The organism is Streptomyces sp. NPDC127092, from assembly GCF_042722475.1.
In the GTDB taxonomy this organism is placed as follows: domain Bacteria; phylum Actinomycetota; class Actinomycetes; order Streptomycetales; family Streptomycetaceae; genus Streptomyces.
On the sequence record NZ_JBHXFE010000001.1, the window covers coordinates 1 to 230686 of the forward strand.

174 protein-coding genes, 2 tRNA genes, 4 pseudogenes and 1 riboswitch are annotated in these 230686 nt (G+C 73.6%); of the genes and pseudogenes, 86 read left to right on the plus strand and 94 right to left on the minus strand.

Translation table 11 applies throughout. The features are described from left to right. Both rfaE2 and ACFWJO_RS00010 read left to right on the plus strand, forming a co-directional pair. Positions 1-1371, plus strand: a 1371-nt coding sequence (gene rfaE2, locus ACFWJO_RS00005) for a D-glycero-beta-D-manno-heptose 1-phosphate adenylyltransferase (RefSeq protein WP_386862538.1), incomplete at its 5' end; no start/stop codon positions are given. A 131-nt stretch (positions 1372-1502) separates the two neighbouring features. Then, the gene (locus tag ACFWJO_RS00010; RefSeq protein ID WP_386862539.1) at positions 1503-2498 is read left to right on the plus strand and encodes a glycosyltransferase family 9 protein; all 996 of its coding nucleotides are present in this window, start codon (positions 1503-1505) and stop codon (positions 2496-2498) included. A gap of 35 nt (positions 2499-2533) precedes the next feature. Here ACFWJO_RS00010 and ACFWJO_RS00015 read toward each other — a convergent pair whose 3' ends face one another. After that, entirely contained in the window at positions 2534-3826 is a 1293-nt protein-coding gene (locus ACFWJO_RS00015; protein WP_386862831.1) for an MFS transporter, read from the minus strand. A 386-nt stretch (positions 3827-4212) separates the two neighbouring features. Here ACFWJO_RS00015 and ACFWJO_RS00020 point away from each other — a divergent pair, with 386 nt between their 5' ends. Next, complete coding sequence (locus ACFWJO_RS00020) at positions 4213-4959, plus strand: SDR family oxidoreductase (RefSeq protein WP_386862540.1); 747 nt, start codon at positions 4213-4215, stop codon at positions 4957-4959. A gap of 61 nt (positions 4960-5020) precedes the next feature. Here the strand turns inward: ACFWJO_RS00020 and ACFWJO_RS00025 are convergent, their stop codons facing one another. Then, complete coding sequence (locus ACFWJO_RS00025; protein WP_386862541.1) at positions 5021-6559, minus strand: right-handed parallel beta-helix repeat-containing protein; 1539 nt, start codon at positions 6557-6559, stop codon at positions 5021-5023. Between the two features lie 298 nt (positions 6560-6857). On the opposite strand from ACFWJO_RS00025, the gene ACFWJO_RS00030 reads away from it, so the two are divergent. Together ACFWJO_RS00030 and ACFWJO_RS00035 are read left to right on the plus strand one after the other, a co-directional pair. Next, a complete protein-coding gene (locus ACFWJO_RS00030; RefSeq protein WP_386862542.1) occupies positions 6858-7694 on the plus strand; it encodes a DUF2182 domain-containing protein in 837 nt (278 codons plus the stop codon). Positions 7695-7863: 169 nt separating this feature from the next. Further along, positions 7864-8517, plus strand: coding sequence for a DUF1326 domain-containing protein (locus tag ACFWJO_RS00035; RefSeq protein WP_386862543.1), 654 nt, complete (start codon positions 7864-7866; stop codon positions 8515-8517). A gap of 110 nt (positions 8518-8627) precedes the next feature. Here ACFWJO_RS00035 and nrtS read toward each other — a convergent pair whose 3' ends face one another. Next, positions 8628-8891: a nitrate/nitrite transporter NrtS gene (gene nrtS / locus ACFWJO_RS00040; RefSeq protein ID WP_386862544.1), complete on the minus strand. Its 264-nt coding sequence runs from the start codon at positions 8889-8891 to the stop codon at positions 8628-8630. Between the two features lie 63 nt (positions 8892-8954). After that, on the minus strand, positions 8955-9578 hold the full coding sequence (locus ACFWJO_RS00045; protein ID WP_386862545.1) for a DUF1326 domain-containing protein: 624 nt from the start codon (positions 9576-9578) through the stop codon (positions 8955-8957). A 291-nt stretch (positions 9579-9869) separates the two neighbouring features. Here ACFWJO_RS00045 and ACFWJO_RS00050 point away from each other — a divergent pair, with 291 nt between their 5' ends. After that, positions 9870-12446 carry a SpoIIE family protein phosphatase gene (locus ACFWJO_RS00050; RefSeq protein WP_386862832.1) on the plus strand — a complete coding sequence of 859 codons (2577 nt, stop codon included), beginning with the start codon at positions 9870-9872 and terminating at the stop codon, positions 12444-12446. Between the two features lie 51 nt (positions 12447-12497). On the opposite strand, the gene ACFWJO_RS00055 is transcribed toward ACFWJO_RS00050, so the two are convergent. From ACFWJO_RS00055 to ACFWJO_RS00070, 4 genes are all read right to left on the minus strand, one after another. Then, on the minus strand, positions 12498-12860 hold the full coding sequence (locus ACFWJO_RS00055; protein WP_386862546.1) for a DUF1304 domain-containing protein: 363 nt from the start codon (positions 12858-12860) through the stop codon (positions 12498-12500). Between the two features lie 54 nt (positions 12861-12914). Next, a complete protein-coding gene (locus tag ACFWJO_RS00060; protein ID WP_386862547.1) occupies positions 12915-14315 on the minus strand; it encodes a M20/M25/M40 family metallo-hydrolase in 1401 nt (466 codons plus the stop codon). Between the two features lie 345 nt (positions 14316-14660). Continuing rightward, a complete protein-coding gene (locus ACFWJO_RS00065) occupies positions 14661-15170 on the minus strand; it encodes a metallophosphoesterase family protein (RefSeq protein WP_386862548.1) in 510 nt (169 codons plus the stop codon). A 57-nt stretch (positions 15171-15227) separates the two neighbouring features. Beyond that, positions 15228-16040, minus strand: a complete 813-nt coding sequence (locus ACFWJO_RS00070) for a polysaccharide deacetylase family protein (protein WP_386862549.1) — start codon at positions 16038-16040, stop codon at positions 15228-15230. 148 nt (positions 16041-16188) lie between these two features. Between ACFWJO_RS00070 and ACFWJO_RS00075 the strand changes: the two genes are divergently transcribed. Further along, complete coding sequence (locus ACFWJO_RS00075) at positions 16189-16899, plus strand: hypothetical protein (RefSeq protein WP_386862550.1); 711 nt, start codon at positions 16189-16191, stop codon at positions 16897-16899. A gap of 129 nt (positions 16900-17028) precedes the next feature. Here ACFWJO_RS00075 and ACFWJO_RS00080 read toward each other — a convergent pair whose 3' ends face one another. The 3 genes from ACFWJO_RS00080 to ACFWJO_RS00090 form a co-directional block, all read right to left on the minus strand. Next, entirely contained in the window at positions 17029-18132 is a 1104-nt protein-coding gene (locus ACFWJO_RS00080) for a glutamate--cysteine ligase (RefSeq protein WP_386862551.1), read from the minus strand. Between the two features lie 221 nt (positions 18133-18353). Next, positions 18354-18758, minus strand: coding sequence for a ChaB family protein (locus ACFWJO_RS00085; RefSeq protein ID WP_386862552.1), 405 nt, complete (start codon positions 18756-18758; stop codon positions 18354-18356). Between the two features lie 269 nt (positions 18759-19027). Next, positions 19028-19101 (minus strand) — tRNA-Pro (locus tag ACFWJO_RS00090). A gap of 116 nt (positions 19102-19217) precedes the next feature. Here ACFWJO_RS00090 and ACFWJO_RS00095 point away from each other — a divergent pair. Further along, the gene (locus ACFWJO_RS00095; protein WP_386862553.1) at positions 19218-19751 is read left to right on the plus strand and encodes a DUF309 domain-containing protein; all 534 of its coding nucleotides are present in this window, start codon (positions 19218-19220) and stop codon (positions 19749-19751) included. Here the strand turns inward: ACFWJO_RS00095 and ACFWJO_RS00100 are convergent. From ACFWJO_RS00100 to ACFWJO_RS00110, 3 genes are all read right to left on the minus strand, one after another. Next, entirely contained in the window at positions 19741-21249 is a 1509-nt protein-coding gene (locus ACFWJO_RS00100) for a cytochrome P450 (RefSeq protein ID WP_386862554.1), read from the minus strand. The genes ACFWJO_RS00095 and ACFWJO_RS00100 overlap by 11 nt on opposite strands. Positions 21250-21501: 252 nt before the next feature. Further along, positions 21502-21876: a DUF488 domain-containing protein gene (locus ACFWJO_RS00105; protein WP_386862555.1), complete on the minus strand. Its 375-nt coding sequence runs from the start codon at positions 21874-21876 to the stop codon at positions 21502-21504. A 29-nt stretch (positions 21877-21905) separates the two neighbouring features. Then, positions 21906-22523 (minus strand): TetR/AcrR family transcriptional regulator C-terminal ligand-binding domain-containing protein, encoded by a 618-nt coding sequence (locus ACFWJO_RS00110; protein ID WP_386862556.1) that lies wholly within the window; start codon positions 22521-22523, stop codon positions 21906-21908. A 180-nt stretch (positions 22524-22703) separates the two neighbouring features. On the opposite strand from ACFWJO_RS00110, the gene ACFWJO_RS00115 reads away from it, so the two are divergent. The 3 genes from ACFWJO_RS00115 to ACFWJO_RS00125 all read left to right on the plus strand — a co-directional run bounded on the left by ACFWJO_RS00115 (position 22704) and on the right by ACFWJO_RS00125 (position 25468). Beyond that, positions 22704-23786, plus strand: a complete 1083-nt coding sequence (locus tag ACFWJO_RS00115) for a phosphatase PAP2 family protein (protein ID WP_386862557.1) — start codon at positions 22704-22706, stop codon at positions 23784-23786. After that, positions 23783-24883 carry a DMT family transporter gene (locus ACFWJO_RS00120; RefSeq protein ID WP_386862558.1) on the plus strand — a complete coding sequence of 367 codons (1101 nt, stop codon included), beginning with the start codon at positions 23783-23785 and terminating at the stop codon, positions 24881-24883. The genes ACFWJO_RS00115 and ACFWJO_RS00120 overlap by 4 nt, the downstream gene beginning before the upstream one ends. 78 nt (positions 24884-24961) lie before the next feature. Then, entirely contained in the window at positions 24962-25468 is a 507-nt protein-coding gene (locus ACFWJO_RS00125) for a hypothetical protein (RefSeq protein WP_386862559.1), read from the plus strand. A 301-nt stretch (positions 25469-25769) separates the two neighbouring features. On the opposite strand, the gene ACFWJO_RS00130 is transcribed toward ACFWJO_RS00125, so the two are convergent. The 5 genes from ACFWJO_RS00130 to ACFWJO_RS00150 form a co-directional block, all read right to left on the minus strand. Further along, the gene (locus tag ACFWJO_RS00130) at positions 25770-26348 is read right to left on the minus strand and encodes a hypothetical protein (protein ID WP_386862560.1); all 579 of its coding nucleotides are present in this window, start codon (positions 26346-26348) and stop codon (positions 25770-25772) included. A 403-nt stretch (positions 26349-26751) separates the two neighbouring features. Continuing rightward, a complete protein-coding gene (locus ACFWJO_RS00135; RefSeq protein WP_386862561.1) occupies positions 26752-28092 on the minus strand; it encodes an ISL3 family transposase in 1341 nt (446 codons plus the stop codon). A gap of 42 nt (positions 28093-28134) precedes the next feature. Continuing rightward, the gene (locus tag ACFWJO_RS00140) at positions 28135-28413 is read right to left on the minus strand and encodes a DUF6959 family protein (protein ID WP_386862562.1); all 279 of its coding nucleotides are present in this window, start codon (positions 28411-28413) and stop codon (positions 28135-28137) included. A gap of 169 nt (positions 28414-28582) precedes the next feature. Continuing rightward, positions 28583-29674, minus strand: coding sequence for a hypothetical protein (locus tag ACFWJO_RS00145; protein ID WP_386862563.1), 1092 nt, complete (start codon positions 29672-29674; stop codon positions 28583-28585). Between the two features lie 88 nt (positions 29675-29762). Then, positions 29763-30545, minus strand: a complete 783-nt coding sequence (locus ACFWJO_RS00150) for a DUF4188 domain-containing protein (RefSeq protein WP_386862564.1) — start codon at positions 30543-30545, stop codon at positions 29763-29765. A gap of 143 nt (positions 30546-30688) precedes the next feature. On the opposite strand from ACFWJO_RS00150, the gene ACFWJO_RS00155 reads away from it, so the two are divergent. The 7 genes from ACFWJO_RS00155 (at position 30689) to ACFWJO_RS00185 (ending at position 41020) form a co-directional block, all read left to right on the plus strand. Then, entirely contained in the window at positions 30689-31372 is a 684-nt protein-coding gene (locus ACFWJO_RS00155) for a MerR family transcriptional regulator (RefSeq protein ID WP_386862565.1), read from the plus strand. 176 nt (positions 31373-31548) lie between these two features. Continuing rightward, entirely contained in the window at positions 31549-31932 is a 384-nt protein-coding gene (locus tag ACFWJO_RS00160) for a VOC family protein (protein WP_386862566.1), read from the plus strand. 100 nt (positions 31933-32032) lie between these two features. Continuing rightward, complete coding sequence (locus ACFWJO_RS00165; protein ID WP_386862567.1) at positions 32033-33037, plus strand: SPFH domain-containing protein; 1005 nt, start codon at positions 32033-32035, stop codon at positions 33035-33037. After that, positions 33034-33927, plus strand: coding sequence for a hypothetical protein (locus ACFWJO_RS00170; RefSeq protein WP_386862568.1), 894 nt, complete (start codon positions 33034-33036; stop codon positions 33925-33927). The genes ACFWJO_RS00165 and ACFWJO_RS00170 overlap by 4 nt, the downstream gene beginning before the upstream one ends. 413 nt (positions 33928-34340) lie before the next feature. Beyond that, positions 34341-35189 (plus strand): GNAT family N-acetyltransferase, encoded by an 849-nt coding sequence (locus ACFWJO_RS00175; RefSeq protein ID WP_386862569.1) that lies wholly within the window; start codon positions 34341-34343, stop codon positions 35187-35189. Between the two features lie 593 nt (positions 35190-35782). Next, positions 35783-37483 (plus strand): S8 family serine peptidase, encoded by a 1701-nt coding sequence (locus ACFWJO_RS00180; RefSeq protein WP_386862833.1) that lies wholly within the window; start codon positions 35783-35785, stop codon positions 37481-37483. 249 nt (positions 37484-37732) lie between these two features. After that, positions 37733-41020: an AAA family ATPase gene (locus ACFWJO_RS00185; RefSeq protein WP_386862570.1), complete on the plus strand. Its 3288-nt coding sequence runs from the start codon at positions 37733-37735 to the stop codon at positions 41018-41020. 76 nt (positions 41021-41096) lie between these two features. Here the strand turns inward: ACFWJO_RS00185 and ACFWJO_RS00190 are convergent, their stop codons facing one another. Then, on the minus strand, positions 41097-41906 hold the full coding sequence (locus ACFWJO_RS00190; protein ID WP_386862571.1) for a caspase family protein: 810 nt from the start codon (positions 41904-41906) through the stop codon (positions 41097-41099). 109 nt (positions 41907-42015) lie between these two features. Here ACFWJO_RS00190 and ACFWJO_RS00195 point away from each other — a divergent pair, with 109 nt between their 5' ends. From ACFWJO_RS00195 to ACFWJO_RS00205, 3 genes are all read left to right on the plus strand, one after another. Beyond that, positions 42016-42879, plus strand: coding sequence for a DNA/RNA non-specific endonuclease (locus ACFWJO_RS00195; protein ID WP_384411055.1), 864 nt, complete (start codon positions 42016-42018; stop codon positions 42877-42879). 117 nt (positions 42880-42996) lie between these two features. Continuing rightward, complete coding sequence (locus ACFWJO_RS00200) at positions 42997-48483, plus strand: trypsin-like peptidase domain-containing protein (RefSeq protein ID WP_386862572.1); 5487 nt, start codon at positions 42997-42999, stop codon at positions 48481-48483. An 87-nt stretch (positions 48484-48570) separates the two neighbouring features. Continuing rightward, complete coding sequence (locus ACFWJO_RS00205; protein ID WP_386862573.1) at positions 48571-49674, plus strand: trypsin-like serine peptidase; 1104 nt, start codon at positions 48571-48573, stop codon at positions 49672-49674. Positions 49675-49766: 92 nt separating this feature from the next. Here the strand turns inward: ACFWJO_RS00205 and ACFWJO_RS00210 are convergent, their stop codons facing one another. Beyond that, entirely contained in the window at positions 49767-50453 is a 687-nt protein-coding gene (locus tag ACFWJO_RS00210) for an HAD family hydrolase (RefSeq protein ID WP_386862834.1), read from the minus strand. A gap of 135 nt (positions 50454-50588) precedes the next feature. Between ACFWJO_RS00210 and ACFWJO_RS00215 the strand changes: the two genes are divergently transcribed. The 6 genes from ACFWJO_RS00215 to ACFWJO_RS00240 all read left to right on the plus strand — a co-directional run bounded on the left by ACFWJO_RS00215 (position 50589) and on the right by ACFWJO_RS00240 (position 56931). Next, positions 50589-51122 (plus strand): carboxymuconolactone decarboxylase family protein, encoded by a 534-nt coding sequence (locus ACFWJO_RS00215; protein WP_386862574.1) that lies wholly within the window; start codon positions 50589-50591, stop codon positions 51120-51122. 134 nt (positions 51123-51256) lie between these two features. Continuing rightward, positions 51257-51718, plus strand: coding sequence for a GreA/GreB family elongation factor (locus tag ACFWJO_RS00220; protein WP_386862575.1), 462 nt, complete (start codon positions 51257-51259; stop codon positions 51716-51718). 449 nt (positions 51719-52167) lie between these two features. Next, positions 52168-54684 (plus strand): ATP-dependent Clp protease ATP-binding subunit, encoded by a 2517-nt coding sequence (locus tag ACFWJO_RS00225; protein ID WP_386862576.1) that lies wholly within the window; start codon positions 52168-52170, stop codon positions 54682-54684. A 162-nt stretch (positions 54685-54846) separates the two neighbouring features. Beyond that, positions 54847-55479 (plus strand): DNA polymerase ligase N-terminal domain-containing protein, encoded by a 633-nt coding sequence (locus ACFWJO_RS00230; protein WP_386862577.1) that lies wholly within the window; start codon positions 54847-54849, stop codon positions 55477-55479. Further along, positions 55476-56399, plus strand: a complete 924-nt coding sequence (gene ligD, locus ACFWJO_RS00235) for a non-homologous end-joining DNA ligase (RefSeq protein ID WP_386862578.1) — start codon at positions 55476-55478, stop codon at positions 56397-56399. Before ACFWJO_RS00230 ends, ligD begins: the two co-directional genes overlap by 4 nt. A 16-nt stretch (positions 56400-56415) precedes the next feature. After that, entirely contained in the window at positions 56416-56931 is a 516-nt protein-coding gene (locus ACFWJO_RS00240) for a hypothetical protein (RefSeq protein ID WP_386862579.1), read from the plus strand. Positions 56932-57019: 88 nt separating this feature from the next. On the opposite strand, the gene ACFWJO_RS00245 is transcribed toward ACFWJO_RS00240, so the two are convergent. The 7 genes from ACFWJO_RS00245 to ACFWJO_RS00275 form a co-directional block, all read right to left on the minus strand. Next, the gene (locus ACFWJO_RS00245; protein ID WP_386862580.1) at positions 57020-58048 is read right to left on the minus strand and encodes a Ku protein; all 1029 of its coding nucleotides are present in this window, start codon (positions 58046-58048) and stop codon (positions 57020-57022) included. An 83-nt stretch (positions 58049-58131) separates the two neighbouring features. Beyond that, the gene (locus ACFWJO_RS00250) at positions 58132-58770 is read right to left on the minus strand and encodes a contact-dependent growth inhibition system immunity protein (protein WP_386862581.1); all 639 of its coding nucleotides are present in this window, start codon (positions 58768-58770) and stop codon (positions 58132-58134) included. An 8-nt stretch (positions 58771-58778) separates the two neighbouring features. After that, complete coding sequence (locus tag ACFWJO_RS00255; RefSeq protein WP_384411023.1) at positions 58779-59129, minus strand: RNase A-like domain-containing protein; 351 nt, start codon at positions 59127-59129, stop codon at positions 58779-58781. Between the two features lie 13 nt (positions 59130-59142). Further along, positions 59143-59445, minus strand: coding sequence for a WXG100 family type VII secretion target (locus tag ACFWJO_RS00260; RefSeq protein ID WP_384411020.1), 303 nt, complete (start codon positions 59443-59445; stop codon positions 59143-59145). Between the two features lie 58 nt (positions 59446-59503). Next, entirely contained in the window at positions 59504-59911 is a 408-nt protein-coding gene (locus ACFWJO_RS00265; protein ID WP_386862582.1) for a WXG100 family type VII secretion target, read from the minus strand. A gap of 36 nt (positions 59912-59947) precedes the next feature. Further along, entirely contained in the window at positions 59948-60607 is a 660-nt protein-coding gene (locus ACFWJO_RS00270; protein ID WP_386862583.1) for a hypothetical protein, read from the minus strand. A gap of 10 nt (positions 60608-60617) precedes the next feature. Next, the gene (locus ACFWJO_RS00275) at positions 60618-62333 is read right to left on the minus strand and encodes an RNase A-like domain-containing protein (RefSeq protein WP_386862584.1); all 1716 of its coding nucleotides are present in this window, start codon (positions 62331-62333) and stop codon (positions 60618-60620) included. On the opposite strand from ACFWJO_RS00275, the gene ACFWJO_RS00280 reads away from it, so the two are divergent. Further along, positions 62326-62676 (plus strand): hypothetical protein, encoded by a 351-nt coding sequence (locus ACFWJO_RS00280; RefSeq protein ID WP_386862585.1) that lies wholly within the window; start codon positions 62326-62328, stop codon positions 62674-62676. The two genes, ACFWJO_RS00275 and ACFWJO_RS00280, sit on opposite strands and share 8 nt — an antisense overlap. Positions 62677-62843: 167 nt before the next feature. Here ACFWJO_RS00280 and ACFWJO_RS00285 read toward each other — a convergent pair whose 3' ends face one another. The 3 genes from ACFWJO_RS00285 to ACFWJO_RS00295 form a co-directional block, all read right to left on the minus strand. After that, the gene (locus tag ACFWJO_RS00285; protein ID WP_386862586.1) at positions 62844-63728 is read right to left on the minus strand and encodes a geranyl diphosphate 2-C-methyltransferase; all 885 of its coding nucleotides are present in this window, start codon (positions 63726-63728) and stop codon (positions 62844-62846) included. 17 nt (positions 63729-63745) lie between these two features. Beyond that, positions 63746-65080 (minus strand): family 2 encapsulin nanocompartment cargo protein terpene cyclase, encoded by a 1335-nt coding sequence (locus ACFWJO_RS00290; RefSeq protein ID WP_386862587.1) that lies wholly within the window; start codon positions 65078-65080, stop codon positions 63746-63748. Positions 65081-65169: 89 nt separating this feature from the next. After that, positions 65170-66585 (minus strand): family 2B encapsulin nanocompartment shell protein, encoded by a 1416-nt coding sequence (locus ACFWJO_RS00295; RefSeq protein ID WP_386862588.1) that lies wholly within the window; start codon positions 66583-66585, stop codon positions 65170-65172. 551 nt (positions 66586-67136) lie between these two features. On the opposite strand from ACFWJO_RS00295, the gene ACFWJO_RS00300 reads away from it, so the two are divergent. Both ACFWJO_RS00300 and ACFWJO_RS00305 read left to right on the plus strand, forming a co-directional pair. Further along, entirely contained in the window at positions 67137-70259 is a 3123-nt protein-coding gene (locus tag ACFWJO_RS00300) for an ABC transporter substrate-binding protein (RefSeq protein WP_386862589.1), read from the plus strand. A gap of 151 nt (positions 70260-70410) precedes the next feature. After that, positions 70411-71487 carry a BTAD domain-containing putative transcriptional regulator gene (locus tag ACFWJO_RS00305; protein ID WP_386862590.1) on the plus strand — a complete coding sequence of 359 codons (1077 nt, stop codon included), beginning with the start codon at positions 70411-70413 and terminating at the stop codon, positions 71485-71487. 9 nt (positions 71488-71496) lie between these two features. Here the strand turns inward: ACFWJO_RS00305 and ACFWJO_RS00310 are convergent, their stop codons facing one another. Then, entirely contained in the window at positions 71497-72576 is a 1080-nt protein-coding gene (locus tag ACFWJO_RS00310; protein WP_386862591.1) for an alpha/beta hydrolase, read from the minus strand. A 23-nt stretch (positions 72577-72599) separates the two neighbouring features. Then, the gene (locus ACFWJO_RS00315; protein ID WP_386862592.1) at positions 72600-75107 is read right to left on the minus strand and encodes a penicillin acylase family protein; all 2508 of its coding nucleotides are present in this window, start codon (positions 75105-75107) and stop codon (positions 72600-72602) included. A gap of 190 nt (positions 75108-75297) precedes the next feature. Here ACFWJO_RS00315 and ACFWJO_RS00320 point away from each other — a divergent pair, with 190 nt between their 5' ends. From ACFWJO_RS00320 to ACFWJO_RS00345, 6 genes are all read left to right on the plus strand, one after another. After that, positions 75298-78672 (plus strand): pyruvate carboxylase, encoded by a 3375-nt coding sequence (locus tag ACFWJO_RS00320; protein WP_386862593.1) that lies wholly within the window; start codon positions 75298-75300, stop codon positions 78670-78672. Positions 78673-79138: 466 nt separating this feature from the next. Continuing rightward, entirely contained in the window at positions 79139-80662 is a 1524-nt protein-coding gene (locus ACFWJO_RS00325; protein WP_386862594.1) for a sensor histidine kinase, read from the plus strand. Position 80663: 1 nt separating this feature from the next. Further along, complete coding sequence (locus tag ACFWJO_RS00330) at positions 80664-81071, plus strand: roadblock/LC7 domain-containing protein (RefSeq protein WP_386862595.1); 408 nt, start codon at positions 80664-80666, stop codon at positions 81069-81071. Then, a complete protein-coding gene (locus ACFWJO_RS00335) occupies positions 81068-81424 on the plus strand; it encodes a DUF742 domain-containing protein (protein ID WP_386862596.1) in 357 nt (118 codons plus the stop codon). The genes ACFWJO_RS00330 and ACFWJO_RS00335 overlap by 4 nt, the downstream gene beginning before the upstream one ends. After that, on the plus strand, positions 81405-82028 hold the full coding sequence (locus tag ACFWJO_RS00340) for an ATP/GTP-binding protein (protein ID WP_386862597.1): 624 nt from the start codon (positions 81405-81407) through the stop codon (positions 82026-82028). Before ACFWJO_RS00335 ends, ACFWJO_RS00340 begins: the two co-directional genes overlap by 20 nt. Further along, the gene (locus tag ACFWJO_RS00345; protein WP_386862598.1) at positions 82025-83482 is read left to right on the plus strand and encodes a cytochrome P450; all 1458 of its coding nucleotides are present in this window, start codon (positions 82025-82027) and stop codon (positions 83480-83482) included. The genes ACFWJO_RS00340 and ACFWJO_RS00345 overlap by 4 nt, the downstream gene beginning before the upstream one ends. Before the next feature lie 67 nt (positions 83483-83549). Here the strand turns inward: ACFWJO_RS00345 and ACFWJO_RS00350 are convergent, their stop codons facing one another. The 3 genes from ACFWJO_RS00350 to ACFWJO_RS00360 form a co-directional block, all read right to left on the minus strand. Next, positions 83550-84620: a hypothetical protein gene (locus tag ACFWJO_RS00350; protein WP_386862599.1), complete on the minus strand. Its 1071-nt coding sequence runs from the start codon at positions 84618-84620 to the stop codon at positions 83550-83552. A gap of 160 nt (positions 84621-84780) precedes the next feature. Then, positions 84781-87333, minus strand: coding sequence for a discoidin domain-containing protein (locus tag ACFWJO_RS00355; protein WP_386862600.1), 2553 nt, complete (start codon positions 87331-87333; stop codon positions 84781-84783). Between the two features lie 208 nt (positions 87334-87541). Then, positions 87542-87745 carry a DUF6059 family protein gene (locus ACFWJO_RS00360; RefSeq protein ID WP_386862601.1) on the minus strand — a complete coding sequence of 68 codons (204 nt, stop codon included), beginning with the start codon at positions 87743-87745 and terminating at the stop codon, positions 87542-87544. 208 nt (positions 87746-87953) lie between these two features. On the opposite strand from ACFWJO_RS00360, the gene ACFWJO_RS00365 reads away from it, so the two are divergent. Genes ACFWJO_RS00365 through ACFWJO_RS00380 form a run of 4 tightly spaced genes read left to right on the plus strand, consistent with a single transcriptional unit; the run spans position 87954 to position 91154 of the window. Then, on the plus strand, positions 87954-88730 hold the full coding sequence (locus ACFWJO_RS00365; protein WP_386862602.1) for a BTAD domain-containing putative transcriptional regulator: 777 nt from the start codon (positions 87954-87956) through the stop codon (positions 88728-88730). Positions 88731-88732: 2 nt separating this feature from the next. Continuing rightward, a complete protein-coding gene (locus ACFWJO_RS00370) occupies positions 88733-89503 on the plus strand; it encodes a thioesterase II family protein (protein WP_386862603.1) in 771 nt (256 codons plus the stop codon). Continuing rightward, positions 89500-90441, plus strand: a complete 942-nt coding sequence (locus ACFWJO_RS00375) for a metallophosphoesterase family protein (RefSeq protein ID WP_386862604.1) — start codon at positions 89500-89502, stop codon at positions 90439-90441. Before ACFWJO_RS00370 ends, ACFWJO_RS00375 begins: the two co-directional genes overlap by 4 nt. Beyond that, positions 90438-91154: a 4'-phosphopantetheinyl transferase gene (locus ACFWJO_RS00380; protein WP_386862605.1), complete on the plus strand. Its 717-nt coding sequence runs from the start codon at positions 90438-90440 to the stop codon at positions 91152-91154. Before ACFWJO_RS00375 ends, ACFWJO_RS00380 begins: the two co-directional genes overlap by 4 nt. Here the strand turns inward: ACFWJO_RS00380 and ACFWJO_RS00385 are convergent. Then, positions 91091-93934, minus strand: coding sequence for an AAA family ATPase (locus ACFWJO_RS00385; RefSeq protein ID WP_386862606.1), 2844 nt, complete (start codon positions 93932-93934; stop codon positions 91091-91093). The two genes, ACFWJO_RS00380 and ACFWJO_RS00385, sit on opposite strands and share 64 nt — an antisense overlap. Positions 93935-94157: 223 nt before the next feature. Between ACFWJO_RS00385 and ACFWJO_RS00390 the strand changes: the two genes are divergently transcribed. Genes ACFWJO_RS00390 through ACFWJO_RS00425 form a run of 8 tightly spaced genes read left to right on the plus strand, consistent with a single transcriptional unit; the run spans position 94158 to position 102806 of the window. Then, positions 94158-96773 (plus strand): DUF6531 domain-containing protein, encoded by a 2616-nt coding sequence (locus tag ACFWJO_RS00390; protein ID WP_386862607.1) that lies wholly within the window; start codon positions 94158-94160, stop codon positions 96771-96773. A gap of 46 nt (positions 96774-96819) precedes the next feature. Next, positions 96820-97224 (plus strand): hypothetical protein, encoded by a 405-nt coding sequence (locus tag ACFWJO_RS00395; protein ID WP_386862608.1) that lies wholly within the window; start codon positions 96820-96822, stop codon positions 97222-97224. A gap of 41 nt (positions 97225-97265) precedes the next feature. Next, complete coding sequence (locus ACFWJO_RS00400; RefSeq protein ID WP_386862609.1) at positions 97266-98306, plus strand: 3-oxoacyl-ACP synthase III family protein; 1041 nt, start codon at positions 97266-97268, stop codon at positions 98304-98306. Between the two features lies 1 nt (position 98307). Then, entirely contained in the window at positions 98308-100194 is a 1887-nt protein-coding gene (locus ACFWJO_RS00405; RefSeq protein ID WP_386862610.1) for an HAD-IIIC family phosphatase, read from the plus strand. Further along, positions 100191-100418 carry an acyl carrier protein gene (locus tag ACFWJO_RS00410; RefSeq protein WP_386862611.1) on the plus strand — a complete coding sequence of 76 codons (228 nt, stop codon included), beginning with the start codon at positions 100191-100193 and terminating at the stop codon, positions 100416-100418. Before ACFWJO_RS00405 ends, ACFWJO_RS00410 begins: the two co-directional genes overlap by 4 nt. Next, the gene (locus ACFWJO_RS00415; RefSeq protein WP_386862612.1) at positions 100415-101182 is read left to right on the plus strand and encodes a 2-oxo acid dehydrogenase subunit E2; all 768 of its coding nucleotides are present in this window, start codon (positions 100415-100417) and stop codon (positions 101180-101182) included. The genes ACFWJO_RS00410 and ACFWJO_RS00415 overlap by 4 nt, the downstream gene beginning before the upstream one ends. Beyond that, positions 101179-102309 (plus strand): alpha/beta hydrolase, encoded by a 1131-nt coding sequence (locus ACFWJO_RS00420; RefSeq protein ID WP_386862613.1) that lies wholly within the window; start codon positions 101179-101181, stop codon positions 102307-102309. Before ACFWJO_RS00415 ends, ACFWJO_RS00420 begins: the two co-directional genes overlap by 4 nt. Beyond that, the gene (locus tag ACFWJO_RS00425; RefSeq protein ID WP_386862614.1) at positions 102306-102806 is read left to right on the plus strand and encodes a flavin reductase family protein; all 501 of its coding nucleotides are present in this window, start codon (positions 102306-102308) and stop codon (positions 102804-102806) included. Before ACFWJO_RS00420 ends, ACFWJO_RS00425 begins: the two co-directional genes overlap by 4 nt. Here ACFWJO_RS00425 and ACFWJO_RS00430 read toward each other — a convergent pair. After that, a complete protein-coding gene (locus ACFWJO_RS00430) occupies positions 102796-103512 on the minus strand; it encodes a TetR/AcrR family transcriptional regulator (RefSeq protein ID WP_386862615.1) in 717 nt (238 codons plus the stop codon). The two genes, ACFWJO_RS00425 and ACFWJO_RS00430, sit on opposite strands and share 11 nt — an antisense overlap. A gap of 79 nt (positions 103513-103591) precedes the next feature. Between ACFWJO_RS00430 and ACFWJO_RS00435 the strand changes: the two genes are divergently transcribed. From ACFWJO_RS00435 to ACFWJO_RS00495, 13 genes are all read left to right on the plus strand, one after another. Further along, positions 103592-105061, plus strand: coding sequence for a DHA2 family efflux MFS transporter permease subunit (locus tag ACFWJO_RS00435; protein WP_386862616.1), 1470 nt, complete (start codon positions 103592-103594; stop codon positions 105059-105061). A gap of 157 nt (positions 105062-105218) precedes the next feature. Then, positions 105219-106274, plus strand: coding sequence for an LLM class flavin-dependent oxidoreductase (locus ACFWJO_RS00440; protein WP_386862617.1), 1056 nt, complete (start codon positions 105219-105221; stop codon positions 106272-106274). A gap of 92 nt (positions 106275-106366) precedes the next feature. Then, positions 106367-107968, plus strand: coding sequence for an ABC transporter substrate-binding protein (locus tag ACFWJO_RS00445; protein ID WP_386862618.1), 1602 nt, complete (start codon positions 106367-106369; stop codon positions 107966-107968). Further along, positions 107968-108918, plus strand: a complete 951-nt coding sequence (locus ACFWJO_RS00450) for an ABC transporter permease (RefSeq protein WP_386862619.1) — start codon at positions 107968-107970, stop codon at positions 108916-108918. Before ACFWJO_RS00445 ends, ACFWJO_RS00450 begins: the two co-directional genes overlap by 1 nt. Next, positions 108915-109739, plus strand: a complete 825-nt coding sequence (locus tag ACFWJO_RS00455; protein WP_386862620.1) for an ABC transporter permease — start codon at positions 108915-108917, stop codon at positions 109737-109739. The genes ACFWJO_RS00450 and ACFWJO_RS00455 overlap by 4 nt, the downstream gene beginning before the upstream one ends. A gap of 14 nt (positions 109740-109753) precedes the next feature. Further along, positions 109754-111493 (plus strand): dipeptide ABC transporter ATP-binding protein, encoded by a 1740-nt coding sequence (locus ACFWJO_RS00460; protein WP_386862621.1) that lies wholly within the window; start codon positions 109754-109756, stop codon positions 111491-111493. A 66-nt stretch (positions 111494-111559) separates the two neighbouring features. Next, positions 111560-112732, plus strand: a complete 1173-nt coding sequence (locus ACFWJO_RS00465) for an acyltransferase family protein (protein WP_386862622.1) — start codon at positions 111560-111562, stop codon at positions 112730-112732. Further along, complete coding sequence (locus ACFWJO_RS00470; RefSeq protein WP_386862623.1) at positions 112729-113949, plus strand: cytochrome P450; 1221 nt, start codon at positions 112729-112731, stop codon at positions 113947-113949. Before ACFWJO_RS00465 ends, ACFWJO_RS00470 begins: the two co-directional genes overlap by 4 nt. A 61-nt stretch (positions 113950-114010) precedes the next feature. Beyond that, a complete protein-coding gene (locus ACFWJO_RS00475) occupies positions 114011-114205 on the plus strand; it encodes a ferredoxin (protein WP_386862624.1) in 195 nt (64 codons plus the stop codon). A gap of 1 nt (position 114206) precedes the next feature. Beyond that, on the plus strand, positions 114207-115121 hold the full coding sequence (locus tag ACFWJO_RS00480; protein WP_386862625.1) for an alpha/beta hydrolase: 915 nt from the start codon (positions 114207-114209) through the stop codon (positions 115119-115121). A gap of 79 nt (positions 115122-115200) precedes the next feature. After that, entirely contained in the window at positions 115201-134181 is an 18981-nt protein-coding gene (locus tag ACFWJO_RS00485; protein WP_386862626.1) for an SDR family NAD(P)-dependent oxidoreductase, read from the plus strand. Positions 134182-134209: 28 nt separating this feature from the next. Beyond that, a complete protein-coding gene (locus tag ACFWJO_RS00490; protein WP_386862627.1) occupies positions 134210-145822 on the plus strand; it encodes an SDR family NAD(P)-dependent oxidoreductase in 11613 nt (3870 codons plus the stop codon). A gap of 28 nt (positions 145823-145850) precedes the next feature. Further along, positions 145851-148979: a type I polyketide synthase gene (locus tag ACFWJO_RS00495; protein ID WP_386862628.1), complete on the plus strand. Its 3129-nt coding sequence runs from the start codon at positions 145851-145853 to the stop codon at positions 148977-148979. A gap of 65 nt (positions 148980-149044) precedes the next feature. Here ACFWJO_RS00495 and ACFWJO_RS00500 read toward each other — a convergent pair whose 3' ends face one another. Together ACFWJO_RS00500 and ACFWJO_RS00505 are read right to left on the minus strand one after the other, a co-directional pair. Beyond that, on the minus strand, positions 149045-151072 hold the full coding sequence (locus ACFWJO_RS00500; RefSeq protein ID WP_386862629.1) for a hypothetical protein: 2028 nt from the start codon (positions 151070-151072) through the stop codon (positions 149045-149047). A gap of 159 nt (positions 151073-151231) precedes the next feature. Continuing rightward, positions 151232-152413, minus strand: a complete 1182-nt coding sequence (locus tag ACFWJO_RS00505) for a cytochrome P450 (protein WP_386862630.1) — start codon at positions 152411-152413, stop codon at positions 151232-151234. 775 nt (positions 152414-153188) lie between these two features. Between ACFWJO_RS00505 and ACFWJO_RS00510 the strand changes: the two genes are divergently transcribed. Next, entirely contained in the window at positions 153189-153875 is a 687-nt protein-coding gene (locus ACFWJO_RS00510; RefSeq protein ID WP_386862631.1) for an alpha/beta hydrolase, read from the plus strand. 23 nt (positions 153876-153898) lie between these two features. Next, the gene (locus ACFWJO_RS00515; protein ID WP_386862632.1) at positions 153899-154594 is read left to right on the plus strand and encodes an alpha/beta hydrolase; all 696 of its coding nucleotides are present in this window, start codon (positions 153899-153901) and stop codon (positions 154592-154594) included. Positions 154595-154866: 272 nt separating this feature from the next. Here ACFWJO_RS00515 and ACFWJO_RS00520 read toward each other — a convergent pair whose 3' ends face one another. Beyond that, on the minus strand, positions 154867-155208 hold the full coding sequence (locus ACFWJO_RS00520) for a DUF5713 family protein (protein ID WP_386862633.1): 342 nt from the start codon (positions 155206-155208) through the stop codon (positions 154867-154869). Positions 155209-155418: 210 nt separating this feature from the next. On the opposite strand from ACFWJO_RS00520, the pseudogene ACFWJO_RS00525 reads away from it, so the two are divergent. Beyond that, positions 155419-155538 (plus strand): annotated as a pseudogene (locus tag ACFWJO_RS00525) (IS5/IS1182 family transposase); the annotation flags it as partial. Between the two features lie 53 nt (positions 155539-155591). On the opposite strand, the gene ACFWJO_RS00530 reads toward ACFWJO_RS00525, so the two are convergent. Further along, entirely contained in the window at positions 155592-156023 is a 432-nt protein-coding gene (locus ACFWJO_RS00530; protein WP_386862634.1) for a hypothetical protein, read from the minus strand. Positions 156024-156037: 14 nt separating this feature from the next. On the opposite strand from ACFWJO_RS00530, the pseudogene ACFWJO_RS00535 reads away from it, so the two are divergent. Next, positions 156038-156418, plus strand: a pseudogene (locus tag ACFWJO_RS00535) (tyrosine-type recombinase/integrase); the annotation flags it as partial. 107 nt (positions 156419-156525) lie between these two features. On the opposite strand, the gene ACFWJO_RS00540 reads toward ACFWJO_RS00535, so the two are convergent. Then, positions 156526-156599, minus strand: a tRNA-Pro gene (locus ACFWJO_RS00540). Positions 156600-156829: 230 nt separating this feature from the next. Here ACFWJO_RS00540 and ACFWJO_RS00545 point away from each other — a divergent pair. From ACFWJO_RS00545 to ACFWJO_RS00555, 3 genes are all read left to right on the plus strand, one after another. Beyond that, a complete protein-coding gene (locus ACFWJO_RS00545) occupies positions 156830-157477 on the plus strand; it encodes a transketolase (RefSeq protein ID WP_386862835.1) in 648 nt (215 codons plus the stop codon). Positions 157478-157724: 247 nt separating this feature from the next. After that, positions 157725-158618: a transketolase family protein gene (locus tag ACFWJO_RS00550; RefSeq protein ID WP_386862635.1), complete on the plus strand. Its 894-nt coding sequence runs from the start codon at positions 157725-157727 to the stop codon at positions 158616-158618. A gap of 486 nt (positions 158619-159104) precedes the next feature. Continuing rightward, positions 159105-160304 (plus strand): acyl-CoA dehydrogenase family protein, encoded by a 1200-nt coding sequence (locus ACFWJO_RS00555; protein WP_386862636.1) that lies wholly within the window; start codon positions 159105-159107, stop codon positions 160302-160304. A 115-nt stretch (positions 160305-160419) separates the two neighbouring features. Here ACFWJO_RS00555 and ACFWJO_RS00560 read toward each other — a convergent pair whose 3' ends face one another. The 9 genes from ACFWJO_RS00560 to ACFWJO_RS00600 form a co-directional block, all read right to left on the minus strand. Next, positions 160420-160998 (minus strand): GAF domain-containing protein, encoded by a 579-nt coding sequence (locus ACFWJO_RS00560; protein WP_386862637.1) that lies wholly within the window; start codon positions 160996-160998, stop codon positions 160420-160422. After that, complete coding sequence (locus ACFWJO_RS00565; protein WP_384410913.1) at positions 160995-161630, minus strand: ATP/GTP-binding protein; 636 nt, start codon at positions 161628-161630, stop codon at positions 160995-160997. The genes ACFWJO_RS00560 and ACFWJO_RS00565 overlap by 4 nt, the downstream gene beginning before the upstream one ends. After that, a complete protein-coding gene (locus tag ACFWJO_RS00570; RefSeq protein WP_384410910.1) occupies positions 161608-161979 on the minus strand; it encodes a DUF742 domain-containing protein in 372 nt (123 codons plus the stop codon). The genes ACFWJO_RS00565 and ACFWJO_RS00570 overlap by 23 nt, the downstream gene beginning before the upstream one ends. A 2-nt stretch (positions 161980-161981) precedes the next feature. Next, positions 161982-162416, minus strand: coding sequence for a roadblock/LC7 domain-containing protein (locus ACFWJO_RS00575; protein ID WP_351660570.1), 435 nt, complete (start codon positions 162414-162416; stop codon positions 161982-161984). 6 nt (positions 162417-162422) lie between these two features. Continuing rightward, complete coding sequence (locus ACFWJO_RS00580; protein ID WP_386862638.1) at positions 162423-164456, minus strand: sensor histidine kinase; 2034 nt, start codon at positions 164454-164456, stop codon at positions 162423-162425. Positions 164457-165013: 557 nt separating this feature from the next. Next, positions 165014-165751, minus strand: a complete 738-nt coding sequence (locus ACFWJO_RS00585; RefSeq protein ID WP_386862639.1) for an FAD:protein FMN transferase — start codon at positions 165749-165751, stop codon at positions 165014-165016. 28 nt (positions 165752-165779) lie between these two features. Further along, the gene (locus ACFWJO_RS00590) at positions 165780-166439 is read right to left on the minus strand and encodes an FMN-binding protein (protein WP_386862640.1); all 660 of its coding nucleotides are present in this window, start codon (positions 166437-166439) and stop codon (positions 165780-165782) included. Positions 166440-166504: 65 nt separating this feature from the next. Beyond that, positions 166505-167878, minus strand: a complete 1374-nt coding sequence (locus tag ACFWJO_RS00595; RefSeq protein ID WP_386862641.1) for a ferric reductase-like transmembrane domain-containing protein — start codon at positions 167876-167878, stop codon at positions 166505-166507. 567 nt (positions 167879-168445) lie between these two features. Next, positions 168446-169645: an MBL fold metallo-hydrolase gene (locus ACFWJO_RS00600; protein WP_386862642.1), complete on the minus strand. Its 1200-nt coding sequence runs from the start codon at positions 169643-169645 to the stop codon at positions 168446-168448. 99 nt (positions 169646-169744) lie between these two features. Between ACFWJO_RS00600 and ACFWJO_RS00605 the strand changes: the two genes are divergently transcribed. After that, a complete protein-coding gene (locus tag ACFWJO_RS00605) occupies positions 169745-170383 on the plus strand; it encodes a TetR/AcrR family transcriptional regulator (RefSeq protein ID WP_386862643.1) in 639 nt (212 codons plus the stop codon). A gap of 75 nt (positions 170384-170458) precedes the next feature. Here the strand turns inward: ACFWJO_RS00605 and ACFWJO_RS00610 are convergent, their stop codons facing one another. From ACFWJO_RS00610 to ACFWJO_RS00625, 4 genes are all read right to left on the minus strand, one after another. Next, on the minus strand, positions 170459-171352 hold the full coding sequence (locus ACFWJO_RS00610) for an SIMPL domain-containing protein (RefSeq protein WP_386862644.1): 894 nt from the start codon (positions 171350-171352) through the stop codon (positions 170459-170461). Between the two features lie 130 nt (positions 171353-171482). Next, positions 171483-172643: a hypothetical protein gene (locus ACFWJO_RS00615; RefSeq protein WP_386862645.1), complete on the minus strand. Its 1161-nt coding sequence runs from the start codon at positions 172641-172643 to the stop codon at positions 171483-171485. A gap of 201 nt (positions 172644-172844) precedes the next feature. Beyond that, positions 172845-173639 carry an SGNH/GDSL hydrolase family protein gene (locus ACFWJO_RS00620; protein WP_384410889.1) on the minus strand — a complete coding sequence of 265 codons (795 nt, stop codon included), beginning with the start codon at positions 173637-173639 and terminating at the stop codon, positions 172845-172847. Between the two features lie 172 nt (positions 173640-173811). Continuing rightward, complete coding sequence (locus ACFWJO_RS00625) at positions 173812-174801, minus strand: peptidoglycan DD-metalloendopeptidase family protein (protein ID WP_386862646.1); 990 nt, start codon at positions 174799-174801, stop codon at positions 173812-173814. A 4-nt stretch (positions 174802-174805) separates the two neighbouring features. Continuing rightward, a riboswitch (cyclic di-AMP (ydaO/yuaA leader) is annotated at positions 174806-174958 on the minus strand. 373 nt (positions 174959-175331) lie between these two features. On the opposite strand from ACFWJO_RS00625, the gene ACFWJO_RS00630 reads away from it, so the two are divergent. After that, entirely contained in the window at positions 175332-176129 is a 798-nt protein-coding gene (locus ACFWJO_RS00630; RefSeq protein ID WP_386862647.1) for a tyrosine-protein phosphatase, read from the plus strand. 18 nt (positions 176130-176147) lie between these two features. Here the strand turns inward: ACFWJO_RS00630 and ACFWJO_RS00635 are convergent, their stop codons facing one another. The 18 genes from ACFWJO_RS00635 to ACFWJO_RS00720 all read right to left on the minus strand — a co-directional run bounded on the left by ACFWJO_RS00635 (position 176148) and on the right by ACFWJO_RS00720 (position 194997). Continuing rightward, a complete protein-coding gene (locus ACFWJO_RS00635) occupies positions 176148-176303 on the minus strand; it encodes a DUF6126 family protein (RefSeq protein WP_384410880.1) in 156 nt (51 codons plus the stop codon). An 18-nt stretch (positions 176304-176321) separates the two neighbouring features. Next, positions 176322-176951, minus strand: a complete 630-nt coding sequence (locus tag ACFWJO_RS00640) for a helix-turn-helix domain-containing protein (RefSeq protein WP_386862648.1) — start codon at positions 176949-176951, stop codon at positions 176322-176324. A 75-nt stretch (positions 176952-177026) separates the two neighbouring features. Continuing rightward, positions 177027-178427, minus strand: coding sequence for an aspartate aminotransferase family protein (locus ACFWJO_RS00645; RefSeq protein ID WP_386862649.1), 1401 nt, complete (start codon positions 178425-178427; stop codon positions 177027-177029). A 7-nt stretch (positions 178428-178434) separates the two neighbouring features. Further along, on the minus strand, positions 178435-179457 hold the full coding sequence (gene hpnH / locus ACFWJO_RS00650; RefSeq protein WP_386862650.1) for an adenosyl-hopene transferase HpnH: 1023 nt from the start codon (positions 179455-179457) through the stop codon (positions 178435-178437). A 7-nt stretch (positions 179458-179464) separates the two neighbouring features. Further along, complete coding sequence (locus ACFWJO_RS00655) at positions 179465-180118, minus strand: 1-hydroxy-2-methyl-2-butenyl 4-diphosphate reductase (RefSeq protein ID WP_384410869.1); 654 nt, start codon at positions 180116-180118, stop codon at positions 179465-179467. Beyond that, entirely contained in the window at positions 180118-182103 is a 1986-nt protein-coding gene (shc, locus tag ACFWJO_RS00660; protein ID WP_386862651.1) for a squalene--hopene cyclase, read from the minus strand. Before shc ends, ACFWJO_RS00655 begins: the two co-directional genes overlap by 1 nt. A 119-nt stretch (positions 182104-182222) precedes the next feature. After that, positions 182223-183323: a polyprenyl synthetase family protein gene (locus tag ACFWJO_RS00665; protein WP_386862652.1), complete on the minus strand. Its 1101-nt coding sequence runs from the start codon at positions 183321-183323 to the stop codon at positions 182223-182225. Beyond that, on the minus strand, positions 183320-184747 hold the full coding sequence (hpnE, locus tag ACFWJO_RS00670; RefSeq protein ID WP_386862653.1) for a hydroxysqualene dehydroxylase HpnE: 1428 nt from the start codon (positions 184745-184747) through the stop codon (positions 183320-183322). Before hpnE ends, ACFWJO_RS00665 begins: the two co-directional genes overlap by 4 nt. Positions 184748-184988: 241 nt before the next feature. Next, on the minus strand, positions 184989-185939 hold the full coding sequence (hpnD, locus tag ACFWJO_RS00675; protein ID WP_386862654.1) for a presqualene diphosphate synthase HpnD: 951 nt from the start codon (positions 185937-185939) through the stop codon (positions 184989-184991). Beyond that, positions 185936-186856 (minus strand): squalene synthase HpnC, encoded by a 921-nt coding sequence (hpnC, locus tag ACFWJO_RS00680; protein ID WP_386862655.1) that lies wholly within the window; start codon positions 186854-186856, stop codon positions 185936-185938. Before hpnC ends, hpnD begins: the two co-directional genes overlap by 4 nt. 354 nt (positions 186857-187210) lie before the next feature. Further along, a complete protein-coding gene (locus tag ACFWJO_RS00685; RefSeq protein WP_386862656.1) occupies positions 187211-187855 on the minus strand; it encodes a TetR/AcrR family transcriptional regulator in 645 nt (214 codons plus the stop codon). 130 nt (positions 187856-187985) lie between these two features. Next, positions 187986-188771 carry an ABC transporter ATP-binding protein gene (locus tag ACFWJO_RS00690; RefSeq protein ID WP_386862657.1) on the minus strand — a complete coding sequence of 262 codons (786 nt, stop codon included), beginning with the start codon at positions 188769-188771 and terminating at the stop codon, positions 187986-187988. Continuing rightward, a complete protein-coding gene (locus tag ACFWJO_RS00695) occupies positions 188764-189693 on the minus strand; it encodes an ABC transporter permease (RefSeq protein WP_386862658.1) in 930 nt (309 codons plus the stop codon). Before ACFWJO_RS00695 ends, ACFWJO_RS00690 begins: the two co-directional genes overlap by 8 nt. 50 nt (positions 189694-189743) lie before the next feature. Next, entirely contained in the window at positions 189744-190628 is an 885-nt protein-coding gene (locus tag ACFWJO_RS00700) for a glycosyltransferase family 2 protein (RefSeq protein ID WP_386862659.1), read from the minus strand. Positions 190629-190639: 11 nt separating this feature from the next. Next, positions 190640-191419 (minus strand): CDP-alcohol phosphatidyltransferase family protein, encoded by a 780-nt coding sequence (locus ACFWJO_RS00705; protein WP_386862660.1) that lies wholly within the window; start codon positions 191417-191419, stop codon positions 190640-190642. Continuing rightward, positions 191397-192458, minus strand: coding sequence for an iron-containing alcohol dehydrogenase family protein (locus tag ACFWJO_RS00710; protein ID WP_386862661.1), 1062 nt, complete (start codon positions 192456-192458; stop codon positions 191397-191399). Before ACFWJO_RS00710 ends, ACFWJO_RS00705 begins: the two co-directional genes overlap by 23 nt. Then, complete coding sequence (locus ACFWJO_RS00715; protein ID WP_386862662.1) at positions 192446-193195, minus strand: sugar phosphate nucleotidyltransferase; 750 nt, start codon at positions 193193-193195, stop codon at positions 192446-192448. Before ACFWJO_RS00715 ends, ACFWJO_RS00710 begins: the two co-directional genes overlap by 13 nt. After that, positions 193192-194997 (minus strand): DUF5941 domain-containing protein, encoded by a 1806-nt coding sequence (locus ACFWJO_RS00720; protein WP_386862836.1) that lies wholly within the window; start codon positions 194995-194997, stop codon positions 193192-193194. The genes ACFWJO_RS00715 and ACFWJO_RS00720 overlap by 4 nt, the downstream gene beginning before the upstream one ends. A gap of 383 nt (positions 194998-195380) precedes the next feature. On the opposite strand from ACFWJO_RS00720, the gene ACFWJO_RS00725 reads away from it, so the two are divergent. From ACFWJO_RS00725 to idi, 3 genes are all read left to right on the plus strand, one after another. Further along, entirely contained in the window at positions 195381-196322 is a 942-nt protein-coding gene (locus ACFWJO_RS00725; protein WP_386862663.1) for a cation diffusion facilitator family transporter, read from the plus strand. Between the two features lie 210 nt (positions 196323-196532). Beyond that, on the plus strand, positions 196533-197810 hold the full coding sequence (locus ACFWJO_RS00730; RefSeq protein ID WP_386862664.1) for a GNAT family N-acetyltransferase: 1278 nt from the start codon (positions 196533-196535) through the stop codon (positions 197808-197810). 141 nt (positions 197811-197951) lie between these two features. After that, positions 197952-198560 (plus strand): isopentenyl-diphosphate Delta-isomerase, encoded by a 609-nt coding sequence (gene idi, locus ACFWJO_RS00735; protein ID WP_386862665.1) that lies wholly within the window; start codon positions 197952-197954, stop codon positions 198558-198560. Here idi and ACFWJO_RS00740 read toward each other — a convergent pair. Next, positions 198526-199053 carry an ATP-binding protein gene (locus ACFWJO_RS00740; RefSeq protein WP_386862837.1) on the minus strand — a complete coding sequence of 176 codons (528 nt, stop codon included), beginning with the start codon at positions 199051-199053 and terminating at the stop codon, positions 198526-198528. The genes idi and ACFWJO_RS00740 overlap by 35 nt on opposite strands. A 130-nt stretch (positions 199054-199183) precedes the next feature. Continuing rightward, positions 199184-199840, minus strand: coding sequence for an HdeD family acid-resistance protein (locus tag ACFWJO_RS00745; protein ID WP_386862666.1), 657 nt, complete (start codon positions 199838-199840; stop codon positions 199184-199186). 65 nt (positions 199841-199905) lie between these two features. On the opposite strand from ACFWJO_RS00745, the gene ACFWJO_RS00750 reads away from it, so the two are divergent. From ACFWJO_RS00750 to ACFWJO_RS00760, 3 genes are all read left to right on the plus strand, one after another. Then, positions 199906-200649 carry an enoyl-CoA hydratase/isomerase family protein gene (locus ACFWJO_RS00750; RefSeq protein WP_386862667.1) on the plus strand — a complete coding sequence of 248 codons (744 nt, stop codon included), beginning with the start codon at positions 199906-199908 and terminating at the stop codon, positions 200647-200649. A 49-nt stretch (positions 200650-200698) separates the two neighbouring features. After that, positions 200699-201562 carry a hypothetical protein gene (locus tag ACFWJO_RS00755; RefSeq protein WP_386862668.1) on the plus strand — a complete coding sequence of 288 codons (864 nt, stop codon included), beginning with the start codon at positions 200699-200701 and terminating at the stop codon, positions 201560-201562. A gap of 104 nt (positions 201563-201666) precedes the next feature. Beyond that, entirely contained in the window at positions 201667-204084 is a 2418-nt protein-coding gene (locus ACFWJO_RS00760; protein WP_386862669.1) for a Tex family protein, read from the plus strand. Positions 204085-204189: 105 nt separating this feature from the next. Here the strand turns inward: ACFWJO_RS00760 and ACFWJO_RS00765 are convergent, their stop codons facing one another. Genes ACFWJO_RS00765 through ACFWJO_RS00775 form a run of 3 tightly spaced genes read right to left on the minus strand, consistent with a single transcriptional unit; the run spans position 204190 to position 206449 of the window. Continuing rightward, complete coding sequence (locus ACFWJO_RS00765; RefSeq protein ID WP_386862670.1) at positions 204190-204594, minus strand: hypothetical protein; 405 nt, start codon at positions 204592-204594, stop codon at positions 204190-204192. Next, entirely contained in the window at positions 204591-204812 is a 222-nt protein-coding gene (locus ACFWJO_RS00770) for a hypothetical protein (RefSeq protein ID WP_386862671.1), read from the minus strand. The genes ACFWJO_RS00765 and ACFWJO_RS00770 overlap by 4 nt, the downstream gene beginning before the upstream one ends. Next, entirely contained in the window at positions 204812-206449 is a 1638-nt protein-coding gene (locus tag ACFWJO_RS00775) for an ABC-F family ATP-binding cassette domain-containing protein (RefSeq protein ID WP_386862672.1), read from the minus strand. Before ACFWJO_RS00775 ends, ACFWJO_RS00770 begins: the two co-directional genes overlap by 1 nt. A gap of 59 nt (positions 206450-206508) precedes the next feature. Between ACFWJO_RS00775 and ACFWJO_RS00780 the strand changes: the two are divergent. Both ACFWJO_RS00780 and ACFWJO_RS00785 read left to right on the plus strand, forming a co-directional pair. Beyond that, positions 206509-207087 (plus strand): annotated as a pseudogene (locus ACFWJO_RS00780) (FAD-dependent oxidoreductase); the annotation flags it as partial. Between the two features lie 170 nt (positions 207088-207257). After that, a pseudogene (locus tag ACFWJO_RS00785) lies at positions 207258-207638 on the plus strand (FAD-dependent oxidoreductase); the annotation flags it as partial. A gap of 168 nt (positions 207639-207806) precedes the next feature. On the opposite strand, the gene ACFWJO_RS00790 reads toward ACFWJO_RS00785, so the two are convergent. Together ACFWJO_RS00790 and ACFWJO_RS00795 are read right to left on the minus strand one after the other, a co-directional pair. Further along, positions 207807-208115, minus strand: a complete 309-nt coding sequence (locus ACFWJO_RS00790) for a hypothetical protein (protein ID WP_386862673.1) — start codon at positions 208113-208115, stop codon at positions 207807-207809. Between the two features lie 116 nt (positions 208116-208231). Beyond that, entirely contained in the window at positions 208232-209545 is a 1314-nt protein-coding gene (locus tag ACFWJO_RS00795) for a M14 family metallocarboxypeptidase (protein WP_386862674.1), read from the minus strand. A 203-nt stretch (positions 209546-209748) separates the two neighbouring features. Here ACFWJO_RS00795 and ACFWJO_RS00800 point away from each other — a divergent pair, with 203 nt between their 5' ends. Continuing rightward, positions 209749-211290, plus strand: a complete 1542-nt coding sequence (locus tag ACFWJO_RS00800; RefSeq protein WP_386862675.1) for a M1 family metallopeptidase — start codon at positions 209749-209751, stop codon at positions 211288-211290. A gap of 234 nt (positions 211291-211524) precedes the next feature. Here ACFWJO_RS00800 and ACFWJO_RS00805 read toward each other — a convergent pair whose 3' ends face one another. Then, positions 211525-212076 (minus strand): GNAT family N-acetyltransferase, encoded by a 552-nt coding sequence (locus ACFWJO_RS00805; protein ID WP_386862676.1) that lies wholly within the window; start codon positions 212074-212076, stop codon positions 211525-211527. Between the two features lie 47 nt (positions 212077-212123). On the opposite strand from ACFWJO_RS00805, the gene ACFWJO_RS00810 reads away from it, so the two are divergent. Beyond that, positions 212124-212723 (plus strand): TetR/AcrR family transcriptional regulator, encoded by a 600-nt coding sequence (locus ACFWJO_RS00810; protein ID WP_386862677.1) that lies wholly within the window; start codon positions 212124-212126, stop codon positions 212721-212723. Here the strand turns inward: ACFWJO_RS00810 and ACFWJO_RS00815 are convergent. After that, positions 212684-213541: a dienelactone hydrolase family protein gene (locus tag ACFWJO_RS00815; RefSeq protein ID WP_386862678.1), complete on the minus strand. Its 858-nt coding sequence runs from the start codon at positions 213539-213541 to the stop codon at positions 212684-212686. The genes ACFWJO_RS00810 and ACFWJO_RS00815 overlap by 40 nt on opposite strands. A 227-nt stretch (positions 213542-213768) precedes the next feature. Here ACFWJO_RS00815 and ACFWJO_RS00820 point away from each other — a divergent pair, with 227 nt between their 5' ends. Further along, positions 213769-214812, plus strand: a complete 1044-nt coding sequence (locus ACFWJO_RS00820; RefSeq protein WP_386862679.1) for a GlxA family transcriptional regulator — start codon at positions 213769-213771, stop codon at positions 214810-214812. Here the strand turns inward: ACFWJO_RS00820 and ACFWJO_RS00825 are convergent. Continuing rightward, complete coding sequence (locus ACFWJO_RS00825; RefSeq protein ID WP_386862680.1) at positions 214797-215645, minus strand: oxygenase MpaB family protein; 849 nt, start codon at positions 215643-215645, stop codon at positions 214797-214799. The genes ACFWJO_RS00820 and ACFWJO_RS00825 overlap by 16 nt on opposite strands. 579 nt (positions 215646-216224) lie before the next feature. After that, on the minus strand, positions 216225-216713 hold the full coding sequence (locus tag ACFWJO_RS00830; RefSeq protein ID WP_386862681.1) for a hypothetical protein: 489 nt from the start codon (positions 216711-216713) through the stop codon (positions 216225-216227). 207 nt (positions 216714-216920) lie between these two features. On the opposite strand from ACFWJO_RS00830, the gene sph reads away from it, so the two are divergent. Continuing rightward, positions 216921-217898: a sphingomyelin phosphodiesterase gene (gene sph / locus ACFWJO_RS00835; RefSeq protein WP_386862838.1), complete on the plus strand. Its 978-nt coding sequence runs from the start codon at positions 216921-216923 to the stop codon at positions 217896-217898. A gap of 150 nt (positions 217899-218048) precedes the next feature. On the opposite strand, the gene ACFWJO_RS00840 is transcribed toward sph, so the two are convergent. Continuing rightward, the gene (locus ACFWJO_RS00840; RefSeq protein WP_386862682.1) at positions 218049-218516 is read right to left on the minus strand and encodes a hypothetical protein; all 468 of its coding nucleotides are present in this window, start codon (positions 218514-218516) and stop codon (positions 218049-218051) included. Between the two features lie 136 nt (positions 218517-218652). After that, positions 218653-219135 (minus strand): macro domain-containing protein, encoded by a 483-nt coding sequence (locus tag ACFWJO_RS00845; protein ID WP_386862683.1) that lies wholly within the window; start codon positions 219133-219135, stop codon positions 218653-218655. 77 nt (positions 219136-219212) lie between these two features. Between ACFWJO_RS00845 and ACFWJO_RS00850 the strand changes: the two genes are divergently transcribed. Continuing rightward, positions 219213-219953, plus strand: coding sequence for a MerR family transcriptional regulator (locus ACFWJO_RS00850; RefSeq protein ID WP_386862684.1), 741 nt, complete (start codon positions 219213-219215; stop codon positions 219951-219953). A 45-nt stretch (positions 219954-219998) separates the two neighbouring features. On the opposite strand, the gene ACFWJO_RS00855 is transcribed toward ACFWJO_RS00850, so the two are convergent. From ACFWJO_RS00855 to ACFWJO_RS00870, 4 genes are all read right to left on the minus strand, one after another. After that, positions 219999-222173: a 3-hydroxyacyl-CoA dehydrogenase NAD-binding domain-containing protein gene (locus ACFWJO_RS00855; RefSeq protein WP_386862685.1), complete on the minus strand. Its 2175-nt coding sequence runs from the start codon at positions 222171-222173 to the stop codon at positions 219999-220001. Positions 222174-222211: 38 nt separating this feature from the next. Then, positions 222212-223435 carry an acetyl-CoA C-acetyltransferase gene (locus ACFWJO_RS00860; RefSeq protein WP_385692578.1) on the minus strand — a complete coding sequence of 408 codons (1224 nt, stop codon included), beginning with the start codon at positions 223433-223435 and terminating at the stop codon, positions 222212-222214. Between the two features lie 106 nt (positions 223436-223541). Then, entirely contained in the window at positions 223542-224693 is a 1152-nt protein-coding gene (locus ACFWJO_RS00865; RefSeq protein ID WP_386862686.1) for an acyl-CoA dehydrogenase family protein, read from the minus strand. Continuing rightward, the gene (locus ACFWJO_RS00870) at positions 224690-225856 is read right to left on the minus strand and encodes a CaiB/BaiF CoA transferase family protein (protein WP_386862687.1); all 1167 of its coding nucleotides are present in this window, start codon (positions 225854-225856) and stop codon (positions 224690-224692) included. Before ACFWJO_RS00870 ends, ACFWJO_RS00865 begins: the two co-directional genes overlap by 4 nt. A 320-nt stretch (positions 225857-226176) precedes the next feature. On the opposite strand from ACFWJO_RS00870, the gene ACFWJO_RS00875 reads away from it, so the two are divergent. After that, positions 226177-227364 carry a saccharopine dehydrogenase family protein gene (locus ACFWJO_RS00875; RefSeq protein WP_386862688.1) on the plus strand — a complete coding sequence of 396 codons (1188 nt, stop codon included), beginning with the start codon at positions 226177-226179 and terminating at the stop codon, positions 227362-227364. A 13-nt stretch (positions 227365-227377) separates the two neighbouring features. Here ACFWJO_RS00875 and ACFWJO_RS00880 read toward each other — a convergent pair whose 3' ends face one another. Together ACFWJO_RS00880 and ACFWJO_RS00885 are read right to left on the minus strand one after the other, a co-directional pair. Continuing rightward, complete coding sequence (locus tag ACFWJO_RS00880) at positions 227378-227791, minus strand: VOC family protein (protein WP_386862689.1); 414 nt, start codon at positions 227789-227791, stop codon at positions 227378-227380. A gap of 65 nt (positions 227792-227856) precedes the next feature. Beyond that, on the minus strand, positions 227857-228558 hold the full coding sequence (locus ACFWJO_RS00885; protein WP_386862690.1) for an endonuclease V: 702 nt from the start codon (positions 228556-228558) through the stop codon (positions 227857-227859). 53 nt (positions 228559-228611) lie between these two features. On the opposite strand from ACFWJO_RS00885, the gene ACFWJO_RS00890 reads away from it, so the two are divergent. Then, positions 228612-228911 (plus strand): YciI family protein, encoded by a 300-nt coding sequence (locus tag ACFWJO_RS00890; RefSeq protein ID WP_386862691.1) that lies wholly within the window; start codon positions 228612-228614, stop codon positions 228909-228911. A gap of 15 nt (positions 228912-228926) precedes the next feature. Here the strand turns inward: ACFWJO_RS00890 and ACFWJO_RS00895 are convergent, their stop codons facing one another. Beyond that, positions 228927-230078 (minus strand): WD40/YVTN/BNR-like repeat-containing protein, encoded by a 1152-nt coding sequence (locus ACFWJO_RS00895; RefSeq protein ID WP_386862839.1) that lies wholly within the window; start codon positions 230076-230078, stop codon positions 228927-228929. Between the two features lie 92 nt (positions 230079-230170). On the opposite strand from ACFWJO_RS00895, the gene ACFWJO_RS00900 reads away from it, so the two are divergent. Continuing rightward, on the plus strand, positions 230171-230635 hold the full coding sequence (locus tag ACFWJO_RS00900) for a (4Fe-4S)-binding protein (protein WP_386862692.1): 465 nt from the start codon (positions 230171-230173) through the stop codon (positions 230633-230635). Positions 230636-230686: the final 51 nt, after the last annotated feature.

Below are 230686 nucleotides of genomic sequence, written 5' to 3' on the forward strand. Positions count from 1 at the left end.
GGCCGGGGCGACGGCCGGCTCGACGGCGGCCCCGCCGGTGTGGCCGTCTCTCTTGTCCACATCTCCTCCCGCACCGGTGTCGTGCTGATCGCCGCGCTCGGCGCGGACGAGTCGAGTGCCGCGGCCCGGCGGTGCCTGGGCGGTGAGGTCCGTGTCGTGGCCGTGCCCCTGGACGGGACGCTGCCGGTGAAGACCCGGGTCCTGGCCGGCGGCCGGCCGCTCGTCCGCCTCGACCGGGGCGGCGGAAGCCCCGGCCGGCCCGGCGACGACGCCCTTCGCGCGCTGGAGTCCGCGGGCGCCGTCCTGGTCTCCGACTACGGTCGGGGCACGGCCGACGTCCTGCGCGGGGCGCTGGCGCGGGCGGCCCGGCGGGTACCCCTCGTCTGGGACCCCCACCCGCGCGGCGGCCCGCCCGTGCCCGGCACGCGGGTGGCCACCCCGAACGCGAAGGAGGCCGCCGGCTTCAGCACCCGGCCGGGCACGTCCCTGCGCGCCCACGCGGACCGGGGCGCCGAGCTCGCCGCGCTGTGGGAGGCCACCCACGTCGCCGTCACCCTCGGTGCCGAGGGAGCACTGCTGACCCGGGCCGGCTCGACGGCGCCCCTGCTGGTGCCGGCACCCCCCGTCACGTGCGGTGACCCGTGCGGAGCGGGCGACTGCTTCGCGGCGGCGGTGGCCGTCGCCCTGGCCCGGGGCGCGCTGCCGGAGGAGGCGGTGGGCCGGGCCGTGGCCGAGGCGGCGGCGTTCGTTGGCGCGGGCGGCGCGTCGGCGGTGTCGGGCGCCGACGGGAACCCGGGGGCCGCCGCGCCGCCCGGGCCGGAGCCCGCGGCCGACGCCTTCGCCCTCGCCCGGCGCGTCCGGGCCCGCGGCGGCACCGTGGTCGCGACGGGCGGCTGCTTCGACCTGCTGCACGCGGGCCACGTGGGGCTCCTCGAACGCGCGGGCCGGATCGGCGACTGCCTCGTCGTGTGCGTCAACACGGACGCCTCGATCACCCGCCTCAAGGGCCCCGGCCGCCCGCTGACCCCGCTCGCGGACCGGATGCGCGTCCTGGAGGCCCTGAGCAGCGTGGACGCGGTGGTGGCCTTCGACGAGGACACCCCGGAGCGGCTGCTGGAGGCGCTCCGGCCCGACGTGTGGGTGAAGGGCGGCGACTACGCCCCCGACAGCCTGCCGGAGACGCGGGCGCTGCGGAGCTGGGGCGGCCAGACGATCGTCCTGCCCTACCTGGAAGGCCGCTCGACGACCACCCTCGCCCACCGCGCGGCCCACGCCGCCCATGCCGCCGCCCGCGTCGGCGGGGCCGGCGGTCCGGGGCCCTGGGCGGACGGAACCGACGGGGCCGCGACGACCGGGCGGTGGGACCGATGAGCCCGGCTCACCCGCGACCGCGGGGCGTGGCTCCCGGGCCGGGGCACACGGCGCCCTGGCCGGGCCCCGCCACGCCCGCACCGGCCACGGCCGCCTGGCCAGGGGCTCCCGACGGGCGGCCGGTGGTTCTGGTGCTGCGTGCTCTCGGGCTGGGTGATCTGCTGACCGCCGTTCCGGCGCTACGGGCGCTGCGTCGGGCGCTGCCGGACCACGAGCTGGTGCTCGCCGCGCCGCGTGCGCTGGCGCCGGTGGCCCGGGCCACGGGATGCGTGGACCGGCTGCTGCCGGCCGGCGGCCCCGGACGCGCGGTGCCCGCCGTCCTGCCCGGGGCCGCCCGCGCGCCGCGGCTCGCCGTGAACCTCCACGGCCGCGGACCGGCCAGCCACCGGCTGCTCGCGGGGCTCGGACCGGAGCGCCTGTGGGCCTTCCGCCATCCGGGCGTGCCCGCCGTGCGGGGCCCGGCCTGGATCCCGTACGAGCACGAACGCCTGCGCTGGTGCCGGATGCTGCGCTGGTACGGGCTCCAGGCCGACCCCGACGACGTGCGGATCGCGCCGCCCGGCCGCGCGTCCCCGCTGCCGGGAGCGGTCGTGGTGCACCCGGGGGCCCAGGCGCCCGCGCGCCGCTGGCCGGTGGACCGTTTCGCCGCCGTGGTACGGGGCGTCCGCCGGGCGGGCCTGCCGGTGCTCGTGACGGCGGGTCCGGGCGAGGGCCCGCTGGCCCGGTCGGTGGCCGAGCACGCCGGTCTCGCCCCGTCCGCCGTGCTGGGCGGAGACGGGGGGATGCCGTTCGAGGACCTGTGGGCGCTGGTCGCGCAGGCGCGCTGTCTGGTGGTCGGCGACACGGGGCTCGCCCATCTGGCGACGGCGCTCGGCACGCGCTCGGTGGTGCTCTTCGGGCCGGTGTCTCCGGCCCTCTGGGGGCCGCCGCGCGACGGCCCCCACACGGCGCTCTGGCACCCGCTGCCCGGCCCGGAGGCCGGCCGCCCGGGCGACCCGCACGGGGACCGTCCCGATCCCCGGCTGCTGCGGATCACGGCCGCCGAGGTCCTGGAGGCCGTCCTGACACCGGTCTCGGGCGCGTCCGCGCCGGCGCCGGCGCCGGTCGTCGAGGCGGCGGCGCCGTGAGCACGCGCCCCACGCCCCGGGAGGGGGCGCTGCGGTCAGGCCGCGCTGTCCAGGGCGGGTCGGGTGACGCGGGTGAGCCGGGTGAGGCGCGGGCGGAGCGGTGCGGCCACCGGGTCGACGGTGGCGGCGGTCCGGGGGCCGCGCAGCAGCCATCCGCCGGCGACCGCGGCCGCGACGACCAGTCCGCCGGTGACGAGCGCGCCGCGCGCGCCCATGAGTTCCATGAGCAGGCCCAGGGTCGGCGGTGCGGCCAGGCCCCAGAGCGTACGGATGCTGTTCCATGCGCCGAGGACGCGGCCGCGCATGTGCGGCGGCGGGTCGGTCTGCAGGAGCGTGTTCTGCGCGGTGTCCGTCACGGACTCGGCGACGGCCATGGGCAGGGCGAGCACCACGAGGAACGCCAGCGACGGGGAGATGCCGGCCACCACCTGGAGCAGCGCGCCGCCCGCGGTGAGCAGGGCGACCATGCGGACGCGGGGCGCCCGGAGCCGGGCGCCGAGCACGGCGCCGACGATGCCGCCGACGGCCAGCGCCGTGGAGACGGCACTGAAGGAGCCGGCGGAGCCGGCGAGGGGGCCGGTCACCAGGACCGCGAGGGTCAGCGAGTAGTTGCGGCCGAAGAGGGCGCTGACCGCGTTCAGGGCGGCGAGCGCGACGAGCCGGGGGCGGCGGGCGAAGAAGACCAGGCCTCCTCGGACGCTCGTGTCGGCGGCGTCGTCGGACGTTCCGGTAGCGCCGGACGCCTTGCGCGCGGGCGCGGCCGTGGCCTCGCCGTGCCGGGGGCGGATCAGCGTGAGGAACGGGATGACGGCCGCGACGAAGAAGAACGAGACGCCGTTGGCGACGTAGGCGGCGGCCGTGCCGAGCGTGGCGACGGTGATGCCGGCCAGCGCGGCCCCGGCGAGCCGTCCCGCGCTGTGGGCGAGGGAACCGACGCCGATGGCCGAGGGCACGTCCCGGGCGGGGACGAGGTCGTTGCCGAGCAGGGCGCAGGCGGGTCCGTCGACGGTGGCGACCAGGCCGGTGACCACGGCGAGCGCGATGAGGACGGGCAGGTTGAGCAGGCCGGCCGCGACGAGCACGGCGGTGGTCAGGGCCACGAGGCCGAGGGTCACCTGGGCGGCGGCGGCGGTCACCTTGCGGGGCCAGCGGTCGACGGCGGCGCCGCCGAGCAGGCCCATCAGCAGGCCGGGGGCGGCCTGCGCGGAGATCGACAGACCGGCGGCGGCGGGCGAGCCGGTGATCTGGAGGACCAGCAGGTTCTGGACGGTCAGCTGCATCCACGTGCCCGTGTTGGACACGAGGTGGGCGACGGCCCACCAGCGCATGCTGCGGTGGCGCAGCGAACGCCAGGGCGACCGGTCGTCGGCGGACCGGGGCTTGGGGATGGACCGGGGCTTGGGCTGGGGCCGGGAGGCGGACTGGGGCAGACGCGAGGAAGGCACAGGGTCACCGGAAGCGGCACGAGGCACGCGCGAGGAGCGGGGGGCACGAGACGGCCTCGGTCCGTCACGCCGGGAACTCCGGCACGGCGGTCTGCGGCCAGCGGCCCACTGTGGCAGACGGTTCTCGAGAAGAGAGTGACGCCGCCGACACGGCCCTCCGCGGCCGGCCGTTCGCCGCCCCAACTCCCCTGCTGCTCAAGGCGCGTGGGAAGCGCGTGGGCTTGCTCACATCACGTCCGGGAAATGTCGTCCAGGGAGAAGAGACAGCGATGAACAGTGGAGTGGAGATCACGCTCGACGGCCGGTCCGCCCTCGTCACCGGCGGGGCGCGGGGTCTGGGCGCGGCGATCGTGCGGCGTCTGGCGCGCGCGGGGGCTTCGGTCCTGGTCGCCGACGTACGGCAGGAGCAGGCGAAGGAGTTGTGCGAGGCCCTGGTGGCCGAGGGGGGCAAGGCCCGGCCGGTCGGTCTTGACGTGCGGGACCCGGAGGCGGTCAGCGAGCTGTTCGAGGATCTGGACGCCTCGGGCGGCGCGGTGGACGTCCTGGTGAACTGCGCGGCCGTCGACGTGACGAAGTCCGTGGCCGAGCTCACGGCCGACGAGATCACCCGGGTGATCACCACCGACCTGCTCGGCCCGATGTACCTGTGCCGTGAGGGCTACCGCCGGATGGTCGCGCGGGGCGGCGGGCACATCGTGAACATCCTGTCGACCGCCGCCGTCCGCACCTGGACCGAGGCGGGCCCGTACTCGGCCGCGAAGACCGGGCTGCGCGCCTTCACCCACACGCTGTTCAAGGAGGCGCAGCGCGACTGCCCGGGGATCGGGGTCACGGGGGTCGTGGCCGGCGGCATGGAGACGCCGTTCATCATGGAGCGCTTCCCGGAGACCGACACGGCCCTCCTGCAGAGCCCGGAGGTCGTGGCGGACGCGGTGATGTACGCCCTGTCGGTGCCTCCGGGCAGCGCGGCGGCGGAGCTGGTCGTGGTCCCGCGGCGCGAGGTGTCCTGGCCGTGAACCCGGACGGCCTGGCCGTACCCGTGTCCCACGGGGTACGGCCCGGCCCGTCCGGGGACGGTCACCTCGGGCCCGGGCGCTGATGGGCGCCGATGTCCGTGGTGCCGCGGAGCCGGTTGCCGAAGTAGTCGTGCGGGCCGGCGTCGTCGATCGGTGTTCCGGCGCCGAGGGCCGGGGAGCCGGGGCGCAGGCGCAGGTCGCCCGGGGTGTCGGGGGTGGCGTCGTGGAAGCGCGGGTCCGTGGTGACCGCGTGGGCGTCGTTCGCCGGGACGGTGCCCACGCCGGCGTAGAGGTTGTGGTCGTACGTGTTGAGCGTGTCGATGATCGGGGAGCCGCCCTCGGCGGTGCTGACGAAGACGTTGTTGCGGAAGGTGACCCCGCCCTGGCCGTTGTCACTCACCATCGCCGTGCCCGGGTGGTCGGTGGCGACGGTGTTGTTGTAGATCTGGGTGTTGGCCGAGGGGGCGCAGACGACGGTGAAGACGCCGTACGGGGACTGGGTGTTGCGGTCGTTGATGCTGACGTTGTAACGGAAGACGTTGTCGGCCGTCGTCATGCCGGCGCCGTTGCAGACCAGGAGGAAGCCGCCCTCGTTGTCGTGGCTGTAGTTGTACTGGTAGACGTTGCGGTTGTTGCCGCCGTCGAAGTCGAAGGCCTGCGAGTCGCGCGTGCCGTGGCCGCCGGTGACCTCGTTGTACTGGTACACGGCGTCGTCGAAGTTCCAGGCCCAGACGCCGGCGTTGTAGCCGGCCGACCGCATGTTGAACCCGTCCACGTAGTTGTGCTCGACGAGCGCGTGGTGGCCGTGCTGGAGCACGATGCCGTCGCCGCCGACGTCGACGACCTCGTTGCCCCGGATGGTGAGGCGGGTGTTCGGCGCCCACCCGGGTGCGCCGCTGTGGGGATGTTCGGGGCGCCTGCCCCAGCTGGAGGCGGTGGCGATGCCGGTGCGGTCCACGTGCTTCACGGTGGAGTCGGTCACGGTGATCCCGTCGAAGCGGGTCGGGGTCGCCGTGCCGCGGACGACGAAGAGGATGCCGCCGGAGGGATCGGGGTCCTTGTGGTCGGAGCCGTTGACGTCGTGGACGTCCACGCCGTCGACGACGTAGTGCCGGCCCGTGCCGAAGTCCGTGAGGCGGAACAGAATGCCGGCGCGACGCTCCTGCGGCCCCGGTGCGGCGCCCTTGTTGGAGATGTCGAGGTTGCGCAGCTCCCACTGCTCGACGTTCTCCAGCAGGACCGCCGCGCGGGCACCGCCGCCCCGGATGCGCGGCTTCGCGCCCTCGCCGTACGCGTCGACCCGCACCGGAGCGCCGTCGGCACCGGACCCTGCCGGAGCGAACACGCCCTCGCAGGTGCTGCCGCGCCGGAACAGGATGCGGTCCCCGGGCCCGTACGTGACGGAGCTCGCCCTGGCCGGAGAGTTCCAGGCGGCGGCCGGCGACGTGCCGGAGGCACTGTCGGAGCCCGCACCGCAGTCGACGAAGTACGTCGTGCCGCCCTGGCGTCCGCCGTCGTCCGCCTGCGCGGGCAAGGCGCCCGTCGCGGCCGCCAGCACCATGGCGAGCACCGCTCGCATGCCCCAACCCGTCATCCTCATGGAGTCGTTCTCCCGTGTGCCGTGTGTGCCGTGCGAAGACAAGGCGCAGGTTTCCAGCGCCCGCGCGGGCCCGTCCATGCACTCTGCGAGCCGGGAGTTGTGTTTCTCTCCACGCACGGCGCCAGGGAAGGGGCGTCCGCCTCCGGCACCGCAGGCGATCGAAGGCGACCGCCGCTCGGCGCCGGCGCCGGTGTCGGTGTCGGTGCCGGCGCCCAGCCGCGGTGACGCCGTGGACGGCTCGGCTCGCGTCTCCCAGGTACGTGTGCTGTTCTGGAAACAGCCGCAGGAAGGCACACCGATGCGTCGCAGCCGGATCTCCGCCTTCGTACCCGCCCGGTCGACCGCCCCGACCGGAGCCGGCGGGGGGTTGCTCCCCGCGCGGGACCTCGCGGCCGCCTGGATCCTCGTCGTCCTGATCGCCGTGCCCGCCTGGGTGCTGACGATCTGGCAGGCCCGGGACATGGGCGTCGAGCCCGGCACGATGGGGATGGCGCTGCCCCTGTTCCTGCTGCTCTGGGTGACGATGATGGCGGCGATGATGCTGCCGTCCATGGCGCCGGTGGCCATCACCTGGGTGCGCGGGATCGGCCGGCAGTCCTCCGGCTGGGTCAGGGCCGGCCGCACCGTCGAGTTCGTCGGCGGATACCTGCTCGTGTGGACCGCCTTCGGACTGCTCGCCTATGCGGCGCTGGCCTTCACCGGTGGCCTGGTGGACGACCACCCCACCGCCGGACGCTGGATCGGCGCGGTCGCCTTCCTGCTCGCCGGTCTCTACCAGCTCGGCCCCCTCAAGAACGTCTGCCTGCGGCACTGCCGCGACCCGCTGAGCCACCTGGTGCGTTACGCCGGCTTCCGGCGGCCGGCCCGCGACCTGCGGGTGGGCCTCCACCACGGCGCGTACTGCGTCGGCTGCTGCGCCGGTCTGATGGTCGTCTTCATCCCGCTCGGCGTGATGAACGTGGCGGCGATGGCCGGCCTGGCCCTGGTGATCTTCGTGGAGAAGCTGTGGTCCCGGGGCGTCCTCCTCAGCGGTGTCGTGGGCGTCGCCTTCCTCGTCCTCGCGGTCCTCGCACCGTTCCAGGACTGGATGCTGCCGGGACTGGAGGGCTCGATGCCGTCCATGGACGACATGTGATCCCCTGGGCCCCGCGCCCGTGGCGCGCCCTCGACGCCGGCGGGTTTCCCGCCCGGGACGTGAGGTGCAAGCTGGAAGGGAGACCGTTTTCCGATCCCGGGAACGGGCTCGGGTCACGCGGTCTCGCCACTCCGAGTGAGCTCCTCGGAGCTCGGCGGGAGGAAGCGAGATGACAGAGCAGGCCACCACCCCGCGTTGGCACCTGACCGGCGACTGGTTCGACGTGTGCAAGTGCGCCATTCCCTGTCCGTGCACCTTCGCGCAGCCCCCGACCTACGGCGACTGCGAAGGCGTCCTGGCCTGGCACATACGGGAAGGGAACTTCGGCGACGTACGGCTCGACGACCTCAACGTCCTGATGCTCGGCTCCTTCGAAGGCAACATCTGGGCCCGTGAGCATACAAATGCGTACGCCGCGATCTTCCTCGACGAGCGCGCCGACGACGAGCAGCGCGCCGCGCTCGGGGCCATCTTCGGCGGTGAGGTCGGCGGCTGGCCCGCGGAGCTCGGGGAGATGTTCCACCCCGAGATGAGGGGCATGGACGTCGTCCCCCTCCACATGGAGGTCGACGAGGACCTCGCCACCTGGCGAGCCGAGATCCCCGGCCGGGTCACGGCGACCGCCGAGGCCCTGACCGGCCCGACGGCCGCGGACGGCGCGCGCGTCCAGCTCCACAACGCCCCGGGGGCCGAGGTGGGGCCCGGCCAGGTGGCCACGTGGGGGCGGGCCACCGTCGACCGCGCCGACGCGTTCGGCTTCTCTTGGGAACGCAGCGGGAAGTCGAGCAAGTACTTCCCCTTCGACTGGAGCGGCCCCGACTGAGGCCCGGCCCGTCGATTCCTGCGCCTCGACTCCTGCGCCCGACCCCACGGACGCCACGCCGGCGGTCTCCCCGCTCACCCGGCCCGCGCCGCTTACCCGGCCCGCGCCGCTCACCCGGCCCGCCGGGCCCGGCCTGCTCGCCAGGCGGCCCGTCGGCAGCTGAAGAATCCCGCGCTGGACACGCAAAACGGCACGAGGTAGTTGAACAGCACCCGCAGCCAGGTCGCGGCGGTCGCGTCCCCGGAGGCGATCACCGCGCCCTGATTGACGAGCGAGAGCAGGGTCCCAACCAGGAGGGCGATCGGCACGCACCTCGACAGCGAGGCAGCGGAGAACACCGTCGCCAGAAGCCGCGGCGCCTGGTCGTGACTCATGGGATCGCCATGGCGTGCGGGACCCTGCCGCGCGGACGCGCCGACGGGCGGACGTGCGGACGCTCAGATGCGTCCGTGAGCCGCGCCCTCGGCGCCCTCGCTGCTGAAGACGTACGCGGCCGTCTCCCCGTACTCCGCCTCATAGCTCAGCCCGAAGGCGTCGGAGCGCCCGGTCGTCCTGCCGACCCCGAATTCGGGTGCGAACCCGAACATGGCGTTCTTGATCGTCGTCGTGCCTCCGTCCGGGCCGGTCAGCGGCTCGTACGAGAGTTCCGTCCTGCCCTCGACCGTGAAGCCCGGCCGGTCCCCGTCGGTGAGGGAGACCCGGGCGCGCTCCATCCCCAGGTACTCGCCGTAGAACTGCGAGAGCTGGCCGAACGGCCCGCCCTCCCGACCGGCCAGGATGCGCTCCAGGCCTTCGGCCTGCTCGTCACTGGCCTCGCTGTCCACGACCAGCCCGACCTCCCAGTTGCCGGAGGTCAGGTTTGACGGGAAGTGGTTGTAGAAGGCGAAGTCCACACCGGACAGGTCGAGGCCGTCCAGATCGCCCTCGGCCACGTGGAACACCGCGGTGCCCAGGCATTCGGTACCGCCCTTGGCGTCGCGCGGCTGTCCGTCGTACGGGCAGCTGCACAGCACCGCGCAAGAACAGCCGGCCACGTAGGTGCCGGATATCGTCCATGACATGACTGCTCCCCTTCCAGGATGGGAAAGCCGGCGAGCGTCATCGTCCGCACTTTTCACGCTAGACCTGCTGCATGAGCCTGTAAACGACGCTTGCGCGCCCTGTGCTGCGGCCCGCAGGCTGCGGCCCGAGGCACACTGCGCGCAGCGGAAGCCCCGGTGGCGGGAAGGTGTTACAACTGGGGTTGTGAGCCCCTCCTGTCTGTCGTGTCCGGCGCACCGGTGCCGAACCTAGGCAGAAGATCCGGAAGCGTCGCCAGGCAGGTCTTCGTCCTTCAGGTGGCGATCGTGGTGATGCTCGCCGCCGGGGCCCTGCTGGCCCTGGTGCTGCAGTCGCGGCACGACATCGACCGCGAGGCGCGCAACCGCTCGGTCTCCGTGGCGCAGACCTTCGCGAAGTCCCTGGGCCTGCGGGAAGCGCTGGACGCGCCGGACCCCTCCTCGATCCTGCAGCCCCTCGCCGAGGAGACGCGCAAGGCCGCGGGGGTGGACTTCATCGTGGTGATGGACACCCACGGCATCCGCTACAGCCACCCTCAGCCCGACCGCATCGGCAAGCGGTTCGTCGGCACGATCGAGCCCTCGCTCGCCGGACGCGTGCACACCGAGAGCGTGGAGGGGCCGCTCGGCAAGGAGATCCAGGCGATCGTGCCGGTCACCTCGCCCCAGGGCGATGTCGTCGCCCTGGTCTCGGCGGGTCTCACGGTGAAGAGCGTGACCGGCGTCGCCAACCGGCAGCTTCCGGTCATCCTCCTGTCCATCGCCGGCGGTCTGGCTCTGGCCACCGTCGGCACGGCCCTGATCAGCCGAAGACTCCGCCGCCAGACCCACGGGCTCGGCACGCAGGAGATGACCCGCATGTACGAGCACCACGACGCGGTGCTCCACTCCGTCCGCGAAGGGGTGCTCATCACCGACGGCGAGGGACGGCTGCTCCTGGCGAACGACGAGGCCGGGCGGCTGCTCGGCCTGCCCGACGACGCCGAGGGACGCCCCGTCGACGAGGTCGGGATGGACCGCCGGATGGCGGACCTGCTGCTGTCCGGCCGGGTGGCCACCGACGAGGTGCTGGAGGCCGGGGGCCGGCTGCTCGTGGTCAACCAGCGGCCCACCCACCCGCAGGGACGCCCCCAGGGCCGCCCTCAGGGATCGGCGGTCACCATCCGCGACTCCACCGAGATGCGGCTCCTGAGCAGCCGGGCGGAGACGGCCCGCAGGCGGCTCAGGCTGCTCTACGACGCCGGGGGCGACATCGGCACCACGCTCGACGTGGTGCGCACCGCGCAGGAGCTGGCCGACGTCGCCGTTCCGCAGTTCGCGGACTTCGTCACGGTCGACCTGGCCGATCCGGTGCTGGAGGGCGACGAGCCCGGCCCGGACTCCGACATGCGGCGTACGGCGGTCAGCGGCATCCGCGCCGATCACCCGCTGTACCCGCTCGGCACCCTCATCGACTTCCTGCCGTCCACGCCGCAGGCCCGCGGATACGGCACGGGCGCGGCCGAGCTCGTACCCGACCTGCGCGACGCCCCCGGCTGGCACGCGCAGGACCCGGCACGCACCGCCGCCATCGTCGACTACGGGATCCACTCGCTCATCGCGGCCCCGCTGAAGGCCAGGGGCGTCGTGCTCGGCGTGGTCAACTTCTGGCGTTCGCAGAAACCGGAGCCGTTCGACGAGGACGACCTGTTCCTGGCCGAGGAGTTGGTGGGCCGGGCCGCGGTCACCATGGACAACGCCCGCCGCTACACCCGGGAGCACAACCTCGCCGTGACGCTCCAGCGCAGCCTGCTGCCGCAGGACCTGCCCGAGCAGAGCGCGGTGGACGTCGCGCACTTCTACCAGCCCGCCCAGTCAGGAGTGGGCGGGGACTGGTTCGACGTGATCCCGCTGCCGGGCAGCCGCGTCGCGCTCGTCGTCGGTGACGTCGTCGGGCACGGTCTGCACGCCGCGGCCACCATGGGGCGGCTGCGGACGGCCGTGCACAACTTCTCCTCGCTGGACCTGCCGCCCGACGAACTCCTCGCCCGCCTGGACAACCTCGTCCAGCGCATGGACCAGGAAGGCGACGGCTCCGCGCCGATGGGCGGCGTCATGGGCGCGACCTGCCTGTACGCCGTCTACGACCCGGTCTCCCGGCTCTGCAGCATGGCGCGGGCCGGGCACATGCCGCCGCTGGTGGTCGCCCCGGACGGCACGACGACGATCTCGGAGCTGCCGGCCGGTCCCCCGCTGGGGCTCGGAGGCATGCCGTTCGAGACCATGGAGCTGCACCTGGCGGAGGGCAGCCAGCTGGTCCTGTACACCGACGGGCTGGTCGAGGAGCGGAGCCGGGACATCGCGGAGGGCGTGGAGATGCTGCGCACGGCGCTGAGCCACCCCGACCGGGACCCGCAGGCCAGCCGGCGCGCCGTGCTGGACGCCCTGCTTCCCAGTCAGCCGTCCGACGACATCGCGCTGCTCATCGCCCGGACCCGCACCCTGGGCCCCGGCCGGGTCGCCCGGTGGGAAGTGCCGTTCGACCCGAGCGAGGTCGGCGCCGTGCGCAGCCGCGCGGCCGGGCAGCTCGAGGAATGGGGCCTGGAGGAACTGGTCTTCAGCACGGAACTGATCCTCAGCGAGCTCGTCACCAACGCCATCCGGTACGGCGCCGCGCCCGTTCACGTACGTCTCCTGCGCGACCGCACCCTGACCTGCGAGGTGTGGGACAGCAGCAGCACCGCCCCGCACCTGCGGTACGCGGCCGGCATGGACGAGGGAGGCCGCGGGCTGTTCCTGGTGGCACAGATCAGCGAGCACTGGGGCACTCGGTACACGCCGGAAGGCAAGGTCATCTGGGCCGAACAGCCCCTGCCGACCGCCGACCGCTGACCGCCGCCCTGACCGCTGACGTACCGTCATCCCTCCCGGAGCGCCGGCAGCTCAGTGGGCGGCGAGCACCAGGGCCAGACCGACCACCGCCGGAACGGTCTGCACGAAGAGGATCTTCCGGCTGGCCGTGGCGGCACCGTAGACACCGGCGACGGCCACGCACACCAGGAAGAACACCTTCGCCTGGAAACCCACGGGGTCGGCCGCGACCGCGCCCCACACCAGCCCGGCGGCGAGGAAGCCGTTGTACAGCCCCTGATTGGCGGCGAGCGCCTTCGTCTCGGAAGCGAACTCCACACTGGTCCCGAACGCGGCCCGGGCCCGCGGACCGGTCCACAGGAACATCTCCAGGACCAGGATGTAGACGTGGAGCGCGGCGATGAGCAGCACCACGACGGTTGCGATGATCGACATGCCCACCAGACTCACACATGGCACCCGCACTCCGCGCGGAGGGGCGGGCTTCCCTCACGCCTTCCGGCCGGCCGGGGTACCGGCGGCTGGCAGCTCGTCGAAGAACCGGGCCAGCGCGCTGACTCCGAGCCGAAGCGCCCGGACCTCCACCCGTTCGTCCGGTCCGTGCCAGCGGTCTCCCGGGAGCCCCGTCCCGAAGAACAGCACGGGCGCGTCGCAGGCGCCGGCGAGCTGCGCGCCGGGAGCCGCTCCTCCGTTGCCGATGTGCCTGGCCGGAGCCCCGTATGCGTGACTGACGGCCCGGGTGAGAGCTCTGAGCGCGGGGGCGTCGGGCGGCGTCCGGTAGGGATCGGAGATGGTGGAGGAGATCTCCAGGTCGTACGTGAAACCGGGCCGCCGGTGCCTGTCCAGCCATACGCGCAACTGGTCGGCGACCTGGTCGGCCCGCTGGTCGGGCACGAGCCGGAACAGCACGTCGGCACTGGCCTCCGCCGGAATGAGGCCGAGTGCGGGCGCATCGGTGCGACCGGCCGAGAGGCGGGCGACCTCGGCGGAGGGGCGGGCCCACAGGCGCTCGGGGACCGTGAACCCCGCTTCGCCGGGGGCGCCGAACGTACCGGTCTCGGCCTGCCAGTCCGTCAGGTCGAAGCGGACGCCGTCCGCTCCGGCGCGCAGGTCGGGGGCCGGGGCGGCCACCGCGTCGTAGAAGCCGGGCAGGGTGACGCGGCCCGACGCGTCACCGAGGAGGTCCACCAGGCGGCACAGTTCGACCGCGGCGTTCGCGGCGGCGCCCGAGACGGCGCCGCTGTGGAGGTCGCGCTCGGCCCCGCGGACGGTGAGGGACGCGGTGACCGAGCCGCGCACCGCGGCGCAGACGGTGGGCTCTTCGAGAGACCAGAGCATCGAGTCGGACACCATCACGACGTCGGCGTCCACCTCCTCGGGGTGCTCCGCCAGCAGGTCGGCCATGTGTACCGAGCCGACCTCCTCCTCGCCTTCGATCAGGTACCTGACCGTGACGGCCGGGGCGGTGCGGTGAGCGAGGTGCGTGCGCAGAGCCCACAGGTGGCTCGTGATCTGGCCCTTGGCGTCCGACGCCCCCCGGCCGTGGAGCCGGCCGTCCCGCAGGAGCGGCGAGAAGGGCTCGGTGACCTTCCATTCGGAGGGATCGACGGCGTGCACATCGTGGTGGCTGTAGACCAGCAGGACCGGCGCGCCGGGATCGGCCGCGGGCCAGGAGGCGTACACGGCCGGAAGGCCGTCCGTCTCCCAGACCTCGGCCCGCGGGAAGCCGGTGCGGCGCAGTGCCTCCACGAGCCAGCGGGCGGACCTGCGCACGTCATGGGCCCGCTCCGGGTCGGAGGAGACGGACGCGATGCGCACCCACTCCGCCAGCTCGGCCAGGTCCTTTGCGGGCAGGGCGCCGGGCGCGTCGGCAGTGGACGGAAGGATCATGGCCGATGCCCACCCGAACGCCGCCCCCCATACCCGTACCCATCCCAATCCCGACCTCGGCCCTGACTCCAGCCCCGGCCCCGGCCCCGACTCCAGCCCCGACCCCGGCCCGGGCTCCGGCCCCAGCCCCGGCCCCGATCCCGGCCCCGGTCCCGATCCGTGCCCCAGCCCCGGTCCCGGTCGATGCGACGGCCTGGGAGGCGGCTCTCGCCGCGACGAGTCCTGAGCCGTCTCCGCTCCCTTGCGGCCACCGTCCTCACCCTGCCCTCCCTCGTCCCCTTGTCCCGCGCCCGTCGCGTACGTGGACCGGAGTGCTCAGCGGGCGCCTTCCCGGCCGCCGGCCTTTCATGCGGAGGTGCTGCGCGGGGGCAGGCGGTGGAGCGTCACGTCGTACAGCCTCGCGTCGGCCACCGTCAGCGTCATGAAGGAGCAGAAGGGCTGGCGCCTGCGGTCCGTGGGCGAGCCCGGGTTCAGCAGTCGCAGACTCCCGGCGCTGGTGTCCCACGGGATGTGGCTGTGGCCGAACACCAGGACGTCCACGTCGGGGAACCGCGCGGCGCAGCGCCGCTCCCGCCCCGCGGCCGCTCCCGTCTCGTGGACGACCGCGAACCGCACCCCTTCCAGTTCGGCGCGGGCGACCTCCGGAAGCCTGCGGCGCAGTCCCGGGCCGTCGTTGTTGCCGTACACGCCGATCAGCCGGCGGGACCTGGACTCCAGCAGGTCGAGCGTGGCTTCGTCGGTCCAGTCACCGGCGTGGATGACGGCGTCGGCGTCGTCGACGGCCGCCATGAGGGCTTCCGGGAGGGACGCGGCGCGGGCGGGCAGGTGGGTGTCCGAGGTCAGCACGAGCCGCATGCCTCCCACGGTAGGGCGCCGCAGCCGCCGACGCCTCCGCGGGCGCGGCCCGTCCGTTCAGCCGGCGACCAGGGTGCGCAGGTCGAGCACGCGGTAGCCGCGGGCGGTGAACCCGTCGAGGATCCGGGGCAGCGCCTTCGCGTCGATCACCTCGGTGCGCTCCTGGGACGCCCCGACGTGCATCTGCAGGACCGCTCCGGGGCGCAGGGCGTCGAGCGCCCTGTCCACGGCGCGGTCCACCGTCATGCCGCCCTCGGTCCCCTGCCACCCGTTGGTGTCGGTGGTGAACTCGATGTCCGCGAACCCCAGGGCGTTGACCTCCCGGATGTGAGCGGCGCTGGTCTCGCCGTACGGGAACCGGAAGAACGGCGTCACCGCGTGCCCCGCCCCGGCCGCGCGCAGCGCCCGGTCCGCCGCCAGCACCTCCTGCCGTCGTCCGCCGGCGTCCAGGTCCTGGAAGCGAGGGTGGCTGAAGGAGTGGTTGCCGAGCCCGTGACCGGCGGCCGCGATCCTCCTCACCGCCGCGGGGTGGCGGTCGGCGAAGTCACCGGTCAGGAAGAAGGTGGCGGGTACGCGGCGGCGGGCGAGCTCACCAAGGATGGCGTCCAGGCCGGCCTCGTTCCAGGCCGCGTTGAAGGTCAGGGCGGCCACCCGCCCGCGCGTAGGGATCACCCGGTTCTCGGACCCGAACAACGCCCGCAGCCCCTCGCCCTCGGCGGTCGCCGCCGGGGACGGCACGACGGTCCCGGCCGGCCGGGCGACGGGCCCCTGGGCGATGGCCCACAGCAGGACGGCGAACAGTGCGGCACCTGCCGCGAGCAGCCGCCGGCCGGGAGGACGACGGCCCGTGATCACAGAACGCGCGCGCATGTCCCCCTCATCGGCCGACGATACGCCGTCCTTGAGCGCCCCGATCGCCGTCGCCGAGGCCGCCCGTCCGGTACGGGTTCGGGGCGGGCCCCGGCAGTCGGCACACGGCAGACGCCAGACGGCAGACGGCAGACGGCAGACTGGACCGGTGACGCACTACCGACTCGTCGGGCTCCCTCCGGGGCCGGCCCGCTACGGCCGCCTCCGGGTGGAGACCGCCGACCTCTCTCCCGCCGCATGGCTGACAGAACGCCGGGCGGACTTCCACACCGTCGCGGGCGCGACCGCGCCCGGCTTCCCGGCGTACGCCCGCATCCTCCACCCCGCGTACCTCGACGAGCAGCCGGTGCGCTGGGAGACCGTCGGCGCCGCGTACGGGCGCAGCCCGGCGGGCGCCCTGCCCTGGCACGCCTTGATCGGCGTCACCCGGGACGCGTCGTACGGCGACCTGTCCCTGCCGGGCGTCTGGGACCAGGAACCCGGCGAGGGCAACACGCCGCCGGAGGTGGCGCGCGCCCTCCTCCCCGTCCTGGCGCGGCACACCGGCACGCCGGACGACTGCTGGTACGCGCTGTGGGCGGGGTACGGGGAGTGGGACTGGGAGGCGGTGCCCCGGTTCGAGACCCCGCACCGCGAGCGCGTCCTGATGGCGGGCGCGCTCGCCGACGCCGGCTCCCCGGCCGCCGACGACTCCGTGCTCCCGGACCTGTGGTGGCCCGCGGACCACGCCTGGGTCCTGGGCGGCGACACCGACCTGCGGAGCACGTACGTGGCCGGCTCGGCGGCCCTGGTCGCGGACCTGCTCGCCGATCCGGCGCTGGAGGCGCACCAAGTGGCGGCCGGCGACCGGCTGGACTGACGCCGCCCCGCAGGTGGGCGGGGGCCCGACGCCCCGCCCTGCCGTCACGCGCGGTGGCGGAGCTCCGACGTGCAGCACACGACGCCGCCGCCCGACGGGGGCAGCGGGCAGGGGAGCCGTGGGGCGCGGTCAGGTGGCTTCGCCGGCCGTGATCCGTGCGCACTCCCGTACGACCTCGCCCAGGTCGCATCCTCCGCGGTGGAGCTCGCGCTGACGCTGGGCCCCGCCGCCGTGGGCGAGAAGGGCGGCGAGGGCTCGGTGCGCCTCGTCACGGTCCCCGCTGTCGCGCAGGGCCGCGTCGGTGTGCTCCAGCAGCACTTCCAGGGCCGCTTCGGCGGGCGTCTCGCGCAGCGTGCGGGGGTCGAGGAGCGGGCCCTGGAGCCCGGAGCGGGCAGCCCGCCAGGACGCCAGGCGCAGCAGTCCGGCCGGGATGCGGGCGGGCGGTTCGCCGTCGCGCCAGGCGAGGGCGGCGGTCTCCACGAGCCCGCGGGCGAGGGTTGCCACCAGCACGGTGGTGTCCGCCTCCAGGCAGACGTCGGCGACGCGGATCTCCACGGTCGGGTAGCTGTGCGAGAGCCGGGCGTCGAAGTAGATCATGCCCGTGTCGCGCAGGACCCCGGTCGCCAGCATGTCGCGCACCCGCTCGTGGTAGCCCTCGGCGCTGCCGAAGGGCTCGTACGGCCCTGCGGACGGCCACCGGTTCCAGACCCGGCTGCGGTAGCTGCTGTACCCGCTGTCCTGTCCGTCCCAGAAGGGCGAGTTGCCGCTGATCGCGTTCAGGAGGTACAGCCAGGGCCTGATCCGGTCCAGGACGGCGACGCCCTCCTCGTCGGACTCCACCGAGACGTGGACGTGGCAACCGCAGGTGAGCTGCTCCTGCGTGGTGAGGGCGAACTGCTCCGCCATCCACCGGTAGCGGGGGCCGAGGTTGCGTGACGGTTCCACCGGCAACGGCGAGGTCGCCAGGGCCGCCACCCGGGCACCCGCCTTGGCGGCGTGACGCGCCGCCTCCCCGCGCAGCCGCACGATCTCGTCGCGCAGTGCGCGCATGTCGCTCAGGGGGCGGGTGGCGAACTCCAGCTGCTCCTGGTGCAGCTCCTTCTCGAACGCACCGTGTTCCTCCCCGTCCCCGCTGACCGCCTGGGCCGCCAGCACCGCCGGCGACACCGCGAGCGGCTCGCCCGTCGTGGCGCTGATGAGCAACAACTCTTCTTCGATTCCCACGGTGCGCATGCACAACTCCTGTTACGACACGGGCCACGCCCGACCGACCCGGACCCGGCTGGTGAGTCCGCAGGTCATGCGTATGCCCGGCAGATCGGGAGTGACGCCTGCCGCCTCTCGAAGAGCGGGAAGCGGGCCGCGCACGAGGTCAGGCGATCCCGGTAGCACCGGGGACAGACAACCCGAGGGGCCGTGGCCGTGGAGGACGCCCCGTCGGCTTCGGCCCCGTTCTAGCGCGAACGGGCTTGGCGTGTCCTGGAGCGGTTTTCCTTGCGTATCGCTTCCAGTAGTTCGGCCCTGCTCATCCGCGATCGCCCGTCGACGTCCAGGCGCCGGGCCAGCTCGTAGAGGTGCTGCTTGGTCGCGTTCTCGTCGACGCCCTCGCCACTACGGGCGGGCCTGTCCCGCGGAGTGGCGGCCCGGGGGTCGGACGGGCCCTTACGGCCGTGCTCCTTGCGCTCCCAGTGGTCCGCGACCTTCTCATATTTGTGCTTGAGCGCGCTGTAAGCGACACGGTGTGCCCGCTCGCCCTCCCCGTACTGCTCGACAGCCGCATCATGGGCCTTGATCCACGTGCGCTGCGCCTCCTTGGGCGAACGCTCCAGTGTCGAAGGAAGCTCCTCACGTCCTGGCATGATGCCCTCCGGTGATACGAGGCGTGTGCCGGCGCGTCCGGCCGGCCGACCCTCCGCTCCGCCCCGTATGCCCACACGCCTTCCGCGCAAACCGCCCGGGTCACCGGGCGAGTACCGGGGCCGGGGCGGCGTGGTCCTGTTCGCCGCATGTACGGCCGCGCGCATCTGCGAGGCCTCTCTGCGAGGCCTCAGGCCGCTGGCCCCCATGAACGATCAAGGGGCCGTTTCAGATCGCTCTGAAACGGCCCCTGACCTGCGACTTCGAAAAGTCGGGACGACAGGATTTGAACCTGCGACCCCTTGACCCCCAGTCAAGTGCGCTACCAAGCTGCGCCACGTCCCGGTGCTCATCCACCCCCGGTTCGGGCCCGGCGGCGGCGTGCAAGAGAACATTACCTCACTTCACGGGGTGGATCACCACACGGGGTGTCACCGGGCGTCCGGGCGGAGAATGGGGCGATGGACAGGGACTCGGGGCGAGGACGGGGACGGGGACGGGACCGGGACGCGGAGGGGCGGGCGCGGAGCGCGCGGCCCCGGGACGGGCTCGGGCGGCCGTTGGCGTACGGGGCGGAGGGCGTGGCGCGGCAGCCGGAAGGGGTCGTGCGCTCTCCGGACGGGACGGTGCGGGAGGCGCAGCGGCTGCTGGACGCCGGGATGCCGTTCCATGCGCACGAGGTCTTCGAGGACGCCTGGAAGTCGGGGCCGGCCGGCGAGCGGGACCTGTGGCAGGGGCTCGCCCAGACGGCGGTGGGGCTGACGCACGCGGCGCGCGGGAACGCGGCGGGCGGGGCGCGGCTGCTGCGACGCGGGGCCGGGCGGGTCGAGGAGTACGCGCGGGGCGGGGCGGAGACGTACGGCATCGACGTCGCCGGGGTCGTCGCCTGGGCGCGCGGGCTCGCCGCCCGCGTGGAGGCGGCAGACGGCGCGGGCAGGGCCGGAGCCGTGGACGCGGCGGCGGAGGCGCCGCGGCTGCGCGGGCTCAGCAGGTGAGGAGGAGTTCCTCGGGCGAACGGTGGATGAGGGTGGGCCGCATCGGTACGTGACGGCCTTCGACGAGCCGCAGCCCCGGCAGCCGCCGCGCGAACACCGCGAGGGTCGCGCGGAGTTGGACGCGGGCCAGCTGGGAGCCGGGGCAGCCGTGCGGACCGTGGCCGAAGGCCAGGTGGTGGCGTGTGTGGGGCCGGGTCCTGGTGATGTCGAAGACGTCGGGGTCCGGGTGGCGGGCCGGGTCGCGGTTGGCGGAGCCGTACGCGACGAAGACGGTGGCGCCGGCGGGCAGTTCGGTGCCCGCGAGGGTCACGGGGCGGGTGGTGGTGCGGCGGAAGCCCTGGACGGCGCTGTCGTAGCGGGCGGCCTCCTCGACGGCCGCCGGTATGAGCTCGGGCCGGGCGAGCAGCCGTTCCCACTGGTCGCGGTGGCGCAGCAGGTGGAGCACCGCCGTGCCGATGAGGGCGGTGGTGGTGAGGTGGCCCGCGATGAGCAGGTTCTGGAGGTTGGCGACGAGTTCGCAGCGCTGGTCGTCGGTGAGCGCCCGCGGCCCGGGCCCGAGCCCCGCGTCCGGCGCCAGGGCGGCGACCATGCCGCTGATCAGGTCGTCCCTGGGCGCTGCCCGGCGGTCGCGGGCATAGCCGTCGAGCAGGTGCTGGAGCGCGAGGACGTCCTCGGCGGCGGCGATCTGCTCGGTCTCCGACAGCGGTCGGTACAGCAGCCGTTCGGCACTGTACGAGCAGTGGACGGCGGTCGGCACGTCCTCCGGGTCCAGGCCGAGCAGCCGTCCGACGACCGCACCGGGCAGCGGGCGCGCGTAGTGGGCCATGAGGTCGGCCCGGCCCTGTTCGGCGACGGCGGCCGCGAAGACCTCGGCGAGCGTCTCCGCCTGCTCGGTGACGTACTCCGTGAGCGCGGCGACGCGGGCGGCGGACAGGCCGCTGTTGAGCGGGGCGCGGTGGCGGCGGTGGGCGGCCCCGTCGGTGGAGACGACGGTGGGCCGGGGCGCGAAGCCGGCGCCGAGCACGGCGAGGGCGGCGGGCGAGGGTTGGACGTCGGGGCGCAGGGACTGGGCCGAGGAGAAGTCCTGGGGCCGCAGCAGCACCTCCCGGATGTCGGCGTCGCGGGCGACCAGCCAGGCGTCGAGCAGCGGGACGAAGGTGAGTCCGGCGGTGCGCCTGGCCCGGTCGTAGAGGGGGTAGGGGTCGCGCTGGAGCCGGTCGAGCCGGGCGTGATACTCCCGCCGCACCTCCTCGGCCGCGTCGGCGGGCGCCGCCTCCGCGGCCTCCGCGGTTACCTCCGCGTGTGCGGCGCGGGTGGCTCCGGCGGTCACCGTCTCGGTCCCGTCTGCCGTCGCCTCCGCGGCTTCCTCGGTCGCTTCCGCGGTCACCGCCTCGGCCACGTCCCCGGGCGCCCGCTCAGCGGCTTCCGCCGTCGCCTCCGGCGTCGCGACCGCGGCGGTCGCTTCCTCGGTGTGCTCGGGTCGTCGGGCCTGGTCCATGTGCGCCTCCTCGCCGGGGCGGTCGGTCCTGCGGGTCCGTTACATCCGTTGCAGCGGTTGCGTCCGTCGGATCCGTCGATACGGGGGGCCGGGGTCCGTCGGCCCGGGGGTCCGTCGGTCCGGGGTGGGTCCGTCGGTCCGGGATCCGTCGGTCCGGGGGCCGGGGGCCCGTCGGGGCCATGGTGCGGCGGGTGGGTGCCGGTGAACAGGGCCGGGCGAGGAGGTGGCGGGAAAGCGACGCGCGGAGGCGTACTACCGCGCTTCGAGGAGCTCGGTGAGGACCGCGGTGTGACTGACCGACGGGTCCTTGGCGGCGGTGAGGAGGGTGACCGGCCCTTCGGCGGCGCGGGCGCGCAGCTCGGAGAGGGCCTCGGCGGCGGCCGGTTCGGCGAGCTCGCGCTCGTAACGGCGGCGGAACTCCTCGAACTCGCCCTCGGTCCCGTGGTACCAGCGGCGCAGTTCGTCGGAGGGCGTGAGGGCCTTGGGCCAGTCGTCGATGTGCGCGTCGGCCTTGGCGATGCCGCGGGGCCAGAGCCGGTCGACGAGCACCCGCAGGCCGTCGTCGGGCTCGGGCGGCTCGTAGATGCGGCGGACGCGGAGCCGGGGCGGCGGTGGCGTGTGGGGCATGCCTTCAGAGTGCCGGACAGGCACCGGCTTCACATCTGAGGGTCGGCCGCTTCCACCCGGAGGGCGGGCAGCAGTACCGCGTCCACGAAGGTCCGCATGGTCGCCTCGTCGGCGAACCGGTCCTCGAAGAGGCGCTCGATGCGCAGCATGCCCAGGAAGCAGGGGGCCACGAAGGCGATAGCCGGGTTGTCGGCGGCGATCTCGCCGCGCTCGACCGCCCGGGCGAGCATCGCGTCGAGGGCGGCGACCTCCGGCTCGATGACGGTCTCGCGCAGGGCCGCGCGCAGATCGGGGTGCTGGATGTACGCCTGGCTGACCGCCTCCATCAGTTCGGCGTCGCGGTCACGCCGGGAGGCGGCGAGGCGGGCCGCCTCTCGCAGGTCGCCGACGAGCGAGCCGGTGTCGATGCCGGTGAAGACGGCGCAGCGCCGCTTGTCCAGGGCCGCGGTGACGAGCCGGGGTTTGGTCCCCCACTGGCGGTACAGCGTGGCCTTGCCGCACTTGGTGCGGGCGGCGACGCCCTCCATGGTGACGGAGTCGTAGCCGCCCTCGCGCAGCAGGCAGATGACCGCCTCGTACAGCTCGGCCTCCCGCTCGGGGGTGAGCTTGCTGCGACGGGCGGCGGCGGTCGCGGCCTGCGTGGACATCGGCTTCCTCCCGGACACCCCGTACCCCAGCGGATCTGTTTCCGCACATCCGAGGGTAGGGGGCGCGCAATCGAGACGCAAACGTATCGAGACGCTTGCGTCTCGATAGATTCGGATCTAGAGTTCCTCCGTTTGCTGTCCGCTTTGGCGGAGAATTCGACGGAAAACGAGGGCCGCGCCATGGCTTCCGGGATACGCGGGATACGAAGAACTCGTCCTGCAGGACCGGGGGCGACGGCTACCCCCGACGCCCCTGTTTCCCCCGCACGCCCGCCGCTGGTGCGCGAGCTGCTGCTGGTCACGGCGCTCTTCCTCGTCTACAAGTTCGGCCGGCTTTTCGCGAACGGCCACGAGACCCGCGCCTTCCACAACGCCGACCGCGTGTGGGACCTCGAGCGCGCCGTGCACCTGCCCGGCGAGGGCGGGGTGCAGCAGCTGCTGCTGCACGGCGACGGTCTGGTCAGGGTGGCGAACACGTACTACGCGGCCGTGCACTTCCCGGCCACCCTCGCCTTTCTCGCCTGGCTCTACTGGCGCCGCCCGGCCCACTACCTCTGGTCCCGCCGGGTGCTCGCCCTCCTCACCGCCGCCGCGCTGGCGCTGCACCTGCTGCTGCCGCTCGCACCGCCGCGGATGCTGGCCGCGAGCGGTCTGATCGACACCGCACGGGTGTACGGGCCTTCCGTGTACGGCGCGACGCCGGAGACGGACTCGATGGCCAACCAGTTCGCCGCGATGCCCTCGCTCCACTTCGGCTGGGCCCTGATGGTGGCGATCGGGCTGATCGCCGCCTCGCGTTCGGGCGGACGGTGGTTGTGGCTGCTGCACCCGCTGCTCACCCTGTTCGTGATCGTCGGCACGGCCAACCACTACTGGTTCGACGCGCTGGCGGCGGCCGTTCTCCTGGCGCTCGCGCTGCTCGTCGTACCGGCACCGGACGACGACGGGTGGCGGAGACCGCAGGACGCCCACCGATCACTCGCGCCGCCCGCTCGGTCCACCACATCCACTCGGACCACCTCACCCGCCTCATCCGGCTCCTCCGCCTCGTACACGATGTCCGCCCCGTCGGCCCCGTCGGCCGTGCCCGGCCCGTCCGCCCCGTTGGCCCTGTCGGCCCCGTCGGGCCCGTCGGCCCTGCCCGCCCCGTCAGCCACATCGACCACGAGCCTCCTGGCCGCCCCGGCCGCCGCCGCCTTCCCTGCCGCCTTCCCCGCCGCGTCTCCGACGGCGGTCGCCGCGATCGCGGGAGCACTGCGATGAGCGCTGCGATGAACGCCGTCGGAGGGGCCGCCGGTACCGCGGTCGCGGTTCTGCTGTCGCTCGTGTCGGCAGCCGGTTACGCGCTCGCCGCCGTAGCCCAGTCACGGCTCGCCTCGGCGTCCGCCGGCGGGCGCGGCGCGCTGCGCCGGCTGCTCGCCCGCCCGCAGTGGTGGTGGGCGGTGGGGCTGAACGCCGCCGGCGCGCTCGCCCATGTCGCCGCCCTTCACTACGGGCCGCTCACCCTCGTCCAGCCGCTCGGCGCGCTGACGCTCGTGGCGGCGCTGCCGATCGGCGCGTACGGGGCGCACCGGCGGGTCAGCCGGATCGAGTGGCGGGGCGCGCTGTGGACTCTGGCGGGTCTGGTCGGGCTCGTGGCCGTGACCGGCCCGGTCGCGCCGGACGAGGTGCTCGACCTGCGCGAGACGCTGATCGTCACGGCGGCCACGCTGCTGCTGATCGCCCTGCTCGTCTCCCGCCAGCGGAGCGGGGACCGGAAGCGGGGCCGCGGCCTCGGGCACGCGACGGCTTCGGGGGTGGCCTCGGCCGTCGGCTCGGCGCTGACGCAGACGCTGACCGCCGCGCTCGCCCGGGACCTGCCTGGCGGACCGGCGGACGGGCTGACGGGCTGGTGGCAGACGGCGCTGCTCGCCGTCCTCATCGCCGCGTTCGCGGTGGGCGGGCTGCTCCTCTCCCAGGCGGCGTATCGCGGCGGGCTCGCCGCTCCGCTCGCCGTCGTCAACCTTTCCAACCCGGCCGCCGCCGCGGTGATCGGCGTGGCATTGCTGGGCGAGACCTTCCGCGCGGGCGTCTGGGGCTGGGCGGTCGCCGCTGTCGCGGCGCTGGTCGCGGCGCGCGGGGTGGTCCTGCTGACCACCGGCCCCTCCCCGCGCCTGGCCCCGCAGCCCGGCCCGGTCCCGACACCCCGCGGGCCCACACCGCCCGCCCAGCCGTCCGCCCGGCCCACCGACCAGCCATCGGCCCGGCCGACTGCCGGGCCTCTCGCCCCGCCGATCGGCACAGCCCTCGACGAGCCCGCGCTCCTTGCCGTACCGGACGGCCTGAAGGCCCCCGATCCGCTACCGGAGCCCGCCCGCTAGGCCGTTTCCTAGGGATCATGATGCGGGGACCTCCGTCATGAGTCTGGAGGGGATGATCAGTGCAGCTAGCCTGGCGGCATGGCCATCTCCTGGCGGTCCAGCGCCGCAGCGTTCGAGCAGATACTGGGTCGGCATGGTGTCGCCGCTGGTGCCTGCACCATGGAGGCGGCGTGGGCTGCCTTCGAGGAGTTCGTGCAGGTACCGGTCGACGGCATTGAGGGGCCCGAGGAAGACGGGGACGGCTTCATCGTCGAGTGGGGCGTCTGGGACTGGACCGGGAACTGGCCCGCGCTGTCTCTTGGACGGCTGCTGGCGGTCAACGAGGACGGCGATCGGCAGGATCCGTACTGGCAGCCCCAGTACTGGAAGGCGGAGTTCCAGGCGTACTTCGCCGAGGACCCTGCCTGGGCGGACCTGCACATCTCCGGTGGGGGAGACAGCGGTTTCGATCACGCTGCCATCGGCGAGCCGCGAGCGGATGCCCTCGCGGCTACTCGCCGTTTCATCGACCAGGACCCGCTCCTGGTCGCGATGTGGCGGTCCGCTCCGATCGACATCGAAGTCACGCTCGACCGGGCAGGGTAGCCGCACCTCCGGGTCAGGCCGACCGGCCGGGGCACCCACAGACGAGGCATGACCCGGGGGATGCAGGTGCGTCGCCTGCCTGGCCGGGTGTGAGGACGAAGAGGAGCGGGCGGCAGCGGCTGTCGGGGGCGAGGTGGATCTTGTTGGTCAGTCCGTCACGGGAGCGTCCGAGGGCGTGGTCGAGCGGCTCGCTGGCCGGAGCCCCTTTTGGCCAGCGACACGGCGAGCTGTCCACGTCGTAGTGCTTGGCGAGTGTGGCCCGGCAGTTGTCGGTGTTGGCACCACGATGGACGCCGTCCCCCTATTCCCCTTGTTCGGCACGCCGCTCCTGTTCTTGCTGCCACCGCCGATGCGAGGTGACCTCCGTCCATGACTCGGCAGTCGAGGGGAGTGGATCACCCCGCAGATTGGCGCCCAGGCACTCCAATACGTCGTTCTGGGCCAGGAACGCGACGAAACGCGGGTGCGTCCCGGTCTCGTACAGGAGCTGCTCACCTGTGGCACCCCAGATCAGCAGATCCATGGAGTCATTGAGACGATCGCGCAGCTCCTTGCTGCGAAAAGCCAACACGGCCGCTTCGGCTGTGCCTAGAGCCGAATGGAAGTAGTCGGGCCACGTTTCGTATCCGTCGGGCGCCGGCTCCGTCAGCACATCGCGGTTCCGGTACACCTGCCACACCGGGAGGACCGCCGACGTGATCGTCTCCATCGCCTCCCGCTCCTCGGACCGCTGTCGCGCCTTCCTCGTGTCGGCCAGGGCGCGCCACGAGACGAGCGACGTCGCCGCGCTTCCGATCACACCACCGATTCCACCGATCACCGCCGACCAGAACAGCGAGACGGTCGAAGCGGACTCCTGGGCGGCGACTGTCCAGGGCATGCCCCTCCTCGAACAAGCCAAGCGCCCTCCAGGGGAGTCCTGCAGGGGCTACACCACACGACCGCTCCCAGGCTGGCACGCCATGAGCGCTGCGGAGCTCACCGCGCCTGCGCGATACGTGTGAACTTCGCGGGGGGCCGCCAACAGGCTTCGGCATGCCGGAGACCGTTCAGCAGATCGCTGACCTGTTCGGTCTGCCGGTCGCCGGTGTACCGGCTACCTCAACAAGACCAAGACCAGACCCGCGAGCCCGGGAAGACCCCGCCACGAAGCCTTGACCGCTCGGCACGGCCCGCACACTGCACGGTCGGCGGGCACGGGCCATCGTTGCCGACAGCAACCGAGTGGGGGACGAGGAGCAGCGCCGGCCGATTTCACGGCTGTGACCGCGCTTCCGTGATGACTACGGCTGGATGAGGATTCGGGCTCTCAGTACACGGAACGAGGCTCGGCCGTACATCTGCCGCTTGATCGTCTTGATCCGGTTGACATGGCCTTCTACGACACGGCGACGCATGATCAAGGACGTGATCGCACGTGGGCTCGGAATTGGCGCTGGTGCGGGTATGGCGGTGCCGTCCCGAAGGGTCGCGACGTATCGGCGGACAGTTTGAACCGTGCCCCCGAATCCCCGCTCACGGACTTCGCGGAAGAGCCGGCTAGCGTCCGTGCAGCCGTTGAGGAAGCGGGCCTGCAGGTAAGGGTGAAAGGGGGTGAGGAGCCCTGTTCGGCGATGCCGGGCGGATTCGATGAGCACAGTGAGATCGGTGTCGCGGAAGTGCCGCACTGTCTTGCGGTCCATGCCCAAGCGGCGGGCGATCGCGCTGATCGTCCATCCTTTGTCCACCAGGTCAAGGATGTCGGCATGGCGGTGGAGGGTCCGCTCGACGATGGCGGTCTTCGGCAGCACGGCTGGCTGATCCGGCACCCATGTGTCGGGGACCGGGGCGTCAGGTCGAGTCAGCTCCTGAGCGCGTTTCCGCAGGCAGGAGCGGTGCCGATGACATGTCTTCTCCACCACCACGGACAGGTTCTGCAGCAGATGCCACCGGTCGGCCACTTCGATCGCCCCGGTGGCAGCCTGTTTGATCGCGCGGGTGTATCCGGTGGCCCGGTCCCGGCAGATGATCTCCGCTCCGGGGTGGGCCTCCAGCCAGGCGAGGAAGGTCTCCGAGCTGCGGTCGGGCAGCACGTCGAACGGCTTTCCCTGTTCAACGTCCACGAGCACCGTTCCGTATGTGTGGCCACGCCGGAAGGCAAAATCATCCACCCCCAGCACCCGAGGAGCCCCGGCCGGCACCACCGGCGCCGACAGCAGACGGATGAGCGGCGTCCGTCGGCCGGACAATGCCAGCCGTCGGCAGAGGCGTTCTCCCGGGCGGCCTCCCAGTTCCACAGCTACGAGACGGGCAAGGTGACGCATGGCCACCGACGATTGGCTGTGTGACCTCGTGAAACCCTCGACTTGCTCAACGAAAGTCCGGCGGTGGCACAGCGACACGTCACAGAGGAACCGCCTCACTCGTAGTCGGACGAGCACTTCTCGACCGCCGACAGGCCGATCAGCCAGCCGCCGCCAGTACCGGCTGTGAACCCGCCGTGCACCGTTGCCGCAGTCCGGACAACGGCCAGGAGGAGCAGTACCAACCGCGTCGACGAACAGGGTGCGGCTCCCGACATGCAGCCGCTCAATCCTCAGCTCGATTCCCGGGAACAGGATGTCCGACAGCTCATGCAACCCCATACCGGAGTTGTGCCGCGACGAAACGATCCGGCATGCCAGCCCCTACGCGCGCGGTCCGTAGGGCGGCTCAATGCCGTGAGCTTCCAACGCCTTCTCGTAGCGGTCCAGCAGTTCGTCGAAGTTGGCCAGGAGGATGGTGGCAGCCTCATGGGCGTTATCGATGTCGCCCTGAGCACACGCCTCCACGATCTCAGCAACGTCGCCGCGGATGATCGACAGCGAGTCACCCTGGATCAGCACCCCCGGGAAGCGACGTGGGGGCAAACGGACAACCGCCTCGTTGCCAGGATCCGTGAACAGCTCAGCCTCAATGCGTTCCATCGGGCCATCCAAAAGCAGACATCGCACCTCATCCAGTCGTAGTCATCACGGAAGCGCGGTCACAGCCGATTTCACAGATCCTCATCACCTTCCCGGTCAGAGCACTAAGGGGTGTCCGGAAAGGGGTTTCGTCTGACCGGCGGGGCCGGGCAGGAGCTTCCGTGCTCGCCTAGAAGAGCCCCTGATAGCGGGGTCGGCGGCCGCGGAGGCCGTCGAGGACGTCGCGTAGCCAGAGGGTGCGGGCCTCCGGGTGCCGGGCGAGGGTGCGTGCGAAGACCGCTCCGTCGGGGCGGAAGCTCCAGTTCGGGCGCAGTGGCGGCGGCTCGTCGCGCAGGACGTCCCGGGCCAGGCGGCCGCTCGCCGGCAACGGCAGTGGCGGCGGTTCGCCGAAGGCGAGGCACAGCCACACGGCGGCGGCCAGCGGTACGACGTCCGGCCCCCGGCCCTCCCGCTGCCCGGCGGGCCGCCACGGCTCGCCCGTCTCCGGGTGCCGTGGTACGAGGACGAGTTCCGCGGACCCGTCCGGCGCGGGCAGTCCGGGTCCCGCCAGGACCATCCGTTTCGCCCGTGCCCCCGGGGCCCGCGGCAGCAAACCGTCCAGCGTGTGCCGGAACACCTCTGCCACCCGGCCCTCCGGCACGTCGACGGGCCGGCCCTCCGAGGCCGCGACCACATGGGCCAGGGCCGCGCCGACCGACGCCTCCCAGACCGGGCTCCAGCGCCCGAGCTGGTTCACGGGCGGGACGATCCGGCGCTCGGCGAGCAGCGCCTCCCACGTGAGCGGCTCCCGGGGCGGTCCGGCGGCGACACGGCGTACCGCGCGGGGATCCAGCCACACCGCCTGCCAGAGCGAGCAGTCGTCGATGCGGGTGGCGACCAGGGCGCGGCACTCCAGGCACGCGAGGTTCGGGCCGTCGGCCCCGTTGATGCCACAACAGGACCCTTCACCGCGCCGCTCGGGGACCAGCACCGTCCCCCACGAGTCGCCCGGGGCGATGAGCACCGCCCCGGGAGGGCCGTACGGGATTCCCCAGACCGGCGCGTACCAGCCCCGCGCTTCGGCCTCGCCTTCCGGCAGGTCCTCCCAGCGGCGCCACGGCGGCCCGGACGGCAGCGGGTCGACGGCGAAGGTGCCCTCGTCCATCAGGACCGGCATCGACACGCCGTTGCCGTAGCCCTGGTGGGCGTGGTCGGGAAACGCGACCCGGTGCAGGGGGGCGGTCAGCTCCGCCTCGCACCCCGCACAGACGAATACGAACAAACGTCCTCCTGTTCGTGAACAGGCGGATCATGCCACCTCGACGACCGTGCACCAACGTGTTTTTCCTGCCGTCGCCCACCCCCCTTCCCTACGCGCCCTTCGGCGCACGCGTGGCGCCGTCGCGGGCGCCCAGCTGGGCCGCGTAGACCGGCTCCGTCGAGCTCTCGTAGCCGCCCTTCTCGCGCGGGACGGCCGGTTCGATGCCGTGGATCGCACCGACGCCCGTCGGCGGCATGTCCCCGTACAGGGCCTGGTACGCGCCGGGGCGCACCGAGTAGATCTCGTGCCAGATGCCGACCGCGCCGTTACTGCTGAAGTAGCGGCGCCAGAAGGCGCTCTGGGCCGGGTGGTGGCGGCGTCCGGTGTCGCCCGCGTACGCGCGGATGTCGCCCGCACGTCGCCAGTACTGCACGATCGTCACCTCGCCGAAGCGCGGCCCGAGGAGCATCCGGTACCCGAGGAAGCCGCTGTGCGGATCATCGCTCAGTTCCTTGATCATGCCGGGCATCGCCATGACGACCGGAAGCCAACCCCGCACCGAGCGCCAGCGGTTGATGCGGGCGCCGATCAGGAACACGGTGACGGGCTCGGCGTTGACCGCCATGAAGCGGCCCCGCCGCACCCGGCGTCGCTCGGCGCGACCGCCGCGACCGCCGCGCCCGCCGCGACCGGCTTCCCGGGCGTCCCCGCCCCGCTGACCCGCCGCCCCGCCGGCCTCGCCACCGGCTCCGCCGCCGACCCCGTCACCGGCCTCCCGGCCGGGCTCCACGCCGGGCTCCCCGCCGACGGCCGCCGTCCCGTACGGCTTCGCGGCGTACCACTCGGGCACCGTGAACAGCCGCATACCGTCGCCCAGTCCGAGTCGCGCCATGGTCCGTCCCCCATCCGTCCGATGATGGATAGCTCGACTATCCTTGGACCGCAGAGTAGAACTCCTCGAAAGCCGTGTCGAGACGGCGGAAACGACGAACACGAACGACGCACGAGAACGAGAACGGGAACGGTGGATTCCAGGTGCGCCTCTCCGAGCTGAGCGCCCGCAGCGGCGTATCGGTCGCGACGGTGAAGTACTACCTGCGCGAGGGCCTGCTCGCGCCCGGCACACCCGTCACCGCCCGGCAGTCCGACTACGGCGAGGAGCACCTGCGTCGACTGCGCCTGGTACGGGCGCTGCTCACGGTCGGCGGCATGACGGTGCAGCAGGCCCGTGACGTGCTCGCGGTCGCCGACGACCCGGCGTTCGGGCGGCACGAACGGCTCGGCATCGCCACCTACATGCTCGGCCCGCGCGTCGAACCGCCGGATGAGGGCGCGCCCGAGCGGGAACTGTGGGACCAGGTCGCGGCCGAGGTGCGCGAGCTCCTGACGGAGCTCGACTGGCGCGTCTACGACGAGGCTCCCGCGCTCGCCTCGCTCGTCCGTGCGATCACCAGCGTGCGCTCGCTCGGTTACCGCGGCGAGATGGACGACATCCGGAAGTACGCGCTGGCGCTGCGTCCGATCGCCGAGGAGGAGCTCACGGTGATCGACGACTACCCGGTCCTGGAGGAGGCCATCGAGGCGACCGTCGCCTACACGACCCTGTACGAGCCCATCCTCCTCGCCCTCCGCCGCCTCGCCCACGAGGACGTCTCGGCCCGCCTGCACGAGGCCGGCCCGGGGGGCGCGAACGAGGGCGGGCGGCCGTCGACGGCGTGAGCGGGCGGGCGACTACTGAAGGCGCCACCTGACGGGCGGCCACCGAAGGCGCGACCTGGCCGGCAGGCCCGAGCCACTTCCCCCTTCCCCCTTCGCCGCCCGCGCCCTAGCCGGGCGTCACCCACCCGGACGCCGCCGGCGGTCGCTCCCCTGGCGGCGTCCATAGGGTGGCGGACATGGCATGCCGCATCAGTGAGCTGGTCATCGACTGCGCCGACCCCGAACGGCTCGCCGCCTTCTGGAGTGAGGTCCTCGGCTACGTCGACCTCGGCCGGGAGGCCGACGGGAGCATCCAGATCGGGCCGCCCGGCGTGGGCTTCGGCGGCCCGCAGCCCACGCTCGTCCTCAGCCCCAGCAGCGACCCTCGGGCGGGGAAGCTGCCGCTGCACATCGACGTCAACGCCACCGACCGCGACCAGGAGGCCGAGCTGGAGCGGCTGATCGCCCTCGGCGCCAAGCCCGCCGACGTCGGCCAGACCGGCGACGAGAGCTGGCACGTCCTGGCCGATCCGGAAGGCAACGAGTTCTGCCTGCTGCGCGACCGACTGCCGGCCCTCTGAGATCTGGCCGCGGTCGCGGAGCCGCCCACCCCTCCATCTCGTCACCTTGACGACAACTGCACCGACCTCCTATCGTCACACTGACGACAAGGAGGGTCCCATGGCCGACATCACCCGCCGCGCCGGCTGGCGGCACCTGCGCTCCGCGCCCACCGCGCACATCCGGCACCAGCGGCGCGGGCGGCTCGCGCACGAGGGCGTCGGACTGAGCTTCTGGTTTCGCCCACTCTCCGCCGCCCTGTCCGAAGTACCGGTCGACGACCGTGAGTTGGCGATGGCCTTCCACGCCCGCACCGCCGACTTCCAGGACGTGAGCGTCCAGTCCACCGTCACCTACCGGATCGGCGATCCGGCCGCCGCGGCCACCCGGCTCGACTTCTCCGTCGATCCGGACACCGGCGCCTGGCGCGGGACTCCGCTGGAGCAGATCGGCACCCTGCTCACCGAGACCGCGCAGCAGCACGCCCTCGCCGTGCTCGCCCGGATCCCGCTCGCCGAGGCGCTCGTCGACGGCGTGGGCACGGTACGGGACCGGATCGCGGCCGGGCTCGCGGCCGAACCGCGGCTGCCCGACACCGGTATCGAGGTCGTGGCGGTGCGCGTCGTGGCCGTGCGCCCGGAGCCCGAAGTCGAGCGCGCGCTGCGCACCCCCGCGCGCGAGCAGATCCAGCAGGAGGCGGACCGGGCGACGTACGAACGGCGGGCCGTCGCCGTCGAGCGGGAGCGCGCCATCGCCGAGAACGAGCTGGCCAGCAAGATCGAGCTGGCCCGGCAGGAGGAGCGCCTGGTCGACCAGCGCGGCATCAACACGCGCCGCGAGGCGGAGGAGAACGCCGCGGCCGACGCCGTACGGGCCGAGGCCGAGGCCACGCGTACGGTACGGCTCGCCCAGGCCGAGGCGGAGGCCGCGCGGGAGGTCGGCGCGGCGCGTGCCGAGGCGCAGAGCGCGTGGCTGCGGGCACACGCCGAGGTCGCCCCCGCGACGCTGCACGCGCTCGCCGCGACCCGCGCGGCCGAACAGCTGCCGCACATCGAGCACTTGACGCTCTCGCCGGACGTCGTGACCGGCCTCCTGGCGCGACTCGGCGGAGGTGCGGGCGCGTGAGTCTGGCACCGCGGGCGGTGCTGGTCCATCGGACCACGGAGTACGAGGAGTTGCTCGCCCGGCACGGCACGCACGGCCAGGCCGCCTTCCAACTTGCCGCGCGCGGGCGCTCGGTGACGGAGGTGCGCGAGCGGCACGAGCGGAACCGGCGGGCACTCGCCGAGGTGTCCGCCGCGGTGCCGCTCCGCTGGCGCCAGGCCCGGGTCGAGCGCGCCGACCTCGACCGCTTCCTGTTCGGTCCCGAGGACGTGGTCGTGGTCGTCGGGCAGGACGGCCTGGTGGCCAATGCCGCCAAGTACCTGTCGGGGCAGCCGGTGGTCGGAGTCGACGACGATCCCGGGCGCAACCCGGGCGTCCTCGTCCGGCACCGGCCGGGGGACGCGCGCCGGCTGCTGCCGTCGGCCACGGGCCCGCGGACGGCGGCGGAGGAGCTCACCATGGTCGAGGCCGTCACGGACGACGCACAGCGGCTGCTCGCCCTCAACGAGATCTACATCGGCCCGCCCGGCCACCAGACGGCCCGCTACGTCCTGCGGGCTCCGGCCGCGCCGCCCGAGGCGCAGGCCTCCTCGGGCGTGCTCGTCGGCACGGGGACGGGAGCCACGGGCTGGCTCCGCTCGCTCTGGCACCAGCGCGGCAGCACCCTCCCGCTGCCCGCGCCGACCGCCCCGCGGCTCGCCTGGACGGTACGGGAGGCCTGGCCGTCGCCGGTCACGGGAACGGCCTGCGTGGAGGGCCTGCTGGCGGAAGGGGACACGCTGGACCTCGTGGTGGAGTCGGACCGGCTGGTCGCCTTCGGCGACGGGATCGAGTCGGACGCGCTGGAGCTGACGTGGGGCCGGTCGGTACGGGTCGGGATCTCGGAGACCGTGCTGCGGCTGGTGGGCTGAGCGGTTGGCGTGATGAGGACTTGACGGGACCAGCGCGTGACGGGAGAAGCCGTCGCCCGGCTGAGGGGGCGTCCAGCTGTAGGGTCCCCCGCTGAGCGTAGAGGGATGAGCGGATGGCGAGTCGAGCGCGTCCACGACCGGCCGCAAGAGCCCTGGCAGCCCGCTGGGCCGGACGCCTCCCCCATCTCCTCGCGGCGCGGCGCCCGCGCGGCCGGAAAGCAGCGATCCGGGCGCGGCCGGAAACCGACGGGGGCGGGCGGGAGGCGCCGCCGGCGCCGCTATGCTCGTCCGCTCCACTCCCCGAACTCCGCTCCTATCTCCCGAATCCGCGCCACTTCCCGAACCCCGCTCCACTCCCCGAACTCCGCCCCTCCCAGCTCTGCCCCCTCCCCCGCGCCCTCGAAGGGACCCCCATGACCCTCCACGTCTCCCGCGCCTCCCTCCAGGACTGGTCACTGGTGCGTGACTGGTGCGCGGCGGAGGGCTGGAACCCGGGTGCGGCGGACGCCCCGGCGTTCTTCGCGCAGGATCCCGAGGGCTTCTTCATGGGGCGGGTGGACGGGGAGCCGGTGTCCGCGATCTCGGTCGTCAACTACGGCGACGACTTTTCCTTCCTGGGGTTCTATCTCGTTCGCCCCGACCTGCGGGGCTCCGGTCACGGTCTGGCGACCTGGCGCACCGCGCTCGCGCACGCGGGCGGGCGGACGGTGGGGCTCGACGGGGTGCCCGCCCAGCAGGACAACTACCGCCGCTCGGGCTTCGTCCCGGCGTACCGCACGGCCCGTTACGTGGGGGAAGTGCCGCTGCCCGACCGGCCGGTGACGGGCGTGGTGGTGGCGGAGCGGGTGGACCGGGCCGAGCTCGCCGCGTACGACAGCGCGTGTCATCCGGCCGACCGGCCGCGCTTCCTCGCCGCCTGGCTGGGCGCGCCGGGTCACCGCGCCCTGGTGCGGCTCACCGACGGGCGCGTCAGCGGCTACGGAGTGGTGCGTCCGGCCGAGCAGGAGGCTCGGATCGGGCCGCTGTTCGCGGACACGCCCGCCGACGCCTCCGCGCTGCTCGACGCCCTCGCCGCCGAGGCCCGGGCCTTCGGCGCCCCGCGCATCGCCGTCGACATGCCGGAGGCCAATCCGGCCGCGGCCCGCCTCGCCCTGTCCCGTGGCCTGGAACCGACCTTCGAGACGGCCCGCATGTACACGGGGCCGGTCCGGGCCTTCGCCCAGGACCGTGTCTTCGGGGTGACGACCCTCGAACTCGGCTGAACGGAACAATTCGGCCAACAGTCCGTCTGTCAGGGCGAGAACACTCCGAACGCCACGAACCACACCCGGGTCCGGTCGCGGCGGGAGCGGTCGCGGTCCGGCGTCCGGCGTCCCGCTCCGGCGGCCCTCCACCCTTGTCACCAGGGCTGACGCCCGCCCCCGCCCCTCCCCCTCCCTGCCCCCGAGGGTGACAAGGGTTTTCCCCGTATCGAGTTCACCTCGGCGTTCCCTACTGTCTGCCGCACCGGCAGATCCTTTCCCCCACCTCAACCTGTCAGGTCCATGAGGACGGGTGGGTGGTGTCCGCCGGGGACGGCCTTGACCCGGGCCGTCGCGCCGGTGGCGGCGCACGGGCCCCCACGCCCAGGGAACGGCGGATCGCGACCCCACTTCGCCCCGCGGTTTCCGCGCCGCCGCCACTGCTCCACTCACGTCGTACTCGAAAGGGCCCCACCTTGAACGGTTCCAGGCGGAGAGTCATATCCGTGGTGGTCGCGAGCGCCGCTATCCTCGGCGCCGCTGCCACCACCTCCGGGGCGTTCGCCGCCGTCCCGGCCGCACCCTCGCCGAAGCCGGCCCCGGCTTCGCAGTCGATGACCGCGCTGCCCAGCGCCCCCGTCGAGAAGGTCATCGTCACCTACAAGTCCTCGTCCGCCGAGGCCGGCTCCAACGCCGCCGCGAAGAGCGACGCGGCCGAGAAGGCCGCCGAGACCGGCGAGAAGCTCTCCTTCGAGCGTCGCCTGGCCGGCGGTGCCGCGCTGGTGAACCTGGGCGGTTCCGCGTCCCAGCAGGACGTCGCCGAGGTCATGGCCGCCTTCAAGGCCGACCCGCAGGTCGCCTCCGTCGAGCCCGACATCCGCGCGTACGCGATGGCGGTCGCGCCGAACGACACCGACTACGCCAAGCAGTGGGACCTCTTCGAGGCCACCGGCGGCATGAACGTCCCCACCGCCTGGGACAAGACCACCGGTTCGGGCGTCACCGTCGCCGTCATCGACACCGGCTACGCCGCCCACTCGGACCTGGCGACCAACGTCGTCTCCGGTTACGACTTCATCTCCTCGTCCGCCGACGCCCGTGACGGCAACGGCCGTGACGCCGACGCCAAGGACGAGGGTGACTGGAACGCCACCGACGGCGAGTGCGGCACCGGCTCCAAGGCCTCCAACTCCTCCTGGCACGGCACCCACGTGGCCGGCACCATCGGTGCGGTCACGAACAACACCAAGGGCATCGCGGGCATCGCGTACAACGCGAAGATCCAGCCCGTGCGCGTGCTCGGCAAGTGCGGCGGTTCCTCCGCCGACATCGCCGACGCGATCACCTGGGCCTCCGGCGGCACCGTGCCGGGCGTCCCGGCGAACCCGACCCCGGCCAAGGTCATCAACCTGAGCCTGGGCGGCGCCAGCGCCTCCTGCCCGAGCGTCTACCAGACCGCGATCAACGGCGCCGTCTCGCGCGGTACCACCGTCGTCGTCGCCGCGGGCAACAGCAACGCCAACGCGTCCGGCTTCACTCCCGCGAACTGCTCGAACGTCATCACCGTGGCGTCGACCAGCCGCGAGGGCAACCGGTCGTACTACTCCAACTACGGCACCATCGTGGACGTGGCGGCCCCGGGCGGCGAGACCCGCCGCGCGACCGACACGCCCGGTACCGTGACCACGCCCGAGAACGGCATCTACTCCACGCTGAACTCCGGCACGACCGTCCAGTCGACCGAGAACTACAAGCCCTACCAGGGCACCTCGATGGCGGCCCCGCACATCGCCGGCCTCGCCGCCCTGCTGAAGTCGGCCAAGTCGACGCTGACCCCGGCCGAGATCGAGTCGACGATCAAGACCAACGCCCGCCCGCTGCCCGGCACCTGCACCGGCGGCTGCGGCACCGGCATCGCGGACGCCGCGAAGTCGGTCGAGGCGGTCACCGGCACCACCACGCCGCCGACCGGCACGGTCTTCACCAACGCGAACAACGTGACGATCTCGGACAACACCACCGTGTCCTCCTCGATCGCCGTCACCGGCCTCACCGGCAACGCCCCCGCCGCCCTCAAGGTCGACGTGGACATCAAGCACACCTGGCGCGGGGACCTGGTCATCGACCTGATCGCCCCCGACGGCACCGTGCGCAACCTGAAGGCCTCCTCCGGTTCCGACAGCGCCGACAACGTGCTCGCCACCTACACGGTGGACGCGTCCAGCGAGGTCGCGAACGGCACCTGGAAGCTCCAGGTCCGCGATGTGGCCTCGGGTGACACCGGCTACATCGACTCGTGGAGCCTGACCTTCTAAGCGGGCCGACTCGCTCGCGAGTCGCCGTCTGATCACCCCCCACACACCAGCATCATCGCTGGTCAGCGAAGCGCCCGTGGTCTACACCACGGGCGCTTCCGGCAGTTGGGGACGCCCGTCTCCGGGACGGCTGACCGGGGTCCGTTGTCCGTATGCCGGACAAGGGGCCTGGACTGGGGCGCCGTGCTCCGTATTCTCTGCGCAACGGGCTCACGGGCAGGGCCCGAGCGCCGGAGGGGTGGTGGACAGATGACGACAGCGCCGCTCCGGCCTGCGCCAGTGGGCCGGGAGGAACTCCTGGCCCGGCTCGAACGCGTTCTCCAGGCCAGGGGCCGTGCGCTGCTGACCGGTCCCGCCGGCGTCGGCAAGACCGAGGTCGCCCTCGCGGCGGCCGCCCGCGCCGAGGCGCGCGGTGAGACGGTCCTGTGGCTCGCCACGCTCCCCGCCGACCGCGCGATACCCGGCGCGGCCGCCGCCGCGCTCGTCTCGTCCGTGGCCGCGACGGTCACCTTCCCGGGCCCGGCGGCGCCCGCGACCGTTCCCCCGCCCCGGTCCGCGACGGCCGCGACCGGCGGCGCCTCCGGTACCGGTGAGCACACGACGGCCGAGGGCCGCCCGCCCGCCGCCTCCGGCTCGCCCTCCTTCGCCGGTTCCGTTTCCGGATCCGGCCAGCCGTACGCCGGCGGCGGCGCCACGGGCGGTGACGACCGGCTCGCCGGATCCTCCGCCGTGGCGGCGCCCGCCCGACCGGGACCGGCCGGTCAGGTGTCCGCCGGCTCCGGACCCGCCGGCGGGCACGAGGGCGGTTGCCCGCACGCCTCCGCACCCGGCCTGGGCGTCATCGCCTCCGGCGTCTTCGACGGTCTGCCGGGGCCGCAGCGGGCGGCCGTCGCGATGCTGTGCCGGGAGGCGCCGCCGGAGGAAGGCGGCTGGGACCCGATCGCGCTGCGGCTCGGGCTCGCGGGCATCCTGCGGGCGCTGACCGTCCGCGGCCCCGCGCTGCTCGTGGTCGACGGGATGCAGCACCTCGACCCGGAGAGCGCCGACCTGCTCCGCTTCGCCCTCCATCTGGCTCCGCCCGCGCTGCGGGTGATCGCCGTCGAGACGCCCGAGGCCTACGCGGCGTACGGCACGGGCTATGGCATCACCGGCGGTACGGGCTACGGCATCACCGGCGGCACGGGCGCCACGGGCTCCGGCGGGACGGCAGGCGGGTCCGCCGAGGCCTCCTCCGGGCCCGTCACGGGCTCCGTGGCGGACTCCTCGGGCGGCGCCGCGGCCTACGGCAAGGACCCGCACGAGACGCGTCTGTGGGTGCCGTCGGAGGCCGACGTGCTGCTCGTACCGCCGCTGCACGCCGACGAGATCGCCGAACTGCTCATCCACCACCGGCTGCCGTCCCGGATGGCCGGCCGCATCCACAAGGCGAGCGGCGGCAATCCGCGGCTCGCGCTCGCCGTGGGCCGCTCGCTGGCCGACGCCCGGACGCCGGTGCACCACGCGGAGGCGCTGACGCTGTCCGGGCGGGCCCGGGACCTGGCCCGGCAGCTGCTCGGCGCCGCTCCGCCCGAGGTGCGCGCGACGCTGCTCCTGGCGGCCCTGGCGCTGCGGCCCACCGCGGCGCTGGTCCGCCGGGCCGGCCGGCCCGGCGCCGAGGCCGACCTGGCCGCGGCCGAGCGGGCCGGCCTGGTGTCGCTGTCCGAGGACGGCACGGTCGCGTTCACGGCCGGGCTGCTGCCCTCCACCCTGGTGCACGACGCCTGCTGGGCCGAACGCAGCGCCGGACACGCGGCGTTGGCGCGGGTCGTGGACGACCCGGTGGAGTCGGTGCGGCACCGGGCGCTCGCCACCGACGCGCCGGACGAGGAGCTGGCCGCCGAGGTCGCCGAGGCGGCGGACCTCGCACGGCGGCGCGGCAACAGCGCGCTGGCGGCCGAACTGGCCCTGCTGGCCGCGGAGTCGACGCCGGGCCGGAACGGGCAGCAGCGGATCGCCCGCCTGGTGGACGCGGCGGAGGAGGCGGCCCGCGCGGCCCGCGCCGATCTGGCGATGCGCGCCGCGACGGATCTCCTCGCCCGGGACGCGGCGCCCGCGGACCGGGTCCGGGCCAGGCTCGCCGTGCTCGACACGGCGGGGCAGGGGCTGACCGGCCTGGACGAGATGTACGTGCACGCGATGGAGGACTCCGAGGGCGACACGGCGCTGCGGGCCGCCGTCCAGCTCCGGCTGGCTGTCAAGTACGTGCTGGCGGACGGCGATCCGCTGCGTTCGCGGGCCGCGGCGATGGAGTCGGCCGAGCTGGCGGCCTCGATGGGCGACCCGCGGACGGCCGCGCAGGCCCTGACCGTACAGGCGCGCATGGAGCGGGCCCTCGGCTCCTCGGACGCGGAGGCGGTGCTCGCGCAGGCGCGGGCCCTGGAGACGGCCGAGCGGCCGGCCGGGATCCGCAACGCGGCACAGATCCTGACCATCCGTCACGCCCTGTTCGACGGGCGGCTCGTGGACGCCCGGACGCAGCTCAACGCGCTGCTGCCGCTGGTGCAGCGGCGCGGTTCGGTGGAGGACGCGATCGAGCTGCTGAGCACGCTCGCGGAGATCGAGTCGCGGATCGGCCCGTGCGCGTCCGCGCTCGCGCACGCCGGGCAGTCGCTCGCGCTGACCCTGGAGGCGGGGCTCTCGCCGGGGCCCGCCTGGTACGCCCTGGCGCTGGCAGAGACCGCCGGCGGCAGCTTCGCCCGGGCGGCGAGCTACGCCCGGCGCAGTGTGCAGGCCTCGGAGGAGGAGGGCGACCGGGTCTTCCTGTCCCGCAGTCTGTACGCGCTGGGCCGGGTGCAGCTGGTGAACGGGGACGTCGCGGCGGCCCTGGAGACGCTGCGCCGGGTGGAGAGCAACGAGCGCGCCCAGTCCACGGTGGATCCGTCGATGCTGCGCTGGCACGAGGAGCTGGCGGAGGCGCTGCTCGCGCACGACGCGGTGGACGAGGCGATGGCGGTCCTCGCGGAGGTCCGCCCGGTGTGTGAGCGGCTCGGCCGGACGACGGTGCTGCTCGGCTGCGACCGGGCGTACGCGCTGTGCCTGGCGGCGGAGGGCCGTACGGATTCGGCGGCGGAGCTGCTCGCGGGCACGGCGGCCCGGTTCGGCGAGGCGGAGCTGCCGCTGGAGCAGGGCAGGGCGCTGGTCGCGCTGGCCCGTGTGGAGCGCCGGCGGCGGCGCCGCTCGGCCGCGCAGGCGGCGTTGCACTCGGCCGCGGCGACGTTCGAGCGCGTCGGCGCGGTGCCGTGGCTCGCGCTCACGAGCGAGGCGCCGGCCGGTCCTGCGGGCGAGGGACCCGTGGGTGAGGACGCGTTGCCGGGTCTCGCCTCGCTGACGGAGGCGGAGCTGAGGCTCGCGCGTCTGGTGGGGCAGGGCGCCAGCAACCAGGAGGCGGCGGCGAAGCTGTACCTGAGCGTGAAGACGGTGGAGGCGCGGCTGACGCGGATCTACCAGAAGCTCGACGTCCGCTCGCGCTCCCAGCTCGCGACCGCCCTCCGGCCGTGAACCCCGCCCCGTGGTCCGGGGACCGTGGGCGTGGCGCCCATGACCCCTGGGACCGTGGGCCGGTGACCCGTTCGGCTCACACGGTGAACGGGCGCTGCCCCAGGTATGCCGTCGAGGGCGTTCCGGTCGTGTGGAGGTTCGGGCTCTGGGTGGGCGGGAGCCTGCGTTGGATCGCCCGGTGGAAGGTGCGGTAGTCGCCGCGGAAGGCACCGTCGCCCCAGACCCCCAGCAGCGCCTCGGTGAAGGCTCCGTTGACGGGTCCGTCGGCGGCGGTCTGGTTGTCCTGGCAGGCCGAGATCAGGATCACCGGAGGTCCCTGTCCGTCGCTCGCGGCGGCGGCGTCCTTGGCGATCGTGCGCTGCAGGTCGTCGTAGAACTCGCGGTCGCGCTCGTAGAGTTCGATCTGCTTCGGTTCGGGCAGGTAGCGGCCGGTGACGTCGGTGACGCCGGGGATTTCGATGCTGGTGCCGCTGTGGCAGCAGTCGAAGAGCGTGAAGATCCGTACGCCGTCGTCGAAGCGCAGGAACTCCTGGTGGACCTCGTCGTCGAGGAACTGGCGGTCGTAGAGGACCAGGGTCTCGTCGCGCCGGTCGGGTTCGTCGTCGGGGCCGGTGACGTCCGGGACCTGGCCGCCGTGGCCGGAGTAGGTGAAGAGCAGGATGTCGCCGGCGGCGAGCCGTTCGGCCGCCGCGCGCAGCTCGGTGACGACCCGGTCGGCGGTGCCCTCGCGGGTGAGGACGACGGTGTCCTCGAAGCCGGCCGCGCGCGCCAGGCGTGCCATGTCGCGGGCGTCGTTCTCGCAGGCCACGAGGGTGCCGTCCCAGCCGCCGTAGCGGTCGGGGTCGACGCTGTTGAGTCCTACGTGCAGGGAGATTCCGGTGGGCATGGGGTGCCTCCTTGGCCGGATCGGAGGGGGGCACCGGGGCGTCGTCTGTTCGAGTGGCCTGCGGGTCCGGTGCCGTGGGCGGCCCTCATCCGCGCGGTACTTACATCGTATGAACCCAAGCGACACCCGGCACGGCCGGCCGCCGGACGAGCCCACCGGTTACGACGAGAACTTCCTCGGCCCGACCGTGCCGCTGGCCCTGCCGGCCCGCACCGCCGTGGAGACCGTGATCCTGCCGTACACCCATTTCACCGTCGTCTTCCGGCCCGACCGGCGGCTCGCCGCCTCGACGGCCGTCTGCATCGAGGGCGCCGAGCTGCTCGACGACGTGCCGCGCGACGACAAGTGGCTGTACGATCCGCGGCTGCCGCGGGAGCAGCAGGCGGGCGATGACGTCTACCGGAACAACAGCCTGGACCGCGGTCATCTGGTGCGGCGCCTCGACCCGGTGTGGGGCGCGGCGGCGGTGGCCGGCCGGGCGAACACGGACACCTTCCACTTCACCAACGCCGCCCCGCAGGCGGACGTGTTCAACCAGGGCAAACAGCTGTGGCAGGGCATCGAGAACTACCTCCTCGACCACGCGGCGCAGTACGACCGCAAGCTGGTGGTGCTCACCGGGCCGGTGCTCCAGGACTCCGATCCGCCGTACCGGGGCATCCAGGTGCCGTTGCGCTTCTGGAAGGTGGCCGCGTTCATGCAGGACGGGGCGCTGGCGGCGACGGCGTACGTGCTCGACCAGAGCCCGGACCTCAGCCGGGACGCGGACCGCGCGTTCGCCGGGGCGAAGGCGGGCGCGCCGCCGCCGCTCGGGCCCTTCCGCACGTACCAGGTGCCGGTGTCGGACGTCGCCGAGATCACCGAGCTGGAGCTCGGGCCACTGCCGGACGTGGACCTGATGCCGCCGATGCGGGCACCGGAGGAACGCTGGCGGCGCCTCGAGTCGTACGAGGACATCGCGATGACGGACTGAGAGCGGTCCGGCCGCCCGGGCGGCGCCCGCAGCGATTGCGGGCGCCTGCGCCCGGCGGGACGATGACAGCAGCGAGCAGGTGTCCCCATCGGCGCGGGGACACCGGGCAGGTGCGTCATGCCGCTCACCGAGACGGAGTGGGGTCTCGTCACCAGCTGGGTGCGGGACCATCTCCTCGACGATCCCGATCCGCGGGCCGCGCTGCTCCGGACCCCTCTGACCGCGGAGTTCGTGGCCGGTCTGCCGCTCACCCCTGACCGGGAGGCCAACGCCCGGGTGGTGGTGGCAGCGGCACGCCGGGACATCGCGGACCAGCGCAGACTGCTCGACGCGCTGGCCCGGCTCGACGTCCTCGACCGGCTCGACGCCATCGACTCCGTCGGCCGCGGCATGGCGGTACGGGCGCTGCGCGGCCGGCTGCGCGAGGACGAGGAGGTCCGGCACTCTGCGCGCGACCCGTTCGAGGCGGTGGTCCTGCGGAACGGCAGCGAGGTGTTCATCGGCCGCGCTGAGCTGCGCGGCACGCTGCGCAGGTTCGTGGCGGACCCGGAGCAGACGGTCCTGGTGGTGGACGGGGAGCCGGACAGCGGCCGCTCGTACACGTACCGGCTGATCCGCCATCTGGGGCAGCACAACGAGTTCCGTCCGGTGCGGGTGACGCTGACGCGGACGTCGACGGCGGAGCGGCTGGTGGCGCGGCTCTGGGAGTTCGTGGCGGGGCCGGAGGCGGACGGATTCCCGTTGAATCCGACACGGTTGAACGATCCACTGCCCTCGATCGACGACGCGGTGCACCGGATCGTGAGCCGGGCGACGGCCGCCGAGGACCGGTTCTGGCTGGTGCTCGACGAGTGCGACGCGCTCGATCCGAACTCCGACGTCTGGGACTGCATCGGCAAGCTCGCGCTCGCGATCTACGAGCACACGCCGGTGCGGAAGGAGACCGTGCCCCGCCTGGTGCTGCTCGGCTACTCCACGACGCTGCACCAGCTCCCGTACGACATCAGGCTGAACGAGTGCCACGACACGGCGGTCCCGGCCGGTCCGGACGAACTGCGGGACTTCTTCGTCCGGTTCTTCCGCGAGAGCTCCGGCGCCCCGGACGCCGACCTCCCGCCCGGGCTCGTGGAGAGGACCGTCACGGAGGTGCTGCGGGCGGTCGACTCGGCGGACCCGGCCGAGAGTTACATGCGGCGGGTGTGCACGGCGGTCGAGGAGGCGGTACGGATCCATCTCCGCCTGGGGCCCGGAGAGGACTTCACCGCCCGGCTCCGCACCGCATTGGGCTCCCCCGTGGCGCCCGTGGTGTCCGCCGTGCCCGAGCTGCGTCGCGCCTACCGTGAGGCCGCCTGTCTCCTGGACGCCTTCGACCCGGCAGAGCTGCGGCTGCCCGGCGAACGCGAGGCGAGCGGCCTGGCCCTGCAGCTCGTGGACGACTGCACGGCCCTCGCCACCCCGCAGCGCTCGGTGTGCTGGGTGCTGGCCCCGGAGGTCCGGGCCGAGACCCTGCGCGGCCTCGCGGGACCCCGGGCCGCCCTGACGGTGCTCGCCGCCAACGCCGACGCGCTGCCGGCGGACGCGGGCGTGGCACGCGCCGCACTGGCCCTGCTGGCGAACGCGGATGCTCCGGGACGGCCGGGCGGGACCCCGGCCGGCACGTGGCCCGGCACCGCGTCGGGTCACCTGTCGTCCGCCCCGGCCGACGCCGCGACGGAAGCCCTGCTCGCCGACGCGGACGTGGAGAAGCTGTCCGACGTCCTCCAGGCGGTGCTCTGGCTGGAGCAGGTGCCGGGTACGGCCGGACTCCTGCCGTCCGTCGAGGACCTGCAGCGCCGCCTGGAGCGGGCCCGGCTGCTGCAGCCGCTGCGGCTGCTCGTCCGCGACACCTTCCACGGCCGTACGCGCGAACTCGACGCACTGCGCGGCTACATCGCACTGCCGACCGAGCCGGCCGAGCCGCCCGTGCTGCTGTACGGCATCGGCGGCATCGGCAAGAGCACCCTGCTCGCCCGCTTCCTCCTGGACAGCCTGCGCGAGGCCGCGCCCGAGGGGTTCCCCTTCGCCTACATCGACTTCGAGCGCCCGACGCTGTCCATCCACGAACCCTCCACCCTCGTCGCCGAGGCGGCCCGGCAGCTGGGCATCCAGTACCCGGACCACCGGGAGGCCTTCGACTCGCTCGCCGACCGCTGCGGAGAGACCGCCAGCGTCCAGCGCGGCGAGCGCAACGAGCTGGACGAGCTGTCGCGGCTCTCCGCGACCCGCGCCACCTACGGCCGCGACTACTCGGCCGGCTTCCACTCCCGCGCCAGCGCCCGCGAACAGGACCTCGCCCGCGAACTGGCGAACCTGGTCGCGAAGGCGGTCGCCACCCCGCCGGGCACGATGGAGCCGCCGCTGGTCATCGCGGTCGACTCGTTCGAGGAGGCCCAGTACCGCGGTTCGCCGCTCATCTCCCGCATGTGGGCGGTGTGGACGGCGCTGCGCTCCGCCTATCCGCGGCTGCGGTGGGTCGCGGCGGGCCGGGCGCCCATCGACCACCCGGCCCGGGTCCTCACCCCCCGCACCATGGAGCTCACGGAACTCGACGAGCAGGCCTCGGTCGACCTCCTGATCTCGTCCGGCGTCAAGAACGAGACGGTGGCGCACGATCTGTACGCGCAGGTGGGCGGCCACCCGCTGAGCCTCAGGCTGGCGGCCCGTACCGCGGTCTCGCTCGGCGAGGACGCCGAGTCGCTCGGCGAGCTGCTGCACGGCGTGACGTCGCGGCGGCGGCTGCACAGCAGCGTGGACCAGATGCTGATCCAGGGCACGCTGTACGACCGGCTGCTCAACCACATCGCCGACCCGGCCGTGCGGGCCCTCGCCCAGGCGGGTCTCGCGCTGCGGGTCATCACGCCGGAGCTGGTGCGCGAGGTGCTCGCGGAGCCCGCCGGGCTGGCGGAGCCGTCCGTCGCGGAGGCGGGGCGGCTGTTCGGGCTGCTGACCTCACGGCTCGACCTGATGGAGTCGGCGGGGCCGCGGACGATCAGGCACCGGCCCGACCTGCGCTCGATCATGCTGCGGCTCTCCGACGGCGCGCGGACCGACCTGATGCGCGCGGTCGACACCCGCGCGGTCGACTGGTACGCGGCCCGCGACACCGTCCGTGACCGGGCCGAGGAGATTTACCACCGGCTGCGCCTCGGCGAGAACCCCCGGACGGTCGAGGCCCGCTGGCTGCCGGGCGTGGAGCAGCACCTGGCGGGCGCCGAGCGGGACATGGCGCCGCGTTCGGCCGCCTTCCTGCTCGGCCGGATCGGCGGGCACGTGCCGGACCACATCATGGCCGAGGCCGACCAGGAGGACTGGGAGCGGATCACCGCCCGCGAGGTCGAGGACCTGCTCACCCAGGGCTACGTGGAGGCGGCCGCTCAGCGGCTCGCCGAGCGCCGGCCGTGGACGCCGTGCAGCAGGCTGCACGCCCTGCTCGTGGAGACCCTGGCGCGCTCGGGGCGGGCGGAGGACGCGCGGGAGACGGCCGAGCGGGCGGTGGACCGGGCGGAGGAGGCGGGCTGTGCGGAGACCCGTCTGGAGCTGCTCCAGCTGTCCGCGCGGCTCGCGCAGGACGCGGGTGACTTCGCCGACGCCGACCGGGACCTCCAGGAGGCCGAGGACGTGGCGGCGGGGCTCGGGCTGCCCTACGAGTCGATCGGTGTACTCGTGGCCAGGTCCCGGCTGGCCGCCGCGGCGAACGTGAACTCGGAGGAGACCGACGCACGGCTCGCCCGGCGGCTGCGCGGGCTGCCCGACGAGGACCTGGCCCGGCAGCCGGCGCTGGCCCGCGCGGCGGCGGTCTCGGCCTGCCGGGTCGACCCGCCGGCCCTGGCCCGCGCGCTGCGCCTGGTGGGACTGCCGGAGGACGACGAGGCGGTGGTCTCGGCCCTCGCCCGCTGGTTCGACACGGCGATGGCCGACGAGCCGCAGCTGCGCGAACCGCTGGCCCGCATCCTGGAGTCGGCCGCCGCCGGCGCTCCGGCGGCCGGTGCTCCGGCGCCCGGGGCCCCGACGACCGGCACCTCGACGGCCCGCGCTCCGGCGGGTGACCCTGGCATCGGCGGCGGGCCGGCCCCCGCGCCCGGCACGCCCGCCGCGTCCGGGCACGCGCCCGCCCACCTGCCCGCGTCCGGGTCCGCGGCCGCCGCCGCGTCGGGCGTCTTCACCCCGCCGATGCCGCCCGACCGGGTCGAGGAGGCGCTGCGGGAGGCGCGGCGCCACGGCACCCTGGACAGCCTCGCCTGGCGGGCACTGACGCTCGACGACCGCAGCGGCGATCTCCTGGTCGGCGTCGCCGCCGCCGTCGAGGCCGGCTCGGTGCTGCGCGACCGCGGCAGCGGCCCGGGGTACGGGCCGGTGCCGGGCGGCACGGACCTGGTGGGGCTCACCCCGCCGCCGGACCAGGCCGAGGCGGCGTGGCGGGAGGAGCCGTACCTCAGCTCCGACGAGCTGCTCGGCGTGGAGAACGCGGCCATGGAGGCGGGTCTCGCCGACCGGGCGCTGCGCCGCCGGCTGTTCACGGGGATCAAGGACCACTTCTGGATGGCGCTGCTGCCCCAGCCGACCCCGTTCCGGCAGCTCCAGTCCGACCTGCGGACGATGAACCGGGTCGAGCGGCTGATGGAGGGCGAGGTGCCGCTGGAGCTGTGGCTGCGCAACGCCATCGGCCTGGCCGCCGACCTCGGCGCGGTCGCCGTCTTCCAGCGGGCGCTCGACCACGTGGTGCGGGACGCGGCGGGCGAGCCCGAGCTGCCGGACGAGCTGCTGCTGCCGGAGTTCAAGGAGGAGATCGTCGTCCGGGACGACATGGTGCCCTTCGAGTTCCTGTACGAGGGCTTCGTGGCCGGCGCGGCCGTCGCCCGCGTCACCGTGCCTCCGTACGAGTCGGGGCAGCAGCTCCACCCCGCGTACCCGCACGTCGGCACCGGCTGGCTGATCGCACCCGGACTGCTCGTCACCAACCACCATGTGGTGAACGCCCGTAACGGCATCGGCGGCGGGCGCAAGCGGGTCGCGGAGGAGGACCTCCAGCTCCAGGTGCGCAACTCCCGCTCGCGCTTCGACTACGGCGCCGACCAGGCCGAGACCGAGGAGGCCACGGCCTCGGAGCTGGTCGCCTGGGACGAGCAGCTCGACTACGCCATCCTGCGTCTGACGACCGCCCAGCCGGAGCGGATGGTGCTGCGGGTGGCGACCGCGCCCTGCGAGGCCCGGGGGAACGCTCCGCAGGCGGTCAACATCATCCAGCATCCCAAGGGCATGCCGAAGCGGGTCGCGCTGCGCAACAACCTGGTGTACCAGGCGGATGACAAGAACCTCGCCTACTTCACCGACACGCAGGGCGGTTCCTCCGGCTCGCCCGTCTTCACCGACCGCTGGACGGTCGTCGCGCTGCACCGCGGGGCGCGCCGGGTCAGCGACCTCGACTACCAGGGACGGACGACGGCGGTGGTCAACGTCGGCACCCAGTTGAGCTGCATCCTCGCCCATCTACGGGAGAACCGGCCCGAGTTGTACGAGGAGATCATGGCGGCGCAGGCGGCGCTGCCGCGGGAACCCGAGCTGTGACGGGCGGAGGACGATGGGCGGACCCGACCGGCGAAAGACGGCAGGCGACAGGCGACAGGCCCAGGTGCCAGGCGGAGGTGACGGGAGATGAGCTACGGATCACGCAGCGGCTCGCACAGCGGGTCGCCGGTCGCGACCGGCCCCGAGCAGGTCTTCGGCGACCTGGGCGAGGTGGCCGCGCGGGTGCGCGGCCGGCTCGAACAGGAGCTGGAGATCCAGGAGTCCGCCGAAGAGCTGCCGCCCGGTGCCGCCCCGGCCGCCGAGATCGGCCGCTTCGCCCAGGAGGAACGGGCCCGGGTCCTGGAGGCCGGGGTGACCGGCCTGGAGAAGCTGGCCGAGGGCCGCGCGGAGGAGATCGACGAGGACGAGTACTTCGGGGTGGAGGCGATCGTCCTCCTGGAGGGCCGTCCCGCCATCCTGGTGCAGGGGCAGGACTTCGCCTCGCAGGAGGGCGACTGGTCGGTGCTCGACGCGAGCCGGGCCGCGATCCGCGAGTCCATCGCCCGGGTGGGGCGGGTGGAGGTCACCGGGCACCACAGCCTGGAGTGGATCGGCACGGGCTTCGTGGTGGGCCCCGAGGCGGTGATGACCAACCGGCACGTGGCGGCCGAGTTCAGCCGCGCCGAGGGCGCGGGCTGGACCTTCCAGCAGGGCATGACCGCCCGGGTCGATCCCGGCGAGGAGCTGCCGGCGCACCAGGCGCCCGGTCCGGTGCCGGCCGCCGGCCCGCTGCCGTACGAGGTCACCGAGGTGATCGGGATCCATCCGGACGTGGACATGGCCCTGCTGCGGATCGCCCCGCCGGACGGCGAGCCGCTGCCGTCGCCGCTGGCGGTCGCCGCCGACGCCCCGGCGAGCCTGCCCGGCCGGCCGGTGTACGTCATCGGCTATCCGGCTTGGGACGGGCGCCGCAACGAGCCGGAGTCGATGCGGCGGATCTTCATGGACATCTACAACGTGAAGCGGCTGCAGCCGGGGACGGCCACCGAGTTCACGCCCGGCGGCCTGGTGATGCGCCACGACTGCTCCACCCTCGGCGGCAACAGCGGCTCCCCGGTCTTCGACCTGACGGACCACCGGGTCCTGGGTCTCCACTTCGGCGGCCGCTACCGGATCGGGAACGTGGCCGTGCCGCTGTGGGAGCTGGTGGACGATCCGCTCCTCGCGCAGGCGAAGGTCAACTGGGTCTGAGCGGCGGGGGGGCGAGGCGCCGGTAGGGGTGCCGGGTCGCGAGCCCGGCGTGATCGGCGAGGCGCCCCTAGGGCCTGTCCGGCGGACAGGCCCTAGGCCGTGCCGCCGAGCAGACCGAAGACCGGGAGGAGTCCGTGCGGGCGGCGGTCGACGGGCAGGTGGTCGACGTAGTGCACCCGGGCGCCGAGCGCCTCGGCGCCTCCGTCGGCGCGGCGGTCGTCGCCGACCATCAGGGTCTCGGCCGGGGTGAGGCCCAGCCGTTCGCACGCGAAGCGGAAGATGGCGGGGTCGGGCTTCTGGACGCCGACCTCGAAGGAGAGGGCGTAGACGTCGACCCAGGCGTCGAGGCCGTGCGCGCGGAAGACCGGGCGCAGGTCCCACCCGATGTTGCTGACCACGGCCACGGAGACGCCGCCGCGGCTCAGTTCGCCGAGGGTGCGGGCGGTGTCGGGGTAGGGCTGCCAGGCCTCGGGGCGCTTGTGGCGTTCGTAGAGGGCGTCGGCCAGGGCCGGGTCGGTCACGCCGGCCTCGTGCATGAGGGCGGTGTACGCGGCGCGGTGCCGCTCGGCGTCGAGGTCCCGCTCCCGCCACAGCTTCTCCAGCCGCCCGGGCACCCGCACCGGTGCCGGGCCGCCGGGCAGGGCGCCGTAGTGGGTGAGCCGTTCCACGGTGCGGGCGAACTCGTCGCCGGAGAGCCGGACCTCGGCACGGGCCAGGACGGCGTCCAGCCAGTGGGCGATGGACTCGACGCGCAGCAGGGTGCCGGAGAAGTCGAACATGACGCCTTTGATCACCCCTCGATCGTAGAACGGCCCGCCGGGAACTCCCGTACCGACTCTCGCGTTATACCCCCGTAGGGTATGCAGTGCAGCCCACGCGGACCGCAGACACCGTACGTACGAACAGGAGGCAAGGTGCGACGACTGACCGCGCTCCGGCCCGAGCAGGCCACCGGCAAGGCGCGCGAACTGCTCGCCGACATCGTCGAGCGGCACGGCTCGGCCGGCGAGATGGTGTCCACGATGGCCCACTCACCGGCCGTCCTGGAGGGCTATCTGAGCCTGTCCCGGGCGATGAAGCGGGTGAGGATCCCGCGGCCGCTGAGCGAGAAGATCTCGCTCGCCGCGCAGGAGTGGATCGGCTGCGGCACCTGCCGCGAGGCCCATGTGGCGGCGGCCCGCGACGCGGGGCTGACGGAGGACGACATCGAGCTGGCCCGCCAGGGCACCTCGACGGACGCCCGCGAGGCGGCGCTCATCGCGGTCGCCCTGCGCGTCCTCGCCGAGCCGGGCACGCTGGCCGACGAGGACGTGGCGGAGCTGCGGGCGCACGGCTGGAGCGACCGGATCATCGCCGAGGTGGTCGGCGTGGTCACCCTCAACCTGCTGACCGGCGCCTTCAACCTGCTGGCCGGCATCCAGCCGGAACCGGCGGAGGCGGACGCCTGACGGGACGGCGGCCGGGGCACCCTGGCGGGCCCGTCAACCGCGGTACCGGATTGCCGGGGGTGACGGGCGGTGCGGTAATGGAGACGCCGGCCCTCCGGCCGCGCGTCCCACCGGACACCGAGCAGGGAGCAGGTATGACCGACGGTCCCGAGCCCATCAGTGCCGACGCCCTCCGGGCACTCCGGCAGGAGCTCGCCGAACTGCGGGCCGAACGCCGGGCGGTGGCCGCCACCCTGCGTGACGACAACCCGGTCGGCGACCGGGCCGACGACGCCGACGAACTGCGGCGCGCCGACGACCTCGACCGGCTCGACCGGGAGATCGCGGGGATCGAGGCACGGCTCGACGAGGGCGCGGCCGCCCCCGCGCCGTCGGCCGCCGAGGTGGGCGTGGGCAGCACCGTCACCGTGCGCTTCGAGGACGGCGGCGAGTCGACCGTGCACCTCGGCGAACTGGCGGACGCGGACGACCCGGCCCTGGTGACCTCGGACAGCCCGCTGGGCTCCGCGCTGCTCGGCCGGCGCGCCGGCGACACCGTCACGTACCGGACGCCCGGCGGCCCGATGAGCGCGGTCGTCGTCTCCGTCGGCGACTGAGGGCGACTGAGGGACGGCTGGGTTCCGAGCGGTGCCGGGTCGCCCGGGCGGCGGCGCGTCGGAGCTCCCGCGGGCCCCATGTGCATCGTGTACTCCGTGTGCTCCGTGTGCCCCGTGTGCCCCGTGTGCCCCGAGTGCTCCGTGTGCGTCGTGTGCTCCATGCGCTCCATGCGCTCCGTGTGCTCCGGGGAAGTGCGCGCGCCGTTCACCCTTCCGCCGCGCGGGCAGGTCGCCGTACGGCCGGGGACCGCGGCCGTGACGGACGGTGACGTACGGCCTGATATGCGCGTTTCCGGCCGCCTCGGGCCGGTGCGCCAGGACCCGCCGTCGCCGGTCCCACTCCGGTCCTGGACCCCGCGTTGCGGGGCCGTAACGGCCGGGTTTGAGTGGGTGTGACCCCCACCCGGACAGGCGCGCGGTGGGTGACCCCACCCCGTCAGGAGCTTCAGATGTCGATGGCGTTCGGTTCGCCCTTCGGTTCCTCCGATCCGTTCAGCGACCTGCTGAACCGGTTCTTCGGTATGTCGCCCGCGTCCTCGCCCCCGGCCGTCCAGCGGGTGCCCATCGGGCGCCTCCTGACGGAGTCCTCGCACGAACTCCTCAACCAGGCGGCACGGAAGGCGGTCCAGGACGGCACGACCGACCTCGACACCGAGCACCTGCTGTGGGCGGCCACGCAGGTCGAACCCTCCCGCCGGATCCTCGACGAGGCCGGGGTGAGCCCGGACAAGCTGGCCGAGCAGATCGCCCAGCTGCTCCCCCGCGAGTCCCGCGAGCCGTCCGCCGAGCCCGGGCTCACCCCGGCGGCCAAGCGCACCCTCGCCGCCGCCCACGCCTACGCCCAGGCCTCGGGCGTCTCGTACATCGGCCCCGAGCACATCCTCGGCGCCCTGCTCCGCGACCCCGACTCGGGCGCCACCCGCTTCCTGCGCGCCGAGGACCTGGACGTGCAGAAGCTGCGGGGCCTCGCCGAGCAGGCCTCGCGCCCGGAGAGCGCGCCCGCCGCGCCCAGGGAGCCGGCCACCACGCTGGACGAGTTCGGCCGTGACCTCACCGAGGAGGCGAAGGCGGGCCGGCTCGACCCGGTGGTCGGCCGGGCCGAGGAGATCGAGCAGACCGTGGAGATCCTGTCCCGGCGTTCCAAGAACAACCCGGTGCTCATCGGCGAGCCCGGTGTCGGCAAGACCGCCATCGTCGAGGGCCTCGCCCAGCGGATCGTGGCGGGCGAGGTGCCCGACACCCTCAAGGACAAGCGGGTCGTCTCGCTCGACCTGTCCGGGATGGTGGCGGGTGCCCAGTACCGCGGCCAGTTCGAGGAACGCCTCAAGAAGGTCATCGAGGACGTCCAGCGCGCCGAGGGCGAGACCATCCTCTTCATCGACGAGCTGCACACCGTCGTCGGCGCGGGCGCCACCGGCGAGGGCTCGATGGACGCCGGCAACATGCTCAAGCCCGCCCTCGCCCGCGGCGAGCTGCACGTCGTCGGCGCGACCACCATCGACGAGTACCGCAAGCACGTCGAGAAGGACGCCGCGCTCGAACGCCGCTTCCAGCCCGTCCTGATCCCCGAGCCGACGGTCGAGGAGACCGTGCAGATCCTCGAAGGACTGCGGGACGCGTACGAGGCCCACCACCAGGTCCGCTTCGCCGACGGCGCCCTCGCGGCGGCCGCCGAGCTGTCCGACCGCTACATCAGCGACCGCTTCCTGCCCGACAAGGCGATCGACCTCATGGACCAGGCGGGCGCCCGGGTCCGGCTGCGCAGCGCGGGCCGCTCCACCGAGGTCGTCGGCCTCGAGGACACGCTCGCCCGGCTCCGCCGCGAGAAGGACCAGGCGGTCGCCGGCGAGGAGTTCGAGAAGGCCGCCGAGCTGAAGCAGCGGATCGCCGAGGCGGAGGGCGAGCTGGCGGGCATCGAGGAGCGCCGGGAGGGCGTCGTGTCGGTCACCGCGTCCGACATCGCCGACATCGTCTCCCGTCGCACCGGCATCCCCGTCTCCCAGCTCACCACGAGCGAGAAGGAACGCCTCCTCAGGCTGGAGGAGGAGATGCACGCCCGGATCGTCGGCCAGGACGAGGCGGTCACCGCGGTCTCCGAGGCGGTCCGCCGCAACCGCGCGGGCATGGGCGACCCGAACCGCCCCGTCGGCTCCTTCCTCTTCCTCGGCCCCACGGGCGTCGGCAAGACCGAACTCGCCAAGACCCTGGCGGAACTGCTCTTCGGCGACGAGAACCGCATGATCCGCTTCGACATGAGCGAGTTCCAGGAGAAGCACACCGTCGCGCGCCTCGTCGGCGCGCCTCCCGGGTACGTGGGGTACGAGGAGGCCGGCCAGCTCACCGAGAAGGTGCGCCGGCAACCGTACAGCGTCGTGCTGTTCGACGAGGTGGAGAAGGCGCACCCGGACGTCTTCAACACGCTGCTGCAGATCCTGGACGACGGCCGGCTGACGGACGGCCAGGGCCGCACGGTGGACTTCCGCCACTGCGTGGTCATCATGACGTCCAACATCGGCGCGCACCGGATCCTCGCCCACGAGGGCGACGCGGCGGAGCTGAAGGACGAGCTGATGGAGGACCTTCGGGGCCGGTTCCTGCCGGAGTTCCTCAACCGCATCGACGACATCATCGTCTTCCACAGCCTCACCGAGCAGGACCTCACGCGGATCGTCGAGCACCTCCTCGACCGCAGCGAGCACCGGGTCCACGCCCAGGGCCTCCGGCTGGAGGTCACCGAGTCGGCCAAGAAGCTCCTCGTCGCCCACGGCTACCAGCCGGAGTTCGGCGCCCGCCCGCTGCGCCGCACCATCCAGACCGAGCTGGACAACCGGATCGCCTCGCTGCTGCTGGGCGGGGAGGCCGATCCCGGCGACACGATCGTCGCCGACGTGATCGGGGACTCGCTGCACTGCACCATCCGCAGGAGCGGGGATGCCGCGGCGGAGTCCCGAGCGGCCGCCGGGTGAGCGAGGAGTCGCCAAGTGACCGAGCAGCCGTCACGGGACGGAGCACCGCCGCGGGCGGAGCAGCCGCCGCGGGCGGAGCAGCCGCCGCGGGCGGAGTAGCCGCCGGGGCACGGGGTAGCCGCCGGGTGACGGAAGCCGATCTCACGTCGTGAGGAGGAGACCGTGGGTCCCACGCGCGCGCTCGACGAGTACCACCGGCGCCGGGACTTCTCCCGGACCGCCGAACCGCGTGGCGGAGACGCGGCCGCGGCACCCGGCGAACCGCCCTCGTTCGTGGTCCAGATCCACGACGCGACGGCGATGCACTTCGACTTCCGGCTGGAGGTCGACGGGGTGCTGCGGTCCTGGGCCGTGCCCAAGGGCCCCTCGGCCGATCCGCAGGACAAGCGCCTCGCCATGCCCACCGAGGACCACCCGCTGGACTACCGCGACTTCGAGGGCGTGATCGCGCCCGGCGAGTACGGCGCCGGCACGGTCATCGTCTGGGACGAGGGCACGTACCGGAACCTGTCCGAGGACCGGCGCGGCCGGGAGGTCCCGTTCGCCGAGGCCCTGGACGGCGGACACGCCTCGTTCTGGCTGGACGGCCGGAAGCTCCACGGCGGCTACGCGCTGACCCGTATCCGCGGCGACGGCTCGGGCCGGGAGGCGTGGCTGCTCGTCAAGCGCGCCGACCGGCGGGCACGGGAGAACGGCGGCACCGATCCGCACCGCGCCCGTTCGGCCCGCACCGGCCGTACGCTGCGCCAGGTCGCCGGCGACCACGAAGGCGCCGGGAACGGGCAGGGGTCATGAGCGCGGCGCGCGGCACGGCGGACGCCGTACGGGTCGGACGGCGCACGGTCGAGGTGCCGCGCCCCGACAAGGTGCTGTTCCCCGCCGACGGGCTGACCAAGGCCGACCTGGCCGACTACTACCGCCGGGTCGCCCGGCACATGGTGCCGCACCTGCGCGGCCGCCCGCTGATGCTGGAGCGCCACCCCGACGGCATCGACGACTCCGGCTTCATGCAGAAGGACGTGCCCGAGCACTTCCCCGACTGGCTGGCCCGCACCGAACTGCCCAAGGCGGACGGCTCGGTCACCTACGCCCTCTGCGACGACGCCGCCTCGCTCGTCTACCTGGCGGGCCAGGCCTGCGTCACCCCGCACCGCTGGCTGTCCCGCGCCGACCGCCCCGACCACCCCGACCGGCTGGTCTTCGACCTCGACCCGCCGGGCGACGACTTCGCGTCCGTGCTCCGGGCCGCCCGCCGGCTGCGCGCGCTCCTCGACGACCTGGAGCTGCCCTCGCTGCCGATGACGACCGGCTCGCGCGGGCTGCACGTCGTGGTGCCGCTGGTGCGCCGGGACACCTTCGACGAGGTACGGGCCTTCGCGCGCGAGGTCGCCGAGCTGCTGGCCGCCCGCCACCCGGACGAACTGACCACCGCGGCACGCAAGAAGGACCGCCGAGGGCGCCTCTACCTGGACGTCCAGCGCAACGGCTACGGGCAGACCGCCGTCGCCCCCTATGCCGTACGGGCCCGTCCCGGCGCCCCCATCGCCGCGCCGCTGGACTGGGCCGAGCTCGAGGAACCCGGCCTCACGGCGCGCCGCTGGACCCTGCGGGACGCCGAGGAACTGCTCGACCGCGAGCCGTGGCGCGACGCGCCGCGCGGCCACTCCGCCGGGGCGGCGCGACGGCGGCTCGCCGCACTCGGCGAAGGCGGGTGAGCGTGCCGTGACGCGCGTGACGGTCGAAGGAAGCGAGATCGTGGTCCGGCTCGGACCGCGCGAGGCGCTGGCCGCCCGGCGCCGCACGCTACGGCTGCCCGTCTCGGCGCTGCGCGCCGTCGGCGTCGAGAGGAGCTGGTGGCGCGTCCTGCGCGGCGAGGCGGCCCGCGGCGTGTGGCTGCCGGGCCGCTGCGTGGGCGAGCGGCAGGGCCCGGCCGGCCGGGACTTCGTGGCGGTACGGGCCGAGGCACCGGCCCTGCAGATGGACCTGGGCCCGGCCTCGCCGTACGCCCGGGTGGCCGTCTCGGTCCCCGACCCGGAACCCACCGAACGCGCCCTGCACGTGTTCGTGCCGAAGGACGCGGTGGAGCCACTCGACCGGCCCGAGCAGACCGACGGGCCCCAGCCGACCGACAGGCCCCAGCCGACCGACCAGCCCGAGCCGACCGACCAGCCCGAGCCGACCGACCGGCCAGGTCCCACCGACCGGCCCGAACGGACCGACAGGCCCGAGGAGACCGATAGACGGTAGGGCTGTCTTCCCCCCCAGGCACATCAGCCCCCTCCTCACTACCTCACTACTCCAGGCCCTCCTCAGGCACACTCGGCCACCCTCACCCTCAGGCGGCCTGCCGCCCTGCCCGCTCCAGGGCCTTGATCAGCTCGTCGCGCTTCATGCCCGAGCGGCCGGGGATCCCGGCGGCCGAGGCCCGCTCGTACAGCTCGGCCTTGGTCAGCTCGGAGAGGCCGGACTCCTTCCGGCCCCGCTTGCCCTGGCCCTTGCCCTGACCCTCGCCCTGGCCCTTGCCTTTGCCCCGGCCCTGGCCCTGGCCCTTCGTACCCTCGTCCCGCGTGACCTCGCCCCGCCTGCCACGGGCCCGTTCGACGCTCGCGCGCAGCGCCTCGGTCAGGTCGATGACGTTGGTCGCCTCCGCCGCGGGCTCGGCCTTCTCGACGGTCTCGCCGGCCTTCTTCGCCTGGATCAGGGCGGCGACCTTGTCGCGGTAGGTGTCGTGGAACTCCTCGGGATCCCAGTCCGTCGCGAGCGCGTCGATCAGCTGCTCCGCCATCCGCATCTCCTTCGCGCCGGCCGAGGTCCGGGACGCCGGCAGGTCGGGAACCTCCTCGCGGGGGTTCCGGATCTCGTCGGCCCAGTGCAGCGTGTGGAGGGTCAGGATGCCCTCCTCGGACTTGAGGGCCACCAGGTACTCGCGGCCGCGCATGACGAAGGTGGCCACGCCCGCCCGGTTGGTCTTCGCCAGGGCCCGCTCCAGCAGGGCGTACACCTTCGCGTACTCCTTGCTCTTGGGCCCCAGGTAGTAGGTCCGGTCGAAGAAGATCGGATCGATGGCGTCCAGGTCCACGAACCCGCTGATCTCCAGCGCCTTCGAACGTCCGGGCGCGATCTCGTCGAGCTCGTCGGGCTCGACGAGGACGTACTCGTCACCCGTGTCGAAGCCCTTGACGATGTCGTCGAGCTCGACCTCCTCGCCGGTCCGCTCGTTCACCCGCCGGTTGCGGATCCGGTCGGAGGTCCCGCGCTGCAGCTGGTGGAAACGCAGCGTGTGCGCGGAGGTGGCGGTGTACAGCCCGACGGGAACGCTGACGAGCCCGAAACTGAGCACCCCGGTCCATATCGGTCTGGCCATGCCACTCACCACCGCGGCCGTACGGCCCCCGCTGCCTCAGCGACTGCCCGCCGTGCGCCGGGGGGAAACGGCCGGCCGCCGGCTCAGCCGCGCAGGCGCAGGGCGAGGGACGTGAGCCAGGCTCCGGGAGTGTAGGAGGCCGGCGGCACGACCTCGGCACCGAGGGCGGCCAGGGCGAGGGCGAACTCGTCCTCCTCGAGGGGCAGGGCCAGCAGGTCGTGCAGCTCGCCCGTCAGCTGGGCGACGAGCCCCGCGTCGGTGCCCTCCAGGTAGTCGGCGAGGGCCGCCTCATGGTCGCCGAACTCCTCCGGCATGTCTTGCGAGAACCAGCCGCCGAGCAGCTGCGCGAGCTCGGGGAAGCGGGCCCGCCATTCCCACGGCGTGGCGGGCGGGGCCGGCGGCGGCGCCTGGCCGTTCGCCAGGCTCTCGTCGAGCCGGTCGGCGAGGCCCGTGAGCCAGTCCCGGATCTCCTCGGGCGGCAGGCCCACGTCGGGCAGCCGGTAGTACTCGCCGAGCCGGAGCCGCAGCCGCCCCGGCGGATTGTCCGCGTAGACGCGCAGCTGCTCGGCGGCGACCGCGATCGCCCAGGGCCGGGTGCGCCAGGTCTGCCGCAGATAGCCGGTGACCGCCTCGGGGGCGTGCGGGCCGAGGCCCAGGTGGGCGCGGACGACCTGGTCGAGCTCGCCGTACTTGCGGTCGTGCTCGGCGGGGTTCAGGGACACGGGGGCCTCTACAGGACGACGGGCAGGGAGGAGTGCACGGTGAAGGGGTACGCGCCGGGCTCGCCGGACGTGTTCCGGCGGAGCACCACCCGGGCCGCGCGCACCGGGATCGGCTCCTGGCCGGTGAGGGCCATCCCGGTGGTGAGCAGCGTGCCCACCGGATCGGGGCGCGAGGGCCAGGCGGCCTCGATGACGAGCCGCTGCCGGGTGGACTGGGCGAGCCAGCGGTGGATGACCTGCTCGTTCAGGGCGATCACCTGCTGGGTGGCCCACTGGGCCGTCGCCCGGTCGGGGAAGGTCGCGGCGCGGTCGGCGCGGGCCGGGACGGGCGGTGCGGCCGGCGCGGACGGCTTCGTCATGTCAGGGGTCACGTCAGGCACCGCCCCAGCCGCGCAGGGTGGCCCGCTGGGCGGCGGAGTAGTTGGCGTGCCCGGTGGTGACGATGGCGTGCAGCCACTTCTGCGCGGCCTGCAGGTCCTCCATCTGCCGGTCCCAGCGGTCGAGCTCGTCCACGAAGGCCTCGCGTGCCTCGCCCTGCCAGGCGAGGACGACCGGCACCGTGCGGTCGTAGAGCGCACCCAGCTTCTCGTTGAGCTTCTTCACGATGTCCTCGAGGTCGCCGGCTATCTCGCGCAGTGCGACCAGATCGACGGTGATCGAGCCGTCGTCGTTCACGATTCCCCCTGCCTTGCTGACGTGCGGATGTGCCGATGTGCGGATGTGCGGTGGGCGTTCAGAGGTCGTTGATCCTGCTGGTCGGCGTCGCCGCGCCGCCGGCAGCGCCGCCCGGTACCTCGCCGGACAGTTCGCGCACCTCGGCGTCGATGTCGACCTTCTTCATCTCGGCCCGGAACTGCCGCAGGATGTCCAGCTCCTGGCGGGTGAACCCGTCCCGGCTCATCCGCACGGCCTTCGCCAGGACTCCCAGGATCTCCCGGACCCGCACAGCGTCCGCACCGGCCTCCCGGTGCAGCTTCCGGTAGGCCGTCGCCGCCTCGCTGCGCCACCGCGCCTCGGCCCGGTCGACGATCGCGTCCATCCGCCGCACCTGTCCGTCGATGTGCGTCCGCATGGCGTCCAGGTCGTCCGCGAGACGCTTCAGGTCCTCGTCGGTCACGTCGAGGTTCGGCTCGGTGGGCATGGTGACGGCTCCTTCCGTGGCGATGGGGTGGGTGGGTCAGTGCTGCTCGGCGAAGTGGGCGTGGACGGCGTCGAGGAGCAGCCGCAGCCGGGCGCTCGTCACCGACGGCATGACGGGTGCGAAGGCCGCGTCGAGATCGGCGGGCGAGCGGAACATGCACAGCAGGCGCTGGAGCTGGCCGGCGAGATCCGCGATCCTGCCGTGGCAGTCGGGGTGGTCCATGGCGACCAGGTCGCGAGCCTCCGCCTCCGGGTCCCTGTCGTACTCACCGGTGGGCAGCTGCGACGCGAACTCGTTGACGACGTCGAAGCGGGCCAGTGCCTCCCACTGCGAGAGCGGCAGTTCGTCGTAGCCCGGGCGGTCGGCGAACCAGGGGTCGCGGACGAGCTCGGCCAGCGAGCGCAGGAAGGCGTCGACGGGCTCGTCGCCGGCCGCCCGGGCGAGCCGGTCACGGAAGGCGGCCGGCCTGGTGCCGAACCGTTCCGTGCCGTACTCGTCGGCCAGTGCGTCGAGGAGCGAGGCCACCACGTCGAAGGGCATGACCCAGGCGATCGCGTGGGAGTCCTGCATCAGCCGTGAGAAGCGCTGGAGTTCGTCCTCCAGCGGGGCGGCCCCGGGGTTGCGCGAGGCCACGGCGAGGTCGACGAGGCGGGCGATCACCCCGCTGGTCAGGACGGCGTCGGTGGGTTCGGTCACCTGACGCATGTTAAGGGGCCTTCGGATAGGCGGTGAGCACGTAGAAGGACTTCGACTCCGGCGAGTAGGCGAGGACCACGTGCACCGTGTGGACGTCCTTGGCCTGGGCCTTGTAGCCGTCCGCGGCGAAGTCCGCCTGGCTGACCGAGGTGCCGACGGGCACCGGCTGCCCGTTCGCGTCCGTGACCGGGAAGTCCCAGGCCTTGACGGATCCGGGCTTGAAGGTGCCGTCGGCGACCTTGCGCTCCTGGTTGCGCATCCAGGTCTCCAGCTCGGTCTTCTTCGACGGGTCGTTCACCGCGGTCTGCACGTACTGCTCGGCGGACGAGAGGTCGCGGAAGGTCGACGCGTCGGCGCCGCCCTGGTCGCGCAGCCGGTGCATCAGCTGCTGCGGGGTGAGACCGATGTGCTTGTCGATCGTGTGGGCCTCCTTCCCCTCCCGCAGCGCCTCGGGCGGCGGTGGCTGGAAGTCGTTGCGCTCCCACTCCATCGACGCGAGGTCGATGCCGAACCTGGCGTTCGGGTCCCGCGACTGCTCGTTGAGCGGGACGATCGACCGGTCGAACTCGAAGAGCGAGCGCGATCCGAAGGCCTCGGCACGCGCCGACTGCGACTGGAAGGTCGGCACGGCGCGCGAGGCCTCGCGCAGCGGGTCGAGCAGCTTCTTCACCACGTCGATCTGTGTCCGCAGCGAGGCCTCGTAGGTGTCGACGGCCTTGTTGACGGCGTCCGTGTCGATGCTGGCCATCACCGCGGCGCCCAGGCCCTTCCACATCTTCTTGAGGCGCTCCACGAGGCCCCCGAAGTCCCGGATGTCGGTGATGTCGAGGAGCGCGACGGCGTCCTTGATGGCCTTGTACAGGATCTCGCGCAGCTCGGTACGGACCTTCTCGGCGGCCTCCGCGTACGAGCGGATCGCCTGGGCCAGCATCTGGGCCGTGGTGCCGAGGACGCCGAAGACCGGGAGGCTGGTGCCGGCGCCGGTCGCCGGCTTGTGCCCCCATTCGTAGCCGACGGTGCTCTTGCCCCAGGCCGTGGTTCCCCACAGCGACGACACGAACTGCAGCATCGCCTTGTGCCAGTCCGCGTTGGAGTTGTCCGTGATGGCGTCGATGGTGCCGCTGAGCTGTCCCTGGATGATGCCGATGCCCGTCTGGTACGGCAGCCAGGCCTGGGAGAGCTCGTTGACCTTCAGGTAGTTCGGGAGCGGCAGGATCTCCAGCGCGCGGCCGGTGCGCAGCGCCTGCTCGATCACCGTGCGCATGAGGGAGCCGGGGATGTCGCCGTCGTCGAAGATGTCGGCGAACTCGTCGACGGCGTTGCCGTCGCGCACGCCGAACGGCGGCGGCGCCGTGTACGCCGGCGGCGAGGTGATGACCTGTGGCGGCGCCTGCGGCGCGAAGGGCGGATTGAGCGGGTGGGTGGCCGCGTCCGCCTGCCGGAAGTTGTTGGCCGTGGTGGTGAAGCCGACCGCCGCGCCGCCGATGGCGACCACGGCCTTGGCGTGTACCTCCAGGAGCAGGGCGACGACCGCGGCGTACTGGTTCGCGAACTCGACCGTGACGGTGCCGGATCCGCCGACCTTGGAGTAGCCGGAGTGGACGTCGAGGAACTGCGTGAGCGCCTTGTGGAACGACTGCTGCTCGACGGCGAGGGCCGATGCCACCTGGTACAGGTGGAACGGCTGCACGTCGAAGCCGCCGGGAGCCGTCCACGGGTTGGACACGGCGGGCGGGGTCGCCGGCGGCAGCTGCGGCGGCGGGCCGGAGTGCGGCGGGGTCGGCGACGCCTGCGGGCTGGGGGACGGCGTCGGCTCGGGGCTGGGCGTGCCCGAGGACGGAGCCGGCGACGGCAGCTGTGAGGTGCCGGGTGTCGGCGTCGTGGTGGGCTGCGGGCTCGGACTCGAACTCGGACTGGGGCTCGAGCTCGGGCTGGGGCTCGGCGGCGCGGTGGCGGTCGCGCTCGGGCTCGGCGTGGGCGTGCTCACCGGCGGGCCCCGCCCGTTCCGTGCGCCACGCTCGCCGCGCGGGAGTGCGCGTACGTGCTCGTGCCCCGTTCCCGTCCCATGAGTCCCCCCGGCTCCGTTCCGTCTGCAAACGAAGCTAACAAGGGGAATCATGAAATCGCATGAGCGGAAAGGCCGTTGGGCGGATGTTGGCCGGATCTCACCCATGACGGAGCCGGGCCTGTCCGAAAAGGGGGCAGACCCGGCTCCTTTCCGCCGGTGGGGCGGCGGTCAGACGCGGTCGGCGGCGATCAGGAGGTACTGGAAGGAGCCGTCCTTGTACGACTCGATGAAGGCCTCCTCGATCCCGGTGACCAGCGAGGACGTGGCCCGCAGCTCCCAGTAGGGCAGGGTCTCGGCGGTCAGGTCGACGACGGCCTGGGGAACCAGACGGTTGTCGGCCATGGCGCGCAGGTACTCGCGGCGGGAGTGGATGTTGCACTCGAAGTGCGCGTTGATCTGGGAGACCCACTTCGAGGGCTGGCCGTAGCGCGGGTTCCAGCAGCCGGTGATGGTGACGTAGCGGCCGCCGACCGCGAGGACCCGGGAGTGCTCGGCGAAGAGGTCGTGCAGGTCGACGTACATGCTGGACTCGTTGTTCCACGAGCCGGCCATCTGCCCGGTCTCGAACGGGGTGTCGAGCATGTTGCACACCCGGGCGTGGACGTGGTCCTCGATGCCGATCTCACCGGCCCGCCGGTTGGCGAAGTCGGCCTGCTTGGCGGAGAGGGTGACGCCCTCCACCTTGCAGCCGAAGCGCTGGTGGGCCATCACCATCGAACCGCCGCGCCCGCAGCCCGCGTCCATGAGGGTGTCGTCGGGGTTGATGGTGCCGAGGTGGTCGAGGAGCACCTCGGCCTGGGCCGACTCCAGCCGGTGCAGCTCGGCGATCAGCTTCTTCTCGTACTCACTGTCCTCGGGGTCGCCGAGGGACGCGTGGTCGATGGCGCCGATGCCGTAGTGGTGGTGGTAGAGCCCGTCCACATCGCCGAGACGCAGGTTCACGGGCCTGGCCTCGTTGTTCCAGTAGCGGGCGATGTCCCCCTGGTAGGGCGTCGCGGGCGCGGGGACGAACGTGGAGGTGCCTTCGGCGGTGGTGAACTCGGTGCTGGTCACAGATAAAAGTCCGTTTCTTACCAGAAGTCGGGCAGGCTGTAGCGGTAGGTGTTGGTCTGGTGCCAGTAGTGGTTGCCGTCGACCCACACGGCCACGCCACGGAGGAAGCGCAGCACGACGGGGGCGGGGCAGGTGGCCGCGAGCGCGGCGGCCTCGGCTTCGAAGGCGTGCATGAGGTCGTTGTGGACCTCGACCGCCTTCAGATAGCCCTCCTTGGCGGAGAGGCCCTCGCGCTCGGCGAGCACCACGGGCAGATTCAGGTGCTTGCCGGGACTGTCGAGCTCCTTGGTGTAGGAGTACAGGTCGTTCACGATGGTGGTCGCGTTCCCGGCGAGCGCGATGACCCGCTGCATGGCGGGCTGGGCGTGCAGGTCGGCCGGCAGCTCGTAGCCGCCGACGGTGTCGGTGATGGTCGGGCAGGGGCGGAAGTTGTTGAACTGGCGCATCGCCAGGTACTCCCACACCTCGGGCACGTGGTCGGTCTCGGCCCACGCCGCCTCGGCGAGGTAGCCCATGTGCAGCCGTGCCATGTCGTGCCGGAAGCGGTCGGCCTGGGACGGCGTGGCCAGCCGGCAGAAGTAGTCCATCGCCGAGCGGTAGGCCCGGCGCGGGGCGTCCGACTCGAGCGACTCCCGCCAGGCCGGCGCGTACTCGTCCGTGGTGTGCAGGTGGTCGAGCGCCGTGTGCGCGAGGAGGAGACGGCTGCCGAGCCCGACGGGCGAGCCGCCGTGGTCCTCGCAGTAGACGTCGTCGACCGCGTTCTCCGCGACCATCAGGCGCGTGGCGGCCATCAGGTGGTCGACCGTCGGCGCGTCCGGGTGGCAGGCGACCATGTAGCGCCCGACGGAGAAGCCGTCGAACTGGTCCTCCCACTCCGCCGGGACCGCCTGGACCTCGTGGACCGCCCACTCCTTGATCCGGCGGCTGACCTCCGCCACCCGGGCCGGGTCGGGCTCGGCGATCGGGTGGTAGTAGAGGCCGGGAATGGGCGTGCCCGGTGCGGCCGGCGCCTCGCCGGCAGGAGCGGCCGCGGATACCGGCGGTGCGGGCAGGACCGGCGGTGCCGGCAGTGGTGCCGGCGGTACCGGCGGCTCCGCCGGCCGGGCCAGGGACAGCGTCGCCGTCCCCAGCCCGCTGGGGCCGCGCAGGACGCGTTCCAGCACGGATTCCGGCGGTACGGGAGCGAGGTCGGCGTCCGTGACGGGGGCCGCGGGCGCGGCAGCCGCGGGCGGCGCTTCGACGGGCGCGCTCCCCGCGGTCCCGAACGGGGCGGAGGGCGGACCGGGCAGCGGTGGACGGGCGGGCGCCGCGGCCGGACCCGAGGGCAGGGAGGAAAGCCCGGGATCGGGCATCCGTGGCTCCTAGGGGGGATGGTGGGGCCGTCCCGGCCAGGGGAGCCCGGCCCGGCGCGGCCCTCGGACGAATCCTCGCCGCTCGGGCGCTAGTCGCGCCTGCGGGCGATCTGCACGTTCTCCAGCACGCCGAGGGCGTCGGGCACGAGGACGGCGGCGGAGTAGTACGTGGTGACCAGGTACGAGATGATCGCCTGCTCGTTGATGCCCATGAAGCGCACCGACAGGCCCGGCTCGTACTCCTCCGGCAGTCCGGTCTGGCGCAGACCGATGACGCCCTGGTTGTCCTCGCCGGTACGCATGGCGATGACGGAGCTGGTCTGCTCCTTGCTGATGGGGATCTTGTTGCAGGGCAGGATCGGCACCCCGCGCCAGGCCGGGACGGACTGTCCGCCCACGTCGACGTGGTCCGGGTAGAGCCCGCGGGCGTTGAACTCGCGTCCGATCGCGGCGATCGTCTTCGGGTGGGCGAAGAGGAACTTGGTCCCGCGGCGGCGGCAGAGCAGCTCGTCGAGGTCGTCCGGGGTGGGCGGACCCGAGTGGGTCTGGATCCGCTGCTTGAAGTCGGCGTTGTGCAGCAGACCGAACTCGCGGTTGTTGATGAGCTCGTGCTCCTGGCGCTCGCGCAGCGCCTCGATCGTGAGCCGGAGCTGTTCCTCGGTCTGGTTCATCGGGCCGTTGTAGAGGTCGGCGACCCGGGTGTGGACCCGCAGCACGGTCTGGGCGACGGAGAGCTCGTACTCGCGCGGCTTGAGCTCGTAGTCCACGAAGGCGCCGGGGAGTTCGGCCTCGCCGACGTGGCCGGCCGACATGGCGATCTCCGCCTCGCCGTGCTTGTTCTGCCGCTGCTCGGGCAGCGAGCTGAAGCGCCGGATGTGCTCCGCGAGCGCGGGCGCCTGGGCCTGCACGGCGGCGAAGTCGGCGCGGGAGAGGGTGAGCAGGGTGCCGGGCGTCTCGGCGGTGGCGGTGTAGTCCCACATGGCGTCGGCGTCCAGGAGGGCGTTCTCGCCGAAGCGGTCGCCGTCGGCGAGGACCGCGACGGCGACCTCGTCACCGTACTTGCCGACGGAGGTCTGGCTGACCCGGCCGTGGGCGATCAGGTGGATCTGCTCGGCGGGCGTGCCGCGCTCGACGATGACCTCTCCGGGGCGGAAGTCGCGCTGGACGCACCGGTCGGCGAGCGCCCTGAGCACCTCCTCGTCGTCGAAGTCGCGCAGCAGGGCGAGTTCGCCGAGTTCCCGGGGGATGACCCGGACGGCGGCGCCGTCCTGGACGAACTCGATGACACCGTCGCCGACGGTGTAGGTCAGTCGGCGGTTGACCCGGTAGGCGCCGCCCTTCGTCTCCACCCACGGCAGCATCCGCAGCAGCCACCGGGAGGTGATCTCCTGCATCTGCGGGGCGGACTTGGTCGTGGTGGCGAGGTTTCGGGCAGCCGCGGTGCTGAGGCTGGACTGCGGCCGAGGCGGCTCCAGCTCCGTGTCCGGGCCGGTCTCAACGGTCATGGGACGAGCGCTCCTTGAAAAGAGGAAAAACCGACACAATCTCTGGGAATCCGTCCAGATCCGTGGGAACAGTAGCGGCCTGCGGACGGCATCCGCCCAGCTGGAACGGGGGCATTACCTCGAAGCAGTGATCTTGCTCGACCCGGGGTTTATCCGGGCCGACGACGACATTCGAGCCACCCGGGGAGAGCCCGCGGGGGCGCGCGGTCTCGATTGCGCGCCCCTGCGTAACTCCACCCTCCGCAAAGCGCTTTGACGATCCCTCAGGTCACCGGCGCGAAGGCGGGACCACGGGGGCGCACGACGGTGTCCGCCGATCGGGCGGCCGCGCGCACCCGGGGCGAGACGTTTCGGCCACGCCTCTCCCACCGCCCCCGCGGACGGACCCGTGGCAGGCGGGTGCGGCCACTCGTGGTCGAACGGGAGTGCGCGCGAACGGACGCCCGCCGGCGGTCCGGCGGATGCGGACGCGGACGGCCGGCGGGGCGGCGGGGTCTGATGTAATCGTCGGCGGACGGTCCCCGGACGCGGGACCACCGGCTGGGGGGACGTTGGAAGAGCTGGGCGCCGCTGACCCGCGGCAGGTGGGGCGCTACCGGATCCTCGCCCGCCTCGGCGCGGGCGGCATGGGCCGGGTGTACCTGGGCCGCTCCACCAGCGGCCGGATGGTCGCCGTGAAGGTGGTGCGTGCCGAACTCGCGGAGGACCCCGACTTCCGGCGGCGCTTCGCCCGGGAGGTGGAGGCGGCCCGCCGTGTGACGGGCTTCTTCACCGCTGCCGTGGTCGACGCCGACCCCGAGGGCTCCCCCGCCTGGCTCGCCACCGCGTACGTGCCCGGCATGCCGCTCGACGCGGCGGTCCGCGCCCACGGGGCCTGGCCCCGGCGCCCGCTGCTCTTCCTGGGGGCCGGCCTGGTCGAGGCGCTGGAGGCCATTCACGGCACCGGACTCGTCCACCGGGACCTGAAGCCGTCGAACGTGCTGCTCGCCGCCGACGGCCCCCGCGTCATCGACTTCGGCATCTCGATCGTCGCGGAGGCGAGCGTCCTCACCCAGACGGGCATGGTGATCGGCACTCCCGGTTTCATGTCGCCTGAGCAGGTGACCGGACGTCAGGTGGGCCCGGCCAGCGACGTGTTCTCCCTCGGCGCGGTGCTCGCCTTCGCGGGCACCGGCACGGCGCCGTTCGGCACCGGCTCCCCGCACTCGGTGAACTTCCGCGCCGTGTACGAGCCCCCGGACCTGCACGGCCTGCCCGCCGGCACCGGCTTCGTCGGCCGGTGCCTGGAGAAGGACCCCACGCGTCGGCCCACCGTCCCCGAACTCCTCGCGGAGTTCGCCCGGTTGCTCGGCGAGACCGGCGGCCACACCTACGGGGGCGGGCTGCCGAAGGAGACGGACTGGCTGCCGGACGCGGTGGCCCTGGCCCTCACCCGCCCGGCCGGACCCGACGCCCCGGCGGCACCGGTGCCGGAGCCCTCGCCGGGCCCGGCCGCCGCGCCGGACCCGCGGCCCTCCGGAGGCGCCGCGGAGGGTGGCGCCGGATCGGTGCCGACCCCTCCGGATCCGCGGAACGCCCTGGCCAAGAGGCCCCACCCGGCGCCCGACCCGGCACCGGAGCCGACACCGGCCCCGGCCACGCCGGCGCCGGGGACGCCCTCGGCCACTCCCGCCGCGCCCCCGTCACCGCCGCCCCTGCCGCCGACACCGCCTCCCGCATCGCCGCGGACACCGGCGTCGACGTCCGGACATGCGGCCGGCACGACGGCGCCGCAGCAGCCGGGCGCCGACCCGGTCCTCGTCTCCACCTGGACGCCCGGCTCTCCCACGACGTCCCCGTCCCGGCCCGCCGCCGGTCCGGGCGGACGCGCGCGGACCCGCAGAATCGTGGCGATCGCCGTCGCGGCGGCACTGGTCACCGGCGGCGGCGTCACCGCGCTCGTCGTCAACCTGGGCAAGGACAAGGACAACGGCAAGGGGGGCAGCGCCGCGTCGACGGGCGGCGGCTCGGGCTCGCCGTCGGGCGGGACCGCCGCCGGCGGCTTCGACGCCGCGGTCGACAAGGTGGTCAACGCCTCGGGCCGGAAGGGCGGCACGCTGCGCCTCGCCAGCGGCGTCGACGCGGACTCCTGGGATCCGGCGCGCTCGTACTACGGGTGGGTGTGGAACATGCAGCGCCTCTACAGCCGCACGCTCCTCACCTACGACACGAAGCCCGGCAGGCAGGGCCTCGAACTCGTCCCCGACCTGGCCGAGGCGCGGCCCGACGTCTCGCCCGACGGCAGGACGTACACCGTCCGGCTCAGGGCCGGGGTCACGTTCGAGGACGGCACGCCGATCACCTCCCGGGACGTCAAGTACGCGATCGAGCGCGTCTTCGCGCAGGACGTCGTCTCCGGCGGCCCCACCTATCTCATGGAGCTGCTCGACCAGGGGCAGAACTACCGGGGCCCGTACAAGGACGGCGGCACCGGGCTGAAGTCGGTCACGACACCCGACGAGCGGACCCTCGTCTTCCGCCTCGCCGCGCCGGACTCGCGCTTCCCGCACCTGCTGGCCACGGGCGCCACCGCGCCCGTGCCCAAGGAGAAGGACACCGGGAGCCGCTACGGGGCGAAGCCGGTCTCCTCGGGGCCGTACAGATTCGCCTCGTACAAGCCCGGCAACTCGCTCGTCCTGGTCCGCAACACGAACTGGAGCCCGGCCACCGACCCGCTGCGCAAGGCGCTGCCGGAACGGATCGAGCTGGACGTCTCCACCGATCCGGAGCAGGTGGCCCAGCGGCTCGTCGGCGGCAGCGCCGACCTCGACGCCTCGCAGGCGGGACTGACCCAGGCCTCCGCGGCCAGGGTGCTCCGGGACCCCAAGCTGAAGGCCCACGCGGACGCCCCGTACACCGGCTACTTCCGGGCGGTCGCGCTCGTGTCCGGGACGGCGCCGTTCGACGACGAGCACTGCCGCAAGGCCGTGCTGTACGCGGCCGACACCACCGCGCTGGAGACCGCCCAGGGCGGCCCGGTCGCCGGCACCCGCTACGGCAGCATGCTGCCGCCGACCCTGCCCGGCAGCGACGCCTACGACCCGTTCGGCCTGACCGCGGGCAAGCCGCAGCCGGCGAAGGCGAAGGAGGAGCTCGCGGCCTGCGGGCGGCCGAACGGCTTCACCACCAAGATGCTCGTGCGCGAGTCCAGGCCGAAGGACCTCGCGGCCGCCGAGGCCCTCAAGGCGGCCCTCGGGAAGGTCGGCATCGCCCTGGAGATCGAGAAGCTGGAGATCACGAAGTTCATCGACGTCGCCGGCTCCCCCGGCGAGGTGAAGAACAAGGGCTACGGCCTGATCTCGGCCAACTGGGTCGCCGACTTCCCGCACGGCTCGACCTTCCTGGAGCCGCTGGCCGACGGACGCCGGATCCCGCCGAGCGGCAACACCAACTACGCCCAGGTCGACGACCCGGCGATCAACTCCCTGTTCGACCGGGCCAGGAGCGAGAAGGACGACACGCGGGCCGCCGAGCTCTACCGGCAGATCAACCACGAGCTCACCGACGGCGCCTACTACCTGCCCGTGGCCGCCGTGAAGTCCCTCAACTACCGCGGCCCCCGGCTCACCAACGTGTACGTCAGCCAGGCCTACGGCATGGTCGACATCCAGGCCCTGGGCGTCACCGGCTCCTGAGCCGGAGCCGGAGCCGGAGCCGGAGCAGCAGCCGGCACCGGGACGGCTCCGGTGTCACTCCGGATGGTTCCGGATGCCCCGCCCGGCGTCCGCGCCACTACCTTGTCGGCGACATCCGCCAGACCGACAGGTCCGGAGCCCGGGAGCAGCGATGCCGACGACCGCCACGACCAGGCCTCCCCGCACGAGGACGACCGGCACCAGGGCTCCCGGCGCCAGGCGTCCCACCGCCGCCGTGCTCGGGCACCGGGACCGCGAGCTGCTGTCCGCGGTCGGCTGCGGTCTGCGGGACGACGAGATCGCCGCCGCCCTGTCCCTTCCCGAGGACTCGGTGGCGGAGGACCTCGCCCGCATCCTCGCCGCGCTCGGTCTGCGCGACCGGGCGGCCGCCATCGTCCACGCCTTCGACTGCGGTCTGGTCCTGCCCGGTCGCGGCCCCCGCACCGGCGCCGCGCGGACGGCCGGGCCGCGGGTGCGGCTCTCCGTGCTCGGGCCGCTTCGGGCGTGGCAGGACGGGCGGCCGCTGCGCCTCGGGCATCTGCGCCGACAGGCCGTGCTGGCGGCGCTCGCGCTGAACACGGGCCGGACGCTCAGCCGGCAGGAGCTGCTCGACGGCGTGTGGGGAGTGGAGCCGCCGGAGGCGAACGTGGTGCCGGTGTACGTCTACCGGCTGCGCAAGGCCCTGCGCGACGGGGAGGGCCCGGACCCGGTCATCGCCCACGACCGGTGCGGCTACCGGCTCGTCCCCGGCGCGGTCGAGCTGGACGTCGCCCGCCTGGAGGAACTGGTCGCCGCCGTCGGGACGGCGGACCGGGCGGGCGATCCGGCGGAGGCGGTCCGCCTGTGTTCCCGGGCGCTCGCCCTGTTCCGCGGGGAGCCGCTCGCCGGCCTGCCCGGGCCGCTCGCGGAACGCGAGCGGCTGCGGCTCACGGAGCGCCGGATCGCCCTCGTCCAGCGGAAGTCGGAGTACCAGCTGCGTCTCGGCCGGTGCTCCGAGGCGGTCGCCGAGCTGTTCGCGGTGTTCGCCGCGCACCCGCTGAACGAGCCGGTGGCCGCGCTGCTGATGCGCGCGCTGTGCCGCTGCGGCCGGCAGGCCGACGCGCTGACCGTGTTCGACCGCGCCCGCCGCCGGCTCGCCGAGGACCTGGGCGTCGCTCCCAGCCCGCTGCTGCGGCACGCGCGCCGGACGGTCCTGCGTGGGGACCAGGCCGGCGCGGGCGCGGACTGATCGGCGCGGTCAGGAGGCGAGGGTCCGCTCCAGCCGCGGGATCAGGTCCCGGAGGTCCTCCTCCCAGCAGCCCGCGTTGTGGCCGCCGTCGCACTGGGTGCCCCAGGCGGAGCCGTCGCCGTAGTTGACGTAGTAGTAGGACATGCCCAGGGCGTCCATGCTGTTCTTGGCGTGCTTGGCCGCGCCTTCGAGCCAGAACTCCGGTTCGGTCGGCGAGCCTCCTCCGTTGCCGACGTAGAGGGAGACGCCGACGTCCCTGAGCCGGTCCATGTGCCCGGCCGGGTCGACCTCGTTCCACCGCCAGTCGGCGTTGAAGACCGGGTAGGGCGAGCCGAACGCGGCGTCGCTGTCCACGCCCGGCTTGTACGGCGACTCCTCCGGGTCGCACGAGCCGGAGGACGAGGCACAGATCGCGCCCGTCGCGTCGATGAGGGAGGCGACGACGGCGAACCGGAGGTCCATGGACTTCGCCGACAGGTCGACGTCTCCGGACAGGGACGCGGTCTGGGCGAACAGGTCGGGCCGGACCTGCGCGTAGTGGAAGGCGCCGAAGCCGCCCATGGAGACGCCGGCGACGGCCCTGCCCTTCTTGGTGGGAACGGTGCGCAGGTTCGCGTCGATGAACGGGATCACCTGCTTGAGGTGGAAGTTCTCCCAGTTCTGGGCGCCGAGCACGGTCTTCTGGTCGAGCCAGTTCGCGTACCAGCCGCGGGCGCCGCCGTCCGGGATCACGGTGATCATCCGGTCGGACATGGACAGCGCCGGGTAGGTCTGCTGGACCGGGTCGTCGGGCGACCCGTGCAGGAAGTACAGCACGGGGTAACGCCGGCCGGGGTCGTCGTGGTAGCCGCGGGGCAGGATGATCTTGATGTGGTGCCTGCCGGTGACCTCGGGCGTGGTCACGGTGAGGTAGAAGTTCGTGGGACCGCCGACGGCCGGCTCGACCTGGGTCAGGCCGAACCCGTCCGTCATCGGCGGCGGCGCGGTGCCGTCGGCGGCCTGTGCCGGGCCGGCGGCCGGCATGACCGCGGCCACGGCGGCGACCAGCCACGCCACCGTCAGCCGCCACCGGCGCGATGTCCTTCTCATGGATTTCCCTCCCACTGTGGTGCTCAGTCCAGGACCTTGATCTGGAGTGCGGGCGAGGCCGCGATCTGTTCCTCGGTGAACCGCTCGGTGACCCAGCGGCCGGCCGAGAAGAGCTTGGTCTGGTCGGCGTGGTGCGGGGAGTTCGGGTTCGCCGACTGCGAGTAGGCCAGTACCGACGTGGCCTGGGGCGGGCCCTCGGCGGTGAAGCGCACCACCTGGACGAAGCTCGTTCCGAAGACGACGTCCGGCTTTCCGTCGACCTGGCCGGGGGTGATGACGTTGAGGACGCCGAGTTCGCCGATCATGCCGTGGACCGGGATCTGCTCGCCGTTGCGGGTGACCTTGACGACGTCCGACAGCGGCGCGTTCAGCGGGACTCCCGCGTTGCGCAGGGCGAGGACCGCCCGGGCGAGCGCGTCGCGGACGGCGGAGCTCCCGGAGTCCAGCGTGTTGGGCGTGTGCACCGGGTCCTTGGGGTCGAAGGGGACCTTCCACGGCAGCTTCTCGACCCCCTGGCCGCCGGACAGGTACGACCAGTAGTTCGCGAACAGCAGGGAGCCCCGGCTGTCGGCCGTGTAGTCGTGGCTCCGCCAGGCCGCGAGGACCGGGCACGCCTCGCTCACGTTGACCAGGTTGCCGTCCACGAGGACGAGCCCGAACGGGACGTTCTGGCAGGCGGTCACCGTCGCGTTGAGGGCGAGGTCGGCGGCCCTGCTGTTGTCGGCGAACAGCAACTGCCCCATGGTCTCGGGCGTGAAGCCCCGGCCCGGCAGGCCGTCCGTGCCGTTGATCCGGTTCTGCGCGGTCACGATCAGCTCCTGCGTGCGCAGCGAGCGGGGCGCCGCCGCGTCGCCCATCACCCGGGGGTAGGACAGCGGCTGCTCGGGGTTGGCGAGCCACGGACTGTCGTTGGCGTTGCCCACGAAGTCGGAGCGGATCAGTCGCGGCTGCTGGTGCGGGTCGAGCAGGCCGGGCGCGACGGCGTCCGGGTCGTCGGGCCAGTCGCACGCGCTGCGCTTGCCGTCGAAGACGGAGATCGGCGGCACGTTCGGCAGCCGCATCGGCTGGTCGAACAGCAGCTTGCCGGTCTCCGTGAGGCACGAACGGGCGTGCTCGTCGGTGATGTTCGGGGTGGCCTGGATGTCCGCGTACAGGGCGTTGCCCTTGCGGTCGGTGGCGACGGTGTTGAAGAAGGGGACGCCCTGGGTGGTCTCCAGGGTGTTCACGACGTCGTGGACGTCGGTGGCCTGGTCGAGGTGGAACCAGGTGTTGAGCGCCCGCAGGTTCTCCATGTTGACGTCGCGCACCGCGTGCGCGCTGACCACCCAGGGCAGCGGAATGCCCTGGATCGACGTGGTGACCGGGCCGTAGCGGGTGGACCACAGGGTCCTGGTGACCTTCCTGAGGGACCCGTCGGCGTTGCGTACGTCGACGGAGACCTGCTGCGAGGTCATCCGCCGCCAGGTGCCGTCGACCAGGTACATGGTGGGGTCGAGCGGATCCACCTGGACGTCGAACAGTCCGAACGGGGCCACGGTGGCGACCGTGTGGCTCCAGGCGACGTCGTCGTTGTGGCCGATGTTCACCGCGGGGAGCCCGAGGAGGCTGGCCCCGGAGACGTTGACCTTGCCGGGGATCGTCAGGTGGCTCTGCCACATCCGGTTCTTGCCCTGCCACGGGAAGTGCGGGTTGGCCAGCATCATGCCGGTGCCGCCGGACACGCCCTGGGAGCCGACCGCCAGCGCGTTGCTGCCCATGCCCTGCCGGGCGCTCGCCGCCATCGCGTCGCGGATCCGGCGGGCGGTCTGCGCGTGTGACGGCGCCTGCCGCGGGGCCGCGGTGGCCGAATCCCCGGTCGCGGCGGAGGAGGAGCCCGGCGCGGCGGACCGGGAGGCGGAGGCGCCCGGCGGCGCGGCACCGACCAGACCGTCGAGCAGCGCGTCGGCGCTGCCCATGATGATCTCGGCGTGCGCGTGCCGGTAGACGTCGAGCTCGGTGATCGGCCGTACCCATGCCGCGCCGCGGCAGGCCGGGTCGGTGATGTGGTCGACGCCGGTCTCGGCCAGGTACCTGTTGTATCCCTGGACGTAGCCGCGGATGGCCTCCCTGACCTCCGGCTCCGGCCCGTCGGGGGCGGGCCGGGCGAGCAGCCGCTCCACCACCCCGTCGTCCTTGATCCGCTGGAAGTAAAGGTCGCTGTTGAGGTTGGTGGTGCCGTTCTGGTTCTTGCCGGGACTCGCCCTGCCGTCGGGTCCCAGGTGGCGGGACCGCTGGGCGTTCACCATCAGGTACGTGTCGGCCAGCGTGCAGATGTTGTCCCGGGCGGCGGCGTAGCCGTAACCCGTTCCCAGCCCCTCCCACGTCGAGGCGATGATGTGCGGGATGCCGTATTCGGTGTAACGGATCGTCGGCTTGTCGGGCCCCGGTTCGGCGGCGGGCGTACCGGTGGCCGCCGTCGTGCCCGTCACCGTCAGCGTCACCGCGGCCATGACCGCCGTCAGCGTTCCCGCTCCGCGTCTCCTCCGCGCCATCGAGCCGTCCTTCCCCTGTCATGGAGGCTTTGGTCCGAACGCGGACACGGTAGGGACGGCCGATGAAATCCCGATGACGCCGCCGCTCGTCCACCCGGGCGCGATGATCCATGTCACTGCTCGGGTGCCTTCTGGAGGTCGCCGGGCAGCCCTTAGCGTTGCCGAAACGAGCCGGGCGAAGGGATCAGAGATGTTCCGCAAGGTGTTGGTGGCCAACCGCGGCGAGATCGCGATTCGCGCGTTCCGGGCCGGCTACGAACTGGGCGCGCGCACCGTCGCCGTCTTCCCCCACGAGGACCGCAACTCGCTGCACCGGCTGAAGGCCGACGAGGCGTACGAGATCGGCGAGCCCGGGCACCCGGTGCGCGCCTACCTCTCGGTCGAGGAGATCGTCCGGGCGGCCCGTCTGGCGGGTGCCGACGCGGTCTACCCGGGGTACGGCTTCCTGTCCGAGAACCCGGAGCTGGCGCGCGCGTGCGAGGAGGCGGGCATCACGTTCGTGGGCCCGTCCGTGCAGACCCTGGAGCTGACCGGCAACAAGGCGCGTGCGGTGGCCGCCGCCCGCGCGGCCGGCGTGCCCGTGCTCGGTTCCTCGGCGCCGTCCACCGACGTGGACGAACTGGTCGCGGCCGCCGGGGACATCGGCTTCCCGGTGTTCGTCAAGGCGGTCGCGGGCGGCGGCGGGCGCGGCATGCGCCGGGTCGAGGAACCGGCGGCCCTGCGCGAGGCGATCGAGGCGGCGGCCCGCGAGGCCGAGTCCGCGTTCGGTGACGCCACCGTCTTCCTGGAGAAGGCCGTCGTCGATCCCCGGCACATCGAGGTGCAGATCCTCGCCGACGGCGAGGGCGACGTCATCCACCTGTACGAGCGCGACTGCTCGGTGCAGCGGCGCCACCAGAAGGTGATCGAGCTCGCGCCCGCCCCGAACCTCGACCCGGCGCTGCGGCAGCGCATCTGCGACGACGCCGTGCGGTTCGCGCGCGCGATCGGCTACCGCAACGCGGGCACCGTGGAGTTCCTCCTCGACCGCGACGGCAACCACGTCTTCATCGAGATGAACCCGCGCATCCAGGTCGAGCACACGGTGACCGAGGAGGTCACCGACATCGACCTGGTGCAGTCGCAGCTGCGGATCGCCGCCGGCGAGACCCTCGCCGACCTCGGCCTGGCCCAGGAGTCCGTCGTGCTGCGCGGGGCGGCGCTGCAGTGCCGGATCACCACCGAGGACCCGGCGAACGGCTTCCGCCCGGACACCGGCATGATCAGCGCCTACCGCTCCCCGGGCGGCTCGGGCATCCGGCTGGACGGCGGAACCACCCACGCCGGTACGGAGGTCAGCGCCCACTTCGACTCGATGCTGGTCAAACTGACCTGCCGGGGCCGGGACTTCCAGGCCGCCGTCGGCCGGGCACGGCGTGCGGTGGCCGAGTTCCGCATCCGGGGCGTGTCCACCAACATCCCGTTCCTGCAGGCCGTGCTCGACGACCCGGACTTCCGGGCCGGACGGGTCACGACGGCCTTCATCGAGCAGCGGCCGCACCTGCTGACCGCGCGTCACTCGGCCGACCGCGGCACGAAGCTGCTCACCTACCTCGCCGACGTCACCGTGAACAAGCCGCACGGCCCGCGGCCCGAGCTCGTCTCCCCGGTGACCAAGCTGCCGGCGCTGCCCGCCGGCGAGCCTCCCGCCGGCTCCCGGCAGCGGCTCACCGCGCTCGGCCCCGAGGGCTTCGCGCGGAGCCTGCGCGAGTCGCCGACCATCGGCGTCACCGACACCACCTTCCGCGACGCCCACCAGTCGCTGCTCGCCACCCGGGTCCGCACCAAGGACCTGCTCGCCGTCGCCCCGACGGTGGCGCACACCCTGCCGCAGCTGCTGTCCCTCGAGTGCTGGGGCGGCGCGACCTACGACGTGGCGCTGCGCTTCCTCGCGGAGGACCCGTGGGAGCGCCTGGCCGCGCTGCGCGAGGCGGTGCCGAACATCTGCCTGCAGATGCTGCTGCGGGGCCGTAACACCGTGGGCTACACCCCGTACCCGACCGAGGTGACCGACGCCTTCGTGGAGGAGGCCGCCGCCACCGGCATCGACATCTTCCGGATCTTCGACGCGCTCAACGACGTGGACCAGATGCGGCCCGCGATCGACGCCGTACGGGAGACCGGGACGGCGGTCGCCGAGGTCGCGCTGTGCTACACGTCCGACCTCTCCGACCCCGCCGAGAAGCTGTACACGCTGGACTACTACCTGCGGCTCGCGGAGAGGATCGTCGCCGCCGGCGCCCATGTGCTCGCGGTCAAGGACATGGCCGGTCTGCTGCGGGCGCCCGCCGCGGCCAGGCTCGTCTCGGCGCTGCGCAGGGAGTTCGACCTGCCGGTGCACCTGCACACCCACGACACCGCCGGTGGGCAGCTCGCCACGTACCTCGCGGCGATCCAGGCCGGGGCGGACGCGGTGGACGGCGCGGTGGCGTCGATGGCCGGCACGACGTCGCAGCCCTCGCTGTCGGCGATCGTCGCCGCGACCGACCACACCGACCGGCCCACCGGCCTCGACCTGCAGGCGGTCGGCGACCTGGAGCCGTACTGGGAGAGCGTCCGCAGGATCTACGCCCCCTTCGAGGCGGGCCTGGACTCGCCGACCGGACGCGTGTACCACCACGAGATCCCCGGCGGGCAGCTCTCCAACCTGCGCACCCAGGCCGTCGCGCTCGGCCTCGGCGACCGCTTCGAGGACGTCGAGGCGACCTACGCCGCCGCGGACCGGATGCTGGGCCGGCTGGTGAAGGTCACGCCGTCGTCGAAGGTCGTGGGCGACCTCGCGCTGCACCTCGTGGGCGCCGGGGTGGCGCCGGAGGAGTTCGAGGCGGCGCCCCAGCGCTTCGACATCCCCGACTCCGTCGTCGGCTTCCTGCACGGCGAGCTGGGCACGCCGCCCGGCGGCTGGCCGGAGCCGTTCCGCAGCAAGGCGCTGAAGGGCCGGCCCGGGCCGAAGCCGATGCGGGAGCTGACCGCGGAGGACCGGGCCGGCCTGGCCGAGGACCGCCGGGCGACGCTGAACCGCCTGCTCTTCCCCGGGCCGACGCAGGCGTACGAGGCCCACCGCCAGGCGTTCGGCGACACCAGCGTGCTCGACAGCAAGGACTTCTTCTACGGGCTGCGGCCCGGGAAGGAGTACACCGTGGACCTCGGCCCGGGCGTACGGCTGCTCATCGAACTGGAGGCGGTCGGCGAGGCCGACGAGCGGGGCATGCGGACCGTGCTGTCGACCCTGAACGGCCAGCTGCGCCCGATCCAGGTGCGCGACAGGGCCGCGGCCGCCGACCTCCCGGTGACCGAGAAGGCCGACAGGTCCGACCCGGGGCATGTCGCGGCGCCGTTCGCCGGCGTGGTCACGCTGGCCGTCGCCGAGGGGGACGAGGTCGAGGCCGGTGCGACGGTGGCCACGATCGAGGCGATGAAGATGGAGGCCGCGATCACCGCGCCGCGGAGCGGCCGCGTCTCCCGCCTGGCGATCGGCCGCATCCAGCAGGTGGAAGGCGGCGACCTCCTGGTCGAGATCGCCTGAGACGTCACCGGGAACCGCCCGAGAACCCTTCCGGGAAAAACCGGGCGGGAAACCGGGCGGGACCACGGCCGGGGCACCCCAGGTGTCCCGGCCGTACTGTCGTTCGCGCAGTTTCGCTCTTACCGATAAGCAGCGATCAATTCGATCACTTGATGTCATTTTCCGAGCGGATTCCGACCGCTTGATGAGGCTGTTTGACCGATGGGAGCCTTCCCTTCATCGAGGTCACACGCCAAACCCGAACTGACTATGCTCCCCACATGTGTTGCGGCGCGCTCACAGCGAGTGATGGGCGCTGCCTTTCGAGCACGTGTGCGCGGCCGAGCGAAGTCCCGTGTTCTTTCCTGACGGCGCGTCGCATCACTTGGCACCACTTCAGTCCGCTCGATTTCCCGACTGTTTAGGGACGCCCTTGATGGTTCGCGCAGGTTCAACTTCCAGAGCCCGGCCCCGTGCGACGGCTCCGGTGTGGCTCGTCCCGCCGGGGGTCCTGGCCGGCGTCCTCGTCATAGGGCTGGCCTTCTCCCCTGCGCAGATACGGCCGACCATCGCCTGGTCCGGCCTCGTCGCGGTGTCCCTCACCGTCATCAGCTCGATGGTGACCGTACGCCTGTCGCAGGCGGCGGAGGCGGCCCGTCACGCCCGGGCGTCGGCCGAGGCCCGGGAGGCCGCCGCACAGCGCGAGGCCGCGCTGCTCGGGCGCCTGGCGGACCAGCGCACCGCGACCACGTGGATGGCCGAGAAGCTCCTCCCCGCCGCCGTCGCCCGGCTGCGCAAGGGCGACGCCACCTCGGACATCCTGTACTCCGTCTCCTTCGGCGAACACCTCGACGACGAGTTCACCAAGGCGCTGCGCGGCGCTCTGCGTACGCTCCTCGAGGCCGTGGAGGCCGAGGAGAGCACACGGGACTCCTCCCAGCGGGCACTGGTGGCCGTCGCGCGCCGGGTCCAGGCGATCGTGCACCAGCTCGGCAAGGACCTGCACACCATGCAGATCGTCCACGGCAACGACCTCCTGCTCTCCCGCGACCTGCAGAAGGTCGACCACCGCAACGCGCTCATCGGCCGCCTCGCGGCCAGCATCGCCGTCATGGGCGACGCCCGGCCCGGGCGCCAGTGGTCGAAGGCCATCCCGCTGTACGACGTACTGCGCGGGGCCATGTCGCGCATCGTGGACTTCCCCCGCGTGAAGCTGCAGTCGGTGACGCAGGTGGCGGTCATCGGTCCCGGAGCCGAACCGCTGATGCACCTGCTCGCCGAACTCCTCGACAACGCCACGTCGTTCTCGCCCCCGCACACCCCGGTCGAGGTGAGCGCGAGCGAGGTGCCCTCCGGCATCGCGATCGAGATCGAGGACCGTGGCGTCGGACTCACCGAAGAGGTGCGGCAGCGCATCGCGCGCGTCATGGCCCAGTCGACGACCGGCACCTTCCTGGCCGGTCTCGGCGAGGTGACGCAGCTCGGCCTGCCGGTCGTGGCCCGACTGGCCCGTGAGCACGGCTGCGACGTCGACCTGCGCACCTCGGCGTACGGAGGCGTGCGCGCCGTCGTCCTGGTGCCCAGGCGCCTGATCACCACGATGGAGGGGCCCGTCGTGAAAATCCCGGAGTCCGTCCGCCGGCGCATGGGCGGCCCGAACCGTCCGCTCCCCCCGCCCGCCGCCCGGGCGGCGGCCCGGCCGGTGGCCCCGCCCGTCGCCCCGCCCGTGGCCCCGCCCGTGGCCCCGCCCGTGGCCGAATCCGCCACCGAGCCCCTGACCGAAGGCCCGTCGCCTTTCGTCGCGGCCGAGAAGACCGTCAACGGGCTCCCCCGCCGGCGCCGGGAGTCGCCCGTCCCGCCGCCGATCGTCCGTACGGGCCCCGAGCCCTCCGCCGCCACCTCCGTCCCGAAGCGCCAGCCGGGCCTGATGTGGGAGGCGTTCAACGGTACGAGGCGATCGGGCGCCGAATCCTCCACTCCGCACAGCGAGCCGTCTGATGAGGTCGACTAACATGCAGCCACTGCCCAACATTGACTGGATGCTCAAGGAGCTCGTGGGCGGCGTTCCGCACGTACGACACGTCGTCGTCCTTTCGTCGGACGGCCTGTGCATCGGCCAGGCCGAGACGGCCCCCGACAAGGCCGACGCGATCGCCGCGGCCTGCTCCGGCATCCAGAGCCTGGCCCGGGCCATCGCGCAGATGTTCCCGAACGGGGACGGCTCGACGCACATGGTCGGGATCGAGGCCGACGCCGGCTACTTCTCCCTGATGGCGGCCGGGCCCGGGGCGTACCTCGCGGTCCTGGCGGACCCGGAGGTCGACGCGGGGCTGCTGGGCGACCGCATGCGCACGCTCGTGGTCCGGATCGGCCGGAACATGACCAGTCCGCCTCGTGAAGACGTCCGGCAGGCGATGTGACGTCGGAGAACCAGGATCCCTGGGACGAGGCCCAACCCGTTCCGCTGTACGTCATCACCGGTGGCACGGAGTCCTCGGCCAAGAACTTCGACCTCGTCACCCTGATCGCGGCGAGGTCCGAGCCGGAACCCTCGATGTCGCCCGAGCCGGCGGCCATCCTCTCCATGTGCCAGTACCCGCTGTCGGTGGCCGAGGTATCGGCCTACCTCACCCTTCCGTTCAGCGTCGTCACCGTGCTGCTGTCCCAGCTCGTCGCCGACGAACACGTGGAGGCGATTGCACCCGTGCCCGTCGCGGCCTATCCGGACCGCGGCCTACTCGAGGCGGTGATCCATGGACTACGCAAGCTCTGACGCGCCGCCCAAGGCAGGCCCGCGCGACCCCGACCTGCTGCTGCCGCACGGCGCCAGGGGCGTCAAGGTCGTCGTGGTCGGCGGCTTCGGCGTCGGAAAGACCACCATGGTCGGGTCGGTGAGCGAGATCCCTCCGCTCACCACCGAGGAGACCATGACCCAGGCCGGTGTCGGGATCGACCACAATCCCGGCGCCGCGGGCAAGAACACCACGACCGTGGCGATGGACTTCGGCCGCATCAGCATCAACGAGGAGCTGGTGCTCTACCTGTTCGGGACGCCCGGGCAGGAGCGCTTCTGGTTCCTGTGGAACGGGATCTTCGAAGGCGCGCTCGGCGCCGTGGTCCTCGTCGACACCCGCAGGATCGAAGTCTGCTTCGAGGTCGTCACCCGCCTCGAGGACCGCCGCGTCCCGTTCGTCGTGGCCGTCAACGCCTTCCCCGAGGCGCCCCATTACCCCGTACCAGAACTGCGCACGGCTCTGGCCCTCAGCGATTCCGTCCCCATCGTCACCTGTGACGCACGCGACCGGGCGTCCTGCCGGGACGCCCTGCTCTCGCTGATGGTCTACCTGTGCACCCTCGCCGCCCAGGAGACCGCATGACCCTCCCGTCCTCCGAACACGCCACCGAGGAACCCGGGATCCTCCCACCGCCGGGGTGCCCCGCCCACGCGACCACGGGACCCGGCGGCCGGGCCAGGCTCCACGGCCCCGTCGCGGAGACGGACCCGATGGGCCTGTACGAGCAACTCCGCGCGGCCCACGGTCCGGTGGCGCCCGTCCTGCTCGAAGGGGACGTGCGCGCCTGGCTCGTGCTCGGCTACACCGAGAACCGCGACGTGGCCACCCGCTCCACCCAGTTCTCCCGCGACCCCCGGATCTGGCACGGCTGGACGAGCGGGGAGATCGACGCCGAGACCTCGCCGCTCGTGCCCATGATCGGCTGGCGTCCCGACTGCGTGAACGCGGACGGCGAGGAGCACCAGCGGCTGCGCGGCGCGGTCACCGCCTCGCTCGACCAGTTCGACCACCGCGGCGTCCGGCGGCACATCAACCGCTTCGCCCACGAGCTGATCGACTCGTTCTGCGAGGACGGCGAGGCCGAACTGGTCGACCGGTTCACCGAGCAGCTGCCCATGCTCACCCTCACCCACCTGCTCGGCATGTCCGAGGAGGGCGCCCCGCGGCTCGTGCACGCCGCCCGTGACCTGTTCAAGGCCACCGAGACCTCGCTCGCCAGCAACGCGCTCGTGATCGAGAGCCTCGAACAGATCGTCAGGGACAAGAAGGTGAACCCGGGCCACGACATCGCCTCCGCGCTGCTGGCCCACCCGGCGAACCTCACCGACGAGGAGGTCATGCAGCACCTGCGCCTCATCCTGCTCGCCGGCTACGAGACGACCGCCAACCTGATGTCCAACGTGCTGCGCATGGTGGTCACCGACCCGCGGTTCCGCGGCTCGCTCGCCGGTGGACAGATGACCCTGCCCGAGGCCGTCGAGCAGGTCCTCTGGGACGAGCCCCCGCTGATGGTGTGCCCCGCCCGCTTCGCGAACGGGGACACCACCCTCGGCGGTCAGCACATCAAGGCCGGCGACATGCTGCTGCTGGGCCTCGCCGCGGGGAACGTCGACGAGACGATCCGCCCGGACCCCGCGACCCCGGTGCACCACAACCGCGCGCACCTGTCCTTCAGCGCCGGCAGTCACGAGTGTCCGGGCCAGGACATCGGCCGCATCATCGCCGACACCGGCATCGACATCCTCCTCACCCGGCTTCCCGACATCGTCCTGGCCGTTCCCGAGGAGGAGCTCAGCTGGCGCTCCTCCACCTGGGCCCGGCATCTGACGGCCCTGCCGGTCTCCTTCGCCCCCCGTCCGCCCAGGGGCGAACAGCTCCCGGCGCCGCTGCCCGCCCCGCCGCCGCAGAGCAGCGGGAAGCGCGCGGTGGCGGGCCCGTCGGCGACCGTGCGGGCGAGCGCCCCCGGGACCGGCGGTCGCCCTGAGGTGCGCACCGGCTGGTGGGCGCGCCTCGCACGCCTCCTGCGGAGACGGTAGGGACCGGAGGGCACGTGCGGCAGGAAAGGGAGCAGAGGGAGCAGAGGGAGTAGAAGTAACAGGGGGACTAGAGGGAAGGGGGTGCCGGAGCACACATGCCGGTGCCCCCTTCGCAGCGCTCCTCCGCGTAGCGGGGAGCTCCGGTGTACCAGGCGTGGAGTCCGGAGAGGAAGCCGCAGGCCCCGTCGACCCAGGTCTCGAGCTCGGCCCGCTCGTCGCGCCGTAACCCGAACTCGCGGGCGACGAGGGGGATTTCGCTGCTCCTGAGCTCCTCGAAGTCCCGCATGCGGGAGTTCACCAGGTGGACGGCGGCGGGGACGGCCTCGTGGAGGGGGATGCCCATGGAGGTCGCTATGACCACGACGAGGTTGTTGACGTCGCGCTCCTCGTGGACCTCCCGTTCGTAGGAGGCGATGTCGTTGGCCAGGCCCATGACGTCCATGAAGGCGGCCAGGAGTCCGTGGACGGTCCGGCTGTGCCGGACCCGCTCGGGTATTCGCGCGCCCGTGGAGAGTTCGACGGAGTACGGCGCGGTGTGAGCGGCGAAGCTCTCGCGCCGGAACGGCGCGTAGTCGATCAGGTGGGGCACCCGGCCGGCGCGGCTGTTGGCCAGTTCCTGGACTCCGGCGTCGACGTACCGCACCAGTGCCCGGTTGAACTCCTGCCGCCAGTGGGCCAGTCTCGGCGGGAACAGGTGCTTCTGGAGATCCGCGATCCCCCGTTCGACGGCGTTCGCCGGCTCCGGCAGCCGCGCGTCCCGTTCCGGCCGCAGGAAGGCGTGGAGCCGGGCGGTGAACTCCAGGGCGCCCTGGAAGTCGCCCGTGCGCTTGAAGGCGGACGCGAAGTAGTCGTCCCAGGCCAACGCCCAGATGTTGAACCGGTGGTTGAGCCGGAGGTCGTCCGGCTCCGCGTCCGGCAGGGTCCAGGCGGTGAGCTGGTCGACGGTCATGGCCCGGAACTGGGCCCGGGTCCAGATCGGGCGGCGGTCCGGCCCGTCCGGCCGTCCGTCCTCGCCGCTCAGCATGCCCATCTCGCGCGCCCAGGTCTCGCTCTCGGCGCGCAGACGGGGCAGGTGCGGATTGATCCGCAGCGGATGAGGCATCCACAACTCGGGGAGCTCGACGGCGGGCATGGTCATGGTCACTCCACCTCCCCCTCGCATTCAGCCATCAGTTCGACGGCGCGACTGAAATTGCCCGTGCCACTGACCGCCGACCATTCCCTCCGGTGGATGCCCCAAACCTGCCGCCATGGCCCGATCCGTACCCACGCCCTCGCGCGACCCGCTGTCGCGCGCCTCAGTGGACCGTGATGAACCGGGCGATACTCGGCACGCCCTGGGCGTCCAGGGCGAAGAGCATGTAGGTGCCGGGCAGGACCACACCCTTGTCGGCCGGGATGGACACCGTGTACGTGTTGGTGCCCGCGGCGGTGGAGGTCAGCGGGACCCGCCGCTGGTCGTTGTCCGTGGAGTGGGTCGCGGCCGCGGCCCGCATCAGGACGAAGGAGGCCACCGGCCCCTCGGTGCCGACGGTCAGCGAGGTGCCGGCGGCGGCCCGGGGCGGCACGCCGCCGGTGATGACGGGACGCGGCTTGGGCGAGCCGTCCGCGTTGAGCAGGTACGGCGGGGTGAACACGGCCCCGTCGGCGTGGTTGGTGGCGCAGTCACCGCACAGGCCGCCACCGCCGGAGAAGACCCGCCCGTCGGGCAGCAGGTTCGCCACGCTGTGGTAGTTGCGCGGGATGGCCATGGAGGAGAGCGGGGTGAAGCGTCCGGTCGCCGGGTCCCACAGCTCGGGGGTCAGCACGGAGGTGGCGTCGCTGAACGGCACGGGGTTCGCCTGCCCGCCGAACACGGCGACCTTGCCGTCGGGCAGGACGACGCTGTTCACGAAGCCGCGGGCGTGGCCCATGTCGCCGGTGCGCGCGGACCGGACCTGACCGCCGTCGATGCTCACCGTGTACGCGCGCCGGGTGGCGGGCTGCTTCTCGTAGGCGGGCGAGCCGCCCAGGGTGAGCAGTTTGCCGATGTCGTAGGCGACGGCGTTGCCGGTCATGGCGTCCTGGCTGTCGGCCCGGGTGCCGGCGGAGGCGATGCTCCCGTTCCCCGCGGTCGTGATCCAGTTCATCTGCTTGCTCGGGCCGAGCTGGAGCACCTTGCCGCCCGAGGTGGCGTACAGCCACATGTGGTTGTCGGCGCGGTAGGCGCCGGCCGGGTCGGCCGTCAGGGCCGGGGCGGCGGGGACGCCGGGGAGCCTGCGCCAGGTGCGGGTGTCCGGGGACCAGACCTCGCCGGCCTTGTCACCCGTGCCTCCGCTCCACGATCCGCCGAGGACGAAGGCCTCGCCGGTGGAGAGCAGGGTCATGGCCTGGTAGCCGCGGGCGATGTTCATGTCGGCGGTCGCGGACCAGGCGTCGGTGGCCGGGTCGTAGATGCTCGCCTTCTCCGCGTTGCTGCCGCCGGTGACGAGGACCCGGCCGTCGGCGAGCATCGCTATGCCCGGGCAGAACATGTCGTGCCCGGTGTTGTCGATGCGGCGCTGGGTGACCCGGCCCGTCTTCAGGTCGAGGATCGCGGTCTGGGTGTAGCCGTTGCTGCCGCCGTAGCGGTCGACCGCGTACGCCGACCAGGCGAGGAGTTTGTCGCCCGGCAGGACGGCGGTGGCCACCGGCACCAGGGGGAAGCCGGTTATTCGGCTCCAGGAGCCGTGCGCGGCGGGGTCGGCCGGTCCGCTCAGGCGTATCTCGGCGGCGGAGGTCCACGGCCCGCGGTTGCCGGCCTCGCTCGTGACGGTCAGGCGTATGTAGCGGGCGGTGGCGGCGCGGACGAGCGTGGCGGTCTTGACGGTGTCGTCGTCGCGCCAGGTGCCCGAGGAGAGCGGTGCGCCGAAGGTCGTGCCGTCGGTGCTGGTGGTGACGGTGTACGCCCCGACGCGCCCGTTGGGGCTGCCGGTGCGGGGCTGGTAGACCAGCGCGGACACGGTCGCGGTGCGGTGCATGTCGACGGTGATGCTGTGCGGCAGCGGGGCCGGGGTCCCGGACCACCGGCTGTGCCAGAGGGTGGCGGCGTCGCCGTCGAGGACGTTCGCCGCGCGGCCGTTCTCCTTGACGGTCTCCTCGTCGCTGGCCGTGGCCGTCCATCCGGCCCGGGGCAGGTCGACGGTGGCCGCCGGGGTTCCGGGGTCGCCGAGCAGGTTGAGCTCCGCGGCGGAGCTCCACGGGCCGCGGTTGCCGGCCTCGGTGAGGGCGGTGAGCCGGACGAACCGCGCGCCCTGCGGGGCGAATCCGAGGGTCTTCGCCGCGGCGTCGTCCGCGAGGGTGCCGGTGGCGACCGGACTGCCCCAGTTCCGGCCGTCGACGCTCACGCTGATGCTGTACTCACCGACGCGGCCGTTGGCCTTGTCGGTGCGGGGCTGGTAGACGAGCGCCGAGACCACCGTCGTACGGTGCATGTCGAGGGTGATGCTGTGCGGCAGCGGGGCGGGGGTCCCGGACCACCGGCTGTGCCAGATGGTCGCCGTGCTGCCGTCGAGGACGTTGGCCGCGCGGCCGTTCTCCCTCAGGGTCTCCTCGTCGCTCGCCGTGGCCGTCCATCCGGTCCGGTCGAGCACGGGGGCCGTCGGCTCCATGGCGTTCGCCGGGGCGACGCCGTGGTGCGGCGCCTGCTGCGCGGTCTGCTGGTCGAAGGGGACGGACGTCGGGGGCGGGGTCGGACCGCGGCCGGCCGGCCAGGTGTTCGCCGCTCCAAGCCAGGGGGTGAGCCCGACGAGCAGCGAGCCGAGGGCGAAGGCGATGAGCAGCGGTGAGCGGCGCAGTGCTCTGGCTATGGCGGGGACGCGTCTGGCCGGCAAGCGGACCTCCTGGGCGAACCGGGAACCTCGGGGCCCCTAGAAGATAGGTCGGCAGTCGCCAACTCGACTACAGAAAAGGGGAGTTGACCCGATCTCGCCCCCTCCGTACGGAACCGGCCCCTCCGCCGGAAACGGTCGGAGGCCGTTCCGCACCCGGACACCCGGCAGGAGGCCGCGCGAAGCCTCCACGACCACCGCTCCCCCGGCGCTACGGGTACGGCCAGCCCGGCAGCTCGTCCCGGAGCCGCCGTTCGAGCTCGGTCAGGGCGACGCCCTCGTCCACGAGCCGCTCGGGGTGGCCGGGCGGCGGCCCGCCGGACGGCGGGGGCGGCAGGGGCGGGATCCACGACTGGCCCGCAGCGATCAGCCAGTCACCCAGCGCTTTCAGGCAGCGCGACACGTACGGCGGCATGGGCGGATGGTGCGACGGACGGCCAAAGCCGTTCCAAAGCGGCCGCGCGGAACGGACGAGCCGGGCGGGCCCGACCGCCGGTGCGGGTCGCGGGTTTTCGGCCATTCGACGTACGTACGTACTTTCCCCGATGCGTGGACACGGCCCGGCCACGGAGAGTGAGGCCCAGGCATACGCCTTACTTTTCCGCCATGCCACGGGGGTATCGATGCGTTACGAACTGCTGGGGCCGCTGCTCGTCTCGGACGACTCCGGCGTCCAGCACTCCCTGAGCGCTCCCAAGATGGAGATGACGCTGGCCACGCTGCTCATCTCCGCCGGACGCGTCACCACCAAGGAGCAACTCGTCGCCGAACTGTGGAGCACCGCGCCGCCGCGCCGGGCCTCGGCCGCCGTCCACGTCTATCTGTCCCAGCTGCGCAAGTTCCTCGCCGCCGCCGGGGACCACGAGGGCAGGGCCGTCGTCACCAAGCCGTCCGGGTACGTCCTGCGGCTGGACGGAGCCGGCTTCGACGTCGACGACTTCCAGGACCTGATGCGCACGGGACGCGCCCATCAGCACGCCGGCCGGTACGAGGAGGCTCTGGAGGCCTTCGAGGGCGCGCTGCTGCTCGTCCGCGGCCCGGTGCTCGACGGGACCGCCGAAGGGCCGGCGCTGTCGGCGTTCGCCACCTGGGTGGAGGAGGAGCGGCTGGACTGCCTGGAGCTGTCCGTCGAGGCGCGCACCGCGCTCGGCCGGCACCGGGAGGTGATCAGCCTGCTGACCGGGCTGATCGCCCAGTACCCGCTGCGCGAGTCCTTCTACCGGCAGTTGATGCTGGTGCTCTACCGCTCCGACCGGCAGGCCGAGGCGCTGCGCGTGTACCGCTCGGCGCAGCGGGTCCTGCGGTCCGAACTGGGCCTGGAGCCCTGCCGGTCGCTGCGCCGGCTGCACCAGGCGATCCTGACCTCCGACCGGCTCCTCGACCTCCCGATGGCGGGCTGACCGTGATCCGGGACGAAGAGGAGCAGGGCGTCTGGTTCCGGCGGTTCCACCCGTCCCCCGACGCCGGCGCCGAGCTGGTCTGTTTTCCGCACGCCGGCGGTTCGGCGGCCTACTGGTTCGGCCTCTCCCAGCTGCTGACGCCGCACGTCGAGGTGGCGGCCGTGCAGTACCCCGGGAGGCAGGAGCGGTACCGCGAGGAGCGGGTCGGCGACCTCCATCTCCTGGCCGAGCGGATCGCGGCCGCGCTGCCCCCGCCGGGCGCCCGCCCGCGGCTCTTCCTGGGCCACAGCATGGGGGCCTCCCTCGCGTACGAGGTGGCCGTCCGCCTGGCGCGCCGTACCGGCGCCGGGCCGGCCGCCCTCCTGGTCTCCGGGCGGCCGGCGCCCTCCCGGCACCGGACCGGTGCCGACCGGCTGCGCGACGACCGGGCCCTGCTCGCGAAGGTCAGGTCGCTGGGCGGCACCGGCGCCGGGATGCTGGACGACCCCGACCTGCGGGAGCTGGTCCTGCCGGTGCTGCGCTCCGACTACGGGGCGCTGGCCGCGTACCGGCCGACGGTCGCCTCTCCGCTGTCCTGTCCGGTGGTCGGGCTCACCGGGGAGGACGACACCGAGGCGGCGCCCGAGGAGGTCGCGGCCTGGGCGGCGCACACCAGCGGGTCGTTCGCCCTGCGGAGCTTCCCGGGTGGTCACTTCTTCCTCACCGAAAACATGGCGGAGGTCGCCGACCTGGTGACGGGCCTGGCCGTCACGGCGCGGGCGCCGCGCGCATGAGCGGCAGCCTGCTGGCCCTCAGCGATCTGCACGTGGCCTACGAGGAGAACGGCGCGGCCCTCGACGCGCTGCGGCCCCGTCACGAGGACGACTGGCTGCTGGTGGCCGGAGACGTCGGCGAGATCCTGTCCGAGGTCGAGACGGCGTTGCGGCTGCTCAGCGAGCGCTTCGCCCGGGTGATCTGGGCGCCCGGCAACCACGAGCTCTGGACGCATCCGCGCGATCCCTCGAAGCTGCGCGGCGCGGCCCGCTACGAGCGGCTGGTCGCCGTCTGCCGCTCGCTCGGCGTCGTCACCCCGGAGGACCCGTACCCGGTGTGGCAGGGGCCCGATTGTCCGGTGGCGGTCGCCCCGCTCTTCCTGCTGTACGACTACTCCTTCCGGCAGCCCGGGGCACGGACCGCGGCCGAGGCCCTGGAGATCGCCGCCGGGCACGGCGTGGTCTGCGCCGACGAGGCCCTGATCCATCCGGAGCCGTACGCCGACGCCGCCGCGTGGTGCCGGGCCCGGGTGGCGGCCACCGAACGCCGGCTCGCCGCACTCGGCCCCGACGTCCGTACCGTGCTCGTGAACCACTTCCCGCTGGTCCGCGAACCGACCCGGATCCTGCGCCACCCGGACTTCGCGCTCTGGTGCGGGACGGAGGCGACGGCCGACTGGCACCTGCGGTTCCGCGCCGCTGCGGTGGTCTACGGCCATCTGCACATCCCTCGCACGACCTGGCACGACGGGGTGCGGTTCGAGGAGGTGTCGATGGGCTATCCGCGCGAGTGGCGCCGCCGCGGCGTCCGGCCGCCCGGCCCGCGGCTGATCATGGCCGGCCGGCCGGGGCTCCGGCCGCCGTCCGCTCCCCCTCCGCCTGCCTCTGCCCCTGCCCCTGCCCCTGCCCCTGCCCCTGCCCCTGCCCCTGCCCACCGTCGCCCGAGGGAGCGCACGTGATTCGCGACCTGGTGCCGTCCTGGACGGCCTCCGCCGAGGTGTACGGCGATCCTCCCGGGGCCCGGCTGCTCCCGGCCGAGGAGGCGGTCGTCGCCCGGGCGGTCCCCTCCCGGCGCCGCGAGTTCGCCTCCGTGCGCCTCTGCGCCGCCCGGGCCCTCGCCGAACTGGGAGTGGCCTACCGGCCGTTGGTGCCCGGCGAGCGCGGGGCGCCGCGCTGGCCGGCGGGCGTGGTGGGCAGCATGACGCACTGCCGGGGCTACCGCGCGGCCGTGGTCGCCCGCTCCGGCGAGGCCGCGGCCGTCGGCGTGGACGCGGAGCCCGACGAGCCGCTGCCGCGCGGCATGCTGGAGACCGTCGCCCCGCTGCCGCGCGAGCGGGACCACGTCCGCGAACTCACCGCCCTGCGCCCCCACCTGTGCTGGGACCGGCTGCTGTTCTCCGCCAAGGAGGCCGTATACAAGGCCTGGTTCCCGCTGACGGCGCGCTTCCTCGACTTCCCCGAGGCCGAGGTCCGGTTCGACCCCTCGCGCGGAACCTTCCGCGCCGACCTGTCGGTGCCGGGCCCGCGCGTCGGCGGCCGGGAGCTGCGCGCGTTCCACGGCCGCTGGGCGGCCGGGCGCGGACTGCTCGTGACCGCCATCGCGCTCCCTCAGCCCGCGAGCGCCATCAGCCGGGCCAGCTCGGCCCGCGAGTTCACGCCCAACTTGCTGTAGATCCGGGTCAGATGGGCGTCGACAGTGCGCGGGCTCACGGTCAGCCGCAGGGCGATGTCCTTGGTCTTGCAGCCCTCGCCGGCGAGGGCCGCGACCTCCTTCTCCCGCAGCGTGAGGTCGGCGAACGCCCCCTCGGGACCGGCGTCCGCGTCCCGCCCGGCGCCGGTCCTGGCAAGCCGGTCGAGTTCGCGCACCAGCTCCCGGGCACGGGCCCCCGCCGGGCTCTCCGCACCGAGCAGCTCGACGGCCTCCTCGTAGACGCGCACCGCGTCCGCCGCCTGACGGCGGCTCAGCAGCGCGTGACCTCGGGCCATCAGCGCGTGTCCGCGCTGCTCGGCGATACCGACCGCGTCGGCCGCGTCCGCCGAGTGTGCGGCCCACTCCTCGATGACCCCGGTCGTCATGCCGACCTCCTTGAGGCCCGCCGTGACGGCAGCCGCCGCGAGCAGTTCGTAACCGCGGGCGGCGAGCACGGCAACAGGCTCGGAGACCCGCCACGCCTCCCGGCGCGGCAGCAGCAGCGTGAACGCGGCCTCGCCGTCGCCCGCCGCGAGGCAGGCCTCGGCCTGGAGCAGGGCGTTGAGCGGGGTCCGGGGGGATTCGAGGGGGTTCCCGGGTTTCGGGGGGCTGCGTCGCGCGGCCGGGTTGCGGCGGCCCAGCTGCGCCCAGGCCGCCGCCGTGATGGCGTCGGAGAGGCCGACGTGGTCGCTGCGGCCGGCGGCCCTGGCCACGTCGCGGCACTCCTGGGCCGCCGCGAGCGCGTCAGCCATGCGGCCCGACTGGTAGTGGACGTAGCCGAGGGTGTCCAGGAGCGGGGCGAGGAGATGGGTGTCCCCCCTGGCCCGTACGGCGGACAGCGCGCGCTCGGCGTGGCCGTGCGCGGGGCCGTACCAGCCCATCAGGGCCTCGGCCCAGCTCAGCAGGAGCAGCAGGGTGCTCTCCTGTTCGTCGGCCGGGCCGTCGTCGAGCTCGTCGAGCGTCTGGGCGGCGGCCTCCAGCGCCCGTTCGGCGGCACAGGTGTCGCCGGCGACGACGGCGCACAGTCCGCGCAGGGTGAGGGCGCCGGCCCCGGTGACCGGGCCGGCTCCCGCCGTGAGCCGGACCAGCCGCTCGACGTCGGCGCGGGCGGGCACCTGCCCGGCCAGCACCTTGGAGACGTGCCGGCGCAGCTGGAGCATGGCCGCGGCCTCCGGCGAGGGGCCGGGTTCGGCGGAGAGCTCCGCGGCGATCAGGCCCTGGGCCTCCTCGTCGCGGCCGAGGGCGGCCAGGACGGCGGACAGATGGGCGACGATGCCGGCCCGGTGGGCGGCGTCGGTCCGGGCGGCGGGCCCGGTCAGGATCTCCCGCACGAGCAGCACGACCCGGTCGGCGTCGCCGGCGGCGGCGAGGTGCTGGACGACGGACTGCCACAGCTCCTCGGTGACGGGTTCGAGCGCCGCGGCTCCCCCCTCGGTCCGGTCGGCACGGTCTCCCCCGTGCCCGCCGCCGGTGTGCTCCGCGGCGTGCGCGGCGCGGTCGAGCCGGATCGCCACCGTCAGCCAATGGGCCGCCGCGGCGGGCCGGCCGAGGTGGAGGGCGACGCGGGCGGCGGTGCCGAGGTCCCGGCGGTCGGCGGCGCCGACGCCGGAGCCGGCCCGTTCGATGTGCGGTGCCAGTTCGGTGGCGGGCACGCCCGACGCGCGCATGGAGTGGAGGGCCCGGCCGTGCGCCCAGGATCGCCAGCACGCGTCGATCCCCTCGTACAGCCGCTCGCGTAACAGCGGATGACGGAAGGTCAGGCGCCCCGGCTGACCGCCGGGGCGCACCAGGTCGCGGCGGCGGAGTTCGCCGAGGACCGCGCAGCTGCGGTCCCGGCACACCTCGGCGACCTCGGCGACCGTGTCGACGGTGAAGGTGTCGCCGAGGACGGCCGCCGCCCGGACGACGGTCAGCGCCACCTCGTCGAGCGGTGCGAGTTCGGCGTGCAGGTGCACCGCGAAGCCGTTCAGCGCGGGGACCGCCGCGGAGCCCGTGCCGTCGTCGCGCCGCTCCTCCTCGGCGAGGGCGAGCAGGTACAGCGGGACGCCCCCGGCCCGGTCCCGCAGCCGGGGCAGGGCCGGGTCGTCGGGGTCGACGCGCAGCACCGCGGCGCACTGAGCCGTGTCGAGGGCGGGCAGCTCCACGAGATCGACGCGGCCCTGCTCGACGCCCTCGTGCAGGGGGGCGCGGACGGCGGCGGGGATCTGGCGGGGCCGGTAGGCGACGGCGACGGCCAGGCCCGCGGGGACCGGCCGGCAGATCAGGATGTCGACGAGTTCGGCGGTCGCGGCGTCCGCCCAGTGGTAGTCGTCCAGGACGAGGAGGACCCCGCCGGGGGTGCCCGCCACGCACGCGCCGATGAGTCGGCGTACATCGGCGTAGTACTGGCAGCGGCTCCCGGCGGTCTTCTCCTGGCCCGGTCCCCGGGCCAGGAGGCTCAGCAGTTCGTCCGTGGGCGGTGCGTCCGCGCCGTTGGCGGGTTCGTCCTGCCAGGTCGAGAAGGCCTGGATGAACGGGCCGTGGGGGACGGGATCCGCCGCCTCGGCGCAGCGGCTGCGCAGGACGCGCAGCCCCCGGTGCTCCGCCCGCCGGGCCAGGGCGGTGAGCAGTCTCGACTTGCCGCTCCCCGGGTCCGCCGCGAGCTCCGCGACGGCGGACCGCCCCTCCAGCGCCTCGCCCAGGATCCGTTCCAGACGGCCGAGCTCGGCGGTGCGGACGGTGACGGGCGGGGGGTTTCCGACGGTGGCGATGGTGGTGGTCACGCGGTGCGTCTCCTTTCCGGCGATGGCCAGAATCGAAATCGACCCGAAGGCAGCGTACGAGACGGTTGTTTCGGCCAACTCGCCTGTAACAGAAGCTTCATGGCGTGCGGGATGGCTTCCCGTAACGGCCTTAGGCGAGCTTTAGAGCTCCGCGTGAGGGTGAGGTCCCGCCGGGCGGCGTCCTGCCGTGCCGGCTCTCCGGACACCGCCTGAGGAGTCGCCCGTGCTCGCGCCTGGGGAGACCGTCGCCGATCGTGCCGTACGCCGGGTGCCGATCGGGGACCGCACGGACCTGCTGGTCGACCTGGCGTCGGGGGCGCCGCGGCTGCGCCGGCTGGATCTGGTCATCGCCGGGACCGGCCGCCATCTGCGGCTGGTCCGCGTGTTCCACGGCGATCGCGCCGCCGACGAGGGCTTCGGACCGGGCTGGTCCCTCTCCGTGGAGGGAGCGACCGTCGAGGCCGGTGCCGATCCCCTGCGCGTCATCGACGCCCTGGGCCGGGTGACCACGCTGCACCGGGACGCCGAGGGCCGGTTCACCAAGCTGCTCGACCCGTCCGGCGCGCAGGCCGGCGCGTTCGGCTACGACGCGGCGGGCCGCCTGGTCCGCGACGCGGACGCCACCGGCGCCGTCACCGAGTACACCTGGGACGACACCGGCCGGCTGGTCCGGATCACGCCGCCGCACGACGGTCCGGTGGAGCTCGGGTACACCGGCGACGGCAGGGTCACCACGGTGGGCTGGGCCGGACCCGAGGCGCCGGTGCGCCTCGGCTTCGCGTACGGCGAGGGACGCACGACCGTGACCGGACCGACCGGCGGCCGGACCGAGTACGCCTTCGACGCGCAAGACCGGCCGGCCGCGGCGACCGACGCGCTGGGCGGCACGGCCCGGCAGGAGTGGGACTCCGCGGGCCGCCTCACGCGTACGACGGACGCCGCCGGGGGGACGCTGCTGCGCCGTCACGACGAGCGGGGCCGGGCCGTGTCCGTGCGGCTGCCGACCTCCGGGGAGTTCTCGGCGGCGTACGACGATCCCCGCCACCCCGGTCTCGTGAGCGCGCTGCGGAGCCCGGCCGGACACGAGCTGCTGCTGGAACGGGACGCGGCGGGCCGGGTGGTGCGGACCCGGGTCGCCGGCCGGGCGGCCGCGCTGGACTCCCGGGTGTACGACCCGGAGCACGGCGGGATCACGGAGTTCACCGACGGCAACGGGGCGACGACCGCCTTCCGGTACGACGAGGCCGGCCTGCTCGTCCGCGTCGTGCCGCCCGAGCCGCTCGGTGCCACGGTGTTCCGCCGCGACGCGCTCTCCCGGATCACGGCCGTGACCTCGGGCGACGGCCGTACCCTCGGGCACCGCTACGACGCGCTGGGCCGGCCGGCGGAGGTCACGGACGAGGACTCCGGCGAGACGCTGCTCTCGCTGAGCCACGACGGTCTGGGCCGGCCGGTCGGCAAGTCCGGTCCCGGCTGGGCGTACTCCTTCGACTGGACCCGCACGGCGGGCGGCCCCAGGCTGACCCGGGCCGTGCGCACCGACGAGGAGGGCACGGAGGAGATCCGGGCCGCGTACGACGCCGAGGGCCTGCCGCTCGCGCTGACCACCCCGGGGGGCACGACGCGCTACACGTACGACGCCGCGGGCCGCCCGGCCTCCGTCACCACCCCGGCGGGCGACACGGCCGCGCTGGCGCACGACGCGGCGGGCCGGCTGGTCGCGGTGGACTACGGCCCGGCCGTCCAGGAGATCGCCCGCGACGCCTCGGGCCGGCCCACCTCCCTGCGGGTGCGGCACGCCGACGGGGCTGTGCTGCTGTCGGTGGAGTACGGCTACTGCACGGGCAGCGGGGCGGACACCGGCGTCCTGCGGAACACCGTGGTCGACGGGGAGTTCACCGGCTACGGCTACGACACGCTGGGACGGCTCGTGCGCGCCGGTGACGTGGAGTTCGCCTACGACGACGCCCACCACCTGGTGCGCCTGGGCGAGGTGCGCTTCACGCTCAACCCGGCCGGTCAGGTCACCCGGTTCGGCGAGACGACCTTCGCCTACGACGGGGCGGGCAACTTTACCGAGGAGGAGAACCCGACCGGCCGCTTCACGTACAGCCCCTCGGGCCAGACCCTCACCGGGGTGTTCGGCGGTCAGCGGGTGGTGGACATCGCCTACGACGGGCTGGGCCAGGAGCTCCCGCGCAGGATCACCGAGACCACCGTCGACGGACGCACGGTCACCCACGTGCTGACGCACAGTCACCTGGGCGTGGTGCGGGTCGCCGACGACGGCACGGCCACCGACTTCGTCCGCACTCCGGGCGGCGCCCTGCTCGCCGTCCTGACCGCGGACGGACGGCGCCACTGGGCCGTGACCGACGACCAGGGCTCGGTGCTCGCGCTCCTCGACGAGGAGGGCCGGCTCGCCGCCCGCTACCGGTACACCCCGCACGGGGCGGTCACCGCGACCGGCCCCGCGGCGGCCGCCAACCCCTTCCGCTACCGCGGCGCGTACCAGCTGCTGCGCAGCGCGCACGTCCTGGACCACCACCTCTACAACGGGTTCTGGGGGCGCTTCACCCAGCCCGATCCGACCGGCCTGCAGTACGCGCCGTACACCTTCGCCGACAACGACCCCCTCAACACCGGCACCTGGACCCGGGGCAGCTTCTGGTCGGTGCTGACCCGGACCGGTGAACCCGCGGCGGAGGTCTTCTTCCCCTCCCCCGACACCCGGCGCGCGGCCTTCGACGTCGGCCCGACGGCCGCCCTCACCGGGCCCGGTGTCTTTCCCGGCCGCCCGCCGCTGATCGCGGGCGCCGGGCCGGCCGCGGCCCTGTGACACCCCCGCACCCGTCTCGCACACCCCTATCGAGAGGAACCGCACCATGGCAGACCAGATCGTGATCCGCGTGCCCGAGGAGATCGTCGTCAAGGTGGTCGACGACGTGGACGTGGCCGATCCGCGGACCGGGCAGACCGGCACCTTCGACGACGAGCTGTTCGACGAGTCGGGCAAGCTCATCGGCACCTCGCACGGCTCGTTCCGGATCGAGTACGTCCGTCCGGGCGACGGCGGCCTGATGACCTACTACACCGAGGACATCACCCTCGACGACGGCACGATCCACGCCGAGGGCTGGGCCGACTTCAACGACGTCCGCACCAGCGAGTGGGTGTACTACCCGGCGACCGGGACGAGCGGCCGCTACGAGGGCCTGACGGGCTTCCGCACCTGGCGGATGACCGGTGTCCGGGCGTCCGCCGAGGCCCGGATCCTGCTGTCCGACTGACCACGGCGAGCGCCGGGAGAGAGCACGAGGAGAAGCCACTGATGACCGGTCGGGACGTACACATCCTCTCGGCGGCGTCCGCGCTGCCGGGGCCCGCCGTGGACAACGCCGCGCTGGCCCGGCGGTTCGGCATGGACGCGCTGTGGGAGCAGTGGGTCGAGGCCTTCATCGGCACCAGGTCCCGCCATCTGGCGGTGGACCTGGAGTCGGGCCGGATCACGAGTTCGCTGGCGGACCTGGCCGAGCTGGCGGGCCGGCGGGCGCTGGAGTCGGCGGGGCTGAAGGGCTCCGACGTGGACGCGGTGGTGCTCGGCACGGCCACCCCGGACCGGCTCATGCCGGCCACGGTCAACATCGTCGCGGACCGGCTCGGCATCGACCAGGTCCGCTCCTTCCAGCTGCAGTCGGGCTGCTCGGGGGCGGTCCAGGCGCTGGACGTCGCCCGGCAGATCCTGCGCAGCGGCGACGGCCGCCGGGTGCTGGTGCTCGGCGGCGACGTGATCGCCCGGTTCTACGACGTGACGGCGGACCTCAAGAGGATCGCCCCGTCCGAACTGGTCAACTACGTGCTCTTCGGGGACGCGGCCGGCGCCGCGGTCCTCGGGGTCGACCCCGGTCCCGGCTCGGCGCGGGTGCGGGGCCTGTTCACCCGCCTGGTCGGCCTGGGGCGGGATCCCGGGGCGGTCCTGGAGTGGTACGGCCCCGCCGACCGGGACCGGGATCCGGACCGGCCGGCGGCGAGCGAGGACTACAAGGCCATCGAGGAACACGTGCCCGCGCTCGCCGAGGAGGTCCTCGAGGAGCTGCTCGACGCGGCGGACTGGCGCCCGGAGGACGTGGACCTGCTGCTGCCGCCCCAGCTGTCCGGCCGCATGACCGGCCTGATCTCCCGGCGGCTGGCGCTGCCGGCCGCCGAGGACGTCTCGGTGGTGGCCGAGGCCGGCAACAGCGGCAACGCGATCGTCCTCCTCCAGCTGGAACAGGCGCTGGCCGGGCGGCTCGGGCCGGGGCGGAAGGCGGTCGGCATCTCCGTCGAGTCCAGCAAGTGGATCAAGTCCGGTTTCGCCCTGGAGGGGAACTGACATGGCGGTGGAGTCGCTGAGCGAGCTGCACCGGGCGGGGCGGCTCGCCGAGCGGTATCCGGACGTGGCGGGGCTGCTGGCCCGGCTCCCGGAGACGGAGCTGATCCGCTCCGGCCGGCTGCTGGCCCGGTTGGACCCCGAGGAGGTGCGCGCCGCCCATCCCTCGGTGCCGGCGCCACTGGTGGCGGTGACCGGGCACGGCACCCTGTCGGCCCTGGTCCCCTCGCTCACCGCGGAGTTCGCGCGGCACGGGCTGCTGGCGCGGGTCCGGCTCTCCGACTTCGACCGGTGGGTCTTCGACCTCGTCGACCCGGACAGCTCCCTGTACGAGGCCGGGCCGGCGTTCACCCTCTGTGTGCTCGATCCCTCGGTGATCGCCGACGAGCTGCCGGCGCCGTGGCGGGTCGGGGACGCGGAGCGGGTGCTCGACGAGAAGCTGGCCCTGGTCGAGCGCGCCGCCGAGGTCTTCGCCGCCTCCTGCCCGAGCGGCACCCTGGTCCTCAACACCCTTCCGCTGCCACGGGAGCTGACCGCGCAGCTGATCGACCGACGGGCACGGGCCCGGCTGGGCGCGCTGTGGCGCGAGGCGAACGTCCGCCTGCTGCGGCTGGCCGAGGAGCGGCCCGGTGTGGTGACGGTGGATCTCGACCCGCTGCTTGCCGAGGGCGTCCCGGCGCGGGACGTACGCCAGAGCGTCTACGCCAAGGCCCATCTCTCCGAGCCCCTGCTCGCCGGATACGCGCGGGAGGTGGGGCAGCTGGCCCGGCAGGCCGCGGGCGGCGGGAAGAAGGTCCTGGCGCTCGACCTCGACAACACGGTGTGGGGCGGGGTGCTCGGCGAGGTCGGGCCCGAGGGCATCGAGACCGGGGAGAGCTACCGGGGCGAGGCGTTCCGCCGGTTCCAGCGGGTGGCGGCGCAGCTCGGGTCGCAGGGCGTGCTGCTCGCGGTGGTGAGCAAGAACGACGAGGAGCCGGTGGTCAAGACCCTGCGCGAGCATCCGGGACTGGCGCTGCGCGAGGAGGACCTCGTGGCGGTCCGGGCCAACTGGGCGCCCAAGCACGACAACCTGACGGCGCTGGCCCGTGAGCTCAACGTGGGCGTGGACAGCGTGGTCTTCGTCGACGACAGCTCCTTCGAATGCGGTCTGGTCCGCCGGGAGCTGCCCGGGGTCGCGGTGGTGCAGGTCGACGAGGAGCCGGCGCTGCACGTGCCTCGGCTCCTCGCCGAGGGCTGGTTCGACGTACGGGAGCTGACCGACGAGGACCGGGCGCGGCCGGCCCGCTATCGGCAGGAGCAGGCCCGGCAGGACTTCCTGGACGGTTTCGACTCGCTCGAGGGCTATCTGCGCGAGCTGGACGTCTCCGTGACGGTGGCTCCGGCGACGCCCGACCAGTACGCCCGGATCTCCCAGCTGACCCTGCGCACCAATCAGTTCAACCTGACCACCGAGCGGCTGCAGCCCGCCGAGGTGCGCGCGCTGGCGGAGGACCCGGACGCCTCGGTGCTCGCCGTCTCCTCGGCCGACCGGTTCGGGGACAACGGGCTGGTCGGGGCGGTGCTGCTGCGGCGCGCGGGCGACGGCGTGCACATCGACAACTTCCTGCTGAGCTGCCGGGTCTTCTCCCGGGGCATCGAGACCACGGTCCTCTCTGCGGTGCTGCAGGAGGCCCGGGAACGCGGCGCGGGACAGGTCCTGGCGTCGTACCGGCGGACCGCGAAGAACGGGAAGGTCGCCGACTTCTATCCGCGTGCGGGCTTCGCCGTGGTCGAGGCCGACGAGGACGCGGCGGCGTTCCGGCACGGCCTCGATCCGTTGCCGGAGCCCGCCGGCCACATCCGACTCACCGCGCGGTTCGAGGCCGCGCCCCCGAAGGGAAGTGCCCCGTGAAGACCGTCGAGGACTTCGTCCTGCTGCTGCGGGACGAACTCGCCCTGTCCGTGACCGTCGAGGACCTCGGGCGCGGCTTCGACACCGTCGACTCGTGGGACTCGGTGCATCTCCTGGCGCTGTGCACCGCGCTGGAGCGGGAGACCGGCCGGTCCCTGTCGCTGGCCGACGCGCTGGAGGCGGAGAGCCTGGAAGCGCTGTACCGGCTGGCGGTGGGGGCGTGACCGAGGAGCAGGAGGGCGTGCCGCTGCCCCGGCAGCGCCGGCACACGCTGTTCTTCCTGGAGGCCGTACGGGACTTCGCACCCGTCTTCCTGGACACCGAGGTGGACATGGGCCGGGTGCTGGCCCACCGGGCCGAGGCGCGGGAGCGCGAGGGCGTGCGGTACTCGGTCTCGGCGTACGTGCTGCGCGCGGCCGGCCGGGTCCTCGCGGCGCATCCGGACGCGAACGCGGCGATCCAGGGCGGCCCGCGCCGTCCGCGGATCGCGCGTTATCCGTTCGTCAACGGCAAGCTGGCGCTCGACCGGACGCTGGAGGGGCGCCGGGTGGTGCTCGGGACCGTCGTGCCGGACCTTCAGGACGCCGAACTCGCCACGGTCCAGAAGCACATCGACCGGGTGCGGGACGGCGATCCGGAGGTGCTGGAGGAGTTCGCGTCGATCCGCGGGCTGCACCGGCTGTCCTGGGCGGAGGGCCGGAAGGCGTTCCGGCAGGCCGCCGGGTCGCTGGCGCTGCGGCCGCATCTGACCGGGACGTTCTCGGTGACGTCGCTGGGGCACCGGGCGGTGGACTCGTTCCACTCGGTCGGTGGCACGACCACCACCTTCGGGGTGGGCCGGATCCTGGACCGGCCGGTCGTCCGGGACGCCCGGATCGTGATCGCGCCGGTGCTGCGGCTGAGCCTGGCGTTCGACCACCGGGCGATCGACGGCGCCGAGGCCGCCGACGTGCTGACCGAGGTGAAGGAGGCGCTGGAGAGCGTATGAACGACATCGCCGAGCTGAAGAACTTCGTGGTGGCGCACACCCGTTCGCAGGGTCTGCCGCCCGAGACGTACGATCCGCTGCTCGACCGGATCCGGCACGACGGGGACGGCACGCCCGGCTCCTGGGTGCGCGAGTGGAGCGCGGAGGCCGCCCGGCTCGCGGAGGCCGGGAAGCCGCTGGAGGCGTCCGTCCACTACAACATGGCGCGCTTCCCGTTCGTCGACGGCGCCGCCCGGGCGGCGGCGCTGGCCGCGTGCACGGCCTCCTTCGCCGAGTGGGCGGCCGGTTTCCCGGCCATCGGGCGGCTCGACGTGGAGCTGCCCGGCGGGCGGGTGCGGTGCTGGACGGTGGGTCTCGACGCGAAGACGCCCCGGCCGCTGCTGGTGATGACCGGCGGCATCGTGTCCGTCAAGGAGCAATGGGCGCCGGTGCTGCTCCAGCTCGACCAGCTGGGCTTCGCCGGCCTGGTCACGGAGATGCCGGGGGTCGGTGAGAACACCCTGCCGTACGACGCGGAGGCGCACCGGATGTTCTCCGGGCTCCTGGACGCGGTCGCGGGCCGGGCCGACACCTCGCGGACGTACGCGCTGGCGCTCAGCTTCAGCGGTCATCTGGCCCTGCGCGCGGCGCTGGAGGACGAGCGGATCCGGGGCGTGGTCGGGGCGGGGGCGCCGCTGCACGACTTCTTCACCGACGTCCGGTGGCAGCGGACGGTGCCGCGCGTGACCACCGACACGCTGGCGCACCTGGCCGGGACCACGCCCGGCGAGGTCTACGGACTGCTCGCGGACCGGGCGCTCGGTCCGGAGGAGCTGTCGGAGCTGCGGATCCCGGTGGCGCACGTGACGAGCCTGCGGGACGAGATCATTCCGCCGGGGGACGCCCGGCTGCTGCGCGAGCGGGTGCGCGGGGTGCGGCTGCTGGCCCATGACGACGTGCACGGTTCGCCGCGGTTCTTCGCGCAGACGCGGCTGTGGACGCTGCTGTCGGTGCTGCGGATGCGAGGCGGGTACCGGGAGCAGCGGATCGCGCTGACGCGGGAGTTCGCGCGGCTGCGTTACGCGCCGGCGGCCCGGCGCGCGGTGGTGCGGGACGCGGCGGTGCCGGACGCGGCGGTGCCGGCGTGAGCGGGGTGACGGTCGTGCCGGCCGACGAGCGGTGTCTGCGCAGTGTGCTCGGGCGGTTCGCGACCGGGGTGGTCGCGGTCGCCGCGCGGGACGCGGTGACCGGTGAGCGGGCCGGCCTGGCCGCGAACTCCTTCTGCTCGGTCTCCCTGGATCCGCCCCTGGTCTCGTTCTGTGTCGCGCACACCAGCTCCAGCTGGCCCCGGATCCGTGAGGCCGGGACGCTGGGGATCTCGATCCTGGGGGCGGGGCAGCGCGAGGCGGCGACCCGGCTGGCGGCGCGTGGGGGTGACAAGTTCACGGGGGTCGCCTGGTCGGCCTCGCCCGGTGGCGCGCCGGTCCTGGACGGGGCGCTGGCCTGGCTGGAGTGCGCGATCGAGGCGGAGCACCGGGCGGGCGACCATGTGATCGTGGTCGCCCGGGTGCTCCGCCTCGACGCGTCGCTGGAGGGGGAGCCGCTGCTGTTCTTCCGTGGCGAGTTCGAGCGGATCAGTCGCTGACGTCCGCGTCGGCAGCGGGGCTCCCGGTGGTTGCGCCGGGGGCCCCGAACGCGCGCAGGAAGGTGTCGACGCCTGCCGTGACCACCTGGCGGACCTGCTCGGGGTCGAGCGGCCGGGTGCCCAGCGCGCTCAGGCCGGGCAGCTCCTCGTAGACGAGGGCGATGAACTGGTTGGCGGCCCGCTCGGGATCCTCGATGCGCAGGTGTCCGGCGTTGGCGAGGCGGGCGAGCCGGCCGGCCAGCGCGTCGGTGAACTGGTTGGGCCCGCTGGCGCGGACCTCGTCGAACAGGTCGGGGAAGCGGACGGCCTCCGCGTACAGCAGCCGGCGGACCGACTCGGACTGCTCGTCGCAGTAGCAGTCGACGAGTTTGTGGGCCACGTCCTCCAGGCCGGGCCGCAGTCCCTGCGGGTCGGTCGGGAAGGACTCCAGGACGTCGAGGGTCTTGGCGTTGGAGCGGGCCGCGGTCTCCGTCATCACGTGGCGGAAGAGGTTCTCCTTCGACCCCAGGTGGTTGTAGATCGTGGGCTTCGCGACGCCCGCCTCGGTGGCGATGAGGTCGAGGCTCGCCTGGCTGTAGCCGACGCGCGCGAAGACCCGCAGGGCCGCCTCCACGATGGCCCGTCGCTTGTCCATCCGGCCCCGGTCCGCCGGGGCCGGCTTCGTCTTCGGGGTCTCGTCCGTCTTCGGGGTCTCGCCAACGCTCATGTGCCCATGCTACCGTCACAGCCACAAAAATTAACTACCCAGTTCAAATTGATGGGCACACGAGTACAAAGGAGTTGCCGTGTCTGCAAAGAAGGCAGCGGAGGGCGCCCCCGCCCGGCTCGATTCGGGGCTGCTCACGCTGCTCGGCGTGATGGTGCTCGGCGGGATGATGTCGTACCTGGACGCGACGATCGTCAACGTCGGAATCTCCACCCTGAGCAGCGAGTTCACCGTCACGCTGGCCACCATCGAGTGGGTCACCACCGGCTATCTGCTCGCCGTCGCGCTGGCCATCCCGCTGGCCGGCTGGGCGCTGGTCCGCTTCGGCGCCAAGCGCATGTGGCTGCTCGGACTGACGGTCTTCCTGATCGGCTCGACGCTGGCCGCCTTCGCGTGGAACGCCGAGTCGCTGATCGCCTTCCGCGTCGTGCAGGGCCTCGGCGGCGGCATGATCGACCCGATCATGATGACCGTCGTCGCCGGAGCCGCGGGGCCCGAGCGCATCGGCCGGGTCATGGGCCTGATCTCCGTGCCCATCACCCTCGGTCCGGTCGTCGGCCCGATCGTCGGCGGGCTGATCCTGGACAACCTGTCCTGGATGTGGCTCTTCCTCGTGAACATCCCGTTCGCGCTCGCGGCCATCATCCTGGCGATCAAGGTCCTGCCGGCCGACCCGCCGCCGAGCGGCGACCCGGTGCCGCTCGACGCCGTGGGCGTGTTCCTGCTCTCCCCCGGCTTCGCCGCCCTCGTGTACGCGCTCTCCCAGGCCGGCGCGCACGGCTTCGGCTCCGCCCGGGTGATCGTCGGACTCGTCGTGGGCCTCGCTCTGTTCGCCGCGTACGTCGTCCACGCGCTGCGCACCGACAAGACCCCGCTGCTCGACCTGCGGCTCTTCGCCGGCAAGGGGTTCACCGCCAGCGTCACCACCATGTTCCTGCTCGGCGGCGGCCTGTTCTCGCTGCTCTTCCTGCTCCCGCTCTACTACCAGCAGGTCCACGGGCACACCGTCCTCGAATCCGGCCTGCTCCTCGCCCCGCTCGGCCTCGGCACGCTGATCGGCATGCCGCTGGCCGGCAACCTGGCCGACCGGTTCGGGGCGAAGGTGCTGGTCCCGACCGGCGCCCTGCTGATCGGTGCCGGCGCGCTGGTCTTCACCGGCTCCGGTCCGGACAGCTCGCAGGTGCTCCTCACCGCCGCCCAGCTCGCCGCCGGATTCGGCATGGGCCTGGTCGGCGCGCCGACCATGGGATCGGTGTACCGCACCGTCCCCGGCGAGTCCGTCGCCGGCGCGACCGGCGCGGTGTTCATCCTGAACCAGATCGGCGCCTCGCTCGGCATCGCGGTGGTCGCGCTGATCCTCCAGGGCGGCGGCGCGCACGCCACGCCGACGACCGAGAGCTTCGGCGACGCCTTCTGGTGGGTGGTGGCGGCCGCCGTGGTCGTCTTCCTCGCCGGTCTGCTGCTGCCCGGCCGTCCCACCCCCGCTCCCGAGGCCACCGCCGACACGACGGACGGCGCCTCGCCGCAGCCCGTCGCCGACCCGGCCTAGGCCGCTCCTTCCGGATCGGACCCCGGCCGATCCGGAAGAGACGGCCCGGACACGCTCTCCGGCCGGGTGCCGCGTCACCCCCGTCGCGGCGCCCGGCCGGTCCCCCTCCCCTCACACGTCCGCACCATCCGCCGCATCGCCTCTCCGAGGAGGGTCCATGGCCACCACCGGCAGCACCCGCATACCGCTCTCCGTCCTCGACGTCGTCCCGGTCTTCGAGGACGGCTCCGCGACCGCCGCCCTGCGCGACACCGTGGCGCTCGCCCCGCGCGTCGAAGCCCTCGGCTATCACCGTTACTGGGTCGCCGAACACCACAACACCCCCAGCCTCGCCACCTCCGCGCCGCCGATCCTCATCGGCCGGCTGGCCGCGGCCACCACCACCCTGCGGGTGGGGTCCGGCGGGGTCCTGCTCCCCAACCACGCCCCGCTGGTGGTCGCCGAGCAGTTCGGCACCCTGGAGGCGCTCCACCCCGGCCGGATCGACCTCGGCCTGGGCCGCGCCCCCGGCACCGACCCGCTCACCGCGCGAGCCCTGCGCCGCTCCCCCGACCGCGGCGAGGACGACTTCCCGCGCCAGATCGCCGAACTCGGCGGCTATTTCGCCCCGGGCGACCCCTCGTCCGGGATCACCGCCGTGCCCGCCGCCGACGGCCGGCCCGACGTGTGGATGCTCGGCTCCAGCCCGGCCAGCGCCGCGGCCGCCGGATCGATGGGGCTGCCGTACGCCTTCGCCCACCAGATCAATCCGCAGGCGACGGCCTTCGCCCTGGAGCGCTACCGCGAGTCGTTCCGGCCCTCCGCCCACCTGGACCGGCCGCGCACCCTCGTCTCGGTCCTGACCACCGTCGCCGACACCGACGAGGAGGCCCGAACGGTCGCCTCGCCCTATCTCCTCGGCAAGATACGGATGCGGACCGTCCGGCGCTTCGAGGCCTTCCCGTCCGCGCGGACCGCCGCCGCCCACCGGTACGACGCCGCCGAACGGGCCTTCCTCGACGACCTCGTCGAACCGCAGCTGGTCGGTTCCCCCGACACGGTCCGGGAGAAGCTCGCCGGTCTGCTCGCGCACACGGGCGCCGACGAGGTGATGGCCCTGACCGTCGTGCACGGGCAGGAGGAGCGGCTGCGCTCCTTCGAACTCCTCGCCCGGGCGGCCTCCGGCAGCCAGGTCCTGGCCGCGAGCGGCGACGACGGTTCAGTCCGGCTTTAGCCCCGGCCACGACAGTGGCCCAGGCCCCCGCACCCGTCGATCGCTCGGAGTCCGTCATGCACCCACGCCGTCCGGCTCGCACAGCCGCCCTGTTGACCACCGTCGTCCTCGCCGGCCTCACCGCCTGCTCCGCGGGCGGCGGCACCGTCCCCGCCGCCGACGCCAAGCCGGTGAACGGAGGGCGGCTCGTCTACGCGACGGACGGCGAGCCGGACTGCTGGGACCCGCACACGAGCGCGCAGGACGTGACGGCCTTCGTCCAGCGGCCGGTCTTCGACTCGCTGGTCTACCAGACGCCCGACGGCAAGCTGGAGCCCTGGCTGGCGAAGTCCTGGCGGATCGGCGCGAACGGCACCTCGTACACCTTCACCCTCCGCGACGACGTCACCTTCCACGACGGCAGCAAGCTGGACGCCGCGGCCGTCAAGGCCAACTTCGACCACATCACCGACAAGAAGACGCAGTCGCAGTACGCGGCCGGTCTGCTCGGCCCGTACGCGGGCGCCACGGTGAAGAGCCCGACCGAGATCGAGGTCCGGTTCAGCCGCCCGTACGCCCCCTTCCTCCAGGCCGCCAGCACGACCTACCTGGGCATCGCGGCGCCCACCTCCCTGAGATCCGGCGCCGACAAGCTCTGCGCCGGCACCGCCTCGGTGGGCAGCGGGCCGTTCCGGGCGGGCGCCTACACGCGAGGCCAGCAGCGCGTCTACACCAAGAACAGCGCCTACGCCTGGGCGCCCGCGGGCGCGGGCCACGCCGGTCCGGCCCGGCTCGACTCGGTGACGCTGCGCTTCATCGCCGAGGACACCACGCGGATCGGCGCCCTGACGTCCGGTCAGGTCGACGCGGCCGGCGCCGTCCCGCCGCAGCAGGTGCGCACAGTCGAGCGGGACGCCCGGCTCACCCTCACCCGCAAGGCGGTGCCCGGCGCGGTCGACGCCTTCTACCTCAACACCCGGGGAGCGCTCTTCTCCGACCTGCGGGTGCGCCGCGCGTTCCAGCTCGCCGTCGACCTCGACGCGGTGGTCCGCTCGGTCTTCCAGGGCACCGCCACCCGCGCCTGGAGCGTCCTCTCCCCCACCACACCGGACAGCTACGACGCCTCCCTGGAGAGGAGCCGGCCGTACGACCCGGCGCAGGCCGCCAGGCTCCTCGACGAGGCCGGCTGGACCGGGCGGAACGACGAGGGCTACCGCACCAAGGACGGCAGGGTGCTCACCGTCGTCGCCCCCGTCTACGGCAAGCCGAGCCTGTTCTCCCAGGCCGTCCAGGGCGAGCTGAAGAAGGCCGGGATCAAGCTTGACCTGGCCGCCTCCACCGACGCCGCCGAGGTCTCCGGCCGGCTGGACTCCGGCCGCTACGACGTGGTCGAGACGTCGTGGGCCCGGGCCGACGGCGACATCCTCAGCCACTTCTTCCTGTCGACGGAGACCTCCGCGAGCGGCGGACACAACTTCGCCCGGGTTGCCGACCCGCAGGTCGACCGCTGGCTCAAGGAGGCCCAGTCCACGCCCGACGGCAAGCGGCGCGCGGCGCTCTACGCCAAGGTGCAGGGCTGGACACTCGACCGGGCCGTGGCGGTGCCCGCGTACGTCGAGCAGTCCACGGTGGCCGTGAACAAGCGGGTGCACGGGCTGCGGCAGTCGGTCTCGGCCTGGCCGGAGTTCTACGGCGCCTGGGTCGGGACCCGCTGATGCCGGCGGCCCTGCGGCACGTCGCCGCCCGGCTGGGCGCGGCCCTCCTCGTCGTGTGGGGAGCGGCGACCCTCGCCTTCCTGGTGCTCCGGCTCGTGCCCGGCGACCCGGTCGACGCCGTAGTCGGCTCCCACGCGCTCGTGGACGCGGACAGCCGTGAGGAGCTGCGGCACCACTACGGATTCGACCGGCCGCTCGCCGTCCAGTACGTGGGGTACCTCGGCCGGCTGGCGCGAGGCGACCTGGGCGAGTCGTACCAGCTGCAGCAGCCGGTCGCCCGGGTGCTCTCCGACCAGCTCGGGCCGACGCTCGAACTGGCGCTGTACGCCACGCTGGTGGCGGTGGTCCTCGCGGTCGTGGTGACCGTGCTGACCACGGGACGGGCCCGCTGGCCACGCCGGGTGTCGGCGCTGGCCGAGCTGGTCGTGGTCTCCACGCCGTCCTTCTGGCTGGGGATCATGCTGCTGACGGTGTTCTCCTTCCGGCTCGGCTGGTTCCCGGTCTCCGACAGCGGAGACGGGCGGTCCCTCGTCCTGCCGGTGCTCACGCTGGCGCTGCCGATCGCGGCCGTGCTGGCCCAGGTGATGCGGCAGGGGCTCCTCGACGCGCTGGAGCAGCCGTTCGCGCTCACCGCCCGGGCCCGCGGGCTGCGCGAGCCGGCCGTACGGTCCCGGCACGCGCTGCGTCATGCCGCGCTGCCCGCGCTGACGCTGGCGGGCTGGTTCACCGGCACCCTGCTCGGCGGCGCGGTGGTCGTGGAGAACGTGTTCGCCCGCTCGGGGATCGGCCGGGTCGCGCTCCAGGCGGTCGGCGGCCGGGACCTTCCGGTGGTGCAGGGCGTCGTGGCGCTGTCGGCGGTCGCCTTCGTGGTGATCGGCGCACTGGTGGAGGTGGCGTACGTGCTGGTGGATCCCCGGCTGCGCAAGGGCACGGGGGTGGTGGCCTCATGAGCGCCCGGACCCGGACCGTCCGGCCCGCCGTGCGGGTGGCGGGGCTCGTGCTCGCGCTCATCCTGCTGGCGGCGCTCGCGCCCGGGCTGTTCACGGGCGCCGGCGCCACGGACACCGATCCGCTGAACGCGCTGCGGCCACCGGACGGCGCCCACTGGTTCGGCACCGACCAGCTGGGGCGTGACGTGTTCGCCCGCGTGGTGCACGGCACCCGCTACTCGCTGGCGATCGGCGCGGCGGCGACCGGCGCGGGCGTCGTGGTGGCCGTCGTGTGGGGGCTGGCCGCGGCGCTGTCCGGCCGGTTCGGGGACGCTCTGCTGATGCGCACGGCCGACGCGCTGCTCGCCCTGCCGGGCCTGCTGCTCGCGCTCCTCGTGGTCCTCGTGGCCGGCAAGGGGGTGGTGGGCACGACGATCGCGGTCGCCGTCGGCACGGCACCCGGCTTCGCCCGGGTGGTACGCGCACAGGCCCTGGTCGTGCGCCGCTCCGGGTACGTGGAGTCGGCGGTCGCCCTCGGCGTGCCGCGCCCGCTGGTCGTGCTCCGGCACGTGCTGCCGAACACGCTGGGCCCGCTGCTCGTCCTGGCGACGGTGACGCTCGGCGCGGCCATCTCCACCGGCGCGGCGCTGAGCTACCTGGGGCTCGGGGCGCAGCCGCCGACCCCGGAGTGGGGCGCGATGCTCACCGAGGGCCAGGGCTTCCTCGACCAGGCGTGGTGGATCGCCCTCTTCCCCGGTCTGCTGCTGCTGACCACGGTCCTCGCGGTCACGGTGGTGGGCCGCCACGCGCAGCACCGGGCCGAAGGAAGGGCCTTCTCGTGAAAGGACGGACCTTCATGACCGGTCTGCGCGAAACGGGCGTGCGGGCGGGGCGGGCGGCCGCCGGGGCCGGGTCTCCGGCGGACGGGCCGGCGCGGGGCGAGCCGCTGATCGAGGTCGCCGGCCTGGACGTCCGGTTCGGCGACGGGCCCGGCCGGGTGGACGCGGTCCTCGGGGCCTCCCTGGAGCTGTCGGCGGGCCGGTGCCTGGCCCTGGTCGGCGAGTCCGGCTCCGGGAAGAGCGCCCTGGCGCGCAGCCTCCTCGGCCTGGCCGGGCCCACCGCCACGGTGGGCGCGGCGCGGCTGCGGCTGTTCGGGCAGGACGCCCGGGAGTTCGGCGACCGCGAGTGGCGGGCCGTACGGGGGCGGCGGATCGGCCTGGTCGCGCAGGACGCGCTCGTCGCGCTCGACCCGCTGCGTCCCGTCGGCAAGGAGATCGCCGAACCCCTGCTGACCCACCGTCTCGCGTCCCGGCGGCAGGTCGGCGCGCGGGTCGTGGAACTCCTGGAGCGGGTGGGGGTGCCGGAGCCCGCCGAGCGGGCGGCGAGCCACGTCCACCAGCTGTCCGGCGGGCTGCGCCAGCGGGCGCTGATCGCCTCCGCGCTGGCGGCGGACCCCGGCGTGATCGTCGCGGACGAGCCGACCACCGCGCTCGACGCCTCCGTCCAGGCCCGGATCCTCGCGCTGCTCGGCGAGTTGAAGGCGGCCGGCACCGGGCTGTTGCTGATCAGTCACGACCTGGCGGTGGTCGAGGCGCTGGCCGACCGGGTGGCGGTGATGAAGGACGGTGTGATCGTCGAGTCGGGCCCGGTACGAGACGTGCTGGAGCGGCCTCGGCACGCCTACACCCAGGCGCTGCTCGCGGCCGTGCCGGGCAGCCGGCGGCGCCCGGCGCCGGCCGCCGTCGCGAAGGGCGAACCGCTGCTCGTCGCCCGCGACCTGGTCAAGGAGTTCGCCGCCCCGCGCGGACGCCGGCGCACGGCCGTGGCCGGTGTCTCGTTCACCCTGCGGCCCGGCGAGTCCCTGGGGCTCGTCGGCGAGTCCGGTTCCGGGAAGTCCACGCTGGCCCGGCTGGTGCTCGGGCTCACCGCGCCCGACAGGGGCGACGTCCTGCTGTCGGGCCGGGCGTGGAGCGCGGCGCCGGAGCGCGAGCGACGGCCGCGCCGGGGCGAGCTGCAACTGGTGCCGCAGGATCCGCTCAGCGCCTTCGACCCGCGCTGGAGCGTGGCCCGGATCGTCGGCGAGGGACTCGCCGCCGCGGGCGTGCCGCGGCCGGAGCGGGCCGCGCGGACCCTGGCGCTGCTCGAGCGCGTGGGGCTGGCGGCCGGGCATCTCGGGCGGCGCCCCGCCGCCCTGTCCGGCGGACAGCGCCAGCGGGTGGCGATCGCCCGGGCCCTGGCGCCCGGGCCGCGGCTGCTCGTGTGCGACGAGCCGGTCTCGGCGCTCGACGTGTCCGTACAGGCCCAGGTCCTCGACCTGCTGCGGGAGCTGCAGTCCTCGTTCGGTCTCGCGACGCTGTTCATCTCGCACGACCTGGCCGTGGTCCGGGAGGTCTGCGCGCGGGTGATGGTGATGAAGGACGGCCGGATCGTGGAATCGGGGCCGGTGGAGGAGGTCTTCGCGGAGCCCTCCCATCCGTACACCCGGGCTCTCCTCGCGGCGGTCCCGAAGCGGGCACGAGCGGTGCCCGGTGAGGCGGGCGAGGACTCCGGCGGCGCCCGGGCCGACGGGACGGGGACGGCACAAGAGTGGCTTTAGATCCGGCCAACAGGGCGCTGCCAGCGTGAGCGTGCCCCATTCCCGTCCCAGCCGGAGGTCAGCTCCATGCCCCGTCCGCCAGCCAGCCCCGCCCTGTCCAGACTCCCGTCCCTCACGGGACTGAGATTCGTGGCCGCGCTGCTCGTCTTCGCCTTCCACGCCACCTGGCAGACCGCCTACGTCGGCGGCTCCGGAGGCGAGGCGCTCGGTGACGTGTTCGCCAACGCCGGTTTCTACGGCGTCAGTTTCTTCTTCGTGCTCAGCGGCTTCGTGCTGACCTGGTCGGCGCGGCCCGACGACACCGCGCCGCGCGTCTGGCGCCGCCGGCTGGCCAAGATCTACCCCAACCACCTGGTCACGTTCGGCGTCGCGGCCGTCCTCATGCTCGTCACCGCCACTCCCTTCACCACCAAGGGCACGCTGGCCGGTCTCTTCCTCGTCCAGGCCTGGTTCCCGGACATCACCGTGCCGAACACGATGAACGCGGTGAGCTGGTCGCTCTCCGTGGAGCTCTTCTTCTACCTGAGCTTCCCGTTCCTGCTGCGGCTGCTGAACCGGGTGCCGGTCGCCCGGCTGTGGCCGCTGGCCGCCACCCTCGGCGCGTTCACCGTGCTCGCGCCGGTGGTCGGCCAGTACCTCGTCACCGGGGCCCCGCTGCCCTTCATCGACGACGGCACGCTCTCCTTCGAGCAGATCTGGTTCGTCTACTTCTTCCCGCCGGTCCGGGCCCTGGAGTTCCTCCTGGGCATGGTCGCCGCCCGCCTCGTCATGGCCGGTGCCTGGCCGAGGTTCGGGCTGCCGGCGGCCGGGCTGCTGGCCGTCGCGGGCTATGCCGTCAACTCGCTGGTGCCCTATCTGTTCGGCGTCGCCGGCACCGCCGCCCTGTGGCTGACGCCGCTGGTGGCCGCCGCCGCGCTGGCCGACGAGCGCGGCACGAGGTCACCGCTGCGCGGCCGGGTCATGGTCAGGCTCGGGGAGCTGTCGTTCGCGTTCTACATGGTGCACGGCCTGGTCGTGGCGTACGTCCACCGCGGGCTGATCGCCGGCCAGGACCTGCCGCCGGCCGTCGGGGCCCTACTGCTCGTGGCGGCGCTGCTGCTCACCCTGGCGCTCGCCCACGTCCTGTTCCGCTGGGTGGAGACGCCGTTCGTGCGCAGGTTCGGCTCGCCCCGGCCCGCAGCGGCCGCACCCGTTCCGGCCACCGTGCCGCCCACCGCCACCCTGGAGGCGAAGGAATGACCGAGACGACCGGGGCCGTGGGGACGTCGTCCTCGCTGCCCGCCTATCCGCAGGCCCGCAGCTGCCCCTTCCAACCGCCGGCCGGCTACGACAGCTACCGCGCGCGGGGGCCGGTGTCCCTCGTCGAGCTGTACGACGGGCGGCGGGTGTGGGCGGTCAGCGGCCACGAGGAGGCCCGGACGGTGCTCCTCGACGCCGCCACCTACTCCTCGGACCGGATCCATCCGCACTATCCGGCCACCGCCCCACGGTTCGAGGCCGCCCGCAAGGTCCGCAACTTCATCGGCATGGACCCGCCGGAGCACACCGTCCAGCGCCGCATGCTGCTCTCCACCTTCACGGTGAAGAAGGTGAACGCGCTCAGGCCGGGCATCCAGCGTCTCGTGGACGAACTGATCGACGCCATCGAGGCCAAGGGCCCGACAGCCGACCTCGTACCGGACTTCGCGCTGCCGGTGCCCTCCATCGTCATCTGCGAGCTGCTCGGCGTCCCGTACGCGGACCACGCCTTCTTCGAGCAGCAGTCCCGGCGCGTGGTGACCGGCACCACCTCCCTGGAGGACAGCGCCGACGCCTTCGCGCAGCTCAGCTCCTATCTGGACGGGCTGATCCGGCGCAAGGAGCGGGAGCCGGGCGACGGCCTCCTGGACACCCTGATCGCCGAACAGCTGACGCCCGGCCACCTCTCGCACCGCGACCTGGTGGACATCGCGCTGCTGCTGCTCGTCGCCGGGCACGAGACCACCGCCAGCGCCATCGCGCTCGGGGTGTTCACCCTGCTCCAGCACCCCGGGCAGCTGGCCGCGCTGCGGGCCGACGCCACCCTGCTGCCGACGGCGGTGGAGGAGCTGCTGCGGTACATGGCCATCGCCGACGGGGTGGCCCGCTTCGCCACGAAGGACACCGAACTCGCCGGCCACCGGATCAAGGCCGGTGACGGCGTGATCGTGGTGATCTCGACCGCCAACCGGGACGAGGACGCGTTCCCCGGCGCGGACGCCTTCGACGTGGCGCGCGGCGCGCGCCACCACATCTCCTTCGGCCACGGCGTGCACCAGTGCATCGGGCAGAACCTGGCCCGCGCCGAGATGGAGATCGCCCTGTCCACGCTGTTCCGCCGGCTGCCGGGGCTGCGCCTCGCCGTGCCGTCGGGCGCGCTGCCGCTCAAGGAGCCCGGCGGCGTGCAGGGCATCTGGGAACTGCCCGTCACCTGGTGAAAGGACCGCGCGCCGCGGGCGGACCGCGGTCGTCCGGCATCGCAGAAGGGACCTGAGAGATATGCGCATCACGGCCGACACCCATCGGTGTCTGGGGGCGGGACAGTGCGTGCTGTCCGAACCCGACCGTTTCGACCAGTCGGACGACGGGACGGTGCTCCTGCTGCGGGCTCCGGTGACCGGACCCGAGGAGGAGGCCGTGGCCCGCGGGACCGTGGCGCTCTGCCCCTCGCAGGCGCTCCGGCTGGAGGCCTGAGGTGCCGGTCGAAGGGCGTCTGGCCGACGCGGTCGCGGACCATCGGGGCCCGCTGGTCGGCGTCGGCGAACTCCCGCCCGTACCCGGGGTGGACGTGCGGGAGCTGCTCGTGCCGGGGCCGCCCCGCGGCCCTGCCGTACGGGTGCGGGTGTACCGGCCCCGGGACGCGGGGACGGCGCTGCCGGCGGTGCTGTGGATCCACGGCGGCGGGTTCTGTCTGGGCAGTGTGGACTCCGTGCACCTGGGTGCCGCGCAGGCGGCGCTGCACGCCCGGGCCGTCGTGGTCGCCGTCTCCTACCGGCTGGCGCCGGAGCATCCGTATCCGGCGGGTCTGGACGACTGCTGGGCGGCGCTGGAGTGGGCGGCGGGCCATCCGGGCGAGCTGGGCACCGATCCGGAGCGGCTGGCGGTGGCCGGGGCGAGCTCCGGGGGCGCGCTGGCCGCCGGGCTCACCCTGCTGGCCCGCGACCGGGGCGGTCCCGCGCTCTGCTTCCAGCACCTGAGCACGCCCGTCCTCGACGACCGGCTGGCGACCGCGTCGATGGCCGCCTACACCGACACCCCGGTCTGGAACCGCCGCCTGGCGGAGGAGAGCTGGCGGCTGTATCTGGGCGAGGCCACGGACCGGGGGCCCGGCCGGCTGCCGGTGTCCGCGGCCCCGGCGCGGGCGGCGGACCTCGCCGGACTGCCGCCCGCCTACATCTCGACGGCGGGCCTCGACCCGCTGCGGGACGAGGGGCTGTTGTACGGGCTGCGGCTCGCCCAGGCGGGCGTGCCGGTGGAGCTGCACAACTTCCCCGGCGCCTACCACGCGTTCGTGGGCGGCGTACCGCCCGAGGAGCAGCAGCGGATCGGGGCCGAGCACCTCACGGCGCTGCGCGCGGGGCTGCACCGCCCCGTGGCCGATCGGGTTTAGAACGCCGCAAGCCTCCCGTAAGGGCAGGTGGCGAGTCTGGTCACGCATTCGTCCTCGACGAGGGAGTACGTGACAGACCATGGCCAAGCCCAGCTCCGCACCGATCGCCGTCGTCGGACTCGCCTGCCGTCTGCCGGGCGCCGCCGACCCCGACGCCTTCTGGCGGCTGCTCAGCCGGGGCGAGGACGCGGTGGGGGAGCCGCCGGCGGACCGCTGGTCCGCCTCGGCTCCCCGGCGGGGCGCCTTCCTCGACGAGGTGGACCGCTTCGACGCCGCGTTCTTCGGGATCTCGCCGCGCGAGGCGGCGGCCATGGACCCGCAGCAGCGGCTGATGCTGGAACTGGGCTGGGAGGCCCTGGAGGAGGCCGGGATCCTGCCCGGCTCGCTGGCGGGCAGCCGCACGGCGGTGTACGCGAGCGCCCTCTGGGACGACTACGCGGCGCTGCACCACCGGCGCGGCGAGCAGGCGGCCGGCCGGTACTCGGTGACCGGGCTCGGCCGGGGCATCATCGCCAACCGGCTGTCGTACGTCCTCGGTCTGACCGGTCCGAGCCTGACGGTCGACTCGGCGCAGTCCTCGTCGCTGGTCGCGGTCCACCTGGCCTGCGAGAGCCTGCGGCACGGGGACGCCGACCTGGCCGTGGTCGGCGGTGTGAACCTGATCCTGTCGCCCGGCAGCAGCGCGGACAGCGCCCGGTTCGGCGCCCTGTCCCCCGACGGCCGGTGCTACACCTTCGACTCCCGTGCCAACGGCTACGTCCGGGGTGAGGGCGGCGTCGCCGTCGTGCTGAAGCCGCTCGACCGGGCCGTCGCCGACGGGGACCGGGTGCACTGCGTGATCCTGGGCAGCGCCGTCAACAACGACGGCGCGTCGACCGGCCTGACGGTGCCCGACCGGGCCGCTCAGGAGGCCGTGGTGCGGGCCGCCCACGCCCGGGCGGGCACCGCCCCGGAGTCGGTCCAGTACGTCGAGCTGCACGGCACGGGCACGCCGGTGGGCGACCCGGTGGAGGCGGCGGCGCTCGGTGCCGTGCTGGGTGCGGGCCGGCCGTCGGACGCACCGCTGCTCGTGGGCTCCGCGAAGACGAACGTGGGGCACCTGGAGGGCGCGGCCGGTCTGGTCGGCCTGCTGAAGACCGCGCTCGCGGTGTCCCGGCGCCGCATCCCGGCCAGCCTGAACTTCCGCGAGCCGAACCCCGCGATCCCGCTCGACGCGCTGGGGCTGCGGGTCCGCACGACGGACGGCGAATGGCCGGCGCCCGAGCAGCCGCTGATCGCCGGCGTCAGCTCCTTCGGCATGGGCGGCACCAACTGCCATGTGGTGGTGGGCGAGGCGGAGCGGGTGCCCGAGGGACCGGCGGAGGCCGCCGGCATCACCGGGGGGCCGGTCGCCTGGCTGCTCTCCGGACGCGACGCGGCCGCGCTCCGGGGGCAGGCGGAAAGGCTGCGCCGGCACCAGGAGCGGTACGGGCACCGCGCGCTGGACACGGCGTACGCGCTCGCGGCGCACCGGACGCGGTTCGGCGAACGGGCCGTGGTGATCGCCGAGGACGCCCAGGGGCTGCTCGCCGGTACGGCCGCGCTGGCGCGTGGCGAGGACCACCCGGCGGTGGTGCGCGGCACGGCCACCGGGCCCGCCCGTACGGCGTTCCTGTTCACCGGACAGGGCAGCCAGCGCGCCGGCATGGGCCGCGAACTCCACTCCACGTACGAGGAGTTCGCCACCGCCTTCGACGCGGCCTGCGCCGCCCTCGACCCCCACCTCGACCGCCCGCTCAAGGACGTCGTCTTCTCCGACGACGACACCCTCCTGCACCAGACCCAGTACACCCAGCCGGCCCTCTTCGCCCTGGAGACCGCCCTCTTCCGGCTCCTGGAGAGCTGGGGTGTCACCCCCGACTTCGTGGCGGGTCACTCCATCGGCGAGCTGACGGCCGCGCACGTGGCGGGAGTTCTCTCCCTGCAGGACGCGGCGCTGCTGGTCGCCGCGCGCGGCCGGCTGATGGGCGCGCTGCCGCGGGGCGGGGCGATGGCCGCCGTGGAGGCGCCCGAGGCTGTCGTACGGCCCCTGCTGACCGCGCGGGTGGCGCTCGCGGCGGTCAACGGGCCCGATTCCGTGGTGATCTCCGGCGACGAGGACGAGGTCGAACGGGTGACCGCCCGACTCGCCGCCGAGGGCCGGCGCACCCGGCGCCTCACGGTCAGCCACGCCTTCCACTCCTCCCACATGGACCCGATCCTGGAGGAGTTCCGCGCGGTGGCCTCGGGGCTCACCTTCCGGGCGCCCCGGATCCCGGTGGTCTCGAACGTGACGGGTGCCCTGGCGACCGACGAGGAGCTGGCCTCACCCGACTACTGGGCCCGCCACATCCGGGAGGCCGTCCGCTTCCACGACGGCGTGCGGGCGCTCCACGAGGCGGGCGCCGGGGTTTACCTCGAACTCGGGCCTGACGCGGTCCTGACCGGGGCGGCCCGCCGGACCCTGACCGGAGCGGGATCCGTCCCCCTGCTGGCGGCGGCACTGCGGCGCGGCAGGCCCGAGGCGGCCACCCTGCTCGCGGCCGTCGCGAGCGCCTACGCCCGGGGGGCGGAGGCGGACTGGACCGGCATGTTCGCCGGCCGCGGCGGCCGGCCGGTGCCCCTGCCCACGTACGCCTTCCAGCGAGAGCGGTACTGGATGGAGGAGGGCGGGGCGGAGCCGGCCGGGCCCCCGGCGACCGCTTCGGGCACGGGCCCCACCGTGGCCGGCTCCACGGACGCGCCCGCCCCGGCCGACGTCGCCGACGCGCCCACTCCGGCCGACTTGCCCACTCCGGCCGACGTCGCTGACTCGCCCACTCCGGCCGACGGCGCCGCGACCGCCGTCCCCGGCGACCTGACGGAACTGGTCAGGACGCACATCGCCTTCGTGCTCGGCCATGTCACCGCCGAGTCCGTGGACACCGCGCGCAGCTTCAAGGAACTCGGTTTCGACTCGCTCTCCGGTCTCGAGCTCCGCGACCGGCTGCAGTCCGCGACCGGGCTCTCCCTGCCCGCCGCGCTGGTCTACCACCACCCGACGCCCGAGGCCGTGGTCGCCCTGCTCCAGGAGCGGTACGCCGGCCCGCGAGGGGAGGCGGACGAGGCACCGCGGAGCCGCACGGACCTGGACGACGACCCGGTCGTGATCGTGGGGATGGCCTGCCGTTACCCGGGCGGGGTGGGCTCCCCGGAGGAGCTGTGGGAGCTCGTGACCTCGGGTACGGACGCCATCGGGCCGTTCCCGGCCGACCGGGGCTGGGACCTGGCCGGACTCTACGACCCCGACCCCGACCACCCGGGGACCTCGTACGCGCGGGAGGGCGGATTCCTCACCGGCGCGGGCGACTTCGACGCCGGCTTCTTCGGCATCAGCCCGCGCGAGGCCGCGGCGATGGACCCGCAGCAGCGGCTGCTCCTGGAGACGGCCTGGGAGGCGTTCGAGCGGGCCGGGATCGCGCCCGACGGGCTGCGCGGGGCGCGGGCGGGCGTGTTCGTCGGCGCCACGGCCATGGACTACGGACCCCGGCTGCACGAGGGAGCCGAGGGCTACGACGGCTATCTGCTGACCGGCGGCACCGCGAGCGTGGCCTCGGGGCGGCTGGCGTACACCTTCGGGCTTGAGGGTCCTGCGGTCACCGTCGACACCGCCTGCTCCTCCTCGCTCGTCGCCCTCCACCTCGCCGTGCAGGCGCTGCGGCAGGGCGAATGCGATCTGGCGCTCGCGGGCGGGGTGACGGTGATGCCCACGCCCGGCATGTTCCTGGAGTTCAGCCGCCAGCGCGGCCTCGCGCCCGACGGCCGGTGCAAGCCGTTCGCCGCGGCCGCCGACGGCACGGCCTGGGCCGAGGGCGTCGGCCTGCTGCTGGTCGAGCGGCGCTCGGACGCCGAACGCCACGGGCATCACGTCCTGGCGGTCGTACGCGGTACGGCCGTCAACCAGGACGGCGCGAGCAACGGCCTGACCGCGCCCAACGGCCCTTCCCAGGAGCGGGTGATCCGGCAGGCGCTGGCCGCGGCCGGACTCACCGGCGCCGACGTCGACGCGATGGAGGCGCACGGCACGGGCACCCGCCTCGGCGACCCCATCGAAGCGGACGCCCTGCTGGCCACCTACGGGCAGGACCGGCCGGCCGACCGGCCGCTGTGGCTCGGCTCGCTGAAGTCCAACATCGGACACACCCAGGCCGCGGCCGGAGTCGGCGGCGTCATCAAGATGGTCGAGGCGATGCGCCACGGCCTCCTGCCCCGGACCCTGCACGTCGACGAGCCGACCCCGCACGTCGACTGGTCGGCGGGCGCGGTCGAACTCCTCACCGAGGCACGTGAGTGGACGGCGGACGGACGCCCGCGACGGGCCGCCGTCTCCTCCTTCGGCATCAGCGGCACCAACGCCCACGTGATCCTGGAACAGGGCCCGGAGCCGGCGGTCGAGGACCGGCCGGAAGCGGCTCGTCCGGACGCTCGCCCCGTGCTGCTGACGCTCTCGGCACGCACGGCGGACGCACTGCCGGCCCAGGCCGAGCGCCTGTCCGCGTACCTCGACCGGCACGCGGAGGCGGACCTCGCTCCCGTGGCCGCCGCCCTCGCCCGGGGCCGAGCCGCCCTGGAGCACCGTGCGGTGCTGCTCGCCGAGGACCGGGAGGAAGCGCTCGCGGCGCTGACGGCGCTGGCGGCCGGGGACCAGCACCCGGCGGTGGTGCGCGGCACGGCCACCGGGCCCGCCCGTACGGCGTTCCTGTTCACCGGACAGGGCAGCCAGCGCGCCGGCATGGGCCGCGAACTCCACGCCATGTACGAGGAGTTCGCCGCCGCCTTCGACGAGGCCTGCGCCGCCCTCGACCCGCACCTCGACCGCCCGCTCAAGGACGTCGTCTTCGCCGACGACGACACCCTCCTGCACCAGACCCAGTACACCCAACCGGCGCTCTTCGCCCTGGAGACCGCCCTGTTCCGGCTCGCAGAACACCACGGGCTGGTGCCCGACCATGTCATCGGCCATTCCATCGGCGAGTTCGCCGCCGCCCACGCGGCAGGCGTCCTCTCACTCGACGACGCAGCCCTGCTCGTCGCCACCCGGGGCCGCCTCATGGGCCGCCTCCCCACCGGCGGAGCCATGGCCGCCATCCAGGCCACCGAAGACGAAACACTCCCCCTGCTCAACGCCGCCGTCGCACTGGCAGCCGTCAACGGACCCGACTCCGTCGTCATCTCCGGAGACCAGGACGAAGTCGACCGCGTCACCGCACACTTCACCACCCTCGGCCACCGCACCCGCCACCTCACCGTCAGCCACGCCTTCCACTCACCCCACATGGACCCGATCCTCGACGAATTCCACGAGACCGCCTCACGGATCACCTTCCAGAGCCCCCGCATCCCCCTCATCTCCACCCTCACCGGCACCCTCGCCACACCCGAAGAACTCGCCGATCCCCACTACTGGACCCGCCACATCCGCGAAACCGTCCGCTACCACCACGCCGTCCAGACCCTCACCAACCTCGGTGCCCGTACGCGCGTACTCGTCGAGCTGGGGCCCGACGCCGCGCTGAGCGCCACCACACCGGGCGCCGTGCCCTTGCTCCGCCGTCACCGCGGCGAGCGGACGACGTTCCTGACCGCGCTCGCCACCGCCCACGCGCACGGCGTGGCCCTGGACCTCCCGGCGCCGCCTCCCGGTCGGCCCGTACACCCGGGCGAGTTGCCCACGTACGCCTTCCAGCGCGAGCGGCACTGGCTCGCCACGCCCACCGCCCTGGCGTCCCCGGGGCTCCTGGGACTGACGGGGCTGCCCTCGGCCGGCCACCCGCTGCTGGGCTCGCGGATCGAGCTGGCCGAGGACGGCGGCCTGGTCCTGCCCGGCCAGATCTCGACCGCCACGCACCCGTGGCTCGCGGACCACCGGATCGCCGGCCGGGTCCTCGTCCCCGGCACCGCCTTCCTCGACCTGGCCCTGACCGCCGGCGAGCAGGCCGGCAGCCCGAGGGTGGAAGAACTGACCCTGGAGGCCCCGCTCGTCCTCGCCGGGGACGCGCCGGCCCGTCTGCAACTGGCGGTCGGAGCCCCCGACGAGCACGGCGTGCGGACGCTGTCCGTCCATTCCCGCGCCTCGGACACGGAGGAGGACGCGGACTCCGGCGCCGACACGGGGGCGTGGACCCGGCACGCGACCGCGCTGCTGGCCCCGGCCCGTGCCGCCGCGCCGGACACCGCCCCGGCCGGGGCGTGGCCGCCCGCGGACGCCGAACCCGTGGATCCGACCGCCCTGTACGAGGAGCTGGACGCCCTCGGATACGGCTACGGGCCCGCGTTCCGGGGTGTCCGCGCCGGCTGGCGGCGCGACGGGGAGCTGTACGCCGAGCTGGCGCTGCCGGACGCGTCCGGTCCGGAGGGCGCCGGGCCGCACAGCTTCGCGATCCATCCCGCGCTGCTCGACGCCGCCCTGCACCTGCCGGTCGTCGGTGCGGCCGGCCAGGCCCCCGGCGGCGGGATGCCGCTGCCGTTCTCCTGGTCCGGGGTGGAGCTCCACGCCACCGGCGCCTCGGTCCTGCGGGTGCGCTGGTCGGCGGACGGGCGCCTGACGTCCGTGGACCCGGACGGGCGACCGGTCCTGTCGGCGGACGCGCTGGCGCTCCTGCCCGTGGATCCGGACCGGTTCGGCGCGCCCGCCGCGCGGACGCGTGATCTGCACCGGCTGCGCTGGGAGCCGGTGGACGCCGTCGCGACGACGGACCGGGTCCCGCTCGTGGAGACGGTCGCCGAACTGGGGCCGGAGGTGCCGGCCGTGGTCGCCCTCCGGGTGCCGGCCGGCCGTGCGGCGGCCGGGCACGCCCTGACGCAGCTGGGAAGCTGGCTGGCCGAGGAGCGGTTCCGGGACGCGCGGCTGCTGCTGCTCACCCGAGGCGCGGTCGCGGCCGCCGACGGGGACGAGGTGGCCGACCCGTGGTCGGCGGCCGCGTGGGGGCTCGTACGGACCGCCCAGTCGGAGCACCCCGGCCGCTTCGCCGTCGCCGACGTCGACACCGACCTCGGCGTCCACGCCGCCGGGGAGACCGCGACCGACGGCGACCCGCTCTCCGCGCTGGCCGCCGCCTCGGAAACCGAACCGCAACTGGCGCTCCGCGACGGAACGTTGAGCGCACCCCGACTGATCCGCGCCGATGGCGAGGCGACCGGGCCGACGCTCGCGGAGCGAGCCGGTCAGCGCGCGGACCGCACGGTCCTGGTGACCGGCGCCACGGGCGCGCTGGGCCGGCTGCTGGCCCGACACCTCGTCGAACGGCACGGCGTACGGCACCTGTTGCTGCTCAGCCGCTCCGGCGAGGACGCGCCGGGGGCGGCCGGACTGCGGGCCGAGCTGACCGCCGCCGGTGCGGAGGTGGAGTTCGCGGCCGTGGACGTCGCCGACCGGACGGCGCTGGCACGCGTGGTCGGGGCCGTACCCGAGGAGCGTCCGCTGGGCGCGGTGTTCCACCTGGCCGGGGCACTGGACGACGGCACGCTGGCCTCGCTGACCGGTGAGCGTCTGGACGCCGTCCTGCGGCCCAAGGCCGACGCCGCCGTCCACCTGCACGAGCTGACGGCAGGCCTCGACCTGTCCGCCTTCGTGCTCTTCTCCTCGGTCAGCGGCCTCGCCGGTACGGCCGGGCAGGGCAACTACGCCGCCGCCAACGCCGTCCTGGACGCCCTCGCGGAGCGGCGGCGGGCAGCGGGCCTGCCGGGGGTCTCCCTGGCCTGGGGCCTGTGGGACACCGAGGACGGCATGGCGGGCGGTCTGGGCGCGACGGAGCGGGCACGCTGGACGCGGTCCGGCTTCACGCCACTGACCGCCGCGGAGGGCCTGGCCCTCTTCGACGCGCTCCCGGCCGACGCGTCCGGCGCCCTCGTCCCCGTACGGCTGGACGCGGCGGCCCTGCGCACGCGGGCGGCCGCCGGATCCCTGCCGGCCCCGCTGCGGCACCTGGTGCGGACCCCGCTGCGACGGGCGTCGGCGGGAACGGCGGCCGACCGGATCGCCGGGCGGTCGGGCGGCGAGGAGTCCTGGGCCGAGCGGACCGGCGCGCTGGCCCCGCCCGAGCGCGAGCGCGCGGTGGCCGAGCTCGTCCGCTCCACCGTCGCCACCGTCCTCGGCCACGCCACATCGGTGTCGATCGACGCCGCCCGCGCCTTCCGGGACCTGGGCTTCGACTCCCTGACCGGCGTGGAACTGCGCAACCGCCTGAGCGCCCTCACCGGTCTGCGCATCCCGGCGACCGCCGTCTTCGACCACCCGTCCCCCGAAGCGCTCACCGCGTTCCTGGTGCGACTGCTGCAGGGCGGATCCAGGCAGGGCTCGGCCGGTACGGACGCGTCCGTGGCGGTCCCGGCGTCCGGCACCGTCACGGACGATCCCGTCGTGATCGTCGGGATGGCCTGCCGTTACCCCGGCGAGGTGGGCTCGCCGGAGGAGCTGTGGGAGCTGGTGGCCTCGGGAAGGGACGCGATCGGGCCGTTCCCGGCCGACCGGGGCTGGGACCTGGCCGGGCTCTACGACCCCGACCCCGACCGCATCGGCACGTCGTACACGCGGGAGGGCGGATTCCTCTACGGCGCCGCAGAGTTCGACGCCGAGTTCTTCGGGATCAGCCCGCGCGAGGCCACCAGCATGGACCCGCAGCAGCGGCTGCTCCTGGAGACGGCGTGGGAGACCTTCGAGCGGGCCGGCATCGACGCGAGCACCGTGCGCGGCAGCCGCACCGGGGTGTTCGCCGGGGTCATGTACAACGACTACAGCGCGCGGCTGACCAGGACTCCGCAGGAGCTGGAGGGGTACGTCCTCACCGGCAACACGGCCAGCGTGGTGTCGGGCCGGCTGGCCTACACCTTCGGGCTTGAGGGCCCGGCGGTCACCGTCGACACCGCGTGCTCCTCCTCGCTCGTCGCCCTCCATCTGGCCGCGCAGGCACTGCGCAACGGTGAGTGCGACCTCGCCCTCGCGGGCGGGGTGACCGTGATGGCCCGGCCGGACACCTTCGTGGAGTTCAGCCGCCAGCGCGGCCTGTCGGCCGACGGGCGCTGCAAGTCGTTCGCGGCGGGTGCGGACGGGACCGGCTGGTCGGAGGGCGTCGGCCTGCTGCTGGTCGAGCGGCTCTCGGACGCACGGCGCAACGGGCACCAAGTGCTCGCGGTCGTGCGGGGTACGGCCGTCAACCAGGACGGCGCGAGCAACGGTCTCACCGCACCCAACGGACCCTCCCAGGAGCGGGTGATCCGGCAGGCGCTGGCCGCGGCCGGACTGACCGGCGCCGACGTCGACGCGGTCGAGGCGCACGGCACGGGCACCCGCCTCGGCGACCCCATCGAAGCGCAGGCCCTCCTGGCCACCTACGGCCAGGACCGGTCGGAGGGCGATCCCCTGTTCCTGGGCTCCCTGAAGTCCAACATCGGACACACCCAGGCCGCCGCCGGAGTCGGCGGCATCATCAAGATGGTCGAGGCGATGCGCCACGGCCTCCTGCCCCGGACCCTGCACGTCGACGAACCGACCCCGCACGTCGACTGGACGACAGGCGCGGTCGAACTCCTCACCGAGGCACGGGAATGGGCCGCACCCGACGGACGCCCGCGCCGCGCCGCCGTCTCCTCCTTCGGCATCAGCGGCACCAACGCCCACGTCATCCTGGAACAGGGCACCGAGCCGGCGGAGCCGAGCACGGGCGCGGATGCGGGGACGGGTACGGGCGCGGGGACGGCCACGGACGCGGGGACGGGTACGGCCCTGCTCGCGCTGTCCGCGCACTCCCCTGAGGCCCTGCGCGCGCAGGCGGCTCAGCTGTCGGCGCACCTCGCCGACCGTCCGGACACCGCGCGGCGGGCCGCCGCACGCGTTCTGGCCACCGGCCGCGTCGCGCTGCCGCACCGTGCGGTGCTGCTCACCGACGACCGGGAGGATGCGCTCGCGGCGCTGGCCGCCGTGGAGGCCGGCACGGAGCATCCGTCGGTGGTGCGCGGTGTCGCGGAAGGCGAGCGCCACGCCGCCTTCCTGTTCACGGGGCAGGGCAGCCAGCGGGCCGGCATGGGCCGCGAACTCCACGCCACGTACGAGGAGTTCGCCGCCGCTTTCGACGCGGCCTGCGCCGCCCTCGACCCGCACCTCGACCGCCCGCTCAAGGACATCGTCTTCGCCGACGACGACACCCTCCTGCACCAGACCCAGTACACCCAACCCGCGCTCTTCGCCCTGGAGACCGCCCTCTTCCGGCTCCTGGAGAGCTGGGGCGTCACCCCGCAGTACGTGGTGGGCCATTCCATCGGCGAGTTCGCCGCCGCCCACGCGGCAGGCGTCCTCTCACTCGACGACGCCGCCCTGCTCGTCGCCACCCGAGGCCGCCTCATGGGCCGCCTCCCCACCGGCGGAGCCATGGCCGCCATCCAGGCCACCGAAGACGAAACACTCCCCCTGCTCAACGCCGCCGTCGCACTGGCAGCCGTCAACGGACCCGACTCCGTCGTCATCTCCGGAGACCAGGACGAAGTCGACCGCATCACCGCACACTTCACCACCCTCGGCCGCCGCACCCGCCACCTCACCGTCAGCCACGCCTTCCACTCACCCCACATGGACCCGATCCTGGAGGAGTTCCACGAGACCGCCTCACAGATCACCTTCCACAGCCCCCGCATCCCCCTCATCTCCACCCTCACCGGCACCCTCGCCACACCCGAAGAACTCGCCGATCCCCACTACTGGACCCGCCACATCCGCGAAACCGTCCGCTACCACCACGCCGTCCAGACCCTCACCAACCTGGGCGACCTCCTCCCCGTCGAGCTGGGCCCCGACGCCGCGCTGACTTCGCTGACGCCGGGTGCGGTCTCCCTGCTGCGCCGTCGTCGCGACGAGCGGACGACGTTCCTGACCGCGCTCGCCACCGCCCACGCGCACGGAGTCGTCGTGGACCGGGCACGGTTCGCCGACGGTCCCGTCGCCATCGGGCCGGCCGTCCCGCACGAGCTGCCCACCTATCCCTTCCGGCGCGAGCGCTTCTGGATGGAGGCGGGGGTCGCCGTCGACGGCGGCGGAGCCGCGGCCCTGCTCGGTCCGGCGGTGGAACTCGCCGACGGCCGGGGCCTGTTGTTCTCCGGCAGTCTCGATCCGGCGCTGCTTCCCTGGCTCGCGGACCACGCGGTGGGCGGCGCGCCCCTCGTTCCGGGCAGCGTCTTCGCCGAACTGGCGCTCCAGGCGGGCGAGTACGCCCAGTGCCCGGTGGTGGACGAGCTGACGCTGGAGGCTCCGCTCGTGGTGGGCGGCTCCGGTCCGGTCGCGCTGCAGCTCACCGTCGAGGCACCGGAAGCCGGTGGCCGCCGTGGCTTCGCGGTCCACTCCCGGGCCGCCGAGGACGTCCCCTGGGTGCGCCACGCCTCCGGCGCGCTCGCGCCCGAGGCCCCGGACCGTCACACTGACGGTTCGGACGGCAGGGACGGCACGGTCGGCGCGGCCGCGTGGCCGCCGGCAGCCGGCGTCGCGCTCGACGTGGAGCGGGTGTATGCCCGTCTCGCGGACCTCGGGTACGGCTACGGGCCCGCGTTCCGCAATCTCACCGCCGCCTGGCGGGACGGCGAGACCTTCTTCGCCGACGTGCGCCTCCCGGACGGGCCGGCGGGGCTTGCCGACGGGTTCGGTCTTCACCCGGCGCTCCTGGACGCGGCCCTGCACCTGCTTCCCGTACGCGACGAGGGGGCGGCCGAGGTCGTCCTGCCGTTCGCGTGGACGGGGCTGCGGCTGCACGCCACCGGGGCGACCGCCCTGCGGGTCACGCTCGCCCCGGCCGGGCCGGGCACCGTGGCCCTGCGCGCGACGGACCCGACGGGCGCGCTCGTCGTCTCCGCGGAGGCCCTGGTGCTGCGGCCGCTGCCCGAGGGCGCCCTGGCGGCCGTACCGTCCGCCGCCGCGTTGCCCCTCTACGCCGTGGCGTGGCAGGCCCTTCCGGAGACGGCGGCCGTCCTGGACGCGGAGACCGTCGCGGCGACCGAGACGGAGTGCCTGGGACCGTTCGAGAGCCCGCGGGCGGCGGCCGTCCGGGCCCTGGGGCTCGTACAGGACTGGCTGGCGCGGGAACGGCCGGCGGGGGCGCGGCTCGCGCTGATCACCGAGGGCGCCGTGGCGACCCGTCCGGACGAGGGTCCGTCCGCGCCGTCGGCGGCGGCCGGGTGGGGGCTCGTCCGCACCGCGCAGAGCGAGCACCCCGAGCGGTTCGTACTGATCGACAGCGACGGCAGCGCGGCGTCCGCGGCCGTGCTCGACCGGGCGATCCGCTCCGGTGAGCCTCAACTCGCCGTGCGCGACGGGAAGATACTCGTCCCGCGGCTCGTCGCCCGGTCCTCGGCGCAGAGCCCGGAGTCCGGTCCGCGCCCGCTGCGCACGGACGGCACCGTCCTGCTGACCGGGGCCACGGGAGCGCTCGGCGCACTGCTGGCCGAGCACCTGGTCACCGCGTACGGCATCACGCGGCTCCTGCTCACCAGCAGGCGCGGCCCGGACGCTCCGGGGGCGCGCGAGCTGGCCGGCCGCCTGGCCTCCCTGGGCGCGGACGTCTCGCTGGCCGCCGTCGACCTCGCCGACGGGGACGCCGTCCGCACGCTCCTCGACGGCATCTCCGACGCCCACCCGCTGACCGCCGTCGTCCACGCCGCCGGCGCGCTCGACGACGGCCTGCTCGAGGACCTGACGCCCGAACGCCTGGAGGTCGTCCTGCGGCCGAAGGCCGACGCGGCCCGGCTGCTGCACGAGGCGACCGCGGACCTGGACCTGGACGCCTTCGTCCTGTTCTCCTCCGTCACCGGCGTCATCGGCACCGCGGGACAGGCCAACTACGCCGCCGCCAACGCCTACCTCGACGCACTGGCCCAGCATCGCCGCGCCCACGGCCTGCCCGCCCTCTCCCTCGCCTGGGGCCTGTGGGACACCGAAACCGGCATGGGCGGACGCCTCGGCGCCGCCGACCTCGCCCGGATCGCCCGCACCGGAATCGCCCCCCTCACCGTCACCGAAGGCCTGCGGCTCTTCGACGCGGCGCTCGCGGTGCCGGCCGGCCAGGAGAGCGCGGCGCTCGTCGCGAGCAGGTTCAGCCACACGGCCCTGGAGGGCCCGGCGTCCGCGGTTCCGGCCCCGCTGCGTTCCCTCGTCCGGCCCGTCCGACGGCGTGCGGCCGCCGGCGCGGCGCCGGGGGCGGCACCGGCCGAGCTGGGCGGCAGGCTGGCGGCGCTCTCCCGCGCCGACGCGGAACGCGAGGTCCTGGAGCTGGTGCGGGCGACCGCGGCCACCGTGCTCGGGCACTCGGGGACCGAATCGGTCGCGGCCGGCCGGGCCTTCACGGACCTGGGCTTCGACTCGCTCGCCGCCGTCGACCTGCGCAACCGGCTCGGCGCGGCGACCGGCCTGCGGCTGCCCACGACCCTGGTCTTCGACCATCCGACGCCGACCGCGCTGGCGGACCGGCTCCTCGGCGAGCTGCTGCCGGACGCGCCCGCCGACGCGGCGACGGGAGGCCCGGCCGTCGGCCCGCGCACCGACGGGGACCCGATCGCCGTGGTCGCGATGGCCTGCCGTTTCCCGGGCGGCGTCGACTCCCCCGAGGATCTGTGGCGGCTGGTCGCGTCCGGTACGGACGCGGTGTCCGCGTTCCCCACCGACCGCGGCTGGGACCTCGCGGAGCTCTACGACCCGGAGGGTGCGCGCCCGGGCTCGTCGTACGCGCGGGAGGGCGGCTTCCTGTACGGCGCCGCCGACTTCGACCCGGCGTTCTTCGGCATGAGCCCGCGCGAGGCCCTGACGACGGACCCGCAGCAGCGGCTGCTGCTGGAGACGGCGTGGGAGGCCTTCGAGCGGGCCGGGATCGACCCGGCGGCGCTGCGCGGCTCGCGGACGGGCGTGTTCGCCGGTGTGATGTACAACGACTACGGGGCGCGGCTGCACCAGGCCGAGGAGGCGCCCGAGGGCTTCGAGGGCTATCTGGTCAGCGGCAGCGCGGGCAGCGTGGCCTCCGGCCGGGTGGCGTACACCTTCGGCCTTGAGGGCCCGGCGGTCACGGTGGACACCGCGTGCTCCTCCTCGCTCGTCGCCCTCCACCTCGCCGCGCAGGCACTGCGCAACGGTGAGTGCGACCTCGCCCTCGCGGGCGGGGTGACCGTGATGGCCAGTCCGGCGACCTTCGTGGAGTTCAGCCGGCAGCGGGGACTCGCCCCGGACGGGCGCTGCAAGCCCTTCGCCGCCGCGGCCGACGGCACGGGGTGGGGCGAGGGTGTCGGCCTGCTGCTGGTCGAGCGGCTCTCCGACGCCCGCCGCAACGGACACCAGGTGCTCGCGGTCGTACGCGGTACGGCCGTCAACCAGGACGGCGCCAGCAACGGCCTGACCGCGCCCAACGGACCCTCACAGCAGCGGGTCATCCGGCAGGCGCTCGCCGCGGCCGGACTCACCGGCGCCGACGTCGACGCGGTCGAGGCCCACGGCACGGGCACCCGCCTCGGCGACCCCATCGAAGCACAGGCCCTGCTGGCCACCTACGGCCAGGACCGGCCCCAGGACGATCCCCTGTACCTGGGCTCCCTCAAGTCCAACATCGGACACACCCAGGCCGCCGCCGGAGTCGCCGGAGTGATCAAGTCCGTGATGGCGATGCGGCACGGGATCCTGCCCCGGACCCTCCACGTCGACGAACCGTCCCCGCACGTCGACTGGTCGGCGGGCGCCGTGGAGCTGCTCACCGAGTCCGTGGCGTGGCCGGAGCGGGACCGACCGCGGCGGGCCGCGGTCTCCTCCTTCGGGATCAGCGGCACCAACGCCCATGTGGTCCTGGAGCACGTGCCCGACCCGGCTCCGGTGCCCGCTCCCGTCCCCGTCGAGCCGGCGGGCGCGCCCGCCGGGGGAGGCTCCCTGCCATGGCTGGTGTCCGCGCGGACGCCCGAGGCACTGCACGCGGCCGTCGGCCGGCTGCGCACCTGGCTGGCCGGCCACGCGGGCGCGGAAGCCGGCGGCGGCACCGAGGACGTGGCACGGGCGCTGGCCGTGGGGCGGAGCGCCCTGGAGCACCGGGCGGCCTTCGTCGCCGACGGCCCGCACGAGGCCCTGTCCGTCCTCGAGCGGCCGGCCGCGGGCGACTGGGGCGGCGTCGCCCGCCGCGAAGCGCCCGCCGATCCGCCCCGTACGGCGTTCCTGTTCACCGGGCAGGGCAGCCAGCGCGCCGGGATGGGCCGCGAACTCTACGAGCGGTACGCGGACTTCGCCACCGCCTTCGACGAGGTGTGCGCCGCTCTCGACCCCCACCTCGACCACTCGCTCAAGGACGTCGTCTTCGCGGAGGACGACACGCTCCTGCACGAGACCCGGTACACCCAGCCCGCGCTCTTCGCCCTGGAGACCGCCCTCTTCCGGCTCCTGGAGGGCTGGGGCGTCAGCCCGCACTTCGTGGCGGGGCACTCCATCGGAACGGTCACGGCCGCGCATGTGTCCGGCGTGCTGAACCTGGCGGACGCGGCGACGCTGATCACGGCGCGCGGCCGGCTGATGCAGGCCCTGCCGCCGGGTGGCGCGATGGTCGCCCTCTCGGTGGACGAGGAGACGGCGCGGGCCCTGGTCGCGGGCCATGAGGACGTGGCGGGAATCGCGGCGGTCAACGGGCCGCGGGCCACGGTCGTCTCCGGCGCGGAGGAGGCCGTACGGGACATCGCCGCGCGGGCCGCCGAGGCCGGGGCGAGGACCCGGCGCCTGACGGTCAGCCATGCCTTCCACTCGCCGCTGATGGAGCCGATGCTCGACGCGTTCCGGGCGGTCGTGGCGGGGCTCGATTTCCACCCGCCGGCCGTTCCGCTGGTCTCCGACCTGACCGGCCGGATCGCGAGCGCCGAGGAACTCGCCTCGCCCGACTACTGGACGGCACACATCCGGGAGGCCGTGCGCTTCGCCGACGTCGTGCGCACCCTGCGCGACCTGGGCGCGGGCGTGTTCGTCGAGCTCGGTCCGGACGCCGTGCTCTCCACCGCGGCCGCCGACACCCTCGCGGCCGGCTCTCCGGCGGACGACGCCGTCACGCGGCCGCTGCTGCGCCGCGACCGGGCGGAGACCGTCGCCCTGCCGGAGGCGCTCGGCGAGCTGTGGGCGACGGGGGTCGCGGTGGACTGGCGCGCGTACTTCGGCGGCCGGGGCACGGACGCCCCGGACCTGCCCACGTACCCCTTCCAGCGCGACCGGTACTGGCTGGACGCGCCGGTCCGCCGCCACGCGGACGTGGCCGGCGCGGGGCTCGGAGCGGCGGAGCACCCGCTGCTCGGCGCGGCCGTCGAACTGGCCGACGGCTCGGGCTTCGTGCACACCGGGCGGCTCGCCGCCCGCGCCCACCCGTGGCTGGCCGACCACGCGCTGCTCGGCGCGGTCGTCCTTCCCGGCGCCGCGCTGCTGGACCTCGCGCTGTACGCGGGCCGGGCCGCAGGGACGCCGGAACTCGACGAACTCGCCCTCAGCGCGCCGCTGTTGCTGCCCGAGGAAGGTGCGGTGCAGCTCCAGCTCACGGTGGGCGCGGCCGATGCCGAGGGACGGCGGACGGTCGGCGTCCACGCGCGGGAGGCCGGCGGCGAGGGCCCGTGGACGGAGCACGCCTCCGGCGTGCTGTCCCCGGCGCCGTCTCCCGAGGCCGGCGGCACAAACGCCGTGCCGCTCGCGGGTGCCTGGCCACCGGCGGACACGGAGGCGGTGGACGTCTCGTCCGCCTACGAGGATCTGGCGCGGCTCGGCTACGCCTACGGCCCGGCCTTCCGAGGCCTGCGGGCGGCCTGGCGCCGCGCCGACGGGGCCTGGTTCGCCGAGGTCACCGCCGGCGGGAACGCCGAGGGGGGCGTCCACGGATTCCCCGTGGGTCCCGCGCTGCTCGACGCGGCCCTGCATCCGCTCGCCCTCGAAGGCCCCGGCGCGTCCGGGGGCCTGCGGGTGCCGTTCGCCTGGACGGGCGTGCGGGTGCACGGGGCGGCGGCCGGGCCCGGCACCCTTCGGGTGGCGCTGACGCCCGTGGGCCCGGACCGGACCCGGCTGGAGGTCGCCGACGCCGACGGCACGCCGCTCCTCTCGGTGGCCGAGCTGACCGTGCGGGAGACCGACCCGGCGCGACTGCTCGCCTCGCGGGGAACGGGCCGGGGCGGCGGCGCCCTGCACCGGCTGGACTGGGTGCCGCTGACGGAAGCGCCGCCGTCCGCCGCTGCGGACTGGGCGCCGTACGAGGAGGCGTCCGCCTCCGTGCCGTACGCCGTGCTCACCCCCGCGCCGGACGCGTCCGCGTACGAGACGCTGCGGGCGCTGCGCGCCTGGACGGCCGGCGAACGCGGCTCGGGCACGACGCTCGTCGTCCGCACCGAGGGCGCCGTCGCCGTACGGGCCACGGAGCCCGTTCCCGGCCTGGCGCAGGCCCCGCTCTGGGGGCTGGTGCGCACGGCGCAGAGCGAGCACCCGGGCCGCTTCGTCCTCGTCGACACCGACGGGAGCGCGGCCTCGGAGGCGGCGCTCGGCCGGGCGCTCGCCTCGGGCGAGCCGCAACTCGCCCTTCGCGACGGCGCGTCGTTCGTCCCCCGGCTCGCCGCGCTGCCGGAGCCGGGGCCGGGCGCGGACGTGCTGCGTACCGACGGGACCGTCCTGCTGACGGGTGCCACCGGGGCGCTCGGCGCGCTCCTGGCCGAGCATCTCGTCACCGCGTACGGCGTGACCCGGCTGCTGCTCACCAGCAGGCGGGGCCCGCAGGCTCCGGGAGCCGGCGAGCTGGTCGCACGGCTCACCGCGCTCGGGGCGGACGTCACGCTCGTCGCGGCCGACACCGCCGACCCGGATGCGGTCCGCGGGCTCCTCGGCGGCATCCCCGAGGCGCACCCGCTCACCGCCGTCGTCCACGCCGCCGGTCTGACCCGGGACGGCACGCTCGACTCGCTCACCGAGGCGGATCTGGTCGACGTGTCGCGGCCGAAGGCCGACGCGGCCCGGCTGCTGCACGAGGCGACCGCGGACCTGGACCTGGACGCCTTCGTCCTCTTCTCCTCCGTCGCCGGCGTCATCGGCAACGCGGGACAGGCCAACTACGCCGCCGCCAACGCCTATCTGGACGCACTGGCCCAGCATCGCCGGGCCCTCGGCCTGCCCGCCCTCTCCCTCGCCTGGGGCCTGTGGGACACCGAGACCGGCATGGGCGGACGCCTCGGCGCCGCCGACCTCGCCCGGATCGCCCGCACCGGCATCGCCCCGCTCACCGTCCCCGAAGGCCTGCGGCTCTTCGACGCGGCGCTGCGTGGCGACGTGCCGGTGGTCGTACCCGCCCGGGTCGACACGGCGGCCCTGCGCCGGACCGGCGACCCGGCCGGGATCCCGGCGCCGCTACGGGGCCTGGTCCCGCCGCCGGCTCCCGGGTCCGCGGCCGCCGCGGCGCGCGCCGGAGGCGGCACGGAGAGCGGGTTCGGCGCCCGTGACGCGGCTGCCGACGGCGCCGGCACCCCGCCGTGGGTGCGCAAGCTCGCCGAGGCAGCGGCGGCGGACCGGCAGCGGATCGCCCTGGACCTCGTCCGGGCCACGGTGGCCGAGGTGCTCGGGCACGCTCCGAACCACCCCGTGCCCGTGGACCGCGGACTGCTCGACCTGGGCTTCGACTCGCTCACCGCGGTCGAACTGCGCAACCGGCTCGGCGCGGAGACCGGCCTGCGGCTGCCCACGACCGTGCTCTTCGACCACCCGACGGCGAGCACGCTCGCCACCCATCTGCTGGGCGAGCTGGCGCCCCGGCTGCCCGGCGGCGCGGCCGCCACCCTGGCCCGCGTCGAGGAGCTGGAGGCCGCGCTGGCCGACGGCCCCGCCGACGACCCCGGGCTGAGCCCCGAGGCGCGTGAGCGCATCGCCGACCGGCTGGCGGCACTCCTGGACCGGCTGCGCCCGCAGGGCCCGGTCCCCGACGACACGCAGACCACCGCACTCCTGGACGAGGCCTCCGACGACGAGCTGTTCCGGCTCATCGACGGCGGTCTCGGCTCCGAGTGATCCGCACCAAGAGGAGAGTTGACGTCGAATGACGAACGAGGACAAGCTCCGCGACTACCTCAAGCGGGTGACCGCCGATCTGATGCAGACGCGGGAACAGCTGAGCCAGGTCGAGGCCGAGCGGCACGAGCCCATCGCCATCGTCGGCATGGCCTGCCGCTACCCCGGCGGGGTGCGCTCACCGGAGGACCTGTGGCGCGTCGTCGCGTCGGGCACCGACGCCATCTCGCCCTTCCCGGAGAACCGGGGCTGGGACACGGCCGCGCTGTTCGACCCTGACCCGGAGCGCACCGGCAGGACGTACACCCGGGAGGGCGGGTTCCTGCACGACGCCGACCGGTTCGACCCGGCGTTCTTCGGGATAAGCCCGCGCGAGGCGCTGGCCGTCGACCCGCAGCAGCGGCTGCTCCTGGAGACGGCGTGGGAGGCCTTCGAGCGGGCCGGCATCGACGCCCGTACGCTGCGCGGCAGCCGCACCGGGGTGTTCGCGGGGGTGATGTACGGGGACTACGGCGGCCGGATCCGCCAGGCCCCGGACGGCCTGGAGGGGTACATCGGCACCGGCAGCGCCGGGTCGATCGCCTCCGGCCGGCTCTCGTACACCTTCGGTCTGGAGGGTCCCGCGGTCACGGTCGACACCGCGTGCTCGTCGTCTCTGGTGGCGCTGCACCTGGCCGTCCAGGCGCTGCGCAACGGTGAGTGCGACCTCGCGCTGGCGGGCGGTGCGACGGTCATCGCGACGCCGGGGCTGTTCGTCGAGTTCAGCCGCCAGCGGGGGCTGTCGGCGGACGGGCGCTGCAAGGCGTTCGCGGCCGCGGCGGACGGCACCGGGTGGGGCGAGGGCGTGGGCCTGCTGCTGGTGGAGCGGCTCTCGGATGCGCGGCGCAACGGGCACCACGTCCTGGCCGTGGTCCGCGGCTCCGCCGTCAACCAGGACGGGACGAGCGGACAGCTGTCCGCGCCGAACGGGCCGTCGCAGCAGCGGGTGATCCGGCAGGCGCTCGCCGACGCGGGGCTCACCACCGCCGATGTGGACGCGGTCGAGGCGCACGGCACGGGGACCCGGCTCGGCGACCCGATCGAGGCGCAGGCCCTGCTGGCCACGTACGGCCAGGGGCGGCCGGCCGGACGGCCGCTGTGGCTGGGGTCGCTGAAGTCCAACATCGGGCACACGCAGGCGGCGGCCGGCGTCGGCGGCATCATCAAGATGGTGGAGGCGATGCGGCACGGCGTCCTGCCGCGGACCCTGCACGTGGACGAGCCGTCGCCGCACGTCGACTGGTCGGCGGGCGCGGTCGAACTCCTCACGGACGAGGTGGTGTGGCCGGAGGCGGAGCGGCCGCGACGCGCGGCCGTGTCGTCGTTCGGCATCAGCGGTACCAACGCGCACGTGATCCTGGAGCGGCCCGAGGAGTCCGCCGCCCCGGGCGCGGCGGACGGGCCGGACGGTGCGGCGGGTGCCGTACCCGCGCCGTGGCTGCTGTCGGGTCACAGCGAGGAAGCGCTGCAGGAGCACGCCGGTCGGCTGCGGACGTATCTGGAGACGCACGAGGACGCCGAACTCGACGCCGTGGCCCATGTGCTGGCGACGGGTCGGTCGCACCAGGACCACCGGGCGGTCGTCACCCACTCCGGCAGGGAGGACCTGCGCGAGGCCCTGGAGGCGGCTGCTCAGGGCGAGCCGCACCCGAACCTGGTCCGGAACGTGGTGGGTCCGCTGGGCAAGACGGTGTTCGTCTTCCCCGGCCAGGGCTCCCAGTGGGACGGCATGGCCCGCGAACTCCTCGCCACCTCACCCGTCTTCGCCGAACACCTCACCGCCGCCTCCGACGCCATCCAGACCCACACCGGATGGAACCTCCTCGACATCCTCAACAACACCCCCAACACACCCGACAACCCCGACACCCCGCCCATCGACCGCGTCGACGTCATCCAACCCGCCCTCTTCGCCATCATGACCAGCCTCGCCAAACTCTGGCAGCACCACGGCATCCACCCCGACGCCGTCATCGGCCACTCCCAAGGCGAAATAGCCGCCGCCCACATCGCCGGCGCCCTCACCCTCGACGACGCCGCAAAAATCGTCACCCTCCGCTCCCGCACCCTCCTCCACCTCGCCGGCACCGGCGGCATGGCCCACATCCCCCTCCCCGCCCATCACACCACCACCCACCTCACCCCCTACGACGACCTCCACATCGCCGCCCACAACGGCCCCCACTCCACCGTCATCGCCGGAAACACCACCCAACTCCACCACCTCGTCACCACCCTCCAGAACCAGAACATCCGCGCCCGCACCATCGACGTCGACTACGCCTCCCACACACCCCACGTCCACCCCCTCCACCACCACATCACCCAACTCCTCCACGACATCACGCCGAGGACGAGCACGATCGCCTTCCACTCCACGCTCAGGGGCGGGCCGATCGACACCGCGGGTCTCGACGCCGACTACTGGTACGAGAACCTCGCCAGCCCCGTCCTGTTCCACCCCACGCTCCAGGACCTCGTCCGTACCGGCCACACGACGTTCGTGGAGGCGAGCCCGCACCCGACGCTGACCACCGCCATCCAGGACACCCTGGACGCGGACCCGGGCGACCTCGTCCCGCTCGTCACGGGCACGCTGCGGCGCGACGAGGGCACCCTGGCCCGCTTCCACCAGTCACTCGCCGCCCTCCACACCCACGGCGCACCCGTCACCTGGCACACCACCCCCACCACCGCCACACCCCCCACCGACCTGCCCACCTACCCCTTCCAGCACCAGCGCTACTGGCTGGAGGACGCGGCGACCGGCGGAGACCCGGAGAGCCTGGGGCTGCACACCACCCGTCACCCCCTGCTCGGCGCGGCGACCACGCTCGCCGACGGGGACACCCTGCTGCTGACCGGCCGGATCGCGGCCCGTGCCCACCCCTGGCTGGACGAGGCCGTCCTCAACGGCACCGTCCCCTTCGAGCTGGCCCTCCAGGCGGCCCGTGTACTCGGCGGTCTCCACCTCGCGCGGCTGTCGCTCGGCGACGCCGTCGCGCTGCCCCCGGCCGGCGGGGTCGACGTCCAGCTCACCGTGGCCGCGCCCGGGGAGGAAGGGGAGCGCGAGTTCACCCTGCACGCCCGGCCGTACGAGGACGGGGCCGACGACGACGCCCTGCACCGCCCGTGGACGGCACTCGCCTCGGGCCTCCTCTCCGAAGCGGCGGCGCGGGCCGTGCCCGCGGTCCCCGACGACGGCGTGCGGGCGGAGGTCACGCTGCCCGAGGAGACGGTGGGCGAGGCGACGCGGTACGGCCTGCACCCGGCCCTGCTCGACTCCGGGCTGAGGGCCGCACTCGACGAGCTCGACCAGGACGTCGTACCGGCCGAGTGGCGGGACGTGACCCTGCACGCCGTGGGCGCCGGGGCCGTCCGCGTGGTGCTCGTGGCCCGCGGCGAGGCGTACGAGCTGCACGTCCACGACGCCGAGGGCGCACCGGTCGCGACCGTCGCGTCCGTCACCCTGCGTCCGCTGCCCCGGACCTCCGGGGCCCGCCACGACTGGCTGCTCGGACTCGACTGGCAGGCGCTCGGGTCCGTACCGCGGCCGTCGGCCGGGGTCGGCGGCTGGGGACTGGTCGGTGCCGGACTCCCGGGCGTGGCCGAGGTGTTCGGCACCGCTCCGGTGCCCGTCCCCGCGTACGGCTCCGAGGACTCCGGTCCGCCGGAGGCACCCGACCCCGGCGCGGAGGCCGGCGCGCCCCCCGGCCTCGTCCTCCTGCCGGCGGTCGACGCGGCGGGGCTCCTCCCCCACCTCCAGGGGCTGCTGGCCGCCCCGTGGGCGGCGGCGACCCGGCTCGTCGTGCTCACCCGGCACGCCGTGGCGACCCACGCGGACGAGGTGCCGGACCTGGCGCCCGCCGCGGTGTGGGGGCTCGTCCGGGCCGTGCAGTCGGAGCACCCCGGGCGGGTCGTCCTGCTCGACCTCGACGGCGCGGCCGGCTCGCTCGCCGCGCTGCCGGGTGCCCTTGCCGCCGATGAACCCCAACTGGCCGTACGGGAAGGCGAGCTGCTCGTTCCGCGGCTGATCCGCAGCCGACCCGCCGACTTCGCCGACGCTCCGCTCCCCGCTCCCCCGGTGGGCGGCGGGGCCGGTGGCACGGTGGTCGTGTCGGGTGACGGCGATCTCGCGGAGGCGGCCGCGCGTCACTTCGTCGAGGTGTGCGGGCTCCGGAGCCTGCTGCTGCTCGGTACGGCTCCCGACTGGGCGGAGGCGTACGCCGCCGACGGTGTCGCCGTACGGACCGTCGCGGGCGGAGCGGCGGACCGGGACGGGCTCGGCGCCGCCCTGGCCGCGCTGCCCTCCGACGGACGGCCGGTGGCCGTCGTCCATGTGGCCGAACCGGTCGAGGGCGGCGTCCTGGCGTCCACCGATCCGGCGGCGTTCGCCGAGGCCCTGCGGGCCGAGGCCGACGCGACCTGGAATCTGCACGAGCTGACCCTCGAACTGGAGCCGGCCTCCTTCGTCCTGCTGACCCCGGACACGTCCGGAGTCCTCGGCGGAACCGGGCGCGCACTGGCCGCGGCGCTCGGCGCCCACTTCGACGCCCTCGCCGGCCACCGCCGCGCCCTCGGCCTGCCGGCCGTCTCCGTGGCGTGGGGTCCGCGCGAGGCGGCCGGCGCCGACTCGCGCGGCCTGGTCCCGTTCGGCACCGGCCAGGTCGGCGACCTGCTCGCGCTGGCCGGCCGCGCCGAGCACCGCGCCGCGCTCACCGCCGCCCGGCTGGACCGGGCCGTGCTCGTGGAGCGCGCCCGCGCGGGGCTGCTGCCGCCGGTCCTCGGCTCCCTGGTGCACGCGGTACGCGACGCGGCGGCCACCGGTACCGCCGGGGCGGCCGGCTCCCTCGCGTCCTCGCTGGCCGCGCTGCCGGAGGCCGAGCAGCTGCGCACCCTGCTCGATCTGGTGAGGACGCAGGTGGGCGGGGTGCTGGGGCACTCGGCGCGGGACACCGTGGACCCCTCGCGTGCCTTCAAGGACCTGGGGTTCGACTCGCTGACCGCCGTCGAACTCCGCAACCGGCTGAACACCGCGACCGGTCTGCGGCTGCCCAGCACGCTCGTCTTCGACCATCCCTCACCCTCGGCGCTCGCCGCCCATCTGCGGGCCGAGCTGCTCGACGGGGTCGCCGCGGACCCGGCCGCCCGGGCGGGCACGTCCGGGAGGGGCGCGTACGCCGGGGAGCCGATCGCGATCGTGGCGATGGCCTGCCGCTACCCGGGCGGTGTGCGGTCGCCGGAGGAGCTGTGGCAGGTGGTCGCGTCGGAGAGCGACGTCATCTCGCCGTTCCCGGCCAACCGCGGCTGGGACCTGGACCGGCTGTTCCATCCCGACCCGGCCCACCCGGGCACCTCGTACGCCCGGGAGGGCGGATTCCTGCACGACGCCGACCAGTTCGACCCGGCGTTCTTCGGGATCAGCCCGCGCGAGGCCACCAGCATGGACCCGCAGCAGCGGCTGCTCCTGGAGACCGCCTGGGAGGCGTTCGAGCGGGCGGGCATCGACCCGGCGTCCCTGCACGGCTCGCGGACCGGGGTCTTCGCGGGCGTCGTCTACACGGACTACGGCTCGCGGGTGAAGCTCCCGGCCGACATGGAGGGATACCTCGGGATCGGCAGCGCCGGGTCGATCGCCTCCGGAAGGATCGCCTACACCCTCGGCCTCGAGGGTCCGGCGGTCACCGTGGACACGGCCTGCTCGTCGTCGCTGGTGGCCCTGCACCTGGCGGTGCGGTCGCTGCGTGACGGCGAGTGCGATCTCGCGCTGGCGGGCGGTGCGACGGTGCTCGCCAACCCGGACATCTTCATCGGTTTCAGCCGCCAGCGCGGCCTGGCGCGGGACGCCCGCTGCAAGGCCTTCGGGGCGGGCGCCGACGGCACCGCGTTCGGCGAGGGCGTGGGCCTGCTGCTGGTGGAGAGGCTTTCGGACGCGCGGCGCAACGGGCACCAGGTGCTCGCCGTCGTCCGGGGAACGGCCACGAACCAGGACGGCGCCAGCAACGGCATCACCGCGCCGAACGGGCCGTCGCAGCAGCGGGTGATCCGGCAGGCGCTCGCCGACGCGGGGCTCACCGGCGCGGACGTGGACGCCATGGAGGCCCATGGGACGGGCACGACGCTCGGCGACCCGATCGAGGCCCAGGCGATCGTCGCGACGTACGGGCAGGACCGGCCGGCCGACCGGCCGCTGTGGCTCGGCTCGCTGAAGTCCAACATCGGACACACCCAGGCCGCCGCCGGCGTCGGCGGCGTCATCAAGATGGTCGAGGCCATGCGCCACGGCCTCCTGCCCCGGACCCTCCACGTCGACGAACCGACCCCGCACGTCGACTGGTCGGCGGGCGCCGTCGAACTCCTCACCGAGGCGCGCGAGTGGACGGCCGACGGGCGCCCGCGGCGGGCCGGCGTGTCCGGGTTCGGCATGAGCGGGACCAACGCCCACGTGGTGCTGGAGGAGGCTCCCGCGTACGAACCCGCGGAGGAGCCCTCGTCCGAGCCCGAGCCCGGGCCGGGGGACGGTCAGGGCGCCGGCGGCGCGGAAACGCGCCCCTGGCTGCTGTCGGGCCACAGCGAGGAAGCGCTGAAGGCGCAGGCGAGCGGCATGCTGGCCTGGCTGGAGTCGAAGGACGACGCCGATCTCGGCGCGGTGGCCCATGTGCTGGCGACGGGGCGGTCGCACCAGGACCACCGGGCGGTCGTCACCCACACGGGCCGGGACGAGCTGCGGGCGGGGCTCGAGGCCCTGGCCGCCGGGACGGCGCACGCCGGTCTCGTCGAGGGTTCGGTCGGTCCGCTGGGCAAGACGGTGTTCGTCTTCCCCGGCCAGGGCTCCCAGTGGGACGGCATGGCCCGCGAACTCCTCGCCACCTCACCCGTCTTCGCCGAACACCTCACCGCCGCCTCCGACGCCATCCAGACCCACACCGGATGGAACCTCCTCGACATCCTCAACAACACCCCCAACACACCCGACAACCCCGACACCCCGCCCATCGACCGCGTCGACGTCATCCAACCCGCCCTCTTCGCCATCATGACCAGCCTCGCCAGACTCTGGCAGCACCACGGCATCCACCCCGACGCCGTCATCGGCCACTCCCAAGGCGAAATAGCCGCCGCCCACATCGCCGGCGCCCTCACCCTCGACGACGCCGCGAAAATCGTCACCCTCCGCTCCCGCACCCTCCTCCACCTCGCCGGCACCGGCGGCATGGCCCACATCCCCCTCCCCGCCCACACCACCACCACCCACCTCACCCCCTACGACGACCTCCACATCGCCGCCCACAACGGCCCCCACTCCACCGTCATCGCCGGAAACACCACCCAACTCCACCACCTCGTCACCACCCTCCAGAACCAGAACATCCGCGCCCGCACCATCGACGTCGACTACGCCTCCCACACACCCCACGTCCACCCCCTCCACCACCACATCACCCAACTCCTCCACGACATCACGCCGGTCCCGTCGACCGTGGCCTTCTACTCCACGCTCACCGGCGGTCTCGTCGACACCAGCACCCTGGACGCCGACTACTGGTTCCAGAACCTCGCCAACCCGGTTCTCTTCCACCCGACGCTCAGCGCGCTCGTCGAGACCGGCCACACCACCTACGTCGAGGCGAGCCCGCACCCGACGCTGACCACCGCCATCCAGGACACCCTCGACGCGGACTCCACCGATCTCACCCCGCTCGTCACGGGCACCCTCCGCCGCAAGGAAGGCACCCTGGCCCGCTTCCACCAGTCGCTCGCCGCCCTCCACACCCACGGCGCACCCGTCACCTGGCACACCACCCCCACCACCGCCACACCCCCCACCGACCTGCCCACCTACCCCTTCCAGCGCCGGCGCTACTGGCTGGAAGGCCCCGCCGCGCACAGCGACGCCGGCAGCCTCGGCCTGGACGCCTCGGACCACCCCTTCCTCACGGCGGTCACGACGCTCGCCGACGAGGGCACGCTCCTGCTCACCGGCCGCGTCACCGCCGCCTCGCACCCGTGGCTCGCCGACCACGCCGTGAACGGCAGCGCGCTGCTGCCGGCCACCGCGCTCCTGGAGCTCGCGCTGCGGGCCGCCCACCGGCTCGACACCAACCGGATCGAGGAACTCACCCTGGAGGCACCGCTGTTCGTGCCCGAGCGCGGCGGCGTCCGGATCCAGGTGTCCGTGCAGGCACCGGACGAGGCAGGCCTGCGCCGGATCGCGGTGCACTCCCGCCCCGACTCCCCCGACACCGGCCCGGACGCCGACGGGCCCGCGGCCGAGAGCGCGTCCGAGCCGTGGACCCGGCACGCCACCGGCGTCCTGGCCCCGGCGGACGAGGGCACGGGCGCGGAACCGTCACCTGCCACGGCGTCCTGGCCGCCCGCGGGCGCCGAACCGCTCGACGTGGACGGTCTGTACGACGAACTGGCCGCTCTGGGCTACGAGTACGGTCCCGCGTTCCAGAACCTGAGCGCCGCCTGGCGGGCCGGGGACACCGTCCACGGCGAGGTGGCCCTGGCGCCGGAACACCACGACGACGCGGCGCGGTTCACCCTGCACCCGGCGCTCCTCGACTCCGCGCTGCACACCATGGGGCTCGGCGACTTCCTCGGCGACGGCATACGACTGCCGTTCTCCTTCAGCGGGGTCTCGCTGCGCGCCACGTCCGCGACCGCGCTGCGGGTCACGGTGGCCCCGGGCGCGGGCGGCGAGGACTCGGTGTCCGTGTCGGTCGCCGATCCCGGCGGCGCGCCCGTCCTGTCGGTGGACACGCTGACCCTGCGACCGGTGGCACCGGGGCTCTTGTCCTCGGGGCCGCGCCCGTCCGGCGAACGGTCGTTGTACGAACCGGTCTGGACGGAGCCGGCCGAGCCGTCGGGGTCCCCGGCCGACCCGGGCGCGTACGAACTCCTCGACGCCACCGGCCCGTACGGAGGCGAGGGGCCGGAGGCGGTCCGCGCCGCCGTGGCGGACGTGCTCACCCGACTCCAGGAGTGGAGCGAACGGGACACGGACGGACGTCTGCTGGTGCTGACCCGGGGTGCTGTGACGGCCGGCCCGGGCGATGTGGCGGAGCTCGCGGCCGCCCCGCTGTGGGGTCTCGTACGCTCCGCCGCGACCGAGCACCCCGGCAGGATCGTGCTGGCCGACATCGACGACCCCGCTCCCGGCTCGGCCTCGCGGCGGGCGCTGGACGCGGCGGTCGCCACCGGGGAGCCGCAGTTCGCGCTCCGGGAGGGGCGGGTCCTCGTGCCCCGTCTCACGGCCGTGCCCGCGGGCGCGCCGCTCGCGCCGCCCGTGGAGGACGGGCCGTGGCGGCTCGCGACGCCGGGCGGCTCGCCGGACGACGTGTACGCCGCTCCCCACCCGGAGGCGGGCGCCGCCCTGGCCGAGGGCCAGGTGCGGATCCGCGTCCGCGCCGCCGGGCTGAACTTCCGGGACGTGCTGACCGTCCTGGGCATGGTGCCCGTCGGCGCACCGCTCGGCACGGAGGCCGCCGGCACGGTCCTGGAGACCGGACCGGGGGTGGACGATCTCGCCGTCGGAGACCGGGTGTTCGGGCTCGTGCCCGGCGCCGTGGGGCCGGTGGCCGTGGCCGACCGGCGGCTGATCGCCCGGATCCCCGCCCCTTGGTCGTTCGCGCAGGCGGCCGGTGTCCCGGCCGTGTTCACCACCGCGTACTACGGGCTCGTCGAGCTGGCCCGGCTGAAGGCCGGGGAGAAGGTGCTGATCCACTCCGCCGCCGGCGGCGTCGGACTCGCCGCGCTCCAACTGGCCCGCCATCTGGGGGCCGAGGTCTTCGCGACGGCCGGTCCGGCCAAGTGGGGCGCGCTGCGCGCGCTCGGCGTCGCCGGCGACCGGCTCGCCTCCTCCCGTACGACCGATTTCGAGGAGTCCTTCCGCGCCGCCACCGACGGTACCGGCGTGGACGTCGTCCTGAACTCGCTGACCGGCGAGTTCATCGACGCCTCGCTGCGGCTCCTCGGACCCGGCGGCCGGTTCGTGGAGATGGGCATCGCCGATCCGCGCTACCCGGAGGCGGTGGCCGCCGCGCGGCCGGGTGTCGCCTACCAGCCGTTCGAGCTGCTCGACATGGACCCGGAAACCGTGGGCGCGGTCCTGGCCTCGGTGCTCGACCTGTTCGAGCGGGGCGCCCTGGAGCCGCTGCCCGTGACCACCTGGGAAGCCGGACGTGCGCCGGAGGCGTTCCGCTGGTTCGCCCAGGCCCGTCACGTCGGCAAGGTCGTCCTCACCCTGCCGGCGCCGGCCTCCGACGGGACCGTGCTGATCACCGGCGGCACCGGCACGCTGGGCGCGGCGCTGGCCCGGCACCTGGTGACCGCGCGCGGTGCCCGCCACCTGCTGCTGACCGGCCGTCAGGGCCCGCAGGCGCCCGGGGCGGAAGCGCTGCGGGACGAGCTGGAAGCCCTCGGGGCGCGCGTGCGGATCGTCGCCTGCGACGCCGCCGACCGCGAAGCACTGGCGGCGCTGCTCGCCTCGGTCGACCCGGAGCATCCGCTGACGGATGTCGTCCACGCGGCCGGCGTCCTCGACGACGGGGTGCTGGCGTCGCTGACGCCGGAGAAGACGGAGGCCGTGCTGCGTCCGAAGGTGGACGCGGCGTGGCATCTGCACGAGCTGACCCGCGGCCTGGATCTGTCGTCCTTCGTCCTGTTCTCCTCCGCCTCCGGCCAGCTCGGCGGCGCGGGCCAGGCCAACTACGCGGCGGCGAACGTCTTCCTGGACGCGCTGGCCGGTCACCGGCGCCGGCTCGGCCTGCCGGCCGTGTCGCTGGCCTGGGGCATGTGGCGGGACGCGAGCGGGATGACGGGTCATCTCGCGGACGCCGACCTGGCCCGGATCGGCCGGGGCGGCCTGGTCGCGATGACCGTGCCCGAGGGCATGGCGCTCTTCGACGCCGCGCTCGACGCGGGGCGGCCGGTCCTGGTTCCGGCCCCGCTGGACCTGGCGGCACTGCGGTCCCGCCCCGAGGGGATCCCGGCGGTGCTGCGCGGCCTCGTGCGGGGCCCGGTCGTACGGCGGGCCGCGCAGGCGGCTCCGGGATCGGCGGGGAGTCTGGCGGACCGGCTGGCGGAGCTGCCCGGGCCGGAGCGCGAGCGGGTGCTGCTGTCCCTCGTACGCGACTCCGTGGCGGCGGTCCTGGGGCACACGGCGCACGAGGGGATCGCGGCGGACCGGGCGTTCAAGGAGATCGGCTTCGACTCGCTGACGTCCGTGGAGCTGCGCAACCGGATCGCCGCGGCGACCGGACTGCGGCTGCCGACGACCCTGGTGTTCGACTTCCCGACGCCGCAGGCGCTGGCCGGGCGGCTGCTCGCGCTGCTGGCGCCGACCGACCCGGCCGCCGATCTGGACCGGCTGCTGGCCTCCGTGACCGTCGACAGCCCGGACTTCCCGGTGCTGCGGGAGCGGCTGCGGGCCGCGCTGTGGCGCTGGGAGGAGGAGGCCGCTCCGGCGGGCTCCGCCGGCGGGTCCGAGGGCGACAGTGGTGCGCCCGACCTGTCGGACGCGACCGACGAGGAACTGTTCCGCGCACTGGACGGTGAGCTGAACGGCGAGCTGGACGGGGAATTCGATGCCTCCTGAACCGCTGAACGGAGAGAGTGCTACGGCGATGAGCAACGAGGACAGGCTCCGCGACTACCTGAAGCGGGCGACCGCCGACCTGAAGCAGGCCAAGCGGCGGATCCGGGAGCTGGAGGACCGGAGCCACGAGCCGGTCGCCATCGTGGCGACGGGCTGCCGCTTCCCGGGCGGCGCCGACTCCCCCGAGGCCCTGTGGCGGCTGGTGGCCGAGGAGCGCGACGCGATCTCCGGCCTGCCGGTGGACCGGGGCTGGGACCTGGAGGCGCTGTACGACCCCGACCCGGACCGGCCCGGCACGACGTACGCCCGGGAGGGCGGCTTCCTCCACGAGGCGGGCGGCTTCGACGCGGCCTTCTTCGGGATGGGCCCGCGCGAGGCGATCGCCACCGACCCGCAGCAGCGGCTGCTGCTCGAAGTGGCGTGGGAGACGTTCGAGCGCGCCGGGATCGCGCCGACCTCGCTGCGCGGCACCCGCACCGGGGTGTTCGCCGGGGTCGTCTCGCAGGCGTACGTCCCACCGCCCGCCGAGGTGCCCGAGGGGTACGAGGGGCATCTGATGACGGGGAACGCGACGAGCGTGGCCTCCGGACGGGTCGCCTACCACCTGGGCCTGGAGGGGCCGGCCGTCACCCTGGACACGGCGTGCTCGTCCTCGCTGGTGGCGATGCATCTGGCGGCGCGGGCGCTGCGCGACGGCGAGTGCGACCTGGCGCTGGCGGGCGGGGTCACGGTGATGGCGACGCCCCAGCTGCTCGTGGAGTTCAGCCGGCAGCGCGGGCTCTCGCCGGACGCGCGGTGCAAGGCGTTCGCGGCGGCCGCCGACGGGACCGGCTTCTCCGAGGGGGTCGGCCTCGTCCTGCTGGAGAGGCTCTCCGACGCCCGGCGCCACGGGCACCGGGTGCTGGCGCTGCTGCGCGGTTCGGCGGTCAACCAGGACGGCGCGAGCAACGGGCTGACCGCGCCCAACGGGCCGACCCAGGAACGGGTGATCGCGCAGGCCCTGGCCTCGGCCCGGCTGGCACCGCAACAGGTCGACGTGGTCGAGGCGCACGGCACGGGCACCCGCCTCGGAGACCCGATCGAGGCACGGGCGCTGCTCGCCGCATACGGGCAGGGCCGGCCCGAGGGCGAGCCGCTGCTGCTGGGCTCGCTCAAGTCGAACATCGGGCACACGCAGGCGGCCGCCGGGGTGGCCGGCGTGATCAAGATGGTGGAGGCGATGCGGCACGGCGTACTGCCGCGGACCCTGCACGTGGACGAGCCGACCCCGCACGTCGACTGGTCGGCGGGGGCGGTGGAGCTGCTCACGGAGACCGTGCCGTGGCCGGACCGGAGGCGGCCGCGCCGGGCGGGTGTCTCTTCGTTCGGGATCAGCGGCACGAACGCCCATGTGATCCTGGAGCAGGCACCCGAGGAGCCGGCGGCCGAGGCCGCGAGCCGCACCCGCCCGGAACCCGGGGTTTCCGGGACGTCCGGGGCGGCTGAGGTTCCGGCGACGCCCTGGCTGCTGTCGGCCCGTACGGAGGAGGCGCTGCGGAGGCAGGCCGAGCGGCTGCTGGCGCGCCTGGACGAGCGGGCACCGTCGCCCGAGGCCGTCGGGCGCACGCTCGCCCTGGGGCGCGCCCATCTGCGGCACCGCGCGGCCGTCCTCCCGGGCGGCCGGGACGGCGCCCGCACCGCCCTCGCGGACCTGGCGGCGGGCCGGCCGAGCGGGCGCCTGGTGCGCGGCCGTGCGGCCGAACGTCCGGTGACGGCCTTCCTCTTCACCGGGCAGGGCAGCCAACGCGCCGCGATGGGCCGCGCGTTGTACGAGAGCCGGCCGGAGTTCCGCTCGGCCCTGGACGAGATCGGCGAGGCGTTCGGCACCCCCTTGGGCAGGCCGCTGGTGCCGCTGCTGCTGGCGGACGAGGACAGTGCGGAAGCCGCCCTGCTGGAGCGGACGGAGTTCGCCCAACCCGCCCTGTTCGCCCTGGAGCTGGCGCTGTTCCGGCAGTTGGCCCGGGTGCTGCCGGAACCGGAGTGGGTGGCCGGGCATTCCATCGGCGGCATCACGGCCGCCGTCGCCGCCGGGGTGCTGTCCCTGGAGGACGCGGCCGTCCTGGTGACGGCGCGTGGCCGGCTGATGCAGGAGCAGCCGTCCGGTGGTGCGATGCTGGCCTGCGAGGCGTCCGAGCAGGAGGTGCTCGCGCTGCTCGAGGAATACGACGGCCGGGTCGGTCTGGCCGCCGTCAACGGACCGGCGTCCGTGGTGGTGTCGGGTGACGCCGACGCCGTGACGGAGATCGCCGCAGCACTCACGGTGTGGCGGCGGCGGACCAGCAGGCTGCGGGTCAGCCACGCCTTCCACTCGCACCACATGGACGGCGCCCTGGAGCCGCTGCGCGCGGTCGTGGCCGGGCTCGCGTTCCGGCCGCCGGCGCTCCGGATCGTCTCCGACCTCACCGGCCAGCCGCTGGACTTCGACGACCTCCGCCGGCCCGCGTACTGGGCCGACCAGCTGCGCTCCCCGGTCCGCTTCGGCACGGCCCTCGGCACGCTGTACGAGGCGGGCGTCACGGCCTTCGTCGAGGTCGGCCCGGACGCGGTCCTGGCTCCCATGGTGGCCGCCGCGCAGCCGGACTCGACGCCGGCTCCCGTCGTGACGCCGACCCTCGTGCGCGATCGCCCGGCCGAGGCCTCCCTGGCCGAGGCGTTGACGCGGCTGCACGTGGCGGGCGTGGAGGTGGACTGGCGTGCGTGGCTGGGAGGACCGGCGGGCACGAGGGCGGACGGGGACGCGGACCTGCCGACGTACCCGTTCGAGCACGTCCCGTACTGGTGGCCGGCGCGTGCGGGCACGGTGCGGGGCACTCCGGCCGTCCCGGAGCCCTCGCCCGAAGCCCCGCCGGCTCCCGCCCCTGCCCCTGTCCCTGCCGCTGTCGAGGCCTCGTTCCTGGAGCTGGTCCGGGTGCACGCGGCGGACGTACTGGGGCATGCCTCGCCCGAACTGATCGACGCCGAGGACAACTTCCTCGACATCGGTTTCTCCTCCTTCACCGCGCTGGAGGTGCGCAACCGGCTCTGCGAGGCGACCGGCATGCTGCTGCCGCCGGTGCTGCTGTACGACTACCCGACGCCGGCGGCGGTCGCCCGCTTCCTGGAGGAGCAGGCGGCCTAGGGCGGTGACCGCACGGGTTCACCGGGCCCGGCCGCCCGACCCGGCGAACCTTCCCGGTCACCGCGCTAGCGGTCGTAGGCCCGTGTCGCGTCAATGGTGTTCAGGAGGTTCGACGTGGTCTCGGCGGCGGAGGCCGGGCCGATGAGGCTCGCTCCGACGACACTCAGGACGGGTGCGGCCCTGCCGCCGAGGACGGACGCGCTCTGCGTGATCGTGAGGGTGTTGCCGCTGACCGTCGCCGACAACGCCGGGTCGTCCTGGGCGAAGTCGATCGCGTTGGCGGAGGTGACGCCGCCGACGTGGTCGTTGTCGTCGATCCGCCCGGTGAAGGCGCGGCGCCCGCCGCCCCTCGTGTACTCGTACGCCGCGAAGTACTCCTGGTCCGCCGTCTCGAACCGTACGACGAGGAGCAGTCGCCCGCCCAACGGCGTCACCGCGGCGATCGCGTCCTCGAAGCGGGTGGCGTCACCGACCGTCAGCTGGACGCGGACGAGGTCGCCGCGTCGGCCCACGCCCACCCGGGTCAGGTCCGCGCCCGGCAGGTTGGTGCCGTCGCCGACGCGGTTCTTCCAGGTGGCGTCGCCGACGGGATCGTCCATCGGGCCGTTCGGGGGCCGGTCGGCGAACGCGGGCTTCCCGGCGATCATGCTCGGCCCCGTGGCCTGCTTGGCGAAGCGGATCGCGGTCCTGCGGCCGGCGTTGTGGTCGTCGCTCCAGGCCGCGTACAGCCGGCCGTCGGCGTCGAAGCCGACGTTCATCCAGTTGCGAAGCCCCCGCTCCTGGCTGAAGCCTTCGGGGCAGGACCCGAAGCCGTTGGTGCAGTAGCCGCCCACGTGCGGCGGACGGTGGTCGATCACCGACTGGGTGTAGGTGGGGCGGGCGGCCAGGGCGTCGGCGGAGTGGGCCACGAACGCGTGCCACACGGCGGTGTCGGGCTGGGAGTCGGGGATCCCGGTCCCGTTCGTCCCGTAGTAGACGACGGCGACGTTCCCCGGCGAGCCCGCCACGACATTGCCGACGACCGCGGTCTCCGCCGCCCCGGTCGAGACCCGGACCGGGGCGCTCCACCTGGTGCCCGGGCTGCCGTTCGGCCGGCGTGGGTCATTGGCCGGATCGGAGATCAGTGACGTCCGCATGACCACGTCGGAGCCGTCGGCGGTCGACCACACGGCGTAGAGGTTTCCGGCGGTGTCGGTGGTGACCCAGGGAAGGGAGTAGCCGCGGTAGCCGTCGCCCGTGTCACCGGCGGGAAGGTCGTCCCCGACGGGGTGGACGACGAAGCTCTTCGTTCCGTCCAGGGACACGGCGATGGCCGCACGCGGCAGTGGATTGCCCACGGGGTCCACATCGCCGAAGATCTGGTAGACGGCGCCGTGTGCGGGGCTCTGCTCGGACCGGTCCGTCACCAGCCGGGTGCCGCCGCCCAACCGGTACTTCCTCGACTGATCCGGGTCGACGGTCCAGTTCTTCCCGCCGTCCGTCGTGGTCGCGTACTGCGCACTCGGCAGCCCTGCCGTCAGCAGCGTCGCGTTGTTCCAGGTGAGGTACGCCGTCTCCTTGCCCGGCGAGACCAGCCAGGGGCGGTCCATCACCGCCGGGGACGTCAGGGTGTTGAAGTGCGGCCAGGTGTCGCCGGCGTCGGCCGAGGCGGACGCGGTGATGCCCGTGAAGCCGGGTGCGATCCCGGCCAGGTAGGCGTTGTCGCTGTCGGGGGAGAGAGCGAGGGCGCTGTTGCCGAAGCCCGGATCGCCGCAGTGCGGCTGAGAGTTGCCGGTCGGGCAGGTCTCGTCGAAGAGGGTACGGAAGGTGTCGCCGCCGTCGAGCGAGCGCGCCACGATGTTGGGGAGCTGGGGCGTGGTGAGCCGGCCCCAGGGGAAGTCGACGAAGACGCGGCCGTTGCCCCGCCCGTCCACGCTGACCACCGGGTCCGCGCCCGTCACGCGCTGCAGGTCCACCCAGGTCGCAGCGCCGAACGTGATCGCGTCGCTCTCGACGGTGTCCCGCGCGGCGAGCGCGGACCCTGTACCGGCGGGCGCGAGGGCGAGGGCGAACGCCGCGGCGCCGCCGAGTGCCGCGCGTACGAATCGTGCCATGGCAGAGCCCCTTCTTTGCTTCCTTCGTAGCGGAACGTGACCGGATCCCCTCAATGCATCACGTTCCGCTGTCGTCGGCCGCCCGGCGGGGCCCGTTCGGACGAGCCGCGCGGCGGGCGCGGAAGACCCCGCGCCCGCCGCTCGCACCACGTACCCGGCCTACCAGACGACGGGCAGCCGGAGGATCCCCTGGACGGAGCCACCCGGCTTGGTGCCGAGCCGTTCCACGGGTTCGGCGAGGCGCAGTCCGGGGAGGCGTACGGCCAGTTCGTGCAGGGCGATCTCCAGCTCGGCGCGGGCCAGGTTCTGCCCGATGCACTGGTGGATGCCGTACCCGAAGGCGAGGTGGCCGCGGGCGCGGCGGCCGAGGTCGAGCCGGTCGGGCTCGGGGAAGACCTCCGGCGCCCGGTTGGCGGCGGCGTTCGGCAGATAGACCGCGTCGCCCTCGCGGATCACGTACCCGGCGATCTCGATGTCCGCGGCGGCGACGCGCTGGAGCTCGTCGGCGACCGACAGGAACCGCAGCAGCTCCTCGACGGCGTCGCCCGCGCCGCTCTCGTCGGCACGGAGCCGGTCGAGCTGCCCGGGATGTTCGAGCAGGGTGAGGATGCTCAGCGCGATCATGTTGGCAGTGGTCTCGTGGCCGGCGACCAGCAGGAACATGGCGATGGAGGCCACTTCCTCCCTGCTCAGCTCCCCGGTAGCGAGCCGGTCGTTGATCAACTCTCCAACCAACCCCTCACCGGGCAAACCGATCTGACTCCCAATCAGCTCGTCGAAGTACCGGACGAGCGCTCCGGCGGCCGCGGCGGCCTCCTCCGCGGTGCTGGTGGCGTGGAGCATCCGCCGGGTCTGCTCCTCGAAGAACTCGTGGTCCGCGTACGGCACTCCGAGGAGTGCGCAGATGACGGTGGACGGCACGGGCAGCGCGAACTCCGGAACGAGGTCGGCCTCCCGGCGCCCGCCGGCGACCAGCGCGTCGATCCGTTCCACGACGGTCTTGCGGATGGCCGGGCGCAGGGCGTTGACGCGCTTCACGGTGAAGCTCGGGATGAGCATGCGGCGCTGCACGTCGTGCTCGGGCGGGTCCATCCCGACGAGCGCGACGAGCTTGGCCGCGGCCATCCGGGGCACGAGCACGGGAAAGTCCGGACGGGACCGGTCCGAGGACAGCCGCGGATCGACGAGCAGCTGCCGGGTCTCGGCGTATCCGGTGACGACCCAGGCGATGCGCCCGTCGTACAGCCGGACCCGGGCGAGCGGCCCGTCCTGACGCAGCGCGGCGTAGCCGGCGGGCGGATGGTACGGGCACTGGCGGGACATGGGGAACGTGGGCAGCATGAGACCCCCCTGTTTTCCGGGACGGCGGACGGCAGGGCGCCCGCGAGAACACGCCATCCTCCGCACCTCGGTTAAAGCCCCCCTAAAGGGCGTCGGTCCCCCGCGCGGGCGTCGGCGACCCCACTGCGACCACCACGCCCCCAGACGCACGAAAGGCCGCCCTCCTCTCGCGTGCACGGACCGTGCCTCATCCCGCTCCTCACAGCAGACCCGGATGCCGAGACCCCCTGGCTGGCCACCGCCTCCGCACCCGGCCTCACCATGGACTTCATGAAGCCCACCATGACGTTCAAACAGCGGGCACAGACCGTGATGGTGACCGGTGGTCCCGTCCCGCAGGTGCCCGAGAACTACCCAGAGGTGTTTCGCAGGGCCGGTGAGACGGCGGCCCTGAATACCGTGATCTCGAGTGGCGGAGTCAGCACTCGCTCCCGTAGCCGGGCCGCGTGGGGCGGCCTTGGCGGTGCGGTGAACGGCACCGGCCGGCGCGCCCCGGTTGCCGGTCGGCCGCAAGGACACATGTGCGGTGACTCGCCGCCCGACACCCTTTCGGACTCCTCACCGAGCCCCTCACGCCGCGACGCAGAAGACTCACTCAGTGAAACCCCGCACGTCAAGGAGCCACCATGCCCCTGCCCGTCTGCGGCCACGCGGCCCCCCGGTGGCGCACCGCCGGTGCCGCCCTCCTCCTCGTTGTCACCGCGGCGGCCGCCGCTCCCCCGCGACCGCCGCCGGGAGCAGTGCCGCCCACGACGCCAGGCCGACCGTCGTCCTGGTGCACGGCGCCTTCGCCGACGCCTCCGGATGGAACGCGGTCGCCGAAAGCCTCCGGCACAAGGGCTACGAGGTCGTCGCACCCGCCAACCCGCTGCGCGGCCTGAGCAACGACTCCACCTACACGGCCGGCGTCCTGAAGAGCATCAAGGGTCCCGTCATCCTGGTCGGCCACTCGTACGGCGGGGCCGTCATCAGCAGCGCCGCAGCCGGCAACCCGAACGTGAAGGCCCTCGTCTACGTCGCCGCGTTCATGCCCGACAAGGGCGAGTCCCCCGCCGAGCTGTCCACCAGGTTCGCCGGCAGCGACCTCGGGACCTCCCTGCGCCCCGTCCCGTACACCGACAACGCGGGCAGCGGCACCGATCTGTACATCCAGAACGACAAGTTCCACAGCGTCTTCGCCGCCGATCTGCCCGAGCGGCAGACGCGGCTCATGGCGGTCGAACAGCGCCCGATCACGGCCGCGGGCTTCGCCGAGAAGGCCCAGGCGGCCGCATGGAAGACGATCCCGTCCTGGTTCCTCGTGGCCCGTCAGGACAAGGCGATCGCCCCGGACCTCGAGCGCTTCGAGGCCCAGCGGGCGAACTCCCGCACCGTGGAGATCGACTCCTCCCACGTCGCCATGATCTCCCACCCCAAGACCGTCGTCGGCCTCATCGACGAGGCCGCCGAAACCACCTGCTGAAGCTGCGCAGGGAAGGAAGAACCATGACCGACAAGCCCACCATCGTCCTCGTCCACGGCTTCTGGGGCGGCGCCGCCCACTGGGCCGACGTCATCGTCGAGCTGAACAGGCGCGGATACGACCAGATCCACGCCGTCGAGAACCCGCTCACCTCGCTCGCCGACGACGCCGAACGCACCCGCAAGATGGTCAAGCAGGTCGACGGACCAGTGGTCCTGGTGGGTCATTCGTACGGCGGCGCCGTCATCACCGAGGCCGGCGACCTGCCCAACGTCACCGCCCTCGTCTACATCGCCGCCTTCGCCCCGGACGCCGGCGAGAGCCCCGGCCAGATCAGCCAGGAGAACCCGCCCGCCGCGTTCGACAACATCGCCCCCGACTCCGACGGGTACCTCTGGATCAAGCCCGAGAAGTTCCGCGAGAGCTTCGCCCAGGACCTGTCCGAGGACGACGCCCTCGTCATGGCCGTCACCCAGAAGGCCCCGCTCGCCTCCACCTTCGGCGACAACGTCACCGCACCCGCCTGGCGGAACAAGCCCGTCTGGTACCAGGTGTCCACCCAGGACCGCATGATCCATCCCGACAACGAGCGCCGCATGGCCGCGCGCATGAACCCGCGCAAGACCATCGAACTCGACGCCAGCCACGCGTCCCTCGCCTCACAGCCGAAGGCCGTCGTGGACCTCATCGAGGACGCCGTGAACGAGACCAGCGGCTGATCCCGCCCTCGTGGTTGTCGCCGCTGCCCGTCGGGCACCGGCGACAACCACGTGCGAACGCGTACCCGAGGTCACCACGTCCGCGTCCGGGCGTGGTCGACCCGGCGGCTCTCGTCCGGGTAGGGCAGCCCGGCGGCCAGCTCCGCGGCCTCGGCGAAGACCTCCGCGGGACTCGGCTTCGCGGCCCAGAGCGCCGAGGGCCGCGGCGTGGACGATGCGCGCCGCCGTCTCCGTCAGTCGCTCCCCCGCTCCGGCGGCCCTCTCGTCCTTGCTTACCAGTCCCGGCCGGCGGTCAACTCCTCCGCATCCGCATCCGTGAACCCATACGCCGAGGCGACGAAGCAGAACTCGTCACAGATCCACTCCCGCGCCACCGTCTCGATCTCGCTCCCGGCCGCCACGAACTCCCTGTCCAGCAGGTTGAACTCCTCCGTCGCAGCCTGGGTGAGCGCATACAAGCTCTCCAGGTCCGACGGCCGCTCGGCCTCAACGCGTTCACACAGCCGCAGCAAGATCGCCTTCCCCCGGTCGACCACGTGATCAGGGAAGTACGAGTCGTCGTACATCGGCCGTAGGAACGCGTGGCCCGCTACCTGCTGATTTGTGATCGGCATGGCACTTCCCTCCTTCTGCGAAAGCTGACGCGCCGATCATGCACCGCACCACTGACAACGGCGCCCATGGCCGCTCCGGCGCCGAGCGGGACCGGGTGCTGGTGATGGTCGGGATCGTGTTGGGCGCGGCCCCGCGGTCGGGTGAGCTGGCGGCACTGCGGCTGGCGGATCTGGCTGACGACCTGACGGCGGTGGGGATCCGGCGCCGGCCGCAGCGTCGACCCGGCCGACTACCGCGAGCGCCACGCGGTCGAGTGCGGGATCAACCGGCTCACGAGGCACCGGGCCGTGGCCACCCGCTACGACAAGCTCGCTCGCGGTCCGCTATGAGGCCGCTGTCCTCGTAGCGGCCGTCAACGAGTGGCTGTAATCAGCACGTTTCCCTAGAGCTCGTAGTCCTGGGCCAGCTCTTCCCAGCGAATGCTACGAAGAGCAAGATCAGCATTTTCGCCCGACGGGACATCCGGGGTGGCCTGGAACCAGGCAACGATGAGAGCGGATCGGTGCAGCACTGCGTCGAGTTCCGGATCGAGAGTCGTAGAGCCGAAAACACCGATGCAAGCCACGGGAGGCAGCACCTCAACGGGGCCGAAGGCGCCGGCGGTCTGGTCCGGGTACTCGCGGGAGGGCGGAACGAGATGAGCCGGCGCGAAGGAGAACGCATGCTCGGCCTCTCGCAGGAGGCCGCTGACCTTCATGTCGTTGATGCGCTGGCACGGATAGCCCTCCAACATCCCTCCATAGGTTGTAGACATCCGCAGCTCGGTGAGTTCGATCGAACGACCGGACGATAGGGCGATGTGGCTCAGCGACATGCCGACACCCTATGATCCGCCCGCTCGTGGCCCAACGGGTGTTGGCAGCAGGCCCCGATCCCGATGCCCGTTGTTCACGGGCCCCCGGCGGAGGCCGCATCTCCACCGCGGTCCTGCGCGATGCGACTCACTGGGACGACGTCGTCACGAGACTCGGCTACGAGCACCTACGCCGCCACGACCTGCGGCACACCGGACTCACGTGGTTCGCCGATGCCGGCGTCCAGGTGCACGTCCTCCGCAAGATCGCCGGGCACGGCTCCCTCACCACCACCCAGCGCTACGTGCACCCCGGCGTACACAAGATCACCGCCGCCGGCGCCGCCCTCTCAGCGCACCTCACCGCGCTCCGCGCACCCCGGTCCCTGCCGAGCCCCATCATGGTCGCCCGCTGACCGGTCAAGCAGGTGGCCCCCAGCTGGTCCCCAACTGGTCCCCAAGAACGACCGAGGGGCCGTTTCAGATTGCTCTGAAACGGCCCCTGATCTGCGACTCTTTCGAGTCGGGACGACAGGATTTGAACCTGCGACCCCTTGACCCCCAGTCAAGTGCGCTACCAAGCTGCGCCACGTCCCGGCACCCGTCTGACCTGGGGTTTCCCCGGCCCGACGTGCATGAGAACAATACCGCACTTCCGCGCGTGCTCACGAACCGGTTTACGGCTTGACCTCAAGTACGCTTGAGGTAGCACCGTGTACGCCATGAACAACACGACGTACACGACGTACAAGACGGATGCGACGTACACGACGGCCACGACGGACGCGCCGGACGCGGCCGCTGACATCGCGCGGCTCGGCCGGCTCATGGGGCTGATGACCGGCGACGAGAAGCACTCCCCCGCGGCGACCTCGACGCTCGACGCGCTGTGGGTGCTCTACGACCGGGTGCTGCGGGTGTCGCCCGGGACCGCCGAGGATCCGGGGCGGGATCGGTTCCTGCTGTCGAAGGGGCACGGACCCATGGCGTACTACGCGGTGCTCGCGGAGAAGGGGTTCATCGGCGAGGACGTCCTGACCGGGTTCGGCGGGTACGCCTCACCGCTCGGGCACCACCCGGACCGGACGCTGGTGCCCGGCGTGGAGATCGGGAGCGGGTCGCTGGGGCACGGCCTGCCGCTGGCCGTGGGGACCGTGCTCGGGCTGCGGGCTCAGGGGCTCACCGATCCGAAGGTCTGGGTGCTGATCGGGGACGCCGAGCTGGACGAGGGCAGCAACCACGAGGCGCTCGCCTACGCCGGGCCCGCCGGCCTTGAGCAGCTGCACACCCTGGTGATCGACAACGGCTCCGCCACCTACGGCTGGCCCGGCGGCATCGCCTCGCGGTTCGAGGCGGCCGGCTGGTCCGCCGCGACCGTCGACGGACGGGATCACGAGGCGCTGTACGCCGCCTTCACCGCCCCTCATCCCGGGCGGCCGCGGGCGGTCGTCGCCCGCGTCGAACCGAAGCACTGACCCTCCCGCGCGGAGCCCCCGCACCGAGCGCCCGAGGCCCCGGCTCCGCGCCGCCCGCCCGCCCGCCCGAGGCCCGTACCTGTGACCCCGCGCCCGAGGCCCTGGCTCCGCGCCGCCCGTCCCACATACGCCCCCCTTCCCACACACGCCACCCCTTCCCACATACGCCCCCCTTCCCACACACGCCACCCCGTCCCGCATACACCACCCCTTCCCGCATACGGCAACCCTTGAGGAGAACCCCGTCATGGACACCATGCGCGACCGTTTCATCGCCACCACCGGCCGGCTGCTCGACGAGGACCCGCGGCTCGCGCTGGTCCTGGCCGAGATCAGCAGGGACGGCTTCCAGCAGACTCTCGAACGGCATCCCGAGCGGGCCGTCAACGTCGGCATCCGGGAGCAGCTGCTCATCGGCGTCGGCGGTGGGATGGCGCTGACCGGGATGCGGCCGATCATGCACACCTTCGCCAGCTTCCTGGTGGAGCGGCCCTTCGAGCAGCTGAAGCTGGACTTCGGGCACCAGGGCGTGCACGGCGTCCTCGTCAGCGCGGGCGGCTCGTACGACTGGCCGGCCGGCGGCTTCACCCACATGTCACCGGGTGACGTGGCCCTGATGGACACCCTGGACGGCTGGACCGTGCACGTGCCCGGCCACCCGGACGAGGCGGAGACGCTGCTGCGCCGGGCCGCCGCGAGCGACGAGTCGGTCTACGTGCGGCTGTCGGTGCACGCGAACGCCTCGGCGCACCCGGTCTCCCGGAGCGGGTTCACGACCCTGCGCGAAGGCTCCCGAGGGGTCGTCGTCGCGGTGGGGCCCATGCTCGACGCGGTGCTGGCAGCCACCGAGGGGCTGGACGTGACGGTCCTGTACGCCACGACCGTGCGGCCCTTCGACGGCGCCGCGCTGCGCCGGGCGGTCGCCGGGGCACGCCCGGACGTGGTCCTGGTGGAGCCGTACCTCGCCGGGACGTCCACGACGGCCGCCAACGACGCGCTCGTCGAACAGCCGCACCGCGTGCTCGGCCTAGGCATCGGCCGGCGGGAGCTGCGCCGGTACGGCTCGATCGAGGAGCACCTGGCCGGCCAGGGCCTCGACCCGGCGTCGCTGCGGGCACGGATCGGCGCCTTCCTGGGGTGATCCGCGGACCGTACGCCGCTCACTCTCCGTTACGCATCCTTGCGCCCCGCAACACCCCGGCCGACCGCCGTGGTGGGGGCCGGGTCACGTCGAGCGGGTTCGCCGGGCCCGGAAACCGTGCGCCTCCGCTGGGCGCGGGAGGGTGGGACGGTTCCGGAATGCCGACTCTTCGGTGACGAAGTCAGGCATGTGGTGATCGGACCGGACTGGGTGTCATATGACCATCACATGCTTGCCGTTGGCATGTGGCAGAAAGACGACCATGGGAAATGCCTGCCGGACTCGACTGAGCAGGCCAAGACCACGCGAAACACAGTCAGAAACGAACGTCAACCGTTCCGGTTTCAGACAAACTTGGTGTCGATATTGATCCACCCCGTAAAGATCAACACCATGAAGTGGTCGGCCTGTTCGGGACGGGACCACTGCCGATGCACCACCTGCTCGGACCACTCGACGAGCAGGCGTTTCGCAGAGGAGGACCCTATGGACGGCTACTTCAGCAGCCGGCTGCATCACCAGCTCCGGCAGACGGTGCGGGACTTCGCAGAGCGTGAGGTTCGGCCACGCATACCGGAGATGGAAGCCGGCCGCTCGGTCCACCACGAGCTGTCCCGGCTCATCGCCCGACAGGGCTGGCTGGGAGCGACTATCGGCCACGAGTACGGAGGCATGGGCGCCGGCCATCTGGCCAAGACGATCATCATCGAGGAGCTGTCCCGGGTCAGCGGCGCGATGGGCGCCATGGTCCAGGCCTCGCAGCTCGGAACCGCCAAGATCGTCCACTTCGGCAGCGACGAACAGCGGAAGACCTGGCTTCCGGCCATCGCCGCCGGCGACTGCCTGCCGACCATCGCGGTCACCGAGCCGGAGTCTGGCGGCCATGTCCTCGGCATGACCGCGAGCGCGGTCCGTGACGGCGACGACTACGTCCTCAACGGCAACAAGGTCTACGTCGGCAACAGCCACGTCGGCGACCTCCACGGTGTCGTGGTCAGGACCGGCCCCGGCTCCAAGGGACTGACGGCCTTCCTCGTCGAGTCCGACCGCCCGGGGTTCCGGACCGGTCCCCAGCAGCCCGCCATGGGCCTGCACGGCTTCAGCTTCGGCGAGCTCGTCTTCGAGAACTGCCGGGTGCCGGCTGCCAACCGGCTCGGCGACGAGGGCGACGGCCTCTCCGTGGCGTACTCGTCCAGCGTCCTCTACGGCCGGGCGAACCTCACCGCCGTGTCGCTCGGCATCCACCAGGCGATCCTGGAGGAGACCACGCGCTTCGCCACCGAGCGCATCCGTTACGGCAAGCCCCTCGCCGAACTCCCCACCGTCAAGCTGAAGCTGGGGCAGATGCAGTCGCGCCTGATGACCGCCCGCCTCGCCGCGTACCACGCGGTCCACCTGCTCGACCAGGGCATGTCGTGCGACACCGAGCTGATGAACGCCAAGCTGGTGAACGTCGAGTCCGCGATCGACTCCGGGCGCAACGCGATGGAGATCCACGCGGCGGCCGGCCTGTTCACCGACCGGCCCATCGAGCGGTACCTCCGCGACGCGCACCACATCTTCGCCCCTGCGGGCACCTCCGACATCCAGCTCCTCCGGCTCGCCGAGGTCGCCCTCGGCCAGGACAAGGGCAGCTGGTCGGAGCGGCTCTCCGACGTGGTCCGGATGGAGCCGGTCCACGCCTGACACCACGTCAGGAGCGGAGAAGCAGAAACGCCCCGGAGTCCGGCAAAGGAGCCGAACCCCGGGGCACCGGTACGTCACGGACCGGGGGGGCGGACCGTCGGATCGGACGGCGCCGTCAGATCATGCCGTCCTCGCGCCGGTGGATCTGCTCCACCAGCTCCGCCGCCATCGCCTTGATGGTCTCCAGGCCGGCCCGCCCCCAGGGGCGGACGTCGGTGTCGACGACACAGATCGTGCCGAGCGCCGTGCCGGTCCGGTCGATCAGCGGAGCGCCCATGTACGAGCGGATGCCGATCTCGTCCACGACCGGGTTGCCCGCGAAGCGCGGGTAGTCGCAGACGTCCTCCAGGACGAGGGCCTTACGGCGGACCACCACGTGCGGGCAGTAGCCGTGGTCACGCGCCATGAAGCGGCCGACACCACCACCGCCGGCGGCAGCGGCGGTGGCGCCCAGGTCGGTGCCCGAGTGGGTCCCGGCGGGCGTGTGCAGGCCGGCGAAGAACTGCCGGTTCTCGTCGATGAAGTTGACCATGGAGTACGGCGCTCCGGTCACCTCCGCGAGACGGTGGGCGAATTCGTCGAAGGCCGGGTCCGGCTGCTCGCCCAGGCCCAGCTCGCGCAGGCGGCGGACCCGGGCGGGGGCCTCCTGGTCGATCGGGGTGAGCAGCAGATGACCGGTCGGGTCGTAGGTCATGTCGTGGCTCCGTAGGTCGGCACGGCGGCCGGGATGGTGGTGAGCAGATGCTGGACGAGGGTCAGCAGGGTGCGGATGGCGGAGCTGGAGATCCGGGCGTCGCAGAGGACGACCGGCACCTCGGGCTTGAGGTCCAGGGCCGCCCGCACCTCCTGCGGTTCGTAGCGGTAGGCCCCGTCGAACTCGTTGACCGCCACCACGAACCCGATGCCGCGCCGCTCGAAGAAGTCGACGGCCGAGAAGCAGTCCTGGAGGCGGCGGGTGTCGGCGAGGACGACCGCTCCGAGGGCGCCCTCGGAGAGCTCGTCCCACATGAACCAGAACCGCTCCTGGCCCGGCGTGCCGAACAGGTACAGCACGTTGCGGTCGTCGAGCGTGATGCGGCCGAAGTCCATCGCGACCGTGGTGGTCGTCTTGGACTCCACGCCCTCCAGGCTGTCGGTGGCGGCGCTGACCGAGGTCAGCAGCTCCTCGGTGCTCAGCGGTTCGATCTCGCTGACCGCGCCGACGAAGGTGGTCTTGCCGACCCCGAACCCGCCCGCCACCAGGATCTTCAGCGCGGTGGGAAACGGGTCGGCCGCGAGGCCTTCGTGGCCCCGGTCGTGGCGCTCAGAGCCGTTGTCGTAGGCCATCGAGCACTGCCTCCAGCAAGGAACGGTCGGTTGGGTTGGCGTGGAAGCGGGGCGCTCGGGCGGTGAGCGCCCCGCAGTCCACGAGGTCGGAGAGCAGGACCTTGGTGACGACGGCCGGAAGCCGTAAGTGCGCCGCGATCTCCGCCACCGAGGTGGGCCCCTCGCACAGCCCGAGGGCCAGGCTGTGCTCGGGACCCATGTGGGCCTGCGGTGCCGTGCCGGTCGCCATCACCATCGAGAGCAGGTCGAGCGCGGCGGTGGGCTGGGTCCGCCCGCCGCTCACGGTGTACGGACGGATCAGCCGCCCCGCCGCGTCGTCGAGCCAGGGCCCTTCCTGGTGGGAGGCCATGGTCACTGTCCCGCACTGCCCGCCGCGCCGGCGGCCTGCCTGGCCGGGGTGACCAGGTACGGCCGGACGCTCTTGACGAGCATCGCCATCTCGTAGCCGAGCACGGCGGCGTCCGCCTCGCGTCCGGCGAGGACGGCGAGGCAGGTGCCGGAGCCGGCGGTGGAGACGAACAGCAGGGTGGAGTCCAGCTCGACCACGACCTGGCGGACCTCGCCGCCGTCGCCGAAGCGCGCGCCGGCGCTGCGGCCGAGCGAGTACAGGCCGGAGGCCAGCGCGGCCATGTGGTCGGCCGCGTCGGGGTCGAGGCCGTGGACGGACTTCACCAGGCCGTCGGAGGAGAGCAGTACGGCGTTGCGGGTGTACGGGACCCGCTGGACCAGGCCGCTCAGCAGCCAGTCGAGATCCGAGGAATGGCCGTGCGGCGCATTGCTCGCCATGTGCATCTACTCCTTGTGCGCGTCGCCGGGACGCAGCGATTCACGGGGGGCGGGCTGGGATTCGGCGAGTCCGATGCCGCGCTGGAAGGCGGCCATCAGACCCGGGTCGTGCAGGGCGTGCTCCTCGGGCTTGCGGGCCGTGGGCTCCTCGCGCAGCTGCGGGACGAGGTGTTCCTGGGCGCGCCGCTTGGGGAGGACGGGCCTGCCCGGTGCTCCGCCGTGCGGGGCCGGGGGGACCTCGGCGGGCGGAGCGGGGTGTGCGGGGCCGGGCCCGGCGGGCACGGCGTGGGCGGGCTGGGACGGTACGCCGGGCGCGCCGGCGGCACCGGCCGCCCGGGAGGTGGGCACCGCGGGCCGCTGCGCCGTCGGGGAAACGGACGCCGGGGCGGGGACGTGCGGGGCCGGGTGGTGCGACGGCGCGTGCGCCGCCACGGGGGCGGGCGCGGGAGCCGCCGGGTTCTGCGGCATCGGCAGCGGGGTGCCGTGGGCGGGCGTGCCGTGGACCGGCGCGCCGGGGACGGAAACGCCGTGGGCGGGCGTGCCGTGGACCTGGGTGCCGTGGGCCGGCGTGCCGTGGACCGGGGCCGGCCGGTCGGCGGCCGGGGCCGCGGACAGCGGCGCCGTACGGGGATCGGCCGCGCCGGCGACCTGGCGCTGGGGCTGCGCGTGGGCCTGGGCCTGGGCCTGGGGCTGCTGGTGGGCCTGGGGCTGCTGGTGTGCCTGGACCTGGCCCTGGGCCGGGGTCTGGTGCTGGGCCTGCGGGGCCGGGCCCTCGCCGCGGGCGAGGCCGTCGGGGTCGGAGCCCAGCAGGCCCTGCGGCAGGACGAGGACGGCCTGGACACCGCCGTAGATGTTCGACTGGAGGCGTACGGCGATGCCGTGGCGCCGGGCGAGGGCGGAGACCACGAAGAGTCCGATGCGCCCGTCCTGGAGCAGATGCGCGACGTTGACCTGGTCGGGGTCGGCGAGCAGGGCGTTCATCTTGTTCTGCTCGGCGACGGGCATGCCGAGACCGCGGTCCTCGACCTCGATGGCGAGGCCGGCCGTCACGTACTGGGCGCGCAGCAGCACCGTGGTGTTCGGCGCGGAGAACAGCGTCGCGTTCTCGACCAGTTCGGCGAGGAGGTGGATGACGTCGGCGACGGCGTGGCCCCGGAGCGTACCGTCGATCGGCGGGACCAGCTTCACCCGCGGGTACTGCTCGACCTCGGCGATGGAGGAGCGCAGGACCTCGGTCATGGTGACCGGGTTGGACCACTGGCGACGGGAGATGGCGCCGCCGAGGACGGCGAGGTTCTCGGCGTGCCGGCGGATGCGGGTGGCGAGGTGGTCCACGTGGAAGAGGCCCTTGAGCAGCTCCGGGTCCTCGACCTCGTTCTCCAGTTCGTCGAGGAGCTGGATCTCGCGGTGCACGAGGGACTGGAGGCGCCGGGCGAGGTTCACGAAGACCTCGACCTTCTGCTCGTTGCCGACGCTGCTGGAGAGCTGGGACGCCTGCACCACCGCGGCGACGGCCGCCTCGTGAGAGCGGGTCAGTTCGCGTCCGAGCAGGTCGAATTCGTCGCCGGAGGGCGAGGGCTCGGGGGCCGCGGGGCGGGGCGCAGGGCTTTCGCCCCTGCGCAGCTGTTCGAGGACCGTGCTGAGTTCGCTCTGGCCGCGGGCGCTGGCGCGGCGCAGCGCGTTGGCGCGGTCGAGCACCGACTTGGCGGCCCGGTCGGCGCCGAGGGCGGCGGCGGTCACCGAGGCGACCGTGATCGCCGCGGCTCCGGTGAGCGCGGCCCACAGGCCGGGCGTGGCCTCGGCTCCGGTGGAGCGGATCGCGAACAGGAGGGCCGCGGCGCCGCCGAGGGCAACGGCGACCGCCGGAAGGACGGAGGTACGCAGGAGTTGGGTGCGTATACGGGCCTCGGCCGGGAGCGGCGTGGGGGACGGAGCGGAGCCGGCGCCGGTCGGACCGGTGGCGGTACGGGCGCCTGACCGGCCGTGCCGCCCGCCCTCGCGGCGTTCGGACCGCGCGGCGGGTGCGCGAAGTTGAGACATGAGTGTCCTTGGTACGTGCCCAGGAATCGGCGTACTACGGGGGGTGGCACTACGGGGGTGGTGTTGCGTGAGTGAGACGAGCCTACCGATGATCACCAAGCACCCACGATAGTCGTCAACCGTTCACGTGCGGTGCGCAGTTGGCAAACTTACCCGTAGACCGCCCCGGTCTGGTATCGCCCCGTACACGACAGGCCGGGAACAGTTGGCCGAAACTCGCCGCACCGGTGGGGCCGAACCGGAGCGGAGCGGGACGTACGAGCACACTCGCCGCCGTCCTCCGCGTGTTTCACCACTGACCGGAATCCTGTCGCGGGTGTACGAACCGCGGAGCGCGCGCCCGATTCGGCGCGCGCCGCACGACGTCCGCGGCTCGCTCCCGGCGCGGAATCGTCAGGTCCGGATTCGCTTTCGCGTCTTTCGCGTTCTTCGCGAACGCGGTGCCGGCGCCCGCGCGAGGTCGAACCCGCCGCTGCCGCCCTCGCCGGCGGCGACTGCGGAGGCCGCGGGCTGCTGCAGGTCCGCTCACGGCCATCGGTGGCCGTCCGTCCGAGGCGTCAGGCGGTCCAGCGGGCGAAGCCGGTGCTCTGCCAGGTGGTGCCGGTGGCGGTCGTCGCCAGGCCCTCGGCGTCCGGTTGTTCCTCCAGCCAGGAGCGGGCGGCGTCGCCCATGGCGTAGGCGGCGGTGGCGAAGGCGTCGGCGACCGTGAGCGAGGAGCCGACGACCGTCATCGCCGCGAGCGCGTGCGCGGGCGGCTCCCCGGTGTACGGGTCCAGGATGTGGCAGCCGCGTTCCGCCGGGCCCGACGTCGCCACGGCCACCTCCGGCACATCGGCACCCACTTCCACCACCGTGGTCAGCGCACCCGGGTTCAGAGGGTCGGCGACACCGATCCGCCAGGGTCCGCCGAGCAACTGGATGTCACCGCCGCCGTTGACGCACACGGCGTCGGCACGGGCCGCCGAGGCCAGCATGCGGGCCGCGCGCTCCGTGGCCCAGCCCTTCACCAGCCCGGTCGGATCCCATCCGCCGGCGCTTCCGGCGAACCAGGGCGAGAACCAGCCCTCGGTGCGCCGCGTCATGCTCTCGCAGAGATCCCGCACCTCCTGGACGTCCGGGCCGCACCGCTCATGAGTGATCTCTCCGCGCGCCAGGCGGCTGACCTGGCTGTCCTCGCGGTACGGGGAGAAGACATGGTCCATGTGGTGCAGGAAGTCCACCGCCTCCACCAGCGCCCCGCGCGCACGGGAGGCGTCGGAGCACCCCCGGACGTCGAACGAGAACACCGTGCCCATCACGTGTTCCACATGCCGCACCCGCGGCTCAGACACCGGCCCTGTCCAAGGCGCTCTGCAGCGACTGGCGGTAGCCGGCACTGGTGTAGGTGGCTCCCGAGACGGAGTCGATGTCCGCGCTCTGCGCCGCCAGCGTCCGCTGGTTGAGCTGGGGGACGGCGTCCGCGGAGATCTCCCTGCTCCGTGGCGTGGAGGACGGCGACTTCAGGGCGGTGACCCCGGTGATCGTGCTCCCCCTGACCGTGATCTGCACCTGGACGGAGCCGTACTGCGTACTGACCGTGGCGCCGGCCACGGTCCGGGTGGTGGACCCGCCCGAGGTGCCGGAGGTGCCCGACGTGGTTCTGGAGGCGGTGGGGGCGCTCGTCCTCGTCGGAGCGGTGGTGGTACGGGACGCGGACGTGCTCGCCGACGGCGACGCGCTCCCGGAGGCGGAGGCGGTCGCGGTGCCCCGGGTGCCCGCCGACGGCGAGGCCGTGGGGCTCCCCGGGTCCGACGGCGCGGCGGAGGCCGGGGAAGCGGCGCCGGCGCCGGCCGAGTCGGCTGACGCCACGGGGGTGTTCGGGCCGGCGGCGTCCTGGGCGAGCGACGGATCCGTGGTCGGCTTGAGCGCGAGCAGCAGGACGACGGCGGAAACGGTGCCCGCCCCCGCGAGCACCGCACGACGGAGCGGATGTGTCTTCCTCACACCCCGCTCAGCGTCACACGGCTCCCGGGCGTCACACCGGACCGGCCTCCACGGAACCGGGCGGCTCAGAAGGCGAACGACTCGTGGTGGATCCGCCGGTCGGGCACGCCCGCCTCCCGCAGGGCGGCGTACGACTCCTCGGCGAGCCCCCGCGGCCCGCACACATACACGTCGTGGCGGGCGATGTCCGGCAGGATCCGGCGCAGCAACCCGGCGCTGATCTCCCGCCGCCTGCCGTCCGGCCCGTTGACCACGTACAGGAGCTGCGCCCCCCGGTCGTCCGCGATCGCCTCCAGCTCCTCCCGCAGCGCGAGGTCCTCCGCGGTGCGCGCCCGGTAGAGCAGCGTCAGGTCCCTGCCCGCCCCCGGCAGGGTCTCGAAGAGCGCGCGCAGCGGGGTGATCCCCGCGCCTCCCGCGATCAGCAGCACCTTGCCGCGGCTGCGGCGGGCGGCGGTCAGCGACCCGTACGGCCCCTCGGCCCACACGCGGGTCCCCGGGCGCAGCCCGGCGAGGGCCGCGCTGTGCCCGCCGACCGCCTTGACCGTGATCCGCAGCAGGTCGGGCCGGGGCGGCGCGGAGAGCGAGTACGGGTTCGCCGTCCAGCGCAGCCCCTTCGTGAGGAACCGCCAGCGGAAGAACTGCCCCGCCTCCGCCCCCAGACGGTGCAGCCGGCGCCCGCGGATGAGGACGGACACCACGCCCGGGGCCTCGGCCACCACCGCCTCCACCCGCATGCGGTGGACCAGGTTGAGCCGTACGGGAGTCAGCACCCGGTACCAGAGGAGCAGCGCGCCGACCGCCCCGTACAGCGCGTACCAGACCACGCGGGCGGCCCGGTCGGCGACGAACTCCGCTCCTGTGGCCAGCTGGTGCCAGAAGGCGAGGTACACCGCGAGGTAGGTGAGCAGATGGAGGTAGTACCAGACCTCGTAGCGCGTCCTGCGCCGTACGGTGCCCGCCGAGAAGAGTCCCACGACCAGCAGGAGCACCGTGCCGATCGCCGCCTTGCCCGTCTCCGGGTACTCGGTCACCAGGGACACGGTCTGCTCCACCACGCCGATCCGGCCCTGCAGCGCGTACCCGTACGCGGTCAGCAGCACGTGGGCCAGGGTGAGGGAGAGCGCGTACCGTCCGCTCGTGGCGTGCCACCGCGAGACCCGGTCCGACCCGACCCGCCGCTCCAGGGCCGGAACCCGCGCCATCTGCAGCACGACCAGGGCGATCACGTATCCGGCGAGGAGGCCGGTGATCCGCCCCGCGTGGATCAGCCGGTCCCCGGAGTCGGCGAGCACGGCCGGCGTGTTGCGCCACCACAGCCAGACCACGGCGGCCGCGGCGGCCCAGGCGAGGACGATCAGGGGTACGGCGGGGGAACGTCTGGGGCGGATACGGCGCCGGGCCTGCCGTCTGCCCGCCCCGCTGTGCTGGATGGTCGTCACGTGCTGGGTCCTCTGATCGGCCTGATGACCGCGCACCCTACCGGCCTCGCCCGGAGCGCAGGCACCGGAGACCCGCACACCCGTGCTCGGTGACCGACGGAAGGACTTCCGCGTGATCGTCTGCACAGCGCACCGCACGGCGGACGTTCCCGCGTACTGCGGGGCGAGCCGGGTGGTGGCAGACGTTCTAAGGGTGGACGGCGCGTCCGCCGCTCTTCATGTGCCGGCCATGGCCGAAGCGGCATTCACGCGCGCTCCGCGAGGTCCTTCGGACGCTTCGCGTCCCTCGTCGCCGTCCCGTCACTGATCGCGACTCGCAGTAATGCCGTGCGGGCAGACCAAAACCTGCAAGGTGGGCTCCCTTCGCCGGCATTGTCCGGATCAGGTGATGGAGGTCGCCTTCCGGTCTCACAGACCTTCCAGCCTCTCAGCCCGACCGCCGAAAAACGCCCCGCGCGGAGCCTCCGCCCGTCGCTCGGGGCCATCCGGTCGAACTCCCTCGCTCGCCCTGCAGGCCAATTTCCAGGATACTCCCGCCCCCACCCGGCACCAAGGCCGAACGGACCGTCACCGCTCGCCCGCGAGGTCGAGATCGGGCCTGGGTGCCTCGGCAGGAACCTCGACCGGCCGGGGCCGGCGCCACGGCTCCGCGATCGCATGGGACACCCTCCGCCACCAGGCGTCGGACGGCAGCTTCCCCGCGGGCTCGAACGGCTCGCCGGGACGAGGGAAAGCCACCGCCTGGCCGGCCTCCTCCGCCTCGTACTTCGTCCACTCCCCCGGTTCCGCCCAGGCGTGCGGAGCCAGGTTGAAGGTGCCCCAGTGGATCGGCAGCAGTACGCCGTGCGGGGCGCCGCCCTGGAGGTCGAGGTGGGCGCGCAGCCCCTCGGCGGGCGTCATGTGGATGTCGGGCCAGTACTCCGAATACGCGCCGATCTGGATCATGGTGGCGTCGAACGGGCCGTGGGCGGCGCCGATGTCCTTGAAGCCGGAGAAGTAGCCCGTGTCGCCGCTGTGGTAGATCCGGTGGTCCGGGCCCTCCACGGCCCAGGAGGCCCAGAGCGTGTGCTGCTGGTTGCGCAGCCCGCGGCCGCAGAAGTGGCGTGCCGGGGTGGCGGTCAGCCGCAGGTCGCCGACCTCGGTGGACTCCGTCCAGTCCAGTTCCCGCAGCCGCGAGGCGGGCACGCCCCAGCGCTCCAGGTGGGCGCCGACGCCGAGCGGGACGGCGAAGAGGGTGTCGGTGGTCGCCAGTGCCTTGATCGTCGGCAGGTCCAGGTGGTCGTAGTGGTCGTGGGAGATGACCACGACGTCCACCGGGCCGAGCGCGGCCGGCGGCGCGGGCACGGGGTGCAGGCGCTTGGGGCCCACGAAGGCGAAGGGCGAACAGCGGTCGCCCCAGACCGGGTCGAAGAGCACCCGGCGGCCGTCGATCTCGGCGAGGACGCTGGAGTGACCCATCCAGGTGAGGCGCAGTCCGGTGGCCGGCGGCCGGGCCAGGTCGGCGACGGTGGTGGGGTGCACGGGAATCGTGCCCGTCGGGGCCCGGCGCGCCCGTGCCTCCTTCTCGAAGTAGACCTTGGCGAACTCGACGGTCGAGCCGGACGGCCGGTGGCTGGCCTGCTCGGGGTTCTGGAAGACCCCGTCGGCGAAGTTCGGGGAGCGGCGGATGCGCTCCAGTCGTGCTCCCGTCGGGTCGGCGCCGAAGGCCGCGGGGCGCAGGGCGCGCAGGCGTGCCCGCAGCGCGTGGTCGGAGCCGGTGCCGGTCACAGGGCCTCCTGAGGTCGGGGGTCCCTTCATTATGGGCGGCCCGCCGGGCAAGGCGCCGGGGCGATCATGTCTTTGTCATGTGCTGTGTAGGGTCGGGCCGTGGCGAGAGAGCGGTTGAGCGTGGCCGAGCGGCGGGAGGCCCTGCTGCGGGCGGCCGTGGCCCAGATCGAGGTCCGCGGTGTGGCGGCGCTGCGGATCTCCGACGTGGCCCAGGAGCTCGGCGTGAGCAACGCGCTGGTCCTGTACCACTTCGCGACCAAGGAGCAGCTGGTCTCGGCCGCGTTCGCGCGCGCGGCCGAGGAGGACCTGGCCCGACTGCGCGGCCTGCTGGGGCGCCGGACCTCGGCGGTGCGGCGGCTGCGGGCCGCGGTCCGCTGGTACGCCCCGACCGGGCAGGCCAAGGGCTGGCGGCTGTGGATCGAGAGCTGGGCGGCCGCGCTCCGCGATCCGGCGCTGCGCGAGGTCGCCGGCTCCCTGGACCAGGCGTGGAAGACGGCGCTGGCCTCGGTGATCGCCGAGGGCGTGGAGGCCGGCGAGTTCCCCTGCCCGGACCCGGCCGCCGCGGCCTGGCGTCTCACCGCCTTCCTGGACGGCCTGGCCGTCCAGATGACCTCGTACGCCGGCTCGCTCTCGCGCACCACGATGCTGACCTGGGCGGACGCGGCCCTGGCCCGGGAACTCGGCCTCCCCGGTACGGACCCGGCGAGCGCGCCGGATCCGGCACCGCCGACGGAGTGACGGCTCCGCCGAGCCCGCCGGCCCCCGCGCCCCCGGCCCCCGCGCCTCCGGACCCTCCCGACGTCGGTGCCGGGCTCAGACCAGCTCGAACACGGCCGTGACCGTCACGTGCTCCTCGATCTCGCCCGGCGCGAGCGGTACGCCCTCGCCGCCGTCGGCGGGTGCGCTCGGGACGGCGCCGGGGCCGGGGCGGCTGCTCTCGCCCTCGGTGAGCGAGACCAGCCGGCCCAGCCTGTGGCCGCTCAGCCGGGCGTGCTGCGCGGCCTTGTCATGGGCGTCGCGGTAGGCGGCCTCGCGGGCCTTGGCGCGGAGTCTGGTGGGGTCGGCCACGTCGAAGACGACGCCGTTGATCCGGCCCGCGTCACCGGTGGCCTCGTTCACGGCGCCGATGATCTGGCCGGTCCGGTCGATGTCGCGGACCTTCACGGAGAAGGTCTGCCCGGCCTGGTAGCCCGTGACCTTGCTCTCGCCCTCCGGGGACTGGGTGTAGACCGGCGACAGGGAGAGGCTCTCGGTGCGGATGTCGCGCTCGGCGATGCCCTGCGCGTGCAGCGCTTCGACCAGCGCCTTCGCCGCCGCGCTCTGGGCGGCCAGGGCCTCCTTCGCGGTCTTGCGGGTCGCCTCGACACCGACCGAGAGCGCCGCGAGGTCGGGTGCCGCGGCGGCCCGCCCGCTGCCGCTGACCGTGACGGTGGTCGGCTGCGGAGCCCGTGCGGCGGCGGCCTCGGACACCGTGGTGCCCGGCGCGGCGGCGAGGGCGGGAGCGGCGGCGCCGAGGAGGACTCCGCCGAGAGCGGCACCGGCCACGGCGCCGACGGCGAGCGCACGGAAGCGGCCTCCGGGCCGCTTGCCCGCGGACCGGCGGCCGGTCACGGCGTCGGCGCGCCATCCGGTGTGCCCCTGGAAACGGGCGTCGGGGCGGGCGTCGGGGAGGGCTCCGGGGTGGTGGTCTGTGTGACGCGGCGTCATGGGCGGTCCCTTCGGCGGTGGTTGCCGGTGGTCATCCGGCGCGGACATCCCACCAGCCGCCGCCCGTCGAGCCGCCGCGCCACTCCTGGACGGCCCTCTCCTTCACCTCTCCGTACCAGGGCCGCGGGCTTCAGCAGTCGAGCCTGAGCGGTGGGCGCCAGAGCCGGCCGTCGCCCGCGATGCCCGGTGTGGGCGTGTAGGTGAGCGGGACGAGGTGAGTGGTGGCCGCGGCCTCGTTGCGGGTGCCGAGCCACAGGTCGATGATCTGCCACGGCTGGCCGTCGAGGACGGTCACGGTCCGCGGCTGTCCGCCGCAGCTGTTGCCGTTGAAGATGCGCCGTCCGAACGCGGGCGCGTTCCAGCCGAGGTTGTCGGGCGCGGCCCAGCCGGAGTAGAGCGAGGGCGCGGTGGCGTAGCCGATCGGGGTGCCGGTGCAGTAGCCGCAGGCGGGATCGGCGTAGGTGAGCACGTAGAGCCGCTGCACCGGATCCCAGTAACCTCCCGGCCCCTCGATCTTCTTGAGCCCGGCGACCTTGCGCACGCCGACGCCGGTGCCGCCGCTCCCCCACGCGTCGAGCTCCTCGATGTTGAGCTGTGCGCTGCCCGGGAGCGTGCAGACGATCGCGGGGTGGCCGCCCGGGGTGCCGGAGTCGATGATGCCGAAGTCGCCGTTGCCCTTGCAGACGGAGAGGGTGGGCTTGCGGTAGAAGCCGCCGGTGACGGGTGCGGGCCCGCACGGTCCCGCGGCGGAGGCGCAGCCCATCGCGTTGTAGGCGTGGGTCCCGTCGAGGGAGTAGTGCCGGGGGCTGTTGAACCAGAGGACGAAGGCCCCGTCGTCGCGGCCCCAGCCGCTGCGGCGGATCATCCGCGGGTTGAAGCAGCCCTGCCCGGAGGCGCCGCAGGTGTCCTGCCAGGAGTTGTCGGTCCAGGGGTCGACGGTCGTCGGGTCGAACAGCAGCCTGGGCGGTGTCCACGGCCCTTGCGGCCTGGAGGCCGTGGAGACGCCGAAGCCGCACCAGGGCGTGGGCTTGACGTACCACTCGAAGCCGCAGCCGTACATCGAGCCGTACATGTAGTAGGTGTCGCCGAACCTGGCGATCTGGGCGTCGTGGAGGTCGAGGCCGGCGATGGTGAAGGAGGTCGGGGGCGCGGCACGCGGCGCGGAGGCGGTGCCCCCTCCGGCGGCCGCGCCGCCTCCCCGGCCGGTGTCCGCTCCGGCCGCCGGAGGGACCGTGGCGCACAGCGCGGCGGTGGCGAGCAACAGAGCCGTGAGGATGCGACGGACGTACACGAATGATGATTATCAGACAAGTCATCACATTTCGGACCGGACACGCACACCCCGGCCCTCAGCACCTCACCCCGGCCTTCAGCTCCTCACCCCGCCCGGCACCGCACAGAAGAGGAGGCCGAGGGTCGCACCGCCACCCTCGGCCTCCTTCACCGCGTCGACGCGCGAGCGCGCCCTCGGCCGGAATCCCGGCCCCGCTCCCTAGAGCGGCATGAGGTCGGGGCGCTTGGCCTCGACGTGGTCGCCGGAGCTCTCGCCGCGGAGCCGGCGCCCGATCCACGGCACCAGGTACTCCCTGGCCCAGTGGATGTCGTCCTTGCGGACCTCCAGCGTGCCGCGCGGCGGCTGCGGCGGCCACGGCTGCTCCGGGTCGGCCGGTACGCGCCTGCCGAGGACCTGGGCGGCGCGCAGCGCGACCCGGGTGTGGCCCTCGGGTGACAGGTGCAGCCGGTCCTCGTCCCAGGCGCGGCGGTCCTGGACGGACTTCAGCGACCACAGGTCGAGCACGGGGCAGCCGTACCGGTCGGCGATGGCCCGGACGTGCCCGTTGTACGTGGCGATCTTGCCCCTCAGGTGCTTGAGGAGGGGCACGTCGCGCGTGTCGAAGCCGGTGGTCACCATGACAGTGCCGACGGCGGAGGTGAGGTCAGCCACCGCGCGCTCGAAGCGCTCGGCGACGTCGTCCGGGTCGGTGCCGGGGCGGATGATGTCGTTTCCGCCCGCGCAGAAGGTCACGAGGTCCGGGGCGAGTTCCTTCGCCCGCGGGACCTGCTCCATGACGATCTGGTCGAGAAGGCGCCCCCGTACGGCGAGATTGGCGTACCGGAAGTCCTCGTGCTCCGGCAGTTCGTCGGCCAGCAGGACCGCGAACCGGTCCGCCCAGCCGACGAACGTCCCGTCGGGCCCGGGGTCTCCGACGCCCTCGGTGAAGCTGTCACCGATCGCCGCGTACGACCCGAATGCGTTCTTGTCTGTTGATCTCGAATCGTCTGCCACGGGAGCACATCTTTCCCCTCGGGATGTGACCTACGCGACCGTAAGGAGGGGTTGACGGTGGGTGACATATGCCACCGATAAAGATTCCACCAAGCCGGAATACGCCGGAGGCCCGGCACGGGTGTGCCGGGCCTCCGGGGCGCCGTCCGGTGAGGCCGGTGCTGACGTGAGGTCAGATGCCCACGCCGTGCTGGCGCAGGTAGGCCAGCGGGTCGATGTCGGAGCCGTAGCTCGGGCCGGTGCGGATCTCGAAGTGGAGGTGCGGGCCGGTGGAGTTGCCGGTCGAGCCGGAGAGGCCGATCTGCTGGCCGCCGCTCACGGACTGGCCGGCGGAGACGGACAGCGAGGAGAGGTGGGCGTACTGGGAGTACGTGCCGTCGGCGTGCTGGATGACGACCTCGTTGCCGTAGGCGCCGCTCCAGCCGGCGGAGTAGACGGTGCCGGGGCCGACCGCGCGGACGGAGGTGCCGGAGGAGGCGATGAAGTCGACACCGGTGTGGTAGCCGGAGGACCACATGGAGCCGGAGGCCCGGTACGGGGTGGAGATGCCGCCGCCGACGGGGGCGACCCAGCCGGAGGAGCTGGCCGCACCGGCCGACGAGGAGCCGGCGGACGAGGACGACGAGGAGGAGGACGCCGAGTCCGAGGAGGAGACGGCGGCCGGGGCCGAGGCGCGCTCGCTGCCCCGGGAGGCGCGGGTGGGCGCGTCGTCGCCGTTCTTGGCGGAGCTCTTGGGGGCGGCGGCCTTCGGCGCGGCGGCCTTGGGAGCGGGCGTGGCCTTGGCGGTGTTCTTGGCGCCGAGGGTGAGCTTCATGCCGGGGAGGATCAGCGAGGGGTTGTCGCCGACGACCTGGCGGTTGTCGCGGTAGAGCTTCTGCCAGCCGCCGGCGAGGTGGTGCTCGGTGGCGATCTTCGACAGGTAGTCGCCGCGCACGACGGTGTACGTCTTCGCCTTGGCCGGGGCCTTGGCGGGGGTCGCGACGGCGGGGGCAGCGGCGGCGACGGCCTGCTGCGGAGCGGCGGGGGCGGCCTGCTCGGCGGCGTGCGCGCCGGTGGCGCCGATCAGCGGGAGGGCGACGACGGCGCCTCCGGTGCCGGCGGCCACGAACCCGCGGGTGATCGGGTTGGCCTTGGGGCGGCGGTGCTTACCCTTCGCGGGCATGGCGAATTCCTCTCCGTCGCCTGCGAGGTGAGCTGTCGGGTTCGGACTGGAGATGTCCGGCCGCGTGGTCGCGCGGCTTCACCCCAAGCCGTCCTTCGGAGGGATCGGCGTCTTACCTGGGTCCCCCGCTCCTGCCGTGTACGGGTGGGTGCGGATTCCGGTCGGCGGCAGGATGAGGCGGTCCGTCCGGAGTGAGCGCGACGCTAGACGAGCGGAGACGACAGGAACAAGCCACAGGTTCCACGGATTCGTTTGCCGCGTGAATTCCGACCGGAATTCCGGTCACCCTCCGTCGATGACGCCCCTTCGATTTCCCTTTGCCCAAGGGAATTTGAAAAAGACGATCAGCCACGGTCCGTCACGTGTATGACGCTCCTCACGCCCCGGAGCCCATCTCCCCTGCAACCAGGGCGCCTTATGTCCAATCAGTCAATTCGGACAGATCGCGCATTCCATCCCGATGGGGTGTGGGCGGAGCGTTCCAGCCATGATGATTGCCCCAGGAACCGATCTCGAGAGCAGGAGCAACCGTGACGCAAGCGACGACCGAGCCCGAGCTCACCGGCGTACGCAACTTCCGCGACCTGGGCGGACTGCCGACCGTGGACGGCCTGTCCGTGCGCCCCGGGCGACTCTTCCGCAGCGGCCACCTGGCGCACGCCACGACCGAGGACGCGGAGTTCCTCGCCACCCTGGACCTCCACACCGTCTTCGACTTCCGCAACGAGGCGGACCGGAGCATCGAGGGCCCGGACGTCGACCTCCCCGGCGTGCGGAACGTGAACATACCCCTGAGCGACCCCGCCGACGGCAAGGAGTTCTGGAAGCTGGTCCGCAACGGGGACGTGGTCCAGCTGCGCGAGCTGCTCGGCGACGGCAAGGCCGCCGCCCGGATGTCCGATTCGTACCGGAAGATGGTCGTCGGGAAGACCGCCGAGCACAGCCGGATCCTGCACGCGATGGCCGAGGACAGCGTCCCCGCCCTGATGCACTGCGCGGCCGGCAAGGACCGGGCCGGGCTGGCGATCGCGATCTCGCTGCTCGCGGTCGGCGTGGAGCGCGAGGCGATCGAGGAGGACTACCTGAAGTCCAACGCCCCGCACCGCCGCTACAAGGTGCAGCGCAGCTCCACCGCTCCGGACGCGATGTCGCCCGACGTGATGGAGCTGCTGAGCCCGCTCTTCGACGCGCGGGTGGAGTATCTGCGGGCCGCCTTCGACGCCATCGAGGAGACCTGGGGCTCCGTCGACGCCTACCTGACGGAGGGCCTGCGGCTCGCCCCGGAGACCCGCGAGCGGCTGCGCGAGCGGCTGCTCACCGGCGCGTAGCCCCCTGAGGAGGCTCCCCTACTGGTTCTGCGCGCCCAGGGCGAACAGCAGGTAGAGGAACGCGGCGAAGAGGTGGCCGGCGACCAGGTAGGCGAAGAGCCGGAGCACCAGGCCCTTGGGGAACTTGCCGCCACCGCGCTCCTCGCCGGTGACCGGTACGGATTTGTCGGACATGTCGATCCTCTCTGAGGGTCAGCGGCGGTGCGGAGTGCCGTCGCCGAGGCACAGCTCGGCGGCGGGACTCTGCATCAGCGTGTGGACGAACAGCAGCTCGGCGCCGCCGCGGGTGGCGGCGCCGATGCGGTGCGGGGTGAGCGAGTCGAAGTGCGCGCTGTCCCCCGGGTCGAGCACGTGCACGGCGTCACCGAGCGCGAGCCTGACCCGGCCGTCGAGGACGTGGATCCACTCCTCGCCAGGGTGGACCCGCACGATGTCGGCGCTGGTGGCGTACGGCACGTGGACGCGCAGCGCCTGCATGGCGCGGCCCGCGCCTCCGGCGGGGCGGTAGATCCAGCCGTCGGCCTCGACGGCCTCGGCCTTCCCGCCCCGGATCACCGGGTCGCGTTCGGGCGGAACCTCGCCGAGCAGCTCGGAGACCGTCGTACCGTAGATGCGGGCGAGCGCGAGCAGCATGGGCAGCGAGGGCTGCCGGTTGCCCGTCTCCAGGCGCGAGAGGTGCGCCGGGGAGAGGCCGGCCCGCTGGGCGGCGGCCTCCAGGGTGAGCCCGCGCCGGCGGCGCAGTCCGCGCAGCTGGGGGGCGACGTCCGGCAGGACGTCGGAGGAGGCGGAGGCCGGGAACTGCGTCCCGGGGACGTGGTCCATGCCTCCATTCCGCCAGGATCTTTCCTCTGGGGCAACTTTCTTGCCCCAGAGGCAAAAACCCTGGGCCGGTTTCGATCAGCGCTGGGCGACGGCCTGCTTGACCAGCGTCTTCCCGAAGTCCCACATCAGTCCGCCGCCGCCGTGCGCGTCGTCCATCACGGCCGTGAAGGCGGTCACGAAGCGGTCGACGTCCGCCTCGTCGACGACCAGCGGCGGGATCAGCTTGATCACCTCCAGATGGTCCCCGGACACCTGGGTCAGGATGTGGTGCCGCTGCAGCAGCGGTACCACGACCATCTGGGCGAAGAGCCCCTTGCGGGCCGCCTGGAGCATCGTCCAGCGGCTGCGCAGGCCCAGCGAGGACGGCCGGCCGAACTCGATGCCGATCATCAGGCCCCGGCCGCGGATCTCCTTGAGGAGCTCGTAGCGCGGAACGAGCTCGCGCAGCCGGGTCGCGAGCAGGTCGCCGACCCGGCGGACGTGCGCCACCGTGCCCTCGGACTCCATCACCGAGAGCACCGCGAGCCCGGCCGCCATGGCCTGGGCGTTGGAGCCGAAGCTCGCCGAGTGGACCAGCACCCGGTCCATCGACGAGTAGACCTTCTTGAAGATCCAGTCCTTGCCGAGCGTGGCGCCGACCGGCACGTAGCCGCCGGAGAGCGCCTTGGCGACGCAGACCAGGTCCGGCTCGACGCCGTCCTCGTACTGGTAGGCGTAGAAGTCGCCCGTCCTGCCGAGGCCCGTCTGCACCTCGTCCGCGATGAGCAGGGCCCCGTGCCGGTGCAGGAGCTCCTGGGCGGCCCGCAGGAAGCCCGGCGGGGCCTCGTGGACGCCCTTGCCCTGGATCGGCTCGACGACGAAGCCGGCCACGTCGCCCTTGCGCAGCTCCCCCTCCAGCGCCTCCAGGTCGCCCAGCCCGATCGCCGTGTCGGGAAGGAGCGGGCCGAAGCCGTCCCGGAAGCCGTTCTCGCCGTTGACGGAGAGCGAGCCCGTCGTGAGGCCGTGGAAGGCGTGGGAGCAGTAGACGATCCTCGCCCGGCCCGTGGCGTACCGGGCGAACTTGAGCGCGGTCTCGACGGCCTCCGTGCCGCTGTTGCCGAAGAAGACCCGGTCGAGGTGCGGGCTGTGTGCGAGGAGCTTCTCGGCGAGGAGTCCGGGCAGCGGCTGGCAGTCGAAGCGGGTGAGATCGGCGAGCTGGGCGTCGAGGACGTCGTGCAGGGCCTGCCGGACGACGGGGTGGTGCCGGCCGAGGCCCATGACGCCGAAGCCGGCGAGCATGTCGAGGTGGTCGTTGCCGTCGGCGTCCCAGAAGTGGGCGCCCTCGGCCCGCACGTAGACCTTGTCGAAGCCGATGGTGTGGAGCATCCGCGGGAGCTGGTGGTTGAGGTGGCGGGCGTGCAGCTCGTAGCGCTCGCCGCCGCGCTCGGCGAGCAGGGCCCGCAGGTCGAAGGCGCCGGTGCCGGACCCGTCCGTCATGACCGGCTCACCCGTTGTTCCCGGAGACGGTCTCGCGGACCGCGCGCAGCGACTCCTTGAGGGAGCCCATGGTGGCGAGGACGGCGGTGGGCTCGTAGCCGCAGTGCGCCATGCAGTTGGCGCAGCGCGGGTCCTTGCCGCGGCCGTACTTGTCCCAGTCCGTCTCCTCGATGAGCTCGCGGTACGTGGGGACGTAGCCGTCACTCATCAGATAGCAGGGGCGCTGCCACCCGAAGAGCGAGTAGTTCGGGATCGCCCACGCGGTGCACGGGAAATCGGCCTTGCCTTCGAGGAAGTCCAGGAAGAGCGGCGAGTGGTTGAGCCGCCAGCGCCGCCGGTTTCCACCCGCGAACGCCTTCTTGAAGAGCTCCCTGGTCTGTTCCACGCCGAGGAAGTGCTCCTGGTCGGGGGCCTTCTCGTAGGCGTATGCGGGCGAGATCATCATTTCGTCGACCTTGAGGTCGTCGTTGAGGAAGTTGAGCACCTCGATGACCGTCTGAGGGGTGTCGGTGTTGAAGAAGGTCGAATTGGTGGTGACCCGGAAGCCGCGCCGCTTGGCCTCCTTGATCGCCGCCACCGCCTCGTCGAACACGCCCTCCTTCGCGACCGATTCGTCGTGCCGCTCACGCAGCCCGTCGATGTGCACCGCGAAGGCGAAATAGGGCGAGGGCGTGAAGTCGTCCAGCTTCTTGCGCAGCAGCATGGCGTTGGTGCACAGGAAGACGTACTTGCGCTTGGCCACCAGCTGCCGCACGATCTCGTCGATCTGAGGGTGCATCAACGGTTCGCCACCGGCGATCGAGACCATCGGCGCCCCGGACTCCAGGACCGCGCCGACGGCCTGGGCGACCGGCATCCGCTGCTTGAGGACGCCGGCCGGGTGCTGGATCTTGCCGCAGCCCTCGCACTTGAGGTTGCAGGCGAACAAGGGCTCGAGCTCGACGATCAGCGGGAACTTGTCCCGCTTGCGGAGCTTCTGTTCGAAGAGGTAGGTCCCGACCCGGACGGACTGACGGAGCGGCATGGCCATAACTCGCTCACCTCCTGGGGAGCAGCAAAGAACGGTGCCATTCGGAGAATGCGGGAAGGACCGCACGAAGAACACGGAAGGCCGATATTCCCCCGCGCACCGTGCCGATCCGGACCAGTTCATGTTCTGGAGCGTCCACGACCACCCGTACGGCCGCAACCGGACGCGGTCCGGCGGCCACGGCGGTGCTCAGCGTGGCGGCGGACTCCATGTCGACGGCGATCGCCCCGCCGGCGAGCAGCGCCGCCCGCTCGGGGCCGCGGACCACGTGGTCGGAGCCGGTCAGCGGGCCGGTGTGGACGGTGCGCCCGGGCAGCGCCCGGACGAGCGCCTTCACCAGGAGCCCGGTGCCGACGCAGGGGATGGTGCCGTCGGGGCCGCGGGTCTCCTCGGCGACGATCAGGTCGCCGGGGTGCATCCCGGGCGCGAGGCCCGCGCAGAACCCGGACGCAATGACGGCGGCGTCCTGCCAGGGCTCGCGGCCGAGGGCGCGGGAGACCGCCTGGCGCGCGTGCGCCGGGCCCATCCCGGTCCGCACCACGGTCACGGGCGCGGGCGCTCCGCCTCGGTCGCCGCTGCGCAGCGCGAGCTTCTCGATGCCGAGCGCGCAGGCGACGAGCAGCGGCGGTACGGCGGCCCCGGCGGCCGGCTCCTTGTCCATCAGCGGCCCTCCCGGCCGGGCGGGACGGGCTCCCCGTTCACGTAGCGGCCGAGCGCGGTGAGCGGGAAGACCTGGCGGTAGAGGTGGTAGTTGATGGAGAAGTCCCAGGGGAAGCCGGTGCCCGTGAAGTACGGCTCGTCCCAGGAGCCGTCCTCCCGTTGTGTCCGCACCAGCCAGGCGACGCCGCGCCGGACCGCCTCGGACTCCCGCTCGCCGGCGGCGAGCAGCGCGATCAGCGCCCAGGCGGTCTGGGAGGCGGTGGAGGCGCCGTGGCCGATCCACTGCGGCTCCGTGTAGGAGCGCAGGTCCTCGCCCCAGCCGCCGTCCTCGTTCTGCACGGACTCCAGCCAGCCGACGGCCCGCCGGATCGCCGGGTGGCTGCGGGGAATCCCGGCGGCGGTGAGGGCGGGGACCACGGACCCGGTGCCGTAGACGTAGTTGACGCCCCAGCGGCCGAACCAGGCGCCGTTGGTCTCCTGTGCCGCGAGCAGCCAGTCGACGCCCCGGCGGGTGCGCGGGTGGTGGGCCCGGCCCTCGTGGGCGAGCATCTCGACGACGTGGGCGGTGACGTCGGCGGAGGGCGGGTCGATGACCTCGCCGAAGTCGCAGAACGGCAGCCGGTTGGGGAAGGGGCTGGTGTTGTCGGCGTCGAAGGCGCCCCAGGCACCGTTCTTCGACTGCATGCCGACGGTCCAGCGGCCGCCGCGGGCGACGGCCGCGTCCACCCGTGCCGGGTCGGGGTGCCTGACCCGGCGGAGGGCGAGGATCACCTCGGCGGTGTCGTCGATGTCGGGGTAGTTGTCGTTGTGGAACTCGAACGCCCATCCACCCGGCGGGAGCTGGGGCCTGCGCACGGCCCAGTCGCCCTTGCGGACGATCTCCTCGCCCAGCATCCAGTCGGCGGCCTTGACGAGTGCCGGGTGGTCGGGCCGTACGCCGGCGTCGGCGAGCGCGATGGTGGCGAGGCAGGTGTCCCAGACCGGGGACTGGCAGGCCTCGATCATGCGGGCGCCGTCCTCGCGCCACACGGCGAAGCGGTCCAGGGACTCCAGACCGGCCCGCATGACGGGGTGCCGGAGGTCGTAGCCGAGGAGGTGGAGGGCGATGACCGAGTAGACGGCGGGCGGCTGGATGCCGCCCCAGCAGCCGTCGTTCTCCTGCCGCTCGACGATCCAGCGGGCGGCGAAGTTCATGGCGGCCTTGCGGAGCCGGCGCGGCGCGACCTTGCGGTAGAGGTGCAGTCCCTTGTCGACGCGCTGGAAGAAGCCGTCCCAACTGGCCGCGGGGGCAAGGGGCTTGCCCGGGTTCGGGCGGGCCGGGTCGGTGTGCAGCTCGTCCAGCGCGAAGGGGGCCGGGCGCACCGGCCGCTTGGCGGAGACGACGGTGAGCGGCACGATCGTCTGCCGGGCCCAGCAGCCGAAGTCGTAGATGTTGAGCGGGAACCAGCTGGGCAGGAACACCAGCTCGGGCGGCAGCTCGGGCAGGTCGTCCCAGCGCCACCAGCCGAAGAGGGCGAGCCAGATCCGGGTGAAGACGCGGGCCTCGGCGATGCCGCCCCGGGCGCGGATCCAGGCGGAGGCGCGGGCCATGTGCGGGGCGTCGGGCGCGTCTCCGGCGAGCCGCAGGGCGACGTAGGCCTCGATGGTGGCGGAGAGATCGCCGGGCCCTCCGTAGAAGGTGGCCCAGGTGCCGTCCTCGCGCTGTTCGCCGCGGATGAAGAGGGCGGCGGCGCGGGTGGTGTCGGGGTCGAGGATTCCCAGGAACTGCCGGAGCAGCAGGTCCTCGGCGTCCATGGTGACGTTGGTCTCCAGGTCGCCCTTCCACCAGCCCTCGGCGTCCTGCCGGCCGAGGAGGTGGTCGACGGATCGTTCCGCCGCCTTGGCGGCGGCCTCGTCGAGGTCCCCTGGGGTGATGGTGGTCGTTTCGCTGGCCGCGGCTGCCCGGGGACCCACGGCCCCGGCGCTCCCGTCGGTCGTCGCTGTCATGGCTTCCCCTTCGTGCAGGCGGTGTACTTCTGCGTACGTTCTGCTTCTTCGGGTCTGCCGTCGTCCGGTGCCTGACGGCACCGGACGGCGACTGCGAACTCATATCAGGGCGATGGTGATCATCTCTTCCGTACGACGACGAAATCGGCCAGCGCCGTGAGCTGTTCCCGGACATGGGCCGGGAGGTCCACGTCGTGCAGGGCACGGATGGCGATGGCGTGCTGACGGCGGGCCTCCTGGGAGGTCCACTCCCGGCCGCCGGCCTCCTCGATGAGGGCGGCGCGGGTGGCGAACTCCTCCTCCGAGAAGGTGTCGAAGTCGGTGCTCTTCGCGTCGGCGGCGAGCAGCCGGCCGAGTCGCTCGGAGGCCGGGCCGCCGGCCGCGAGGGCGGCGACTACCGGCAGGGACTTCTTGCGCTGGCGCAGGTCGGACCAGGTCTGCTTGCCGGTGGCCTCCGGGTCGCCCCAGATGCCGAGGAGGTCGTCGACGGCCTGGAACGCGAGGCCCAGGTGGTAGCCGTACTCCTCCAGCTTGTCGGCGGTGCGGTCGTCGGCGCCGCCGAGCACGGCGCCGATGGAGACGGCGCAGGCGAGGAGGGCGCCGGTCTTGTTGCCCTCCATCTCCAGGCACTCCTCGACGGTGACCCGCTCGCGGTGCTCGTAGCTGATGTCCTGGGCCTGCCCGTCGATGAGCTTGCGGGTGGCGGTGGTCAGCCGGCGGGTGGCGCGGCCGGCCTCGACGGTGCCGAGCTCGAGGAGCAGCTCGTTGGCGAGGGCGAACAGGGCGTCGCCGACCAGGATGGCCTGGGCGGGGCCGTGCACCTTCCACACGGTGTCGCGGTGGCGGCGCTGCTCGTCGCCGTCCATCAGGTCGTCGTGGAGCAGCGAGAAGTTGTGGACGAGCTCCACGGCGACGGCGCCGGGGATGCCGACCTCGGGCGCGGCGCCCGCCGCCTCGGCGGAGATCAGCGCGAGCGCGGGCCGGACGGCCTTGCCGCTGTCGCCCTCGGTCGGGTTGCCCTGGGCGTCGATCCAGCCGAAGTGGTAGGCGGCCACGGTGTCCATGGGCGACGCGAGGCGGTCGACGGCCGCCCGCATGACGGGCGTGGACAGGGCGCGGCCCCGCTCCAGCAGTGCGGCGACGTCCGCGGTGTCGACGGCCGGATTCCCCGGGGGCGCAGTCGGCACGGTCTCTCCTCTAGTTCCGGTACTCACACTCATGCCGCCTCCTGTAGCGGATGGTCGTAGTGGCGGCCGAGGGCGGAGAGTGCGGCGCCCGCGGCGCTGAAGCCGCTGCGGACGGCACCCTCCATGGTCGCGGGCCAGCCGGTGGCGGTCCAGGCGCCGGCCAGGTACAGGCCGGGCGCGTGGGTGCGGGCGCCGGGGCGGAGCCGGCCGACGCCAGGGGTCGGGGCGAACGTGGCGGTCCGCTCTCGGGTGACGAAGAAGTCCCGGACGCCGGCGCCCCGGGCGGCGGGCAGCAGCCGTTCCAGCTCGGGCAGGTAGCGCTCGCGCAGGGCGGCGACGGGCTCGTCGATCTCGTCCTGCGCGGCGGACTGGGAGACGGCGAGGTACTGGCCGCCGCCCGTCAGCCCGGAGGAGTCGGTGCGGTCGAAGACCCACTGCACCGGTGAACCGAGCGCGGCGAAGAAGGGCTGCCGCAGCACCTTGCGGTCGTAGACGACGTGCAGGTTGAGGATGGGGGCGGTGCCGATGTCGAGGAGGCGGTCGGGATCGTCGAGGGCGCCGTCGGGCAGGAGCCCGCGGGCCTCGCGCTGCGGCACGGCGAGGACGACGGCGTCGGCCTCCAGGGTCTCCCCCGGCACCCGCACGGTCCAGCGCCCGTCGTCGCCGCGGGTGATCCGCTCGGCCTTGGTGCGCAGCTCGGTGCGGACACCGAGCGCGTCCAGGGCCCTGCGGGCACGGGTGTCGTGGAGTTCGCCGAGCGGCACGTGCGCCCAGCCGATGTCGGCGGCACCGGGCTCGGAGAGCAGCCCGGTCTTGAAGACCATGGCTGCCAGCCCCATGGAGGCGTGCGGGGCGACGGCGTTCAGTGTGGCGACCCCGACCAGGTCCCACAGGGCCTCGACGGCTCGCGCGGACTGGCCGTGGCGGCCGAGCCAGGTCGCGAAGTCGATGCCGTCGAGGGCCGGGTCGGCGGGGTCGAGCTTCTTCAGGGCGAGGGCGGCCCGACCGACGCTCGCCCGCTCGGCGAGCGAGAGGTGCGGATACGTGGCCAGGCTCCGCGCCAGATGCAGCGGCACGGGCAGGGCGCTGCGCCGCAGCCGCCCGAGCCGCGGTCCGCCCGGATGCCCGACGTCGAGCACGGGCACGTCGAGCCGCGGCTGTACGGGCGCGAGGCGGGCGCCGTCGATCCGCTCCAGGAACCACCGGTAGGCGGTGCAGCACCGCAGGTAGACGTGCTGCCCGTTGTCGACCGTCAGATCGCCGCGCCGGAACGAGAACGCGAGCCCGCCGAGCCGCGGCCGCCCTTCGAGCAGCGTGACGCGCACCCCGCTCTCGGCGAGCTGGAGCGCGCAGGTGACCCCGGCGAGCCCGCCGCCGACGACGACGGCGTGCGCGGGCGACCCGCCGTGGCCGGTCACGGGCCCGCGACGCGCCACACGGATGTCATCGGCGGTCATACGGTCTCCCCTCGGAACGCCACGATCAGGGACGCGCGACCGGCACCCCGGGTTGTCCCGATCCGCCGGCCCGCGGCCGACGACGACGGGGAGGGGTGCGGGGCCGGAGCGGGGGCGGGGGTGTCCGGACGTTTCGGACTCCTCCACGAGCGAAGCGAAGGGGAGGTGGCAGTCCGGACACCCCCGCACCCGCGGAGGCCCCGGACCCCGGCGGACCCACGGGTGCGACGCGGTACGTACGTCACGCGGGCCTCCTGACCGTACGACGGGAAACGTGCCGCGCGTCGAGCCCGGAGAGCCCGCGGACGGCGACGTAGGCCTTCTCCCGGCCGGGCAGCGAGACCCGGCCGCGCAGCACGGCCTCCGGATCCCGTTCGATCCGGTCGAGGAGCCGTCGGTAGATGCCGGCCATGGCGGCCACGCACGCCCCGCTGCGCCGGTCGAGCATCGGAAGCAGCCGGTATCCCTCGGCGAACAGCGCACGGGCGCGCCGCACCTCGAAGTGCACGAGTCCCGCGAAGTCGGCGCCCTCCGCCGGGGCGTCCGAGGCGAAGCCGTCGGAGCACCCGAACTTGGCCAGGTCGTCGCCCGGCAGGTAGGTGCGCCCGTTCTCGGCGTCCTCGCGGACGTCGCGCAGGATGTTGGTGAGCTGGAGGGCGAGGCCGAGGGTGTCGGCGTACTCGGCCGCGCGGTCGGCTCCGGCGGCGCCCGGCTGGGTGCCGAAGACGCCCAGCGAGAGCCGGCCGATGGCTCCGGCCACGCAGCGGCAGTAGACCTTGAGGTCGTCCCAGGTCTCGTAGGTCTCGCCGCGCACGTCCATCAGGACGCCGTCGATGAGCTCGTCGAGACCGCCGAGCGGGATCGGGAAGCGGCGGGCGGCGTCGGCGAGGGCGACGGCCACCGGATCGGTGTCGTCCTCCTCGACCTCGCCGGCGCGGATGCGGGCGAGGACCGCGCGGGTGGCCTCCAGCCGGTCCTTCTTGTCGCCGGGTGCCAGCGGTCCGTCGCCGATGTCGTCGACGCGCCGCGAGAAGGCGTAGAGCGCCGACATGGCGTGCCGCTTCTCGGTCGGCAGCAGCCGGATCCCGTACGCGAAGTTGCGGGCCTGCTGTCCGGTCACGGCCTCGCAGTAGCTGTACGCGGCCTGGACCGGCGCGGACGGCTGCGACTGTCCCTCCACTGTGCGGCTCACCCCTCTCTCCGCGCCGCGAGCAGGACGGCGCCCGCCCGGCGCATCAGACTCGGTCGGTCGGCCTTGGGCGGCCCGGGCAGGACGTCGAAGCCGGCGGCGGCGATCGCGTCGAGCGCCGCGTACCCGCCGGCCGTGAAGCCGGCGAGCAGCAGCCGCAGCCGGCCGTGGACGCTGCCGACGAGCGGGGCGCCGGCGTCGAGCAGGGCGCGGGCCCGCTCGGCCTCGAAGGCGATCAGGGCACGCACCGAGGCTCCGGCGGTGGGCCGGGCGAGGTCGTCCTCGGTCACGTGGAAGCGCTTCAGGTCCTCGGCGGGGAGGTAGATCCGGTCGCGCGCCAGGTCCTCGGCGACGTCCTGGAGGTGCTCGACGATCTGGAGCGCGGTGCAGATCTCGTCGGAGCGGCGGATCCGTTCCGGCGTCGCGGTGCCGGTGATGCCGAGGACGAGCCGGCCGACGGGGTTGGCGGAGAGCTCGCAGTACGCGACCAGGTCGTCGTAGGTCTCGTAACGGCCGACGAGCTGGTCCTGGCGGTTGGCGGCGACGAGTCCGAGGAACGGCTCCGGGGTGAGGCCGCACCGCTCGACGGTGGGCACGAGGGCGCGCAGCAGCGGATGGCGGGGCGGGCCGTCGACGGGGGCGAAGACGCGCCTGAGGTCGGTCTCGAAGGCGTCGAGCATGGCGAGCCGGTCGTCGGCCCGCTCGGGCGGTACGCCGAGGTGGCGGGCGTCCGCGGCGCCGGGCGCGAGGTCGCCGTCGCCGATGTCGTCGACGAGTCGGGCGAAGCCGTAGACGGCCATGAGGTCGTCGCGCCAGGCGCGCGGCAGGAAGAAGGGGGCCACGGGGAAGTTCTCGTCCGCGGCCTTGCCGAGTGTGCTGCGCGAGGAGGCGTCGGGGCGCACCTGCCGGGTTCCCGTCACCGGCCGCTGCCCGACGCGGGGACGGCGACACCCTCGTGGAGCTGGAGATTCTGCGTCATGGCCGTCACATCTCCCGTTCTACACCGCGGATCCAATCCATCCTATTTCGGACACGCCGCCGAGCCGTGCCCGTGGCTCTCGGCCCGGTGCCGGGGCGCCGAGGGGTATCGCCCCACTTGCCGCGAAACAGACCGGTACAGCTTACGTGGTAGGAGGTATCGTGCCGCGCCGGGGGCCCGGGCGCCTGTCGACAACACCGGCGGGTCCGTCAACCTTCCCGGTACGAGCGGAAGTTCACATTTCCTTGACCTTGTTTTCGACCGCCGGCGACGCGGCCGCCGGAGGGCGTGGCGGTCAGGGGACGCGGGTGCCGGAGACCACCATCGCGAGGGTGGAGTCGACGACGTCGTCGCGGCGCTGGGCCGGCAGCCTGCGCAGCGGCCCTTCGAGGAGCAGCAGCGACAGTCCGTGCACGGCCGACCACGCGGCGACGTCGGCGGCGGGCCGGGAGGCGCGTGGTGGCCGGGCGGTCGCGGCGAGGGCCGTCAGGGCGTCGGTGAGCAGGGTGAAGGCGCGCACCTCCCCCGCGCCGGCCTCGGACTCGGCGTCCGGACAGCCGGCGGCGGTACGCGGGGCGCCGAAGGCGGACCGGTAGAGGCCGGGCTGCTCGACGGCGAAGGCCACGTAGCCGCGGCAGAGGGCGGCGAGCCGGGCCTCGGCGGCCAGGGCCGGGTCGTCGGCGCCGGGTACGCGGGCGGCGGCCCGCTCCATGGAGTCGGCGAGGGCCCGCCGGGCGTGGTCGCGGACGGCGGCGAGGAGTTCGCCGCGGCCCTCGAAGTGCCGGTAGGCGGCGGTGGGCGAGACGCCGACCCGGCGGGCCGCCTCGCGCAGCACGACGCGCTCGGGGCCTCCTTCGGTGGCGAGGTCGACGGCCGCGCAGATGAGGGCGTTGCGCAGGTCGCCGTGGTGGTAGGTCTTGCCTCCCGAGATCGCTGCCATGCGCTCATCCTGCCCGATGTTGACCGCATGAACATTCCGGGCGGGTGCTCGACGCGCGAAAACCGGACGTCCGTGAACACGAAACCGCCCCCGCCGATCGGATCGGCGGGGGCGGCGCGCGGCGTCGGGGCTACTTGCCGGTCTCGCGCTCGTAGGCGGCGATGACCTCGTCGGTCGGGCCGTCCATGAGCAGCTCGCCCTTCTCCAGCCAGAGCACGCGGTCGCAGGTGTCGCGGATCGACTTGTTGCTGTGGCTGACCAGGAAGACCGTGCCGGCCTCCTTGCGCAGCTCGCGGATCCGCGCCTCGGAGCGGATCTGGAACTTGCGGTCACCGGTGGCCAGCGCCTCGTCGATCATGAGGACGTCGTGCTGCTTGGCGGCGGCGATGGCGAAGCGGAGCCGGGCGCCCATGCCGGACGAGTAGGTCCGCATCGGCAGCGAGATGAAGTCGCCCTTCTCGTTGATGCCGGAGAAGTCGACGATGTCCTGATACCGGCTCTTGATCTCCTCGCGGTCCATGCCCATGGCGAGTCCGCCGAGGATCACGTTCCGCTCACCGGTGAGGTCGCTCATGAGCGCCGCGTTGACGCCGAGCAGCGAGGGCTGGCCGTCGGTGTAGACCTTGCCGCTCTCGGTTGGCAGCAGGCCCGCGATGGCGCGCAGCAGGGTCGACTTGCCGGACCCGTTGGTGCCGATGAGGCCGATGGCCTCGCCGCGGTAGGCGGTGAAGGACACGCCCCGGACCGCGTGCACCTTGCGCACCCCGCGGTCGGACTGGCCCTTGCGGCGCCGGATGATGCGGCTCAGCGCGGCGGTGGCGCTGCCCTTGCCGCCGCCGCCTCCGTTGACCCGGTACACGATGTGGACGTTGTCCGCGATGACGGTGGGCACCCGGCCCTGATCGGTGTCAGCCACGGCCGTACCTCTCCTCGGCCTTCCAGAAGTAGACGAAGCCGCCCACGCCGATCACCACGGACCAGGCGAGGGTGACGAACCAGACGTGCGGCGGGAGGTTGGAGCCGCCGTAGCCGTCGATCAGCGCGAACCGGATCAGGTCCATGTGGAGTGCGGCCGGGTTGTACTGGAGCAGGTCGGCGATCCAGGCCGGCTTGTCCTCCAGCATCACGGGGATCGAGAACATGACGCCGGAGGCGTACATCCAGGTGCGCATGATGAACGGCATCAGCTGCGCGAGGTCCGGGGTCTTGGCGCCCATCCGCGCCACGATCATGGCGAGGCCCGCGTTGAACACGAACTGCAGGACCAGTGCCGGGAGGACGAGCAGCCAGCTCGCGGAGGGGTAGCTGCCGAAGGCCACCGCCACGGCGACCAGCACCACCATCGAGAACAGCAGCTGCTGGAGCTGCTGGAGCGCGAAGGAGATCGGCAGCGAGGCCCGCGGGAAGTGCAGCGCCCGGACGAGCCCCAGGTTGCCGGAGATCGCGCGGACGCCGGCCATCACCGAGCTCTGGGTGAAGGTGAACACGAAGACACCCGTGACCAGGAACGGGATGTAGACCTCCCGCGACATGCCCCGGTCCGCGCCGATGATCACGCCGAAGATCAGGAAGTAGACGAACGCGTTCAGCAGCGGCGTGACGACCTGCCACAGCTGGCCGAGCTTCGCCTGACTGTACTGGGCGGTGAGTTTCGCCTGGGAGAAGGCCAGGATGAAGTGCCGCCGGCCCCACAGCTGCCGGATGTATTCCACGAGCCCCGGCCGGGCGCCGCTGACGGCGAGCCCGTACTTGGCCGCCAGCTCGGCCGGGCTCAGGCCGTCGTCGGCGGACGGTCGGGCGCTCGTCACGACCCCACCGTCCTGGGATGTGTCACTCACAGTCGAAACTTTCGTGTTCGGGATGCGCGGCAAGTCGGGTACCCACGATGTCAGACGACGGGCGGGCGTCCCAGTCGGGTCAGCCGCCACACCGTACGCCACCTCATGGGGTGCCGCGGACCGCACGGAGTCCGCCAGCCCGCCCGGAAACCGCCGAACCACGCCTGGAGGGCGGATACGGAGGGACGCCGCGCCAGCGTGAGCAGCAGCCAGACGCCGAGATAGACCGGCACCAGGGGTGCGGGAAGATTGCGGCGAGCCAGCCACACCCGGTTGCGGGCCACGTTGAAGTGGTACGTCGCGTGCCGGGACGGCGGGGTGGTGGGGTGCAGCAGCACCATGTCGGAACGGTAATCGATCATCCAGTCGGCGTCGAGGGCCCGCCAGGCGAGATCGGTTTCCTCGTGCGCGTAGAAGAACTCGTCCGGCAGCCCGCCGACCTCGGCGAACACCTTGGTGCGCACCGCGTTGGCACCGCCCAGGAAGGTGGTCACCCGCGAGGAGCGCATCGGGTCCGAGGCGCGCAGCCGCGGCACGTGCCGGCGCTGGGTGAGCCCGGTCTCCGGGTCGGCGATCCGGAAGCTGATGATGCCGAGCCGCGGGTCGGCGGTGAAGGCCTGGCGGATCAGCTCCGCGGTGTCGGTGTTGGCGAGCAGGCCGTCGTCGTCGAGGAAGAGCAGCGCGTCGACGTCGGTGCCGCCGGGGCCGAAGGCCTCGATGCCGATGTTGCGCCCCGCCGGGATGCCGACGTTCTCCGGCAGGCTCACCGTGCGGACGCCCTCGGGCAGTCCGGTGAGCTCCACGCCCTGGCCGACGACGACCACCTCGATCGGGTCGCCGTCCTGCCGGGCGACCGAGTCGAGGAGCGCGCGCAGGTCGTCGGGGCGGTTGCCCATGGTGATGACGACCGCGCCCAGTCGCATCGGCCGGGTCATGACGGCCGCCCTCACTTCAGCCTGCTGGACGCGAGGATCGACACCAGGTGCAGCACGGTCTGCAGCAGCGCGATGCCGGCGAGCACGGCGACGCCGAGCCGGGAGAAGAACAGGTCGCCCCGGACCTGGTCGACGATCGCGAGGACCAGGATCAGCAGGGAGGCCTCGATCCCCAGGATCAGGCGGTGGAACTTGAGCGCGGCGGCGGCCCGGCGGGCCAGCGCCATGCCGGAGGAGCGCGGCTCGGCGGCCGACTCCTTGACCGGGGCCATTCCCGCCTGGTGGCGGGCGACGCCGACCAGGTCGGTCTCGGCCTTGATCAGGATCGCGCCGAGCGCGGCGAGGGTGCCGAGGAAGGCCCACAGCCAGTCGATCCGGCCGCCGCCCCACAGGTCGGCGGCGCGCAGGCCGAAGCCGACGAGCACGGCCGCGTCACAGAGGTAGGCCCCGACCCGGTCGAGGTACACGCCGGCGAGCGAGTACTGCTTCTTCCAGCGGGCCAGCTCGCCGTCGACGCAGTCGAGCAGCAGATAGCCCTGGACCGCGACCACGCCGAGCACGGCGCCCCAGATGCCGGGCACGAGCAGCGCGGGTGCGGCGAGGACGCCGGACAGCGTCATCAGGTAGGTCAGCTGGTTGGGCGTGACCCGGGTGTTCGCCAGGTGACGGGTGATCCGCAGCGAGATCTCCCGCATGTACAGGCGGCCGCCCCAGTGCTCGCCGCTCCGCCGGTCCTTGACGCCCGGCGGGTGGACGACAGGGCGGAGTTCAGCTACCGATGGCTTTGGCATAGTCGGCGTACGCGTCCCTGATCTGGTCTGTGGACAGGTCGAGGTGTTCGAGGATGGTGAACCGGCCCGGCCGGGTCTGCGGGGCGAACTCCACGGCCCGGACGAACTCGTCGACGGTGAAGCCCATCTCCTCCGGCAGCACGGGCAGGCCGTGCCGGCGCAGGGTCTCGACCATCTGCGCGGACTCCTCGCGGGCGCCGCGCAGGTGCATCGCGAAGGCCGCGCCGAGGCCGCACTGCTCGCCGTGGCTGGCCGCCCGGGTCGGGTAGAGCAGGTCGAAGGCGTGGCTGATCTCGTGGCAGGCGCCCGAGGACGGGCGGCTGTCGCCGCTGATCGACATGGCGATGCCGGACATCACCAGGCCCTCGGAGAGGGTGACGAGGAAGTCGTCGTCGCCGACTCCGCCGGGGTGGCGGAGGACCGCCTCGCCGGCGCTGCGGGCCATGGCGGCGGCCAGGCCGTCGACCTTCTCGCCGGTCTCGCGGTGGGACAGCTCCCAGTCCGCGATGGCCGAGAGGTTGGAGATGGCGTCGCCGATGCCGGAGCGGACGAAGCGGATCGGCGCGTCCCGGATCACGTCGAGGTCGATGACCAGCGCGATGGGGGTGGGCACGCCGTAGGAGCCACGGCCGTTGTCGTTGTCCAGGGTGGAGATCGGCGAGCAGATGCCGTCGTGCGAGAGGTTGGTGGCGATGGCCACCAGCGGCAGGCCCACGCGGGCCGCCGCGTACTTCGTCACGTCGATGATCTTGCCGCCGCCGAGCGCCACGACCGCGTCGTACCGCTTGCCGCGCATGGCATCGGCGAGCCGGACGGCCTCGTCGATGGTGCCGCCGCTGACCGGGTACCAGTCGGCGTCCGGCAGCTCGGAGGCGAAGCGGTCACGCAGCTTCAGACCGGAGCCGCCGCTGATGGCGACGGCGATCCGGCCGTTGCTGGAGATCCGCTGGTCCGCGAGGAGCGCGGACAGGTCGTCCAGCGCTCCTCCGCGGATGTCGACGACGACCGGCGAGGGGATGAGCCGGGTCAGTACTGGCACGCGATGTCACGGCCCTTCGCGAGGTCGTCGTGGTTGTCGATCTCGACCCACTTGACGTCGCCGATGGGGGCCACGTCGACGGTGAAGCCGCGGTTGACCAGCTCCTGGTAGCCGTCCTCGTAGTACAGGTCGGGGTCGCGCTCGAAGGTGGCCTTCAGAGCGTCGGCCAGCTCCTCGGCGGCCTCGGCCTCGATCAGGGTGACGCCGATGTACTCGCCGGTGGCGTCGGCCGGGTCCATCAGCTTGGTGATCTTCTGGACGCCCTTGCCCTCGGCGGTGACGACCTTCATCTCCTCGTCGGCGAGGTTCTTCACCGTGTCGAGGGCGAGGATGATCTTCTGGCCGTTGCCGCGGGCGGCGAGCAGGGTCTTCTCGACGGAGACCGGGTGGACGGTGTCGCCGTTGGCGAGGATCACACCGCGCTTGAGGACCTCACGGGCGCACCACAGGGAGTAGGCGTTGTTCCACTCCTCGGCCTTGTCGTTGTCGATGAGGGTCAGCTTCAGGCCGTACTTCGCCTCCAGCTGCTCCTTGCGCGCGTACACGGCCTCCTTGCGGTAGCCGACGACGATCGCGACCTCGGTGAGACCGACCTCGGCGAAGTTCTTCAGCGTGAGGTCGAGCACGGTGAGGGAACCGTCACCGGCCGGGTCCACGGGCACGAGGGCCTTCGGAAGCGTGTCGGTGTAGGGGCGCAGACGCCGTCCGGCACCGGCTGCCAGTACGAGGCCAATCATGCTGTCTCTCCTTCGTCATGTACGGCGGGTGCTCCGGAGGACACCCAGAAGCGGATGGACTCCACGAGCACCACGAGGCCCACGGCGACCGCGAGCGCGGTGAGGGCCGAGGTGAAGTCGTTGCCGCGGTTCGCCAGCAGGGCGGCGAGTACGGTCACCACGAGCGTGCGTCCCTCGTGGCCGCCGATGGTGCGCACCAGCCACGCGGGCGGCGCGCCGGTGCCGCCGCGGATGCGGTACACCGTGTCGTAGTGATGGTAGGCGACCGCCGCGACCAGCCCGAATGCGGCGGGGAGTGCCTGCGCGGAGCCTGCCTTGGCGGCGAGCGCGAGCACGGTGACGTACTCGGCGGCGCGGAAGACGGGCGGGACGAGCCAGTCGAGGGGGCCCTTGAGCGGGCGGGCGACGGCGAGGCCGGCGGTCATCACGTAGATCACGGCGACCGCGATCAGGCGCTTGTCGCCGAACGGCAGGTACAGCGCGCCGCCGACCATCACGGCGGCGCCGAGCACGGCGACGGACAGGGGTCCGACGGCGCCGGCCCGGCCGCGCAGCAGCCGGGCCTGGAGCTCGGCGAGCGGGCCGGAGTCGGCCAGGTCCGCCAGGGCCCGGCAGGCGCGCTCGGTGCGGGCCGCCCGGCGGGTGACCGAGCGCAGCACGCGTCCCGCGGTGGTGTAGCAGGCGCCGAAGGCGCAGCCGGCGATCAGCGCCCAGAACACGATCCGGGGGCTGGTGGCGGCGGTGAGGACGGCGATCATCGCCCAGCGCTCGCCGATCGGCAGGATGATCATGCGCCGGGCCCAGACGGTCCAGCCGACGCTGTCGAGCCTGTTGGAGAGGGCGGTCGCGGTGGCCGTGCCGCCGGCGTTGGCCTCGTTGAAGGAGAAGTCCACGACGTGCCGGCAGGTCATCAGGACCATGGCGCCGAGCGCGAGGGCCCATACGTCGTCGCCGCCGCGGGCGGCGCCGAGGGCGAGACCGGCGTAGAAGGCGTACTCCTTGGCCCGGTCGAAGGTGGCGTCGAGCCAGGCGCCCATCGTCGAGTACTTGAGCGCGTAGCGGGCGAGCTGCCCGTCGGTGCAGTCGAGGACGAAGGAGACCAGGAGCAGCACGCCCGCGGCGACGTATCCGGCGCGGTCGCCGGTGGCGGCGCAGCCGGCCGCGATCAGCGCGGTGAGCAGCGAGGCGGTGGTGACCTGGTTGGGCGTGAGTCCGCGGCGCGCGCACCAGCGGGCGATGTAGCGCGAGTACGGGCTGATGAAGAAGGTGGTGAAGAAGCCGTCGTGTGCCTTGACGGCCGACTTCAGGCGTACGGCCTCGTCGTCGACGGCCTCGACGGCGGCGCGCGCCTGGTGGCGGGCCTCGGGGTCCTCGGGCACGGCGGCGACCAGGGTGCCGAGCTGCGGCCGGTGGACGGCGACGCCGTCGGCGTCGAGCGCGGCGGCGAGGGTGTCGGGAAGGTCGCCGACGACGGTGTGGGTGGCCTGGGCAGCGGGTGCTGCCTCGGCGGCCGCGTCGACCGCGCGGGCCAGGGCCGGGCGGGCCGCGGGCTGCGCGGTGAGGGCGCCGGGGACCGCGGCCGCCGGGAAGCGGGGGTCGGTGAGCGCGAGCCGCAGGGCGTGGACGTGGCCGACGAAGCGGGGGTCCACGACGGCGACGCGCTGTCCGGCGGGTACGGCGGCGAGCAGGGCGCCCGTCTCGTGCGGACCAAAGGCGACCTCGACGTCGAAGCCGAGGGACCGCAGATCGGCGTCGAGCGACGATCCGGGTACCGGCGGACCGGTGAGGATGGCGGTCGACAGGGCGAACTCACTCCTTGGAGCTGGCGGACGGGCCTGCGCGGCCCACGGCACGGCCCCGGGCGCGGTGTGTGCGGCCCGGCACCGGGCGACGGCACGTCGGCTGAGGCTATCGGATGAACGGAAGCGCGAGTTCATCGAGGTTTCGCGGGGCGGACTCCCCCGGGCCCACTCGCGTCCGTGCGGGTGCGCCCTGCCCTGCGGAGATCATCATGGGCGATCGGCGGCCCGCCTCACAAACCGCGTCCGCGCGCACCGCCGGCCTGGTGGAATAACCGCAGGTCAGAGCATATGACAACGGTGTTCAGTACCGTGTTGCACATACCCCCCACCCGTAGTTCACTGGCTGCTCGGGGCACAGAGACCGACATCACGGGAGGCCTTGCATGGGGGCTGGACACGACCACGGGCACAGCCACGGCGGCCCGCCGCCGAGCGGCACCGCGGCGCTGGCCTACAGGAACCGGCTGCGGATCGCGCTCGGCATCACGCTCTCCGTGATGGTGGTCGAGATCGTCGGCGGCATCGCGGCCGACTCGCTCGCCCTGATCGCGGACGCCGCCCACATGGCGACCGACGCGGTCGGTCTCGCGATGGCCCTGCTCGCGATCCACTTCGCCAACCGGCCGCCCGCCGGCAACCGCACCTTCGGCTACGCGCGGGCCGAGATCCTCGCCGCGCTCGCCAACTGTCTGCTGCTGCTCGGCGTCGGCGGCTACGTCCTGTACGAGGCGGTCCAGCGGTTCCTGGAGCCGGCCGAGACCCGCGGCGGGCTCGCCATCGCCTTCGCCGCGGTCGGTCTGGTCGCCAACATCGTCTCCCTGACGCTGCTGATGCGCGGCCAGAAGGAGAGCCTGAACGTACGGGGCGCCTACCTGGAGGTGCTCGCCGACGCGCTCGGCTCGGTGACGGTGATCGTCTCCGCGGGCATCATCCTGGCCACCGGCTGGCAGTACGCGGACCCGATCGCCTCGATCGTGATCGGCCTGATGATCGTGCCGCGCACGGTGAAACTGCTGCGGGAGACCCTGGACGTGCTCCTGGAGTCCGCGCCGAAGGGCGTGGACATGGCCGAGGTACGGGCCCACATACTGGCCCTGCCGGGCGTCGAGGACGTCCACGACCTGCACGCCTGGACGATCACCTCGGGCATGCCGGTGCTCTCCGCGCACGTGGTCGTCGAACCGGAGGTGCTGGACTCCGTCGGCCACGAGAAGATGCTGCACGACCTCCAGGGCTGCCTCGGCTCGCACTTCGACGTCGAGCACTGCACCTTCCAGCTGGAGCCGGCCGGTCACGCGGAGCACGAGGCCAAGCTCTGCCTGTGAGGCCCGCTCGGGCCTGCTAGCCTCGACGGGACGACTTGCCGGTCCGCGGTGGAGAGGAGCTGAGGTTGATGACCGTCGCGATGGAGGCCGCCCGTAGCGGCGCCGCCCGGTCCAGCCTCAGCTCCCGGGTCTCCGGCTGATCTGATCCCCGGTTCTTCCACCGGCACGTCATGACGTCGGCCGGGACCCTCTCACACAAGGGTTCCCACGTTGTCCGACAACGACATCACCACCGACACCACCACTTCCGCGCTTCACGACGCCTTCTTCGCCCTGCACCACGGTCTGCCGCGGCAGGGCCCCGGCTCCGACTCCACCACCCGCCGCCTGCTCGCCCTCGCGGGCCCGCTTCCCGAGCGGCCGCGCGTGCTCGACCTGGGCTGCGGTCCCGGCCGCTCCGCGCTCCTGCTCGCCGCCGAGGCGGGCGCCGAGGTGACGGCGGTCGACCTGCACGAGCCGTTCCTGGCCGAGCTGCGGGCGGCGGCCGCCGCCCGCGGTCTGGCCGACCGCGTCCACCCCCTGCGGGCCGACATGGGCGCGCTCGAGCAGCTGCCCGACGGCTCCTTCGACCTGGTCTGGGCCGAGAGCTCGGCGTACGTGATCGGCTTCGACCGGGCGCTCGCCGAGTGGCGCCGGCTCCTCGCGCCCGGCGGCACCCTGGTGCTCACCGAGTGCGAGTGGACCACCGACGCGCCGGGCCCCGAGGCCCGCGCGTTCTGGGAGCCGCACTACGCGCTGCGCACCACCGCCGGGAACACGGCGGCGGCCGTCGCCGCCGGCTACCACGTCCTCGGGGTGGTGCCCCAGCCCGAGAGCGACTGGGACGAGTACTACGGCCCGCTCGCCGAGCGGGCGGCGGCCGCCGATCCCGCCTCGCCGGGCATGGCCGAGGCCCTGGCCTCGACCCGGGCCGAGCTGGAGCTGCGCCGCGACCACGGCGGCGACTACGGCTACACCGGTTACGTCCTGCGTCCCGCCGACCCCCGCTGGACGGCCCGTGAGGAGACGGCCGCCGACGTCGCCCGCGTGCGGGAGGTCAACGCGGCGGCCTTCCCCACGCCCGAGGAGGCCGGTCTGGTGGACGCGCTGCGCGCGGACCCGGACGCGTGGCTGCCCGGCCTCTCGTACGTGGCGGAGGCTCCGGACGGCACGGTGGCCGCGTACGCGCTGATCACCCGGTGCCATGTGGACGGCGTCCCGGCGGCGGCCCTGGCGCCGGTCGCGGTGGCGCCGGAGTACCAGCGGACGGGCGCCGGGCAGGCCGTCGTCCGGGCCGTGCTCGACGCCGCGCGGCTGCGCGGGGAGCGGCTCGTGCTGGTGCTCGGCCATCCGGAGTACTACCCGCGGTTCGGATTCGTACGGGCGTCCGCGTATGGGATCAAGCCAGCCTTCGCGGTTCCGGACGAAGCCATGATGGCGCTGGATCTGGGCGGTTCCGGGCCCGTCACCAGGGGCACGATCTCGTATCCGGCGGCTTTCGGGGTCTGACGCGCCGGCCGCTCCCGCCGCGCCGGGTGTACTCCGGTGCGGTGGGAGCGGCCATGTCCGGCCTCCGAAGTACGGACAAGCCGGTTTTGTACGGCAGACTGAGGTGGCCCCTCAGGGCGAGGACCGATGCGAAGGATGGGTATGCCGACCACATCAGCCACCGTGGCTCACAGCTCGTCGAACGGCGTGCGGCCGACCGAGGCCGAGGCGCCGATCATGCTCGAACTGGTCGACGAGGACGGCGTCACGATCGGTACGGCGGAGAAGCTCGCCGCGCACCAGGCGCCGGGGCAGCTGCACCGCGCGTTCTCGGTCTTCCTCTTCGACGAGACGGGACGGCTGCTGCTGCAGCGGCGGGCGCTGGGCAAGTACCACTCCCCCGGCGTGTGGTCCAACACCTGCTGCGGCCACCCCTACCCGGGTGAGGCGCCGTTCGCGGCGGCCGCCCGGCGCACCTTCGAGGAGCTCGGCGTGTCGCCCTCGCTGCTCGCGGAGGCGGGCACGGTCCGCTACAACCACCCGGACCCGGCCTCGGGCCTGGTGGAGCAGGAGTTCAACCACCTGTTCGTCGGCCTGGTGCAGGCAGGACCGCGGCCGGATCCCGAGGAGGTCGGGGAGACCGCCTTCGTGACCGCGGCCGAGCTCGCCGAGCGGCACGCCGCCGCGCCGTTCTCCGCCTGGTTCATGACGGTGCTCGACGCGGCGCGGCCGGCGATCAGGGAGCTGACGGGTCCGTCCGGGAGCTGGTGACCCCGGGCTCGTCCGGCGGTCCCGCGGGCCCCTGACTCGGGACGAACGGGTTCAGGGGCAGCGCCGCCCAGATGATCTTGCCGCCGCCCGCGGTGTGCTCGACGTCGCAGGCGCCGCCGGACTCGCGGGCGATCTCCCGGACGAGGAGCAGACCGCGTCCGCCCGTCTGTCCCCAGTCGGCCTCCAGGGCCTTGGGGCGGTAGGGATGGTTGTCCTCGACGGACACCCGTACCCATTCCGCCCCGATGGCCACCTCCACCGCTATCTCCGGGGAGAGCAGCGCGGCGTGCTTGACCGCGTTGGTGACCAGCTCGGAAACGATGAGAAGCAGTCCCTGCACGGTGTCGTCGTGGATCGGGACGCTCTGCCGGACCAGCAGGTCGCGGACGGCGTGCCGGGCCTGCGGCACCGAGACGTCGACCGCGGGAGCGGTGAACCGCCAGACCCCTTCGTAGGACGGTGGCCGGGCGGGGACGCTCCCGCGGCTCTCCATAGTCCGGCTCCCGCCCTCGTGCTCGATTGTCGCCACGGGTCGAGTCTTGGGAATCCTTTGGTGCACCTCTGGCTACTGACCAGAAGTCGACACTTATCGACCGACTTCTGATCGGGTGAGTATGCCAACGTCAGTTGTTCGACTGCTCCTGATCCTCCGCTGACGTCTTCGGAGGACCGACCGCCGGTGTGACCATATGGACGATACGGCGGCCGCCCACCCCCATCGCGACGAGACCCAGTCCGTCGAAGAGCAGCGCCAGCGAGAAGAACGCCCCGATCACGTACCGGCTGCTGTCCGGCCAGTCGACCAGCACCAGGATGCCCAGCAGCAGCCCGAAGGCGCCCTGGACCAGGGTCCAGCCGAACTGCGGACCGCGCACCACCACACTGCCCACCAGCCGGAACACCCCGCCCGTCAGGAAGAGCAGCGCCGCGAACATCGTCAGCGCCTCGGCCGAGCCCTCGGGATGCCGGATGACGACCACGCCGGCCGCGATGTTCAGCGCCGCGACCACCACCGCGAGCCAGAAGTAGCCGGTCCCGCGCGACTCGACGGCGTGCAGCAGACCGACGATCCCGCCGATCAGCAGCAGCCAGCCGAACAGGAGCATCGAGGTGAGGGTGGCCACGCCGGTGTAGACGAGGCCGACGATCCCGCCGACGACCAGCAGGACCCCGAGCGCGGTGAGCCAGCCGAAGCTGCGGCGGAGCTTCCTCCCCTCACGGCGCAGCGCGGTGCGCTCGGCGCCGGACAGGTGCTCCGGGGGCAGGTCCTCGCGGGCCATGGGCGTCTCCTCCTCGCACCCCCTTCCTGATCGTACGTACGGGGCCCCCGGATAGCATCCGGCGCATGGAGCCGCAGCTGACCGTGAGCGTCGCCGATGAGGTCGCGACCGTCGTCATCGCCAACCCCGCCAAGCGCAACGCCATGACCGCCGGCATGTGGCGGTCCCTGCCCGGGCTGCTCGCCCCGCTGGCCGCCGACCCGGCGGTGCGCGCCCTGGTGCTCACCGGCGCGGGCGACACCTTCTGCGCCGGGGCCGACATCTCGACGCTGCGCGAACCGGGCGACGAGCAGCAGGCCCTCGCCGTCCGCGCCGAGGAGGCGCTGGCCGCCTTCCCCAAGCCGACGCTGGCCGCCGTGCGCGGCTGGTGCGTGGGCGGCGGCAGCCAGCTCGCGGCCGCCTGCGACCTGCGGTTCGCCGAGGAGGGCGCGCGTTTCGGGGTGACCCCGGCGAAGCTCGGCATCGTCTACCCGGCCTCCTCCACCCGCCGGCTCACCGCACTCGTCGGCCCCTCGGCCGCCAAGTACCTGCTGTTCTCCGGGGAGTTCATCGACACCGAGCGGGCACTGCGCACCGGCCTGGTCGACGAGGTGCACCCGGCGGGCGGCCTCGACAAGCGGGTCGCCGAGTTCACCCGGACGCTCGTCTCCCGCTCGCTGCTCACCCAGGCCGCCGCGAAGGAGTTCGCCGACGGCCGCGCCGGCCGGGAGGAGCACTGGGCGGAGCAGGCCCACGCGAGCGACGACACCGCCGAAGGGGTCGCCGCCTTCCTGGAGGGCCGCACGGCCCGCTTCACCTACGGGCGCTGAGCCCCTCCGGGATTCCCTCCGTACCGACCGGTAGGTAAGGTGCGGCTCCATGACGACTCTGCCGCCCCAGGCCGGCCGCCGCTGCGCCCACCCGGTCAACCTGCTGCACGCGACCCTCTTCTTCTCCCCCGACCTGGACCTGGTGTTCAAGGAGCTGGGCTTCGAGGACAGCAGCGCGATCCGGCTCGCCGCGCGCAGCGCCCCGCTCGGCGCCGTGGGCGCCGGAACCGTCGCCGCGACCTTCTACAACTACAACCACTCCTTCCTCGCCCGGCACCTGCCGGCCGTCTGGGAGACCGCTTCGCCCGCCGAGGTCCTCGACGCCCGGCTGCGGACCGTCGACCTCACCCTGCGCCGGCTGCTCGGCGAGGACGCCGTCGCCTCCCCGGAGATGGCCGAGGCCGCCGAGCTCGCCCTGCGCGCCGCCGAGGCCTGCACCCGGCACGCCCGCCCGCTGTACTCGGGCAACGCCGACCTTCCCGTGCCGGACGCCCCGCACCTGCGGCTCTGGCACGCCACCACGCTGCTGCGCGAGCACCGCGGCGACGGCCACCTGACGGCCCTGCTGAACGCGGGCCTCGACCCGGTGGAGGCGCTCGCCAGCCACACCGCGACCGGCCGGGGCATGTCCCCGCGCTGGGTCCTCGGCACCCGCGGCTGGGGCCGCGCCGACTGGGAGGCGGCCGTGGAGCGGCTGCGGGAGCGCGGGCTGCTCGACGCGGAGGGCGAGCTCACCGGGGCGGGCGAGGCCCTGCGCGAGTCGCTGGAGGAGGAGACGGACCGACTGGACGCCGCGCCGTACGAGCACCTGGGCGCCGAGGGCACCGCCAGGCTGACCGCGCTGGCCAAGGGCTTCCTGGTGGCCGCGGTGGGCGCGGGCGCGTTCCCGGCGGACCTCACCGGCAAGGCCTGACGCACCCCGGGACGGGTGCGGGGCGGGTCGGTTGCCGCGTACGGGTGATCGACCCGGCAGAATGCATCCGCAAGCTTGAGGCACGAGAAGGCGGGTCGGACATCGTGACGACGTCCATCGAGGCAAGGATCGCCGAGGAACTCGGCGTACGCGAGCGACAGGTGAAGGCGGCCGTCGAACTGCTCGACGGCGGTTCGACCGTGCCGTTCATCGCGCGCTACCGCAAGGAAGCGACCGAGATGCTCGACGACGCGCAGCTGCGCACCCTGGAGGAGCGGCTGCGGTATCTGCGCGAGCTGGAGGACCGGCGCGCCGCCGTCCTCGACTCCGTGCGGGAGCAGGGCAAGCTGACGCCCGAGCTGGAGGCGCAGATCCGGGCCGCCGACACCAAGGCGCGCCTGGAGGACATCTACCTGCCCTTCAAGCCGAAGCGGCGGACCAAGGCGCAGATCGCCCGCGAGGCCGGTCTCGAACCGCTGGCCGACGGGCTGCTCGGCGACCCGTCGGTGGAACCGCTCGCCGCCGCGGCCGCGTTCGTCGACGCCGACAAGGGCGTCGCGGACCCGGCGGCGGCCCTGGAGGGCGCGCGGGCCATCCTCGCCGAGCGCTTCTCGGAGGACGCCGACCTGATCGGCGAGCTGCGCGAGCGGATGTGGAGCCGGGGCCGGCTGGTCGCCAGGGTCCGGGAGGGCAAGGAGGAGGCGGGCGCGAAGTTCGCCGACTACTTCGACTTCGCCGAGCCGTTCACGGCACTGCCCTCGCACCGGATCCTCGCGATGCTGCGCGGCGAGAAGGAGGACGTGCTCACCCTGGAGCTGGAGCCGGAGGAGCCCGCCGACGGTCCCGCGGCGACCTCCTCGTACGAGCCGATCGTGGCGGCCCGCTTCGGCGTGGCCGACCGGGGCCGGCCCGGCGACAAGTGGCTCCTGGACACGGTCCGCTGGGCCTGGCGCACCCGCATCCTGGTCCACCTCGGCATCGACCTGCGGCTGCGGCTGCGCACCGCCGCCGAGGACGAGGCCGTGCGGGTCTTCGCGGCGAACCTGCGCGACCTGCTGCTCGCGGCCCCGGCCGGCACCCGTGCGACGCTGGGCCTCGACCCGGGCTTCCGCACGGGCGTGAAGGTCGCGGTCGTCGACGCGACCGGCAAGGTCGTCGCCACGGACACGATCTACCCGCACGTCCCGGCGAACAAGTGGGACGAGTCGCTGGCGAAGCTGGCCCGGCTCGCGCAGGAGCACGCGGTCGAGCTGGTCGCCATCGGCAACGGCACCGCGTCCCGCGAGACCGACAAGCTCGCCGGTGAACTCATCGCCAGGCACCCCGAGTTGAAGCTGACGAAGGTGATGGTCTCCGAGGCCGGCGCCTCGGTCTACTCCGCCTCCGCGTTCGCCTCGCAGGAACTCCCGGACCTGGACGTGTCGTTGCGCGGCGCGGTGTCGATCGCGCGCCGGCTCCAGGACCCGCTCGCCGAGCTGGTGAAGATCGACCCGAAGTCCATCGGCGTCGGCCAGTACCAGCACGACCTGTCCGAGGTGAAGCTCTCCCGCTCGCTCGACGCGGTCGTCGAGGACTGCGTGAACGGCGTCGGCGTCGACGTCAACACCGCCTCCGCGCCGCTCCTTTCGCGCGTGTCCGGGATCGGCGCGGGCCTCGCCGAGAACATCGTGGCCCACCGCGACGCCAACGGCCCCTTCCGTTCCCGGCGCGCCCTGAAGGACGTGCCGCGGCTCGGCCCCAAGGCGTACGAGCAGTGCGCGGGCTTCCTGCGCATCCGCGGCGGCGAGGACCCGCTGGACGCGTCGGCGGTGCACCCGGAGGCGTACCCGGTGGTGCGCCGCATGGTGAAGACGGCGGGCGGCGAGGTCGGCGCGCTGATCGGCAACACCGGCGTGCTGCGCTCGCTGCGCGCGGACGACTTCGTCGACGAGACCTTCGGTCTGCCGACGGTCACCGACATCCTGAAGGAGCTGGAGAAGCCGGGCCGCGACCCGCGGCCCGCGTTCCGCACGGCCACCTTCAAGGAGGGCGTCGAGAAGATCGGCGACCTCGTCTCCGGGATGGTCCTCGAGGGTGTGGTCACCAATGTCGCCGCGTTCGGCGCCTTCGTCGACGTCGGCGTCCACCAGGACGGTCTGGTGCACGTCTCGGCCATGTCGAAGACCTTCGTCAAGGACCCGCGCGACGTGGTGAAGCCGGGCGACGTGGTCAAGGTGAAGGTCCTGGACGTCGACATCCCGCGCAAGCGGATCTCGCTGACGCTGCGCCTCGACGACGAGGCGGCAGCGGAGTCCCACGCCGGCGCCGGTGAGCGCGCCCCGAGGCGCGACCGCGGCGGCCGCCCGCCCCAGCAGCGGCGCGGCAACGGCGGTGGCGGCGGCGGTGGCGGCGACCGCGGCCGGGACCGTGACCGTGACCGCGGGCAGGCCGCGGCCCCCGCGAACAGCGCGATGGCCGACGCCCTGCGCAAGGCCGGCCTCCTCAACGAGGGCGGTGGCGGCGGCAAGCGCCGCGGGCGCTGAGCCGGCGGCGTACCGCTGACGTGACGAGGTGCCGCTGACATGACGACGGGCCCGGCCGATCGGTCGGGCCCGTCGTCATGGGCGCCGCGAAACCAGGCGCAGGGATTACGGGACGAAGCGCAGGGCCCAGTCCGCGCGGTTCGCCACCGCGAGGTCGTCGTCCTCCGTGAGGGGCCGGAGCAGGCGCTGGGCGGTGCCCGGGTCGGCCTGGACGAGGTCGACGATCTCGGCGGCCAGACCGTCCTGGTCGTCGCCCAGGTCGACGGCCGAGGCCCGGACGAGGACGGGGAGCCGTTCCGTACCGCCGAGGGCGGCGACGACACCGCCCAGGAGCTCGCGGGCGTAGGAGTTGCGGTCGGCGACCGCGCGGTCGAGTTCGGCTTCGAGGCGCGGGAGCAGGCCGCGGTCGCCCGTCGCCGCGATCTCGTCGGCGAGGTCGATCGTCTCGTCGACGTCGGCCTCGAGGTCGTCCAGCATCTCGATCAGCCGGGTCACACGGTCGTCGGTCATGGTGCCTCCTGGAATGCGCCGTCCACGAGGACGGGTACCACGGTGGACGCGTCGATCTCGGCGGCCACCTCCACGTCCCGCGGACAGCCGTACGCGTACAGTTCACGGCCCGGCTCGCAGCCGTGCAAGGCGGCGACCGGGTCCTCCGTGGCCGACCGCGGCGTCGCCGCCGCGGTCGCCTCGGGGCTCAGGGTGGCGGCGCCCGCCTCGGCGGGCATCAGAGCTCGGTGACCTTTCCGTCCGCCACCTCGACGCGCCGGGTCGTGCGGACGGCGTCCAGCATGCGGCGGTCGTGGGTGACGAGCAGCAGCGTGCCGTCGTACGAGTCGAGGGCGGACTCCAGCTGCTCGATGGCCGGCAGGTCGAGGTGGTTGGTCGGCTCGTCGAGGACGAGCAGGTTCACTCCCCGGCCCTGGAGCAGGGCCAGCGCGGCCCGGGTGCGCTCGCCGGGCGAGAGGGTGGTGGCGGGCCGCAGCACGTGGGCGGCCTTGAGGCCGAACTTGGCGAGCAGCGTGCGCACCTCCGCCGGCTCGGTCTCGGGCACGGCGGCGCAGAAGGCGTCGAGCAGGGTCTCGGTGCCGTGGAAGAGCTTGCGGGCCTGGTCGACCTCGCCGACGACGACGCCGGCGCCGAGGACCGCGTCGCCGGCGTCCAGCGGCAGCCGGCCGAGCAGCGCGGCGAGCAGGGTGGACTTGCCGGCCCCGTTGGCACCGGTGATGGCGACCCGGTCGGCCCAGTCGATCTGGAGCGTGACGGGCCCGAAGGCGAAGTCGCCGCGGCGGACCTCGGCCTCGCGCAGGGTCGCCACGACGGCGCCCGACCGGGGCGCGGCGGCGATCTCCATGCGCAGCTCCCACTCCTTGCGGGGCTCGTCGACGACGTCGAGGCGCTCGATCATGCGCTGGGTCTGGCGGGCCTTCGCCGCCTGCTTCTCGCTGGACTCGCCGCGCAGCTTCTTCCCGATCTTGTCGTTGTCGGTGGCCTTGCGGCGGGCGTTGCGGACGCCCTTGTCCATCCAGTTGCGCTGCATGAGGGCGCGGGATTCGAGGGAGGCCTTCTTGTCGGCGTACTCCTCGTACTCCTCGCGGGCGTGGCGGCGGGCGGTGGCCCGCTCCTCCAGGTAGGCCTCGTAGCCGCCGCCGTAGAGGGTGATCTGCTGCTGGGCGAGGTCGAGTTCGAGGACCTTGGTGACGGTCCGGGTGAGGAACTCGCGGTCGTGGCTGATGACGACGGTGCCGGCGCGCAGGCCCTTCACGAAGGCCTCGAGACGCTCCAGACCTTCGAGGTCGAGATCGTTCGTCGGCTCGTCGAGGAGGAAGACGTCGTAGCGGGAGAGGAGCAGCGAGGCGAGTCCCGCGCGGGCGGCCTGGCCGCCGGAGAGGCCGGTCATCGGCTGGTCGAGGCCGACGGTGAGGCCGAGGGAGCCCGCGACCTCCTCGGCGCGCTCGTCGAGGTCGGCGCCGCCGAGGTCGAGCCAGCGCTCCAGGCTGACGGCGTACGCGTCGTCGGCGCCGGGAGCGCCGTCGACGAGGCCCTGGGTCGCCTCGTCCATGGCGGTCTGGGCGGCGGCGACGCCGGTGCGGCGGGCCAGGAACTCCCGCACGGTCTCGCCCTCGCGACGCTCCGGCTCCTGCGGGAGGTGGCCGACGGTGGCGGTGGGCGGCGAGAGCCGCAGCTCTCCCTCCTCGGGCGTGTCGAGGCCCGCCAGCAGCCGGAGCAGCGTGGACTTGCCGGCGCCGTTGACGCCGACGAGGCCGATCACGTCTCCGGGGGCCACGACGAGGTCGAGCCCGGAGAAGAGGGAGCGTTCGCCGTGGCCGGCGGCGAGGTTCTTGGCGACGAGAGTGGCAGTCATCAGGGCACGAATCCTACGTGCCGGACCGCGGGGGCGTGGGGCGCGTGTACCGTCCGGGCATGGACAGCGACGTGATCGTGGTGGGCGGCGGCGTCATCGGGCTGACGACGGCGGTCCGGCTCGCCGAGCGCGGGCTCCGGGTGCGGCTCTGGTCGCGGGACGAGGCGACGGCGACCACGTCGGCGGTGGCGGGCGCCCTGTGGTGGCCGTACCGGATCGAGCCCGCGGCCGAGGCGGGCACGTGGGCGCTGACCTCGCTGCGGGTGTACGAGGAGCTGGCCGGCGACCCGGACGGGACGGGGGTGCGGTTCGTGGCGGGCGTGCACGCGGACACCCTGCTGGCGGGTCTCGGCTCCTGGGCGGGTGAGGTCGGAGGGCTGCGCCAGCTCCCGCCGGAGGAGGTGCCGGGGCCGTACGGGACGGGGCTCGCGGCCCGGATCCCGCTCGTCGACATGCCGGTGCACCTGGGCTGGCTGCGCGGGCGGGCGGAGGAGCTGGGCGTGCGGCTGGAGCGGCGTACGGCGGCGGATCCGGCCGAGGCGGGCGCGGCGGCTCCGGTGGTCGTCAACTGCACGGGGCTGGGCGCGCGGGAGTTCGTGGGCGACGCCGGGATGCGGGCGGTGCGCGGTCAGCTGGTGCTGGGGCCTGTCCGGCGGATCAGGGCCGGACAGGCCGCGGCGTCTGGTGCGGTGCATCGCAAGGCGCCGGAGCGTCTCGATAGCGGAGCTATCGGGGCGTTTCGGCAACGCGGCGAGGTGCCGTGCCAGGCGTCGCGGACCCGGCCATGATCCGCCGGACAGGCCCTAGGGAGAACCCGGGCGTGGATACCTGGTTCACGGCGGCGGACGGGGCGGCCGACGAGACGACGTACTTCTTCCCGCAGCCGGGGCGGCTGATCCTGGGCGGCACGGCCGAGGAGGACGACGAGCGGACGGAGCCCGATCCGGTGACGGCCGCGGCGATCGTCGCGCGGTGCGCCCGGATCCGGCCGGAGCTCGCGGGCGCCCGCGTCCTGGGCCACCGGGTGGGTCTGCGCCCCGCCCGGGCGGGCGGGGTGCGTCTGGAGTCCGAGCCGCTGCCGGGCGGAGGGACCCTCGTGCACAACTACGGTCACGGGGGCGCGGGCATCACGGTGGCCTGGGGCTGCGCGGACCGGGCGGCGGAGCTGGCGACGGCGGCCCGCCCCTGACGGCCGGGGGCCTCGGTCCGGTCCGGCGATCGGACCGGGCACGCCCTTGGCGGTGTCGCGCCGCCGCATCGCGAACGCCCGCCCCGGGGCCGTACGGCTCCGGGGCGGGCGTCGCGTTCACAGGCGGTGCGGCGGCGCCGGCTCAGGGTCGACGCGGCTGTTTCCCGTTCAGCGCGGGAACGGCTTGGGCGCGGTGTCGTCCGCGTCCTCGCAGGCCTTGGCCTTCTGCTCCAGGGCGGCGGCCTGGGCGCGGGCCTTGCGGGCGGCGGCCTTCTCGCCGAGGCGGTCGAGCTTCGCGGCCTTGGCCCGCAGCTCGGCGGCGTCCTGGCGCAGCTCGGCGGGCTTGCAGGTGACCGTCCGGCCGGCCGCCTGGGCGGCCGGCGCGGTCACGGTCTGGCCGAGCAGCAGGCCCCCGGCCAGCAGCGTCGTGGCGGCCAGGGCCGACAGGGTGCGGCGCAGCGGCGTCGCGTTCGTCATGGTTCACTCCAACTTCCGGGCCGAGTAGGCCCGTTCAGGTATGGTCAATACCGGTTGGTAACCCTAACCCGGAATGATCATCACCTCGGCCGTCACCGACGGCGCTCACCAGCTCCTCAACACCTCTCCACAGGCTCTCCGCGAGTGAGTCCGTACGCGGCGCGCGGGTCGAGCAGCAGCGGCACGAGGGCGCGCTGCGACTGCCGCAGCGGGACGAGGACGCCACCGCCGTCCGCGGCACGCACGACGACTCCGTGCAGCTCCAGCTCGTCGCCCACCTGCGCGTACTGAACCTCCGTCAGCCGGTAGGCGCACGGCGGGTCCTGGAGGATCTCGGCGGGTTCGGCCGGGTCGTTGTCGGCGCCGCCGAGGAGGACCGGACCGCGGTCGGCGAAGCCGGTCACGCGGGCGTGCGCGGTGGCGGCCGCCAGCCGGCCCCGGTGTTCGTCGAGGTAGGCGAACGCGCCCTTGAGGGCGGCCCGTTGGGTGGCGACGCGGCGGCGGTGGCTGAGGGCCGGGTCGTCCTGCTCGGCCGGGCCGAGGGCGTCCTCGCGGGTCTCGACGAGGAGGCCGACGGCGTGCTTGACGCCCGCGGTGTTGCGCAGGATGCGCTCCTGGCCGTCCCCGGCGACCTGCTTGACCGGCTTGCCGGTGAAGGGGTCGGTCCAGATGCCGTAGATGCCGGTGCTGAAGCCCGCGAGTGCCGCGGCCGGGCGCACGTACGACTCGGAGAGGGTGTGGGACTCCTCGTGGACGGCCGGGTCGGTGTTGAGGTTGCGCGGCCAGAGGGCGAGCAGCTCCTTGTCGTAGTACGGCGGGGTGGCGCCGTACTCGTGGAGGTCGTAGACGAGTTCGGGACGCCGGTCGCGGATCACGGCAGCGAGCGCCCGTGCCTCGGCGGTGCGCAGGGCGAGGTGGTCGCGGTTGATGTCGACCCCGTCGCTGTTGCCCCGGGTGTTCGCCGCGCGGCCGTCGGGGTTGGCGGTGGGCACCACGAGCAGGGTGGTGCGGGCCAGGAGGCGGCGGGTCTCCTGGCCGCGGTCGTACGCGAGGTCGCGCAGGGTGCTCAGGCAGGCCTCCCGGCCCGAGGGCTCGTCGCCGTGCTGGGTGCAGATGAGGAGCACGGTCGTCGGGCCGGTGCCGAGGGTGGCGAGCCGCAGCGGCCGGCCCTGCGCGGTGCTGCCGATCGTGCGGACGGACAGGCGGTCACTCGCCCGGTCGACGGCGGTGAGGAAGGCCGCCTCCTCGTCCTCGCCGGTCCACCGGGCGCCGCCGCTCTCCTCGAAGCCGGTGCGCGGCGCGGGCGGCGGGAGCGCGCTGCCGGCCGCCTCGGTGGGCGCGGCGAGCAGCGGCAGACCGAGGGCGGCGACGCCCGCCGTGACCAGGAGCGCGCGCCGGGGGGTGCGGAGGGTGCGGGTCGTCATCGGCATGGGGCGGAACGTACCCCTGTCGACTCCCGCGCAAAAGAGTGCCGTCACGGACAAGCGGTACGGGCGGTTCATGTCGGCCGAATGGCGATCATGTGACGGGCGGTGCTCTGGACGTGACGGGCCGTCGGGGGCCTGAATAGTGTCGCACTAAGGACCGACGACCACCCGTGCGTCTTACGTTTCTTATGACTTGGGGAGCACCTGTGCACCGCAGAATCATCGTCCCGAGCGCCCTCGCGGCCTCCCTGCTGCTGGCGATCCCGGCATCGGCGGCCGACTTCGTCCCGGGCGCGCCGGGCATCGGCGACTCCTACTATCCCGCCAGCGGCAACGGCGGTTACGACGTCTCCCACTACGACCTGCGGCTGAAGTACCAGCCCGCGACGGACCTGCTGGAGGGCACGGCGACGATCCTCGCCACCACCAAGCAGAACCTCTCCCGCTTCAACCTCGACCTGGGCCTCAAGGTCAGCGAGGTACGGGTGAACGGCCGCGTCGCGAGGTTCGCCACGTCCGGCGACCACGAGCTGGAGGTCACCCCGGCCGTCCCGCTCGAGAAGAACAAGCCGGTCTCGATCGTCGTGCGTTACGCGGGCAAGCCGTCGGAGCTGAAGATCGGCGGCTGGACCGCCTGGCACCGCACTCCCGACGGCGGCGTGGCGGCGCAGGAGCCGGATTCGGCCGTCTGGTGGTTCCCCTCCAACGACCACCCGCTGGACAAGGCCACCTTCGACGTGTCCGTCTCGGTGCCGGACGGCACGCAGGCGATCAGCAACGGCGTCCTGCAGTCGCAGTCCTCCCGGCTGGGCTGGACGCGCTACAACTGGCGCTCCAACAAGCCGCAGGCGACGTATCTCGCCACGCTCGCGGTGGGCAAGTTCGACATCACGACGGACAAGACCGCGAACGGCCTTCCGGTCCTCAACGCCTACAGCAAGGACCTCGGCGACAACGCGGGCTCGGCCCGTGCCTCGATCGAGCGGACCACCGAGGTCGCGGAGTGGCTGGAGTCGGTCTTCGGCCCGTACCCCTTCAACTCCCTCGGCGGCTACGTCCCGAACGTGACCAGCGGCTACGCCCTGGAGACGCAGACCCGGCCGTTCTACAGCCCGCGGCAGTTCGCCAACGGCGCGAACGTCTCGGTCGTGGTGCACGAGCTGGCCCACCAGTGGTACGGCGACAGCGTGTCGGTCGCCGACTGGAAGGACATCTGGGTCAACGAGGGCTTCGCCCGCTACAGCCAGTGGCTGTGGGCGGAGAAGGAGGGCGAGGGAACGGCCCAGGAGCTCGCCGACTACGTGTATCAGACGCGGGCGGCGGACGACCCGTTCTGGACCGTGAAGCCGGGCGACCCGGGCGCCGACGACCAGTTCCACATCGCCGTGTACGACCGGGGCGCGCTGGCGCTGCAGGCGCTGCGCAACGAGATCGGTGACGAGGACTTCTTCGCGATCCTCAAGGGCTGGCCGCAGGAGCACGCGTACGGCAACGCGCACGTGTCCGACTTCGTGAAGTACGCGGAGCGGGTCTCGGGCAAGCCGCTCGCCGGACTCTTCGACACCTGGCTCTACCAGCCGGTGAAGCCCTCGGCGCCGACGGCGGCGGAGGCCGGCCTCGCGGCGGCTCCGGCGGCGGCGCCCTCCGCCCGTACGGCGCCCGGCGCGAAGGCCGTGAAGCCGGTGCAGCCGAAGTCGTGGAAGAAGATCGCGGAGACGAACACGATCCACGAACACGACGCGCACTGACGCGCGCCGGGCGCGCAGGGACGCGTGACCGGCGCCCGGTGGCGCGCACGGACCGGCGCCTTCGTCCCGCGGTCGGGCGGGACGGGGGCGCCTTTCGTCGTGTGGCGTGCGGGGTGCGGCGTGCGGCGTGCGGGGCGGGGGCGCGGGGTGCCCAGGAGGCGCCTCCGGCGCTGGTCGCGCCGTGGGCGCAAGGGGTGGGGGGCGGTTCGGGTGGCTGTGTCGCGGTCTCGGCGCTCAGGTGCGGCGGGCTCGCCACTCACGGGCGAGGATGCCCCACAGCTGCTTGTCGTGGCGGGCGCCGCCGTAGGGCCAGGACTCGCGCCGGGTGCCCTCCAGCGTCATGCCGAGGCGCTCGGCCACAGCGGAGCTGCGGGCGTTGTCGGCCCGGCAGTGCCACTCGGCACGGTGCAGCCCGCGCTCGACGAGGGCCCAGTCGAGCAGTAGGGCACAGGCCTGGGTGACCAGGCCGTGGCCCTCGCCCGCGGGTTCGAGCCAGCAGCCCAGCTCGCAGCTGCCGCCGGCGGCGTCGAAGGCCGTGAACATCACGCCGCCGATCAGGGTGCCGTCGAGCCAGATGCCGTAGAGACGGCCGCCGTCGGCCGCCCGTCGCTCGCCGTAGCGGACGAGGGTGCCCCGGGCGCCTTCGACGTCGTCGGTGACGAAGGCCTGCCCGACCCACGGCCGGATGTGCTCGCGCGCCCGGTCCAGGTGGGCGGCGAACTCCTCGGCGTGCCAGGTCTCCAGCGGACGGAGCTCGGCGTTGTCCCGCAAGGGGAGGGCGAACATGAGGACCCCATTCACACAACAAGCGTTATGGCCATTACCGTAGCAGCATGGCACGAACCAAGGGCGACCACGAGGCCCGCCGCCGTGAGGTCTCGGAGGCCGTCTGGCGGGTGCTCGCCGCCCAGGGCTTCGGCGGGCTCACGATGCGCGCCGTCGCCGCCGAGCTGGGTGCCACCACCGGTCTGCTGACCCACTACTTTCCGGCCAAACGCGACCTGGTCCGGCACGCCCTCGACCTGCTCGACGAGCGCACCACCGACCGCCCCCGCCGCGCCGGAGGGCCGGGTCTCGCCGCCGTACGGGCCGCGCTCCTGGACATCCTGCCGCTGACGCCCGAGGCCACCGCGAGCAACCGGATCTGGGTCTCGTCCTGGGACACCGCGCTCGCGGACCCGCGGCTGAGCGAGGACCACGCCGCCCGGTACGCCCGCGGCCGGGCGCGCCTCGCCGAGCTGATCGCGACGGCGCAGGAGCGGGGCGAACTCCCTCCGGGCGATCCCGGCCGCCTGGCGGCCGGCGCGCAGTCCTTCGCCCTCGGACTGGTGGTCCAGGCGCTGCTCAGCCCGCCGGACTTCCCGCCCGAGCGCCAGACCGAGCTCGTCGACGACTACCTGGCGTCGCTGGCGGCCCTGGGCTCCGGAGCCTGATGCCTCGTCAGACGGGTTGCGGGGCGGAGGCGTTCGGCGAGGAAGGCGAGGATCTCGTCGCGCGCCCGGACCGTGGGGTGGCCCGCCTCGTCGACGAGATGGGCGGTGACGACGCTGTGCGGCGTCCCGACCAGCTCGGCGAAGAAGGGCGGCGGGGCCGGGTTGGCGGCGGCGTCCGGGAGGACGCGTCCGTCGAAGGAGTCGCCGAGCAGCGCGCGGTAGGCGGCGAACCGCTGCCCCGTGCACCAGCGGTCGCCCTCGAAGCGGTAGGCGAGCACGGTGAGCCCGTCACGGGCGAGCCGGTCGCGTACGGCGCGCGCGTCGGCGGCGTCGAGTTCGAGCCCGCCCGGGTCGTCGAGCGGCAGCGACGGGTGGTTGACCACCGGAGCGATCACCGCGGGCTCCAGGGCCATGGTGAGGGCGAAGTTGCCGGTGAAGCACAGGCCGATCGCCCCCACTCCGGGTCCGCCGCACGCGGCGTGGGCCTGGCGCGCCAGGCCGCGCAGCCACACCGTCACGGGACTGGTGCCGCCTCCGGCGAAGGCGCGGAACTCGGCGCTGACACAGGCGCGACGGACGACCTCGCGGCCGCCCTCGACCGTGGGGCAGGCGCCGTCCGTCCCGAACAGGGACGGCACGTGGACGGTGAAGCCCGCGTCCCGCACCCAGCGCGCGAGCCGCAGGACGTCGGGGCTGATGCCGGGCATCTCGGGCAGCAGCACGACCGCGGGCCCGGCCCCGGCCACGTACACCCTCTTCGCCACCCCGCCCACGGCCATGCTCCGGCGGGTGAAGTCGCTGATCGGATCGTCGGTCATGGGGACAGCGTGCCCGCGGAGCAGCCGTCCGGTGAGGGGCTGGATCGCCGAGCCCGGGGGTAATCTCGCCACGCGACGACGGGACGGTTCGGAGGGGCCGGTGCCGCGGGTACGTGGGTACGCGGGACGCGGGAGCGGCGTACGCCGCGACGGGCGGTGCCGCAGGTACGAGGCACGCGGGTACGCGGGTACGCGGTGGGCGACACAGGTGCGGAGGTGCGGGCACGGTGGTGGAGGCGCCGCGGCGGGCAGAGCGCGACGAAGGCGCGGGGCGGGGCTCCGGGCCGGGTGCGCTGCGGGTCGGCGTCCTCGCCTACCCGGGCTGCTTCGCCTCCGAGGTCTTCGGCATCCCCGACCTGTTGACCATGGCGGCGCACGTCGCCGGACCGGACGCGCCCGGCTATCAGGTCTCGGTCGTCTCGCCCCGCCGCCGGGTCACCGCCTCGGGCGGAACCAGCCTGGACGTGCGTCCGCCGCGCGAGGTCGACGTCCTCGTCGTGCCCGGTTTCGAACTGGCCCCGGGCACGGACCTCGACGCGCGCCTCGCCCGGCTCCGCCCCGAGACCGCGGAGATCCGCGCGCGGGCCGCCGCCGGCACCGCCGTCGTGTCCCTCTGCGTCGGCGCGTTCCTGCTCGCCGAGGCGGGACTGCTCGACCGGCGCCGGGCCACCACGTCCTGGCTGTACGCCGACGAGCTGGCCAGGCGCTGCCCGGGCGCCGACGTCCGGCCCGAGCAGCTGGTGGTCACCGACACGGGCGTGACGACCACGGCCGCCTTCACCGCCATGTACGACTTCGCCCTGGACCTGATCCGCCGGCACAGCGGCGCCCGGGTGGCGAGGTCCACCGCGCGGGTGGCGCTCGTCGACGACGCCAGGAGCTCCCAGACCCCGTACGTCGACCCGCGGCTCCTTCCGCAGCCGGGCGGCGACTTCTCCCAGCGGGTCATGCGGCGGCTCGACCAGAACCTCGCCGAGCGGTACGACCTCGCCGCGCTGGCGGACGCCTTCCGGGTCAGCACCCGCACGCTGCTGCGCCGCTTCGCCGAGGAGACCGGGCGCAGCCCGCTGGCGCATCTGCAGGACTCCCGGGTCCGCCGGGCCCGCCACCTCCTGGAGACCACCGACCGCACCGTCGCCTCCGTCGCCGCGTCCGTCGGCTACCGGGACCCCGGCACCTTCGCCGCCCTGTTCGCCCGCCACACGGGACACCGCCCGAGCGCGTACCGGGCGGCCTTCCGCCGTACGGACCGGCCTCAGGCCGGCCGCTGAGCTTCCCCGCGGCGGGCCTTTGCGCGGGCCTCGCGGGCCAGCGGGAGGTAGCGCAGGCGCTCGGGGAGCACGGGCACGACGGTCCGTACGACGCGGGCGAGGCGGCGCAGCCGGCGTTCCTGGTCCGGGGTCCATTCCAGGCCGATGGCGGCGCGGGCCTCCGGGGGCATGAGCCCGACGGTGAGGAAGGCCCGTGCGCGCAGGAAGGGGCCGCGGAGCAGCGGCCACAGGGCGGCGAGGGCGAGCCGTACGGGCAGCGGGCCGCGGTCGGGGGCGGGTACGGGCGCGTCGGTGGCGATCAGTTCGCGGACGACGGCGGTGGCCTCCAGTTCCTCGTCGAGGACCCGGCGGTAGTACGGCCAGAACTCCTCGATCGACTGGGGCATGTCGCGGTCGTGGATGCCGAGCACGCGGCCGACCTGGAGCCACTCCGCGTAGAGCTGCCGTTCCTGCGCCTCGGTGAGGGGGCGGGCGAGGTAGCTCAGGCCGTGGCGGTAGACGGGGTAGCCGGTGGCGTGCACCCAGGCGTAGTAGGCGGGGTCGAGGGCGTGGTAGCGGCGGCCGCGGGCGTCGGTGCCCTGGATCTCCTTGTGCAGCGCGCGCAGCCTGCGGCCCTCCTCGACGGCCCGCTCGCCGCCGTAGATCCACAGCTGGAGGGAGCGCAGCGAGCGCTCGCCGCGGCCCCACGGGTCCGTACGGAAGACGGAGTGGTCGTCGACGCCGGCGCCGACGGCGGGGTGGGCGACCTGCATGGTGAGGGCCGCGGGCAGCATGAGCAGGGCGCGGACGTCCCCGGCGACGGTCCACAGCACGCCGCCGACGGGCGGCGGCACGGGGTCGGGGCGGACGGCCCGCGAACGCGCCGGGCTCTGCGGGCGCGCGGAGGAGGCTTCGGCGCGCCCGGGTGCCGCGGCGGACGCGGCGGCGTCCCGGGCGGAGGCGGCGGACGCGGGGGGCGCGGAGGCGGAGGCGGCGGACGCGGATCCCCCGCCGTGGGCCGGCTCGGGGCGCGGAACGGGCGGAGCCGCCGGTGAGCGGTGCTCCGCTGCTGAGCGCTGTGGCGCCGGTGTGCGGTGTTCCGCCGGCGTCCGCCGGGCCTCCGGTCCGGAGGGCGCGTGCGACGCCGCCGGCCCGTGCGACATCGCCGGCCCGGCGGGCGTCCGTGATGCCGCGGGTCCGTGCGGTGCCTGCCCGTGCCCTACGTGCGGTACGTGGTCGTCGTGGTCCGTCAACGCGGTGTCCCTCTCGTTCTCCCAGGCTGCCCGGGTCCCGCGTGGCGGGCAAGGCGCCGGGCCGGCGCGGCGTCCGGTCCGCGGCGCGCCTGGCGTGGGTACGACGCGGGGCCGCGGCCCGGGCGTCTCGGACGGCCCGGGGCGCGGCCCCTGCGGTGGTGCGTGGTGGTGCGTGGTGCGTCAGGCGCGCTCGGCGCCGACCGGCTCACCGACGATGCGGCCGGCCAGGGAGCGGGCCCAGGCGTCGACGTCACCTGCGAGCTCGCGCTCGGCGGCCTCGCGCTCGACGGCGATCTGCTCGTGGCCGGAGGCGAGGATGCGGTCGCGCTCGGCGATGCCCTCGGCGCGGGCGGCGGCGATGGCCTGGGAGCCCTCCTCGGTGGCCTGGGCGCGGATGCGCGCGGCGTCGTGACGGGCCTCGGCGAGCTCGGCCTCGTACTGCTCGCGGATGGCACTGGCCTCGGCACGCAGGTCGTCGGCGCGCTCGGTGCCGCCTTCGATGGCGTCCTCACGCTCGGTGAGCGTGCGCTTGATCTTCGGCAGGATCCCCTTGGCCAGGATCAGGAAGGTCAGGCCGAAGAGGACGGCGCCGAGGATGAGCTCGGCCCAGACGGGGTTGAGCGGTCCCAGGTCGGTGGGGAAGATCTGCGAGTTCTGCGCGAGGGTCATGCGCGCATCCTACCTGGTCGCAAAACTCTCAATTCCGGCAGATACCGGGGATGCGCCGGAGAGTTGGTGTGTTCGTGCGAGCCGCGCAAGATTCGCGGCACCCAAAGGCTACCGGAAGGTAACCACGACTGATTTGATGTGCGGCGCCCGGTCCAACCCCCCACCCTCATTTGGGAGTTCATCGTGCGTTCCACCGCGCTCCGCCGCATGTCCGGCGCCGCACTCTCGGCCGCGCTCGCCGCCACCACCCTGGCGCTCGCCGCCCCCTCGGCCACGGCCGCCGACACCGCGGCCACCGCCGCGACGCCGAACCTGAAGGTGCTGACGTACAACGTCTTCCTCTTCTCCAAGACGCTGTACCCGAACTGGGGCCAGGACCACCGGGCCGCCACGATCCCCACGACCTCCTTCTTCCAGGGCAACGACGTGGTCGTGCTCCAGGAGGCCTTCGACAACTCCTCCTCCGATGCCCTCAAGGCCAAGGCGGCCGCCCAGTACCCGTACCAGACCCCGGTCCTGGGCCGCTCCAAGACGGGCTGGGACGCCACCGGCGGCGCCTACTCCTCCACGACCCCGGAGGACGGCGGTGTGACGGTCCTCAGCAAGTGGCCGATCGTCCGCAAGGAGCAGTACGTCTACAAGGACGCCTGCGGCGCCGACTGGTACTCGAACAAGGGCTTCGTCTACACGGTTCTCGACGTCAACGGCACCAAGGTGCACGTGGTCGGCACCCACGCCCAGTCCACCGATCCGGGCTGCTCGGCGGGCGAGGCGGCGCAGATGCGCAGCCGGCAGTTCAAGAACATCGACGCCTTCCTCGACGCGAAGAACATCCCGGCGAACGAGCAGGTGATCGTCGCGGGCGACATGAACGTGGACTCGCGGACGCCGGAGTACGCCACCATGCTGGCCGACGCCGGCCTGGCCGGCGCGGACGCCCGCACCGGTCACCCGTACTCCTTCGACACGGCGCTCAACTCGATCGCGCACGACCGCTACCCGAACGACCCGCGCGAGGACCTCGACTACGTCCTGTTCCGCGCCGGGAACGCGCGCCCGGCGGGCTGGACGAACAACGTGATCCCGGAGCAGACCGCGCCGTGGACCGTGTCCAGCTGGGGCACCACGTACACGTACACGAACCTGAGCGACCACTACCCGGTGACGGGCTACTCGGCGGGCTGACCCCGCCGGACGCCGGAGGGCGATGTACGGACGGCGCCGTGGGATCGTGCGGACCCCACGGCGCCGTCACGCAAGCGCGCGGACGCGTAGGCGACGTCCAGGGGCCCGCCGGCCCCCGGACCGCCGACCAGCCTCCTAGTACGCGCCGTCCTAGTACGCGCCGCCGAAGACGCTGTACGCCCAGAGGGCGACGACGCCTCCGACGCACAGCAGGATCACCCACGAGCCGACGCCGGTGTGGCGCCCCTTGCCCGGGCGGGCCGGCCCGCCCTTCGCCGGCTTCGGCCTCCTCGCCGGACGGGACGCCCCGGCCGTCGACGGCGCGGCGTCGGCCGCGGTCTCCGCGAGCAACCGGCGGCAGACCGCGGCCAGCTCGCCGGTGCCGGCGGTCAGGTCCACCACGGCCTCGAGCCGGGCGGGAGCGGTCGTCCCGCCGTCGAGGATCCGGCCGGCCCGGACACGCGCCTGGTCCTTGCCCCCGGTCGGCGACAGGCTGATCCAGCGCCGCACGTGCTCGCCCCGGATCACCACACCGCCGTCGCGCTCGCGGTACACGGTGTGCTCCCGCCACAGGAGTCGGGCCAACTCGGTGGCCGTCTCCCTGAGTTGCGCCTGCATGCGCCTCCCCCTGCCTTACGCCGCTATTCGAACAGGCGCATGACTCTAGCGTCCGTCACGCGCCCCTTTCTCCCGGGGTCCCGTCCGGTGCCCCGGCCACGCCCGCGAGCCTGTCCGGCCGGAGGCCGGGCAGGCCCTAGGCCTCGAAGTCGTACACCGTGACCGGTATCCCCCGTGCCGTCAGCCGCTCGGCTATCAGCGGCTCGACCCGCGACCACTTGCCGCCCGCGAGCCCGCAGCCGATCCGGGGCATGTGCACGGAGGCCCCGAGCTCCGCCGCCCGGTCGGCGAGCAGCCCGAGGGCCGCGTCGATCGCCTCGTACCGCACCGGCACGCCGCTGCTGCGCCCCGTCCGGATCCCCCGCTGACCCACCAGGTTGGCCACCCACACGTACGGCTCGACCTGGACGAACTGGGCCGCTCCGAGGCCGAAGTCGTTCCTCGCGCGCTCGCGGTGCCAGCGGCGGAAGGCCGCCTCGGGCTCGGGCCAGCGTCGCGAGAGGGCGAGCACGAAGCCCTTGCCCCAGCCGCCCAGGTCGTTGCAGACATGCGCGATGATCCTGACGCCTTTACCCCGCGGCGCGGTGGCGTCCCCCTGCACGTACTCGATCACGGTCATGGAGCCACCGTACGAGCCGCCACTGACAACGCCCCATGGCTTTTACAGAGCTGGTGAGACAGCAATACTGTTGAACCATGGAGCACGCGAGCGACGAGCAGGCCGCCACGCCGACCTACACGGTGGACGAGCTGGCCGCCCGGGCCGGGGTGACCGTGCGGACGGTGCGGTTCTACGGGACGCGGGGGCTGCTGCCGCCGCCCGTCATCGGACCGCGCCGGGTCGGACACTACGGGCCGGCGCATCTGTCACGGCTCGCGCTGATCGAGGAGCTGCAGCGGCAGGGCATGACGCTCGCCGCGATCGAGCGCTATCTGGAGCAGCTGCCGGCCGATCTGAGCGCCCAGGACCTGGCGATCCACCGGGCCCTGGTGGCGTCGTGGGCGCCGGAGTCCGCCGAGGTGATCACCCGGCCGGAGCTGGAGCGCCGGGCCGGGCGTCCGCTCGCGGACCGCGACGTGGACCGGCTGGCGGCGATGGGCGTGCTGGACAAGGGGCCGGACCCGGACGTGTTCCGGCTCGACGGCTCCCTGCTGCGGCTCGGTGTCGAGCTGCTCGACGTGCCCATCGAGCACGAGACGATCCTCGCCTCCCGGACCGTGCTCCTGGAGCACGCCCGCAGCGCGGCGCAGGAGCTGGCCCGGCTGTTCCAGGAGCAGGTGTGGAACCCCTACCGGGAGAGCGGCGCGGACCCGGACCACCTGTCGGCGATGAAGTCGCTCTCGGCGCACATGCAGCCGATGGTGGTCCAGGCCCTCGTCACGGCCTTCCAGCGGTCGCTCAGCGAGGAGCTGAGGACCGCCTTCAGGAGCCGCTGACGGCCGGCCGCTGACGACGGACGCGTCCGGTCCGCCGCCGTCGGCTCAGGCGTCCGTGAAGACCTCGCCCCGCTCCGCCTTCTCCACCAGCAGGGCCGGCGGGTTGAACCGCTCGCCGTACGTCGCCGCCAGCTCGCGCGCCCGCTCCACGAAGCCGGCGACGCCGCCCTCGTAGCCGTTGATGTACTGGAGCACGCCGCCCGTCCACGCCGGGAAGCCGATGCCCAGGATGGAGCCGATGTTGGCGTCCGCGACGGAGGTCAGGACGCCCTCCTCCAGGAGGCGGACGGTGTCGAGCGCCTCCGCGAACAGCATCCGCTCCTGCATGTCGCGGAACGGGATCTCGACCTCGGGCTTGGTGAAGTGCTCGCGCAGGCCCGGCCACAGCCTGCCGCGCTTCCCGTCCTCGCCGTACTCGTAGAAGCCGGCGCCGCCGCTGCGGCCGGGGCGGCCGAACTCGTCGACCATGCGGTCGATGACGATCTCGCCGGGGTGCGCGATCCAGGTGCCGCCGGCCTCCTCGACGGCCTTCCGCGTCTCGTTGCGGATCTTGCGGGGCAGGGTGAGGGTCAGCTCGTCCATGAGGGAGAGCACCTTCGCCGGGTAGCCGGCCTGGGCTGCGGCCTGCTCGACGGAGGCGGGCTCGACGCCCTCGCCGACCATGGCGACGCCCTCGTTGATGAAGTGGCCGATCACCCGGGAGGTGAAGAAGCCGCGCGAGTCGTTGACGACGATCGGCGTCTTGTCGATCTGGCGGACCAGGTCGAAGGCGCGGGCCAGGGCCTCGTCGCCGGTGCGCTCGCCCTTGATGATCTCGACGAGCGGCATCTTGTCGACGGGCGAGAAGAAGTGCAGGCCGATGAAGTCGGCCTGCCGCTCCACGCCCTCGGCGAGGTCGGTGATGGGCAGGGTGGAGGTGTTGGAGCAGAGCAGCGCGTCGGGCTCGACGACGTGCTGGATCTCCTGGAAGACCTTGTGCTTGAGCGCCGTGTCCTCGAAGACCGCCTCGATGACCGCGTCGCAGCCCGCCAGGTCCGCCACGTCGGCGGTCGGCGTGATGCGGGCGAGCAGGGCGTCCGCCTTCTCCTGCGTGGTGCGGCCGCGCGACACCGCCTTGGCGCACAGCTTCTCCGAGTACGCCTTGCCCTTGGCAGCCGCCTCGGCGGAGACGTCCTTGAGGACCACCTCGATGCCGGCGCGGGCGCAGGAGTACGCGATGCCGGCGCCCATCATGCCCGCGCCGAGCACGGCGACCCTGCGGACCTTGCGGGGCTCGACGCCCTGGGGGCGGTTGGCGCCGGAGTTGACGGCCTGGAGGTCGAAGAAGAACGCCTGGATCATGTTCTTCGCGGTCTGGCCGACGACCAGCTCGGTGAAGTAGCGGCTCTCGATGGTGAGCGCGGTCTCGAAGTCGACCTGAGAGCCCTCGACGGCCGCGGCCATGATGTTGCGCGGGGCCGGGTAGGGCGCGCCGTTCAGCTGCTTGCGCAGGTTGGCGGGGAAGGCCGGCAGGTTGGCGGCGAACTTGGGGTTCGACGGGGTGCCGCCGGGGATCTTGTGGCCGGGCTCGTCCCAGGGCTGCCGGGACTCGGGGTGGGCGTCGATGAAGGCGCGGGCCTTGGCGAGCATCTCCTCCGGCGTCGCGGCCAGCTCGTGCACGAGGCCGTTGTCGAGGGCGCGCCGCGGGTTGTACTGGGTGCCCTGGAGCAGCACCTTGAGCAGGGCGTCGGTGATGCCCATGAGGCGTACGGTGCGGGTGACGCCGCCACCGCCGGGGAGCAGGCCCAGGGTGACCTCGGGCAGGCCGATCTTGGAGCCGGGCGCGTCGAGGGCGATGCGGTGGTGGGAGGCGAGGGCGATCTCGTAACCGCCGCCGAGGGCGGCGCCGTTGATCGCGGCGACGACGGGCTTGCCGAGGGTCTCGATGCGGCGCAGCGCCCTCTTCATCTCCATGGCGCCGTCGAAGATGTCCTGGGCGTGCTCGGGGCCCGCCTGGATCATGTCCTTGAGGTCGCCGCCGGCGAAGAAGGTCTTCTTCGCGGAGGTGTAGATGATGCCGCGGATGGAGTCCTTCTCGGCCTCCGCGCGGTCGGCGATCGCGACGATCGAGGCCCTGAAGGCCTGGTTCATGGTGTTGGCGGACTGGTTCGGGTCGTCGAGGACGAGGGTGACGACGCCGGTCCCGTCCTGCTCCCAGCGGATGGTGGTGCTCTCGCTCATGCTGATGCTTCTCCGTAAGAAGGGTTCGGACCGGGCGGTCAGAAGCGCTCGACGCGCTCGACGATCGTGGCGATGCCCATGCCGCCGCCGACGCAGAGGGTCGCGAGGCCGTAGCGCTTGTCCTGGCGCTCCAGCTCGTCGACGAGGGTGCCGAGGATCATCGCGCCGGTGGCGCCGAGCGGGTGGCCGAGCGCGATGGCGCCGCCGTTGACGTTGACCTTGTCGAGGGAGACGCCCATGTCCTTGACGAAGCGCAGGACGACGGCGGCGAAGGCCTCGTTGATCTCGATCAGGTCGATGTCGTCGATGGTGAGTCCGGCCTTGGCGAGCGCCTTGCGGGTCGCGGGGGCCGGGCCGGTGAGCATGATGGTGGGCTCGGAGCCGGAGACGGCGGCGGCGACGATCCGGGCGCGGGGCGTCAGGCCGTGGCGCTCGCCGACCTCCCGGGAGCCGATGGCGACGAGGGAGGCGCCGTCGACGATGCCGGAGGAGTTGCCGGCGTGGTGGACGTGGTCGATCTCCTCGATCCAGTGGTACTTCTGCAGCGCGACCGCGTCGAAGCCGCCGAGTTCGCCGATGTCGGCGAAGGAGGGCTTGAGCCGGGCGAGGGAGTCGGCGGTGGTGCCGGGACGCATGTGCTCGTCGTGGTCGAGGACGGTGAGTCCGGCGCGGTCCCTGACGGGGACGACGGAGCGGTCGAAGCGGCCGTCCTTCCAGGCGGCGGCGGCGCGCTCCTGGGAGAGGGCGGCGTACTCGTCGACGTCGCGGCGCGAGAAGCCCTCGATGGTGGCGATGAGGTCGGCGCCGATGCCCTGGGGGGCGAAGTTGGTGGCGATGTTGGTCATCGGGTCGGCGAACCAGGCGCCGCCGTCGGAGGCCATCGGTACCCGGGACATGGACTCGACGCCGCCGGCGAGGACCAGGTCCTCCCAGCCGGAGCGGACCTTGGCGGCGGCCAGGTTGACGGCTTCGAGACCGGAGGCGCAGAAGCGGTTCTCCTGGACGCCGGCGACGGTGTCGGGCAGGCCGGCGGCGATGGCGGCGATCCGGGCGATGTCGGAGCCCTGGTCGCCGACGGGGCCGACGACGCCGAGGACGATGTCGTCGATGGCGGCCGGGTCGAGTCCGGGGAAGCGGGCGCGGATCTCGTGGATGAGGCCGACGACGAGGTCGATCGGCTTGGTGCCGTGCAGGGCGCCGTTGGCCTTGCCGCGGCCGCGCGGGGTGCGGATCGCGTCGTAGACGTACGCTTCGGTGGTCACGGTGGTGCCTTTCGGGCGAGTCTCGGAGGGTCGGGCTGGGGATTGCGGGTCGGGCCGCTGGTCGCGGGTCGGGCCCGGGAGTGCGGGTCGGGCGAAGGGCTGCGGGTCAGGCGAGCAGGGAACGGCCGATGATCTCCTTCATGATCTCGGTCGTCCCGCCGTAGATGGTCTGGATCCGGCCGTCGGTGAAGGCCCGCGCGACCGGGAATTCGCTCATGTAGCCGTATCCGCCGTGCAATTGCAGGCAGCGGTCGGCGACCCGCTTCTGCAGCTCGGTGGACCACCACTTGGCCATGGAGGCGTGCACGGCGTCGAGCCCGCCGCCGTCGGGGTCCGTGTGCTCCTCGACGCAGCGGTCGAGGAAGGTACGGGTGACGGCGCACTCGGTGGCCATCTCGGCGATCTCGAAGCGGACGTGCTGGAGCCTGGCCAGCGGGCGGCCGAAGGCCTCGCGCTCCTTGACGTAGGCGGTGGTGAGCTCCAGGAGGTGCTCGGCGCCCGCGATGGCGGCGACGGCGATGGCGAGCCGTTCCTGGGCGAGGTTGGTCATCAGGTGGACGAAGGCCCCGTTGAGCTCGCCGAGCAGGTTCTCCTTGGGGACGCGGACGTCGTGGAAGAAGAGCTCGGCGGTGTCCTGGGACTTCTGGCCGATCTTGTCGAGGTTGCGGCCGCGCTCGAAGCCGGCCATGCCGCGTTCGACGACGAGCAGGGAGAGCCCGTGGGCGCCGCCCTCCGGGGTGGTCCTGGCGACGACGATCACCAGGTCGGCGAGGATCCCGTTGGAGATGAAGGTCTTGGAGCCGTTGAGGATCCAGTGGTCGCCGTGGTCCTCGGCGGTGGTGCGGACGGCCTGGAGGTCGGAGCCGGCGCCGGGCTCGGTCATCGCGATGGCGGTGACGATCTCCCCGCTGCAGAAGCCGGGCAGCCAGCGGCGCTTCTGTTCCTCGGTGGCGAGCGAGGTGAGGTAGGGGCCGATGATGTCGTTGTGCAGGCCGATGGCCAGGCCGGGCGTGCCGGCCCGGGTGAACTCCTCGGCGAGGACGGCGCTGTAGCGGAAGTCGGGGTTTCCGCCGCCGCCGTACTCCTCGTCGACGGCGAGGCCGAGCAGGCCCTGCCGGCCTGCGGCCCGCCAGACCTCGCGGGAGACGATGCCGTCCTTCTCCCACTGCGCGTAGTGGGGCAGCACCTCCTTGGCGAGGAAGGTGCGGACGGTCTCGCGGAAGGCCTCGTGGTCGGCGGTGTAGAGCCGGCGCTTCATGCCTGCTGCTCCTTGGCGGCTGGGTCGGATACGGGGGGTACGAGTGCGGGTACGGCCCAGTCCCGGGCGACCTCGGCGGTGTCGCCGCCCGGCAGCGCGGGCCCGGTGCGGACCGCGCCGGGTGTGGCGGAGAACCGCGGGGCGGGCGCGGGCTGGACGAGCCCTTCGTGCTCGACGAAGGTGCCGCGGGCGGCGAGGTGTGGGTGGCCGGGGGCCTCGCGCATCGAAAGCACGGGGGCCACGCAGGCGTCGGTGCCCGCGAAGACCTCGGTCCATTCCTCCCTCGTACGGGTGCGGAAGCGCTCGGCGACGGCCTCGCGCAGCTCGGGCCAGCGGGCGAGGTCGCGGCGGGCCGGGGCGCTCTCCTCGATGCCGAGGAGCCGGACGAACTCGTCGTAGAACTGCTGTTCCAGCGCGCCGACGGCCATGTACCCGCCGTCGGCGGTCTCGTAGGTCCCGTAGAAGGGGCAGCCGCCGTCGAGCAGGTTGACCCCGCGCCGGTCCTGCCAGCCGCCGGCGGCGAGCATGCCGTGGATCATGGTGGCGAGGTGGGCGGCGCCGTCGACGATGGCGGCGTCGACGACCTGGCCCTCGCCGTGGGCGCGGGCGTGCTGGAGGGCGGCGAGGACGCCGATGACGAGGTAGAGGGAGCCGCCCGCGTAGTCGCCGACGAGGTTGGCGGGAATGACGGGCGGGCCGTCCGGGTCGGGGCCGATCATGCCGAGGGTGCCGGTGAGGGCCAGGTAGGCGATGTCGTGTCCGGCGGTGGGGGCGAGCGGTCCGTCCTGGCCCCAGCCGGTCATCCGGCCGTAGACGAGCCGCGGGTTGCGGGCGAGGCAGGCCTCGGGGCCGACGCCGAGGCGTTCGGCGACGCCGGGGCGGTAGCCCTCGACGAGGATGTCGGCGCGTTCGACCAGGTCGAGCACGGTGTCCGGCCCGCCGTCGGCCTTGAGGTCGACGAGGACGGAGCGCTTGTTGCGGTTGGTGAGGTCGTACGCGGGGTCGACACCGAGGCCCGGGCCGCCGGGCCGGTCGACGCGCACGACGTCGGCGCCGAGGTCGGCGAGCAGCATCGCGGCGAAGGGGCCGGGGCCGATGCCGGCGAGTTCGACCACGCGGACACCGGAGAGCGGGCCGCCGTGGGACGGGCGCGGAGTCGTCATCGAGTCCCCAGGGTGAGCGGAGTGGGTGACAGCGGAGTACCGGACGGTGGGCAGCACCGCGAGTGTGACAGTGATGATGTAACACCGAAGATGCTAGGAACGTGTTCCACTCGGCACAAGCCCCCGGCGGGTGTCTCGTCCGCCGGGCCGGACGAGGAGGGCCGGGCGCCGCGAGCCCGGCGTGACCGGCGGGGACGGCGACCGGGGCCGGGTGAGCGCCGGAAAGCTCCCGGCGGCGGGGCCCGCGCGGTCTTCCGCTAGAGTCCGCCGACGACATGCGCGCCGGGGGTGGCGCGGCGACATCGGAGGGGCTGGGCTGGATGGAGACTGGGGCGGCCGCGCGGCCGTACGACGTGGTCCTCTTCGGGGCGACCGGATTCGTGGGCGAACTCACCGCCGAGTACCTGGCCGAGCACGCCCCGGAGGACTGCCGCTGGGCCCTCGCCGGCCGCAGCCGCGGCAAGCTCACCGCCCTGCGCGACCGGCTCGCCGCGCGGTGGCCGCGGTGCGCCGGCCTTCCGCTGCTCGTCGCCGACTCGACCGACCCGGAGTCGCTGCGCGAACTCGCCGGCGCCGCCCGGGTGGTGGCCAGCACCGTCGGCCCGTACGTCTGGTACGGGGAGGAGCTGGTCGCCGCGTGCGCGGAGGCCGGAACCGACTATCTGGACCTGACCGGGGAGGCGGAGTTCGTCGACAGGATGTACGTGCGGTACGACGCCCGCGCCCGGGAGACCGGCGCCCGGCTCGTGCACGCCTGCGGCTTCGACTCGGTCCCGCACGACCTGGGCGTCTACTACACGGTGCGGCAGCTTCCGGAGGGGGTCCCGCTGCGGATCGACGGCTTCGTGCGGGCCGGCGCGGTCTTCTCCGGCGGCACCTTCGCCTCGGCGCTCACCGCGTTCGGGCGCGGCCGGGAGATCCTGCGGGCCGCGCACGAACGGCGGCTGCACGAGCCGCGGCTGGTGACCCGGCGGGCCCGGGCGCCGCTCGGCGGGCCGCGGTTCAGCCGCGAGACCGGCACCTGGGCGCTGCCGCTGCCGACCCTCGACCCGCAGGTGGTGGCGCGCTCGGCGCGGGCCCTCGAGCGTTACGGGCCGGACTTCCGCTACCGCCACTACGCCTCGGTGAAGACCCTGCCGATGGCGCTCGGCGGTTCCGCCGTGGTGGGCGTGAGTGCGCTCGCGGCCCAACTGCCCTTCGTCCGCAACTGGCTGATGGGCCGTTACGAGCCGGGGCAGGGGCCGAGCGCGGAGCGGCGGGCGCGCAGCTGGTTCTCGGTCCGCTTCGTGGGGGAGGGCGGCGGACGGCGCGTCTTCACCGAGGTGTCGGGCGGTGATCCCGGCTACGACGAGACGGCGAAGATGCTCGCCGAGTCGGCGCTGTGCCTGGCGTTCGACGATCTGCCGAAGACCTCCGGGCAGGTGACCACGGCGGTCGCGATGGGCGGCGCGCTGGTGGAGCGGCTGGAGGCGGCCGGGCTGCGCTTCCGGGTGGCGCACTCGGGCTGAGCGGCCGCGCCGCTCAGTGCCGTACGAGACAGAAGGGGTGGCCGGCCGGGTCGGCGTAGATCCGCCAGGCCCGGTCGCCGCCCTCGGTGTCGAGGCGCCAGGCGCCGAGCGCGACGACCGCCTCGTGGGCCTCGTCGAGGTCCGCGACCCGCACGTCGATGTGGAACTGCTGCTCGGGCGAGCCCCATACGGGCGGCCGGTGGTCGGCCACGCCCTGGAAGGCGAGCACGGGAGCGCCGCCGGCGCCGTGCAGCGTGGCCCAGGCGTCGCCGACCGCCCACTGCGGGTCGGGCCGGTTGATCTCGCCGCCGAGCAACCGCTGGTAGAACCTGGCGAGTTCCATGACGTCGGGGCAGTCGAGGACCACGCACTGCAGGGTGCCGATGGGGGCGGCGGGGTTGGGGCGAGCGGAACGGGGGGATGTCATGCCCACACTCTGCCGCCCGAGTGTCACGGGGCGATATCCGTACGGGTACTCACTCGTCCCAGGCATCACTCGGGCCTCGTGCTCAGCGCCTCCTGGAGGGCTCGGCGGCACAGGGAGTCGGCATGGCGGGTGGTCTCGGGAAGCCGGTAGCGCGGACTGAGGTGCAGCGTGTGCGCGCAGGCCCGGTCCAGCGAGACGCGGTGCCCGACCGAGACGAAGACCGGCTTGACGCCGGCGCGGGTGCGCAGCGCGCGGCCGACGGTCTCGCCGTCGGCGAGGAGGTCGCTGAACTCGCCCCGTCCTTCGCCCGGTTGCTCGTAGGAGAAGGTGAACGGGTTCTTGGCGACGCCGATGGACGGAAGTCCCGTGAGCACCCCGAGATGACTCGCGAGCCCGAACCGGCGGGGGTGCGCGAGCCCGTAGCCGTCGCAGACCAGCAGCCCGGGCCCGGCGGTGAGCCGCCCGAGCGCGGCGAGCACGGTCGGCACCTCCCGGAACGCCAGCAGCCCCGGCACGTAGGGAAACGACACCCGCCCCACGGCGGTCGCCTCCTCCACCACCTCCAGGCTCCGCCCGTCGAGCACGACGGCCGCCGCCGCGACGAGGTCCCGCTCGTCGTCATAGGCGACGTCGACCCCGGTCACGTTCCCCTCCCCGACCCCGGGCCCCTCCTCCCCCACCACGAGCCGCCCCCGCAACTCCTCCTGCACGGCCAGCGCCGCCCTTTCGTCGCCGGGCCAGCCCTCGGGAACCTCGATGATCGTCATGGTGGGGCACCCTACGACGAACCCGGCGGCGGCCTCTCGGTAGCCTGGCGGGCATGTTCGTACTCGAGTTGAGTTACACCGCTCCGCTGGAGCGGGTCGACGCGTTGCTCGGTGCTCACGTCGCATGGCTGGACGCGCGGTACGCCGAAGGGGTGTTTCTGGCGTCCGGGCGGAAGGAGCCGCGGGACGGCGGGGTGATTCTGGCCGGCGGGGTCGGTCGCGCGGAGATCGAGGAGATCGTGGCGACCGACCCGTTCAGCATCGAGGGCGTGTGCGCGTACCGGATCGTCGAGTTCCACGCCACGAAGACCGTGGACGGACTCGCGCCGTTCCGGGACGAGTTGCCCGTCTAGGCCGTTTCTTTCGGATCAGGGCCGGTGGAGGAGGGCGCGTGCGATGCGGCCCTTCTCGCCCGAGGCCCAGCACGCGCCGTCCAGGGTGCAGTCGACCGTGTCGTACGAGCCGGTGTCGACGGTGCGCCAGGTGCGGCCGCCGTCGGTGGTGAGGTCCGTGCCGGTGGGGCCGACCGCGAGGGCCGCAGACCTGGTGTGCGGGAGCCAGGCGACGCCCGAGCGGTAGGCGGGCGGCGGGGTGGCGGACGCGGTCCACGCGCGGCCCGCGTCGCCCGTGACGGCGGCCGCCCGCGGCGAGGGCTGGTCCTTGCGGTAGTCGCCGCCGACCGCGATGCCGTGCCGGCGGTCGCGGAAGGCGAGCCCGAACACGCCCTTGGCGCCCTCGCCCGCCGGGACGGTGGTCTCGGTGGCGGTCCAGGTCAGCCCCCGGTCCGCCGAGTGCAGCACCCGCCCGGTGGCCCCGCCGCCGGTCGCGAGCCACACGTCCTTCGGCCCGGACGAGACCAGGCACTGGCCGCTCGCCGCGAAGCCGGCCTCGCCGGGCAGCGCGTCCGGCATGCCGTCGTCCGGCAGGACCTCCCAGGTCCGCCCGCCGTCGCGGGTCGACAGGATGCGGAACCTGCCGTCCACCGGGTCGCTCATCGCGAGCCCGTGCCGCCGGTCGAAGAAGGTCATGCAGTCGTAGAAGGCGCGCGGATCGGTGTTGCGGAAGGACTCCGTCCAGGTCTCGCCGCCGTCCTCGGTGCGGTAGACCCGCGAGGCCTCGCCCTCGCCGATCGCGAGGACCACCGCGCGCCGGGCGTCGAAGGCCTCCACGTCCCGGAACTCCAGCTCCCCGGCGCCGGCCGGCGAGACGTTTCGCCAGCTCTTCCCGCCGTCGGTGGTGCGCAGCACCGTCCCCTTCGACCCGGCGGCCCAGGCCACCGACCTGCTTACCGCCGCCAGCCCGCGGAACCGGGCATCGGTGCCGGTCCCGGTGAGCCGCCACTCGCCGGGCACGCGCTCCCCCGCCGCGGCCGGCGCCGCCGTGACGGCCGTCGCGAGCGCCGCCCCCGCGAGTCCCGCGGCGAGTCCCGCCGCCCACGGCCGCCCAGGCCTCCGCGTCCGCCCAGGCCTCCCCACCTGTCGCGTCCTGCTCGTCTCTCGCGTCTCGCTCGTCTTCCCCATGGACGTCATGCCGCCGGAAGCTAGCCCACCCCGAAGATCCCGTCCAGAGTGCCGGAGTGCGCACCGCCCGCCGCCTTCCTAGGCTGGGTCGCATGACGGACCGCACCACCGACCCCGTCCCGGACGAGGCGCCGAAGCTCAAGGAGTACGACGGCGAGGGGATCACCGTCACCTTCGAGCCGCGCCGCTGTCTGCACGCCGCCGAGTGCGTCCACGGTCTGCCGAGCGTGTTCGACGTGTCGAAGCGCCCGTGGGTGCAGCCCGACGAGGCGGCGCCGGACCTGGTCGCCGAGGTGGTCCGCCGCTGCCCCTCGGGTGCGCTGCGCTACCACCTGGCGGACGACGCCGCCGAGCCGCCGGCCTCCCCCACCACCGTCCGCCGCATGCCGGACGGGCGTCTGGTGGTGCGCGGCGACCTGCTGGTCCGCTCCGGCCAGGGCGAGCGGCACGAGACCCGGGCGGTGCTGTGCGGCTGCGGGGCCTCGGGCAACCAGCCGTACTGCGACCACTCGGGACCCTGCGCGGGCGGCGACTTCGACCGCGCGGAGGAGCGGTGAAGCGGAGCGGTGACGCCGAGCGGTGACGCCGAGCGGTGACGCCGAGCGGTG

Excerpts from the sequence above, each read along its gene's own strand:
- ACFWJO_RS00015 (WP_386862831.1), bottom strand. The coding sequence starts at position 3,826 with ATGCGCTGGTGGGCCGTCGCCCACCTCGTGTCCAACACGGGCACGTGG.
- ACFWJO_RS00020 (WP_386862540.1), top strand. The coding sequence starts at position 4,213 with ATGAACAGTGGAGTGGAGATCACGCTCGACGGCCGGTCCGCCCTCGTC.
- ACFWJO_RS00025 (WP_386862541.1), bottom strand. The coding sequence starts at position 6,559 with ATGAGGATGACGGGTTGGGGCATGCGAGCGGTGCTCGCCATGGTGCTG.
- ACFWJO_RS00030 (WP_386862542.1), top strand. The coding sequence starts at position 6,858 with ATGCGTCGCAGCCGGATCTCCGCCTTCGTACCCGCCCGGTCGACCGCC.
- ACFWJO_RS00035 (WP_386862543.1), top strand. The coding sequence starts at position 7,864 with ATGACAGAGCAGGCCACCACCCCGCGTTGGCACCTGACCGGCGACTGG.
- nrtS (WP_386862544.1), bottom strand. The coding sequence starts at position 8,891 with ATGAGTCACGACCAGGCGCCGCGGCTTCTGGCGACGGTGTTCTCCGCT.
- ACFWJO_RS00045 (WP_386862545.1), bottom strand. The coding sequence starts at position 9,578 with ATGTCATGGACGATATCCGGCACCTACGTGGCCGGCTGTTCTTGCGCG.
- ACFWJO_RS00050 (WP_386862832.1), top strand. The coding sequence starts at position 9,870 with ATGCTCGCCGCCGGGGCCCTGCTGGCCCTGGTGCTGCAGTCGCGGCAC.
- ACFWJO_RS00055 (WP_386862546.1), bottom strand. The coding sequence starts at position 12,860 with ATGTCGATCATCGCAACCGTCGTGGTGCTGCTCATCGCCGCGCTCCAC.
- ACFWJO_RS00060 (WP_386862547.1), bottom strand. The coding sequence starts at position 14,315 with ATGATCCTTCCGTCCACTGCCGACGCGCCCGGCGCCCTGCCCGCAAAG.
- ACFWJO_RS00065 (WP_386862548.1), bottom strand. The coding sequence starts at position 15,170 with ATGCGGCTCGTGCTGACCTCGGACACCCACCTGCCCGCCCGCGCCGCG.
- ACFWJO_RS00070 (WP_386862549.1), bottom strand. The coding sequence starts at position 16,040 with ATGCGCGCGCGTTCTGTGATCACGGGCCGTCGTCCTCCCGGCCGGCGG.
- ACFWJO_RS00080 (WP_386862551.1), bottom strand. The coding sequence starts at position 18,132 with ATGCGCACCGTGGGAATCGAAGAAGAGTTGTTGCTCATCAGCGCCACG.
- ACFWJO_RS00085 (WP_386862552.1), bottom strand. The coding sequence starts at position 18,758 with ATGCCAGGACGTGAGGAGCTTCCTTCGACACTGGAGCGTTCGCCCAAG.
- ACFWJO_RS00095 (WP_386862553.1), top strand. The coding sequence starts at position 19,218 with ATGGACAGGGACTCGGGGCGAGGACGGGGACGGGGACGGGACCGGGAC.
- ACFWJO_RS00100 (WP_386862554.1), bottom strand. The coding sequence starts at position 21,249 with ATGGACCAGGCCCGACGACCCGAGCACACCGAGGAAGCGACCGCCGCG.
- ACFWJO_RS00105 (WP_386862555.1), bottom strand. The coding sequence starts at position 21,876 with ATGCCCCACACGCCACCGCCGCCCCGGCTCCGCGTCCGCCGCATCTAC.
- ACFWJO_RS00110 (WP_386862556.1), bottom strand. The coding sequence starts at position 22,523 with ATGTCCACGCAGGCCGCGACCGCCGCCGCCCGTCGCAGCAAGCTCACC.
- ACFWJO_RS00115 (WP_386862557.1), top strand. The coding sequence starts at position 22,704 with ATGGCTTCCGGGATACGCGGGATACGAAGAACTCGTCCTGCAGGACCG.
- ACFWJO_RS00120 (WP_386862558.1), top strand. The coding sequence starts at position 23,783 with ATGAGCGCTGCGATGAACGCCGTCGGAGGGGCCGCCGGTACCGCGGTC.
- ACFWJO_RS00125 (WP_386862559.1), top strand. The coding sequence starts at position 24,962 with ATGGCCATCTCCTGGCGGTCCAGCGCCGCAGCGTTCGAGCAGATACTG.
- ACFWJO_RS00130 (WP_386862560.1), bottom strand. The coding sequence starts at position 26,348 with ATGCCCTGGACAGTCGCCGCCCAGGAGTCCGCTTCGACCGTCTCGCTG.
- ACFWJO_RS00135 (WP_386862561.1), bottom strand. The coding sequence starts at position 28,092 with ATGGGGTTGCATGAGCTGTCGGACATCCTGTTCCCGGGAATCGAGCTG.
- ACFWJO_RS00140 (WP_386862562.1), bottom strand. The coding sequence starts at position 28,413 with ATGGAACGCATTGAGGCTGAGCTGTTCACGGATCCTGGCAACGAGGCG.
- ACFWJO_RS00150 (WP_386862564.1), bottom strand. The coding sequence starts at position 30,545 with ATGGCGCGACTCGGACTGGGCGACGGTATGCGGCTGTTCACGGTGCCC.
- ACFWJO_RS00160 (WP_386862566.1), top strand. The coding sequence starts at position 31,549 with ATGGCATGCCGCATCAGTGAGCTGGTCATCGACTGCGCCGACCCCGAA.
- ACFWJO_RS00165 (WP_386862567.1), top strand. The coding sequence starts at position 32,033 with ATGGCCGACATCACCCGCCGCGCCGGCTGGCGGCACCTGCGCTCCGCG.
- ACFWJO_RS00175 (WP_386862569.1), top strand. The coding sequence starts at position 34,341 with ATGACCCTCCACGTCTCCCGCGCCTCCCTCCAGGACTGGTCACTGGTG.
- ACFWJO_RS00180 (WP_386862833.1), top strand. The coding sequence starts at position 35,783 with ATGACCGCGCTGCCCAGCGCCCCCGTCGAGAAGGTCATCGTCACCTAC.
- ACFWJO_RS00185 (WP_386862570.1), top strand. The coding sequence starts at position 37,733 with ATGACGACAGCGCCGCTCCGGCCTGCGCCAGTGGGCCGGGAGGAACTC.
- ACFWJO_RS00190 (WP_386862571.1), bottom strand. The coding sequence starts at position 41,906 with ATGCCCACCGGAATCTCCCTGCACGTAGGACTCAACAGCGTCGACCCC.
- ACFWJO_RS00195 (WP_384411055.1), top strand. The coding sequence starts at position 42,016 with ATGAACCCAAGCGACACCCGGCACGGCCGGCCGCCGGACGAGCCCACC.
- ACFWJO_RS00200 (WP_386862572.1), top strand. The coding sequence starts at position 42,997 with ATGCCGCTCACCGAGACGGAGTGGGGTCTCGTCACCAGCTGGGTGCGG.
- ACFWJO_RS00205 (WP_386862573.1), top strand. The coding sequence starts at position 48,571 with ATGAGCTACGGATCACGCAGCGGCTCGCACAGCGGGTCGCCGGTCGCG.
- ACFWJO_RS00210 (WP_386862834.1), bottom strand. The coding sequence starts at position 50,453 with ATGTTCGACTTCTCCGGCACCCTGCTGCGCGTCGAGTCCATCGCCCAC.
- ACFWJO_RS00220 (WP_386862575.1), top strand. The coding sequence starts at position 51,257 with ATGACCGACGGTCCCGAGCCCATCAGTGCCGACGCCCTCCGGGCACTC.
- ACFWJO_RS00225 (WP_386862576.1), top strand. The coding sequence starts at position 52,168 with ATGTCGATGGCGTTCGGTTCGCCCTTCGGTTCCTCCGATCCGTTCAGC.
- ligD (WP_386862578.1), top strand. The coding sequence starts at position 55,476 with ATGAGCGCGGCGCGCGGCACGGCGGACGCCGTACGGGTCGGACGGCGC.
- ACFWJO_RS00245 (WP_386862580.1), bottom strand. The coding sequence starts at position 58,048 with ATGGCCAGACCGATATGGACCGGGGTGCTCAGTTTCGGGCTCGTCAGC.
- ACFWJO_RS00255 (WP_384411023.1), bottom strand. The coding sequence starts at position 59,129 with ATGACGAAGCCGTCCGCGCCGGCCGCACCGCCCGTCCCGGCCCGCGCC.
- ACFWJO_RS00265 (WP_386862582.1), bottom strand. The coding sequence starts at position 59,911 with ATGCCCACCGAGCCGAACCTCGACGTGACCGACGAGGACCTGAAGCGT.
- ACFWJO_RS00290 (WP_386862587.1), bottom strand. The coding sequence starts at position 65,080 with ATGCCCGATCCCGGGCTTTCCTCCCTGCCCTCGGGTCCGGCCGCGGCG.
- ACFWJO_RS00295 (WP_386862588.1), bottom strand. The coding sequence starts at position 66,585 with ATGACCGTTGAGACCGGCCCGGACACGGAGCTGGAGCCGCCTCGGCCG.
- ACFWJO_RS00305 (WP_386862590.1), top strand. The coding sequence starts at position 70,411 with ATGCCGACGACCGCCACGACCAGGCCTCCCCGCACGAGGACGACCGGC.
- ACFWJO_RS00310 (WP_386862591.1), bottom strand. The coding sequence starts at position 72,576 with ATGAGAAGGACATCGCGCCGGTGGCGGCTGACGGTGGCGTGGCTGGTC.
- ACFWJO_RS00315 (WP_386862592.1), bottom strand. The coding sequence starts at position 75,107 with ATGGCGCGGAGGAGACGCGGAGCGGGAACGCTGACGGCGGTCATGGCC.
- ACFWJO_RS00320 (WP_386862593.1), top strand. The coding sequence starts at position 75,298 with ATGTTCCGCAAGGTGTTGGTGGCCAACCGCGGCGAGATCGCGATTCGC.
- ACFWJO_RS00330 (WP_386862595.1), top strand. The coding sequence starts at position 80,664 with ATGCAGCCACTGCCCAACATTGACTGGATGCTCAAGGAGCTCGTGGGC.
- ACFWJO_RS00340 (WP_386862597.1), top strand. The coding sequence starts at position 81,405 with ATGGACTACGCAAGCTCTGACGCGCCGCCCAAGGCAGGCCCGCGCGAC.
- ACFWJO_RS00345 (WP_386862598.1), top strand. The coding sequence starts at position 82,025 with ATGACCCTCCCGTCCTCCGAACACGCCACCGAGGAACCCGGGATCCTC.
- ACFWJO_RS00350 (WP_386862599.1), bottom strand. The coding sequence starts at position 84,620 with ATGACCATGCCCGCCGTCGAGCTCCCCGAGTTGTGGATGCCTCATCCG.
- ACFWJO_RS00360 (WP_386862601.1), bottom strand. The coding sequence starts at position 87,745 with ATGCCGCCGTACGTGTCGCGCTGCCTGAAAGCGCTGGGTGACTGGCTG.
- ACFWJO_RS00365 (WP_386862602.1), top strand. The coding sequence starts at position 87,954 with ATGCGTTACGAACTGCTGGGGCCGCTGCTCGTCTCGGACGACTCCGGC.
- ACFWJO_RS00375 (WP_386862604.1), top strand. The coding sequence starts at position 89,500 with ATGAGCGGCAGCCTGCTGGCCCTCAGCGATCTGCACGTGGCCTACGAG.
- ACFWJO_RS00395 (WP_386862608.1), top strand. The coding sequence starts at position 96,820 with ATGGCAGACCAGATCGTGATCCGCGTGCCCGAGGAGATCGTCGTCAAG.
- ACFWJO_RS00400 (WP_386862609.1), top strand. The coding sequence starts at position 97,266 with ATGACCGGTCGGGACGTACACATCCTCTCGGCGGCGTCCGCGCTGCCG.
- ACFWJO_RS00405 (WP_386862610.1), top strand. The coding sequence starts at position 98,308 with ATGGCGGTGGAGTCGCTGAGCGAGCTGCACCGGGCGGGGCGGCTCGCC.
- ACFWJO_RS00420 (WP_386862613.1), top strand. The coding sequence starts at position 101,179 with ATGAACGACATCGCCGAGCTGAAGAACTTCGTGGTGGCGCACACCCGT.
- ACFWJO_RS00430 (WP_386862615.1), bottom strand. The coding sequence starts at position 103,512 with ATGAGCGTTGGCGAGACCCCGAAGACGGACGAGACCCCGAAGACGAAG.
- ACFWJO_RS00440 (WP_386862617.1), top strand. The coding sequence starts at position 105,219 with ATGGCCACCACCGGCAGCACCCGCATACCGCTCTCCGTCCTCGACGTC.
- ACFWJO_RS00450 (WP_386862619.1), top strand. The coding sequence starts at position 107,968 with ATGCCGGCGGCCCTGCGGCACGTCGCCGCCCGGCTGGGCGCGGCCCTC.
- ACFWJO_RS00455 (WP_386862620.1), top strand. The coding sequence starts at position 108,915 with ATGAGCGCCCGGACCCGGACCGTCCGGCCCGCCGTGCGGGTGGCGGGG.
- ACFWJO_RS00460 (WP_386862621.1), top strand. The coding sequence starts at position 109,754 with ATGACCGGTCTGCGCGAAACGGGCGTGCGGGCGGGGCGGGCGGCCGCC.
- ACFWJO_RS00465 (WP_386862622.1), top strand. The coding sequence starts at position 111,560 with ATGCCCCGTCCGCCAGCCAGCCCCGCCCTGTCCAGACTCCCGTCCCTC.
- ACFWJO_RS00470 (WP_386862623.1), top strand. The coding sequence starts at position 112,729 with ATGACCGAGACGACCGGGGCCGTGGGGACGTCGTCCTCGCTGCCCGCC.
- ACFWJO_RS00475 (WP_386862624.1), top strand. The coding sequence starts at position 114,011 with ATGCGCATCACGGCCGACACCCATCGGTGTCTGGGGGCGGGACAGTGC.
- ACFWJO_RS00485 (WP_386862626.1), top strand. The coding sequence starts at position 115,201 with ATGGCCAAGCCCAGCTCCGCACCGATCGCCGTCGTCGGACTCGCCTGC.
- ACFWJO_RS00490 (WP_386862627.1), top strand. The coding sequence starts at position 134,210 with ATGACGAACGAGGACAAGCTCCGCGACTACCTCAAGCGGGTGACCGCC.
- ACFWJO_RS00495 (WP_386862628.1), top strand. The coding sequence starts at position 145,851 with ATGAGCAACGAGGACAGGCTCCGCGACTACCTGAAGCGGGCGACCGCC.
- ACFWJO_RS00500 (WP_386862629.1), bottom strand. The coding sequence starts at position 151,072 with ATGGCACGATTCGTACGCGCGGCACTCGGCGGCGCCGCGGCGTTCGCC.
- ACFWJO_RS00505 (WP_386862630.1), bottom strand. The coding sequence starts at position 152,413 with ATGCTGCCCACGTTCCCCATGTCCCGCCAGTGCCCGTACCATCCGCCC.
- ACFWJO_RS00515 (WP_386862632.1), top strand. The coding sequence starts at position 153,899 with ATGACCGACAAGCCCACCATCGTCCTCGTCCACGGCTTCTGGGGCGGC.
- ACFWJO_RS00520 (WP_386862633.1), bottom strand. The coding sequence starts at position 155,208 with ATGCCGATCACAAATCAGCAGGTAGCGGGCCACGCGTTCCTACGGCCG.
- ACFWJO_RS00530 (WP_386862634.1), bottom strand. The coding sequence starts at position 156,023 with ATGTCGCTGAGCCACATCGCCCTATCGTCCGGTCGTTCGATCGAACTC.
- ACFWJO_RS00545 (WP_386862835.1), top strand. The coding sequence starts at position 156,830 with ATGGGGCTGATGACCGGCGACGAGAAGCACTCCCCCGCGGCGACCTCG.
- ACFWJO_RS00550 (WP_386862635.1), top strand. The coding sequence starts at position 157,725 with ATGGACACCATGCGCGACCGTTTCATCGCCACCACCGGCCGGCTGCTC.
- ACFWJO_RS00555 (WP_386862636.1), top strand. The coding sequence starts at position 159,105 with ATGGACGGCTACTTCAGCAGCCGGCTGCATCACCAGCTCCGGCAGACG.
- ACFWJO_RS00560 (WP_386862637.1), bottom strand. The coding sequence starts at position 160,998 with ATGACCTACGACCCGACCGGTCATCTGCTGCTCACCCCGATCGACCAG.
- ACFWJO_RS00565 (WP_384410913.1), bottom strand. The coding sequence starts at position 161,630 with ATGGCCTACGACAACGGCTCTGAGCGCCACGACCGGGGCCACGAAGGC.
- ACFWJO_RS00570 (WP_384410910.1), bottom strand. The coding sequence starts at position 161,979 with ATGGCCTCCCACCAGGAAGGGCCCTGGCTCGACGACGCGGCGGGGCGG.
- ACFWJO_RS00575 (WP_351660570.1), bottom strand. The coding sequence starts at position 162,416 with ATGGCGAGCAATGCGCCGCACGGCCATTCCTCGGATCTCGACTGGCTG.
- ACFWJO_RS00580 (WP_386862638.1), bottom strand. The coding sequence starts at position 164,456 with ATGTCTCAACTTCGCGCACCCGCCGCGCGGTCCGAACGCCGCGAGGGC.
- ACFWJO_RS00585 (WP_386862639.1), bottom strand. The coding sequence starts at position 165,751 with ATGGGCACGGTGTTCTCGTTCGACGTCCGGGGGTGCTCCGACGCCTCC.
- ACFWJO_RS00610 (WP_386862644.1), bottom strand. The coding sequence starts at position 171,352 with ATGACGCCGCGTCACACAGACCACCACCCCGGAGCCCTCCCCGACGCC.
- ACFWJO_RS00625 (WP_386862646.1), bottom strand. The coding sequence starts at position 174,801 with ATGCCCGCGAAGGGTAAGCACCGCCGCCCCAAGGCCAACCCGATCACC.
- ACFWJO_RS00635 (WP_384410880.1), bottom strand. The coding sequence starts at position 176,303 with ATGTCCGACAAATCCGTACCGGTCACCGGCGAGGAGCGCGGTGGCGGC.
- ACFWJO_RS00640 (WP_386862648.1), bottom strand. The coding sequence starts at position 176,951 with ATGGACCACGTCCCCGGGACGCAGTTCCCGGCCTCCGCCTCCTCCGAC.
- ACFWJO_RS00645 (WP_386862649.1), bottom strand. The coding sequence starts at position 178,427 with ATGACGGACGGGTCCGGCACCGGCGCCTTCGACCTGCGGGCCCTGCTC.
- hpnH (WP_386862650.1), bottom strand. The coding sequence starts at position 179,457 with ATGGCCATGCCGCTCCGTCAGTCCGTCCGGGTCGGGACCTACCTCTTC.
- ACFWJO_RS00655 (WP_384410869.1), bottom strand. The coding sequence starts at position 180,118 with ATGGACAAGGAGCCGGCCGCCGGGGCCGCCGTACCGCCGCTGCTCGTC.
- shc (WP_386862651.1), bottom strand. The coding sequence starts at position 182,103 with ATGACAGCGACGACCGACGGGAGCGCCGGGGCCGTGGGTCCCCGGGCA.
- ACFWJO_RS00665 (WP_386862652.1), bottom strand. The coding sequence starts at position 183,323 with ATGAGTGTGAGTACCGGAACTAGAGGAGAGACCGTGCCGACTGCGCCC.
- hpnE (WP_386862653.1), bottom strand. The coding sequence starts at position 184,747 with ATGACCGCCGATGACATCCGTGTGGCGCGTCGCGGGCCCGTGACCGGC.
- ACFWJO_RS00685 (WP_386862656.1), bottom strand. The coding sequence starts at position 187,855 with ATGGCAGCGATCTCGGGAGGCAAGACCTACCACCACGGCGACCTGCGC.
- ACFWJO_RS00700 (WP_386862659.1), bottom strand. The coding sequence starts at position 190,628 with ATGACCCGGCCGATGCGACTGGGCGCGGTCGTCATCACCATGGGCAAC.
- ACFWJO_RS00705 (WP_386862660.1), bottom strand. The coding sequence starts at position 191,419 with ATGCCAAAGCCATCGGTAGCTGAACTCCGCCCTGTCGTCCACCCGCCG.
- ACFWJO_RS00715 (WP_386862662.1), bottom strand. The coding sequence starts at position 193,195 with ATGATTGGCCTCGTACTGGCAGCCGGTGCCGGACGGCGTCTGCGCCCC.
- ACFWJO_RS00725 (WP_386862663.1), top strand. The coding sequence starts at position 195,381 with ATGGGGGCTGGACACGACCACGGGCACAGCCACGGCGGCCCGCCGCCG.
- idi (WP_386862665.1), top strand. The coding sequence starts at position 197,952 with ATGCCGACCACATCAGCCACCGTGGCTCACAGCTCGTCGAACGGCGTG.
- ACFWJO_RS00740 (WP_386862837.1), bottom strand. The coding sequence starts at position 199,053 with ATGGAGAGCCGCGGGAGCGTCCCCGCCCGGCCACCGTCCTACGAAGGG.
- ACFWJO_RS00745 (WP_386862666.1), bottom strand. The coding sequence starts at position 199,840 with ATGGCCCGCGAGGACCTGCCCCCGGAGCACCTGTCCGGCGCCGAGCGC.
- ACFWJO_RS00750 (WP_386862667.1), top strand. The coding sequence starts at position 199,906 with ATGGAGCCGCAGCTGACCGTGAGCGTCGCCGATGAGGTCGCGACCGTC.
- ACFWJO_RS00755 (WP_386862668.1), top strand. The coding sequence starts at position 200,699 with ATGACGACTCTGCCGCCCCAGGCCGGCCGCCGCTGCGCCCACCCGGTC.
- ACFWJO_RS00765 (WP_386862670.1), bottom strand. The coding sequence starts at position 204,594 with ATGACCGACGACCGTGTGACCCGGCTGATCGAGATGCTGGACGACCTC.
- ACFWJO_RS00770 (WP_386862671.1), bottom strand. The coding sequence starts at position 204,812 with ATGCCCGCCGAGGCGGGCGCCGCCACCCTGAGCCCCGAGGCGACCGCG.
- ACFWJO_RS00775 (WP_386862672.1), bottom strand. The coding sequence starts at position 206,449 with ATGACTGCCACTCTCGTCGCCAAGAACCTCGCCGCCGGCCACGGCGAA.
- ACFWJO_RS00790 (WP_386862673.1), bottom strand. The coding sequence starts at position 208,115 with ATGACGAACGCGACGCCGCTGCGCCGCACCCTGTCGGCCCTGGCCGCC.
- ACFWJO_RS00795 (WP_386862674.1), bottom strand. The coding sequence starts at position 209,545 with ATGCCGATGACGACCCGCACCCTCCGCACCCCCCGGCGCGCGCTCCTG.
- ACFWJO_RS00805 (WP_386862676.1), bottom strand. The coding sequence starts at position 212,076 with ATGTTCGCCCTCCCCTTGCGGGACAACGCCGAGCTCCGTCCGCTGGAG.
- ACFWJO_RS00810 (WP_386862677.1), top strand. The coding sequence starts at position 212,124 with ATGGCACGAACCAAGGGCGACCACGAGGCCCGCCGCCGTGAGGTCTCG.
- ACFWJO_RS00815 (WP_386862678.1), bottom strand. The coding sequence starts at position 213,541 with ATGACCGACGATCCGATCAGCGACTTCACCCGCCGGAGCATGGCCGTG.
- ACFWJO_RS00830 (WP_386862681.1), bottom strand. The coding sequence starts at position 216,713 with ATGACCCTCGCGCAGAACTCGCAGATCTTCCCCACCGACCTGGGACCG.
- sph (WP_386862838.1), top strand. The coding sequence starts at position 216,921 with ATGTCCGGCGCCGCACTCTCGGCCGCGCTCGCCGCCACCACCCTGGCG.
- ACFWJO_RS00840 (WP_386862682.1), bottom strand. The coding sequence starts at position 218,516 with ATGCAGGCGCAACTCAGGGAGACGGCCACCGAGTTGGCCCGACTCCTG.
- ACFWJO_RS00845 (WP_386862683.1), bottom strand. The coding sequence starts at position 219,135 with ATGACCGTGATCGAGTACGTGCAGGGGGACGCCACCGCGCCGCGGGGT.
- ACFWJO_RS00850 (WP_386862684.1), top strand. The coding sequence starts at position 219,213 with ATGGAGCACGCGAGCGACGAGCAGGCCGCCACGCCGACCTACACGGTG.
- ACFWJO_RS00855 (WP_386862685.1), bottom strand. The coding sequence starts at position 222,173 with ATGAGCGAGAGCACCACCATCCGCTGGGAGCAGGACGGGACCGGCGTC.
- ACFWJO_RS00865 (WP_386862686.1), bottom strand. The coding sequence starts at position 224,693 with ATGAAGCGCCGGCTCTACACCGCCGACCACGAGGCCTTCCGCGAGACC.
- ACFWJO_RS00870 (WP_386862687.1), bottom strand. The coding sequence starts at position 225,856 with ATGACGACTCCGCGCCCGTCCCACGGCGGCCCGCTCTCCGGTGTCCGC.
- ACFWJO_RS00875 (WP_386862688.1), top strand. The coding sequence starts at position 226,177 with ATGGAGACTGGGGCGGCCGCGCGGCCGTACGACGTGGTCCTCTTCGGG.
- ACFWJO_RS00880 (WP_386862689.1), bottom strand. The coding sequence starts at position 227,791 with ATGACATCCCCCCGTTCCGCTCGCCCCAACCCCGCCGCCCCCATCGGC.
- ACFWJO_RS00885 (WP_386862690.1), bottom strand. The coding sequence starts at position 228,558 with ATGACGATCATCGAGGTTCCCGAGGGCTGGCCCGGCGACGAAAGGGCG.
- ACFWJO_RS00890 (WP_386862691.1), top strand. The coding sequence starts at position 228,612 with ATGTTCGTACTCGAGTTGAGTTACACCGCTCCGCTGGAGCGGGTCGAC.
- ACFWJO_RS00895 (WP_386862839.1), bottom strand. The coding sequence starts at position 230,078 with ATGGGGAAGACGAGCGAGACGCGAGAGACGAGCAGGACGCGACAGGTG.
- ACFWJO_RS00900 (WP_386862692.1), top strand. The coding sequence starts at position 230,171 with ATGACGGACCGCACCACCGACCCCGTCCCGGACGAGGCGCCGAAGCTC.